At 65.3% G+C, this 230,686-nt stretch carries 186 protein-coding genes, 2 tRNA genes and 2 riboswitches (2 of these 190 running past the window's edge); of the genes, 62 read left to right on the plus strand and 126 right to left on the minus strand.

From position 1 onward, the window contains the following. Positions 1-288: the 5' portion of a ferredoxin reductase gene (locus GA645_RS25190; RefSeq protein WP_152226527.1), read on the minus strand. It extends 813 nt beyond the left edge of the window; only the first 288 of its 1,101 coding nucleotides appear in the window; it begins with the start codon at positions 286-288; its stop codon lies off the left edge, out of view. Positions 289-452: 164 nt separating this feature from the next. Here GA645_RS25190 and GA645_RS25195 point away from each other — a divergent pair, with 164 nt between their 5' ends. Then, the gene (locus GA645_RS25195; RefSeq protein WP_152226529.1) at positions 453-1,088 is read left to right on the plus strand and encodes a TetR family transcriptional regulator; all 636 of its coding nucleotides are present in this window, start codon (positions 453-455) and stop codon (positions 1,086-1,088) included. Positions 1,089-1,409: 321 nt separating this feature from the next. On the opposite strand, the gene GA645_RS25200 is transcribed toward GA645_RS25195, so the two are convergent. The 9 genes from GA645_RS25200 to GA645_RS25240 form a co-directional block, all read right to left on the minus strand. Next, entirely contained in the window at positions 1,410-2,174 is a 765-nt protein-coding gene (locus GA645_RS25200) for an SDR family oxidoreductase (RefSeq protein ID WP_152226531.1), read from the minus strand. A gap of 529 nt (positions 2,175-2,703) precedes the next feature. Then, on the minus strand, positions 2,704-3,627 hold the full coding sequence (locus GA645_RS25205) for an ornithine cyclodeaminase family protein (protein ID WP_152226533.1): 924 nt from the start codon (positions 3,625-3,627) through the stop codon (positions 2,704-2,706). A 114-nt stretch (positions 3,628-3,741) separates the two neighbouring features. After that, complete coding sequence (locus GA645_RS25210; RefSeq protein WP_152226535.1) at positions 3,742-4,458, minus strand: ABC transporter ATP-binding protein; 717 nt, start codon at positions 4,456-4,458, stop codon at positions 3,742-3,744. After that, entirely contained in the window at positions 4,455-5,327 is an 873-nt protein-coding gene (locus GA645_RS25215) for an ATP-binding cassette domain-containing protein (protein WP_152228313.1), read from the minus strand. The genes GA645_RS25210 and GA645_RS25215 overlap by 4 nt, the downstream gene beginning before the upstream one ends. 8 nt (positions 5,328-5,335) lie before the next feature. Next, a complete protein-coding gene (gene livM / locus GA645_RS25220; RefSeq protein ID WP_152228315.1) occupies positions 5,336-6,637 on the minus strand; it encodes a high-affinity branched-chain amino acid ABC transporter permease LivM in 1,302 nt (433 codons plus the stop codon). Positions 6,638-6,642: 5 nt separating this feature from the next. After that, positions 6,643-7,557, minus strand: coding sequence for a branched-chain amino acid ABC transporter permease LivH (locus GA645_RS25225; protein ID WP_152226536.1), 915 nt, complete (start codon positions 7,555-7,557; stop codon positions 6,643-6,645). 225 nt (positions 7,558-7,782) lie between these two features. Beyond that, positions 7,783-8,916, minus strand: coding sequence for a branched-chain amino acid ABC transporter substrate-binding protein (locus GA645_RS25230; RefSeq protein ID WP_152226538.1), 1,134 nt, complete (start codon positions 8,914-8,916; stop codon positions 7,783-7,785). Between the two features lie 384 nt (positions 8,917-9,300). Then, the gene (locus GA645_RS25235; RefSeq protein ID WP_152226540.1) at positions 9,301-10,584 is read right to left on the minus strand and encodes an FAD-binding oxidoreductase; all 1,284 of its coding nucleotides are present in this window, start codon (positions 10,582-10,584) and stop codon (positions 9,301-9,303) included. A gap of 141 nt (positions 10,585-10,725) precedes the next feature. Then, entirely contained in the window at positions 10,726-12,216 is a 1,491-nt protein-coding gene (locus GA645_RS25240; RefSeq protein ID WP_152226542.1) for an aldehyde dehydrogenase family protein, read from the minus strand. Positions 12,217-12,335: 119 nt separating this feature from the next. Here GA645_RS25240 and GA645_RS25245 point away from each other — a divergent pair, with 119 nt between their 5' ends. Together GA645_RS25245 and nadE are read left to right on the plus strand one after the other, a co-directional pair. Next, positions 12,336-13,232 (plus strand): LysR family transcriptional regulator, encoded by an 897-nt coding sequence (locus tag GA645_RS25245; protein ID WP_152226544.1) that lies wholly within the window; start codon positions 12,336-12,338, stop codon positions 13,230-13,232. Positions 13,233-13,330: 98 nt separating this feature from the next. Then, entirely contained in the window at positions 13,331-14,158 is an 828-nt protein-coding gene (gene nadE, locus GA645_RS25250; protein ID WP_152226545.1) for an ammonia-dependent NAD(+) synthetase, read from the plus strand. A gap of 69 nt (positions 14,159-14,227) precedes the next feature. Here nadE and GA645_RS25255 read toward each other — a convergent pair whose 3' ends face one another. Together GA645_RS25255 and azu are read right to left on the minus strand one after the other, a co-directional pair. Continuing rightward, the gene (locus GA645_RS25255) at positions 14,228-14,854 is read right to left on the minus strand and encodes a hemolysin III family protein (RefSeq protein WP_152226547.1); all 627 of its coding nucleotides are present in this window, start codon (positions 14,852-14,854) and stop codon (positions 14,228-14,230) included. Positions 14,855-14,975: 121 nt separating this feature from the next. Next, on the minus strand, positions 14,976-15,422 hold the full coding sequence (gene azu, locus GA645_RS25260) for an azurin (protein WP_152226549.1): 447 nt from the start codon (positions 15,420-15,422) through the stop codon (positions 14,976-14,978). Positions 15,423-15,792: 370 nt separating this feature from the next. Here azu and GA645_RS25265 point away from each other — a divergent pair, with 370 nt between their 5' ends. Continuing rightward, positions 15,793-16,380 (plus strand): TIGR00730 family Rossman fold protein, encoded by a 588-nt coding sequence (locus GA645_RS25265; RefSeq protein WP_152226551.1) that lies wholly within the window; start codon positions 15,793-15,795, stop codon positions 16,378-16,380. 8 nt (positions 16,381-16,388) lie between these two features. Here GA645_RS25265 and GA645_RS25270 read toward each other — a convergent pair whose 3' ends face one another. The 9 genes from GA645_RS25270 to GA645_RS25310 all read right to left on the minus strand — a co-directional run bounded on the left by GA645_RS25270 (position 16,389) and on the right by GA645_RS25310 (position 28,974). Then, positions 16,389-16,826, minus strand: coding sequence for a type IV pilin protein (locus GA645_RS25270; RefSeq protein WP_152226553.1), 438 nt, complete (start codon positions 16,824-16,826; stop codon positions 16,389-16,391). Next, positions 16,823-20,977: a pilus assembly protein gene (locus GA645_RS25275; protein ID WP_152226555.1), complete on the minus strand. Its 4,155-nt coding sequence runs from the start codon at positions 20,975-20,977 to the stop codon at positions 16,823-16,825. The genes GA645_RS25270 and GA645_RS25275 overlap by 4 nt, the downstream gene beginning before the upstream one ends. Positions 20,978-20,992: 15 nt before the next feature. Next, positions 20,993-21,535, minus strand: coding sequence for a PilX N-terminal domain-containing pilus assembly protein (locus GA645_RS25280; RefSeq protein WP_152226557.1), 543 nt, complete (start codon positions 21,533-21,535; stop codon positions 20,993-20,995). After that, positions 21,532-22,332: a PilW family protein gene (locus GA645_RS25285; RefSeq protein WP_152226559.1), complete on the minus strand. Its 801-nt coding sequence runs from the start codon at positions 22,330-22,332 to the stop codon at positions 21,532-21,534. Before GA645_RS25285 ends, GA645_RS25280 begins: the two co-directional genes overlap by 4 nt. A 10-nt stretch (positions 22,333-22,342) precedes the next feature. After that, positions 22,343-22,870, minus strand: a complete 528-nt coding sequence (gene pilV, locus GA645_RS25290) for a type IV pilus modification protein PilV (protein ID WP_256676023.1) — start codon at positions 22,868-22,870, stop codon at positions 22,343-22,345. 337 nt (positions 22,871-23,207) lie between these two features. Beyond that, positions 23,208-24,053 carry a mechanosensitive ion channel family protein gene (locus tag GA645_RS25295; protein WP_152226563.1) on the minus strand — a complete coding sequence of 282 codons (846 nt, stop codon included), beginning with the start codon at positions 24,051-24,053 and terminating at the stop codon, positions 23,208-23,210. Positions 24,054-24,161: 108 nt separating this feature from the next. Next, complete coding sequence (locus tag GA645_RS25300) at positions 24,162-25,286, minus strand: SO2930 family diheme c-type cytochrome (protein ID WP_152226565.1); 1,125 nt, start codon at positions 25,284-25,286, stop codon at positions 24,162-24,164. Further along, entirely contained in the window at positions 25,283-26,530 is a 1,248-nt protein-coding gene (locus tag GA645_RS25305) for a parallel beta-helix domain-containing protein (protein ID WP_152226567.1), read from the minus strand. Before GA645_RS25305 ends, GA645_RS25300 begins: the two co-directional genes overlap by 4 nt. A gap of 188 nt (positions 26,531-26,718) precedes the next feature. Next, positions 26,719-28,974 carry a YgiQ family radical SAM protein gene (locus GA645_RS25310; protein WP_152226569.1) on the minus strand — a complete coding sequence of 752 codons (2,256 nt, stop codon included), beginning with the start codon at positions 28,972-28,974 and terminating at the stop codon, positions 26,719-26,721. Positions 28,975-29,171: 197 nt separating this feature from the next. Between GA645_RS25310 and GA645_RS25315 the strand changes: the two genes are divergently transcribed. After that, positions 29,172-31,043: a GGDEF domain-containing protein gene (locus GA645_RS25315; RefSeq protein ID WP_152226572.1), complete on the plus strand. Its 1,872-nt coding sequence runs from the start codon at positions 29,172-29,174 to the stop codon at positions 31,041-31,043. Here the strand turns inward: GA645_RS25315 and alr are convergent, their stop codons facing one another. From alr to rnr, 8 genes are all read right to left on the minus strand, one after another. Then, positions 31,044-32,120 (minus strand): alanine racemase, encoded by a 1,077-nt coding sequence (gene alr, locus GA645_RS25320; protein ID WP_152226574.1) that lies wholly within the window; start codon positions 32,118-32,120, stop codon positions 31,044-31,046. Positions 32,121-32,190: 70 nt separating this feature from the next. Continuing rightward, positions 32,191-33,585, minus strand: coding sequence for a replicative DNA helicase (gene dnaB / locus GA645_RS25325; protein WP_152226576.1), 1,395 nt, complete (start codon positions 33,583-33,585; stop codon positions 32,191-32,193). A gap of 140 nt (positions 33,586-33,725) precedes the next feature. Next, entirely contained in the window at positions 33,726-34,172 is a 447-nt protein-coding gene (gene rplI, locus GA645_RS25330; RefSeq protein ID WP_138214047.1) for a 50S ribosomal protein L9, read from the minus strand. A gap of 21 nt (positions 34,173-34,193) precedes the next feature. Beyond that, positions 34,194-35,063 (minus strand): hypothetical protein, encoded by an 870-nt coding sequence (locus GA645_RS25335; protein WP_152226578.1) that lies wholly within the window; start codon positions 35,061-35,063, stop codon positions 34,194-34,196. Positions 35,064-35,097: 34 nt separating this feature from the next. Beyond that, positions 35,098-35,328 (minus strand): 30S ribosomal protein S18, encoded by a 231-nt coding sequence (gene rpsR, locus GA645_RS25340; protein WP_003095634.1) that lies wholly within the window; start codon positions 35,326-35,328, stop codon positions 35,098-35,100. Between the two features lie 29 nt (positions 35,329-35,357). Next, positions 35,358-35,774 carry a 30S ribosomal protein S6 gene (gene rpsF, locus GA645_RS25345; protein ID WP_054906367.1) on the minus strand — a complete coding sequence of 139 codons (417 nt, stop codon included), beginning with the start codon at positions 35,772-35,774 and terminating at the stop codon, positions 35,358-35,360. Positions 35,775-36,043: 269 nt separating this feature from the next. Next, positions 36,044-36,796: a 23S rRNA (guanosine(2251)-2'-O)-methyltransferase RlmB gene (rlmB, locus tag GA645_RS25350; RefSeq protein WP_152226580.1), complete on the minus strand. Its 753-nt coding sequence runs from the start codon at positions 36,794-36,796 to the stop codon at positions 36,044-36,046. After that, on the minus strand, positions 36,793-39,555 hold the full coding sequence (gene rnr / locus GA645_RS25355; RefSeq protein ID WP_152226582.1) for a ribonuclease R: 2,763 nt from the start codon (positions 39,553-39,555) through the stop codon (positions 36,793-36,795). The genes rlmB and rnr overlap by 4 nt, the downstream gene beginning before the upstream one ends. Positions 39,556-39,760: 205 nt before the next feature. Between rnr and GA645_RS25360 the strand changes: the two genes are divergently transcribed. Together GA645_RS25360 and GA645_RS25365 are read left to right on the plus strand one after the other, a co-directional pair. Further along, a tRNA-Leu gene (locus GA645_RS25360) sits at positions 39,761-39,847 on the plus strand. A 146-nt stretch (positions 39,848-39,993) separates the two neighbouring features. After that, positions 39,994-40,080: transfer RNA gene (locus tag GA645_RS25365), tRNA-Leu, on the plus strand. Between the two features lie 229 nt (positions 40,081-40,309). On the opposite strand, the gene GA645_RS25370 is transcribed toward GA645_RS25365, so the two are convergent. The 12 genes from GA645_RS25370 to GA645_RS25425 all read right to left on the minus strand — a co-directional run bounded on the left by GA645_RS25370 (position 40,310) and on the right by GA645_RS25425 (position 53,540). Beyond that, positions 40,310-41,605, minus strand: coding sequence for an adenylosuccinate synthase (locus tag GA645_RS25370; protein WP_152226584.1), 1,296 nt, complete (start codon positions 41,603-41,605; stop codon positions 40,310-40,312). Positions 41,606-41,670: 65 nt separating this feature from the next. Beyond that, the gene (locus GA645_RS25375) at positions 41,671-42,849 is read right to left on the minus strand and encodes an ATP phosphoribosyltransferase regulatory subunit (protein WP_152226586.1); all 1,179 of its coding nucleotides are present in this window, start codon (positions 42,847-42,849) and stop codon (positions 41,671-41,673) included. Positions 42,850-42,880: 31 nt separating this feature from the next. Further along, complete coding sequence (locus GA645_RS25380; RefSeq protein WP_037012084.1) at positions 42,881-43,066, minus strand: DUF2065 domain-containing protein; 186 nt, start codon at positions 43,064-43,066, stop codon at positions 42,881-42,883. A 341-nt stretch (positions 43,067-43,407) separates the two neighbouring features. Beyond that, complete coding sequence (gene hflC, locus GA645_RS25385; protein ID WP_152226588.1) at positions 43,408-44,277, minus strand: protease modulator HflC; 870 nt, start codon at positions 44,275-44,277, stop codon at positions 43,408-43,410. Next, the gene (hflK, locus tag GA645_RS25390) at positions 44,277-45,449 is read right to left on the minus strand and encodes an FtsH protease activity modulator HflK (protein WP_152226590.1); all 1,173 of its coding nucleotides are present in this window, start codon (positions 45,447-45,449) and stop codon (positions 44,277-44,279) included. The genes hflC and hflK overlap by 1 nt, the downstream gene beginning before the upstream one ends. Before the next feature lie 95 nt (positions 45,450-45,544). After that, on the minus strand, positions 45,545-46,846 hold the full coding sequence (gene hflX / locus GA645_RS25395) for a ribosome rescue GTPase HflX (RefSeq protein WP_152226592.1): 1,302 nt from the start codon (positions 46,844-46,846) through the stop codon (positions 45,545-45,547). A 12-nt stretch (positions 46,847-46,858) separates the two neighbouring features. After that, positions 46,859-47,107 (minus strand): RNA chaperone Hfq, encoded by a 249-nt coding sequence (gene hfq / locus GA645_RS25400; protein WP_015479145.1) that lies wholly within the window; start codon positions 47,105-47,107, stop codon positions 46,859-46,861. A gap of 106 nt (positions 47,108-47,213) precedes the next feature. Then, positions 47,214-48,176 carry a tRNA (adenosine(37)-N6)-dimethylallyltransferase MiaA gene (miaA, locus tag GA645_RS25405; protein ID WP_152226594.1) on the minus strand — a complete coding sequence of 321 codons (963 nt, stop codon included), beginning with the start codon at positions 48,174-48,176 and terminating at the stop codon, positions 47,214-47,216. Between the two features lie 78 nt (positions 48,177-48,254). Further along, a complete protein-coding gene (mutL, locus tag GA645_RS25410; RefSeq protein WP_152226596.1) occupies positions 48,255-50,150 on the minus strand; it encodes a DNA mismatch repair endonuclease MutL in 1,896 nt (631 codons plus the stop codon). Continuing rightward, positions 50,147-51,577 carry an N-acetylmuramoyl-L-alanine amidase AmiB gene (amiB, locus tag GA645_RS25415; protein ID WP_152226598.1) on the minus strand — a complete coding sequence of 477 codons (1,431 nt, stop codon included), beginning with the start codon at positions 51,575-51,577 and terminating at the stop codon, positions 50,147-50,149. The genes mutL and amiB overlap by 4 nt, the downstream gene beginning before the upstream one ends. Positions 51,578-51,585: 8 nt before the next feature. After that, a complete protein-coding gene (gene tsaE, locus GA645_RS25420) occupies positions 51,586-52,053 on the minus strand; it encodes a tRNA (adenosine(37)-N6)-threonylcarbamoyltransferase complex ATPase subunit type 1 TsaE (protein WP_152226600.1) in 468 nt (155 codons plus the stop codon). Continuing rightward, positions 52,041-53,540: an NAD(P)H-hydrate dehydratase gene (locus GA645_RS25425; RefSeq protein WP_152226602.1), complete on the minus strand. Its 1,500-nt coding sequence runs from the start codon at positions 53,538-53,540 to the stop codon at positions 52,041-52,043. The genes tsaE and GA645_RS25425 overlap by 13 nt, the downstream gene beginning before the upstream one ends. Before the next feature lie 103 nt (positions 53,541-53,643). Here GA645_RS25425 and queG point away from each other — a divergent pair, with 103 nt between their 5' ends. Further along, on the plus strand, positions 53,644-54,705 hold the full coding sequence (queG, locus tag GA645_RS25430) for a tRNA epoxyqueuosine(34) reductase QueG (protein WP_152226604.1): 1,062 nt from the start codon (positions 53,644-53,646) through the stop codon (positions 54,703-54,705). Positions 54,706-54,760: 55 nt separating this feature from the next. Here the strand turns inward: queG and orn are convergent, their stop codons facing one another. Next, entirely contained in the window at positions 54,761-55,303 is a 543-nt protein-coding gene (gene orn / locus GA645_RS25435) for an oligoribonuclease (protein ID WP_152226606.1), read from the minus strand. A gap of 89 nt (positions 55,304-55,392) precedes the next feature. Between orn and rsgA the strand changes: the two genes are divergently transcribed. Next, positions 55,393-56,424 carry a small ribosomal subunit biogenesis GTPase RsgA gene (gene rsgA, locus GA645_RS25440; RefSeq protein ID WP_152226608.1) on the plus strand — a complete coding sequence of 344 codons (1,032 nt, stop codon included), beginning with the start codon at positions 55,393-55,395 and terminating at the stop codon, positions 56,422-56,424. Positions 56,425-56,472: 48 nt separating this feature from the next. On the opposite strand, the gene motB is transcribed toward rsgA, so the two are convergent. Together motB and motA are read right to left on the minus strand one after the other, a co-directional pair. Continuing rightward, the gene (gene motB, locus GA645_RS25445) at positions 56,473-57,528 is read right to left on the minus strand and encodes a flagellar motor protein MotB (protein WP_152226610.1); all 1,056 of its coding nucleotides are present in this window, start codon (positions 57,526-57,528) and stop codon (positions 56,473-56,475) included. 3 nt (positions 57,529-57,531) lie between these two features. After that, the gene (motA, locus tag GA645_RS25450; protein WP_152226612.1) at positions 57,532-58,383 is read right to left on the minus strand and encodes a flagellar motor stator protein MotA; all 852 of its coding nucleotides are present in this window, start codon (positions 58,381-58,383) and stop codon (positions 57,532-57,534) included. Positions 58,384-58,504: 121 nt separating this feature from the next. On the opposite strand from motA, the gene GA645_RS25455 reads away from it, so the two are divergent. The 6 genes from GA645_RS25455 to GA645_RS25480 all read left to right on the plus strand — a co-directional run bounded on the left by GA645_RS25455 (position 58,505) and on the right by GA645_RS25480 (position 66,973). Beyond that, on the plus strand, positions 58,505-60,031 hold the full coding sequence (locus GA645_RS25455) for an HDOD domain-containing protein (protein WP_152226614.1): 1,527 nt from the start codon (positions 58,505-58,507) through the stop codon (positions 60,029-60,031). Positions 60,032-60,168: 137 nt separating this feature from the next. Then, positions 60,169-60,984: a thiosulfate sulfurtransferase gene (rhdA, locus tag GA645_RS25460; RefSeq protein ID WP_152226616.1), complete on the plus strand. Its 816-nt coding sequence runs from the start codon at positions 60,169-60,171 to the stop codon at positions 60,982-60,984. Between the two features lie 3 nt (positions 60,985-60,987). Beyond that, positions 60,988-61,857 carry an archaetidylserine decarboxylase gene (asd, locus tag GA645_RS25465; RefSeq protein ID WP_152226618.1) on the plus strand — a complete coding sequence of 290 codons (870 nt, stop codon included), beginning with the start codon at positions 60,988-60,990 and terminating at the stop codon, positions 61,855-61,857. Positions 61,858-61,932: 75 nt separating this feature from the next. Further along, the gene (locus GA645_RS25470) at positions 61,933-62,910 is read left to right on the plus strand and encodes an HPP family protein (protein WP_152226620.1); all 978 of its coding nucleotides are present in this window, start codon (positions 61,933-61,935) and stop codon (positions 62,908-62,910) included. Positions 62,911-63,038: 128 nt separating this feature from the next. Then, the gene (locus GA645_RS25475) at positions 63,039-64,835 is read left to right on the plus strand and encodes a molecular chaperone (RefSeq protein ID WP_152226622.1); all 1,797 of its coding nucleotides are present in this window, start codon (positions 63,039-63,041) and stop codon (positions 64,833-64,835) included. Positions 64,836-64,900: 65 nt separating this feature from the next. Beyond that, complete coding sequence (locus tag GA645_RS25480; RefSeq protein ID WP_152226624.1) at positions 64,901-66,973, plus strand: EAL domain-containing protein; 2,073 nt, start codon at positions 64,901-64,903, stop codon at positions 66,971-66,973. Between the two features lie 127 nt (positions 66,974-67,100). Here GA645_RS25480 and serB read toward each other — a convergent pair whose 3' ends face one another. Next, positions 67,101-68,321, minus strand: a complete 1,221-nt coding sequence (serB, locus tag GA645_RS25485; protein ID WP_152226626.1) for a phosphoserine phosphatase SerB — start codon at positions 68,319-68,321, stop codon at positions 67,101-67,103. A 210-nt stretch (positions 68,322-68,531) separates the two neighbouring features. Between serB and GA645_RS25490 the strand changes: the two genes are divergently transcribed. Together GA645_RS25490 and GA645_RS25495 are read left to right on the plus strand one after the other, a co-directional pair. Further along, positions 68,532-70,106 carry an AhpA/YtjB family protein gene (locus GA645_RS25490; protein ID WP_152226628.1) on the plus strand — a complete coding sequence of 525 codons (1,575 nt, stop codon included), beginning with the start codon at positions 68,532-68,534 and terminating at the stop codon, positions 70,104-70,106. A gap of 36 nt (positions 70,107-70,142) precedes the next feature. Beyond that, entirely contained in the window at positions 70,143-70,679 is a 537-nt protein-coding gene (locus tag GA645_RS25495) for a metal-dependent hydrolase (RefSeq protein ID WP_152226631.1), read from the plus strand. Here GA645_RS25495 and GA645_RS25500 read toward each other — a convergent pair. From GA645_RS25500 to GA645_RS25550, 11 genes are all read right to left on the minus strand, one after another. Further along, positions 70,593-71,912, minus strand: coding sequence for a calcineurin (locus GA645_RS25500; RefSeq protein WP_152226633.1), 1,320 nt, complete (start codon positions 71,910-71,912; stop codon positions 70,593-70,595). The genes GA645_RS25495 and GA645_RS25500 overlap by 87 nt on opposite strands. Further along, positions 71,909-73,510 carry a glycosyltransferase family 39 protein gene (locus tag GA645_RS25505; RefSeq protein ID WP_152226635.1) on the minus strand — a complete coding sequence of 534 codons (1,602 nt, stop codon included), beginning with the start codon at positions 73,508-73,510 and terminating at the stop codon, positions 71,909-71,911. The genes GA645_RS25500 and GA645_RS25505 overlap by 4 nt, the downstream gene beginning before the upstream one ends. 220 nt (positions 73,511-73,730) lie before the next feature. Continuing rightward, a complete protein-coding gene (locus tag GA645_RS25510; RefSeq protein ID WP_152226637.1) occupies positions 73,731-74,450 on the minus strand; it encodes a membrane integrity-associated transporter subunit PqiC in 720 nt (239 codons plus the stop codon). 150 nt (positions 74,451-74,600) lie between these two features. After that, positions 74,601-76,865, minus strand: a complete 2,265-nt coding sequence (parC, locus tag GA645_RS25515; protein ID WP_152226639.1) for a DNA topoisomerase IV subunit A — start codon at positions 76,863-76,865, stop codon at positions 74,601-74,603. Positions 76,866-76,872: 7 nt separating this feature from the next. Beyond that, complete coding sequence (locus GA645_RS25520) at positions 76,873-77,397, minus strand: TIGR02281 family clan AA aspartic protease (RefSeq protein WP_152226641.1); 525 nt, start codon at positions 77,395-77,397, stop codon at positions 76,873-76,875. Beyond that, positions 77,394-78,398, minus strand: a complete 1,005-nt coding sequence (locus GA645_RS25525) for an esterase-like activity of phytase family protein (protein ID WP_152226643.1) — start codon at positions 78,396-78,398, stop codon at positions 77,394-77,396. Before GA645_RS25525 ends, GA645_RS25520 begins: the two co-directional genes overlap by 4 nt. Then, complete coding sequence (gene parE / locus GA645_RS25530) at positions 78,398-80,293, minus strand: DNA topoisomerase IV subunit B (RefSeq protein WP_152226644.1); 1,896 nt, start codon at positions 80,291-80,293, stop codon at positions 78,398-78,400. The genes GA645_RS25525 and parE overlap by 1 nt, the downstream gene beginning before the upstream one ends. 11 nt (positions 80,294-80,304) lie before the next feature. Then, a complete protein-coding gene (locus tag GA645_RS25535; RefSeq protein ID WP_152226646.1) occupies positions 80,305-80,928 on the minus strand; it encodes a YqiA/YcfP family alpha/beta fold hydrolase in 624 nt (207 codons plus the stop codon). Between the two features lie 79 nt (positions 80,929-81,007). Then, positions 81,008-81,826, minus strand: a complete 819-nt coding sequence (cpdA, locus tag GA645_RS25540) for a 3',5'-cyclic-AMP phosphodiesterase (protein WP_152226648.1) — start codon at positions 81,824-81,826, stop codon at positions 81,008-81,010. Positions 81,827-81,983: 157 nt separating this feature from the next. Next, complete coding sequence (locus tag GA645_RS25545; protein ID WP_152226650.1) at positions 81,984-82,442, minus strand: DUF1249 domain-containing protein; 459 nt, start codon at positions 82,440-82,442, stop codon at positions 81,984-81,986. Further along, complete coding sequence (locus tag GA645_RS25550) at positions 82,433-83,050, minus strand: NUDIX domain-containing protein (protein WP_152226652.1); 618 nt, start codon at positions 83,048-83,050, stop codon at positions 82,433-82,435. The genes GA645_RS25545 and GA645_RS25550 overlap by 10 nt, the downstream gene beginning before the upstream one ends. Before the next feature lie 207 nt (positions 83,051-83,257). On the opposite strand from GA645_RS25550, the gene GA645_RS25555 reads away from it, so the two are divergent. Then, on the plus strand, positions 83,258-84,016 hold the full coding sequence (locus GA645_RS25555; protein WP_152226654.1) for an RsiV family protein: 759 nt from the start codon (positions 83,258-83,260) through the stop codon (positions 84,014-84,016). Positions 84,017-84,101: 85 nt separating this feature from the next. On the opposite strand, the gene cytX is transcribed toward GA645_RS25555, so the two are convergent. Then, positions 84,102-85,388 (minus strand): putative hydroxymethylpyrimidine transporter CytX, encoded by a 1,287-nt coding sequence (gene cytX / locus GA645_RS25560; protein ID WP_152228317.1) that lies wholly within the window; start codon positions 85,386-85,388, stop codon positions 84,102-84,104. A gap of 84 nt (positions 85,389-85,472) precedes the next feature. Further along, positions 85,473-87,353 carry a phosphomethylpyrimidine synthase ThiC gene (thiC, locus tag GA645_RS25565; RefSeq protein WP_152226656.1) on the minus strand — a complete coding sequence of 627 codons (1,881 nt, stop codon included), beginning with the start codon at positions 87,351-87,353 and terminating at the stop codon, positions 85,473-85,475. Positions 87,354-87,463: 110 nt separating this feature from the next. Then, positions 87,464-87,570, minus strand: a riboswitch (TPP riboswitch). 173 nt (positions 87,571-87,743) lie between these two features. Between thiC and GA645_RS25570 the strand changes: the two genes are divergently transcribed. Continuing rightward, a complete protein-coding gene (locus GA645_RS25570; RefSeq protein WP_152226658.1) occupies positions 87,744-89,201 on the plus strand; it encodes a TolC family outer membrane protein in 1,458 nt (485 codons plus the stop codon). A gap of 209 nt (positions 89,202-89,410) precedes the next feature. On the opposite strand, the gene GA645_RS25575 is transcribed toward GA645_RS25570, so the two are convergent. Together GA645_RS25575 and GA645_RS25580 are read right to left on the minus strand one after the other, a co-directional pair. Further along, positions 89,411-90,208 (minus strand): class II aldolase/adducin family protein, encoded by a 798-nt coding sequence (locus tag GA645_RS25575; RefSeq protein WP_152226660.1) that lies wholly within the window; start codon positions 90,206-90,208, stop codon positions 89,411-89,413. A 56-nt stretch (positions 90,209-90,264) separates the two neighbouring features. Beyond that, positions 90,265-91,308, minus strand: a complete 1,044-nt coding sequence (locus tag GA645_RS25580) for an ABC transporter substrate-binding protein (RefSeq protein WP_152226662.1) — start codon at positions 91,306-91,308, stop codon at positions 90,265-90,267. Between the two features lie 318 nt (positions 91,309-91,626). On the opposite strand from GA645_RS25580, the gene GA645_RS25585 reads away from it, so the two are divergent. The 3 genes from GA645_RS25585 to GA645_RS25595 all read left to right on the plus strand — a co-directional run bounded on the left by GA645_RS25585 (position 91,627) and on the right by GA645_RS25595 (position 94,874). Further along, positions 91,627-91,977 carry an ethanolamine utilization protein EutQ gene (locus GA645_RS25585; RefSeq protein ID WP_152226664.1) on the plus strand — a complete coding sequence of 117 codons (351 nt, stop codon included), beginning with the start codon at positions 91,627-91,629 and terminating at the stop codon, positions 91,975-91,977. A gap of 164 nt (positions 91,978-92,141) precedes the next feature. Then, on the plus strand, positions 92,142-94,091 hold the full coding sequence (locus GA645_RS25590) for an FAD-dependent oxidoreductase (RefSeq protein WP_152226666.1): 1,950 nt from the start codon (positions 92,142-92,144) through the stop codon (positions 94,089-94,091). Positions 94,092-94,280: 189 nt separating this feature from the next. Beyond that, a complete protein-coding gene (locus GA645_RS25595) occupies positions 94,281-94,874 on the plus strand; it encodes a helix-turn-helix domain-containing protein (RefSeq protein WP_152226668.1) in 594 nt (197 codons plus the stop codon). Positions 94,875-95,224: 350 nt separating this feature from the next. Here the strand turns inward: GA645_RS25595 and waaA are convergent, their stop codons facing one another. After that, a complete protein-coding gene (gene waaA / locus GA645_RS25600; protein WP_152226670.1) occupies positions 95,225-96,496 on the minus strand; it encodes a lipid IV(A) 3-deoxy-D-manno-octulosonic acid transferase in 1,272 nt (423 codons plus the stop codon). Between the two features lie 338 nt (positions 96,497-96,834). Beyond that, entirely contained in the window at positions 96,835-97,719 is an 885-nt protein-coding gene (locus GA645_RS25605) for a LysR family transcriptional regulator (RefSeq protein ID WP_152226672.1), read from the minus strand. Between the two features lie 138 nt (positions 97,720-97,857). Here GA645_RS25605 and GA645_RS25610 point away from each other — a divergent pair, with 138 nt between their 5' ends. From GA645_RS25610 to GA645_RS25625, 4 genes are all read left to right on the plus strand, one after another. After that, positions 97,858-98,190, plus strand: coding sequence for a multidrug efflux SMR transporter (locus GA645_RS25610; protein ID WP_152226674.1), 333 nt, complete (start codon positions 97,858-97,860; stop codon positions 98,188-98,190). Between the two features lie 166 nt (positions 98,191-98,356). After that, on the plus strand, positions 98,357-99,532 hold the full coding sequence (locus tag GA645_RS25615) for an FAD-binding oxidoreductase (protein WP_152226676.1): 1,176 nt from the start codon (positions 98,357-98,359) through the stop codon (positions 99,530-99,532). Continuing rightward, a complete protein-coding gene (locus GA645_RS25620; RefSeq protein ID WP_152226678.1) occupies positions 99,529-100,332 on the plus strand; it encodes an aldo/keto reductase in 804 nt (267 codons plus the stop codon). Before GA645_RS25615 ends, GA645_RS25620 begins: the two co-directional genes overlap by 4 nt. 310 nt (positions 100,333-100,642) lie before the next feature. Then, on the plus strand, positions 100,643-101,554 hold the full coding sequence (locus GA645_RS25625; protein ID WP_152226680.1) for a metal ABC transporter ATPase: 912 nt from the start codon (positions 100,643-100,645) through the stop codon (positions 101,552-101,554). A gap of 117 nt (positions 101,555-101,671) precedes the next feature. Here GA645_RS25625 and GA645_RS25630 read toward each other — a convergent pair whose 3' ends face one another. From GA645_RS25630 to msbA, 6 genes are all read right to left on the minus strand, one after another. Further along, on the minus strand, positions 101,672-102,877 hold the full coding sequence (locus GA645_RS25630) for an acyl-CoA dehydrogenase family protein (RefSeq protein ID WP_152226682.1): 1,206 nt from the start codon (positions 102,875-102,877) through the stop codon (positions 101,672-101,674). Between the two features lie 10 nt (positions 102,878-102,887). Continuing rightward, positions 102,888-104,171, minus strand: a complete 1,284-nt coding sequence (locus GA645_RS25635) for an acyl-CoA dehydrogenase family protein (RefSeq protein WP_152226684.1) — start codon at positions 104,169-104,171, stop codon at positions 102,888-102,890. A gap of 176 nt (positions 104,172-104,347) precedes the next feature. Further along, positions 104,348-105,772: a bifunctional D-glycero-beta-D-manno-heptose-7-phosphate kinase/D-glycero-beta-D-manno-heptose 1-phosphate adenylyltransferase HldE gene (hldE, locus tag GA645_RS25640; protein WP_152226686.1), complete on the minus strand. Its 1,425-nt coding sequence runs from the start codon at positions 105,770-105,772 to the stop codon at positions 104,348-104,350. 86 nt (positions 105,773-105,858) lie between these two features. Beyond that, on the minus strand, positions 105,859-107,271 hold the full coding sequence (locus GA645_RS25645) for a PIG-L deacetylase family protein (protein ID WP_152226688.1): 1,413 nt from the start codon (positions 107,269-107,271) through the stop codon (positions 105,859-105,861). Positions 107,272-107,433: 162 nt separating this feature from the next. Next, positions 107,434-108,330 (minus strand): GNAT family N-acetyltransferase, encoded by an 897-nt coding sequence (locus GA645_RS25650; protein WP_152226690.1) that lies wholly within the window; start codon positions 108,328-108,330, stop codon positions 107,434-107,436. 21 nt (positions 108,331-108,351) lie between these two features. Further along, positions 108,352-110,181 carry a lipid A export permease/ATP-binding protein MsbA gene (gene msbA / locus GA645_RS25655; RefSeq protein WP_152226692.1) on the minus strand — a complete coding sequence of 610 codons (1,830 nt, stop codon included), beginning with the start codon at positions 110,179-110,181 and terminating at the stop codon, positions 108,352-108,354. Positions 110,182-110,312: 131 nt separating this feature from the next. On the opposite strand from msbA, the gene GA645_RS25660 reads away from it, so the two are divergent. Both GA645_RS25660 and GA645_RS25665 read left to right on the plus strand, forming a co-directional pair. Beyond that, positions 110,313-112,163 carry an O-antigen ligase family protein gene (locus GA645_RS25660; protein WP_152226694.1) on the plus strand — a complete coding sequence of 617 codons (1,851 nt, stop codon included), beginning with the start codon at positions 110,313-110,315 and terminating at the stop codon, positions 112,161-112,163. 203 nt (positions 112,164-112,366) lie between these two features. Then, a complete protein-coding gene (locus tag GA645_RS25665) occupies positions 112,367-113,560 on the plus strand; it encodes an acyltransferase (RefSeq protein WP_152226696.1) in 1,194 nt (397 codons plus the stop codon). Between the two features lie 54 nt (positions 113,561-113,614). On the opposite strand, the gene GA645_RS25670 is transcribed toward GA645_RS25665, so the two are convergent. The 12 genes from GA645_RS25670 to glnE form a co-directional block, all read right to left on the minus strand. Continuing rightward, the gene (locus tag GA645_RS25670; protein ID WP_152226697.1) at positions 113,615-114,502 is read right to left on the minus strand and encodes a glycosyltransferase; all 888 of its coding nucleotides are present in this window, start codon (positions 114,500-114,502) and stop codon (positions 113,615-113,617) included. Then, the gene (locus GA645_RS25675) at positions 114,495-115,652 is read right to left on the minus strand and encodes a glycosyltransferase (protein WP_152226699.1); all 1,158 of its coding nucleotides are present in this window, start codon (positions 115,650-115,652) and stop codon (positions 114,495-114,497) included. The genes GA645_RS25670 and GA645_RS25675 overlap by 8 nt, the downstream gene beginning before the upstream one ends. A gap of 90 nt (positions 115,653-115,742) precedes the next feature. Further along, entirely contained in the window at positions 115,743-116,879 is a 1,137-nt protein-coding gene (locus GA645_RS25680) for a glycosyltransferase (RefSeq protein WP_152226701.1), read from the minus strand. Continuing rightward, a complete protein-coding gene (locus GA645_RS25685; RefSeq protein ID WP_152226703.1) occupies positions 116,863-118,620 on the minus strand; it encodes a carbamoyltransferase in 1,758 nt (585 codons plus the stop codon). Before GA645_RS25685 ends, GA645_RS25680 begins: the two co-directional genes overlap by 17 nt. Before the next feature lie 5 nt (positions 118,621-118,625). Further along, positions 118,626-120,113, minus strand: a complete 1,488-nt coding sequence (locus tag GA645_RS25690) for a lipopolysaccharide kinase InaA family protein (RefSeq protein ID WP_152226705.1) — start codon at positions 120,111-120,113, stop codon at positions 118,626-118,628. Beyond that, positions 120,110-120,865: a lipopolysaccharide kinase InaA family protein gene (locus GA645_RS25695; protein WP_152226707.1), complete on the minus strand. Its 756-nt coding sequence runs from the start codon at positions 120,863-120,865 to the stop codon at positions 120,110-120,112. Before GA645_RS25695 ends, GA645_RS25690 begins: the two co-directional genes overlap by 4 nt. After that, the gene (locus GA645_RS25700; RefSeq protein ID WP_152226709.1) at positions 120,862-121,095 is read right to left on the minus strand and encodes a hypothetical protein; all 234 of its coding nucleotides are present in this window, start codon (positions 121,093-121,095) and stop codon (positions 120,862-120,864) included. The genes GA645_RS25695 and GA645_RS25700 overlap by 4 nt, the downstream gene beginning before the upstream one ends. Continuing rightward, positions 121,095-121,901, minus strand: a complete 807-nt coding sequence (gene rfaP, locus GA645_RS25705) for a lipopolysaccharide core heptose(I) kinase RfaP (RefSeq protein WP_152226711.1) — start codon at positions 121,899-121,901, stop codon at positions 121,095-121,097. The genes GA645_RS25700 and rfaP overlap by 1 nt, the downstream gene beginning before the upstream one ends. Continuing rightward, positions 121,898-123,019 (minus strand): glycosyltransferase family 4 protein, encoded by a 1,122-nt coding sequence (locus tag GA645_RS25710; RefSeq protein WP_152226713.1) that lies wholly within the window; start codon positions 123,017-123,019, stop codon positions 121,898-121,900. Before GA645_RS25710 ends, rfaP begins: the two co-directional genes overlap by 4 nt. Further along, positions 123,016-124,086, minus strand: coding sequence for a lipopolysaccharide heptosyltransferase I (gene waaC, locus GA645_RS25715; RefSeq protein WP_152226715.1), 1,071 nt, complete (start codon positions 124,084-124,086; stop codon positions 123,016-123,018). The genes GA645_RS25710 and waaC overlap by 4 nt, the downstream gene beginning before the upstream one ends. Then, positions 124,083-125,126 (minus strand): lipopolysaccharide heptosyltransferase II, encoded by a 1,044-nt coding sequence (gene waaF / locus GA645_RS25720; RefSeq protein WP_152226717.1) that lies wholly within the window; start codon positions 125,124-125,126, stop codon positions 124,083-124,085. The genes waaC and waaF overlap by 4 nt, the downstream gene beginning before the upstream one ends. Positions 125,127-125,409: 283 nt before the next feature. Beyond that, positions 125,410-128,355, minus strand: coding sequence for a bifunctional [glutamate--ammonia ligase]-adenylyl-L-tyrosine phosphorylase/[glutamate--ammonia-ligase] adenylyltransferase (gene glnE / locus GA645_RS25725; protein ID WP_152226719.1), 2,946 nt, complete (start codon positions 128,353-128,355; stop codon positions 125,410-125,412). Positions 128,356-128,599: 244 nt separating this feature from the next. Between glnE and aceE the strand changes: the two genes are divergently transcribed. The 4 genes from aceE to msrA all read left to right on the plus strand — a co-directional run bounded on the left by aceE (position 128,600) and on the right by msrA (position 136,748). After that, entirely contained in the window at positions 128,600-131,248 is a 2,649-nt protein-coding gene (gene aceE, locus GA645_RS25730) for a pyruvate dehydrogenase (acetyl-transferring), homodimeric type (RefSeq protein ID WP_152226721.1), read from the plus strand. 11 nt (positions 131,249-131,259) lie between these two features. Continuing rightward, positions 131,260-132,900 carry a dihydrolipoyllysine-residue acetyltransferase gene (gene aceF / locus GA645_RS25735; RefSeq protein WP_152226723.1) on the plus strand — a complete coding sequence of 547 codons (1,641 nt, stop codon included), beginning with the start codon at positions 131,260-131,262 and terminating at the stop codon, positions 132,898-132,900. A 418-nt stretch (positions 132,901-133,318) separates the two neighbouring features. Continuing rightward, complete coding sequence (locus tag GA645_RS25740) at positions 133,319-136,018, plus strand: bifunctional diguanylate cyclase/phosphodiesterase (RefSeq protein ID WP_152226725.1); 2,700 nt, start codon at positions 133,319-133,321, stop codon at positions 136,016-136,018. An 82-nt stretch (positions 136,019-136,100) separates the two neighbouring features. Then, positions 136,101-136,748, plus strand: coding sequence for a peptide-methionine (S)-S-oxide reductase MsrA (gene msrA, locus GA645_RS25745; RefSeq protein ID WP_152226726.1), 648 nt, complete (start codon positions 136,101-136,103; stop codon positions 136,746-136,748). A gap of 215 nt (positions 136,749-136,963) precedes the next feature. Here msrA and GA645_RS25750 read toward each other — a convergent pair whose 3' ends face one another. Beyond that, a complete protein-coding gene (locus tag GA645_RS25750) occupies positions 136,964-137,800 on the minus strand; it encodes a 23S rRNA (adenine(2030)-N(6))-methyltransferase RlmJ (protein ID WP_152226729.1) in 837 nt (278 codons plus the stop codon). A gap of 177 nt (positions 137,801-137,977) precedes the next feature. Here GA645_RS25750 and GA645_RS25755 point away from each other — a divergent pair, with 177 nt between their 5' ends. The 10 genes from GA645_RS25755 (at position 137,978) to GA645_RS25800 (ending at position 152,065) form a co-directional block, all read left to right on the plus strand. After that, positions 137,978-139,780 (plus strand): acyl-CoA dehydrogenase, encoded by a 1,803-nt coding sequence (locus GA645_RS25755; protein WP_152226731.1) that lies wholly within the window; start codon positions 137,978-137,980, stop codon positions 139,778-139,780. A 199-nt stretch (positions 139,781-139,979) separates the two neighbouring features. Then, positions 139,980-140,636: a hypothetical protein gene (locus GA645_RS25760; protein ID WP_152226732.1), complete on the plus strand. Its 657-nt coding sequence runs from the start codon at positions 139,980-139,982 to the stop codon at positions 140,634-140,636. Positions 140,637-140,734: 98 nt separating this feature from the next. Next, positions 140,735-142,477, plus strand: a complete 1,743-nt coding sequence (locus GA645_RS25765; RefSeq protein ID WP_152226734.1) for a potassium/proton antiporter — start codon at positions 140,735-140,737, stop codon at positions 142,475-142,477. An 83-nt stretch (positions 142,478-142,560) separates the two neighbouring features. Beyond that, positions 142,561-145,926 (plus strand): mechanosensitive channel MscK, encoded by a 3,366-nt coding sequence (mscK, locus tag GA645_RS25770; RefSeq protein WP_152226736.1) that lies wholly within the window; start codon positions 142,561-142,563, stop codon positions 145,924-145,926. A 57-nt stretch (positions 145,927-145,983) separates the two neighbouring features. Then, a complete protein-coding gene (gene selO / locus GA645_RS25775; RefSeq protein WP_152226738.1) occupies positions 145,984-147,444 on the plus strand; it encodes a protein adenylyltransferase SelO in 1,461 nt (486 codons plus the stop codon). A gap of 123 nt (positions 147,445-147,567) precedes the next feature. Further along, positions 147,568-148,845, plus strand: a complete 1,278-nt coding sequence (locus tag GA645_RS25780; RefSeq protein WP_152226741.1) for a bifunctional O-acetylhomoserine aminocarboxypropyltransferase/cysteine synthase — start codon at positions 147,568-147,570, stop codon at positions 148,843-148,845. Positions 148,846-149,279: 434 nt separating this feature from the next. Further along, positions 149,280-149,543, plus strand: coding sequence for a hypothetical protein (locus tag GA645_RS25785; protein ID WP_152226743.1), 264 nt, complete (start codon positions 149,280-149,282; stop codon positions 149,541-149,543). Between the two features lie 653 nt (positions 149,544-150,196). Continuing rightward, positions 150,197-150,631 (plus strand): thioredoxin TrxC, encoded by a 435-nt coding sequence (gene trxC, locus GA645_RS25790; RefSeq protein WP_152226745.1) that lies wholly within the window; start codon positions 150,197-150,199, stop codon positions 150,629-150,631. Between the two features lie 106 nt (positions 150,632-150,737). After that, positions 150,738-151,181 carry a YiiD C-terminal domain-containing protein gene (locus GA645_RS25795; RefSeq protein WP_152226747.1) on the plus strand — a complete coding sequence of 148 codons (444 nt, stop codon included), beginning with the start codon at positions 150,738-150,740 and terminating at the stop codon, positions 151,179-151,181. 77 nt (positions 151,182-151,258) lie between these two features. Then, a complete protein-coding gene (locus GA645_RS25800; RefSeq protein WP_152226749.1) occupies positions 151,259-152,065 on the plus strand; it encodes a universal stress protein in 807 nt (268 codons plus the stop codon). Positions 152,066-152,118: 53 nt separating this feature from the next. Here GA645_RS25800 and GA645_RS25805 read toward each other — a convergent pair whose 3' ends face one another. Together GA645_RS25805 and GA645_RS25810 are read right to left on the minus strand one after the other, a co-directional pair. Further along, entirely contained in the window at positions 152,119-152,886 is a 768-nt protein-coding gene (locus GA645_RS25805) for a ParA family protein (protein ID WP_152226751.1), read from the minus strand. A gap of 80 nt (positions 152,887-152,966) precedes the next feature. Continuing rightward, positions 152,967-153,875 carry a LysR family transcriptional regulator gene (locus tag GA645_RS25810; RefSeq protein WP_152226753.1) on the minus strand — a complete coding sequence of 303 codons (909 nt, stop codon included), beginning with the start codon at positions 153,873-153,875 and terminating at the stop codon, positions 152,967-152,969. A gap of 173 nt (positions 153,876-154,048) precedes the next feature. Between GA645_RS25810 and GA645_RS25815 the strand changes: the two genes are divergently transcribed. Then, positions 154,049-155,368 (plus strand): MFS transporter, encoded by a 1,320-nt coding sequence (locus GA645_RS25815; RefSeq protein ID WP_152226763.1) that lies wholly within the window; start codon positions 154,049-154,051, stop codon positions 155,366-155,368. A gap of 244 nt (positions 155,369-155,612) precedes the next feature. Next, positions 155,613-157,004: a GABA permease gene (gene gabP, locus GA645_RS25820; RefSeq protein ID WP_152226765.1), complete on the plus strand. Its 1,392-nt coding sequence runs from the start codon at positions 155,613-155,615 to the stop codon at positions 157,002-157,004. 317 nt (positions 157,005-157,321) lie between these two features. Here gabP and hemE read toward each other — a convergent pair whose 3' ends face one another. The 11 genes from hemE to GA645_RS25875 form a co-directional block, all read right to left on the minus strand. Next, a complete protein-coding gene (hemE, locus tag GA645_RS25825; RefSeq protein WP_152226767.1) occupies positions 157,322-158,386 on the minus strand; it encodes a uroporphyrinogen decarboxylase in 1,065 nt (354 codons plus the stop codon). Between the two features lie 188 nt (positions 158,387-158,574). Further along, complete coding sequence (locus GA645_RS25830) at positions 158,575-159,993, minus strand: FAD-dependent oxidoreductase (RefSeq protein WP_152226769.1); 1,419 nt, start codon at positions 159,991-159,993, stop codon at positions 158,575-158,577. Between the two features lie 27 nt (positions 159,994-160,020). Next, positions 160,021-164,466, minus strand: coding sequence for a glutamate synthase large subunit (gene gltB / locus GA645_RS25835; RefSeq protein WP_152226772.1), 4,446 nt, complete (start codon positions 164,464-164,466; stop codon positions 160,021-160,023). A gap of 463 nt (positions 164,467-164,929) precedes the next feature. Next, positions 164,930-166,630: an AAA family ATPase gene (locus tag GA645_RS25840; RefSeq protein ID WP_152226774.1), complete on the minus strand. Its 1,701-nt coding sequence runs from the start codon at positions 166,628-166,630 to the stop codon at positions 164,930-164,932. A gap of 6 nt (positions 166,631-166,636) precedes the next feature. After that, on the minus strand, positions 166,637-167,743 hold the full coding sequence (gene aroB / locus GA645_RS25845) for a 3-dehydroquinate synthase (protein WP_152226776.1): 1,107 nt from the start codon (positions 167,741-167,743) through the stop codon (positions 166,637-166,639). Between the two features lie 50 nt (positions 167,744-167,793). After that, the gene (gene aroK, locus GA645_RS25850) at positions 167,794-168,285 is read right to left on the minus strand and encodes a shikimate kinase AroK (protein WP_372239817.1); all 492 of its coding nucleotides are present in this window, start codon (positions 168,283-168,285) and stop codon (positions 167,794-167,796) included. Positions 168,286-168,320: 35 nt separating this feature from the next. Continuing rightward, entirely contained in the window at positions 168,321-170,459 is a 2,139-nt protein-coding gene (gene pilQ, locus GA645_RS25855) for a type IV pilus secretin PilQ (RefSeq protein ID WP_152226778.1), read from the minus strand. 53 nt (positions 170,460-170,512) lie between these two features. Next, positions 170,513-171,037 carry a type 4a pilus biogenesis lipoprotein PilP gene (gene pilP, locus GA645_RS25860; RefSeq protein ID WP_152226780.1) on the minus strand — a complete coding sequence of 175 codons (525 nt, stop codon included), beginning with the start codon at positions 171,035-171,037 and terminating at the stop codon, positions 170,513-170,515. Further along, positions 171,034-171,684 (minus strand): type 4a pilus biogenesis protein PilO, encoded by a 651-nt coding sequence (pilO, locus tag GA645_RS25865; protein ID WP_152226782.1) that lies wholly within the window; start codon positions 171,682-171,684, stop codon positions 171,034-171,036. Before pilO ends, pilP begins: the two co-directional genes overlap by 4 nt. Next, positions 171,681-172,274 carry a type 4a pilus biogenesis protein PilN gene (gene pilN / locus GA645_RS25870; RefSeq protein WP_152226784.1) on the minus strand — a complete coding sequence of 198 codons (594 nt, stop codon included), beginning with the start codon at positions 172,272-172,274 and terminating at the stop codon, positions 171,681-171,683. Before pilN ends, pilO begins: the two co-directional genes overlap by 4 nt. Continuing rightward, positions 172,274-173,338, minus strand: a complete 1,065-nt coding sequence (locus tag GA645_RS25875) for a pilus assembly protein PilM (protein ID WP_152226786.1) — start codon at positions 173,336-173,338, stop codon at positions 172,274-172,276. Before GA645_RS25875 ends, pilN begins: the two co-directional genes overlap by 1 nt. A 185-nt stretch (positions 173,339-173,523) precedes the next feature. Here GA645_RS25875 and GA645_RS25880 point away from each other — a divergent pair, with 185 nt between their 5' ends. After that, the gene (locus tag GA645_RS25880) at positions 173,524-175,962 is read left to right on the plus strand and encodes a penicillin-binding protein 1A (RefSeq protein ID WP_152226788.1); all 2,439 of its coding nucleotides are present in this window, start codon (positions 173,524-173,526) and stop codon (positions 175,960-175,962) included. 236 nt (positions 175,963-176,198) lie between these two features. Here GA645_RS25880 and GA645_RS25885 read toward each other — a convergent pair whose 3' ends face one another. From GA645_RS25885 to tkt, 8 genes are all read right to left on the minus strand, one after another. After that, on the minus strand, positions 176,199-176,693 hold the full coding sequence (locus GA645_RS25885; protein ID WP_152226790.1) for a YgjP-like metallopeptidase domain-containing protein: 495 nt from the start codon (positions 176,691-176,693) through the stop codon (positions 176,199-176,201). 50 nt (positions 176,694-176,743) lie between these two features. Next, complete coding sequence (locus GA645_RS25890) at positions 176,744-177,514, minus strand: class I SAM-dependent methyltransferase (RefSeq protein ID WP_152226792.1); 771 nt, start codon at positions 177,512-177,514, stop codon at positions 176,744-176,746. Positions 177,515-177,551: 37 nt separating this feature from the next. Beyond that, positions 177,552-177,971, minus strand: a complete 420-nt coding sequence (locus GA645_RS25895; RefSeq protein ID WP_152226794.1) for a hypothetical protein — start codon at positions 177,969-177,971, stop codon at positions 177,552-177,554. Between the two features lie 69 nt (positions 177,972-178,040). Continuing rightward, positions 178,041-179,105 (minus strand): class II fructose-bisphosphate aldolase, encoded by a 1,065-nt coding sequence (gene fba / locus GA645_RS25900; RefSeq protein WP_152226796.1) that lies wholly within the window; start codon positions 179,103-179,105, stop codon positions 178,041-178,043. Positions 179,106-179,210: 105 nt separating this feature from the next. Further along, positions 179,211-179,546 carry an MliC family protein gene (locus GA645_RS25905; protein ID WP_152226798.1) on the minus strand — a complete coding sequence of 112 codons (336 nt, stop codon included), beginning with the start codon at positions 179,544-179,546 and terminating at the stop codon, positions 179,211-179,213. 161 nt (positions 179,547-179,707) lie between these two features. Then, positions 179,708-180,871, minus strand: a complete 1,164-nt coding sequence (locus GA645_RS25910) for a phosphoglycerate kinase (RefSeq protein WP_152226800.1) — start codon at positions 180,869-180,871, stop codon at positions 179,708-179,710. 28 nt (positions 180,872-180,899) lie between these two features. Further along, positions 180,900-181,946: an erythrose-4-phosphate dehydrogenase gene (gene epd, locus GA645_RS25915; RefSeq protein WP_152226802.1), complete on the minus strand. Its 1,047-nt coding sequence runs from the start codon at positions 181,944-181,946 to the stop codon at positions 180,900-180,902. A gap of 90 nt (positions 181,947-182,036) precedes the next feature. After that, positions 182,037-184,034, minus strand: coding sequence for a transketolase (tkt, locus tag GA645_RS25920; protein ID WP_152226804.1), 1,998 nt, complete (start codon positions 184,032-184,034; stop codon positions 182,037-182,039). Positions 184,035-184,257: 223 nt separating this feature from the next. Between tkt and GA645_RS25925 the strand changes: the two genes are divergently transcribed. The 3 genes from GA645_RS25925 to ligB all read left to right on the plus strand — a co-directional run bounded on the left by GA645_RS25925 (position 184,258) and on the right by ligB (position 188,282). After that, positions 184,258-185,259 (plus strand): metalloregulator ArsR/SmtB family transcription factor, encoded by a 1,002-nt coding sequence (locus GA645_RS25925; RefSeq protein WP_152226806.1) that lies wholly within the window; start codon positions 184,258-184,260, stop codon positions 185,257-185,259. A 17-nt stretch (positions 185,260-185,276) separates the two neighbouring features. Then, positions 185,277-186,467, plus strand: coding sequence for a methionine adenosyltransferase (gene metK / locus GA645_RS25930; RefSeq protein WP_152226808.1), 1,191 nt, complete (start codon positions 185,277-185,279; stop codon positions 186,465-186,467). A gap of 147 nt (positions 186,468-186,614) precedes the next feature. After that, a complete protein-coding gene (gene ligB / locus GA645_RS25935) occupies positions 186,615-188,282 on the plus strand; it encodes an NAD-dependent DNA ligase LigB (RefSeq protein WP_152226810.1) in 1,668 nt (555 codons plus the stop codon). A 5-nt stretch (positions 188,283-188,287) separates the two neighbouring features. On the opposite strand, the gene GA645_RS25940 is transcribed toward ligB, so the two are convergent. Beyond that, positions 188,288-189,592 (minus strand): ferric reductase-like transmembrane domain-containing protein, encoded by a 1,305-nt coding sequence (locus GA645_RS25940; RefSeq protein WP_152226812.1) that lies wholly within the window; start codon positions 189,590-189,592, stop codon positions 188,288-188,290. A gap of 174 nt (positions 189,593-189,766) precedes the next feature. Between GA645_RS25940 and GA645_RS25945 the strand changes: the two genes are divergently transcribed. Continuing rightward, positions 189,767-190,510: a metallophosphoesterase family protein gene (locus GA645_RS25945; protein WP_152226814.1), complete on the plus strand. Its 744-nt coding sequence runs from the start codon at positions 189,767-189,769 to the stop codon at positions 190,508-190,510. A gap of 3 nt (positions 190,511-190,513) precedes the next feature. Here GA645_RS25945 and GA645_RS25950 read toward each other — a convergent pair whose 3' ends face one another. After that, complete coding sequence (locus GA645_RS25950) at positions 190,514-191,482, minus strand: PHB depolymerase family esterase (protein ID WP_152226816.1); 969 nt, start codon at positions 191,480-191,482, stop codon at positions 190,514-190,516. Positions 191,483-191,619: 137 nt separating this feature from the next. On the opposite strand from GA645_RS25950, the gene GA645_RS25955 reads away from it, so the two are divergent. Continuing rightward, positions 191,620-192,015 carry a DUF1090 domain-containing protein gene (locus GA645_RS25955; protein WP_152226818.1) on the plus strand — a complete coding sequence of 132 codons (396 nt, stop codon included), beginning with the start codon at positions 191,620-191,622 and terminating at the stop codon, positions 192,013-192,015. Positions 192,016-192,246: 231 nt separating this feature from the next. Here the strand turns inward: GA645_RS25955 and GA645_RS25960 are convergent, their stop codons facing one another. The 4 genes from GA645_RS25960 to GA645_RS25975 form a co-directional block, all read right to left on the minus strand. Beyond that, a complete protein-coding gene (locus tag GA645_RS25960; protein ID WP_152226820.1) occupies positions 192,247-192,714 on the minus strand; it encodes a cytochrome c in 468 nt (155 codons plus the stop codon). A gap of 138 nt (positions 192,715-192,852) precedes the next feature. Further along, positions 192,853-193,242 carry an MAPEG family protein gene (locus tag GA645_RS25965; protein WP_152226822.1) on the minus strand — a complete coding sequence of 130 codons (390 nt, stop codon included), beginning with the start codon at positions 193,240-193,242 and terminating at the stop codon, positions 192,853-192,855. A gap of 99 nt (positions 193,243-193,341) precedes the next feature. After that, positions 193,342-194,295 carry an OmpA family protein gene (locus GA645_RS25970; protein ID WP_152226824.1) on the minus strand — a complete coding sequence of 318 codons (954 nt, stop codon included), beginning with the start codon at positions 194,293-194,295 and terminating at the stop codon, positions 193,342-193,344. Positions 194,296-194,364: 69 nt separating this feature from the next. After that, positions 194,365-195,195, minus strand: coding sequence for an EamA family transporter (locus tag GA645_RS25975; protein WP_152226826.1), 831 nt, complete (start codon positions 195,193-195,195; stop codon positions 194,365-194,367). A 143-nt stretch (positions 195,196-195,338) separates the two neighbouring features. On the opposite strand from GA645_RS25975, the gene GA645_RS25980 reads away from it, so the two are divergent. Together GA645_RS25980 and GA645_RS25985 are read left to right on the plus strand one after the other, a co-directional pair. After that, a complete protein-coding gene (locus GA645_RS25980; RefSeq protein WP_152226828.1) occupies positions 195,339-195,953 on the plus strand; it encodes a LemA family protein in 615 nt (204 codons plus the stop codon). Beyond that, complete coding sequence (locus GA645_RS25985) at positions 195,950-196,942, plus strand: YgcG family protein (RefSeq protein ID WP_152226830.1); 993 nt, start codon at positions 195,950-195,952, stop codon at positions 196,940-196,942. Before GA645_RS25980 ends, GA645_RS25985 begins: the two co-directional genes overlap by 4 nt. A gap of 6 nt (positions 196,943-196,948) precedes the next feature. On the opposite strand, the gene GA645_RS25990 is transcribed toward GA645_RS25985, so the two are convergent. The 5 genes from GA645_RS25990 to GA645_RS26010 all read right to left on the minus strand — a co-directional run bounded on the left by GA645_RS25990 (position 196,949) and on the right by GA645_RS26010 (position 201,200). Beyond that, on the minus strand, positions 196,949-197,725 hold the full coding sequence (locus tag GA645_RS25990; protein WP_152226832.1) for an ABC transporter ATP-binding protein: 777 nt from the start codon (positions 197,723-197,725) through the stop codon (positions 196,949-196,951). Further along, positions 197,725-198,531 carry an ABC transporter permease gene (locus GA645_RS25995; protein ID WP_152226835.1) on the minus strand — a complete coding sequence of 269 codons (807 nt, stop codon included), beginning with the start codon at positions 198,529-198,531 and terminating at the stop codon, positions 197,725-197,727. The genes GA645_RS25990 and GA645_RS25995 overlap by 1 nt, the downstream gene beginning before the upstream one ends. 67 nt (positions 198,532-198,598) lie before the next feature. After that, positions 198,599-199,606, minus strand: a complete 1,008-nt coding sequence (locus GA645_RS26000) for an ABC transporter substrate-binding protein (RefSeq protein WP_152226837.1) — start codon at positions 199,604-199,606, stop codon at positions 198,599-198,601. A 176-nt stretch (positions 199,607-199,782) separates the two neighbouring features. Beyond that, on the minus strand, positions 199,783-200,190 hold the full coding sequence (locus tag GA645_RS26005; RefSeq protein ID WP_152226839.1) for an acyl-CoA thioesterase: 408 nt from the start codon (positions 200,188-200,190) through the stop codon (positions 199,783-199,785). Between the two features lie 101 nt (positions 200,191-200,291). After that, the gene (locus GA645_RS26010) at positions 200,292-201,200 is read right to left on the minus strand and encodes a LysR family transcriptional regulator (RefSeq protein WP_152226840.1); all 909 of its coding nucleotides are present in this window, start codon (positions 201,198-201,200) and stop codon (positions 200,292-200,294) included. A gap of 226 nt (positions 201,201-201,426) precedes the next feature. On the opposite strand from GA645_RS26010, the gene GA645_RS26015 reads away from it, so the two are divergent. The 5 genes from GA645_RS26015 to GA645_RS26035 all read left to right on the plus strand — a co-directional run bounded on the left by GA645_RS26015 (position 201,427) and on the right by GA645_RS26035 (position 208,865). Further along, a complete protein-coding gene (locus tag GA645_RS26015; protein WP_152226842.1) occupies positions 201,427-202,608 on the plus strand; it encodes an acyl-CoA dehydrogenase in 1,182 nt (393 codons plus the stop codon). A gap of 139 nt (positions 202,609-202,747) precedes the next feature. Further along, positions 202,748-203,971 carry a CaiB/BaiF CoA-transferase family protein gene (locus GA645_RS26020; RefSeq protein WP_152226844.1) on the plus strand — a complete coding sequence of 408 codons (1,224 nt, stop codon included), beginning with the start codon at positions 202,748-202,750 and terminating at the stop codon, positions 203,969-203,971. Positions 203,972-204,163: 192 nt separating this feature from the next. Further along, positions 204,164-204,276, plus strand: a riboswitch (S-adenosyl-L-homocysteine riboswitch). 22 nt (positions 204,277-204,298) lie between these two features. Further along, positions 204,299-205,708 carry an adenosylhomocysteinase gene (ahcY, locus tag GA645_RS26025; protein ID WP_152226846.1) on the plus strand — a complete coding sequence of 470 codons (1,410 nt, stop codon included), beginning with the start codon at positions 204,299-204,301 and terminating at the stop codon, positions 205,706-205,708. 93 nt (positions 205,709-205,801) lie between these two features. Beyond that, positions 205,802-206,647: a methylenetetrahydrofolate reductase [NAD(P)H] gene (metF, locus tag GA645_RS26030; protein WP_152226848.1), complete on the plus strand. Its 846-nt coding sequence runs from the start codon at positions 205,802-205,804 to the stop codon at positions 206,645-206,647. A 154-nt stretch (positions 206,648-206,801) separates the two neighbouring features. Further along, entirely contained in the window at positions 206,802-208,865 is a 2,064-nt protein-coding gene (locus GA645_RS26035; protein WP_152226850.1) for a DEAD/DEAH box helicase, read from the plus strand. A 364-nt stretch (positions 208,866-209,229) separates the two neighbouring features. Here the strand turns inward: GA645_RS26035 and GA645_RS26040 are convergent, their stop codons facing one another. The 7 genes from GA645_RS26040 to pip all read right to left on the minus strand — a co-directional run bounded on the left by GA645_RS26040 (position 209,230) and on the right by pip (position 217,769). Then, the gene (locus GA645_RS26040) at positions 209,230-209,964 is read right to left on the minus strand and encodes an amino acid ABC transporter ATP-binding protein (protein WP_152226852.1); all 735 of its coding nucleotides are present in this window, start codon (positions 209,962-209,964) and stop codon (positions 209,230-209,232) included. Next, positions 209,957-210,919, minus strand: coding sequence for an amino acid ABC transporter permease (locus GA645_RS26045; RefSeq protein ID WP_152226854.1), 963 nt, complete (start codon positions 210,917-210,919; stop codon positions 209,957-209,959). The genes GA645_RS26040 and GA645_RS26045 overlap by 8 nt, the downstream gene beginning before the upstream one ends. A 72-nt stretch (positions 210,920-210,991) precedes the next feature. Next, the gene (locus tag GA645_RS26050; RefSeq protein WP_152226856.1) at positions 210,992-211,789 is read right to left on the minus strand and encodes a transporter substrate-binding domain-containing protein; all 798 of its coding nucleotides are present in this window, start codon (positions 211,787-211,789) and stop codon (positions 210,992-210,994) included. A 235-nt stretch (positions 211,790-212,024) separates the two neighbouring features. Next, positions 212,025-214,601 carry a glucans biosynthesis glucosyltransferase MdoH gene (gene mdoH, locus GA645_RS26055; protein WP_152226858.1) on the minus strand — a complete coding sequence of 859 codons (2,577 nt, stop codon included), beginning with the start codon at positions 214,599-214,601 and terminating at the stop codon, positions 212,025-212,027. Next, positions 214,594-216,162, minus strand: a complete 1,569-nt coding sequence (locus tag GA645_RS26060; RefSeq protein WP_152226860.1) for a glucan biosynthesis protein G — start codon at positions 216,160-216,162, stop codon at positions 214,594-214,596. The genes mdoH and GA645_RS26060 overlap by 8 nt, the downstream gene beginning before the upstream one ends. A gap of 201 nt (positions 216,163-216,363) precedes the next feature. Then, complete coding sequence (gene dtd / locus GA645_RS26065; protein ID WP_152226862.1) at positions 216,364-216,801, minus strand: D-aminoacyl-tRNA deacylase; 438 nt, start codon at positions 216,799-216,801, stop codon at positions 216,364-216,366. Then, entirely contained in the window at positions 216,798-217,769 is a 972-nt protein-coding gene (gene pip / locus GA645_RS26070; protein WP_152226864.1) for a prolyl aminopeptidase, read from the minus strand. The genes dtd and pip overlap by 4 nt, the downstream gene beginning before the upstream one ends. Positions 217,770-217,947: 178 nt before the next feature. Between pip and GA645_RS26075 the strand changes: the two genes are divergently transcribed. After that, positions 217,948-218,376: a hypothetical protein gene (locus GA645_RS26075; protein WP_152226866.1), complete on the plus strand. Its 429-nt coding sequence runs from the start codon at positions 217,948-217,950 to the stop codon at positions 218,374-218,376. Next, complete coding sequence (locus GA645_RS26080; protein ID WP_152226868.1) at positions 218,373-218,849, plus strand: NUDIX domain-containing protein; 477 nt, start codon at positions 218,373-218,375, stop codon at positions 218,847-218,849. The genes GA645_RS26075 and GA645_RS26080 overlap by 4 nt, the downstream gene beginning before the upstream one ends. A 174-nt stretch (positions 218,850-219,023) precedes the next feature. Here GA645_RS26080 and hutG read toward each other — a convergent pair whose 3' ends face one another. The 6 genes from hutG to hutU form a co-directional block, all read right to left on the minus strand. Continuing rightward, a complete protein-coding gene (gene hutG / locus GA645_RS26085; RefSeq protein WP_152226871.1) occupies positions 219,024-219,827 on the minus strand; it encodes an N-formylglutamate deformylase in 804 nt (267 codons plus the stop codon). Positions 219,828-219,940: 113 nt separating this feature from the next. Further along, a complete protein-coding gene (hutI, locus tag GA645_RS26090) occupies positions 219,941-221,140 on the minus strand; it encodes an imidazolonepropionase (protein ID WP_152226873.1) in 1,200 nt (399 codons plus the stop codon). 28 nt (positions 221,141-221,168) lie between these two features. Next, positions 221,169-222,569, minus strand: a complete 1,401-nt coding sequence (locus GA645_RS26095; RefSeq protein ID WP_152226875.1) for an amino acid permease — start codon at positions 222,567-222,569, stop codon at positions 221,169-221,171. 98 nt (positions 222,570-222,667) lie between these two features. Continuing rightward, positions 222,668-224,197 carry a histidine ammonia-lyase gene (gene hutH, locus GA645_RS26100; RefSeq protein ID WP_152226877.1) on the minus strand — a complete coding sequence of 510 codons (1,530 nt, stop codon included), beginning with the start codon at positions 224,195-224,197 and terminating at the stop codon, positions 222,668-222,670. A gap of 101 nt (positions 224,198-224,298) precedes the next feature. Further along, positions 224,299-225,711: a cytosine permease gene (locus GA645_RS26105; protein ID WP_152226879.1), complete on the minus strand. Its 1,413-nt coding sequence runs from the start codon at positions 225,709-225,711 to the stop codon at positions 224,299-224,301. A 124-nt stretch (positions 225,712-225,835) separates the two neighbouring features. Next, positions 225,836-227,512, minus strand: a complete 1,677-nt coding sequence (gene hutU / locus GA645_RS26110; protein WP_152226881.1) for a urocanate hydratase — start codon at positions 227,510-227,512, stop codon at positions 225,836-225,838. Between the two features lie 574 nt (positions 227,513-228,086). On the opposite strand from hutU, the gene GA645_RS26115 reads away from it, so the two are divergent. The 3 genes from GA645_RS26115 to GA645_RS26125 all read left to right on the plus strand — a co-directional run. After that, positions 228,087-228,881: a transporter substrate-binding domain-containing protein gene (locus GA645_RS26115; RefSeq protein ID WP_152226883.1), complete on the plus strand. Its 795-nt coding sequence runs from the start codon at positions 228,087-228,089 to the stop codon at positions 228,879-228,881. Between the two features lie 80 nt (positions 228,882-228,961). Beyond that, entirely contained in the window at positions 228,962-229,984 is a 1,023-nt protein-coding gene (locus GA645_RS26120; RefSeq protein WP_152226885.1) for an amino acid ABC transporter permease, read from the plus strand. Beyond that, positions 229,977-230,686, plus strand: partial view of an amino acid ABC transporter ATP-binding protein gene (locus tag GA645_RS26125; RefSeq protein ID WP_152226887.1) — the 5' portion only. 25 nt of this gene lie beyond the right edge of the window; the window shows 710 of its 735 coding nt (coding positions 1-710); its start codon is at positions 229,977-229,979; its stop codon lies off the right edge, out of view. The genes GA645_RS26120 and GA645_RS26125 overlap by 8 nt, the downstream gene beginning before the upstream one ends.

Consider the following 230,686-nt stretch of genomic DNA (forward strand, 5'->3'; position numbering starts at 1 on the left):
GCGGCTGCAGCGCACGCCCTCACGCTCGACATACAACTGCACGTGCTGGCCGGGCCGCGCGCCACGCCAGTGAGCATTGGGGCGCAGGCGCAATTCGAGCATATCGTCCGCCACCCACTGCCGCGCCTCGACCCGCGCGTAGACCCGGTCGAGCGCCCAGCCGCGATTGCACACGCGCAGCACGGCGTCGACATCCGACTCGCGCAGCCACTGACCACGTACCAGGGCACGCAAAGGCACAAGCAGCGGCCGGATCAGGCGCAGACCGGCGAAGGGAAGGAACGACATGGACAACACCAGACAGTAAACATGTGTTCACTAAAATCTCATGCACAGGAGTTTTCAGTCAACACATGTTCACTGTATTGCACAGGAACTTCCCCCGCGCCGACCGGCATTTGCTAGAGTGCCTGCGCCTTTGCCCTTGCCTTCGCCATGGATCGCATCGCCGTATGTCCACTCCCCGCGCCGAACAGAAACAACAGACCCGCCTGGCCCTGATGGATGCCGCTCGGAGCCTGATGGACAGTGGTCGTGGCTTCGGCAGCCTGAGCCTGCGGGAAGTGGCGAAGACGGCGGGGATCGTGCCGGCGGGGTTCTACCGGCACTTCACGGACATGGATCAGCTTGGCCTGGCGCTGGTCGCCGATGTCGACGAGACCTTCCGCCAGACGCTGCGAGTGGTCCGACGCAACGAGTTCGAACTGGGCGGCGTGATCGAAGCCTCGGTGCGCATCTTCCTCGACGCGGTCAGCGCCAACCGCACCCAGTTCCTCTTCCTCGCCCGCGAGCAGTACGGCGGCTCGCTGCCGATCCGCCAGGCAGTGGGCGCCCTGCGCCAGCGCATCACCGACGACCTCGCCGCTGACCTCGCGCTGCTGAACAAGCTGCCGCACCTGCAGGCGCAGGATCTCGACGTGATCGCCGACCTGGTGGTGAAGACGGTATTCGCCACCCTCCCCGAGCTGATCGATCCGCCGGCCGACACGCTGCCGACGCACCTGTCGCCCGAGACCAAGGTCACCCAGCAGCTGCGCTTCATCATGATCGGCGCCAAGCACTGGACGGGGATCGGTTCGCGGCCCTGATCGCGACGCCCGCGACAACGACGTAGTGCGTACAACCGTTCGCGGTTGTACGCCGATTCACCGCAGCCCATCGTTCGTGCCAAGGCCAAGCACGGAGCGCTCTGCCGTCAGGGACAGAGGGCGTATGACGTCGAACGTTATACGCCCTGCATTTCTGGGTCCCCGCGCTCGCGGGGATGTCGTGTGTGGGGGCGAAGCATGACACCGTCGCCCCGCGAACGCGGGACAGCGCTTGCGCTGAACGCACTTCAGTGCGGCCCGAAGGGTGAGCGCAGCGAATAGTCCAAATAGACAGTCGCCCCTACGCAAGCAGGCCGTGCATCAGCCCTTGCGATGCACCGCAAACCCCGCCCACGCCTGGCTCACCGGCATCAGCTCCAGGGTATTGATATTGATGTGCGGTGGCTGGTTCATGATCCAGTGGATGGTCTCGGCGATGTCCACGGACTGGATCGGCTCAGCGCCGGCGTAGGTCTTGTCGTACTTCGCCTGGTCGCCGCCAAAGCGCACCAGGGAGAACTCGCTCTCGCACATGCCCGGTTCGAGGTTGGTGACGCGCACGCCGGTGCCCTGCAGGTCGCAGCGCAGGTTCAGGGAGAACTGTTCGACGAAGGCCTTGGTGGCGCCGTATACATGGCCGCCCGGATAGGGCCAGCGACCGGCCACCGAGCCGAGGTTGAGGATGCTCGCGCCCGGGCCATGGGCAATCAGGCGCGGCAGCAGCAGGCGGGTGGCATACATCAGGCCCTTGATGTTGGTATCCACCATGGTGTCCCAGTCGTCCAGGGAGCAGTCCTGGGCAGGATCGGCGCCCAAGGCGAGGCCGGCGTTGTTGATCAGGCCGCGCAGCTTGGCGAACTTCTCCGGCAGGCTGTCCACTGCGGCGGTCATCGCCGCGCGGTCGCGCACGTCGAGCACCAGCGGCAGCACGTCGGTTTGCGCGGAAAGCTCCTTGGCCAGCGCATTCAGGCGCTCCTCACGGCGGCCGGTGATCACCAGCGACCAGCCGTCACGGGCGAAACGCCGCGCACAGGCTTCGCCGAAGCCGGATGTGGCGCCGGTAATGAACAGGGTGGGAGTCGTCATCGCAGGGGTCCTCTTGTTACGTGCCTGGTGCTGGGCACCGCCGTCGCCGGTGCATGCCGGGGATTCGTGCGGTGCGCGTTCTTGTCGGTCAGCCGAGCATAACAGCCTGAATCCACCGCGTTGCGTTACAGCCGTGCTGGATAAAACCCGCACAGCTGCCTGAAAGCCCCATGGCTACAGGCCCGCCGCGAGTTGCGCCCACCTTGTCCACAGGCTGCTCCACGGTTTCTGTGGGCAAGCGCAACGGCGCCTTGCGCCTGGACGAATTTCGAGCGCCTCGCCACAGCCCGCGCAGGCCCTGCGCTGGAGAAGTTCTTCCCAAGGTTATCCACAAGTCTTTCAACGGCTGACGGGGACAACCTTCAGGCTCGCGGAACTTTTCGGCGAGGCCGTACCTGTCCATCCATACAGGGGTTGCGGGCTGATCGAACAGAATTCGACCGCCCGCGACGGCACCTGTGGGCATGCGGGTTGGAAGCGTTCTCCCAGATGTTATCCACAGGCCGGCCCACAGATTTTCTGGACAACCTCACTGCACCAGCAGACGTGCGGCAATCAGGTCTTCCAGTGCATAACCCACTGACTTGAACAGGGTGATCTCGCCGTCGTCCTTGCGCGCCCCCCGCCCTTGCAGCAGGTCGGACAACTGGCTGTGGATGGCGCTCTCGTCGATCGCGCCCTCCCGCATCGGAATCAGCAGATCACCCGCTTCCTCCAGCGCGCCTTCACGAGTATCGACGACGATGCGCGCGCGGCGCACGGCCTCGTTGTCGGTCTCGCGCATGGACGGCAGGAAGGCGCCGACCAGATCGAGGTGACAACCCGAGCGCAGCCAGGCGCCGTGCACGATGGGCTCACGCGAAGTGGTCACGCAGCTGATGCAGTCCGCCGCCGCGACGCCACCGCGCAGGTCGGGGCAGGCGTGCGCCGGGTAGCCTTCGTCCTGCAGGCGCTTCACCAGTGCGTGGACCTTGTCCTCGTGGCGGCCCCAGATGGCAATGTCTTCGTAATCGCGCACCGAGCAGTGGGCGCGCACCATGTGCGGCGCCAGGGTGCCGCTGCCGACGATCAGCAGCCGGCGCGCATCGCGGCGCACCAGGTAGTCAGCGGCCAGTGCCGAGGTGCTGGCGGTGCGTCGTGCGGTCAGTTCGGAGGCTTCGAGCATCGCCAGCGGGCGGCCGGTCTGACCATCGAACAGGCAGAACAGCGCGGCCACCGCCGGCAGGTTCTTTGCGCCGTTGCCGGGGAACACGGTGACCAGCTTGACGCCAATGTCCTGTCCCGGCCGCCACACCGGCATGGTCAGCAACGAGGCGTTTTCCGGCAGCGCGTGACAGCCGCGCACGGGCGCCTCGCACTCGCCGGCCAGGCCCTGGCGCAGCGCTTCGATCAGTTGTGGATAAGCCAGGCGTGCGGCGACGTCGGCGTTGGTGAGGAAGCGCAGGTCTTGCATGGGGACTCCAATGAAAGCCGGATCATCGGATCCCCGCGTTCGCGGGGAAGACGGCCCGCCCCGAGTGGGGTTCGGACCCGTCATTCCCGCGAACGCGGGAACCCAACCGAATGCTCAGTGCCCGCCCAGATAGGCGTTGCGAACCTCCTGGTTACCCAGCAGCTCCGTGCCGGTCCCGCTCAGGCGGATCTCGCCGTTGACCATCACGTAGCCGCGGTCCGAAAGCTTCAGCGCGTGGTTGGCGTTCTGCTCCACGAGGAACAGCGTCATCCCGCTCTGCGCCAGCTCGCGCAGGGTCTGGAAGATCTGCTTGACCACGATGGGCGCAAGGCCCAGCGAGGGCTCGTCGAGCAGCAGCAGCTTGGGCCGGCTCATCAGCGCGCGGGCGATGGCGAGCATCTGCTGCTCGCCGCCGGACATGGTCATGGCGCGCTGGTTGCGCCGCTCCTTGAGGCGCGGGAACAGGTCGAACATGCGCTCCATGTCCTCCTGGGCGTGGTCCATGCCGATGGGGATGGTGCCCATCAGCAGGTTCTCTTCCACCGTCATGTCGGGGAATACCCGGCGCCCTTCCGGCGACTGCGCGATGCCGTTGGAGGCCACGTAGTGCGCCGACTTGTGGCGGATGTCCTGGCCCTTGTAGAAGATTCCCCCCGAAGCCGCGCGCGGCTGGCCGAAGATCGACATCAGCAGCGTGGACTTGCCCGCACCGTTGGCGCCGATCAGCGCCACGGTTTCCCCCTCGTTGACGGTCAGCGAGACTTTCTTCAGCGCCTGGATCGGCCCGTAGAACACATCCACATCACGGAACTCCAACATCGGCGCCGTCATACCAGCTCCTCTTCATCCGCGCCAAGATAGGCGGCGATTACCTTGTCGTTGTGACGGATGTCCGCCGGGCCACCCCGAGCAATCACATCGCCGTGGTCGAGCACGATGATGTGGTCGGAGATGTTCATCACCATGCCCATGTCGTGCTCGATCAGCAGCACCGTGATGCCATGGTGATCACGCAGGTAGCGGATGATCCGCGACAGCGCCTGGGTCTCGGCCGGGTTGAGGCCGGCGGCCGGTTCGTCCAGGCAGATCAGTTCCGGGCGCGTGCACATGGCGCGGGCGATCTCCAGGCGGCGTTGCTGCCCATAGGACATCTCGCCGGCCAGGCGGTTGGCGCAGTCCACCAGATCCACCACTTCCAGCCAGTAGAAGGCGTGGTCCAGCGCCTCGCTTTCCGCGCGGCGGTAGCCGGGGGTGTTGAGCACGCCGGCGATGAGGTTGCGGTTGACGAACATGTGCTGGGCCACCAGCAGGTTCTCCACCACCGACATCTCGCGGAACAGCCGGATGTTCTGGAAGGTGCGCGCCAGCCCCGCGCGGTTCACCAGGTGGGTGCCGCCGAACATCTTGTAGTAGAGGCGGTTGCCGAACTGCGCCGGGTTGACGAAATCGCCACCCTGGAACGGCTGGCCGAGAATCTTGATGACATCCGTGGTGCCGCCCTGGGTGTTGAGCAGGATGTTGCCGCCGGTGGCCTTGTAGAAACCGGTGAGGCAGTTGAACACCGTGGTCTTGCCGGCGCCGTTGGGGCCGATCAGCGCGGTGATGGAGCCGCGCTCCACGTCGAGGTTGACGTCGTTGAGCGCCTTGATACCGCCGAAGTGCATCATCAGGTGCTCGACGCTGAGGATTTTGTCGGAGATCTTGTCGCTCATGGCGCCACCCCCTTGCGTACGGCAAAGCCGGTGCGGCTGATGCGGATCAGCCCGCGCGGGCGCCAGATCATCATCAGCACCATGAGGATGCCGAACAGCAGCACCCGGTAGTCGGCGAAGCTGCGCAGCAGTTCCGGCGCCACGGTGAGGACGAAGGCGGCGATCACCACGCCCACCGTCGAGCCCATCCCGCCGAGCACCACGATGGCGAGGATCAGCGCCGACTCGAAGAAGGTGAAGGACGACGGGTTGACGAAGCCCTGGTAGCTGGCGAAGAACACACCGGCGAGGCCGGCGGTGGAGGCACCGAGCATGAACGCCGAGAGCTTCACCAGCACGTGGTTCAGGCCCATGGCGCGGCAGGCGATCTCATCCTCGCGCAGCGCTTCCCAGGCGCGGCCCACCGGCATGCGGGTCAGCCGGTGCTTGATGTACAGCACCAGCAGCACCACCAGGAACAGCACCGCGTAGATGAACACGAACTTGAGGTTCTGGTTGTAGTCGATGCCGAGGAACTCGTGGATCGGCGTGCCGCCCTCCTTCGCCTTGCGGCCGAACTCCAGGCCGAAGATGGTTGGCGAGGGCACCTGCATGCCGTTCGGACCGCCGGTGAAGGACAGCCAGTTGTTAAGGATCAGGCGGATGATCTCGCCGAAGCCCAGGGTCACGATGGCCAGGTAGTCACCGTGCATCCGCAGCACCGGGAAGCCCAGCAGCGCACCGGCCATGGCGGCGGTGAGGGCCGCCAGAGGCAGCACCGTCCAGAAGCCCAGGCCGAGGTAGTGGTAACCCAGCGCCAGGCCGTAGGCGCCGATGGCGTAGAAGGCCACGTAGCCGAGGTCGAGCAGGCCGGCGAGGCCGACCACGATGTTCAGCCCCAGGCCCAGCAGCACGTAGATCAGCCCGAGGATGATCACGGTGAGCAAGTACTTGCTGGCGAAGAACGGGAAGATCACCGCGGCGACGATCAGCAGCGGGACGATCCAGCGCAGGCGCGTCTTGTAGCCCGGCTGCAGCACGCTGATGCCGGAGTCGGAGCTTTCGAAGCGCTCCATCACGCGCGCGCCGGCCGCGGTCTGCAGGTACAGGCTCAGCAGCAGGCGGCCGAGCATCACCGCACCGACCATCCAGGCCAGGCGAACCGGTTCGAGGTTGAAGCTGTAGCCATCGAGCACCACGCCGACGATGGGGCCGAACACCACCAGGGCGATCAGTCCGGCGAGCACGGTGTCGACGAGGCTCTTCTTGATATCGATGCGCGCGGTCTTCGGCGCGGCGGTGGACTGGGAAGCGGCCATCATGCTCACACCTTCGATACCTGGGGACGCCCCAGGAGCCCTTGCGGTCGGAAGATCAGGATGGTCACCAGCAGGCCGAAGGCGAACACATCCTTGAAGTCAGTGTTGATCATCCCGGAGAACTGCGCCTCGGCCACGCCAAGGATCAGCCCGCCGAGCATGGCCCCGGGCAGCGAGCCGATGCCGCCGAGCACGGCGGCGGTGAACGCCTTGATGCCGATGATGAAGCCTGCGTAGAAGTCGAAGGTGCCGTAGTTCATGGTGATCAGCACGCCGGCCAGCGCGGCCATGGCGGCACCGATGACGAACACGTAGGAGATCACCCGGTCGGTATTGATCCCCAGGATCGAGGCCATCTTGCGATCCTGCTGGGTGGCGCGGCACATGCGTCCGAGCTTGGTGTACTGGATCACGTAGGTCAGCACGGCCATGCCGACGAAGGCGGCGATGAGGATGAACACCTTGGTGTAGGTCAGCTGCACGAAGCCTTCACCGACGTGGAACTTCAGCGCACCGTCGAGCAGGGTCGGCACGCCTTGCTGGCGCGGGCCCTGGGACAGCTGCACATAGTTCTGCAGGATCAGCGACATGCCGATGGCAGAGATCAGCGGCGCCAGGCGCGTGGAGTTGCGCAGCGGCTTGTAGGCGATGCGTTCGATCACCCAGCCGTACAGGCCGGTGATGCAGATGGTGAAGACCAGCGTGCCGAGGATCAGCAGCGGGAAGGATTCGAGGCCGAAGAAGGTCAGCAGCGCCAGGGCAACCGCCGAGAGGTAGGCGGAGATCATGTACACCTCGCCGTGGGCGAAGTTGATCATGCCGATGATGCCGTAGACCATCGTGTAGCCGATGGCGATCAGGCCGTAGACCGACCCCAGGGTCAGCCCGTTGATCATTTGCTGAAGGAAAATACCGTCCACGATTGGGTACTCACACAGACAGGGCAGGGAAGGCGGGCGGCAAGCGGGCTGAACGGCTCGTGACCGTCGCCGGACAAGCGCCGACCTGCGGAGATGCCGGCAGCGCTCGTGGCGACGCCGGCAGATCGGACCGGGTACTCGGGAGCTGCCAGGGCGCGCACGCCACCGGCCGGCCCGCACAGGGGCTGGCCGGGGCGATGCGGACTCCAGGCAGCGTCCGGACGCTTACTTCTGTTTTTCCAACTGGTGGTATTTGCCCTTGTCGTCCCACTGGTAGACGACGTAGTCGGAGACCTTCAGGTCGCCCTTCTGGTCCCACTCCTTCTTGCCCATCACGGTTTGCACCGGGTTGGCATGCAGCCACTTGCTGGCCGCCTGGGGATCGTTCTTGCCGGCGCCGTTGAAGGCTGCGGCGAGCGCCTGTACCGAGGCGTAGGCGTAGAGGGTGTAGCCTTCCGGCTCGAAGCCATTGGCGCGGAACTTGTCCACCACGGCCTTGCCGTCCGGGATCAGGCGCGGGTCGGCGCCGAAGGTCATCAGGATGCCCTTGGTGTACTGCGGGCCGCCGGCGGTGGTGACCAGTTCGTCGGTGACGATGCCGTCGTCGGAGAAGAACACGGTGTTCAGGCCCTGCTCGCGCATCTGCCGTACCAGTGGGCCGGCTTCGGGGTGCAGGCCGCCGAAGAACACCACTTCCGCGCCAGAGGCACGGATCTTGGTGACCAGGGCGTTGAAGTCCTTCTCGCCACGGGTCAGGCCCTCGTAGAGGACTTCCTTGACACCCAGCTTGTTCAGTTGCGCCTTGGTCGCATCCGCCAGGCCCTGGCCGTAGGTGTCCTTGTCATGGATCACCGCGACCTTCTTGGCCTTCAGGACGTTGACGATGTAGTTGCCGGCGACGATGCCCTGCTGGTCGTCACGACCGCACATGCGGAACATGCCGGTCAGGCCGCGCTCGGTCACCTTCGGGTTGGTCGAGCCGGGGGTCATGGTGATGATGCCGGCCTCGTCGTATACCTCGGAGGCGGGAATGGTGTTGGACGAGCAGAAGTGGCCGACCACCGCGATGGCCTTGTCCTGGTCGACCAGGCGGTTGGCGACCGCTACGGCCTGCTTGGGTTCGCAGGCGTCATCCGCCTTTACCAGCTTGATCTTTTCCCCATTCACCCCGCCGGCGGCGTTGATCGCGTCTGCGGCCAAATTGGCTCCCCGCCAGTATTGCTCGCCGAACGAGGCGTTCGCCCCGGTGTGCGGTCCTGCGACCCCGATAACGACATCAGCCTCAACAAAGGAAGACACACCCAGTGCGGTGGTTACCGCCAGAGCCAGAAAGCCTTTTCTGAAAATCTTCTGCGACATGGAGTTTTGCTCCTGAGGGTTTTTGTAATGGCGCACGAACTAATGTTGGCGAGTTATCAACAGCAAGCGGCGTGCCATTCGTTTTTGTTATTAACCAAGTCCTACAGCAAAAACAGCCAGAGCTGGCAGGTATCAGTGCTAGACACGTGCAACCGACCGAAAGCAGAAGGTGCAACCATTCATTCAAAAAGGCGCAACCCTCTTTCCCATGGGCTGACCTATCCAGCCACCACAGGCGCAACCCCATCCGTAACCATCGCTGTCACCGAACTGCACATCCGCGGTGCAGACCCGTTGGGGTAACGCACCATAAGAGGCTAGACCAAAGTGCAGCGAGCGTTGGGACAGACGCGGCGGGAGGCCCCCGCCCACGCATCGCCGGGCTCAGATCACCACCCGCAGGCATTGCCCGGCGTGGTACAGCGAGAAACCTGCCTCGTACAGACAACTACGCAGGCCAGCGGCCGAAATCTCCTCCATCGGCCGTAGCGGCATCGGTAGGACACTGGCGTCGCCACCCAGCAGGAAGTCGGCGAAAGCCTTGCCCACCACCGTGCCGGTGGTGACGCCGCGGCCGTTGTAGCCGCTCATGGCGACCAGCCCCGGCGCCGGCTCGAACAGGCGCATGAGGTGATCGGGTGTGAAGTCGATGCAGCCGGTCCAGGTGAACTCCCACTCCACCTTGCCCAGCTTCGGGAAGTAGTGCTGCTGGATGCGGTCGGCCCAACTCTTGAGGAACCACTCTGGCTTGCCGGTGCCCTTGCCGAGGCTGCCAAGCAGCAGGCGCCCGTCGGCGTCGCGGCGGATGCTGCTGAGCACCTGACGGGTATCCCAGGACCCCTGCCCGCCCGGCAGGATGCGAGCGGCTTCGGCGCCCTCCAGCGGACGCGAGGCGACCTGGTAGTAGTAACCGGGGAAGAAGGTGCGACGCAGCTGCGTCCACTCGCCTTCGGTGTAGGCGCTGGAGGCGATCACCACCTGTTCGGCAGTCACCACGCCGCCCTGGGTGATCACGTTCCAGGCATTGCCCACGCGCACCAGGCCGACCACGGGGGAATGGTGGTACAGCTCGCCGCCGAGGCCGACCACCGCACGGGCCAGGCCGCTGACGTAGGCCATCGGGTTGAGCGTGCCGGCGCGGCGATCAAGCAGCGCCCCGGCGATCTTGTCGGTGCCGCAGGCTTCCTCGCACTGGGCGCCGGTCAGCAGCTCGACGGGCGCTCCGCGGCGGCCCCACTGTTCGCAGCGGCTGCGCAGGTCCGCCAGGCCACGGGCGTTGTGCGCCATGTGCAGGGTGCCTTCACGGCGCGCCTGGCAGGCGATGGCGTATTTGTCGATCAAGGAGAACACCAGGGATGGCGCGTTGCCGAGCATGCGGTTGACCCGCTGCCCGATCTCCGCGCCCATGCCCGCCTCGATCTCGTCCGGGGGAATCCACAGGCCGGCGTTGACCAGCCCGACGTTGCGCCCCGATCCACCATGCCCGGTGGTGTGGGCTTCCAGCACGCAGACTTTCTGGCCGCGCTCCAGCAGATGCAGCGCGGCGGACAGGCCGGTGAAGCCCGCGCCGATGACACACACGTCGACCTTGCGATCCCCGCGCAGCGTCGGAGCTTCCGGGCGTTCGGGGGTCAGGTATTCCCACAGGCACTCTTGGCGAAGCGACATCCAGCGATCCTTATTGGTGAATCTTGTGAATGACTCTGTACCGCGGCTTGTTCATTGGGTCCCCGCGTTCGCGGGGATGACCTCGGGAAGGCATTGCCTCTCCCCGTCATTTCCGCGAACGCGGAAACCCAGAAAACAACCTCAATCGAACACTATGCCCTGAGCCAGGGGCAATTCCCGCGAATAGTTCACGGTGTTGGTCTGCCGGCGCATATAGCCCTTCCAGGCGTCGGAACCGGACTCGCGGCCGCCGCCGGTTTCCTTCTCACCACCGAAGGCGCCGCCGATCTCTGCGCCGCTGGGGCCGATGTTGACGTTGGCGATGCCGCAGTCGCTGCCCACCGCCGAGATGAAGGCTTCCGCCTCGCGCAGGTCGGTGGTGAAGATGCAGGACGACAGTCCCTGGGGCACGCCGTTGTTCAGAACCACCGCGTCGTTGAATTCCTTGTAGGGCACCACATAGAGGATCGGCGCGAAGGTCTCGCTACGCACCACGTCGCTCTGCTCGGGCATCTCGACGATGGCCGGCGACACGTAATAGGCGTTGGGGAATTTGTCGGCCAGCTGGCGCTCGCCGCCGAACACCACGCCACCCTCGCCGCGCGCCTGCTCCAGGGCGCCCTGCATGGCCAGGAAGCTGCGCTCGTCGATCAGCGGGCCGACCAGGTTGCCTTCCAGCGGATGACCGATGCGCACCTTGGCGTAAGCCGTCTTCAGGCGGCTTACGAACTCGTCCTTCACCGACTCGTGGGCGATCAGCCGGCGCAGGGTGGTGCAGCGCTGCCCGGCGGTACCGACGGCGCTGAACAACACGGCGCGCACGGCCATGTCCAGATCGGCGCTGGGCGCCAGGATCATCGCATTGTTGCCGCCCAGCTCGAGGATGCTGCGACCGAAACGGGCCGCCACACGCGGGCCGACTTCGCGGCCCATGCGGGTGCTGCCGGTGGCGCTGACCAGGGCGACGCGCGCGTCGTCCACCAGTGCCTCGCCGGCGCTGCGATCACCGATCACCACTTGGCTGAGATGGGCCGGGGCGTCACCGAACTTGCTCAGCGCACGCTCGAACAGCGCCTGGCAGGCCAGCGCGGTGAGCGGGGTCTTCTCCGAGGGTTTCCACACCACCGAGTTGCCGCAGACCAGCGCCAGCGCGGTGTTCCACGACCACACGGCGACCGGGAAGTTGAAGGCGCTTATCACGCCGACCACGCCCAGCGGGTGCCAGGCTTCGCGCATGTGGTGGCCGGGGCGCTCGGAGGCGATGGTCAGGCCGTAGAGCTGGCGCGACAGGCCGACGGCGAAGTCGCAGATATCGATCATCTCCTGCACTTCGCCCAGGCCCTCCTGGGTGATCTTGCCGGCCTCCCAGGACACCAGCTCGCCCAGTGCCGCCTTGCTCGCCCGCAGCTCCTCGCCGAACAGGCGCACCAGCTCGCCGCGACGCGGCGCCGGCACCTTGCGCCAGGCGTCGAAGGCATGGGCGGCGCGGCCGATCTTCTGCTCCACCTCGGCGGCGCTTTCCAGGCGCACCGCGCCCAGGCGGCTGCCGTCGATGGGAGAATGGATGACCTGATCGCCACCGGTGACCAGGCGGGTGTCGACGCCGAGGGATTCGAGCAGTGCGGAAATCATGCGGACTCCTGATTGGGTTCAGAACCAGTTGGAATGCCAGCAGTAATAAACGGCTTGCCTGGGCACAACAAACGACGTTTCCTATGCACATCATTCCGTAAATTCATGAACTGCCCGCCATGCTGAGCAAACGCCACCTGCCGTCCATGACCGCCCTGCAATGCTTCGAGGCCGTGGCCCGTCACCTGAGTTTTACCCGCGCCTCGGAAGAGCTGAATCTGACCCAGAGCGCCGTCAGCAAGCAGGTGGCGCAACTGGAGGAAATGCTCCAGCACCTGCTGTTCCGCCGTGTGCGCCGGCGCCTGCAACTGACGCCAGCGGGCGAGTTGTACCTGGTGGAGGTACGCAAGATCCTCACCCAGGTGGAGATGTCCACCCATTACCTGCTGTCCTACGGCGGCGAGACCGAGGTCCTGCGCGTGGCGACCCCGCCGACCTTCGGCGCACGCTGGCTGATCCCGCGCCTTAATGGCTGGCGCCACCGCCACCCGAACATCCATCTGGACCTGCGCCAGGAACTGGAGCCCAGCGACCTGTTGCAATCGCGCTGCGACATCGCCTTCTTCTTCGGCGCCGGCCCCCTGCCCGGCGCGGAATGCGTACCGCTGTTCGGCGAGGAGATGGTGCCGGTGTGCTCGCCGGCGATCCTGCCTGAGAAGCCCCTGAGCGATCCGACCCAGCTGGCCGAATTGGTCCTGCTGCAGAACGCTACCCGCCAGGAGGCCTGGCACGAGTGGTTCCTCAGCCTGGGCAGGCACAGCGAACACAGCTACCACGGCCCGCGCTTCGACACCTTCTACATGTGCATCCGCGCAGCCCAGGCCGGCTGCGGCGTGGCGCTGCTGCCGCGCTTCCTGGTGGAGGAGGAACTGAACGAGGGCAAGCTGGTGATCGCCTGGGAGCACGGCCTGGCCAGTCGCAGCGGGTATTACCTGGCGTACCCCGAGCACGCAGCGGCGGTGCCCAAAGTGCGGGCCTTCGTGGAATGGATCCAGGCCCGCGTGGAGACGCCCTGATTGGCGCAATTGACCATCGACCCAGCGCCGCAGTCGCTGGTATTTTTCCTGCATTCCAACAGGCATCGGCCTGTCACCGTCCGGATCGAGGTACATCCATGAAAGCCACCCAGCAAGCCATCGCGACCGAGCTGAACGTCCAGCCGCCGTTCAAGGGCCCGGACGACGTCCAGGCGGAAATCCAGCGCCGCGTGCGCTTTATCCAGGATTGCCTGAAGGGCTCGGGAATGAAGACCCTGGTGCTGGGCATCAGCGGCGGTGTCGACTCGCTCACCGCCGGCATGCTCTGCCAGCGCGCGGTGGAAAGCCTGCGTGCCGAGACGGGCAACCAGGACTACCGCTTCCTCGCCGTGCGCCTGCCCTACAACGTGCAGGGCGACGAGCAGGACGCCCAGGATTCGGTGGACGTCATCGCCCCGGACGAGCGCCACACCGTGAACATCGGCCCGTCGGTGCAGGCACTGGCCGCGCAGACCCAGGCGCTGGAAGGCCTGCCGCCGGGCACCCGTGACTTTGCCCTGGGCAACACCAAGGCACGCATCCGTATGGTCGCCCAGTACACCATCGCCAACGCCCGCCAGGGGCTCGTCGTCGGCACCGACCACGCGGCCGAGGCGGTGATGGGCTTCTTCACCAAGTTCGGTGACGGCGCCTGCGACCTCGCCCCGCTCACCGGCCTGGTGAAGAACCAGGTACGCAGCATCGCCCGCACCCTCGGCGCGCCGGAAAACCTGGTGGAAAAAGTGCCCACCGCCGACCTCGAAGACCTCGCACCCGGCAAACCGGACGAGCATTCCCACGGCGTGACCTACAAGGAAATCGACGCCTTCCTGCACGGCCAGGAGGTCAGCCAGGAAGCCTTCGACATCATCGTCCGCACCTTCGAGAAGACCCGCCACAAGCGCGCGCTGCCGACCACGCCGTGATCGGCCAATGGCGCGGGAGGCCATCCTCCCGCGCCCGCCTCCTGGCTGCCGGCTCCGCCGGACAAGGGTTCAGCGCGCAGGAATGACGTAGCGCCAGATGGCGATGAAGTGCAGCAGGCTGCCGGCGATCACGAACAGATGCCAGATGCCATGCCAGTGGCGGAAGCGGCTGTCGTAGGCGAAGAAGATGATGCCGACGGTGTAGAAGGCGCCGCCGCCCACCAGCCAGGCGAAGCCGGCACCGCCCAGGGCGCGATACAGCGGGCCGACAGCGATCAGCACGATCCAGCCCATCACCGCGTAGATGATGATCGACAGCACCCGCGCCTCGGAACGCGGCTTGATCTCCTGCAGCATGCCGATCACCGCCATGCTCCAGACGATGCCGAACAGCGTCCAGCCCCAGGCGCCCTTGAGCGTCACCAGGCAGAACGGCGTGTAGCTGCCGGCGATCAGCAGATAGATCGACAGGTGGTCGAGCTTGCGCAGGATGACCTTCGCCCGCCCGCGCACGCTGTGGTACAGCGTGGAGATGCTGTAAAGCATCGTCAGCGTGGTGCCATACACCGCCACGCTGACGATACGCAGCGGCTCACCGAGCAGGCTGGTGGCAACCAGCAGCCAGATACCGCCGACCAGCGCCGCCACGGCGCCGATCAGATGAGTCCAGGCATTGAAGCGCTCACCGTGATACATGGCATCCCCCCAACTGCGAATTCGACTAGAGACACCCTATCCTCGTTGCATGAAATAAAAAGCCCGACCTTGCGTCGGGCTCTTCGTTTTGCTGGATTTTCGAACCTGGCCGAGTTCGGGATCACTTCAGGGTCAGGGTGCCCTTCATCATGGCCGAGTGACCCGGGAAGGAGCAGAAGAAGGCATATTCATCGCCCGCCTTGAGCTTGGACACGTCGAAGGTCACCGAGTCCTTCTCGCCGGAGCCGATGATCTTGGTGTGGGCGATCACGCGGGTATCGCCATCCTTGAGGTAGTTCTTGTCCAGGCCAGCGGCCATGCCGTCGGTCACCACGCCCTGCATATCGGCGGCGGTGGTCAGCACCCAGTTATGGCCCATGACGTTCTTCGGCAGGCTGCCGGGGTGGGACAGGTTGACGGTGAAGGTCTTGCAGCTCTTGTCGACGCTGATGGCATTGGTGCTGAACTGCATCTGGTCGGTGCCCTGGATGTCCACGGAGCATTCGGCGGCCAGCAGCGGAGCACTGAACAGGCCGAGCAGGGATACAGCAGCGAGTTTACGGAACATACAAGCCTCCTAGGCAGGTTGGGCGGGGATACCTGAAGAGGAGACTGCCCGATGAACGGTCTAGTCCCCCTGATCCAGGTCAACAACGCGCGGGCGAATAGCCACGGCGCAAGCCTCGAAATGTCTATCAGCCTCATCCAAATCATCAACGAGGCAGATCAGCGCACCCCGTCTAGCATAGACCCCACACCCCGGCACCACAGGAGTCCGCGCCGTGAAACTTCATCCCCTGTTACAAACCCTGCTCGCCAGCTACGCACTGGCCGCCAGTGCGGGGGGCGGTCAACACGACTGACGCTCGCCGCGCAAGTCTTGGTCGCGCCCGCAACAGCCGTTACCCTGACAGCCTTGATCAGTGTGGGAGCTTTCCATGTCCTTGCGTTCCATCTGCGTATTCTGCGGCGCCAGCCCCGGCGCCACTCCGATCTACCAGGAAGCCGCCGAAGCCCTCGGCCGCCACCTGGCCGAACGTGGTATCCGCCTGGTCTACGGCGGCGGCGCGGTCGGCCTGATGGGAATGGTCGCCGATGCCGCGCTGGCTGCGGGCGGAGAAGTCATCGGTATCATTCCGCAGAGCCTGAAAGAGGCGGAAATCGGCCACAAGGGCCTGACACGCCTGGAAGTGGTGGACGGCATGCATGCCCGCAAGGCGCGCATGGCCGAACTGAGCGACGCCTTCATCGCCCTGCCCGGTGGCCTGGGTACGCTGGAAGAGCTGTTCGAGGTCTGGACCTGGGGCCAGCTCGGTTACCACGGCAAGCCGCTGGGGCTGCTGGAAGTGAACGGTTTCTACGAACCGCTGCTAACCTTCCTCGACCATCTGGTGCAGGAGCGCTTCGTCCGCCCGCAGCACCGCGAGATGCTCCAGCGCGCCAGCTCGCCAGCCGAGTTGATCGACGCCCTGCTGGCCTGGACGCCCTCCGCGGCGCCCAAGTGGGTGGATCGCAAACCGACCTGAGCCGCCCCTCAGCGCCAGCAATCGGCCGCGTCGCCCGCTGCCGATTGCTGCTCTCCCAGGGTATTCAGGCTCAGTGCGCCGCAACTCAGGTCCTGCCCCTGAGTACCCTGCGGCGTGGCTGTTAGCCGATAGCCGCCGTCCGCCTCCGCTCCAGGTTCCACCGTGAGCAGGTACCTGCCGCTGGCGGAGCCCGCCCCCATTGCCGTCACACGCGGCAATCCCAGCTTGGCGAGCTCCCCGGTCGCCACGATGTAACTGTTGTTCTGGGCGAAGTAGCGCGCCTCCCGTGCAGCCGCGTCGAGTAATAGCGCCTGGCCCTCGGTCCGACCGGTACGCACGACATACTGCTGATAATTGGGGTAGGTGATCGCCGCCAGAATGGCAGCGATGGCAAGCACCATCATGAGTTCGACGAGGGTGACGCCCGTTTCCAAGGTCCTGCTCATTTCCCGGTCTCCGGCATCTGTGTCCAGGTCTGCCGGCCGCTGAGTTCGCCGAGCGCAAGCTTGAGTTGCTTGCCGCCGACGTCGAACAGCGAATCGCCGCTGAAGGTCACGCCTCCCGCCGCAACCGGAACGCTGCTGGGAAGCGTACCGCTCACCCGGTCCTGGTCATCCACCTTGCCGTCGCCGTTCAGGTCGAACACCGGGAACGGCGTCGCCCCTCCGGTGCCCGCGCCAATCACCAGGACATTGCCCTCCAATCCAGGTGAGCAGGGGTCGGCATTGGGCGTCACCGTGACAACCTGAAGCAGATTCCCACGCACCTTGGGCGCAGCGATGACGCGCTCACCTCGCAAGCGGCCGCCGACCTGCAGGTCCAGTACCCAGCCGGAGTCGCGCGTCCAGTCGATAGGCCTCTGGCTTACCTTGCGGCTTCCCGCCAGGTTCTCGGTCTCGAGGGTCTGCGCCAGCAGATCGTCGCGGCTGAGATGCGCGGTCGCCCTGGCTGCAGCGCCGTCTGTCTGGCGATCCCAGATGCCATAGACCGATTGCAGCGCGTCGGAGACCTTGTCACTGGCCGAGAAATAACGCCCCGTGCCGAAATGGACCATCAGCCCCTTGCCGGAGGGATGCCTCATGAAAGCTGGCGCGGCGGTAATCGCCTGGCCGGTCGCGTGATACAGCGGCTTGTTGCCGAAGGAGACGGCGAAACGCGAGGCGCTCACGGCAGATGTCGAACTCAGGGCGTCGTCTGCCCCCGCATCGATCAGGTCGAACCGCCACAGATTGCCGCGCAGATCGCCCGCGTAGGCATAGTCGGCAATGCCATCGCCATTCACATCCGCCGCATTGACCGCCGAAAGCCCATTGGCCCCGCTCTCCGACGTCGTTAGTTTGGCCAACTGGCGCCCATCGGCGACGTCGAGCAGGAGCAGGCTGGCCTTCCCGTCTCTGCCACCGTAGCCATTACCCAGCAGCACCGCCCATTGGCCGCTGTGAAGGCGCGCGATTACCGGCGCCGAGAGCGTGTAGCCCAACTCGGGATCATCCTGCACCGTGAACTCCCACAGCAACGAAACGGCATTGGGGTCACTGATATCCAGGGCAAAGATGCCGCGTCCTCCGGCGCCCAGCGTCCCGACCAGAATCCGGTGCCAGCCGTGGTTGAAATACACATCGGATACGGCAGGCGGCCCATCCACGAAATAGTGGTGATGCCCCGCTTCGCTGACGTATTGGCGTTCGGTGAGCCGCAGGAGATTGGGAATGACCGGGGTCGGAATATAGGCGAAGGTTTCAGCGCCGGTCTTGGCATTGAAGGCGTGCAGCATGCCGTCGTTGGCCCCGACATAGACCTGGTCGTCCCGCAGCGCCTGCGCCGTAGCGAATGCCCGATAGCTGCCATTGCCGCCGTCCAGACGCTCGGCAATGCCAACCAGCAGGCCTGCCTTGCTGCCCGGGACAGGCGTCGAATTGACGATGTCGCCAATCAGCGTCGCGCGCTTGCGATAGATATCCTCGTGCCGGGTGTCGCCCTTGATGAAGTCCACGCGGGAGGCATCCAGATTCTCCTGCAGGGCTGCGCCGGCAAAGCTGCGACCCGCCAGTTGCTCGAAGGTGAAGTCCTGCAACCCCGTCCCGGAAGCATTGGCCATCAGGATTTTTCGCTCGCTCCACCGCGGCAGCTGCTCGCTGGCTGTCCACTGCAGCCTCGAAGTGGCTGGGCTGCCCGCCCTGGGCACCACGCGCTTGAGCAGATCACCACTCCAGGTGCCGGTTTCAAACTGCGTGCTGTAGAGCTCGAACTCCTCCCCACCGAGTGTCGGCTGCACGACGACGGGGGCGGTGATGGTGGTGTGGCTTTGCAGGATCGGCTCGAGCGCTCGGGACAGCTGCGCCTTCAAGCGAGCCGCATCGGTCACCTGGAAGTAATTGTCCGGGATGCCGGACTGGTGCGAGTCCCACTCACCATCGACCGGCAAGGGTGACCGCCGCGCATCGAACCCACCCCACTTGGCGGCGTACCAGAGAGGATTCCGCAGAGGAGTGAGTTGATTTCTCCTGTCGGGGACGAGGGTGCGGGCCGAGCTGTTGGCCTCCAATTTAGGACATTTACTGCCGGGTGATTTGCACGCGCCTGGCCAGTGCCCCGGTGGAGTATCGGACGGATCGCTCAGCGTGTCGGCACCCGATACCTCGAGATAGAGGCCATCGCGCGTAGTCCCGGCCATGCTGTACCCCAGGTGCAATGCCCGGCCAGCGCCGACTGGAGCCGCGCTCAGGGTGACACTCAACGTGTTGTCCGCATTGACCTTGGCGCTGTACAACACGATGGCGTCACCCTCGAACGCCACGCGCAGCAGTACCTGCGGGCGCCCGCCATTCACCTGTGCGGACACCTTCTGCCCCGGCAGGTTGTGCATCGACTGCACGAAGTAGGCACTCACTTGCGCCGGCACTGCGGGCCCGCCCGGCGTTATGACCCTGCCGAAAGGAATCAGGGTAACCATGCCGTCCCCTACCGGTATTCGGATTCCAGGCAGGGGTGAAGAGAGAGCAAGGACCATCGTCCTGACCGGCAGGCCTGTGGTGGTGATGGGATTCAGATTGCCGTAGTACGCGACACTGGCGGCGTTGTAGGTCCCTTCCTTGGTCGGTTCTTCAGGTAATCCGCGCAGGCTGCCGAAGCTGCTCGCCAACTTGGCCGTCGGCGCGGCATCGGTGGCGCCGCTACTGACTTCGCCAATGGCGACGCGCCTTGCACCACTCCCGATCTCATGATCCCAGAGGGTTCTGCCCAGCACGGAAACATCCAACTGGGCCAAGCTGCCGCTGACCTGGCCAGACGAGCCAAAGGGACTCCCCGGAAGCTGAGAGTCGAAACTCGGGCTCGCATCGCTGACCACCGTGAGCAAAGGCGGCGAACAACGATGGGCAAAACTCGATCCGTAGGGGTCGCCCCAGTTCATACCCTCCTCCGCAGAACGGTAGGCGGCGGCGTGGCTCGCAGCACCACTGAAGTAGCGCAGCGCATCGAGCATGATCCCACCCAATGGATTTGCTTCGCCCGGGCAGGTGCTGCTGTTCGTCGAAGTGCAGATTGCAGGGCTCTGAACAGGCAAGGCGTCGAGGCTGGCGATGAGCGCCTGCTTGGCATGGGCTCCGCCCTTCCCTTTCACACCGAAGATTCCGCTGTTCGCGTCGACCTCTCCCGCAAAAGAACTGATGGCCTTGCGCAACAGGCCACTGGGTTGCTCGCCCACACCCGAGCCCATCATCAAACCGAAGTACATCTGCTCGTCTTCGCCGTACTCCTGCAGCAATCCCACCGGCTTGTAGTGCTTGCTGGGATACTGCTTGCAGTTGCCCTCCAGCAGCCCCGGCACACACACTCGGACTCTCACGACGAAGTCGATCGGGGCGATGTTCCGTGCCTGTGCTCCCTCAGCCCCTGCACGCGCTGGCCAGTCCCAGACGTGCAGATCGGCCACATCAGGCAGAACGCTGAGGTAGGTCGCGCCGCTGGCCAAGACGCTGCCATTGGTGAACAAGGTACGACGCGCTCCGGCGGGTGCGGAGAAGGGCGTGTAGTCCGCGAGATCGAATCCGGCGTCAGCGAAACCGGCATACTCCTGAGTCCAGGCAAGGTCGCCCTGGGGGATGAACGAGCGCTCCAGCACCGTCTCGTCCTCGGTGTCCGTCGAGCGATAGCCGCCATAGAGGACCTTGCGCATAGCGTCGGCTCGCGATGCGGTCAGGTAGTTGAGAAAGTCCCCACTCCAGCGCCCGGAGCTGCTTCTGCAAACCTTGTTGCCGGTGAACGCAACCGGCACGAACATCTGATCATCACTTGCATACCGATAGCACTTTCCCGAGTCGAAATAGCCGTAATGAGTGGTAGCCGGATCGTACCGATGGCCTGGAACTCCATCGCCGATCCTGTCGCTGGCATCGTTGTGGGCGGGAAGAAACAGCTTCCGATCCCAACCCACTACCAGGAGGTTCAGGGGCGGCATGGAGGGACTGACGAACAGCGGAATCTGCGCCGGCTCCACTCCCGTCGCCTGGATCGTCTCCACCATTGCGGAAGCGTCCGGCACGGCATGGCCCAGCAGCCCTGCCAACAGCAGAATTCCGTATCGATGCATATTCATCGGCAGCCTCCCTGCTCAATCATCATGGTGTTTGGCATACACCGAGCGGAGCTTCAGGCTGCCCTGGCCGGCGCAATCGCCGGCACAGCTGTTGACCTCATAGAGAAAGGTCCCGCCCTTGCCGCCGGCCGTGCATTCCGTGCTGACGCAGTCGGCAGCGCCCCCGATCAGCGCCACATACCATTTGACGGTTCCGCCTTCCGAGCCTGATGGACCAGCGTCCATGGCGACCTCGTCACCTGGCGCAAAGCGCGGAGCGCCATAGCCGCCGCTGTGCGCAGCATCGAGGTAGGGCATGCACATCTGCTGGCTGCACGTCAGCGCCTGCGCATTGAGCGTCGCGGCCGGGTAGGAGCCCACACGCACCTCGGTGCGGCGAAGCCCCGCTTCGGCATCATTGAACAATCGCTGCTGCACGGCCACGTGACCGGTGATGCGCGATTCGATCACAGCATTTCTGACCCCGGACAAGGCCAGCATCGTCATGATCAGCAAGAGAATCAGCGCGACGAACAACGAGGCCCCGCGCTGGGAGAACCGATCATCCGGGCGCCTCATGGCATGAGATTCCTCAGCATCACGGTACCCTGGCTGACCTGATACAACTGACCGGCATCGCCCGAAACCGTGGCGGCCCCCGCGCCGGTCAACAACGTCCAGTCGGCGACAGCCGTTGCCTTGCCGACGGCATCACGAAGCTGCTTCCCGCTGCTGCGCAGCAACGTCTTGTAGCCAACTCCGACCACAGTCTGCCCGTCGCCAGGTGCGCCGCTGACGTGCCGCGCCAGCGCCCTGGGTTGCGTGCTGCTGGCTACCGCCACCTGGAAGACCAGATCAACCAGCCCATCCACCAGCGCCTCATCCCCCTGGGCACTGGCGCAGCGCAAATCACCGCTACTGCCCAGGTATATCTTCTCGACGAAAACCAAGTGGGTGCCGGTATACGGTTCGGCCAGCTCCGCAACATTGGGAGCCCGGTTTCCCAGGCAGTCGCGATCCGACCTGTCGCGTGGCTGATAGCGAATGCAGATCGCCGACCGCCCCACATACTGCACAGCCTGGCCCGGCGCAAAGCTGCAACCTTTGACGATACCGCCGGAGGCCTCACCGAATGCTGCGTCCATATCCTGTGTGGCAGGGCTTCTTCGATAGCCGGCCTTGCTCAGTTCCTGTTGCAGGAACAACGACACCAAGCGTCGGCTCTCCTGGTTCTGCAACTGTCCCTGCTGAAAGAGATTGGTGCGCTGGCTGTCCAGGTAGACCTGGGTGATCCCCAGGATCAGAAAGCTGCTCAATGCGAGCGCAATCATCAATTCAACCAGGGACAATCCACCCTGATGGTCCGCGCCGTCCATGGGCCACCTCCTAGATCCGGGTACGCAATAGATAGCGGCAGATCGGCTCCGGCGGGTCCGCTGCACGCCTATCCAGGCACTCGCCGGGCCTGACCCTCCAGGCCAACTGGATCTCCAGGACGTCCCCCGTTGCGGCACAGTGGCTTTCCGCGGCCGAGCGACAGATATGAAACTCGTCGACCAGCAGCTCCCTGGCGCCCGGCAGCAACGCACCGGCCCGCAGCGCCCAGCAGGCCAGCTGCTGCTCGGCAGCACTGGGCGTATTCGCGCAATCGGCCGGCGTGCCAGGGAAGCTCGCACCGGCAGGCTTGAGGTAGCCCGCCGGGACCGCCTGGCCCGCGCTGCGCAAGCGAATCATCTCCACCAGGTCGTTAGCCAGTGCTGCCGCGGTATTGCGCTGCGCCGAATCCTGGATGTACTGCAGCGAGCGCCCCTGAAGGGCGACCATTCCCAGCAATCCGATGCAGGTCAGCACGACCGCCACCAGCACCTCGATCAGGCTGAAGCCGAGCGTGCGTGTCGTGACCGTCGCGTGCACGACCTGTGGATATCGATCACCCGCAGACCCACTGCCTGAAACGGCGGGATGCCAAGGAGGGGGCATGGCTGTTCCTCACACCTGAAGAGGTGATCTCTATCACCAGATGTGAGTAGCCTGCGACCGCGAAGCGGACCGGGTCAGTCAGACAGGGATGGCGTTCGAGCGAGATTTGTCCGAGAGGAATGCAAAGCAAATCCCAGCGGTCAGTGGAATTGGTACAGCCAACCCCTCTCGCCGTTGAGCGAGATCACCCGGACGGGTCAAGGCAAAGGCAAAAAAAACCGCCCCATGACGGGGCGGCACAAGGGAATGGAAAGATACGGGGCCGCTGCGCTTATGGCGCCTGCTGCACGATCACCGTCTGCGCCGGCATCGGCGCCGGGAAGTTGCTGCCCAGGGCGTCCTTGATGGTGCGGTTGGTATCGAAGTAGACCTGCCAGTAGCTGTCGTTGTGGCAGTACGGACGCACCGCCAGTACCGGGCCGACCAGGTTGAACTCTAGGATTTCCACATCCACCGCAGGTTCGCTCAGCACGTTGGGGATCTGCGCGATGCGCTCCTTGAGCAAGGCGACCGCAGCCTGATAATCCGCCGCGCCGGAGAGCTGCGCCTTGAGGTCCACCCGGCGGAAGGAGTTCTGGCTGTAGTTCTGGATGGTGTCGCTGAAGATCTTGTTGTTGCCCACCAGGGTCAGGACGTTGTCCGGAGTGTTGACCGCGGTGACGAACAGGCCGATCTCCTTCACCGTGCCGGTGACGCCGCCGGCGGTGATGAAGTCGCCCACCTTGAACGGCCGCAGGACGATGATGAAGCCGCCCGCCGCGAGGTTCGCCAGCAGCCCGGACCAGGCCATGCCGATGGCGACGCCAGCCGCTGCGATGAGCGCGGCGATGCTGGTGGTCTGCACACCGAAGTAGCCGAGGATGCCGATCACCAGGAGGATGTTCAGGGTGACCGTGATGAAGGAACCGACGTAGCGCAGTACCGTGGGGTCCACGCTCTGCCTGGCGAGGGCCTTCTCCACCATGCTCACGGCAAGGCCGATGAGCCAGCGGCCGATTACCCAGAAGGCAATGGCCGCGAGAATCTTCACACCGAACTCGAGCGCGTACTGCGAAACCGTCGCCCACAGCGCGTTGATCTTCTCCGTACCTACATTGACGATGTTCGTATCTTCCATGGAAGCGCACCTGCGAGAGAAAGGGACCTGATGAAAGCTAGCACGGCCCCAGCCGTTTGCCCGCCGCAGCGCGCAGCCCAGAGCCCTGGCGGGCTCTGACCATGTCCATCAGCAGTCGCCGGGCAGTGAGGCTATCCAGCGATTGAGCATTTCCAGCCCCTCGCGGTGGACCAGGGTCCGGCCCAGCTCGGGCATCATGTCACCCGGTTTGTCGCTGCCTACGCGATAGCTGAGCACTGACTTCTCCGGGCTGCCGGGATGAATGTCCTCCAGCCGGCCACCCGTGCCGCCGCCCGCCGCCACCGGCGGTTTGCAGATTCCGGAGGCGATGGAAATCGGGGTATGAGGATCGAGGTACAAACCCGAAGTGCGCGCAGCCCCCTTGGGGTTGTGGCAGTGCGAGCAGTTGGCATCGAGGTAGCTGCGCGCCTGCTTCTCCAGGGTTTCGCCTGCGCGCGGATGGCCCCACAGCGCGTTCTGCGGGACCTGCGCCAGCGCCGGCAGGCCCTTGAGGAAGCCGCGCGCCTGCCAGTGCTGCAGCTGGTTCTCGCTGCCACCTTCGTAGGCGAAGTCCTTGTTCAGGTGGCGCGCCTTCGGCCCCAGCGGGGCGATACCGCCGCCCTTCTGCTCGGCATGGCATTCCGAGCACTGGTTGGCGTCCGGAACCATATAAGTGAAGGAGGTCTTGCTGCCGTCCTCGGCGGTCAGCTCCAGCACCGGACTGTCGCCGGCCAGTTCCAGGCGCGCCTCGCGCTGGTCGGCATCCCACACGTAGGGCAACGCGGTCCAGCCGTCCTTCTGCCGCACCAGCACGCGGGTTTCCACCAGACGGACCTTGCCCAGGTCGAGCCCAGCCTTGGGATCGCGATCATCCTGGCTGTTCTGCAGCAGGTTGCCCTGGGCGTCCCTGGGGTAATAGAAGGTCTTGGTCAGCACGGTGCCGACGGGGTAGTCGAAGCGGTCCTCGGCATATTGCGCCGACTGCCCGTCCGGCATCCATACGGTACGCAGCTTGTGCGCGTAGTCGGTGAACAGCGGGGTGTTCAGGTCATAGGGCAACACCTCGGCGGCCGGCGTCAAGTGGCCGCCCGCCAGGTGCAGCATGCCCCAGCCGCTGAGCTTTTCCGGGTAGTCGTCGCCTTCGGGCTGATAACGCGGCTTGCTCTCCTGCCCGCACCCGGCCAGTGCAGCGGCCAGGGCGAGCGACAACAGGAACGAAGCGGGTTTGATCATGCCTTGTTGCCCTTCTCGCCCAGCCCGGCCTGTTCGATCTTCGGCAGCGGCTTGAGCTTGCACTGGTGCGAGCTCATGTCGGTGCTGATGTCCTTGTAGCCGTGCGGCCCGTCGACGTTGACGATGCCGGCGCTGCCGTTGTCGATGCAGATGGCCAGAGCTTCGGGCAGCCTGCCGTCGACCAGCCGCTTCTCGTTGAAGTAGCCGTCCCAGAGGATGTCCGGCAGGCGACCGTTGAGGCCGAACTTGGCGACTTTCAGCGCCTTCAGTTCCATGTGGTCGGGGCTGTCGCCGCCGGGGCCGAAGGTATTGCCGTGGATGTAGATGCCTTCGGGGTAGGGATCGAAATTCGGCTGGGTCGCCTTGTCCGAATAGTTGGTGCTGAAGTAGCTGCTGATGATGACGTTGGCGGTTTTGTGATTGCCGATCTTGTTGTCGAAGATCTCCACGTCGTCGTTGGAGTTCACCACCACGCCCGAACCGGCCGGCACACTGGCCACCGGGGTTCCCTTGTGGCCGAAGTTGTCGTGGTTGTTGCCCTGCACGTCGTTGTCGAAGACGCGGGTGCCACGCCCCGGCTGCTGCAGGTTAGGCATGTTGAAGACGAGGATGCCGCCGGTGTTGTCGGTGGCGACGTTGTTGTAGACGTCGGCGCCGATGGTGTTCTCGATCTCGATGCCAGCGACATTGCGCTCGGCGCGGTTGTTGCGCACCACCACATTGCGCGACTGCCCGACGTAGATGCCCGAGTCGGAGGCGCCAATGGCGACGTTGCCTTCGAGCAGGGTGTTCTCGGTCTGTACCGGATAGATGCCGTAGCCGCCGTTGTCGGTGGAGGCGCCGTTGGTCCACTCGGTGCGGATGTTGCGGATGACGATGTTCTTGCCGCCGATGACCTTCAGGCCGTCGCCCTTGGCGTCTTCGATGGCGAGGCTCTCGATGGTGAAGTCGGAGGCATCGACGAACAGGCCTTCGGCGCCGGCCTTCTGGTTCTTGAAGTTGAGGATGGTCTTGTCCATCCCGGCGCCGCGGATGGTTACGCCATCCACCTTCAGGCTCAGGCTGCGGTCGAGGTGGTAGGTCCCCGCCGGGATGTCGATGACATCACCGGCCTTGGCCTTGATCAGGCGGGCTTGCAGGTCTTTCTGGAAATCGGCGCTGACAACGGCGGTGGGCTTGTCGCCTTCGCCGCAGGCGGCCAGGGCAACGGAGACGGCGATCAGGGACAAGCAAGCGAGACGCATGGCGGGACACTCCGGTCTTGTTCTTATGGTTCTGGAACTATAGTGCCAAGTAATTTCCGTGGGTAGCCCCCAAATGCAGAAAACCCGCGCCATTCGCGGGCTACAGCGGCGCGACCGGTTGGCCACCCCCGAAATAGACAAGCCCCGCAATTGCGGGGCTTGTCTGGATCACGCAGCGAGACCTTCGGTCAGCGCGGGATGTTCGGCTGGCGCTTGGAGCTGCGCTTCTTGCCCTTGGCGTAGCCGGTGGCCTTGCCTTCCTCGGCCTTGTTCCACGGCTTGGAGCCGTCGCTGGCGCGCGGTGGCAGGCCGGTGTGCTGGGTCAGCAGCGGCTTGCCGGTCTTCTTGCTGCCCACCGGGGTGGAGTTCTTGCGGCGTGCGCTCTGGTAGCTGCCATCGCCCGTCGGCTGGTGCGTCGGGATGAGCTGGTGCTTGCCGTTGCCGATCAGGTCGGCGCGACCCATTTCCTTCAGGGCCTCGCGCAGCATCGGCCAGTTGTTCGGGTCGTGGTAGCGCAGGAAGGCCTTGTGCAGGCGGCGGCGCCGCTCGCCCTTGACGATCTCCACGTTATCGCTCTTGTAGGTGACCTTGCGCAGCGGATTCTTGCCCGAGTGGTACATGGCCGTGGCGGTGGCCATGGGCGACGGGTAGAAGGCCTGCACCTGGTCCGCGCGGAAGCCGCTGCGCTTGAGCCACAGGGCGAGATTCATCATGTCCTCGTCGCTGGTGCCCGGGTGCGCGGCGATGAAGTACGGGATCAGGTACTGCTCCTTGCCCGCCTCTTTGGAGAACTTCTCGAACATGCGCTTGAAGGCATCGTAGGTGCCGATGCCCGGCTTCATCATCTTCGACAGCGGGCCTTCCTCGGTGTGCTCCGGGGCGATCTTCAGGTAGCCGCCGACGTGGTGCGTCACCAGCTCCTTGACGTACTCCGGGGACTCCACGGCCAGGTCGTAGCGCAGGCCCGAGGCGATGAGAATCTTCTTCACTCCCGGCAGGTCGCGGGCGCGGCGGTACAGCTGGATCAGCGAGGAATGGTCGGTGTTGAGGTTCTCGCAGATGCCCGGCCAGACGCAGGACGGCTTGCGGCAGTGACGCTCGATCTCCGGGTCCTTGCAGGCAATGCGGTACATGTTCGCGGTCGGCCCGCCGAGGTCGGAGATGACGCCGGTGAAGCCCGGCACGCGGTCACGGATTTCCTCGATCTCGCGGATGATCGAATCTTCCGAGCGGCTCTGGATGATGCGACCTTCGTGCTCGGTGATGGAGCAGAAGGTGCAGCCGCCGAAGCAGCCACGCATGATATTCACCGAGAAGCGGATCATCTCGTAGGCCGGGATCTTCGCGCCGCCGTATTCCGGGTGCGGCACGCGGGCGTACTGCAGACCGAAGACGTAGTCCATCTCCTCGGTGGTCAGCGGGATGGGCGGCGGGTTGAACCACACGTCGGTCTCGCCGTGGCGCTGGACCATGGCGCGGGCGTTGCCTGGGTTGGTCTCCAGGTGCAGCACGCGGTTGGCGTGGGCGTAGAGGACCGTGTCGCTTTTCACCTTCTCGAAGGACGGCAGGCGGATCACCGTGCGGTCACGTTCCAGGCGCGGGTGCGGCAGCAATTCGACGACCTTGGCTTCGTTCGGGTCGTCCTGCTCGCCCTTCTCCTGCTCGATGGCGCAGGCGGCGGTGTCCTGGGTGTTCACGTACGGGTTGATGATCTTGTCGACCTTGCCCGGACGGTCGATGCGGGTGGAGTCCAGCTCGAACCAGCCCTCGGGGGTGTCGCGGCGCACGAATGCGGTGCCGCGCACGTCGGTGATCGATTCGATCGACTCGCCGGCGGACAGGCGCTGGGCCACTTCCACCACGGCGCGCTCAGCGTTGCCGAACAGCAGGATGTCCGCCTTGGCGTCCATCAGGATCGAGTGGCGGACCTTGTCCTGCCAGTAGTCGTAGTGCGCGATGCGGCGCAGCGACGCCTCGATGCCGCCGAGCACGATCGGCACACCCTTGTACGCCTCGCGGCAGCGCTGGCTGTAGACCATGCTGGCGCGATCCGGGCGCTTGCCGGCATTGCCGCCTGGGGTGTAGGCGTCGTCGGAGCGGATCTTCCGGTCGGCGGTGTAGCGGTTGATCATCGAGTCCATGTTGCCGGCGGCCACGCCGAAGAACAGGTTCGGCTTGCCCAGCTTCATGAAGTCGTCTTTGGACTGCCAGTCCGGCTGGGCAATGATGCCGACGCGGAAGCCCTGGGCTTCCAGCAGGCGCCCGATGATGGCCATGCCGAACGACGGATGGTCAACGTAGGCATCGCCGGTGACGATGATGATGTCGCAGGAATCCCAGCCAAGCTGATCCATCTCTTCCTTGCTCATGGGCAGGAAAGGCGCCGGACCGAAACACTCGGCCCAGAACTTGGGATAGTCGAACAGCGGTTTGACGGCTTGCATCACGGGCACCGGGGTATCTCGAAGTAGGTATCGCGGAAAACGCGGGCGCGGAATATAGCACAAAAAGTGTACAAATCCGACCAGCGAACTCAGATTTAACCGGCACGCGCCGGTTCGTCAGTGCCATCATATGGCTATACTTCAGCCACTATCCGCAGTAGGTGCCGGGATGCCCCGAGGCACAGGGAGTGCGTGTCGTGCGTCATCTTTTCGTGCTGATGCTCGCGCTGCTGGTCGGCCAGGCCGCCGCAGTCGAGCTGGACTCCAGCGCCAGTGGCACCTGGCTCAATGGTAGCCTGGAACTCCTCGAGGATCGCGACGGCGGGATGCCGTTCGACGAAGTGCAGCGCAGCGCTGGCTTCGTTCCGGCCAACGGCCGCACCAGCGTCGGCCAGAGCCCCAGCGCCTGGTGGCTGCGCCTGGACCTCGACCGCCGGCAAACACCGCCCGGCGGCTGGTGGCTGGAAGTGGACGCGGTCAACCTCAAGGACCTGCGCCTGTACCTGCCCGATGAGCAGGGGCGCTACGTCGAGCGACTCTCCGGCGAGTCGGTGCCCTTCTCCGCCGGCCGCGACCGTACCTATCGACGCCCGGTGTTCCACCTGCCCGAAGGCGACGGCCCCCTGCGCATCTACCTGCGCACCTTTGACCCCGCCGGCAACTCCTTCCCGCTGCGCGTCTGGGCGCTGGACGACCTGCAGGACCACCGCGCCGATACCAACCTTTTCCTCGGCGTGGTCTATGGCCTGATCACCGCCCTGCTGCTGTACAACCTGTTCATCCTGCTGACCCTGCGCGACCGCGCCTACCTGTGGTACGTGCTGACGACCGCCGCGGCGCTGCTGTTCAGCCTCGGCATGACCGGCCACGGCTTCAAGTACCTCTGGCCCGACCAGGCGGTGCCCTGGTGGCTGGACCGCATCACCCTGCCCTCACTGTGGGGGCTGTGCGTGCACCGCTTCACCATCACCCTGCTGCAGACCCGCCGGCACGTGCGCTGGGCGCACCACCTGCTGAACCTGAACTGCGCGCTGTACCTGCTCACCATCCTGCTCAGCGCCCTGCAGCTGCGCAGTGTCGCCAGCTGGATGCTGGTGGTGATCACCCTGATCGGCGTACCGGCTGCGATGGGCGCCGCGCTGACCCGCTGGCGCCAGGGCTCCCTCCCCGCCTTCCTCTATCTACTCGGTTTCGGCCTGGTGCTCGGCAGCGTGAGTATCTCGGTGATGCGTGCGCTGGCCGTGGTACAGCCGCAGCCGATGACCACCTACATCTTCCCGATCGCCGTTGCCATGGAGTCGGTGCTCTTCTCCTTCGCCCTCACCTCGCGCATCCGCAGCCTCAAGCGGGAACGCGCACATGCGGTGGAGCAGGCCAACCGCGAGAAGAACGCACGCCTCTCGATGATGCAGAGCGCGCAGCAGGACCTGGCCCAGGCGGTCGCCGAACGCACCGCCGAGCTGACCCAGAGCAACCAGCTGCTGCGTGAGCGCGAGGCCCAGCTGCAACACGCGGCGCACTACGACCCGCTGACCAGCCTGCCCAACCGCCGCTTCCTGGTCGAACACGCCGAGCAGGCGCTGGAGCGCGCCCAGCAGAACGGCGAAACCCTGGCGCTGATGCTGATCGACCTCGATCACTTCAAGCCGATCAACGACAGCCACGGCCACGATGCCGGCGACTTCATGCTGCAGAACGTCGGGCATCGCCTGCGCCAGTGCGTGCGCGCCAGCGATTGCGTGGCACGCCTGGGCGGCGATGAGTTCGCCGCGCTGATTGCCGGCCCTGACGCCGAAGGCCATGCCCGCGAGATCGCCAAGCGTCTTCTCAACGAGCTGTCGCGTCCGGTGCTCTTCGACGCACTGGAACTGCGCGTCACCCCCAGCATCGGCGTGGCCATCTACCCGAGCCATGCGATGCAGTTCAGCAAGCTGTACAAGGCGGCCGACCAGGCCTTGTATGACGTGAAGGGCAACGGCCGGGCGAGCTACGCCATCGCCAACGAGAGCGGCAACGAGGGCAGCGAGCTCTGGCAGGACAACGGCCAGACCACGGAAGGCCGCGCCTGATCAGCTGCGATAGCGACGCGGCACACGGGCGGTGACCTTGGTCAGCAGCTCGTAGCCGATGGTTCCGGCGTGGCTCGCCACCTCGTCCACCGGCAGGTTCGCGCCCCACAGTTCGACAGGCTCGCCAACTTCCACATGGGGCAGATCGGTGAGGTCGACCGCCAGCATGTCCATCGACACCCGACCGGCCAGCGGCACCCGGCGCCCAGCCACCAGTACCGGCGCTCCGCTCGGCGCATGGCGCGGATAACCGTCGGCGTAACCACAACTCACAGTGCCGATGCGCGAGGGGCGCTGCGCCACCCAGCTGGCGCCGTAGCCAACGCTCTCCCCGACCGGCACCTCGCGTACCGCGATCAACTGCGCCTCCAGGCTCATCGCCGGGCGCAGGCCCAGCTCGGCCGCGCCGATATCGGCAAAAGGCGTGGCGCCGTAGAGCATGATGCCAGGGCGAATCCAATCCATGTGGGCAGCGGGAATGGTCAGCACGGCGGCGGAATTGGCCAGCGAGCGCTGGTCGAAGTCCAGGTCGAGCACGCTGAGGAAGCAGGCCACCTGGTCTTCGGTAAGGTCATCACCGCGCAGGTCGGCGTTGGCGAAGTGGCTCATCAGGTTCAGCTCGGCCACCTGCGGCGCCTGGCGCAGGCGCGGATGCCAGTCGCGGATCGCCTCTGGCGAGAAGCCCAGGCGGTGCATGCCGGAATCCAGCTTCATCCAGACATTAAGCGCGGTCGGCAGTTGCGCGGCGAGCAGCGCCTGGGCCTGCTCCGGCCCCTGCACGGCCACATCCAGGCGCAGTTGCGCGGCGATCAGGTATTCGTTCGCCTCGAAGCAGCCCTCCAGCAGCAGGATGCGGGCATCGGCGTGCAGCGCGCGCACCTCCGCGGCTTCCTCCAGGCAGGCCACGGCAAAGCCATCGGCCTCATCGTGCAGGCTGCTGACCACCTCCCGCGCGCCATGCCCGTAGGCATTCGCCTTGACCACCGCGAACGCCTGGCGGCCCGGCGCGCAACGCTTGGCGACGGCGTAGTTGTGGCGGATGGCGGAAAGATCGACGGTGGCGACGAGCGGACGCATGGCTGCGGGTCCTGAAACGAAACGGGCGTCCATTTTAAGACGCCCGTCGGCCATGCGATATGTGGCTATGTCACTCGTCTTCGAAGTTGTACATGCCGGGCGCGAGGTTCTCGAAGCGGCTGTAGCGGCCGAGGAAGGCCACGCGCACGGTACCGATGGGGCCGTTACGCTGCTTGCCGAGGATGATCTCGGCGACGCCCTTGAACTCGGTCTCCGGGTGATACACCTCGTCGCGGTAGACGAACATGATCACGTCGGCGTCCTGCTCGATCGCTCCGGATTCACGAAGGTCGGAGTTCACCGGGCGCTTGTTGGGGCGCTGTTCCAGCGAGCGGTTGAGCTGGGAGAGGGCCACCACCGGGCAGTTGAACTCCTTCGCCAGCGCCTTGAGCGAGCGGGAGATCTCGGAAATCTCGTTGGTCCGGTTGTCGCCGGAAGAACCGGGAATCTGCATCAGCTGCAGGTAGTCGACCATGATCAGGCCGACTTCGCCGTGCTCGCGGGCGAGGCGGCGGGTACGCGCACGCATTTCCGAGGGCGAGATGCCGGCAGTGTCGTCGATGAACAGCTTGCGGTCGTTGAGCAGGTTCACCGCCGAGGTCAGGCGCGGCCAATCCTCGTCGTCCAGCTTGCCCGTACGCACCTTGGTCTGGTCGATGCGGCCAAGGGACGCGAGCATACGCATCACGATGGAGTCGGAGGGCATTTCCAGGGAGTACACCAGGATCGCCTTGTCGCTGCGCATCAGGGCGTTCTCCACCAGGTTCATGGCGAAGGTGGTCTTGCCCATGGACGGTCGGCCGGCAACGATGATCAGGTCGGACGGCTGCAGACCGCTGGTCTTTTCATCGAGGTCGGTGAAGCCGGTGGAAATCCCGGTCAGCGCCTCGCTGGTGTTGAACAGATGGTCGATACGGTCGATGGTCTTGACCAGGATGTCGCTGATCCCCACCGGGCCGCCGGTCTTGGGCCGCGCTTCGGCGATCTCGAAGATCTTGCGCTCGGCTTCGTCGAGCACTTCGTTGGCGCTGCGCCCTTCCGGGTTGAAGGCGCTGTCGGCGATATCGCTGCTGATGCCGATCAACTGCCGCAGCGTGGCGCGCTCGCGGATGATGTTCGCGTACGCCTTGATGTTCGCCACCGAGGGCGTGTTCTTCGCCAGCTCCGCGAGGTAGGCAAGGCCGCCCACCTGGGACAGCTGGCCCTCGCGTTCGAGCATCTCGGAGAGGGTCACCACGTCGATCGGCTGGTTGGCTTCGGCGAGCTTGTAGACGGCGCGGAAGATCAGGCGATGGTCATGGCGATAGAAGTCGCCATCGGACACCGCGTCGGACACACGCTCCCACGCATTGTTGTCGAGCATCAGGCCGCCCAGCACCGCCTGTTCGGCTTCGATCGAGTGCGGTGGCACCTTGAGGGAAGCAGTCTGCAGGTCGTATTGCTCGGGGATGGTGATGTCGTTCATGGGCTCTGCGTGCGGTCTCTTCGTGCTGATTGGAACGGCGGAAAAACAAAGGGCACGGTACCGAAATTCAGTACCGTGCCCGATGTTAGCGGACTGATTCGCTCACGCAAGGTGTGCGAATCGTCCTAGCGACGGATCGCTTACTCGGCGACTACAACCACGTGCAGGGTTGCATCAACATCCATGTGCAGTTGCACTTCGATGTTGTATTCGCCTACAGCGCGCAGGGCGCCGTCGGGCAGGCGAACTTCGCTCTTTTCCAGCGGGTAGCCGGCAGCCGAAACGGCGTCGGCGATGTCGCGGGTGCCGATCGAACCGAACAGTTTGCCTTCGTCGCCAGCGTGGGCGCCGATGGTCACGATCAGTTCGGCCAGTTGGGCAGCACGAGCTTCAGCAGCGGCTTTCTTATCAGCAGCGGCTTTTTCCAGCTCTGCACGGCGCTCTTCGAAAGCAGCGACGTTGGCAGCGGTGGCAGCGGTGGCTTTGCCCTGCGGCAGCAGGTAGTTACGGGCGTAACCGCCCTTTACGTTCAGCTTGTCGCCCAGGTTGCCCAGTTTGGCGATCTTTTCCAGCAGGATGACTTCCATTTGAGTCTTACCTCTTAACTTTTAACCTTCACCGTTCGCGGCTTTCTGGCGACGGGCCAGACGACCGCGAAAATCAAACAGACTGTCGACGACGGCGACAAGACAGATCACATTGCCCAGTACGAATACCAGCAGGTACAGCGGTGCCAGCCAGAAGCCCGGAAGCTTCTTCAGCGCGACCAGCCCGTGGCCCAGTGCGATCCCGGCAAACAGCAGCGGGATCATGCACAGCGGCGCCAGCATGGTGGCCGCGGGACCTGCGAAGGGCAGAGCCACAACGCCGACCAGCAGCGCGATAGCCGTGCCCGGCGACAGGCGCAGTGCGCGGAACTCGCGGCCAAACCCTTCCGGGTTGAACAGCACTGCCTGCCAATAACGCGCCAGCATCAGGCACATCAGGCTGATCGTCTGCAGCGAGGCTGCCATCAGGCCGGTGATGGTCGGAACCATCTCCGCCTGCAGGGCGGCCAACTGTTCCGGCGAAAGCTTGGCTTCGGCCAGAACCTGCGGCAGTGCCTTGCCGAACGCATCGGCAAGAGCAGCGACCAACCCGGCCGACACCGTGCTGAGCAGCAGCACGAACACCGCACCGAGCACAACGCTCGCCAGCATCACCTGGTTCCAGGACACCTTGCTGCGCAGAACCTGCGCCAGCACGGCACTACCCACCAGAACCAGACTCACGCTGGGATCACCCAGGTACCACCAGGCCAGTGCCGGAAGCAGCGCCCAGCCCAGGATGCCAAAGGCATCACCGGCGCCACGGCGCAACAGCACCAGACTGCCTGCTGCGGCACCGAGCCAGAACAACGGCTGCAGTACCGCGGCTGCGACGACCACCAGGGTCGCCTGCATGCGGCCTCGCATGACAAATTCAGCCAATGCGCGCATGCGATCTATCCATCAATCCCAGTCGACTGCCCGATCAACGGCCGTGGCTGTCGGTGTAGGGAAGCAGGGCCAGGTAGCGGGCGCGCTTGATAGCGGTCGCCAGCTGACGCTGGTACTTGGCCTTGGTGCCGGTGATACGGCTCGGAACGATCTTGCCGGTTTCGGAAACGTAGGCTTTCAGGGTGTTGAGATCCTTGTAATCGATCTCTTTCACGCCTTCAGCGGTGAAACGGCAGAACTTACGACGACGGAAGAAACGTGCCATGTGTGTGGCTCCTCAATACTGGTCCGGGATTACTCGTCAGCGCTGTCGCGGCTATCTTCGCCGTCAGCGGACTCGCCCTCGTTCGATTCGGGACGCTCACGGCGCTCGCGGCGCTCGTTGCGGCTCTCTTCGGCCTTCAGCATTTCGGACTGGCCGGTAACGGCTTCGTCGCGACGGATGACCATGTTACGGATCACGGCGTCGTTGTAGCGGAAGTTGTCTTCCAGCTCTGCCAGGGCCTTGGCGGTGCACTCGACGTTCATCAGAACGTAGTGAGCCTTGTGCACGTTGTTGATGGCGTAAGCCAGCTGACGACGGCCCCAGTCTTCCAGACGGTGGACTTTGCCGCCGTCTTCTTCGATGGCCTTGGTGTAACGCTCGACCATGCCACCGACTTGTTCGCTCTGGTCCGGGTGAACCAGGAACACGATTTCGTAATGACGCATAAATGCTCCTTACGGATTGCAGCCTGCCGACAAAGCGGTCAGACAAGGAGTGAATGATTTTTTCCTTACCGCTCGGAAGGACGCGCAAACGCCTGCCCGGACGACAAGGGCCGACATTCTAGAGAAGGGGGGAAGGTGGCGCAAGGAAATTGACGATTATTTGTACAACCCCCGCGACCGAGGGCTCTTCGTAGGAGCGAGCTTGCTCGCGAACCGGGCAAGCACGAAGCCGGCGCCGTTCGCGAGCAAGCTCGCCCCTACACAAGAAGCTACGCGCCGGCCTTGAGCTGGCGCTGGCGGACGATCTCGAACAGGCAGACGCCGGTAGCCACCGAGACGTTCAGGCTGCTGACGCTGCCCTGCATCGGCAGCTTGGCCAGGTAGTCGCAGTGATCACGGGTCAGACGGCGCATGCCCTTGCCCTCGGCGCCCATCACCAGCACAGTCGGCCCGGTGAGGTCGAGTTCGTAGAGCATCTGGGTCGCCTCGCCGGCGGTACCGACGATCCACAGGCCGCGCTGCTGGAGCTTCTCCAGGGTGCGCGCGAGGTTAGTCACCGCCACCAGCGGGATCACCTCGGCGGCGCCGCAGGCGACCTTACGTACAGTGGCGTTGAGGGTGGCGGACTTGTCCTTCGGCACGATGACCGCCAGCGCGCCCGCCGCATCGGCAGTGCGCAGGCAGGCGCCGAGGTTGTGTGGATCGGTCACGCCGTCCAGCGCCAGCAGCAGCGCCGGGCCGGTGGAGCGCTCCAGCAGCTCCTCCAGCATGTTCTCGCCCCACACCTGGCTCGGACTGACCTCGGCGACCACACCCTGGTGTACGCCTTCGGCCCACTCGTCCAGTTCCTTGCGGTCACGTGTGCCCACCGGCACGCGCACCTGACCGGCCAGCTCGACCAGCGCCTGGACGCGCGGGTCATGCCGGCCTTCGGCCAGCCACAGCTGCTTGACCCGCTTCGGGTGATGACGCAGCAACGCTTCTACGGCATGTACCCCGTAGACCTTTTCCCACTGACTCATTTCTTCGCCTTACGCTTACGTGCCGGAGCGCCAGCCGCATCACCCTTGGGCTGCGATGCGCCCTTGCGATGCTTGGTCGGCTTGGCGGACCGGGCTTTCTGTTTCGAAGGATTGCGCGGCTTGCCGGCTGCGGGGGCGCCCTTGGCTCTGCCCTTGTCCTGGTCAGCGGCCGGTTTCTTGCCGCCCACCTTGGCTTCGTCGAGCAGCGCCTTCTTCATCTCGCGGCTCTTGCGCACATCGGTGTTGCCGAGCAGTTCATCAGCCTTGGCCAACATTTCCGGCGCTACCGAGGGCAGCGCCTGGACCACGCCGACCTTGCGCTTGCGCGGCTGGCTCGACGGCACCACGGCCACATCGGGCGCGAAGAACGGGTCGTCAGCGACATCGCGCGCAGCCCTGGCCGGCCGCTCGGTTACCGGAGCGCCCCTGCCCACCTTGCCTTTGGCTGCTTTGCCGGCTGCCACCTTACCCTTCGCAGGCTCGCCCTTCTCGCCACGCTTCTTGCGGCCGATGGGCGCGCTCAGCACGTTATCGGACAGCTCGAAGTCGATCTTGCGCTCGTCCAGGTCGACACGCGCCACCACGACTTCGACGGTATCGCCGAGACGGAAGCTGCGGCCGGTGCGCTCGCCGCTCAGGCGGTGATGCACGGCGTCGAAGTGGTAGTAGTCGCCCGGCAGCGCAGTGACGTGCACCAGACCTTCGACATAGATGTCGGTCAGCTCGACGAAGATGCCGAAGCCGGTCACTGCGGTGATCACGCCCGGGAAGGTCTCACCCACGCGCTCGCGCATGAACTCGCACTTCAGCCAATTGGTGACGTCGCGGGTCGCCTCGTCGGCGCGGCGCTCGGTCATCGAGCACTGCTCACCCAGTTGCGCCAGGCGCGGCTCGTCGTACGGATAGATGCGCGCTTTGGGCATGCTGGTGGCGCCTACGCGCTGCACATGCTCGGACGCCGCCTTGGAGCGGATCAGACCACGGATGGCGCGATGGGTCAGCAGGTCCGGATAACGGCGGATCGGCGAGGTGAAGTGGGTGTACGCCTCGTAGTTCAGGCCGAAGTGGCCGGCGTTCTCCGGGCTGTACACCGCCTGGCTCAGGGAGCGCAGCATCACGGTCTGGATCAGTTGCAGGTCCGGGCGGCCCTGGATGGATTCCAGCAGCTTCTGGTAGTCCGCCGGGGTCGGATCGCCCTTGCCGCGGTACAGGGTCAGGCCCAGCTCACCGAGGAACTGGCGTAGGTTGTTCAGCTTCTCCTGCGGCGGGCCGTCGTGGACGCGGTACAGCGCGGGGATGGCGTGCTTCTCCAGGAACTTCGCGGTAGCCACGTTGGCCGCCAGCATGCATTCCTCGATCAGCTTGTGCGCATCGTTGCGCTGGGTCGGGCGGATTTCCGAGATCTTGCGGTCCGCGCCGAAGACGATGCGGGTTTCCTGAGTCTCGAAATCGATGGCACCACGCACGTGGCGCGCGCCGACCAGGACCTTGTACAGGTCATAAAGCGTATTGAGGTGCGGCACCACCGCCGGCAGCTGCTCCTTCAGGCGCTGGCCCTCGGGGCTGTCCGGGGTTTCCAGGTACTGGCTGACCTTGGTGTAGGTCAGGCGCGCATGGGAGTGGATGACCGCCTCGTAGAACTGGTAGTCGGTCATCTTGCCGGCCTTGGAGAGATTCATCTCGCAGACCATGGCCAGGCGATCGACCAGCGGATTCAGGGAGCACAGGCCGTTGGAGAGGATCTCCGGCAGCATCGGGATCACGCGCTCGGGGAAGTACACCGAGTTGCCGCGCTTGGCCGCCTCTTCGTCCAGGGCCGAACCGACCTTCACATAATGAGAGACGTCGGCGATGGCGACGAACAGCTTCCAGCCGCCACCTTTGCGCTTCTCGGCGTAGACCGCGTCGTCGAAGTCGCGGGCATCCTCGCCGTCGATGGTGACGAAAGGCAGGGCGCGCAGGTCGACACGCTTTTCCTTGTCCTTCTCCAGCACTTCGGGCTTGAGCTTGGCCGCTTCCTTCTCCACCGCCTCGGGCCAGGTGTGGGGAATGTCATAGCTGCGCAGCGCGACTTCGATTTCCATGCCCGGCGCCATGTAGTCGCCAAGCACTTCCACCACTTCGCCCTGGGCCTGGCGATGCACGCTCGGCCAGACGTCGATGCGCACTTGTACGAACTGGTTATGCCTGGCCTTGCCAGCCTTGCCCGGCGGGATCAGCACTTCCTGCTGGATCTTCGGGTTGTCGGCAACCACCGTACCGATGCCGCTCTCATCGAAGTAGCGGCCGACGATGGTCTCGTGGGCACGTTCGACCACTTCCACCACCGCGCCTTCGCGGCGGCCACGGCGATCGAAGCCGGACACACGCGCCAACGCGCGGTCGCCGTCGAACACCAGGCGCATCTGCGTCGGGCTGAGGAACAGGTCGTCGCTGCCGTCATCGGGAATCAGGAAGCCGAAGCCGTCGCGGTGGCCGGCGATGCGGCCGAGGATCAGGTCGAGCTTGTCCACCGGCGCGTAGGCGCCACGGCGGGTATAGATAAGCTGGCCGTCGCGCTCCATGGCGCGCAGTCGGCGGCGCAGTGCTTCTTCCGGCTCTTCGCCGGAGAGGCCGAGTTCGTCCATCAACTGGGACCGCGTCGCGGGTGCACCGCGCTCGGCAAGGTGCGCCAGGATGAGTTCACGGCTGGGGATGGGGTTGTCGTATTTTTCCGCCTCGCGGGCGGCCTCGGGATCGAGGTTTTGCCAATCGGCCATTAAAGTGAGGTCACCTTATCTATATAGGGATGGTTCGCCATCTGCTTATTGAAGCGCGAAATCCGCTCGTCGGTCAGCTTTGGGCGCGAATAAATTTTTTATCGCATCAGGGGTTTACAAGCGAAACCCGGCTCCGTATAGTTCGCGCCCACAGCGTCAGACAGACGTTGTAACACGGAAGCGATGAGCGATCATCACATCCAGTGCCCAGGTGGCGGAATTGGTAGACGCACTAGGTTCAGGTCCTAGCGGTGGCAACACCGTGGAAGTTCGAGTCTTCTCCTGGGCACCACTTATTCAAGGATAAAGTCAGTCTCTGACAGGCTTTATCAGGCGGGTTCGGAACCCTGATAACCGAACGATAGACCGTCAGATGCAACCAAGGGTTGCATCACCGCAAGACGATGAGCGATCATCGCACCCCATGCTGAAAAGCATGCCCAGGTGGCGGAATTGGTAGACGCACTAGGTTCAGGTCCTAGCGGTGGCAACACCGTGGAAGTTCGAGTCTTCTCCTGGGCACCATCTTCAAACGAAAAAGCCGAGCACTGCTCGGCTTTTTCGTTTTCGGCTTTCCGCAACTCAGAGCCCCCCCCTCTCAAGCAACGCCCACAGCATTCGCTGCCCTCTCACGCCACCAGCCTCTCTTGCGCCACCAGCCCTATAAGGCACCGCGAACGCCCCATCTTCCAGATGCATACCCCAGAAACGACAACGGGCCGCATAAGCGGCCCGTTGCGATGCACAGCTCGGATCAGGCGAACGGGTGACGCAGGACGATGGTCTCCGCGCGATCCGGGCCGGTGGAGATGATGTCGATGGGCGCACCGACCAGCTCCTCGACGCGCTTGATGTAAGCGCGAGCGTTGGCCGGCAGGCCTTCCAGGGTCTGGACACCGACGGTGGACTCGCTCCAGCCCGGCAGGTCCTCGTAGATCGGCTGCAGGCCGATGTAGCTGTCGGCATCGGTCGGCGCGTCGACCAGCAGTTCACCGGCGGCGTTCTTGTAGCCGGTGCAGATACGCACGGTTTCCAGACCGTCGAGAACGTCCAGCTTGGTCAGGCACAGGCCGGACAGGCTGTTGATCTCGATGGCGCGACGCAGGATGACGGCATCGAACCAGCCGCAACGACGGGCACGACCGGTGGTAGCGCCGAACTCGTGACCAACCTTGGCCAGGTGCGCACCGACGTCATCGAACAGCTCGGTCGGGAACGGGCCGGAACCCACGCGAGTGGTGTAGGCCTTGGTGATACCCAGGATATAGTCCAGGTACAGCGGACCGAAGCCCGAACCGGTAGCGGTGCCGCCAGCGGTGGTGTTGGAGCTGGTAACGAACGGGTAGGTACCGTGGTCGATGTCCAGCAGCGAACCCTGGGCGCCTTCGAACATGATGTTCTCGCCAGCACGACGCAGGTCGTGCAGGGTCGAAGTCACGTCAGCCATCAGCGGACGCAGCTCTTCGGCATAGGCCATGCACTCTTCCAGGGTCTTCTGGAAGTCGACGGCCGGCTCCTTGTAATAGTTCTGCAGGACGAAGTTGTGGTAGTCCAGCAGCTCGCCCAGCTTGGCGGCGAAACGCTCGCGATGGAACAGGTCGCCGACGCGCAGGCCGCGGCGCGCCACCTTGTCCTCGTAAGCCGGGCCGATGCCGCGACCGGTAGTACCGATCTTGGCGTCGCCACGAGCCTTCTCGCGAGCCTGGTCCAGGGCCACGTGGAAGGACAGGATCAGCGGGCAGGACGGACTGATGCGCAGGCGCTCGCGCACCGGTACACCCTTCTCTTCCAGCTTGGCGATTTCACGCATCAGTGCGTCGGGTGCCAGCACCACGCCGTTACCGATCAGGCACTGCACACCTTCGCGCAAGATGCCCGACGGGATCAGGTGCAGTACGGTCTTCTCGCCTGCGACAACCAGGGTATGACCGGCGTTGTGGCCGCCCTGGTAACGCACCACGGCAGCAGCCTGGTCGGTCAGCAGGTCGACGATCTTGCCTTTGCCCTCATCACCCCACTGGGTGCCCAGGACTACGACATTCTTACCCATAACTCTTATCCCCATCGTGGATGTTCGGTGCCGGCCGCGGCCGGCAGAAACTCGAGTGACGCGCCTTAGAGCGCGGCCACCTGCCAATTGCCATCGCGAACCAGCAGTTGCCGGTCGCAGCCCGCTTCGGTAGCCGAAGCCGCATCCTGCCCGGGCAGCGCCTGTACCACGCGCACGCCCTGACGGCGCAGCTGCTGCACCGCCTGCCACAAGCCGGCGCCATCGGCCGGCGCCCAGACTCCGGTGCGCGGCTCGTCGAGCTGGGCGCGGCCGAGAGTGACCAGGGTCTTGAGGTCGGTAGAGAACCCAGTGGCCGGACGCGCACGGCCGAAATCAGCGCCGATGTCGTCGTAACGGCCGCCCTGGGCGATGGACTCGCCAACCCCAGGTACGAACGCGGCGAACACCACGCCCGTGTGATAGTGATAGCCACGCAGCTCGCCGAGGTCGAAGTACAGCGGCAACTGCGGGAAGCGCGCGGCCAGCGAGTCGGCGATGGCTGTGATATCCGCCAGCGCGACCTGCACCGGAGCCGGAGCCCCAGCAAGCACTTCACGCGCCTGGCTCAGCACCTCGCGGCCACCACACAGCTCAGCCAGCGCGCGCAGCATGCCGGCGAGATCGCCCGGCAGGCCTTCGGTCAGCGCCGCGACTTCATCCACGGCCTTGCGCTGCAGGGCGTCGAACAGCAGTTGCTCGACCTCGCCGGACAGCCCGGCAGCCTGAGCCAGGCCACGGTAGATACCAACATGACCGAGATCCATGTGCACATCCGGCACCTGGGCCATCTCGAGCATGTCGAGCAGCAGGCTGATGACCTCTACGTCGCCGGCCGAGCCGGTATCACCGTAGAGTTCAGCACCCAGCTGGATCGGGCTGCGCGAAGTGGCCAGCGCACGCGGGCGGGCATGCAGCACGCTGCCGGCGTAGCACAGGCGGTTCGGGCCTTCGCGGCGCAGGCTGTGGGCATCCATGCGCGCCACTTGCGGCGTGATGTCCGCGCGGAAGCCCATCAGGCGGCCGGACGCCGGATCAGTAACCTTGAAGGTACGCAGATCCAGATCCTGGCCGGCACCGGTCAGCAGGGATTCCAGGTATTCGATATGCGGGGTGACGACGAACTCGTAACCCCAGCGCTGGAACAGGTCAAGCACCTGACGGCGGGCTGCTTCAACGCGCGCCGCCTCCGGTGGCAGCACTTCTTCGATCCCATCTGGCAGCAGCCAGCGGTCTACCGTTGCCATGTCGCCTCTCCCCTTTCAGCCGGGCGGCACTTCAATGAATGCAGTAAAGAAGGACGGTGCCGAGCAGCATACTGCCCAGCCCGATGAGTCTCAGACTGCGGTCGCCAAGGCGACCGAGCCCGCTCACGGCGTCGCGCCAACCACGCGGATACAGGAATGGAAGGATGCCTTCCAGCACCAGCAACAGACAGAACGCTTTGCCGAATTCCTGCCACATGGCTCTCGTACATGAATCTCGCGGACGCAAAAAAGCCGGGATTTCCCGGCTGACCCATGATAACACGATTTCTCCGACGGGCGCTGCCGCCCGCCGGAGAGTTACAAGGGGCCGTTGATGTTTCGGCGTGAACCGCGTTGCTGCGGCAAATCACGCCAGGCTAGGCGCGGGACGACGGTAATGGTCGCCCCCTACCTAGTCCCGCAACGACGCATGGCGTGATTTGACGCGCAACCCAAAGGGACGAACCCCGTGTTGCGCGGCGCCCAAGCCTCGATTTGGCATCAGGACAACTCGCAACGCGGGGTTCGGCGCGGTCACGACGAAGCGTCGACGGACCCTTACGGTTTAGCTTTTTCCAGATAGCGGAAGAATTCGTTGCGCGGATCGAGCACCAGGACGTCCCTCTTGTCCGCGAAGCTCTCGCGATAAGCCTTGAGGCTACGGGTGAAGGCGTAGAACTCCGGATCGGCGGTGTAGGCCTTGGCATAGATCGCCGCCGCCTTGGCATCACCGTCACCGCGGGTTTCTTCCGACTCGCGATACGCCTCGGCCAGCAGCACGCGACGCTGACGATCGGCATCCGCGCGGATACCCTCAGCCAGCTCGCGACCCTTGGCGCGGTGCTCGCGGGCCTCCCGCTCACGCTCGGTGCTCATGCGCTCGAACACACTGCGGTTCACTTCCTTCGGCAGATCGATGGCCTTGACGCGAACGTCGATGACCTCGATACCCAGCTCCTTCTGCGCCATGCGGTTCAGCGAAGCGGTGATGTCGCCCATCAGCGCGTCACGCTCACCAGAAACCACTTCGTGCAGAGTGCGCTTGCCGAACTGGTCACGCAGGCCGGCCTCCAGACGACGGGACAGACGTTCGTCGGCGATCTGCTTCATGCCGGAAGTCGCGGTATAGAAGCGCTCGGCATCGGCGACGCGCCACTTGGCGTAGGCATCGACCATCACCGCTTTCTTCTCCAGCGTCAGGAAGCGTTGGGTCGGAGAGTCCAGGGTCAGCAGGCGGCCGTCGAACTTGCGCACCTGGTTGACGTACGGAATCTTGAAGTGCAGACCCGGCTTCACGTCCGCGTCGACCACGCGACCGAAGCGCAGCAGCACGGCGCGCTCGGTCTGCTGGACGACGTAGACGGTGCTCCACAGCGCAACCGCGGCAACGACGGCAGCGATCAGGGCAATCAGAGACTTGTTACTCATCAGCGGCTCTCCCTGGTACGCATGTCACGCTGCTGCAGGTCGTTGGCCACCCGCGAACCGATGTCTTGCGCGCTGCTGGTCGTGCTCGGCGTGCTACTCGGAGTTGCCGAGCCACGGCCGTCCATCATCTTGTCGAGCGGCAGGTAGATCAGGTTGTTCTGACCCTGCTGGCCGGTGACCAGCACCTTGCTGCTCTGGCTGAGGACATCCTGCATGGTATCCAGGTACAGACGCTGGCGAGTGACCTCCGGCGCCTTGTGGTATTCGCCGGCCAGCTTGGTGAAGCGATCCGCCTCACCCTGGGCGCGGGATACCACCTCATCGCGGTAGCCGTTGGCTTCCTCGATGATGCGCTGGGCCTGACCACGGGCTTCGGGCACCACGCCATTGGCGTAGGCTTCCGCCTGGTTCTTCTCGCGCTGCTCATCCTCGCGGGCACGGATCACGTCATCGAACGCTTCCTGCACCTCACGCGGCGCCGCGGCGCTCTGGATGTTCACCTGGGTCACGGCGATGCCGGTCTTGTAGGTGTCCATGAAACGCTGCAGACGCTCACGCACCTCGGTGGCCATCTGCTCACGACCCTCGGTGAGGATCTGGTCCATGGTGGTCGAGCCAGCCACGTGGCGCAGCGCGCTTTCGGTGGCTTGCTGCAGACTGACTTCCGGCTGGTCGACATTGAGCACGTAGTCCTGCAGGTTGCTGACCTTGTATTGCACGGTCAGCGGAACCTCGACGATGTTCTCGTCCTCGGTGAGCATCTGCCCCTGCTTGCTGTAGGCCCGCTCGCGGGTGACGTTCTCCTGGAACTTCTTGTCGATCGGCGGGAAGTAGATATTCAGGCCGGGACCTACGGTCTCGTGGTACTTGCCGAAGCGCAGGATCACTGCCTGCTCCTGCTCGTCCACCACGTAGATGGCGTTGTACAGCCACAGCACGGCGAGGATACCCAGGCCGATGCCGAACAGCCCCAGGCTACCGCCCTTGCCGTTGCCACCACCGCCGGTACCGCTACCACGCTTGGGCTTGCCGAAAATTCCGTTCAGGCTGTCTTGCAGCTTGCGGAATGCCTCATCCAGATCAGGGGGACCCTGGCGACCGCCACCACGGCGTCCACCCCAAGGGTCCTGATCGTTCTTGTTCGAGTTGTCACCCGGCTCGTTCCAAGCCATAGCGCTCTCCATCTGATAACGCGAAAACGCGCCTATGGCGCGCCCACCCATGCTACCGAATGCCTCCGCCGCTGCCAAAAGCAGCGTTCCAGGCTTTATTGCAAAGTGTGTTGCGCAATGAACTCCGCCGGTTGCCAGCCTTCACGGCTGACCAGGCGGTTCAACTCGACACGCGGCAGGCGAACCTGCAACACGGCGCGTCCTTGCTCGTCATGCTCCTCGGACTGTACCGCACCCAGCTCGAAGAACTGAGCACGAAGTCGTCCCAGGCGCTGCGGAAGGCAGAGCGTTCCAACAAACATGTCCTCCCCCAGCAATTCGGCGATCGCCTGCTCCACCAACTCCAGCCCGCGGAACTCACGCGCCGACACCCAGACCCGGACAGGCTTGCCCAGTTCGTCGCGCTGAATCTGCGGCTGCATGTCCGGCAGCAGATCGATCTTGTTGTATACCTCGAGCATCGGCAGCTCATTGGCACCGATTTCCTGCAGTACCGCCAGGACCTGCTCGATCTGCGCATCACGTTCCGGCTCGTGGGAGTCGATCACGTGCAGCAGCAGGTCGGCATTGCTCGACTCTTCCAAGGTAGCCCGAAACGCCTCCACCAGCTTGTGCGGCAGGTGGCGAATGAAGCCCACGGTATCCGCCAGCACGATCGGCCCGACGTCATTCAGCTCCAGGCGGCGCAGGGTCGGGTCGAGGGTGGCGAACAGCTGGTTGGCAGCGTAGACCTCGGAGGTGGTCAGTGCGTTGAACAGCGTGGACTTGCCGGCGTTGGTGTAGCCAACCAGGGATACCGCCGGGATCTCCGCGCGACGGCGGCCGCGACGAGCCTGCTCACGCTGGCTGCGAACCTTCTCCAGGCGCGACTTGATCTGGCGGATGCGCCCACGCAGCAGTCGACGGTCGGTTTCCAGCTGGGTTTCACCCGGGCCACGCAGGCCGATACCGCCCTTCTGGCGTTCAAGGTGAGTCCAGCCGCGCACCAGGCGCGTGCTCATGTGCTCGAGCTGGGCGAGCTCCACCTGCAACTTACCCTCATGGGTACGCGCACGCTGGGCGAAGATATCGAGGATCAACCCCGTCCGGTCGAGCACACGGCATTCGAGCGCTCGCTCGAGGTTGCGCTCCTGACTCGGCGTAAGGGTGTGATTGAAGATGATCAGCTCGACCTTCTCGGCATGGACGAGGTCGTGCAACTCTTCGACCTTGCCGCTGCCGATCAGGTACTTGGCTGAGGGCTGGTGGCGCGAAATGCTGACGAAGGCAACCGATTCCGCACCCGCCGAACGTGCCAGCTCCTGGAACTCCTGCGGGTCTTCGCGCGCCTCGGGGTCCTGACCTTCCAGATGGACCAGAATGGCCCGTTCCCCACCACCCGGGCGCTCAAAGAACAAGGCAGACTCCCGTCAAACGTTGCCCGGCTCGGCCGGCTGATCACCGCTGGGCAGACGCACCGGACGGCTGGGAACGACGGTGGAGATGGCGTGCTTGTAGACCATCTGGCTGACAGTGTTTTTCAGCAGAATCACGAACTGGTCGAAGGATTCGATCTGGCCCTGCAGCTTGATGCCGTTGACGAGGTAGATGGAAACCGGGACGCGTTCTTTGCGCAGGGTATTGAGGTAAGGGTCTTGTAGCGAATGCCCTTTTGACATATGCCGCACTCCTTGTAAGGGTAAAAAACTGATTTAGTAGTAGTCGAATTTGGCTTAACGCCGTCCTGAACCCCAAGGATAGACGGCCAGAATTAAGGTCTCGAGCCTATATGGAGACCGCCTCAAGGTATTTCAAGGCACGCGGCAAATTGTCGCTTGCCTGGCTGTCCAACCAGTGTAGATGGCTCCAGCTGCGCAGCCAGGTGAACTGGCGCTTGGCCAGCTGCCGCGTGGCGATGACGCCGCGCTCAACCATCTCAGCGTAGGACAGTTTGCCCTCGAGGTAATCCCATACCTGTCGGTAACCCACCGCTCGTATGGACGGTAGCCCCGCATGCAAGTCATTCCTTGCGCGGAGCCGTTCGACCTCGGCGATGAAGCCCTGTTCCAGCATCTGGTCAAAACGTTGCGCGATACGCGCGTGCAGTACCTGGCGCTGCAGAGGCGCGATCGCCAGATGGGCGACAGTATACGGCAATTGCCCACCGCCTTGCGCGCCGAAACCCGCATTTTCACTCGCCTGGCGCTGGCGATGTGCAGTCATGGACATACCGCTTACGCGGTACACCTCCAATGCCCGAGTAAGGCGTTGCGGATCGTTCGGATGGATGCGCGCGGCCGACTCCGGATCTACTCGCATCAGCTCCACGTGCAGGGCACCCCAGCCTTCGGTCTCGGCCCAGGCTTCGAGCTCGGCACGCACTACCGGGTCGGCACTGGGCATGTCCGCCAGACCTTCCAGCAATGCCTTGAAATACAACATGGTGCCGCCGACCAGCAGCGGAATGCGTCCGGCCGCGGTGATCTCGGCCATCGCCGCCAGGGCATCGGCACGGAACTCCGCCGCGGAGTAGGCTTCGCTGGGATCGCGGATGTCGATCAGGCGATGCGGGAATTCAGCCAGCACTTCGCGCGACGGCTTGGCGGTGCCGATATCCATATCCCGGTAGATCAGAGCCGAATCGACGCTGATCAGCTCCACAGGCAACAGGCGCGCCAGCTCCAGCGCCAGGTCGGTCTTGCCGGCGGCAGTCGGGCCCATGAGGAAAATCGCGGGAGGCAGGGACATCGAGAACTCGTTATTGCGCGTTGCTGAATCGATTGGCGCGCAGTTTACTGCAGAAAGCTGAACGTACGCTTACGGAAATCAACGTCCGCGCAGGAACAGCTTGTCCAGTTCGTCGAGTCCGAGTTGCGTCCAGGTCGGCCGGCCGTGGTTGCACTGGCCGCTGCGCTCGGTGATCTCCATGTCGCGCAGCAGGCCGTTCATCTCCGGCAGGGTCAGGCGACGGTTGGCGCGCACGGCGCCGTGGCAGGCCATGGTGCCGAGCAGTTCGTTGAGGTGCGCCTGGATGCGGTCGCTGGTGCCGTACTCCAGCAGATCAGCGAGCACGTCGCGCACCAACTGGGTGGCCTCGGCCTGCTTGAGCAGCGCGGGAATCTGGCGGATCGCCAGGGTTTCCGGGCCGAGCCGCTGCAGCTCGAAGCCCAGCCTGGAGAACCAGCTGCCGTGTTCCTCAGCACAATCCGCCTCGCGCTCGCTGACGGCGATGGACTCCGGCACCAGCAGCGGCTGGCCACGCAGGCCTTCGCTGGCCATGGCGGTCTTCAGGCGCTCGTACATGATGCGCTCGTGGGCGGCGTGCATATCCACCAGAACCAGGCCGTGGGCGTTCTCCGAGAGAATGTAGATGCCCTTGAGCTGCGCCAGGGCATAGCCCAGCGGCGGCACGTCCTGGCTGCTTTCCGGCAGCGCCTGGGGCGCCTGGTCGGGCAGCGGAGCGAAATAGGCCTTGTAGGCGCCCTGGGCTTCCTGGATCGGCGGCATTTCCGGGCGCGCCGGCTGGTAGCTGTAGCCACCGGAACCACCGGAAACCGGGCTCGGCTGCCAGGCACGTGCGGCGGCCGGAGCCTCCAGCACGGTCTCGGACAGACGCATCTCGCCCTGTGGGCCGAACTCGCCGGCTTCCGCGCCGGTAGGGCGCGGCACGGTGAGAGTGGTCGCTCCCGGCGGCGCCAGCTGGTCGTCCGGCCGCACCTCGGCCAGCGCCCGATGCAGTGTGCCGTAGAGGAAGTCGTGGACCATGCGGCTGTCGCGGAAGCGCACTTCGTGCTTGGTCGGGTGCACGTTGACGTCCACCACCGACGGGTCGACCTCGAAGAACAGTACGAAGGTCGGATGCCGGCCGTTGTACAGCACGTCGCGGTAGGCCTGGCGCACGGCGTGGGCGACCAGCTTGTCGCGCACCATGCGGCCGTTCACATAGAAGTACTGCAGGTCCGGCTGGCTGCGGGAGAAGGTCGGCAGACCGACCCAACCCCACAGGTGCAGGCCATTGCGCTCCACCTCGATGGGCATGGCCTGTTCGAGGAAGCCGGCGCTGCACACGGCGCCCACGCGGCGGGCGCGGGAGGCTTCATCCTTGGCTTCATGCAGCGAGAGGATGGTCTTGCCGTTGTGGCGCAGATGGAAAGCCACGTCGAAGCGCGCCAGAGCGAGCCGCTTGATGACCTCGTGCAGGTGATCGAATTCGGTCTTCTCCGCGCGCAGGAACTTGCGGCGCGCCGGGGTATTGAAGAACAGGTCACGCACTTCGATGCTGGTGCCCACCGGGTGGGCCGCCGGCTTCACCGTGGACTCCATGTCGCGACCCTCGACCTCCACCTGCCAGGCCTGGTCGGCATCGGCAGTGCGGGAAGTCAGGGTGAGACGGGATACGGAGCTGATCGAAGCCAGCGCTTCTCCGCGGAAGCCCAGGCTCATCACCCGTTCCAGGTCTTCCAGCTCACGAATCTTGCTGGTGGCGTGGCGCGCCAGGGCCAGCGGCAGGTCGTCGGCGGGGATGCCACTGCCGTCGTCACGCACACGCAGGAGCTTCACGCCGCCCTGCTCGACCTCGACGTCGATGCGCCTGGCACCGGCGTCAAGGCAGTTTTCCAGCAGTTCCTTGATGACCGAGGCGGGGCGTTCGACCACTTCGCCCGCGGCAATCTGGTTAGCCAGCCGCGGAGTCAGCAGCTGGATGCGGCGCACCTCGCTCATTGCTGGGACGCCAGGGACGTGCCGGGGATCTTCAGCACCTGGCCGACTTTCAGCTCGTCGCTCTTGAGCGAGTTGGCACTGCGGATGGAGGCCGGGCTGACGTCATAGCGGCTGGCGATCATGGCCAGGCTGTCGCCGCTGCGCACGACGTGCTCGCGCGGGCCGGTGGGCAGTTGGCCGCCGTCGCGCAGCGAGGCGATATAGGTGCCCGGCGGCGGCGTCTGTACGAAGTACTGGCGAACACCGCCGGCAATCGAGCGCGCCAGCGCCTGCTGGTGCGAGCTGCTGGCGAGCTTCTGCGACTCGTTCGGGTTGGAGATGAAGCCGGTTTCCACCAGGATCGACGGGATATCCGGCGACTTCAGCACCATGAAGCCGGCCTGCTCCACGCGGCGCTTGTGCAGCGAGGTCACCCGGCCGACATTGGTCAGCACCTTGTGGCCGACGTCGAGGCTGGAGGACATGGTGGCGGTCATCGACAGGTCGAGCAGCACGCCGGCAAGCATCTTGTCCTTGTCGTCCAGGTTCACCGCTCCGTCACCGCCGATCAGGTCGGAACGGTTTTCGCTATCGGCCAGCCAGCGCGCGGTTTCGGACGTCGCGCCGCGGTCGGACAGGGCGAACACCGAGGCTCCGAAGGCGCTGCTGCTGGGAGCGGCGTCGGCATGGATGGAGACGAACAGGTCGGCGCCCTTCTTGCGCGCGATGGCGGTACGCCCACGCAGCGGGATGAAGTAGTCGCCGGTACGGGTGAGTTCCGCGCGGAAGCCTTTCATCTGGTTGATCTGCCGCTGCAATTCACGGGCGATCGCCAGGGTGATGTTCTTTTCGTGCAAGCCATTCGGCCCCAAGGCGCCGGGGTCTTCGCCGCCGTGGCCGGCGTCGATGGCGATGACGATGTCGCGCTTGCCGCCGCTGCTGGGCGCGGGAATCTTGGTGACCGCTTGCACCGGGCTGACCGGCGCTGCCGGCACATTCGGCGTCGGCGTAGCCGGGACTTCCGGCGCAATGTCGGCGCCCTGGTCGTACAGGTCGACGACGAGGCGGTTGCCGTACTGCTGGTTCGGCGCCAGCACGAAGCTCTTGGGTGTGACCGGTTTTTTCAGGTCGAGCACCAGGCGCAGATCGGTGGATGAGCGCTGGGCCGCGCGCACCGAGGTGATCGGCGTGTTATTGAGCTTGAGCTTGTCCAGCGCGGCGGACATCTGCGCGCCGTTGATATCGACGACGATGCGGTTGGGCGCGCTCAGCGTGAACAGGCTGTGCTGCACCGGACCGGAAAGATCGAACACCAGCCGGGTGTTGTCTGGAGCCCGCCAGATGCGGACGCTCTTGATTTGCGTGGCGGCAAAAGCCTCGCCGGCAATCATTGCCAGCAAAACAGTCATCCCCGTGAACAACGCCCGCAGGCGCAACCCCCAACCCATGTTTTTTCTCATGCTCCCGTGGCCAGGGCGGCACACCAGGCTTCGCCCCGCGTACCTTGCGGTATCAGGCGTAGCATACGACCGCCCGCATGCGGAGTAATGGTAATGTCCATGTCGGCCTTTGGCAAAATGCCTGTGCCCCGTTCGGCCCACTCGATCAGGCACAGGGCATCCCCCTCGAAGTAGTCGCGAATGCCGAGGAACTCCAGTTCTTCCGGGTCGGCGAGGCGGTACAGGTCAAAGTGGAAGGCACGGACAGGGCCGATTTCGTAGGGTTCCACCAGGGTGAAGGTCGGACTTTTCACCGCTCCGCCGTGCCCCAATCCCCGCAGAATGCCGCGCGACAACGTGGTCTTGCCCGCCCCCAGGTCACCATGCAGATAGATGACGCCGCGCCCTCCGGTCGCCATGGCGATGCGCCGTCCGAGGTCGTACATGGCCTCTTCGCCCTCGGCGAACAGATTCACTTCAGGCATGGGCTGTGCTCCTCGAGCAACTGACGAACGGCAGGGATCAGATCGGTAGCGGCCAGGCCGCGGCCCTGCGAGCCGAGCGCCTCACCGGCACGGGCGTGCAGCCAGACCGCCAGGCAGGCGGCATCGAAACAAGGCATCCCCTGCGCCAGCAGCGCACCGAGAATGCCGGAAAGCACATCGCCCAACCCAGCACCGGCCATGGCGGGATGGCCATGACTGCACAGCGCCAGCCGGCCGTCGGGCGCGGCCACCAGACTGCCGACGCCCTTGAGCACCACCACCGCCTGGTAACGCTGCGCCAGCGCGTGGGCCGCCTTCGGCCGGTCGGCCTGGACTTCGGCGATGGAGATTCCGAGCAGCCGTGCGGCCTCGGCGGGATGCGGAGTCATCACCCAGTCACCGGCGGGCCGGGACACCAGTCCCTCCGCGAGCAGATTGAGCGCATCGGCGTCCCAGGCCTGGACACGCTCCAGGCTGGCCGCGGCGCTGACCAGTACGCGCCCCCAACCTTCGCGGCCAACCCCCGGCCCCACCACCAGCACACTGGCCCGCTCGGCCAGGCGCAGCAGTTCGGCCGAGGAGGACACACCGCGCGCCATCAGCTCCGGTCGACGGGCCAGGGCGGCGGGCACATGGGCCGCACGAGTCGCCAGGGAAACCAGTCCGGCACCACAGCGCAGCGCGCTCTCGGCCGCCAGCAGCACGGCACCCCCCATGCCGGTGTCGCCGCCGATCACCAGTGCGTGACCGAACTGGCCCTTGTGCGCGGATTTCGGGCGCGACGCCAGGTGAGTTAAAGATGCGGGGGTGAGACGGAGTGCAACGCAGTCATCGGGGATCAACGCCGGATCGGCGTCCAGACCATCGAACTCCAGCTCGCCGCACTGATCCGGCCCGTTCGCGGTAAAGAGTCCCAGCTTGAGACCGATGAAGGTCACGGTCAGATGGGCGCGAACGGCGCAGCCCAGCACCTGGCCGGTATCCGTGCTCAGGCCGGAAGGAATGTCCACCGCCAGCACCGGCAGGCCACTGGCATTGATCGCGGCAATGGCCGAGGCATAGGGTTCGCGCACCGTGCCGCCAAGGCCGGTGCCCAGCAAGGCGTCGACCAGCACGCCGCGCAACTGCGTGTGGTCGCTCCAGACTACGATATCCACACCCGCTACCCGCGCCTCGCCGTGGGCGGACGCAGCGTCGCCGACCAGGCGCGAGGTATCGCCCACCGCCAGCACCCGTACGCGCCAGCCGGCACGCAGGGCCAGGGCGGCAATCAGGTAGCCATCGCCGGCATTGTTGCCGTGGCCGGCCAGCACGGTGATCTCGCCCGCGTCCGGCCAGTGCCGGCGCAAGGCACGCCAGGTGGCATGGGCGGCGCGGCGCATCAATTCGAAGCCGGGCGTTCCGGCAGCGATCAGGCGCGCGTCGAGATCGCGCACCTGTTGCGCGATGTAGAGGTGTTCAGGAAGGTCGTCGTGAGGGTGCGTCATCGCATTTCCGGACGGCAGAATGTGTCGCCTTGGCGTACGGACGGGCCGACGCCGGCAAGGTCTGGCAGAATTATACCTACCCGGACTCCGCTTTCCCGCCCCCATGCACGATTCGACGCTCGACTATGAACACCTCGCCCGCTCCATCAAGGATTGGGGGCGTGAACTCGGCTTCCAGCAGGTCGGCATCGCCGGGCTCGACCTGGAGGAGCATGGCGCGCACCTGCAGCGCTGGCTGGAAGCGGGCTACCACGGCGAGATGGACTACATGGGCGCCCACGGCAGCAAGCGCTGGCGGCCGGACGAACTGGTGCCCGGCACGCTGCGGGTGATCTCGCTGCGCATGGACTATCTGCCGGGCGACACCCGCATGGCGCAGGTGCTGGGCAATCCGGAGAAGGCCTATGTCTCGCGCTACGCCTTGGGCCGCGACTATCACAAGCTGATCCGCAAACGCCTGCAGCAATTGGCCGAGCGCATCCAGCAGCACATCGGTCCGTTCGGCTTCCGCGCCTTCGTCGACAGCGCGCCGGTGCTGGAAAAGGCCATCGCCGAGCAGTCGGGCCTGGGCTGGATCGGCAAGAACACCCTGGTGCTCAACCGCAAGGCGGGCAGCTACTTCTTCCTCGGCGAGCTGTTCACCGACCTGCCGCTGCCGGTTGACCCGCCTCACGGCACGGAACACTGCGGACGCTGCTCGGCCTGCATGGACATCTGCCCGACAGCAGCCTTCGTCGCGCCCTACGTGCTGGATGCGCGGCGCTGTATTTCCTACCTGACCATCGAACTGAAGGGTTCAATCCCGGCGGATCTACGCCCATTGATCGGCAACCGCGTATTCGGCTGCGACGACTGCCAGATGGTCTGTCCGTGGAATCGTTTCGCCCGCGCCACCGACCAGGGTGACTTCCAGCCGCGCCACAGCCTGGACAATGCCGCGCTGGCCGAGCTGTTCCTGTGGACGGAAGAGGAATTCCTCAGCCGCACCGAAGGCTCGCCGTTGCGGCGTGCGGGGTATGAACGCTGGCTGCGGAACCTGGCCGTAGGGCTGGGGAATGCGCCTTCCACCATTCCAGTGATCGAGGCGCTGCGTGCGCGGCGGGAGTTCCCGTCGGAACTGGTGCGCGAGCATGTGGCGTGGGCGCTGGCGCGCCACAACGCCTGATGCACCTCCCTGCAGGAGCGCCCCATGGGCCCGCTCCTACAGGTAAGCACCTGCGTTACACCTTGATGAAGTGCTCGCGGTAGTAGCGCAGCTCGGCGATGGACTCGCGGATGTCGTCCAGGGCCAGGTGGGTGTTGCCCTTCTTGAAGCCGTCACGCACCTGCGGGGCCCAGCGCGCGGCCAGTTCCTTGAGGGTGGAGACGTCCAGGTTGCGGTAGTGGAAGAAGCCTTCCAGCTTCGGCATGTGCCGATAGAGGAAGCGGCGGTCCTGGCAGATGCTGTTGCCGCAGATCGGCGAGCTGCGCTTGGGCACCCACTTCTCCAGGAAGGCCAGGGTCATGGCTTCGGCTTCCGCCGCGGAGATGGTGCTTTCGCGCACGCGCTGGGTCAGGCCGGACTGGCCGTGCTGGCGGGTGTTCCACTCGTCCATGCCGGCGAGCAGCGCTTCACTCTGGTGCACCGCGATCACCGGGCCTTCCTCGAGGATATTGAGGTTGCTGTCGGTGGCGATGGTCGCCATCTCGATGATGACGTCCTTGTCCGGGTCCAGACCGGTCATTTCCAGGTCGATCCAGATCAGGTTCTGTGGGTTCTGCATGATGGGGCTCCTCAGCTCAGCCCTGTAGTTTAGCGGGAAGCGGGCGTACGCATGCTAAACTCCGGCGCGATTTTCCCTGTGGATACCCTATGGCCAAGCGTCACCTCACCCGCCGGCAGAGCTGGCGGATCGAAAAAGTCCAGGAAGAACGTGCTGCCCGCGCGGCCAAGCGCGAATCGCGCGCACTGGAAGAACTGGAAGGCGGCGACCTCGGACCGGAGCAGACCGGCCAGGTGATCGCCCACTTCGGGGTGCAGGTGGAAGTCGAGGCGCTGGAAGGCGACCACGTCGGCCAAGTGTTCCGTTGCCACCTGCGCGCCAACTTGCCGACATTGGTGACCGGTGATCAGGTGGTCTGGCGCCCGGGCAACCAGGGCATCGGCGTGATCGTCGCGCAGCTGCCACGCAGCTCCGAGCTGTGCCGCCCGGACATGCGCGGCGTGCTCAAGCCGGTGGCGGCCAATGTCGATCGCATCGTGATCGTCTTCGCGCCGCGTCCGGAGCCCCACGCCAACCTCATCGACCGCTATCTGGTAGCCGCCGAGCACGCCGGCATCAAGCCATTGCTGCTGATGAACAAGGCCGACCTGATCGACGAAGAGAACTCCGCCTTCATCGACAATCTGCTGGGCACCTACCGCGAACTGGGCTACCCGCTGCTGGAGGTCTCGGCCTTCAACGGCCTGGCGATGGACGCCCTGCGCGCCGCGCTGAACGAGCACGTCAGCGTGTTCGTCGGGCAGTCCGGCGTCGGCAAGTCGTCGCTGGTGAACGCACTGCTGCCGGGCGTCGATACCCGCGTCGGCGATCTCTCAGAAGTCACCGGCAAGGGCACCCACACCACCACCACCGCGCGGCTGTTCCACTTCCCCGCCGGCGGCGACCTGATCGACTCCCCCGGCATCCGCGAATTCGGTCTGGTCCACGTCAGCCGCGACGATGTGGAAGCCGGTTTCATCGAGTTCCACGACCTGCTCGGCCACTGCCGCTTCCGCGACTGCAAGCATGACCGCGAGCCAGGCTGCGCACTGCTGAAGGCATTGGAGGACGGGCGTGTCTCGCCGCAACGGATGGCCAGCTACCGGCACATCCTCGCCAGCCTGCCGGAAGACGAGTACTAAACGAAAAGGCCAGCTTTCCAGCTGGCCTTTTTCATTTCACCGCAAGTGTCACTGCTGCTTGTTCAATTCGTCGAGCTTCAGCGAACCACCGTCGTCGAACAGGTTGAGCTTCTGCTTGAGCTGATCCGGCGCAAGCGGAGCAGCCTGCCCGGCCGCCGGCTGGGCCGCAGCGCCGCCCTTGGGCACCACAGCACCCGGCGTAGCGGCACCATCGGCGGGCTTGTCGGTACTGCCATCCTGCCCCTCGATGGCACGCTGGGCCTTCTTGGTCAGGACGATGATGTCGATGCGGCGGTTCACCGGGTTCAGCGGCTTGTCACGGTCGAACAGTGCCGAAGACGCGTAGCCGACCACGCGGGCGATCTGCGCATCCGGATAACCGCCCGCCTCCAGCGCACGCCGCGCGGCGTTGGCGCGGTTGGCCGAGAGCTCCCAGTTGCCGAAGTCGCCATTGCCGGCGTAGGGCTTGGCATCGGTGTGACCGCTGATGCTGATCTTGTTCGGCACCTGCTTGATGGTCTCGGCCAGCGCCAGCAGGATGTCCTCGAAGTAAGGCTGCAGGCGCGCGCTGCCCAGGTCGAACATCGGTCGGTTGTCCGAGTCGACGATCTGGATGCGCAGGCCGTCCTGGGTGATCTCGAACAGGATCTGGTCCTTGAAGCGCTTGAGCGTGGGGTTCTCGTCGACCTTGTTCTGCAGCTCCTGCAGCAACAGTTCCAGCCGCTCCTTCTCCAGCTTCTCGGCGATGTTCTCCGCCTGCTCGGCGTTGACCTTGGCCTCGTCCTCCGGGCTGATGCGGGTTTCGTCCGCCTCGGGCTGCGCCTGGATCTGCGGGTTCAGGGTCTTGTCCGGCGCGGGCGTCGGCGTGCCGCCCAGGTCGATCACATAGGGACTGGCGCTTTCGGTGAAACCGATCGGGTCCTGGAAGTAGCCGGAAATGGCCTTCTTCTGCTCCGGCGTAGCCGAGGACAACAGCCAGAGCACCAGGAAGAACGCCATCATGGCGGTGGCGAAGTCGGCGAAGGCGATCTTCCATCCACCGCCATGGTGACCGGCGGCATAGCGCTTGACGCGCTTGACTATGATCGGTTGGTTGTTATCCATCGTTTAGCGCCCGCGCACAGCCTGCTCCAGCTCGGCAAAGCTGGGCCGATGCGCCGGCAGCAGCACCTTGCGGCCGAATTCCACGGCCAGCGACGGCGGCATCCCCGAGGCGGAGGCCACCAGGCAGGCCTTGATGGCTTCGTAGAGGTTCAGCTCTTCCTTGGCGTCGTGCTCCAGAGCGTTGGACAGCGGCCCGACGAAACCGTAGGCCGCGAGAATACCGAGGAAAGTACCCACCAGCGCCGCGGCCACGTGGTGACCGATTTCCGCCTGGCTGCCCTGGCCGAGCAGGGCCATGGTGATCACGATGCCAAGCACCGCGGCAACGATACCGAAGCCCGGCAGGCCGTCGGCGACGCGGGTCACCGCATGGGCGGGATGCTCCAGGTGCTCCTTGAGGCTGCCCAGCTCCATGTCGAACAGGCCTTCCAGCTCGTGGGGCGCCATGTTGCCGGAGGACATGATGCGCAGGTAATCGCAGATGTACGCGGTCATCCGGTCATCCTTCAGCACCGCCGGGTACTTGCTGAAGATCGGGCTGGCACCCGGATCCTCGACGTCCGCCTCGATCGCCATCATGCCCTCGCGACGGCTCTTGTTGAGCACCTCGTAGAGCATGCCCAGCACCTCCAGGTAGAAGGTGTGGGTGAAGCGGTTGCTGAACATCTTCGGCGCCTTCTTCAGCACCGTCATGAAGGTGCTGCCCGGGTTCGCCTGGAGGAAGGCGCCCAGCGCGGCGCCGCCGATGATCAGCAATTCGAACGGCTGGATGATGGCCGCGATCTTGCCGCCGGAGAGCAGATACCCGCCGAGCACACTGCCCAGGATGACGATGATGCCGATGATTTTTGACATGGGGACCGGACTGAAACTGTGAACAGAATGAGAGGCATAGTTCCCGCCTCCCTGTTGTTATCGGAGATTTCGGGCAAGACTATAGGCCGAAAACACTAAAAACCAGTTCGGCGCCTCTCGCATGCCCAAACCCGTGCAAAACCCAGAGCGTCTCGCGGACTGGCTCTCCCTGCTGGAAGAGCTGCCGCTGCCCGTCCCCCAGGAGCACCGCGACGATATTCGCCGGGCGCTGAATGACAGCCGCCGCTCGATCCGCGATATCTCCGACCTGCTGCAGGACTGCCCGACCCTGGCCTTCGCCATCCTGCGCGAGGCCAACAGCGCTCCGAGCGCCCGCGACAATCCGGCGGAGAGCCTGGAAGTCGCCCTCAACCGCCTGGGCCTGGCGCGCGTCACCCAACTGCTCGATCGCCTGCCGTCAGTGCCCGAAGCGCAGATGCCCCGTGCGTTGAGCCAGTTGCTGCTGATCAGCCGCCACGCCATGCAACAGGCCAGCGGCCTGTTCGCCAACCGCCTGGCGCGGCTCTGGCAGGAAATCCACTGGGGCAGCCTGTTCACCCTCGCCCCGCTCTGGGCGCTGGCCACGGCCAAGCCGGAATTGCTGGAGACCTGGCAGCGCCGGGTCTACGGCCTGGGGCGCTGCAGCAGCGAAGTCGAGCAGGAGTTGCTCGGCACCCGCCTGCTGCCGCTATGCCGGGCGCTGGCCGAACGATGGCGGCTGCCGGACTGGGTCGCCCAGGGCTACGCGCTGCTCAGCGATGACAAACGCCTGCTGGTGCGTGCCCTGCACGTGGCCCACACCGAGACCCAGCCGCTGGGCCAGCAACAGCGCCTGGACGCCGACCCGGAGCTGCAGCGCTGGCTGACCCGCCCAGCCAACACCATCCTGCTGGCCAACAGCCTGGCCACCGCCGCGCACCAGTCATGGGGTGGCGCGCACATGCTGCGCTGGCAGCGCCTGACCAGCCTTTATCTGCAGATGCCGCTGGAGGAGCTGCAACAGACCGTCCACGGTCTTGCCGCACAGAGCGCCCGCCGTCACGCCCAGCCACTGCTCTGGCACCCGGCCCAGGCCCTGCTCTGGCCCTGGGACGCCCGTCGCTGGCTGAACGGCCCAAAACCTGAGGAACCACCCAAGGCGCCCGACACCCTTGCCCAATGGCGCCAGCACTGCGCGCGCCTGCTGCAAAGCCCCTCGCCCTTCGGTAACGCCGTGCAATTGCTGGACACCGCCAGCGCCGCCCTCCAGGCCGGCGGCCTGCAACGCGGGGTGATCCTGCTCGCCGACCGCGACCAGGCATGGTTACTGGCCCGCCGCCATTTCGGCCTGCCGGAACAAGCCGGCGGGCTGAAACTGGAAGTCGCGGCCAGCCCGCTGCTGCGCAAGCTGATGCAGCAACCGGGGCAGTTGCGACTGAGCCCGGCGAACATGGCCGACTTTTCCGCCGTGCTGCCCGGTGCGCTGAAGGCGCTGCTGCCCAGCGAACACCTGCTGTTGCGCTCGCTCGGCAACGGCAGCCGGGTGGTCATGCTGCTGGCCGTCGACCGTAACGGCCAGCCGCTGGGCGACTTGCATGCGCAGGCCTTCGGCCGCACCGCGCAGTGCATCGAGCAGGCCATCCGCCAGATGTCCCGCGGCGTCTCCTGAGCCGCGCGGCGTTCAGCCGGATTTCCGGTACACTGGCGCCCCTTTAGACTATCGCCCCTCCATGGGCAGCCCAGGGCGCCAGCTCACGCCGCCTCCACCATCACGGCGGGCCGACCGCCGTACCGGGAGACTCCGACATGTCCGCCTTCTCCGCTCTGCCCCTGGTGATCGAACCGGCTGACCTTGCCAGCCGCCTCGTCGCCGCCGACCTGATCCTGGTCGACCTGACCAGCGCCGCGCGTTACGCCCAGGGTCACATCCCCGGCGCCCGCTTCGTCGCCCCGGCGCGCACCCAGCTGGGCGGCACGCCAGCCCCCGGCCTGCTTCCGGCCAAGGCCGACCTCGAAGCACTGTTCGGCGAACTGGGCCACAACCCCGATGCCGTCTACGTGGTCTACGACGACGAAGGCGGCGGCTGGGCCGGTCGCTTCATCTGGCTGCTGGATGTGATCGGCCACCACCGCTACCACTACGTCGATGGCGGCCTGCACGCCTGGGTCGCCGACGGCCTGCCGCTGAGCCAGGACGTTCCGACGCCGGCCGGCGGCCCGCTGCCGCTGACCCTGCACGACGAGCCCACCGCCACCCGCGAATACCTGCAAAGCCGCCTGGGCGCCGCCGACCTGGCCATCTGGGACGCCCGCAATCCCAGTGAATACAGCGGCCAGAAAGTCCTCGCCGCCAAGGGCGGGCACGTGCCCGGCGCCGTCAATTTCGAATGGACCGCCGGCATGGACCCGGCCCGCGCCCTGCGCATCCGTACCGATATGCCGCAGATCCTCAAGGACCTGGGCATCACCCCGGACAAGGAAGTGATCACCCACTGCCAGACCCACCACCGCTCCGGCTTCACCTACCTGGTGGCCAAGGCCCTCGGCTATCCGCGGGTCAAGGGCTATGCCGGCTCCTGGTCGGAATGGGGCAACCACCCCGACACCCCTGTAGAGGTTTAAGGAATGTCGTTCAAAGATCGTCTGTTCATCCTCGCCCAGTACCTGCTGCCGCATCACCTGCTGTCGCGCCTGATCGGCTGCGCCGCCGAATGCCGCGCCCCCTGGTTCAAGGACCGCCTGATTCCCTGGTTCGCCCGTCGCTACCGGGTGGACATGCGCGAAGCCCAGGTCGAGGACCTGCGTGCCTATGAGCACTTCAACGCCTTCTTCACCCGCGCCCTGAAAGACGGCGCCCGTCCGCTGGACGAGAGCGAAGGCAGCGTGCTCAGCCCCGCCGACGGCGCCATCAGCCAGCTCGGCCCGATCGAGCACGGGCGCGTGTTCCAGGCCAAAGGCCACAGCTACAGCCTGATGGAACTGCTGGGCGGCGACGCCGAGCGCGCCGCTCCCTTCATGGGCGGCGAGTTCGCCACCGTTTACCTGTCGCCCAAGGACTACCACCGCGTGCACATGCCGCTGGCCGGCACCCTGCGCGAGATGGTCTACGTGCCGGGCCGGCTGTTCTCGGTGAACCAACTCACTGCCGAGCAGGTGCCGGAACTCTTCGCCCGCAACGAGCGCGTGGTGTGCATCTTCGACACCGAGCGCGGACCGATGGCCGTGGTGCTGGTGGGCGCGATGATCGTCGCCTCCATCGAAACCGTCTGGGCCGGGCTGGTCACGCCGCCCAAGCGCGAGCTGAAGTCGTTCTCCTACAACGAAGCCGCGCGCGCGCCGATCCACCTGGAAAAAGGCGCCGAGCTGGGCCGGTTCAAGCTGGGCTCCACGGCCATCGTGCTGTTCGGACCGCAACAGGTCAGCTGGGCCGAGAACCTGGCAGCCACCAGCCCGGTTCGCATGGGCCAACGCCTGGGTGACGCCCGCCAGGGCTGATACCTGCTTCACTATAAGGCGGGTGGCCAATGAGCCGCCCGCCACGCTTCCTGCCTCACGTGCTAGTTCCCTGCCATGAATCGCTTCCTGCATCTCATGGGCTGGCGTGCCAACGCCACCAGCCATCTGGAAAAGTGGCTCTCCGCTCTCGGAGCGCTGTGCGGCATCGCCGCCATCTATGCCGTCACCCACTGGGTATTGCCCAGCGAAGCGGCCATCTGGGTCGTTGCCTCCATGGGGGCCAGCGCCGTGTTGCTGTTCGCCGTGCCCCATGGCGCGCTGTCCCAGCCCTGGGCGGTAATCGGCGGCCAGGTGCTGTCGGCGCTCGTCGGGGTGATCTGCCAGAAGCTCTTCCCCAACCAGGCTTTCACCCCGGCCCTGGCGGTCGGCATGGCGATCCTGGTCATGCACTACACCCGCTGCATCCATCCCCCGGGCGGCGCCACCGCCCTGGCGGCGGTGTCCGGCGGGCCGGCGATCAACGCCCTGGGCTTCCACTATGTGCTCAGCCCGGTGCTGCTCAACGTGGTGCTGATCCTCGTCGTGGCCGTGGCCTTTAACGGACTGTTCGCCTGGCGCCGCTATCCCGCGCCGCTGGCGCGCCTGCCGGAAACGCCGAAGCTGCCCGCCGGCCCCGCGCCGGAAGACCTCTACCACGCGCTGCGCAAGATGGATTCGTTCATCGACGTGCAGTTCGACGACCTGCTGAAAATCCTCCAGCTGGCCCAGGAACACGCCCAGGCGCAACGCCTGGGCCCGGACGACATCCTCCTCGGCGCCTGCTACAGCAATGCGCTGAGCGGCAACGCCTGGGCGGTGCGCCAGGTCATCGACGACCATCCCGGCAAGCGCACGCGCCAGGACCAGTTGGTCTACAAGGTGATCGCCGGCGCCGGCAAGGGCAACACCGGCGCCTGCCGCCGCCAGGACTTGCTCGAATGGGCGGCCCACGCGGTGATTCCGCAGGGCGACGGCTGGCTGCGCGTTACCCCGCAAGCCTCCGCCAGTGACGCCCTGCAACGCCAGATCAAGGGCGAAATACCGCCTGCGTGACTCGTCGGCTCGCCCATCCAGCGATGGGCTGCGGTGCGCAACGGATACTGCTAGAGTTCGGGAAAAGCCGAGCGTGACGACCCGTCGGTCCACCAAGCGGCCCAGATTGTGGAGAATCCGATCCAACCATGGACAACAGTCCCCAGCAGTTTCTACGTGTCCCCACCCCCACGCACGAGAGCCTGAGCTTCTGCAACGCCAATGTGCGCGAGCTGAAATACTGGCTGGATCACCTGCCCAAGGCCAACCTGGGCGAGACCGCCCGCCAGCTCTATCAGGGCCTGATCGAACTGAACCAGCTGAAGCTCCACGTGGAGTCTCGCCTGCAGCTGCTGGAACTGTTCCGCCCGGAAGTCGAGTTCGTCTGCCAGCATCTGGAGCGACACTTCCTCAATCAGTCCATCGTCCTCGACGAGCGCCCGCGCAAGGTCGCCAACCTTTGCCAGGCCCTGCAGAACCACCTTGCCATCGGCTACAAGCTGATCGTCGTGCGCGAGGCAGGTCGTGCTTCGCGTGATCGCGCGCAACTGCTGGCAGCCTCCATCCAGCGCGCCATCCGTACCCTGTGCGGGCCACTGATCCGCTCTTCGCAGCTTTATTGCCCGGTGCCGGAAGGGCTGTGGCTGGAACTGCACCAGCTGTACCAATTGGCCCGCCAGCACGGCCTGCACAAATTGAACATCCGCGACGAACTGACTTGCGACGCCCAGGGCCTGACCATCGAGCAGGCTTACCTGGTGGCGCTGATGCTCGGCTCGGCACGCTGCAATCAGATGCGCCAGCACAACATCGCCCGGCTGGCGGAGGTGCTGGAAGGCTGGAGCCCACAGATTCGCGTGCAATCCGCCGATGCGCCTTCGACCCTGTTCGTCGTCGCCCCCCAGGTGGACGGTCCGCCGCGTTACCGCACCCTGTTCAAGGAAGGTGACCTGCCGGGCAGCCTGGGCATCGACCCGCAGCCCCTGGTCGACCTGATCAAGGAATACCTCCTGCTGCTCCCGGAGAACCGCAACCAGGCGCGCCTGAAAGTGCCCGAAGGCGTCTCCGTCGACCTGCTGCAGCACCTGGCCGCCGCCTGGGGCGACATCGCCGAGCGGACCTTCCAGCGTACCGCCGGCCATGGCCAGCTCACCGTCTGCATCGGCATGAGCGCCCTGCACTACTTCCTCGCCGGCCGTCAGCATTTCGCCGATGTGCTCAAGCGCAGCCAGACCCCGGACTTCGCGGCCAAGGTCAAGACCGAAGTCAAGGATGCCTGGTCCACCGCCTTCGACGCGCAACAGGTGAAGGACTGGCAACCCGGCATGTCGCTGGAGGAAATCGAGTACACACCGATCACTCCGACCGAGGGCAGTCAGCCCATTGCCGAAGTTCCTCCCGAGGAGTACCCGGTCTTCACCCTGCCCATCGTCAACCACAGCCCGGGCGGTTACTGCCTGACCTGGCCCAAGGAGATTCCCAGCCAACTGCAGGCCGGTGAACTGCTGGGCATCCAGGATGCCCCGGACCAGAGCTGGAGCGTGGCCGTGGTGCGCTGGATCCGCCAGGTCCGTGGAGGCGGCACCCAGATGGGCATTGAACTGATCGCCCCCCTCGCCCAGCCGTGCGGCCTGCAACTGCTGCGCAAGACCGAGCAGGGCAGCCAGTACCTGCGCGCCCTGCTACTGCCGGAGATCTCCGCGATCTCGCGACCGGCCACCGTGATCACCCCGCGACTGCCCTTCCAGGAAGGCAACAAGGTGCAGATCAACCTGCACGGCGAGGAGCGTCGCGCCACGCTCTCGATCAAAGTCACCGCAACCGGCAGCTTCACCCAGTTCGAATACCGGGCGCACGACACTGCCGCCACAACGAACGATAAGCCGGTCACAGCACCAGCTACCCGCGGGGAGGAAGACTTTGACTCGCTCTGGAAGTCGCTGTAGATTCCGGCCAATCCCCATTCATCGCCCATTTGCTGCCGTCTAGCACGGTATAAGCAGCCTCACTCATGGCCAATGAAAAGAAGACCGTCCGCCTGCTGATCCTGGAAGACTCCCAGAACGAAGCCGAGCGCCTGGTCAGCCTGTTCCGCAATGCTGGCCGCGCTACTCGCGTCCACCGCATCACGTCCAGCGACGACCTCCTGGAAATCCTTCCCCAGGGCTGGGATCTGCTGATCGCCGCCCCGGACAGCAGTGCCATGGCGCCCAGCGAAGCCCTGAACAGCATTCGCCGCCAGGCCAAGGACATCCCGTTCATCCAGCTGATTGCCGGCAACGACTCCGATGCGGTGACCGAGGCCCTCACCCTCGGAGCCCAGGACGCCCTGCCGCAAGGCGAAGACGAACGCCTGATCCTGGTCGCCAAGCGCGAACTGGCCAACCTCGAGGAACGCCGCGCCCGCCGCGCCGCCGAAGTCGCCCTGCGCGAAACGGAAAAACGCTGCCAGCTGCTGCTGGACAGCTCGGTGGACGCCATCACCTACGTCCACGATGGCATGCACATCTATTCCAACCGCGCCTACGTCGACCTGTTCGGCTACGACGACGCGGAAGAGCTGGAAGGCATGCCGATGATCGACCTGATCGCCGGCACCGACCAGGCGACCTTCAAGGATTTCCTCAAGGGTTACCAGACCACCGAAGACAACGCCGACCTGGCCTGCAGCGGCATCAAGGTGGACGGCCAGGCCTTCAGTGCGCGCATGACCTTCTCGCCAGCCACCTATGACGGCGAGCCGTGCATCCAGGTGGTGATCCGCGCCGAGACCGACAACGCCCAGCTCGAAGAGAAACTGCGCGAGGTCAGCAGCCAGGACCTGGTCACCGGCCTTTACAACCGCGGCCACTTCCTCGACCTGATGGACAGCGCCGTGGAGCGCGCGGTGACTGCCGGCCAGCCGGCCAGCTTCGCCTACATACTGCTCGACCGCGCCCAGACCCTGCAGCTCAACCTGGGCGTCGCCAGCATCGACCTGCTACTCGCCGACCTTGGCAACCTGCTGCGCGCCCACTTCCCCCAGGAAGCCCAGCTGGCCCGCTTCAGCGACGACGTGTTCGCCGTGCTGCTGCCGGGGCATGCCCCGGACCAGACCAAGCCACTGTTCGCCAGCCTGCTGAAGAAAATCGAAGGCAACCTGTTCGACATCCACGGCCGCACGGCCCAGGTCACCCTGTCCATCGGCGTCGCCGGGCTGGACGAAAAGACCACCCGCGCGCAGGACGTCATCGAGCGCGCGCATCGCAGCGCCGACGAGATCGCGCAGCGCGAAGGCAACGGGCTCAAGCTCTACGACCCGGCCGACGAGCTGGCCGCCGCCGCCAACCGCGGCGACACCCTGGCAATCATCCGCCAGGCCCTGGAGCAGAACAGCTTCCGCTTGCTGTTCCAGCCGATCATCAGCCTGCGCGGCGACACCCACGAGCACTACGAAGTGCTGCTGCGCCTGCTCAATCCGCAAGGCGAGGAAGTGCCGCCGGCGGACTTCCTTGCCGCCGCCAAGGCGGGTGGCCTGGCCGAGCGGATCGACCGCTGGGTCCTGCTCAACTCGATCAAGCTGTTGTCCGAACACCGCGCCAAGGGACACGAGACCAAGCTGTTCGTGCACCTGTCCAGTTCCAGCCTGCAGGACGCCGAGCTGCTGCCCTGGCTGAACGTCGCGCTGAAAGCCTCGCGCCTGCCGGCCGACGCCCTGATTATCCAGATCAGCGAACCGGACGCGATCAGCTACCTCAAGCAAGCCAAGGTGCTCAGCCAGGGGCTCGCCGAGCTGCACTGCCAGATAGCCCTGTGCCAGTTCGGCTGCGCACTCAACCCGTTCAATACGCTCAAGCACATGAACGTCGACTTCGTGAAGGTCGATGGCTCCTACGTGCAGGAGTTGGGCAAGGCGGAAAATCAGGAGAACCTCAAGACCCTGATGGCCAGCCTGCACGCCCAGGCCAAGCTGACCATCGTGCCGATGGTGGAGAGTGCCAGCGCCCTGGCGACCCTCTGGCAGGCGGGCGCCAACTATATCCAGGGCCACTACCTGCAAGGCCCGAGTCAGGCGATGGATTACGACTTCGCTTCGGACGAGTAGTCCGGCTGACTCAAGCGTTGGGCGGGTTCGCGAGCAAGCTCGCTCCTACGAAGAACCCGCCGCCCCTGAATGAAAAAGCCGCCCCGAAGGGCGGCTTTTTCGTGCCTTGCGTAGACAGCCGGAACGATCAGCGGCCGTCGGCCCCTTCGCGATCACGGAAACCGAGCAGGTAGAGGATGCCATCCAGCCCGAGGGTGGAGATCGCCTGCTTGGCCGACTGCTTGACCAGCGGCTTGGCGCGGAAGGCCACGCCCAGGCCGGCCAGGCCGAGCATCGGCAGGTCGTTGGCACCGTCGCCCACGGCGATGGTCTGTTCCAGCTGCAGGCCTTCCTTCGCCGCCAACTCGCGCAGCAGATCAGCCTTGCGCTGGGCATCGACGATGGGCTCGATGGCCACGCCAGTCAGCTTGCCGTCGACGATCTGCAGTTCGTTGGCGAACACATAGTCGATACCCAGCTTGGCCTGCAGTTGCTTGGCGAAGTAGCTGAAACCGCCGGAGAGGATCGCAGTCTTGTAACCCAGGCGCTTGAGCTCGGCGAACAGGGTCTCGGCGCCTTCGGTCAGGCGCAGCGAGGCGCCGATTTCTTCCAGAACGTCCTCGGACAGCCCCTTGAGCAGCGCCAGGCGCTCCTTGAAGCTGGCGCGGAAATCCAGCTCGCCGCGCATCGCACGCTCGGTGATCTCGGAAACCTGCTCGCCCACGCCGGCGGCCTTGGCCAGTTCGTCGATGACCTCGGCCTCGATCAGCGTCGAGTCCATGTCGAACACCGCCAAGCGGCGGTTGCGGCGGAACACCGAATCCTGCTGGAAGGCGATGTCGACGTTCAGCTCCTGGGCCACGCTGAGGAACTCCGCGCGCAACGCCACCGGGTCAGCCGGCTCGCCGCGTACCGAGAACTCGATGCAGCCCTTGCCCTGGTCGGCCGGCATATCCAGCCCCATGCGTCCGGACAGACGGTCGATCTGGTCGATGTTCAGGCCGTACTTGGCAGTGATCGAACTGACCCGCTGCAACTGCTCGGCAGTCACCCGACGGGTCAGCAGGGTCACGATGTGACGCGGCTTGCCCTGGCCACCCACCCACTGGCGGTAGTCGTCTTCCGAAACCGGGGTGAAACGCACCTGCTGATCGAGCTTGTAGGCCGTGAACAGCACGTCCTTGAGCACCGAGGACGCCTGCTCGGTATCCGGAATCTCGACCAGGATGCCGAACGACAGGGTGTCGTGGATCACCGCTTGGCCGATGTCGAGGATGTTCACGCCACCCTGGGCCAGCACGCCGGTGATGGCTGCGGTGAGGCCGGGGCGATCTTCCCCGGTGATGTTGATCAGGACGATTTCGCGCAAGGCGCTGTCTCCGCCGTGTAAAAAAGGCCGACATTCTACCTGCTTTCCGCCGCGCCCGCCCGGTTGCGGGGTAGCGCCGCCGATCGGATTGGCAGGCACTTTTCCCGCCCATCCCGGCCCAGGTCGTATTGACAATGCCTGCGGCGCTTTGCCCCTCCGGAGGGGCTCGTTATACTGGCCGTATCTGCCCTAATGAAGACCGAGCCCGCTGTGACCCGGCCCACCTCCGTCAAGCCCGACAATTTCTTCCTGCTGCTCTTCCACGCCCTGCGCCAGCGTCGTGTGCCGATCGCATTGCGAATCGCCATCCACACCCTGCTGCTGGTGGCGGCTGCCCTGGTGATCTACGCCTGGGTCATGGGCATGCAGTTCAAGCAGGCCATGCAGCAGCAGGCCGACGCCCTGGGTCAGAGCCTGACCACCCAGACGGCGCAGTCCGCCACCGAGCTGCTGGTGTCCAACGACATCCTCAGCCTCAACGTGCTGCTCAACAACCTGACCAAGAACCCGCTGGTCGCCCACGCGGCGATCTACAGCGTGGATAACCGCATCCTCGCCGAGTCCGGCACCCGCCCCAAGCAGGGCCTGCTGGGCGACACCGAGGGGCTGTACTCCACGCCCATCACCTTCCAGGAAGTGATCGCCGGCCATCTGCGCATCAGCCTCGACATGCACCAGTTCGAGCAGCCGATGACCGTCAGCCTGCAGAGCATGGGGCTGATCAGCCTGATCCTGCTGCTGCTCACCCTGACCTTCGGCCTGCGCCTGGGCCGGCAGATTTCCACACCCTTGTTACAGCTTCGTGTCTGGCTGCGCGATCCGGACGACCCCGCGCCCGGCGCCGGGCTGCAGAACGAGATCGGGGACCTGGCCCGTCAACTGCAAACGCGCCTGGTACCGGAGAAGCCGCCGGCGCCTGAACCAGTGGTGACCGCGCCCGCCCCGCGCCCGAAAGCGCCTGCGAAAGCACCTGCAAAGGCAGCCGCCAAGGAACCCGTACTGGCAGAGGCCGGCGTCAGCGACGAGCACGAGTTCGACGAGAACATCTTCTCCGAGGATGAACTGCCAACCCCGGCAGCCCGCCGCACCGCCGAGTCCGCGGGCGACGAAGACTTCCCCGAGCAAGAGTTCGAACCCCTGGTGGAAGATGAGGCAGAAGTCGACGCCGAAGTCGAGGAAGAGCCCGAGGCCGAACCGGTACCGCTGTCCAGCGGCACCAGCGCGGTTCTTGCCGTTCAGCTCGGCGCCCAGGAACAGTTGCGCCGCCTGCCGCGCGCACGCCTGGTCGACCTGCTGGAGCGCTATCGCGACTGCCTGGAGCAGGCCGCGCGCCTGTACAAGGGCACGCTGTACACCCTCAACGATGGCGGCAGCCTGATCCTCTTCCACAGCCGCGATCATGATGACGAATTCCTCACCAACGCCCTGTGCTGCGGCGAGCTGATGCGCGCCCTGGGCCATGCCCTGCAGATCGAGGTGGCCGACAGCGGCATTACCCTGCAACTGCAACTGGGCCTGGTACTGGGCGAAGATGTCGCCGACCTCGAACAGGCCGAACTACTACAGGAGTCGGCGGCACAGAACGCCCTCGCCCTCAGCCAGCACAGTCGCAACCTGCTGCTGGTGGAGAAATCCATTGGCGATGATGAGAAAGTCCGCGAACGTGCGCGCATCCGCCCGATCGCCAGCCCGGAGAACGCCTGCTGTGTGGAATGGCTGAAAGAGCCCTATCCCTCGATGCTGGAGCGCCAGCTCTCACGCATGCGCGCCCTGCGCACCAGTTGATGCCGGGGCCGCAAGGCCCCTCGTGGAACGGATTCCATGACCACCCTGATCACCCATCCCCTGCCGGTGCTGGCCGCCGGCCTGGCACTCGGCTCGCGGGTAATCCCACCGCGCCTGCTGCTGGCCGGCATGTTCGCCGCGTGCCTGCCTGACCTCGATGTCGTCGCCTTCAAGTTCGGTATCGCCTACCAAGATGCGCTCGGGCATCGCGGCGCGAGCCACTCGCTGCTGTTCGCCGCCCTGATTGGCGCGCTTGGCGCCATCGCCTGCCGACTGTTTGGCTGCGGCCCGCCGAAAGCCGGCCTGTGGCTCGGCCTGGCCACCGCGTCGCACAGCGTGCTCGACGCCATGACCGATGGCGGGCTGGGGGTAGCCTGGTTCTGGCCATGGAGCGATCAGCGCTACTTCCTGCCGCTGCACCCCATCGAAGTTTCGCCCATCGGCCTGTCGCGCTTCCTGAGCCCCCGCGGTGCGCAGGTGCTGCTGTCAGAGGCGCGGTGGGTCTGGATCCCCTGCCTGGCCGTTGCCCTTGGCGGAATCACGCTGCGCCGCCTGCTGCGCTTGCGCGGCTGACTCGAACCGGGCCTGGACCTGCTGCAGCAGCGAAGGCCCGTTCGCCGCACCCTCGGGGAGCTGCGCGGTGTAGCCCTGGAAGCCAGCGAAGCGTGCGCGGAAATCGAGATCGATGCGGAACTGGTTGTCCCATCCCGTCGAAGGCGCCGGCAGCAATTGGTCGCAGCCTTGCAGCACCTGCTGCGAAGGGCAGTCCTTGAACGCCTGCGGATAGAACTGCCGCTTCCACAACACCCAGGGCGACAGCGTCAGGGCATCGATACGGTTGTGCCGCAGGTCCAGCTCCAGCAGCTGCATCAGCCCGTTTCCGCCCAGGTACTCATCCTGATAGTCCGCCATCACCATGTCCACGCTGTGGCCCTGGTCATTGAGCATCCGCGCATGGGCGGAACCCTCAACGTGCCCGCTGAGGGTCAGGAAGATCTGGTCGTTGCGGCGGATCAGCTGCTCCCAGAGCAGGGGGCCACTGTCGTTGCCTTCACGGGACAACTGCGGCGGCTCGCCGGCCTTGCGGTAGAGAATGTTGTGCGACGCGAGGATCACCGGGACGTGTGGGTGGGCATCGATGACCTGCTGCGCCCAGGCCAGCGTCGCCGGCGACGGACTCCAGTCCAGCGCCAGCAGGAGGAAGGACTGGCCGTACTTGCGGAACAGGTGGTACTGGCTCAGACCCAGCGGGTCGCTGCCGCCGTAGGTGCTCTGCCAGGCTGCGCGCTGCGGGCCGAAGTGGTCCTTGAAGCGGTCGCGGAACGAACGCTGGTCATCGGGCGTGACAGCGCCATGGATATCCCGGTCTCCACTCATGATGCTGTAGGGCACCCCACCCTCCTCCAGCACCCGCATCGCGCCACTGGCGATCTGCCACTGACCCAGGGTGCCGGCGTTCTGCACCACGTCGCCCAGATGCACCACCATCGGCACCTGCAACACTTCGGCGTTCTTCGCCAGCCACGAAGTCTGGGCGAAGAACGCCAGCGCCGGCTCGTAGGGCAGTCCCTGGAAGCGCTCTCCTGTACGGAACAGGCGTAGCTCGCGGTTATTGTTCTCGGCGTAGTACTGCGTGTCCGGCAGCAACGGCAGGATGAAGCTCCCCGATGGCGCAGTCACCTGCAGCGGAGGCATCGGGTGCTGGCGAAAGAAGGCCTGATCGTGCGCGATGTGCTTGTAGCTGTCCGAGCCCTGGCAGCCGCACAGCAGCAAGCCGAGCCCGAAGGCGGGTAGCAGTGACTTCATTGTGCGGCACCGAACACACCGGTATCAGTCACGTACAGCAGGCAATAACGGTCATTGTCGAAGTTGCCGGCGAGTACCGGCGCGCCCAGGGCCGGGTACGCGGCCTTCAGGCTGGTGGCACGCTTTTCATCCAGCATCAGGTAATACGGCCCCTGAATCGCTGCGAGCTGGGCAGGCTGCTCCGCGAACAGCGGTTGCATGTCGTGATCGAGGTTGACCATGAATTTGATCGCCCGCGCATCGCGCCCCATGCTGTAGAGCACCAGCGGCGCCGGGTTGCCGGCCACCGTGGCATCCACTTGCAGGGAGAATTCGCGGCTGTCGTACAACTGCCGCTCCACCGGCTCGACCACCAGGATGTAACCGCCCCACAGCGCCAGCACCGCGCTGAGCGCGATCAGCTCCGCGCGGCGCTCCTGGCGCAGCAGGCGGAACAGCGAGAACAGCTGCAGGACGACCAGCCCGCCCACGCACAACCAGACCTGCAGCCCCAGCGCTTGCAGCGCCTGCGGGTAGCGCCGCCAGCCGAGCCCTATACCCAGCAACATGAGCGCCGGCAACACCAGCCAGAGCCCCTGGAGCACACGCTGCAGGACCACGGCGAGGCGCCGGTCGCTCACGTAGAACGGATAGGTCGCGACGATCGCCGCCAGCGGAGCCATCGCCAGGATGTAGCGGGCCTTCTTTGCCTGGGGCACCGACAGCCCGACCATCACCACCAGCGCCGCCAGGGCGCAACCGATAACCAAGCGCGCCGCCGGATCGCCCCGGCGCCGCCACAGCAGTGCCAGAGCTGGCACCGCCAGCGGGAACGCCAGGGCATAGTTGCCCAGCGAACTATTGAAGTAATACAGCACGCCACTGGCGCCGGCGCTGCCGTCCAGGCGGCCGGTCACCTGCATGTGCAGGACATCCACCGCGAACACTTCGCCGCCGACAGCACGCGCCATGGCCAGGAGCAGGACGGTGCAAGCCACCAGAATCAGCAGCGCGCACAGGGAGAAGCCCAGCAGCCGGCGCCATTGGCGGTCCAGCAGCAATTGGCTGCAGACCATGCCAGCGGGCACCACCAGCCCCAGAGGGCCGCGCAGCGCGAAGCCAACGAGCATGAGCGGCAGCAGGCGCGCCAACAGCCCGAGGCTGGAATAACGCTCGGCATGCACCGCGAAGAAGAACGCCAGCATCCCCACCGCTGCCACCTGCAGATCGAGCGATACCGCCCGGGTCTCGCTGAGGAAGGTCGCGGTGAGCAGCAGCATCGCCACACTGAGCAGGGCCCAGCGCCGGGACAGCGGCGCCACCAGGCGATAGGTCAGGCCGACGGTGGCCGCCGCCGCCAGAGCGGTCGGCAGCCAGGCGGTGAAGAGATCGACGCGCCCCAGCGGCAACGACAACAGGTAGGTCAGGAAGGTCGAGGTCGCCGGGTAGTCCGGATAGGGCTCGCCATAGGTGGTCGGGAAGAATCCGGAGCCGTGACGCAGCATTTCCTTGGCGAAAAGCACAAAACGCGAATCAAAACCCACCACCGAGGAGCCATGCGCCCCCAGCAGGAACAGTACAAGCGCCGCCAGGGCAACGTACAACGCCTGCCGGGTCAAGGCAGTCCTAGCCTGACCGGAATGAGAAAGTGGAAGTGACGACGACAAGTCAAGTCCCCCGCAGGCGCTCTACGGAAGGATTTCCGCGCATCCTGACCTGCAAATGGCGACCTTGATATCACCCCAGGCGTCAAGAAGATGTCAAGCTGGAGCGGGCGTCACGGGAAGCCGGCCGCCATGTGAATCGGCCCGAAAAAACAAGGTTTCGGGCCGATCGGCGTCAGAAGCGGAATACCTCGGCATCAGTGCGGATCGGCACCACCAACGGGATCTTCGGCCCTTCTTCCTTGGGCTTGGCCTTCTCGGTATTGGCAACCGCCGGCTTGCGGGGCGGTGCCGCTTGCTGCTCGGCGACCGCCGCGGCGACCGGGCGGACATCCTTGGCCAGCTGGACCGACAACTTGCGCAACAGCTCGCCCTGGGCCCGGACCTGATCCTGGATCGTGCCCGAATGCTGCTCTTCCTCGCGGAATACACGGCTATCGCGCAGCTCGCCCTTCGGATCGAGCAGACGCCAGCGCGCCTCCAGCACCGCCGGCTCCTTCGGGCCGGAATCCAGACGGCTGATGGTCAGCATGACCTGCACCTGCGGGGTGAAGCCGGGCTTCTCCGGGAACAGGGCCAGGCGGGTACTGTCGAGCTGGCTCGACAGCAGGCGCAGCAGTTGCTGGCTGACGTTGGTTTCCAGGCTGCCCGCCCAGCGAGCGTCAGTGGACAGACTGAGGATACCGTCAGCCTGACGCTGGACCATGGTCTCACGTTTCAGATAGTCAGCCAGGGAAACCGGGCCGAGGAGCACAGCGACACCATTTTCGCGGGTCGGAACCGACGCTGCACCTGCATCCAGTTGATACAGCTGGGTCGGTCGATTCACTGTGCAGCCCGCCAGCCCAAGAAGGCTGACGAGGGAAAGACATGCCAGGACGCGCAGAGCGCTCATCGTGAATCACCGTCATTCGCCGATAATCGGCGCTACTTCCAACATTTCAAGTAACTTCAGGGCAACGCGCCACGGCGCCGGCTGCCAAAAGGGCCTATCATCCCTCAACCGGCGCCTCAGCTCCAGAGGCAGAATGTATCGAGCCGCGTTTCACTCCTGAGACAGCGATTCTACCAGCAGACTGTCCACTCGCTGGAAACCGCGTGGCAATTTATTGCCTCGACGGCCCCTTTCGCCCTTGTAGTGCTCCAGGTCATCACCCTTGAGGGAGAGCGTCCGCTTGCCTGCCTGCAGCACCAGGGTCGCGCCCGTCGGAAGAACGGCGAGGTCGGTGAGGTACTCCTCGCGGCTCGCCACGCGCTCGCCCGGCACGCTGATGATCTTGTTGCCCTTGCCCTTGGCCAGCTGCGGCAGGTCGGAGACCTTGAACAGCAGCAGGCGGCCTTCGGTGGTGACGGCAGCCAGCCAGTCCCGCTCAACGTCCGCAACCGGACGCGGCGCCATGACCTGCGCGCCATTGGGCAGGCTGAGCAGGGCCTTGCCGGCCTTGTTCTTGGCCTGCATGTCCTCGCCCTTGACCACGAAGCCATAGCCGGCGTCGGAAGCCAGCACGTACAGCGCGCTGTCCTCGGGCAGCAGCACGCGGTCGAAGGTGGCGCCCGGCGGCGGAGTCAGGCGGCCGGTCAGCGGCTCACCCTGGCCACGGGCCGAGGGCAGGCTGTGGGCGGCCAGCGAGTAGCTGCGGCCGGTGGAGTCGATGAACACCGCATACTGGTTGGAACGGCCTGGCGCGGACACCTTGAAGCCATCACCGGCCTTGTAGGACAGACCGGTGGCATCGATGTCGTGGCCCTTGGCGCAACGCACCCAGCCCTTCTCGGACAGCACCACGGTCACCGGCTCGGTCGGCATCAACTCGGTTTCCGAAAGGGCGCGGGCTTCGGCACGGGCGACGATGGGCGAACGACGGTCGTCGCCGTAGGTTTCGGCATCGGCGATCAGCTCGTCGCGCACCAGTTTGCGCAGTTTGGCGTTGGAACCCAGGATCGCCAGCAGCTTGGCGCGCTCCTTGGCCAGCTCGTCCTGCTCGCCGCGGATCTTCATCTCTTCCAGACGCGCCAGCTGACGCAGGCGGGTGTCGAGGATGTAGTCGGCCTGCAGCTCGGACAGCTCGAAGCGCTGCATCAGGACCGGCTTGGGCTGGTCCTCGGTGCGGATGATGTGGATGACTTCGTCGAGGTTGAGGAAGGCGACCAGCAAGCCTTCCAACAGGTGCAGGCGTTTCTCGACCTTGTCCAGGCGGAACTGCAGGCGGCGGCGCACGGTGTCGGTGCGGTAGGTCAGCCATTCGCTGAGAACCTGGCGCAGGTCCTTGACCTGGGGTTTGCCGTCCAGGCCGATGACGTTCATGTTCACCCGGTACGAGCTTTCCAGATCGGTGGTGGCGAACAGGTGGGTCATCAGCTCTTCGGCATCCACGCGATTGGAGCGCGGGATGATGACAATGCGGGTTGGGTTCTCGTGGTCGGACTCATCGCGCAGGTCAGCCACCATCGGCAGCTTCTTGGCCTGCATCTGGCCGGCGATCTGCTCCAGCACCTTGGCCCCGGAGACCTGGTGCGGCAGCGCGGTGACCACGATGTCGCCGTCCTCGACGCGGTACACGGCGCGCATGCGCACCGAGCCACGGCCGGTTTCGTAGATCTTCTGCAGGTCGGCGCGCGGGGTGATGATTTCCGCCTCGGTGGGGAAATCCGGGCCCGGCACGAAATCGATCAGGTCGGCGACGGTGGACCCCGGGTTATCCAGCAGATGCACGCAGGCAGCGGCCACTTCGCGCAGGTTATGCGGCGGAATGTCGGTGGCCATGCCCACGGCGATGCCGGTGGTGCCGTTGAGCAGCAGGTTGGGCAGGCGCGCCGGCAGCACGGCCGGCTCGTCCAGGGTGCCGTCGAAGTTCGGCACCCAGTCCGCGGTGCCCTGGCCCAGCTCGGAGAGCAGGGTCTCGGCGTAGCGCGACAGGCGCGCCTCGGTGTAACGCATGGCGGCGAAGGACTTGGGATCGTCCGGCGCACCCCAGTTGCCCTGGCCGTCCACCAACGGGTAGCGGTAGGAGAACGGCTGCGCCATCAGCACCATGGCTTCGTAGCAGGCCGAGTCGCCGTGCGGATGGTACTTACCCAGCACGTCACCGACGGTGCGCGCCGACTTCTTGTGCTTGGCGTCGGCGTCCAGGCCCAGCTCGCTCATGGCGTAGACGATGCGCCGCTGTACGGGCTTGAGGCCGTCGCCGATGTGCGGCAGGGCGCGATCCATGATCACGTACATGGAATAGTTCAGGTAAGCCTGTTCGGTGAAGTCGGCCAGCGACCGGCGCTCCACGCCCTCCAGACTCAGATCGAGGGTTTCGCTCATGCGTGCCTCACGGTGAAGATTGCTGGCGCAGCACCAGGGTGCCGTCCTGCTGGGTGAAATCGAGTTGCTTGAGGGCGCTCATGCCGAGCAGCACCTCGTCGCCTTCCATGCCCGGCGCGATCAGCGCGGGCACGTCGTTCAAGCGGATATCGCCAAGCTGCAGCGAAGACAGGCGCGTACGCCAGCCCTCGCTGCGGCCGTTGGCAGTGTTCAGGGTGATCGGCGCGCCGAGCGACAGCCCCAGCCGGCGAGCCAAGGCCTGCGGGACGGCCACCTGGGTGGCGCCGGTATCGAGCATGAAGGTCACCGGCGTGCCGTTGATCCTGCCATCGACCACATAGTGTCCGGAGCGGTTGCCGAGCAGGCGCACTTCCACGTAGCCATTGCCCCGTACCGACTGCGGTTGCGGATTCGGGTTGTGCTGACGGTCTTCCCAGGCACCGAAATAGCGGGTGGCCAGCAGGATGCCCGCGCCCCAGGCGAGAAACATCATGATCTTGCCGATCCGCCGTCCCGGCACCGCGTCGCTCATTTGCCACCGAGCCAGCCGCCGATCGGCGCGGCGAAGCGCAGCACGTAGGGCCGCGAATCGCCATCGGCGCGCGCGTGATCGCCATTGTCCAGGCCGATCCAGGCCCCCTTGTCGTCGATGATCAGCGCTTCGGCGACGCCGTAGGGCAGGTCATAGCGCCGCTCCGGCGCCAGGGCGCCTGCGGCGAACGACCAGCACTGTTCCTGCGCGCCGGTGTCGGCGTCGCGTCGGCATATCTGGTGAGCCAGGCGCTCGAGGGTGAAGAGCTTGTCCTTGTACAGCACAAGGTCGGAGAAATCGATCGAGAGCGGACGATCGCTGCCGAGCTCCGGTGGCGGCATCATCGTGCCACCTTCGCTGAGCAGCACACAGTTGCCGTCACACTTCCAGGTGCCATTCTCGTTGCGCACGCGCAGCAGCCCCCGGCGCTGGCGTTCAGCCGCCAGCCACAGGTGCTTGCCGTCCGGGCTGATCGCCAGTCCTTCGTAGAGCGCGTTGTAACTCATCAGCAGGCCGCTGGCCCGGGCCTGGCGCAGCAGGCTCTTGGGCAACGGCAGCCAGGACGCCTCGCCAGCAACCGGCAACAGCAGCACGGCCGCGTAGCCTTCACTGACCACATAGCGATTGCCCGACTGGTCGCAGGCGATGCCTTCGAAGTCCATCGCACCGCCGCGCACCAGGCTGCCGACGCTGACCCGCGCGCGCATGCCCCAGGACAGCCCGCTGTCCGGCACATCAGGCGACACGAAGGGCTCGGCGGTGGCCTGCCAGGCCTTGCCCGGCTGCTCCTCGATCAGCAGGCGATAGATGCGGTCGTCTTCACGATCGGACACCGCCCACACTTCGCCACCGCAGCTCGCCAGTCCCGACAGGTTGCCCTTGGGCATGCCTTCCACCGGGTGCTCGGAGACAAACTGCAGGGTGTTCGACACCACCGCAGGCGCGGTATCGGCCAAGGCAACGCCGGCGCACAGGCCGAGGGCGGCCAGCAGCCAGCGCATCAGGCGAAGTCCGCCAGGTTGCCCTTGGTTTCCAGCCAGGACTTGCGGTCGCCGGCGCGCTTCTTGGCCAACAGCATGTCCATGATTTCCACGGTGCCTTCGGCGTCTTCCAGGGTCAGCTGGACGAGGCGGCGAGTGTTGGGGTCCATGGTGGTTTCGCGCAGCTGCGGCGGGTTCATCTCGCCCAGGCCCTTGAATCGGGTGACCTGCGGCTTGCCACGGCGCTTCTCAGCGGCCAGGCGGTCGAGGATGCCGTCGCGCTCCGCCTCGTCCAGGGCGTAGAAGACTTCCTTGCCCAGGTCGATACGGAACAGCGGCGGCATGGCGACGTAGACGTGGCCGGCTTCCACCAGTGGGCGGAAATGGCGGACGAACAGCGCGCACAACAGGGTGGCGATGTGCAGGCCGTCGGAGTCGGCGTCGGCGAGGATGCAGACCTTGCCGTAGCGCAGCTGGGTCAGGTCGGCAGCGCCCGGATCGACGCCGATGGCCACGGCGATATCGTGGACTTCCTGGCTGGCGAGCACTTCGCCGCCATCCACTTCCCAGGTGTTCAGGATCTTCCCGCGCAGCGGCATGATCGCCTGGAACTCCTTGTCCCGCGCCTGCTTGGCCGAGCCGCCGGCGGAGTCACCTTCCACCAGGAACAGTTCTGCGCGCATCGGGTCCTGCCCCGCGCAGTCGGCCAGCTTGCCGGGCAGCGCCGGGCCCTGGGTAATCTTCTTGCGCTCGACCTTCTTGCCCGCCTTGAGGCGGCGGCCGGCGTTGCTGATGGCCAGTTCCGCCAGTTGCAGGCCCAACTCGGGGTTGGCGTTGAGCCAGAGGCTGAAGGCGTCCTTGACCACACCGGAGACGAAGGCGGCTGCCTCGCGGGAGGACAGGCGCTCCTTGGTCTGCCCGGAGAACTGCGGCTCCTGCATCTTCATCGAGAGGACGAAGGCAATGCGCTCCCAGACGTCTTCCGGGGCCAGCTTCACACCACGCGGCAGCAGGTTGCGGAATTCGCAGAACTCGCGCATCGCATCCAGCAGGCCCTGGCGCAGGCCGTTGACGTGGGTGCCGCCCTGGGCGGTGGGGATCAGGTTGACGTAGCTTTCCTGCAGCGATTCGCCACCCTCGGGCAGCCACAGCAGGGCCCAGTCCACCGCTTCCTTGTTGCCGGCCAACGCGCCGCAGAACGGCTCATCGGGCAGGCGCAGGTTCTCGGAGACGGAGTCGACCAGGTAAGAGCGCAGGCCGTCCTCGTAGTGCCACTCGATGCGCTCGCCGCTGGCCTTGTCCTCGAAAGTGACCAGCAGGCCGGGGCAGAGCACGGCCTTGGCCTTGAGCACATGCTTCAGGCGGCTGACGGAGAACTTGTGCGAGTCGAAGTACTTGGCGTCCGGCCAGAAATGCACACTGGTACCGGTATTGCGCTTGCCGACAGTGCCGACCACTTCCAGGTCGCTGGACTTGAATCCATCGGCGAAGGTCATGCGGTATTCGTTGCCGTCACGCTTCACCCGCACTTCCACCAGGGTGGACAGCGCGTTCACCACCGAGATGCCCACGCCATGCAGGCCGCCGGAGAACTGGTAGTTCTTGTTGGAGAACTTGCCGCCGGCGTGCAGCTTGGTGAGGATCAGTTCGACGCCGGGCACGCCCTCTTCGGGGTGGATGTCCACCGGCATGCCACGACCGTCGTCGATCACCTCCAGCGAGTTGTCCTCGTGGAGGATCACCTGCACGCTTTTCGCGTGACCGGCCAGCGCCTCGTCGACGCTGTTGTCGATGACTTCCTGGGCCAGGTGGTTGGGACGGGTGGTGTCGGTGTACATGCCCGGGCGCTTGCGCACCGGATCGAGGCCGGAGAGGACTTCGATGGCGTCTGCGTTGTAGGCGTTCTGCTGGGCCATGGGGTCCCTACTTATTCAGAGGAAATTCGTTCAAAGGTCGAGAAGTCTACGTCGCGCCACAGGCCGGAGGGTATCCCGGCGAATGCTAGCAGTGCCGGCAGGTGGCTGACGAAGCGCTGGAAACCATGATCGCCACCCGCCTCGATGCGCAGCGCGCAGGCCCGGTAGTAGCGCTCGGCCGCGCGGTAATCAAGGGTTTCGTCAGCGGTCTGCAGCCACACCTGATAGCGCGAGCCATCGACCGGCGCCGGAACTTCCAGTTCCGCCAGGGCCTGGACGTGGTCAAGCGTCAGCTCCCAGGTCTCGCCGCTGTAATAGTTGGTCTGCGGGCCGAGTTGTCCGTCGAACAACCGGTGCGGCCCTACCGCCGGATTGATCAGGACCGCCTTCAGGCCATGACGTTCGGCCAGATGGGTCGCGTAGTAACCGCCCAAAGAGCTACCGATCAGCAGCGGCTGGCCGAGCTCCGCCACTGCCGCCTCCAATTGCGCCATGGCCTGGCGCGGATGGTGGTGCAGCGCGGGAACGCGCGCCGCCCCGTCCAGCCCAAGATGCTGCAGGGCGGCCACGAACTGGCGCGCCTTCTGCGAGGCGGGGGAGCTGTTGAAACCGTGGATATAGAGGAATGCAGTCATGGGCCGGGAGGCTACAAGCTGCAAGCGGCATGCCGCAAGTGGATCGCACCGAGGATGGTGACTGGTACGAGGCCCGGTCTCAATAGCCCCTGACGCTGTAGTCGACTTCGAAGGCGATGCCAGTCACCCGCGAGACGCCGGTTTCCAGCGAGCCATCGGGGCGCAGGCGCAGCCAGCGGTAACCCGGCGCCGGGCTGTCGACACAGAAGTCCTCGCTGCCCGGCGTGAACTGCACACAGGTGGACGGCGAAGCCAGCAGGCGCACATCCCCGCGCATGCGGTCGATCTCCTGGTGCACGTGGCCCCAGAGCAGGCAGCGCACATTCGGGTAACGGTCGATCATCGCGAACAGCCGCTCGGGGTTGTGAATACCGATGCGATCCATCCATTCGCTGCCGATGGGCACGGGATGGTGGTGGAAGCTGATCAGCAGATGCTTGTCCGCTGCGGCCTGGATGGCACGTTCGAGCAGGTCGAGCTGCTCGTCATTCATCTGTCCCGGCACGGCGCCTGGAATAGTGGAGTCGAGCAGGATGACGCGCCAGGCGCCCAGGTCGATCACCGGCTCCAGCAGGTCGGTGCCCGCAGTGGCTTCGCGCATCAGGTCGAGTTCGTCGTGATTGCCGGGGAACCAGCGGATCGGCGCGGCGATGGGCGCGGTGATCTCACGGAAGCGCTGGTAGGACGCCAGGCTGCCATCCTGCGAGAGGTCGCCGGTGGCCAGCACCAGGTCAATATGCGGTTGCTCGTCACGAACGAGGCGAACCACCTGGCTCAGGCTGTCGGCAGTGTCCATGCCCAGCAGACGGCCATCGGGCTCTGCGAACAGATGGCTGTCGGATAGCTGGACCAGCAGGACCGGTGCGGTATCGGAAGGATTTGCAGGCACTGGAGGCAATGCGCCTTCTCCTGTGAGGCGGGCGTCCACGGATGAGATGAGTATGGTGACAGTCACGCCCCCGGGCAAACCGGGAAAGCGTCACAGATCACATTTAGGGACACGCGGCGGACGGCGGGCGGGCAGCATATCATGGCCCAAGGCCATGATGCCGGCATCAGCGCTGCAGCACCGGCTCCAGCTCATGGCCACAGGACAGGCAGTGGCTCAGCCATTCTCCGAGGAACAGGTTGAGCTGGTTCTTCTCGTCCGGCTGGTGCATCGCCTGGTTCGGGTAGGGGTAGATCGCCAGCAGGCGACGTGCCTGCTCCGCGCCAACCACCTCGGCCATGCGCGCATCGTGGTACACCCGCACTTCCAGCTTGGGCGCCGGCAACCAGGGCAGCCCCAGCTCCTGGCGCACCTGCAGCACCGTGGTGTACGGGCAGGCCTCCACCACATCCAGCGCCAGCACACCGAGCAGGCGCTCGCCTTCGCTGAGCGCCACGCGGCGCGAAACCTGAGCTTCGCGCATTTCCGGCAACAGGCGCATCAGGCGCAAGTAGTTCGCCTCGCAGGTCGCCTGCAATCCCACCAGGTCAACGCGATAGCGCTCGCGCAACAGATTCACACCCATAACCCCCTGACCTCGGCGCGGTTCAGCGCCAGCCACTGCAGGGCGAGCATGCTCGCCGCGTTGTTGATGCGTCCGTCGCGCACAGCCTGCAACGCCTCCTCGAAGGCCAGCACGTGCACACGGATGTCCTCGCCCTCTTCCGGCAGGCCGTAGATGCCCGCCGCGGCAGTACTGTCGCAACGGCCGACGAACAGGTATACCTGCTCATTGCTACCACCGGGCGACGGCAGGTACTGGGCGATCGGCCAGAGCGCGCCAAGGGTCAGGCCGGCCTCTTCCACCGCTTCGCGGCGGGCGACCTCTTCCGGTTCCTCGTCCTTGTCGATCAGGCCGGCGACCAGCTCCAGCAGCCAGGGGTTGACCCCGGCGGCCATCGCGCCGACTCGGAACTGCTCGATCATCACCACTTCATCGCGCTGCGGATCGTAGGGCAGCACGCAGACGGCGTCGTGCCGCACGAACAGCTCGCGGGTCAGGACCGGACCCATGCCACCTGCGAACTGACGATGCCGCAGGTGCAGCCGGTCGAGCTTGTAGAACCCCTTGAAGCACTGTTCGCGCTTCTGGATCTCGACATCCTGGGGGCCTGGCTTGAACGTATCCGACATCCCGTTCCACTCACTGATCAATTGAACTTCGCGCCATCCTATCGCGCCATCCGACATGGCGCAGCCTCTTTCTCGGACCGCCCGGCGGGCCGCACAGACGTGCGCCCGTACCCTGCCACCGGGCCCAGGACTGGTTCATACTGCCCGCCGAACCAGCGGCCGCGATGACGGTCCAAACCGCCCAAGTCCGCGACGACAAGGAATCCCATGCGTCTATTGAAACTCGCTGCCGCCGGCAGCCTCTGTCTGTTACTGGGGGCCTGCCAGAGCCTGTTCAAGCCCGGCCTCGACGAGCCGCTGCCGGCGCACCGCACGGCCTTCGAACACCTCCAGCCCGGCTGCCAGGGCGAGCAATGCCCGCTGTTCAACCTGGATACCTTGAGCTTCGACGACGAGCCTGTGCTCAACGCGGCGATCAACCAGCAATTGCTGGTATTGGCCCGCGAAGGCGAGAGCGAAGGCCCCATGCCCGCCAACCTGGAGATCTACGAGAAGCGCTTCCTCGACAGCGCCCAGCCCGGCTGGAACAGCTACCTGCAAGCCAAGATCCTCGAACAGCATGACGGCCTGGTGATCATCGAGCTGTCCAGCTATCGCTTCACCGGCGGTGAGTACGGCCACCCGGGGCGCGCCTACATCAATTATGACCGGCGTATGCACAAGGTGCTTGGCCTGCAGGACATTCTTCTGCCCGGCCAGGAGGAGGCCTTCTGGAACACCGCCCGCCTGGCGCACAAGGCCTGGATACTGCAGAACAAGCTGGACGAGCAGGACCCGAACTTCTCCAGGGAATGGCCGTTCCAGACCACCCAGCATGTCGCCCTGACCTTCGGCGCGCTGACGCTCAAGTACAACATTGACAGTATTGCACCGCACTCGGTCGGGCATCCGGAGCTGAAGATCCCCTACCCGCGCCTGAACGGCATCGTGAAGCCCTATTACTTCCCGGGGCGCGGGGCGCAGTAGGCAATATTCGCAACGGCCGGTGACCAATCGCGGACAGAGTCCGCGATTGGTCACCGCAACCTCGAACCCCCGCCCGCGAACCGCATCACGCCGAAGCCGGCACCTTCACACCAACACGCCCCAGCAGCAATTGCAGCACGCCCGCCACCACCAGCGCCGGCAGGGTCGCCCCCAGGTCCGGCTGGTAGTTCGCCAGCAGGTGATACACCACCACGCCACCGGCCCAGGCCAGCAGCGAGCCCCAGCGCAGGCCGTGGGGAATGGTCGCCGGCGCGCGGCGGCGCAGCACGAAGTGGTCCACCAGAACCACGCCGAACAGCGGGGCGAACACCGAGCCGATCAGCAGCAGGAAGTTCTGGTACTGCGCCAGCGGCGCGAACCAGGCGATCAGGGTGCAGATCACGCCGATACCCAGCGCCAGGTGTTCGACCTTCAGCGGCAGCAGGATGCCGCTGGATACCGCCGCCGAATGGATGTCGGCGAAGGCCTTTTCCGACTCGTCCAGCAGGATCAGCAGCAGCGGAATGCCCATGCCGGCGCCGGCCAGCGCCAGCAGCAGCGCGTTGGCGTCGCTGCCCTGGGCGAACGCCAGGGTGTAGGCCACGCCCAGGCCCATCAGCCAGAAGCAACCAATGAAGAAGCCCAGCGCGGCGCCACCGAAGGTGTGCCCGGCGCGCTTGCCGAAGCGCGAGTAGTCGGCGATCAGCGGCAGCCAGGACAGCGGCATGGCGATGGCGATATCGAAGCCCACGGCGAATGGCAGCGAACCGTCACCGGCCTTGGCCCAGAGCGCGGCCAGATCGGCACGCTTGAACAGGTCGAAGGTCAGCCAGAGGCAGGCGGCGATCAGCAGCCAGATGCCCCAGCGGCGCAGCACACGACGGACGAAGGCGAGCGGCCCGCTGACGGCGAGCAGGGTCGCCAGCGCACCGAACACCAGGGTCCAGAGTGCCGGATGAGTCCAGCTACTGCCTTCGCCAAAGGCGCGGGTCGCCAGCAGGCTGGCGGCATCGCGCATGACGATGATCTCGAAGGCGCCCCAGCCCACCAGCTGCAGCAGGTTGAGCAACGCCGGCAACGCGGCGCCGTGGCTACCCAGGCTGAGCTTGAGCGAGGCCATGGCAGCGAGGCCGGTGTCGGTGCCGATCACCCCGGCGCTGGCCAGCAGCAGCACGCCGACCAGGGTGCCGAGCAGGATCGCGCCCAGCGCGCCGGCCAGGCCCAGGCCCGGCGCCAGCAGTGCGCCGGTCTGCAGCACCATCAGGCCGATGCCGAGGGAGAACCAGAGGGAAAACACATCGCGCAGGCCAAGCACGCGCTGGGCGCTGCCGACGGCGACGGTGGGGGAATAGTTGGTGGCGGTGGTGGTCACGATGCGTGCAAGGCTCAAATGTTGGAATAGTTTTCTGTTTTTCGTAGGAATCCCCACCCTCGGCGATGAGGATGGGGATTCCGGTCACACCTGCTTGTAGATCACCGAGCCTTCATCCTTGAAGCGCGCGGACTGTTCCTGGAAGCCGGCCTCGATGGCTTTCTGCTCATCGGTGAGACCGTTTTCCTTGGCGTAGTCGCGGACTTCCTGGGTGATCTTCATCGAGCAGAACTTCGGCCCGCACATGGAGCAGAAGTGTGCGACCTTGGCCGAGTCCTTGGGCAGCGTCTCGTCGTGGAAGGCACGGGCGGTGTCCGGGTCCAGGCCGAGGTTGAACTGGTCTTCCCAGCGGAACTCGAAGCGCGCCTTGGACAAGGCATTGTCGCGGATCTGCGCGCCCGGGTGACCCTTGGCGAGATCGGCGGCGTGCGCAGCGATCTTGTAGGTGATGATGCCGGTCTTCACGTCATCCTTGTTCGGCAGGCCCAGGTGTTCCTTGGGCGTGACGTAGCAGAGCATGGCGCAGCCGAACCAGCCGATCATCGCCGCGCCGATGCCCGAGGTGATGTGGTCGTAGCCCGGCGCGATGTCGGTGGTCAGCGGGCCAAGGGTGTAGAACGGCGCCTCGTCGCAGCACTCCAGCTGCTTTTCCATGTTCTCCTTGATCAGGTGCATCGGCACATGGCCGGGGCCCTCGATCAGCACCTGGACGTCATGTTTCCAGGCGATGCGGGTCAGCTCGCCGAGCGTCTCCAGTTCGCCGAACTGTGCGGCGTCGTTGGCGTCGGCCACCGAGCCTGGACGCAGGCCGTCGCCCAGCGAGAAGCTGACGTCGTAGGCCTTCATGATTTCGCAGATTTCCTCGAAGTGGGTGTAGAGGAAATTCTCCTGGTGATGGGCCAGGCACCACTTGGCCATGATCGAGCCGCCACGGGAGACGATGCCGGTGACGCGCTTGGCGGTCAGCGGCACGTAGCGCAGCAGCACGCCGGCGTGGATGGTGAAGTAGTCCACGCCCTGTTCGGCCTGTTCGATCAGGGTGTCGCGGAAGATTTCCCAGGTCAGGTCCTCGGCGATGCCGTTCACCTTCTCCAGCGCCTGGTAGATCGGCACGGTGCCGATAGGGACCGGGCTGTTGCGCAGGATCCACTCGCGGGTCTCGTGGATGTGCTTACCGGTGGACAGGTCCATCACCGTGTCGGCGCCCCAGCGGATGCCCCAGGTGAGCTTTTCCACTTCTTCCTCGATGGAGGAGCCCAGCGCGCTGTTGCCGATGTTGCCGTTGATCTTCACCAGGAAGTTGCGGCCGATGATCATCGGTTCCAGTTCGATGTGGTTGATGTTCGCCGGGATGATCGCGCGACCGCGGGCCACCTCATCACGGACGAACTCGGGGGTGATTTCCTTGGGGATGCTGGCGCCGAAGCTCTGACCCGGGTGCTGGGCGTCCAGCAGGCCGGCGGCGCGGGCTTCCTGCAGCTTCATGTTCTCGCGGATGGCGATGTATTCCATCTCGGGCGTGATGATGCCCTGGCGCGCATAGTGCATCTGCGTGACGTTGCCGCCGGCCTTGGCGCGGCGCGGAGTGCGCACGTGGGCGAAGCGCAGGGCGTCGAGACTGGCGTCGGCCAGGCGCGACTGGCCGAACTCGGAGGTCAGGCCGGGGAGGATTTCGGTGTCACCACGCTCGTCGATCCAGCGCGAGCGCACATCCGGCAGCCCCTTGCGCAGGTCGATGCGCACGTCCGGATCGGTGTAGGGGCCGGAGGTGTCGTAGACCATCACCGGGGCGTTCTTCTCGCCGCCGAAGGCAGTGGGGGTGTCGGCGAGGGAGATTTCCCGCACGGGGACGCGGATGTCCGGGCGCGAGCCGGTCAGGTAGACCTTTTTCGAATTCGGGAAGGGCTGGGTCGACTGGCGATCCAGCTGTTCAAGGCGGGTGACGTTGTTTTTCTGGGTGCTCATCCTGGCTCTCCTGGGGTTGATTGCCGGGGAGAACCTGGACCTGGGAGCCGCACCGAGCGGCGAAGGGACGCACCCCGAGAAGGGCTGGGGCCGGGGCGGAATGCGCCGCGGGATGCGTACTTCTTGTTCCCTACGCGGGTATTAACCCGATCAGGTTCAACGGGATCCGGAACTATCCGATCTCAGCCCTTCGCATTGGGCACCCCGACAAGAACGCCCGCAGTCTAATCAACTGTGCAGCGATTAGCCAATGCCGTCTGACCGAAAACCACGCAATTGCCTACAGGCAGCTACACTCCTGCCTCGGAAGGCTCGTACGAACGTGCCTTGACCGCCATCGGCGGCGACCGTAGCCTTGCCCCACCTCGCATCACTTTCTAGGACGAACGAATGCTGCGCAGACTTTCCCTGGCTGTCGCCGTGGCCGCTTCGACAGGCTTTGCCTGGGCCGCACAGCCCGCTCCGGCAGCGTCTTCGCTGCCGACCAAGACGGACCTGATCAGCGTCTACAAGGACGCCGTCGACAACAACTCCGACCTCGCCGCTGCGCAGGCCGACTACATGGCCCAAAAGGAAGCCGTGCCCCAGGCGCGCTCCGGTCTGCTGCCGCAGATCAACGCCGGCGCCAACGTGGCCAGCACCCATACCTCGCTGGACGAGCCCAACACCTCGTTCAACCGCAGCAGCCAGGTGATCCAGGCGACCCTGAGCCAGCCGCTGTTCCGTGCCGATCGCTGGTTCCAGCTCAAGGCGGCGAAGGACACCTCCGAACAGGCCCAGCTGGAATTCTCCTCCACCCAGCAGCAGTTGATCCTGAAGAGTGCCGAAAACTACTTCGGCGTGCTCCGCGCCCAGGACAACCTGGCCGCCAGCAAGGCCGAGGAAGCGGCATTCAAGCGCCAGCTCGACCAGTCCAACGAACGTTTCGATGTCGGCCTGTCGGACAAGACCGACGTACTCGAATCCCAGGCCAGCTACGACACCTCGCGGGCAAACCGCCTGGTGGCCGAGCAGCAGGTTGCTGACGCCTTCCAGGCCCTGGTCACCCTGACCAACCGCGAGTACAGCGCTATCGAAGGCATCCTCCACTCCATGCCGATCGTGGCCCCGATGCCCAACGACGCCAAGGCCTGGGTGGATACCTCGGTGCAGCAGAACCTGGCGCTGCAGGCCAGCAACTACGCGGTCAATGCCGCCGAAGAAACCCTGCGCCAGCGCAAGGCCGGCCACCTGCCGACCGTTGACGCCGTGGCGCAGTACCAGAAGGGCGACAACGATGCCCTGGGCTTCTCCAACACCGGCATTCCCGGCGATCCGCACTACGGCAAGTGGGTCGACGAGAGCAGCATCGGCCTGCAGCTGAACGTACCGATCTACAGCGGCGGACTGACCAGCTCCCAGGTGCGCGAAGCCTACCAGCGCCTGAACCAGAGCGAGCAGCTGCGCGAAAGCCAGCGTCGCCAGGTGGTGCAGAACGCCCGCAACCAGCACCGCGCGGTGAACACCGACGTGGAGCAGGTGAAGGCGCGCCGCCAGGCGATCATCTCCAACCAGAGCTCGCTGGAAGCCACCGAGATCGGCTACCAGGTCGGTACCCGCAACATCGTCGACGTACTGGACGCCCAGCGTTCGCTGTACAACTCGGTGCGCGACTACAACAACACGCGCTACGACTACATCCTCGACAACCTGCGCCTGAAGCAGACCGCCGGCACCCTGGCGCCGAGCGACCTGCAGGCTCTGGGCAGCTACCTGAAGCCGGACTACAACCCGGACAAGGACTTCCTGCCGCCGGACCTGGCCAAGGCCGCGGAAGCTCAGCTCAAGGGCGGCACGAAGCAGCAGTGACCTAGCCCCATGAAAAAGCCCCGCATGCGGGGCTTTTTCTTTGGTCACGCCGATGGCTCGGCGTAAAGCGAATCCAATCGCGGAGCCCCAACGCGCCGGACGCTCCGGTGAATGCCTGCCCAATCGCGGACAAAGTCCGCTCCTACAGGATCAACACCGGAGCACCCGGTCTGCGTGGGAGCGGGCCATGCCCGCGAACAAAGGCCGGCTCAGTCCCGATACCCCGGCGCCACCCGATCCAGCATCCGCAACAGCGCGCCCCAGGCCAGGTCGTTGCCATCCGGATCACTCAGCTCGCCCTCGGCCAGCGGCCGCTGTGGCGCGTTGAACTGCTGCTCGGTGTAGCGGCACACCTCATCCGACGGAATCACCAGCTCACCGCCAGCCTGCGCCGCCAGCTGGATATCGCAGGCCTTCTCCAGGTAGTACATACGCAGGAACGCCTGCTGCACGGTCTGGCCCACGGTCAACAGGCCGTGGTTACGCAGCATCAGGCCGATGTGCTCGCCGCCCAGGTCGCGCACCAGGCGCTCCTGCTCGTCCATCGACAGGGCGATGCCTTCATACTCGTGGTAACCGAGCCGCCCGTAGAACTCCATGGACATCTGGTTCAGCGGCAGCAGCCCGCAGGCCTGCGCGGCCACCGCACAACCGGCGCGGGTGTGGGTGTGCAACACGCACTGTGCGTCCTCGCGGGCGCCGTGGATGGCACTGTGGATGACGAAGCCCGCCGGGTTGACCTTGTACGGCGTCGGCTCCACCGGATGGCCGGACAGGTCGATCTTCACCAGGCTCGAGGCGGTGATCTCGTCGAACATCAGCCCGTAGGGATTGATCAGGAAATGGTGCTCGGGGCCGGGGATACGCACCGAGATATGGGTAAAGATCAGATCGCTCATGCGGAAATGCGCGATCAGCCGGTAGCATGCGGCCAGCTCCTCGCGCAGCTTCCATTCTTCCGGCGAACAGTTGGCGCGGCTCGGGGCCTGCGCCTGCAGCGACGTCATGGTGCTCTCCTTCTCAAACGAAAAGACACCGGGGCGCACAGGCCCCGGCGTCACACTCACTGGGCGGCCCAGGCGTTGAAGCGCTCTTCCAGCTCTTCACCGTGGTCGACCCAGAACTCATCGTCCATCGCCAGCCCCTGGGGCAGGTTCTGCGTCGACGTGGGTACCCAGCCGGCCAGCTCCGACGGCAGACGCTCGGCGGCCTGCTTGTTGGTCGGACCATACGCAATGTGCTTCACGTAGTCGACCTGGGCATCGGGCTGGTTGGCGAAGGCGATGAAACGCTTGGCCGCATCGACGTGCTGCGAGCCCTTGATGATCGCCCAGTAGTCCATGCCATACAGGCTACCCGGCCAGATCAGTTGCAGGTTGCGCCCGCCCTTGTAGGCATCGGCGATACGGCCGGTGTAGGTGGTGGTCATCACCACGTCACCGGCGGCCAGCCACTGCGGCGGTTGCGCACCGGCTTCCCACCACTGCACGTACGGCTTGATCTGGTCGAGCTTGGCGAAGGCACGGTCGACGCCGGCCTTGGTGCCCAGTTCCTTGTAGACGTCGGCAGGCTTGACGCCGTCGGCCATCAGCGCGAACTCCAGGTTGTAGATCGCGCGCTTGCGCAGGCCACGCTTGCCGGGGAATTTCTTCACGTCCCAGAAATCCGCCCAGGAGGTCGGCGCCGGCTTGAGCTTGTCGGCGTCGTAGGCGATCGCCACGCCCCATACCAGCGCAGCGGAACCGCAGTCCTTGGCGGCGTTGGGAATCAGCTGGTCCTTGCCGCCGATCTGCTGCCAGTTCAGCGGTACGAACAGTCCCTCGTCGCAGCCACGGGCCAGGTCCGGGCCCTCGATCTGCACCACGTCCCAGTCGGCGTGGCCGGTGTCGGCCATCACCTTGATGCGGGCCATTTCACCGTTGTACTCGCTCTGGGTCACCCCGACCCCGGATTGCTTGCTGAAAGGCTGGAAAAAGGCCGCGTCCTGGGCCTTCTGGCCGGCGCCGCCGTAGCCGACCACCACCATGTTCTCGCTGGCCTGGGCAACGGCGCAGCAGAGTCCGAGGGCGAGCAGCAGCGGCTGCACAGCATTCTTGCGGAAAGTCATTGGGCATACCCCATGTCGTAGGAGGTAACGGGCGCAGCGCAAAGCGCCACGCGCACGCTGGATGAGCGTGCCGGAACAACGGACAGAGGTGGAACGGTGGCCTGCGGGCAAGCCCGCAAAGCGAGGGGGGACCGTACGGGACGGTTCATGCGCCTCTCCTCTTGTAGTTGTTGTGGAGCACGTCGCGGTTGAGCCCGAAGGACCGGGCCGGAAATGAAACTACCCAGTCACTTTTAAAAAAACAAGTTGATTTTTTACTGCCGGTAAATTTCCATAGACATAGCTTAAATGACCTATCCCGATTCCAGGAGAATCCCCGTGTCCGAGGTCCGCCACTTCCAGCAGTCCGCCCTGCAGTTCCAGTCCTACGCTGGCGAACCGGTCGACCGCGCCGCCATCTGCCGCCTGATCGGCCCGACCGACAGCCAGACGATGGGCGCGGGCCTGGCGCGCTTCGACGGCGTCTCCATCGAGTGGACGGTGCTCTATGACGAGCTGATCGTGGTGCTCGAAGGCCACTTCCGCCTGCGCCTGGCCGACCGCGTGATCGAAGCCGCGCCGGGCGACGTGATCTGGGTCCCCGAACGCACCCCGCTGGCCTACGAAGGCGAGAGGGCCAGCGTCTTCTACGCCCTTTATCCGGTGGATTGGCAGGCGCGCAACGCCTGAATATTTCGACCGGCTGCGCGTCGGCGGAACGGCGTTGGAAACCGGCTCGGCACGCTCATTGACTGGAGTCAACTCCGCTGCCTCGCCGGTTCCCGCCTTGTTCCGCTCTAGCTCGCGCGATCGATGCCCAACATTGAATTACAACAAGAATCCGGAGTTGCCCGATGAGCCAGTTCCCCCACCTGTTCAGCCCGTTGACGATTCGCGGCAAGACGCTGAAGAACCGCATCATGTCCACCGGGCACGACACCTCGATGCCCACCGACAACCTGGTCAACGACCAGCTGGTGGCCTACCACACCGCCCGCGCCAAGGGCGGCGTCGGCCTGATCGTGCTGCAGGTCGCCGGCGTGCATGACAGCGCCCGCTACACCTCCCACGTGCTGATGGCCACCGACGACGCCTGCATCCCCGGCTACCGGCGCATCGCCGAGGCCTGCCACGCCGAGGGCACCGTGGTGCTGTCCCAGGTGTTCCACCCGGGCCGGGAGATCATGGAATCCAGCGACGGCCTGCTGGCCGTGGCCTACTCCGCCTCCGCCTCGCCCAACGAGCGCTTCCGCGTGATGCCCCGCGAGCTGAGCCAGGCGATGATCGACGAGATCATCGAAGGCTACGCCGCCGCCGCGCGCCGCCTGCACGCCGCCGGCGTCGACGGCGTGGAAGTGGTCGCCAGCCACGGCTACCTGCCCGCGCAATTCCTCAACCCACGGGTGAACCGCCGCAGCGACGGCTACAACGGCGACCTCGACGCGCGCCTGCGCTTCACCCGTGAAGTGATCGCCGCCGTACGCGCCGCCACCGACGAAGACTTCATCATCGGCCTGCGCATCTCCGCCGACGAGCGCGATCCGGAAGGCCTGACCGAAGACGAATCGCTGCTGGCCGTCAAAGCCCTGCAGAACGAGCTGGACTACGTGCACATCGTCGCCGGCACCTCGGCGTCGCTGGGCGGCGCCATCCATATCGTCCCGCCCATGGCCGTCGAAGCCGCCTACCTGGCCAACGAGGCCGGCACCTTCAAGCGCAACCTGGAGATCCCGCTGTTCGTCACCGGGCGCATCAACCAGCCGCAGGAAGCCGAGCTGATCGTCGCCCGCGGCCAGGCCGACGTCTGCGGCATGACCCGCGCACTGATCTGCGACCCGAAGATGCCGAGCAAGACCGAAAGCGGCCACGTCGAGGACGTGCGCGCCTGCATCGCCTGCAACCAGGCGTGCATCGGCCACTTCCACCGCGGCTACCCGATCTCCTGCATCCAGCACCCGGAAACCGGTCGCGAGCTGATCTACGCCGAACGCAAGATGGCCACCCAGCGCAAGCGCGTATTGGTGGTCGGCGGAGGACCGGCAGGCATGAAGGCCGCTGCCGTGGCGGCCCAGCGCGGCCATGAAGTGACCCTCTGCGAAGCCAGCGGACAGCTCGGCGGCCAGGTCAACCTCGCCCAGTTGCTGCCGCGCCGTGCCGAGTTCGGCGGCGCCTCCACCAACCTGCAGCGGGAGATGCAGCTGGCCGGTGTCGAAGTACGCCGCAACACCCGCGTCGACCGCGCCCTGGTCGAACAGGAACGCCCCGACGTGGTGATCGTCGCCACCGGCGCCAAGCCCTACCGTCCGCCCTACGAGGAGGCCGGCAACCTGCAGGTGGTCGACGCCTGGCAAGTGCTGCGCGGCGAAGTGAAGATCGGCCGCTCGGTGCTGGTCACCGACTGGCGCGCCGACTGGATCGCCCCCGGCATCGCCGAGCGTCTGGTGCGCGACGGCCACCAGGTGCAGCTGGCGGTGAACGGCACTCATGTCGGCGAGAACCTGCCGCTCTACGTGCGCGACCACCTGGCCGGCGAGCTGCACCGCCTGGGCATCAGCATCACCACCTATGCCCGCCTGTATGGCGTCGACGACAGCACCGTCTACCTGCAGCACAGCGCCAGCGGCGAACCGATGCTGGTGGAAGGCATCGACACCCTGGTGCTCTGCCAGGGCCACCAGCCGGTGGACGAACTGGCCGACGAGATCGCCGATCTGGCCGAAGTGCGCCGCATCGGCGACTGCCTGGCGCCGCGCACCGCCGAAGAAGCGATCTACGAGGGACTCAAGGCAGGCTGGGCGATCTGATCAACCATCCCGTAGGATGGGTAGAGCGCAGCGAAACCCATGCCGCTGTCGCGCGGAATCTGGACGAACCGTGCAGGGCGCGATGGGTTTCGCGCTGCTCTACCCATCCTACGATCCGAGTAGCAGGTCCACAGTCGCGGCGCATTGTTTAGAATGCCCCACGACGAACATCGCCAGGACCCTCGCCGCATGAGCCAGAAAGCCCCGCAGGAAGCACCCGCCAACGCCGAAGCGCAGTTCCTCGGCACCCGCATCCGCGGCCTGCGCAAGCGCCGCGGCATGACCCTGGCGGAACTGGCCGAGCAAAGCAGCCTCACCGCCGGCTATATCAGCCAGCTCGAACGCAACCTGGCCTATCCATCGATTCCGGCGCTGTTCAACATCGCCCGCGCCCTGGGCGTGACCATCCAGTGGTTCTTCGCCAGCGAAGTCCAGGTCGACCCGGCCGACGCCGGCTACGTGGTACGGCGCAACGCGCGCACCAGCGTGCATTACGAAGACGGCATCGTCGACGAACTGCTCAGCCCGCAGCCCAGCCGCCAGCTGGAAATCCTCCACTCGCGCTTCCCGCCGGGTACCTATAGCCAGCAGAGCTACAGCCACGACGGCGAGGAAGCCGGCTACCTGCTCAGCGGCAGCTTCGAGCTGTGGGTGGGCGATCGGCATTTCCTGCTCAACGAGGGCGACAGCTTCAGCTACTCCAGCCAGGAGCCGCATCGCTATGGCAATCCCGGGGATGTGGAGGCCGTGGTGCTCTGGGTGATTACGCCGCCGACGTTCTAATGCGGCGTTGACGGATACCTGTAGGAGCGAGCTTGCTCGCGAATGCTCTCCCGGCAGGCACGACGTCAGGCAGGTTCGCGAGCAATAACCAGGCGTCCCCCTCGCTCCTAGAGTCGGGGGCTCGGGAAGATTTGGGTTTCATGCCCACCCCTCACCCCAGCCCTGGCTGCGCGCCCCGCTCCTAAGGGAGAGGGGGAAGGTCGGCGCGGGCGCTTGGTATCGCCACCCGCCTGTAAGCTTCTTGAGAGACGCAGTATCCGGCTGACTCGGTGGCACGCCTCACACCGAACGCCCCCCCTCTCCCTCTGAGAGCGGGTTAGGGTGACGGCAGGCCCTGCGCCGAACCCCGATCAGCCCCTGATCAGTCGCCCCAGCCCATTCAGCAAACGCTCCAGCGCCCCCTGGTTGGCCTTCATCACACCCAGCCCAGCCTCGGCCATGCGTTCGGCACTCGCCGGCTCATCCCACAAGGCCGCCACGGCCACCGCCAGCGAAGGCGCATCAGCCACCTCCCGCAGAGCACCGACCTCGCGCAATTGCGTGGCGATTTCCAGGAAGTTGAACAGGTGCGGTCCGGACAGCACCGGCTTGCCCAGCGCCGCCGGCTCCAGCAGGTTGTGCCCGCCGTTGGGCACCAGGCTGCCTCCGACAAAGGCGACATCGGCCAACGCATAGAGGAACAGCAGTTCACCCATGGTGTCGCCCAGCAGCACCTGGGTATCCGCCGCGACCCGTTCGCCAGTGGAGCGGCGCTGGGTATTGAAGCCTTCGCGGGCGCACAACTCGAACATCGGGTTGAAGCGCTCCGGGTGGCGCGGCACCAGGATCAGCAGCGCATCCGGGTGTTTCTCCAGCAGTTGGCGATGGGCGGCAAGGGCGATCTCATCTTCACCGGCGTGGGTGCTGGCGGCGATCCAGACCGGCCGCTGCCGCGCCTGCCACTGGCCGCGCAGGTCGTGGGCACGGGCCAGCAATTCGGGGTCGATGGTCAGGTCGAACTTGATCGAACCGGTCACGCTCACGCAGTCCGGACGAGCGCCGAGTTGGCGGAAGCGGCCGGCCTCGGCCTCGGTCTGCACGGCGATCCAGCTCATCTCTTCGAGCATCGGCCGGGTCAGCCCGCCGAAGCGCGCATAGCCCCGCGCCGAGCGCTCGGACAGCCGCGCATTGGCCAGCGCCACCGGAATGCCGCGCCTGGCGCACTGGTGGATATGGTTCGGCCACAGCTCGGTTTCCATGATCACGCCCAGCACCGGGCGGGCGCGGTCGAGGAAACGCGCCGCCGCCCACGGCAGGTCGTAGGGCAGGTAACAGTGTTGCACCTGGTCGCCGAACATCGCGCGGATGCGCTCGGAGCCGGTGGGCGTCATGCAGGTGACGGTGATCGGCAGGCCGGGATGGCGCTGCATCAGCGCGCGGATCATCGGCGCGGCGGCGATGCTCTCGCCCACCGACACCGCGTGCACCCAGATGCCGCCGGGCTTGAGCGCCGGCAGGCCGATGGCGAAGCGCTCGCCGACGCGCTGGACATAGGCCGGCGCCTTGCGCGAACGCAGGAACAGGCGCAGCGCGACCAGCGGCAGGCCCAGGTGGAACAGCAGGGTATAGAGGGTCCGGTTCATGGCGGCGGAGAGTAGCAAATTAGCGGGCCAGCACGCTGCATTCGTAGGGCGTACAACCGTTCGCGGTTGTATGCCGTTACACCGTTTTTACCACCAACACCCTGCCCTCCAGAATCGATTCAATCGGCGTAAAACGCACTCGGGATCGTGTAGGAGCAACTGTCTTTTGGGCTATTCGCTGCGCTCACCCTTCGGGCCGCACTGAAGTGCGTTCAGCGCAAGCGCTGTCCCGAAGGGGAATCACCCAGAAAACAATGTAGGAGCGGACTCCGTCCGCGATTGGCCACCGGCGCGCGCGGAAATCATCGCGGACGGAGTCCGCTCCTACGAAGAGCAGGTCACACGGGTGAGGCGAGATGTTCCGCAAAGCACTCGCCCAGCCAGTTCGCCGCCGGCCCCAGCGGCTCGTCCCGGCGCCAGACCAGCTCCACCACCAGCGGCGGCGGCGTCCAGTCGCTGGCCAGCTCCACCAACAACGGCTGATACGCCGGGTACTGCGCCACGTGGGTCGGCAGCCAGGCCCAGCCCAGGTCACGCATCAGCAGCTCGGCCATGGCGTAGAAGCTGTCCGCGCGCCACACCAGCGGGCTGATCTGCTCGCCACCGGGGTAGTGGCTGTCCTGCGGCGCCATCAGCAACTGGCGATGCCGCGCCAGCTCGCGGCGGTCGGCGTAGTCCAGCTTAGCCAGCTCATGCCCGGCGCCGCACACCGTGACCATCTCGATGGTGCCCAGACGCTGCCGCTCCAGCGCCTCCGGCATACCCTCGTGATGGAACAGCAGGCCAAGGTCGGCGCGACGCTCCAACAGCTTGCGCGCCACGTCGCCCTGGGCGCCGCTGGCCAGTTGCACCTCCAGGGTGGGGAACTCCTGCGCCAGCGCCTGCAAGCCGGACAACACCGGCTGGTACGGCATGGCTTCGTCCTGGGCCAGGCGCAGCAGCGGCTCGGCGCCGCGCACCAGCGCCAGCGCGCGGCTCTCCAGGCGCTCGCACTGGCGCAGCACTTCGCGGGCTTCATCCAGCAGCGCCCTGCCCTCGGCAGTCAGCACCGGCTGGCGGCCGCTGCTACGGTCGAACAGGATCACGCCCAAGTCGCTTTCCAGCAATGCAATGGAGGAGCTCACCGCCGACTGCACGCGCTTGAGCTGTCGCGCTGCCGCCGAGAAGGAGGATTGATCGGCGACGCTGACGAAGAGCCGTAACTGGTCCAGGTTCCACTGCATAACCTATCTCCGCAACCCATCTCAATAGAAGATAGGTAATGACTTTATCCCATCACCCAGATGACTAGAATGCCCACCAGACCAAACGTAACCCACGCCCCGCAGCTGGCGGCGCGTCGCTTCCGGGGAGGACCTGTCATGCCCGGCTATCTCTACCTCGCCATCGCCATCGTTGCCGAAGTCATCGCCACCGCCTCGCTGAAGTCGGTGAAGGGGCTCTCTACGCCCCTGCCGCTGGTGCTGGTGATCGTCGGTTACGCCATCTCCTTCTGGATGCTCACCCTGGTGGTGCGCAGCATTCCGGTGGGCATCGCCTACGCCATCTGGGCTGGCCTTGGCATCGTGCTGGTCAGCATCGCCGCGCTGGTGCTCTACCAGCAGAAGCTCGACACCCCGGCCCTGCTCGGCATGGGCATGATCGTCAGCGGAGTGGTGGTGATCCAGTTGTTCTCCGGCAACGCCGGTCATTGAGCCGCCGTGTTCAATTCGTAGGAGCGAGCTTGCTCGCGAACCAGCGCCTGCTGCGAGTCCGTTCGCGAGCAAGCTCGCTCCTGCAGGCATAGCCAGAGCCGGCGAACGATTGCCGCAGCTCACAGGCGTTATACTGCGCGCTTCGTTTTCCCCTCGAGGCGCTTTCATGTCCGAATCCCTGAGCACCGACATCCTCATCGTCGGCGGCGGCATCGCCGGTCTCTGGCTCAACGCTCGCCTGCGGCGCGCCGGCTTCTCCACCGTACTGGTGGAGAACACCGCGCTGGGCGGCGTGCAGAGCATGCGCTCACAAGGGATCATCCATGGCGGCACCAAGTACGCCCTGCATGGCGCGCTGACCGGCGCCTCGGAAGCCATCGCCGACATGCCCGCGCTGTGGCGCGACTGCCTGGCCGGCACCGGCGAAGTGGACCTGCGCGGCGTTCGCGTGCTCTCCGACGCCCACTACCTGTGGTCGCCCGGCGGCCTGGCCGGCAACCTCACCAGCTTCTTCGCCAGCAAGGCGGTGCGCAGCCGCGTCGCCCAGGTGAAGGGCGCCGATTTGCCGCCCGCACTGCAGGACAAGGCCTTCAAGGGCAAGGCCTACCGTCTCACTGAACTGGTGCTCGACGTGCCCAGCCTGATCGCCCGCCTCGCCGAACTGGCCGGTGACAGCCTGCTGGCCGGCGAGCGCATCGAAGCGCTGCGCGACGGCGACAAGCTGGTTGGCCTGCGCATCGACGGCCGCGAGATCCGCGCCCAGCGCGTGGTGCTCAGCGCCGGCGCGGGCAATGAAGCGCTGCTGCGCGAACTGGGCGTGGAGCGCCCGGAAATGCAGCGCCGCCCGCTGCACATGGTGCTGGTCACCGCGCCGACGCTGAAACCGCTGTATGCCCATTGCGTGAGCGGCGGACCCAAGCCGCGCGTAACCGTCACCACCCACCCGCTGAGCAATGGTGACTGGGTCTGGTACCTGGGCGGCGACATCGCCGAAGCCGGTGGCGTAGCCCGCAATGAAGCCGAGCAGATTGCCGAGGCCCAGCACGAACTGCACAAGCTGGTGCCCTGGATCGACCTCTCCGCCGCTCGCTGGGCCACCCTTCGCGTGGACCGCGCCGAGCCCTCGCAGAACAACCTGCTGCGCCCGGACAGCGCCTTCCTCGCCGAAGACGGTACGCTGCTAGTGGGCTGGCCGACCAAACTGGCCCTGGCGCCGAACTTCGCCGATCGCGTGCTGGAGTCCCTGGAAAAGAGCAGCATCCGCCCGCAAGCCAGCGCTGCCCTGCCCGACCTCCCGCGTCCGGCCATGGCCCGTCCGGTATGGGAGGAGCTGCTCGGATGAAGACCCTGCATCACCTGCACCGCCCGCTGGGCAGCACTGGCCTGAACATCTCGCCGCTGGGCCTGGGCACCGTGAAACTCGGCCGCGACCAGGGCGTGAAATACCCCGAAGGCTTCCGCATTCCCGATGACCGCGAAGCCGCCGACCTGATCGCGCTGGCCCGCGACCTGGGCATCAACCTGATCGACACCGCGCCGGCCTACGGCCACAGCGAAGAGCGCCTCGGCCCGTTGCTGCGCGGCCAGCGCGACGCCTGGGTGATCGTCAGCAAGACCGGTGAAGAGTTCGACGCGGGCCACTCGCGCTTCGACTTCAGCGCCGCCCATACCCGCCGCTCGGTGGAACGCAGCCTCAAGCGCCTGGAGACCGACTACATCGACCTGGTGCTGGTGCACTCGGACGGTAACGACCTGGATATCCTGCAGGGCACCGAGGTCTACGCAACCCTGGAGCGCCTCAAGCAGGAAGGCCTGATCCGTGGCTTCGGCTTCTCCGGCAAGACCGTCGCCGGCGGCCTGCTGGCCCTGGAGCGCGGCGACTGCGCGATGGTCACCTACAACCTCAACGAGCAGGCGGAAAAACCGGTGATCGACCATGCCCAGGCCCATGGCCGCGGCATCCTGATCAAGAAGGCGCTGGCCAGCGGCCATGCCGCCCTCGCCCCCGGCGCCGATCCGGTACGCGCCAGCTTCGAACTGGTGCTGGGGCATCCGGGCGTGGCCAGCGCCATAGTCGGGACCATCAATCCGCTGCATTTGAGCCACAACGTGCGCATCGCCGCCGAGGTGCTCGACCACTGATCGGCAGACGCCATACGGTCATGTGGATTGCGTATTCCTGTGCCATGCTCAGACTCCCCGGCAAAAACCGTGGGCACAGAAAATGTCGCCACCCGGCGATTCCCACGCAATAACCTCGGAATCGCCAGGCCTTTCAGGGAAAAACCCGGAAATCCGTTGGGTTTTCGATGGTGCAAGGATCGGCCTCAGGCTGTCTGGACTCTAGCGACCCCCGAAATCGATCGGCCTGACCGTCCCCAGTGACGGTCAGCGTTCACGTCGGCGCCGCCCTGCTGGGTGTGCCCCGCGCCCTGTACGAGAAGGAGCCCACATGCCCCGTACGCTCGCCCACAAGGACCCGACCGCCTTCAAGACCCTGCCCCTGCTGGTGGAAGCCGGCAAGGACGGTCTCACCTACCAGACCCTCGGCAAGCCCCTGAACTTCGCCCAGGTGCTGGAACGCCGCCGCCCCATCCAGATCAGCGGGAACGAGCGCTTCGTCACCGAGCTGGCCAACCTCGGCGTCTCGGTGCGCCTGACCCTGAACTTCCAGGGCCGCGACCACTGGATCCTGGTGCGCCAGCGCCGCCTGGACCGTGGCGACACCGTCCTCAAGCTGATCTCCGGCTACGTGCCGGCCCATGAATTGAACCTGCCGCTGCTCACCGCAATCCAGGAAGTCGCCGAGGAATGCCTGGTGGAAACCGCCGACGGCTGGCTCGGAGGGCGCTTCGGCGATACCTGGCTGCCGACACCCTACGAGGGCAACCTGCGCTATCGCGAAGACAGCCACTTCACCCTGACTCCACTGTCCGGCGCCGCGCGACCGGTACAGGCCGGAGCCCTGCGCCTGCTGGAGCGCCCCCAGGCCTACGTGCACCTGCCAACCGCCTCGCTGCAGCTGGTCTACGACCTGCGCATGGAGCTGCCCAGGGACGCCCGCGACGTCAGCCTGTTCCACGTCGATGAAAAGCTCGAGAGCGGCCCGCTGGTGGCGCGCCTGGACCGCCGCCGCCCGGACCTCTATCTGCTGCCGCTGGACCATGGCCAGCCGACCGGCGAGCTCTATACCCTGAGCAAGGGCGAGCTGCGCAAGGCCGGCCCCCGTGGCCTTTGGCTGTCGGAAAGCTTCGCCGCCCAGGATGGCTGGCTGGTGCGCGAGGAGCGCATCCGTTTCCGCGACTGGATGGAGCAGTGGCCGCCCGCCGCCGGCAATGCCGGCAGCGGGCGGCGCACAGCCTGATCCCACCGCCATGAACCGGCCGGCCTGACAGCCGGTTCGCGGGCATGGCCCGCTCCTACAGGGGAAGTCCGCTTTTGTAGGAGCGGGCCATGCCCGCGATGAGCGGTCGACGACCGTTCATTTCAACTGACTGGAACTCTTGCCCAGCAGTCGCCGCGCGACGATCAGCAGCTGGATCTGCTGGGTGCCTTCGAAGATGTCGAGGATCTTCGAATCCCGTGCCCATTTCTCCAGCAGCTCCTCTTCCCCATAGCCCAGCGCCCCCGCCAGCTCAACGCATTTGAGCGTCACCTCGTTGGCCACCCGCCCGGCTTTGGCCTTGGCGATGGAGGCTTCCTTGGAGTTGGGCAGGCGGTTGTCAGCCATCCACGCGGCCTTCAGGGTCAGCAGGCCCGCGGCTTCCCATTCGGCCTCCAGGCGATACAGCGTGGCTTCGGCATGGCTCGCACTGAACAGCGGCTGGCGATAGTCGAAGCGGCAACCGGCCTTCTTCAGCAGCTCGCGGGTGCGGTCCAGCGAGGCCTTGGCCACGCCGATGGCCATGGCGGCCACCAACGGGCGGGTGTTGTCGAAGGTTTCCATCACCCCGGCAAAGCCCTTCTGCACATCGATCTCGGTGTTGCCCAACAGGTTGGCGGCCGGCACGCGGCAGTCGCTGAAGCTGATAGAGGCGGTGTCCGAGGCCTTGATGCCGAGTTTCTTCTCCAGACGGGTGACGGTCATGCCCGGCGTGCCCTTCTCCACCACGAAGGACTTGATCGCCGCGCGGCCCAGGCTCTTGTCCAGGGTCGCCCAGACCACCACCGCATCGGCGCGGGCGCCGGAGGTGACGAAGATCTTCTCGCCGTTGAGCAGGTAGTGATCGCCATCGCGGGTGGCGGTGGTGCGGATCGCCGCCGAGTCCGAGCCGCAGCCCGGCTCGGTGATGGCCATGGCCGCCCAGGTGCCGGAGAAGCGCTTGAGCTGCTCCTCGTTGGCCACCGCGGCGATGGCGGCGTTGCCCAGGCCCTGGCGCGGCATGGCCAGCAGCAGGCCGGTGTCGCCCCAGCACATTTCCATCACACCCAGGCAGGCAGAGAGATTGCCGCCGTTCTTCACGCCCTCCTCCGCGCCAGCCTTGCGCTTGCTGGCCGAGGTGGCACCGACGGCGTCGGGCGAGCCGGCGTTCATGCCGTCCAGCAGCGCGGCCAGCAGGTCCAGCTCCTTGGGGTAGGCGTGTTCGGCCTTGTCATACTTGCGGGAAATGGGTCGCAGGTAGTTCTCCGCCACCTGGCGGGCCTGGTTCTGCAAGGTGCGAAATTTTTTCGGCGTTTCGAGATACATGCAGGGCTCCTTACAGGTGCAGGCCGCCGGTCATCAGGCTGACGGCGCGCAGATCGCGGTACCAGCGCTCGGCCGGATGTTCCTGGGTGAAACCATGGCCGCCGAGCAACTGCACGGCGTCGGTACCGATCTTCATCGCCTTCTCCGCGCAGAGCAGCTTCGCCAGGTAAGCCTCGCGATGGAACGCCTGGCCGCGCTCGGCCAGTGCGCAGGCGCGCCAGACCATCAGGCGCATGGCGTCCAGTTCGACAGCGATGTCCGCGACCATGAAGGCCACGCCCTGCCGATGGCTGATCGGCTCGCCGAAGGCCTCGCGTTCGTTGCAGTAGGTGATCACGTAGTCCAGCGCCGCCTGGCCGGTGCCAACCGCCAACGCACACCAGGCCAGCGCTGTGTAATCGAGGAAGGCCTGGTAGTCGAAGCGCTCCGCCGCGAGCCGCTGCTCGACCGGCACCTTCACGCTCTTGAAGCGCACCCGCGCGGCGCCGGTGGCCTTCAGGCCCATGGCCGGCTCGGCGCGCACTTCGACGCCCTTGGCGCGGGTGTCCACCAGGAGCAGGGCCGGGCCGTCGCCGGTGTCGGCGGCGACAATCAGTTTCTGCGCATCCACACCCCGTACCACCAGGCACTTCTCGCCGGACAGCGTGTAGTTCGAGCCGCGCTTGCGGGCTTTCGTGGACAGGCGCTGCGGATCGGCCAGCAACTGCGGCTCGTTCACCGCGATGGCGATCAGCGGCGCGGCCTCCTCGGCGACGAAGGCCGGCAGCCAGCGCGCCTGCTGTTCGGACGACGCCCAGCGACGGATGCAGTTGGCGGCCGACAGCGGTACCAGCAGCGCGGCAGCCAGACTCAGGTCACCACGGGCAAGGGCTTCGGCAATCAGTGCATTGGTGACCACGGTGCGCTCGCCGGCCATGCCGCCGTGCACTTCACTGACGCCGTAGTGGGTCAGGCCCAGCTCCTGCGCCTGGGCCAACAGTTCCAGGCTGAGACCGGCCTTGGCGTCGGCGTCGCGGGCGGCGGGCCGCAGTACTTCGGCGGCGAAGCCGTCGAGCATCTCCACCAGCATCTGCTGCTCGTCGGACAGGGACAGGTCGAAGAGCCCGTCCGGGTCAGCCTTGCGCGGAGTCTTGGGCTGTTTGGCAGCGCGCTCGCTGGCCAGCCGGAAGCCGGTGCGGCTGCCGCTGTAGAGCATTCTCTCGAAGGGTTTGCGCAGCTTCAGTCGGTCCGGCCAGTCGGCCTGGGCAACGCGATTCAGCACGGCCAGGGCGCGGCCCTGCACGTCGGTGGTCATGGCATCTCGCTCCGCGGAGGGTGGATGCCGTTGATCATGCGCCGGGAATCGGCGGGGGAACCATGACCGCTTTGCCGGGGCGATCTGGCAATGAGGTCAGTGTCTTGTGGGTAATGGACCCGGCCTGTCGGCCGGATCGCGGGCAAGGCCGGCGCATCCAGGGAAACGAAAGACGATCAGTTCTGGTGCCGGATCTTCTCGACGATGGCCGTGGTGGAGCTGTTCTCCACCAGGCCGAGCACACGGACTTCACCGCCATAGGCTTTGACGATCCCGGCCCCGACCACCTGCTCGACGCCGTAGTCGCCGCCCTTCACCAGCACGTCCGGACGGACTTCGGTGAGCAGGCGTTCGGGAGTGTCCTCGCCGAAGTGGACGACCCAGTCCACCGCGCCGAGACCGGCCAGTACGGCCATGCGGCGGTCGACGCTGTTGATCGGGCGGCCCGGTCCTTTCAGGCGGGTCACCGAGCCGTCGTCGTTGACCGCGACGATCAGGCGGTCGCCCTGGGCGCGCGCCTGTTCCAGGTAGGTCACGTGGCCAGCGTGGAGGATGTCGAAGCAGCCATTGGTGAAGACGATCTTCTCGCCGTGGGCGCGGGCGTCCTCGATGGCCAGCAGCAGCTGGTCGAGGCTCAGCACGCCACGCTCGGAGCCCTGCTCGCGCTGCACGGCGCGGCGCAGTTCCGGAGCGCTGATGGCGGCGGTACCCAGCTTGCCGACCACGATGCCGGCGGCCAGGTTGGCCAGGGCCACGGCCTGCGGCAGGTCTTCACCGGCGGCGATGGCGCCGGCCAGGGTGGAAATCACGGTGTCGCCGGCGCCGGTGACGTCGAACACTTCGCGGGCGCGGGCCGGCAGGTGCAGGGCGTTGTGGCCGGGGCGCAGCAGGGTCATGCCGTGCTCGCCACGGGTGACCAGCAGCGCGCCGAGTTCCAGCTCGGTCATCAGTTGCAGGCCTTTGGCGACCAGCTCGGCCTCGTCGGCGCAGCGGCCGACGATGGCTTCGAATTCGGAGAGGTTCGGGGTGATCAGGCTGGCGCCACGGTAGATGGCGAAGTCCTTGCCCTTGGGGTCGGCCAGCACCGGGATGCCGCGCTGGCGGGCGGCCTGGATCAGCTGCTGGTGGTTCTTCAGCGCGCCCTTGCCATAGTCGGAGAGCACCAGTACGCGGACGTTATCCAGCAGCGCCTCGACATCGGCGGACAGGGCCACGGCGTCGGTGCGGAAGGCTTCCTCGAAGTCCACGCGCAGCAGTTGCTGGTGACGGCTCATGACCCGCAGCTTGACGATGGTGGGCTGGCCGGCGATGCGCTGGAAGCGGGTGGTCACGCCTACCGCCTGCAGGCTGTCGCTCAGGCTGTCGGCGGCCTCGTCGACACCGGTGACGCCGACCAGGAAGGCCGGGGCGCCCAGGGCGGCAAGGTTCAGCGCGACGTTGGCGGCACCACCGGGGCGGTCCTCATGCTGCTCGACCCGTACCACGGGCACCGGCGCCTCGGGCGAAATGCGCGAGGTCGCGCCATGCCAGTAGCGGTCGAGCATAACGTCGCCTACCACCAGCACGGGGGCCTGATCGAATCGGGGCATGGTCAGTTTCATGGGAACTCCGCAGGTCGAAATCGCCGCGGATAATACCATAGCCATCCAGTGCGACTTGTGCCGAGCACTGGCCGGTCAGCTGCCAGTTACGGCAGTCGGCGCACCCAGAACAGCTCGTGGCGGCGCACCGCCTTGCGGAAAAACTCATCCTCGCCGCTCGCCGGCCACTGGCGCCCGGCGAGTACGCGCTGGATCAGCCGACGCAGGCGCTTCTTGCCGGTGAGCGGGGTCTGCAGGTCGTGCTGCAGGGCGAGCGCCTGGGCCTTGTCGATGCGGGTCGCTGTATCGAGCACTGGGCTCCACAGCGGATCGGCCGGTAATGCCTCGATACAAGGTGGCAGGGCAATGCCGCCGTCGGCCGGGCCCATCGGCCAGCGGTCGTTGTCGTGCAGGTGGTTGGCGTAGAGCAACAGGGTCTGTGGCTTCCAACTGCTGCCCTGGATTGCCTCCAGCGCAGCCCGGGTGGCCTGCACGTGGTCGGCGTGGGGGTCCAGTTCCGGATGAGCAGTGAGGATCACGTCCGGGCGGACATGCTCGATCAGCGCGGTCAGGTCGGCCACCAGGTTCAGCCAGGTCGGCGCGCCGTCGCGGTCGCCGGGCAACGGCAGCGGATTGAAGCTACGCACGCTGCGCACATCGCTTTCACCGGATTCGCGCGAACCGAAGGCCTGGCTCGGCTCGGCGGCCATCGCCGGCAGCTGCAGGCAGTAGTAGCCCAGTTGCACGCAGCGCTCGGCCGGCACCCCGCCCCAGAGCGGCGCGGCAATGCTGTCCCAGCTGCGCAGGCGACCTTTCAGGCGCGCGGCGGCGGCCTTGTCCAGTCCCAGGCGCTGGTAGTGTTCGGCCTCGATCTCGCCCTGGGTCAGGGTGACGATCCAGGCGTCCGGGCAACGGCTGTACTGACCGAAGGCGGCCAGCTCGGCGTCGTCGGCATGGGGCGCGACGATCAGCAGGCGCTGCCGGGCGTAATCGGGATTCTGGAAGGCATGCAGCACGCCCTCCTGCCCGATGCGGCAATGGCGACTGCGGATGCGCAGGTGACCTGCGCGCAGGGCGTCGCCCTGGCCCGACAGGTTGATGTAGCGCTTGCCGCTGACACCGCGTTCGAAGTCCTGGCGATCATTGTCAGCGCCTTCGATCAGCACCTGCGGGTCGAGCCAGCGACCCAGCAGCGAAGCCTTGATCTCGACCTCCAGCACCAGGGTCTCCGCGTCCGCCGGCAGCGCACCATCGGCGATCTGCAGCCCATTGGGACCGATGGATACCGGCAAGGTGGCGGTGCCCTGCGGGAAGTCGTAGCGGTAGTCGTCGCGCGGCGAGTAGAAGAGGTGATCAGCGAACCAGGCTTCGTGGGCGACCCAGCCCAGCAGCACGGCCAGCGGTACGCTCCACCAGGGCGCGAAGACGCCGAGCAGGATCAGCGCCAGCAGGGCAATGAGCAGGACCACGCGCTTCTTGCGACGGTGCTGTTTGAGCAGTTGCTGCTTGCGGGCGCTCATGGTGGTTCTCCGTTTAGCGGAATCGCGGACGAAGTCCGCTCCTGCATTGTTTCCTGGGTGATTCCCCTTCGGGACAGCGCTTGCGCTGAACGCACTTCAGTGCGGCCCGAAGGGTGAGCGCAGCGAATAGCCCAAAAGATAGTCGCGTCTTCAGGCCTGAGGTCAGACCTGGAATACCGGCACGCGATGGCACCAGCGGTCCTTGTACTCGCGGTCGGCGCGGCCGAAGGAATAGCGCAGCGGCTTGCCCAGCGCCTCGGCTTCCGCCCAGGCTTCCTGCGTATTGACGAAGCTGAGCACGCTGCCGGGGCTGAACTCGCGGTTCTCCGGCGCGACGCCGCCGTTGATGTACTCGACGCTGACCCACTTCGGCGCTTCGACCCGGTAGAGAATCTGGATCGCCACCGGCTCGCCGTCCAGGCGCACCAGGGAGCCGCGCATGAACTCGCGCATCAGGGCGAAGACTTCGGCCAGCCGCGCCTTGCCCGGCACCTCGAATTCCCAGCGGCGCTGGAACAGGTCGGCATAGATGCGCGCCTGCTCCTCGGGGCTCAGCTCGCTCATGGGCTGCAGCGCCCCACCCGCCTCTTCCAGCAGGCGCTGTTCGCGGCGCTGGTTGTAGCGGAATTTCTTGGAGAAGTCGGCCGGGGCGCGGTTCATCGCCAGTTGCTCGGGCTGCTCGCGAGCGTCGCTGACCTGCTCGCGGTTCAGCTCGGACAGGTAGCGCACCTGGTGGCGCAGTTCGACGCGCGCGCCTTCGGCGATCGGCAGGATGATCTCGGCATTGCCCAGGTCGAACAGGGCCTTCTTGCCCGAGCGCTTGAGCACATCCTTGGACAGCGCCAGGTTGCGCCCCCAGGTCGGCACGGCGGCGCGCAATTCGTCGCCTTCGAACCAGCCGAGGTAGCGCACCGGGATGCCCGCCAGGCTGGCGAGGCGCTCGACCACGTCCGGATGGGTGGCGACGCTGCCACCGAAGGTCTGCCAGGCGGTGGCATAGTCAGCCGCAGCGATGGGCGTCCAGCCACGTTCGCGGAAAAGGCGCAGGTGGTTCAGCATGTCAGGTGTTCCGCGCTGGCGTCATACCGACTGCTCGGTACGGGTGCCGACCTCGACCGGATCGTCGGCGAACTGCCGCGCATGCAGACGGGCGTAGTAGCCGTTCTGCGCGATCAGCTCGTCATGGCTGCCACGCTCGACGATGTGCCCCTGGTCCATCACCAGGATCAGATCCGCCGCTTCGATGGTGCTCAGGCGGTGGGCAATGACCAGGGTGGTGCGACCTTCCATCACCTTTTCCAGGGCGGCCTGGATGTGCCGCTCGGACTCGGTGTCCAGCGCCGAGGTGGCCTCATCGAGGATCAGTACCGGGGCATCCTTGAGCAGCGCGCGGGCAATCGCCAGGCGCTGGCGCTGGCCGCCGGAGAGCGTTACGCCGTTCTCGCCGACTTCGGTCTCGAAGCCTTCGGGCAGGCGGTCGATGAATTCGCGGGCGAAGGCGTCGTCGGCGGCTTTCTCCACCGCGCTGCGCGGCTTGCTGGCGAGGTCGCCGTAGGCAATGTTGTTCAGCACGCTGTCGTTGAACAGGTTGACCTGCTGGGTCACCAGCGAAATGTGCTTGCGCAAGTTGTTCAGTCGGTAGTCTTCGACATCCACGCCATCGAGCAGGATCTGCCCTTCGCTGTGGTCGTAGAAGCGCGGAATCAGGTTGGCCAGGGTCGACTTGCCGCTACCCGAGCGGCCGACCAGCGCCACCATCTGGCCCGGTTCGACACTGAAGCTCAGGTCCTTGAGCACCTGTTTTTCGGTGCCCGGGTAGGTGAAGCTGAGGTTCCTCACCTCCAGGCGGCCGTTCACGCGCTCGCGTTCGACGGTACCGTTGTCCACTTCGGGCGTCTCGTCGAGCTGCTCGAAGATGCTCTCGGCGCCCGCCACACCCTTCTGGATGGTCGAGCTGACTTCGGAGAGCTGGCGGATCGGCTTGGGCAGCAGGCCGGCCATGGAGATGTAGGCCACCAGATCACCGACGGTGGCGTCGCCGCGCAGCAGCAGCACCAGGTACAGCAGCACCGCCATGGCGCTGTAGATCACCAGCTGCAGGATGGGGGTATAGACCGCGGAGGTCTTGTTCATGCGCAGGTTCTTTTCGGTGTTCTCGCTGCTCACGTGCAGGAAGCGCTGGCGCTCATAGGACTCGCCACCGAAGCTGCGGACCACGCGGTAACCCTGGATGGTCTCGGAGGAGACGTGGGTCACGTCGCCCATGGCCACCTGGATCTTCCTGCTCTGCTTGCGGAACTTCTTGCTGGCGCTGGTCACCAGCACGGCGATGATCGGCAGGATGGCGACCATCACCAGGGTCAGTTTCCAGTTCATCCACATCAGGGTGAAGAACAGGAAGACCACGGTCATGCCTTCACGGATCACGATCTTGATCGCATCGGTGGCGGCACCTGTGACCATGGTCACGTTGAAGGTGATGCGCGAGATCAGGTGCCCGGAATTGTTCCGGTCGAAGTAGCGGTTGGGCAGGACCAGCAGGTTGTTGAACAACGCCACCCGTAGGTCGTGAACCAGGCCGAGGGAGACCCTGGCGATGAAGTAGTTGCCGAGGAAGGAGCCGACGCCCTGCCACATGGAGATCAGCACCACCAGCAGCGGCACCGCGAAGAGCAGGCGCAGGTCGCGCAGCCAGGGCCAGGGTGCAGTGGGGAACAGCGACGCCTCGGGATTGCTCAGGCCGTCGACGAAATACTTGAGGATGCCGGCGAGCATCGGCTGGGTCGATGCGAAGATCAGGAAGCCGACGATACTGAGGGCGAACATTCCCCAGTAAGGGCGCACATACGACAACAGACGTAGGTAGATGCGAAAGGATGAGCGATTATCGCTGCGGGAAGGTACGGTCATCTGGGCGCACTGCGATCAAAAGCGACACTTTACCACAGCTTCCGGCAACACTCGGTGCGCGCATTCCCACCTGACGGCAATGCGCCTTCCGCTATAATCCCCCGCTTTCAAGCAAGACCGGCCGTTCGCTCATGCTCGCTCGCTCCACCGTCAACTGGTCACAATCCACCTTCGACTTCATCTGCCGCTGGATATTGCCCGCCGGCTATATCGCGCTGCTCGCCGGCATGATGCTGGTTGCCGAACGTCCCCAGTATCACCGGCTGGTCTACCTGCTGCTCTGCTTCCCCGCATTGCTGGCCCTCTGCCTCAAGCCCAGCGGTGTCCGCGTGCTGCTCAGGGAGCCGATGGTCCTGGCCTTTCTCGCCTTTGCCGGCTGGGCGATTCTGAGCATTGCCTGGAGCCCGGCGGGCGATGACGTCGACGGACTGGTGAAAAGGCCGATCTACGTGATCATGCTGTTCGCCGCCAGCGCCATGTTGGCGCTGCTCCAACCCAAACGCCTGCGATACGCCTACCTGACGGCCGCGGTACTTGTGCTGCTGGCATCGGTCTACAGCCTGATACTGTTCTTCGAGCACTACAAAGCCGGCAACCGGATGATCGGCGGGTTCGGCGCCCTGGATAACCCACTGCTCAGTTCGCACCTGTTCGGCTTCTTCTGCACGTACTGGCTCGCCATCGGCATGAGCCAGCGTCGTCGGCGTGCAATCCTGCTGGCGACCCCGGCCCTGCTGGTAATGATCACCGCGACGCTCGCCACCGGATCACGCACCCCCCTGCTGGCACTGCTGCTGGCGTCGGTCTGGCTGATCGCCCTGCGTGGTGGACGGCGTGGCCTGCTGTTGTTCATCGGGCTCCTGGCCGGCGGCGCACTGCTCCTGCTGTTCCCCGACACCCTGCTGAGCCGGGGCACATCCTACCGCCTGGAGCTCTGGCACCTGAGCTTGCAGGAAATCGCCAAGGCCCCCTGGCTGGGGCACGGCTATCGCGCGACCCTCGCAATCGATCCGGGCAACGGCATCGAATTCAGCGAGCCGCACAGCTTCATCCTCGGCGTGCTCTACTACGTCGGCATCATCGGCCTGCTGCCGTGGCTGTGCATGTACCTGCTGGGGCTGTACAGCGCCTGGCGGAACCGTCGAGACCCGATGTACATGATCGCCTCCGCGCTGCTGGTGTTCGGGCTCGGCGCCGGGCTGACCGAGGGCGGCGACATTCTCTCGCGCCCCAAGGAGCACTGGCTGCTGCTATGGATCCCGCTGACCCTGCTCGCCGGGCTGAACATCGCGACGCGCCTGCGCTTCGGCCGCACGGTGGAGATGCGCGACCTGCCCGTATCTGACTACGAGCGGCTCAGCGCCAGGAGCCGACTGATCGAAGAGGACGGGCTCGGGCCAAAGGTCCTCGAGCTGGCCGATGGCAGTTTCCTCAAGCTGTTCCGTCGCAAGCGCCTGGTGAGCTCCGCCCGGCTGCTGCCCTACGCCAAGCGTTTCGCCAACAATTGCCGTTTCCTGCTCCGGCTGGGTATCCCCGCCCCGGAGGTAACCGGCCTGTATCAGCTTGACGAACGCACCACCGCGGTCCAGTACACCCCGCTACCTGGCCAGACCCTGCGCCAGGCGCTCGCCGCAGCCAGCAGCGACAAGGCCCGGGCACGCCTGGTACGGCGCTTCGGCGCACTGCTCGGGCAGTTGCACGAACTGGGGGTGTATTTCCGCTCGCTGCACCTGGGGAACGTCCTGGTACTGCCGGACGGTGATTTCGCCTTGATCGACGTCGCCGACATGAATATCCGCCTCAGCCCGCTCGGACGCACCCTGCGCATTCGCAACCTGCGCCACATGCAGCGCTACCCGGAAGACCGGAGAGTGCTTTTCGAGCAGCACCTGCCGCAGTTGCTGGAGGGTTATGCCCTGGAAGCCGGCAAGCGCGCGGCCGAGGATATCCGTCAAAACGTGGAAAACCGCACGCCAGCCTGAATACCTTGGGGCCTGCACACGCAGCCCCAAAGCAATACATCTCGGCCAAGCGACGATCTCCCTTAGCAATTCACCACGGGCAACCACGGCACGCTCATCCGTCCCGGGTTGCCCGCTCCAACCTCGGCCATGGGGCCGCAACGCGCGGAACGCATCGTCGGCGCCCGTGGCGTTGCCGTTTTCCACCGGAGCACAAGAAGAACATGTGGGTCCTCAACCCTTTACTGGCCGTGGCCGCCTATGCCGTCGCCATCGCCACAGCCTCCTGCCTGGTCCGTGCAGTCCCTGCACTGCGGCAGTTGCTCGACGCGCAAAGTGGCAGCCGCTACGCCAGCATCGACGGCTTGCGCGGCTATCTCGCCTTCGGCGTCTTCATTCATCATGCGGTGATCACCTGGTTCTTCCTGCGGAACGGGCAGTTCGACTTTCCTCCGTCGAACTTCTACTCCCAGCTTGGCCAGGCCAGCATTGCGCTGTTCTTCATGATCACCTCCTTCCTGTTCTGGGGGCGCCTGCTCAACCAGGGACGCCAGCATGACTGGCGCGCCTTCGCCATCTCCCGGCTATTCCGCCTGTACCCGCTGTACCTGCTGGTCATGGCTCTGGTGGTACTGGGAGTGTTCTACGCCAGCCACTGGCAACTGCGCGATACGCCCGACGAACTGGCCGTGCAACTGACTCGCTGGCTGATCTTCGATCGACCGGACATCAACCAGTACGAACAGACCGGCGGGTTGATCTCCAACGTCACCTGGACGCTCAGCTACGAGCTGTTCTTCTACGCTGCGCTGCCGCTGCTCGGCATCGTCTTCCTCAGGCATCCCGGCTGGCGCACGGTGCTGCTCTGCCTGCTCGGCATCTACCTGCTCAGCGAGCTGTTCGGCTGGAACCATTCGCTCAAGCGCTCAATCCTGGCCAGCTTCCTGGGCGGCATCGGCGCGGCCTATTGGGTGCGTAACCCGAAACTGACTCGCTGGGCACGGACCCCATTCGCAGGCGGCATCGCCCTGCTGGCCCTGCTGCTGGTGATGAGCTGCTTCGATCGCAGCTTCCACACGCTGCCGCTGCTGTTGCTCAGCCTGTTCTTCTGCATCGTCGCGTCGGGCAATCGGCTGTTCGGCGCCCTGAGTCTCCCGGGCATCCGCTGGATGGGGGAGATCAGCTACAGCACTTACCTGCTGCACGGACTCCTGCTCTGGGTGGTGCTGCGACAGTTGCCACGCGGCGCCGGCCTGGATATCACCCAGGCGATCTGGTTCATCCCGGCACTGGCCGGAACCGGTTGCCTGCTGGTGCTGCTCAGCAGCCTGACCTTCATGCTGATCGAACGCCCCGGCATACGCGCCGGCAAGCGTCTGAGCGAGGCCCGGCGGCCCGAGCCGGCACGCGCAACCTGAGGCCGGGGAGGCTGGCGGTCGCGCTGCCTGGCCAGGAAATCCCTGACCGCGACTTCAGTGCTTTTCCAGCGGAGAGAAATACAGGCGGGCCAATCCGCGCAAGGTTCGCCGCGTCCAGGCCTTGAGCGGCAGCTGGGCGAGCAGCTCGCGGGCCAGGGCACGGTCACGGTTGGCGACCTTGATGAACATCGAGTTGATGGCGCGGTAACGCACTTCGTCGTAGCTCGGGTGGTCGCTGAACAACGCGTAGGTGCGCAGGATGTTGTCGATCATGAACCGGTGGTTCTTGTAGCTGTTGGTCGCGTGCTTGCGATAGCGCGCCATGACCACACTGAGGCCATCGATGAAGTAGCCGGCGTGGGTGACCTTCAGCTCGATCAGCAGGTCTTCCAGGCGAATCTGCGGGTCGAAACCGCCGACCTTCTCCAGCGCCTCGCGGCGGAACAGCAGGGTCGGTGCCGGCGGATAGGGTTTGCGCTCGAGGAACATGTCGTCGAAGTCCAGGCGACGGAAAGGCACGTCGCGGCGCTGGCGCTTCTCCGGGAACAGGTTGCCCTGGGAGTCGATCAGCTCGATGTTGCCCGCACAGATGCCGACCTCGGGCTTGTCGCGCATGTACTCGACCTGGATCGCCAGGCGGTCGGGCATCATGATGTCGTCCGAACCGAACGGCGCGATCAGCTCGCCCCGCGAGCGGGCGATCGCCTCGTTGAGGGTGTGGGTAAGTCCACGGTTTTCCTGCACACGGAAGTCGAAACCGTGCTGCTCCTGCAGGCGGCGGATGCGCTCGACGCTATCGTCCTTGGAGCCGTCATCGACCACCAGCAGCTCGATATTGGGATAGGTCTGGTTGAGCACGCTGAGGATGCTTTCCTCGATATACGGCCCGTGGTTGTAGGAGGCGATGATGACCGTCACCAACGGTCTGTAGGTCTCACTCATGACGGCCCTTTCCGGCATCGCGCAGCGCCCCCTCGATCAGGTCGAGGTAATGCTGGCGGAATTCATCGATATCGTGCTCTCGGCACAGGTAGGCATAGGACTGGTCGCCCTTCTCGCGCAGCCGCTCGTCGTCCAGCGCGAGGTAGTCGGCCAAGGCTCTGGCCAGGGCATCGGCGTCGCCCGGCGGCACCAGCTGCCCGCCGGCGCCCAGAAGCAGGGGGCGCATGGCCGGAATGTCCGAGCCGATTACCGGCAGGCGACCGCTCATGCCCTCCAGCAGCGCCAGGCCCAGCCCCTCTTTCAGCGAGGGCATCGCCCAGATGTCGAAGGCGCGCACGTATTGCAGGGCGTCCGGACGACTGCCAGTCAGGTGAACCTTGCCGGCGATGCCAAGGCGCTCGGCTTCCTGCCGCAGGGTCTGCTCCTCGCGGCCGGCACCGATGATCGCCAGGTGCGCGTGCGGGAAGCGCTCATGGATCTGCGCGAAGGCGCGGATCAGGTAAATGTGGCCCTTGACCGGCACCAGCCGACCGAGGGCGCCGACCAGGCGCACATCCTGGGGCAGGTCGAGCCGGCGGCGCGCCTCCTCGCGGGGGAGCTGCAGCGCCTCGGCCTGCGGAATGTCGATGGCGTTGGTGATGGCCACCGTATTGCGTTCGGTGAAGCCGCAGGCGCAATCCAGCAGGTACTGGCGCACGGCCGGCGAAACGCCGACGAAGCGCCAGGCCTTGTCGATCAGGCGGCGCGTCTGCAGACGCCGGTAGAGTCGGTCGTACTCACCAAAACCATGGGAAATCCCGATGCACACCGGCACCCGCAGCCAGCGATTGAGCTGCAGGAACATGTTCACCGGCTTGAAGCGGTTGCAGACCACGACGTCGAAGCCTTCCGCGCGGCAGAAGCGGTACAGCTGCCACATGGCACGCAGGCGCATGCCCTTGAGCTGCGCATCGGAGAATTCGAAGTACACCGAGCGCTGGGCCCGGCTGACCGGTTCGCCCGCCCCCGGCTGACCACGCAGGAAGGCCGAGACCACGTCGAAACGCTCCGCCGGCAGGCATTTGACGATCTGCTCGGCGAGGTCGGCGAAATCATGCGCCTTGACGTTGTAGTCCGGCTGCAGTTGAAGAACCTTGTAGCGCTTGCTCATTACCAACCCCTGAAAGCACGCGGCCCGGCAACACCGGCCCGCGCTACGTCGCCCGTCTTGGTGACCCGGCCGCCGCAACGGCGGCGCCGGTCAGCGCTCCGACTCGGCCGTCAGCGCCGCGACCTGCGGCAGATGCCAGAACTCCCGGCGCACCGCCTCGTCGGAGAAGCGCATCCGCAGGCGCTCATCCATCAACCGGGCGCAGGCCTCGCGCTGCTGGCGGTCGAGCGCGGCCAGGTGCAGCAGCCCTTCCCCCAGCGCCGCATCATCGCGCAACGGGAAGAGTATGCCGACACCCTCGACCACTTCCCCGGCACCGCCTCCGGAAGTGGAGATCGCCGGCACACCGGCTGCCATCGCCTCCAGCAGGACCATGCCGAAAGGCTCATGGTCGGAGCTCAGGGCAAAGGCATCGAATGCCTTGAAGTAGCGCCGGGCATCGGGCACCTGGCCGAGGAACAGCACGCGTTCGGCGATGCCGAGCTCGCGAGCGAGGTCCTTGAGGTCTTCCTCCAGGCGGCCCTTGCCGAGGATAGCCAGCAGGCTGTTGTGCGGCAGGCGCGGCAGTGCCTGGGCGAAGCCGCGCAGCAGGGTCGCCTGGTCCTTGTCCGGGTGCAGGCGGCCGACGTTGCCGACCACCCAGGCGTTGTCCGGCAGCCCCAGGTGCTGGCGCGCCGGGTAGCGGTCGACCTGAACGGCCTGCAGCGCGTCGACGTCGACACGGTTGTACAGCGTCTCGATGCGCGCCTTCGGCCAGGCAGGCAGGCAGGTGCGGATCTCGTCGCGCACTGCGTTGGACACCGCCAGCAGGCTCAGGCGCTTGGCGAAGACGCGGGCGAACAGCTTGCGACCCAGCCGCTGGAAATCGCCGAATCCATGATGCACACCGATGACCGGCAGCTTGGTGCCGAGCATGGCGATCCAGGTCGGCTTGAAGCGATGCGCGATGCAGAAGCGGAAGTCGCGCGAGCGGGCAATCTCACGCAAGTCGCGGATCGCCTTGAGCTTCAGCCCGCGGATGTCCCGTGAGCTGTAGTCGAGGAAGAGCACCTCGTCGCTGGCGCAGCCGGCGGCCACCTCCGGGTCGGGCGTACCGGTGAGGAACACCGTGGTGACCCGGTAACCGGTACCGGCGAACAGGCTGGCGTACTGACGGGCACAGTCGAGGAACGGCCCGTCATAGCCGTGGCAGAACTGCAGGACGCGCGGTTCAGCCGAGCGAGTCATAGGGCTCCGCGCCATCCTTGACCACAAGGATGTCCTGCATGATCAGGTACTGCAGGTCCGAGCCGTAGAACATGTTCAGGGCGTCGGTCGGCGAGCAGACCATCGGCTCGCCACGGCGGTTCAGCGAGGTGTTGAGCGCCACGCCGTTGCCGGTGAGCTTCTCCAGCTCCTTCATCATGTCGTAGTAGCGCGGGTTGAACTCGCGCTTGAGCACCTGGGCGCGGGAGGTGCCGTCTTCATGGACGACTTCCGGCACGCGGGTCTTCCACTCTTCGTTGACTTCGAAGGTGAAGGTCATGAACGGCGCCGGGTGGTCGATCTTGAACATCTGCGGGCCGACGGTATCAAGCATCGACGGGCAGAAGGGCCTCCAGCGCTCGCGGAACTTGATCTGCGCGTTGATGCGGTCTGCCACGCCGGGAACGCTCGGGCAACCGATGATCGAGCGGCCGCCGAGGGCGCGCGGGCCGAACTCCAGGCGGCCCTGGAACCAGGCCACCGGATTGCCGTCCACCAGCACCTTGGCGATCAGCTCGGACAGGTTGTCGATCTTGCGCCAGGTCGGCTTGGCCTCGTGGCGGGCGCAGGCGGCGATGACGTCTTCGTTGCTGTATTCCGGTCCGAGGTAGACGTGTTCCATCTTCTCGACCGGTACGCCGCGCTCCCAGGACACATAGGCCGCCGCGCCAACCGCGGTGCCGGCATCGCTGGCCGCGGGCTGCACGTACAGCTCCTTGACCTCGGGACGGGCGATGATCTTCTGGTTGAGCTTGACGTTCAGCGCGCAGCCGCCGGCGAAGGCGATCTTGCCGGTCTCGCGGATGATGTCGCCCAGGTAGTAATCCATCATCTCCAGCGCCAACTTCTCGAACAGCGCCTGGATGCTGGCGGCGTAGTGGATGTAGGGATCGTCGGCGATGTCGCCTTCACGCTTCGGACCGAGCCACTCGATCAGCTTGGGCGAGAAGTAGTAGCCCTTGCCCTTTTCCTTGTAGCGACGGAAGCCGATGACGTTGGCGTACTCGGTGTTGATGATCAGCTCACCGTTCTCGAACTTGGCGAGGCGGGAGAAATCGTACTTGCTGGCGTCGCCGTAGGGCGCCATGCCCATGACCTTGAACTCGCCGTCGAGCATGTCGAACCCGAGGTATTCGGTCAGCGCGCCGTACAGGCCGCCCAGGGAGTCCGGATCGTAGAACTCCTTGATCTTGTGGATCTTGCCGTTCTCGCCGTAGCCGAAGAAGGTGGTGGCGTATTCGCCCTTGCCGTCGATCCCGAGGATCGCGGTCTTCTCCTTGAAGCCAGAGCAGTGGTAGGCACTGGAGGCGTGGGCCAGGTGGTGCTCGACCGGCTGGATCTTGGTCTTCTTCAGGTCGAAGCCCAACTGCTGCAGGCACCACTGGATGCGCTTGTAGTAGCGGTGGTAGCGGCGGTTGCCGAGCAGGATGGCGTCCAGCGCGCGGTCGGGCGCGTAGGCGTAGCGCTTGGCGTAGTGCCAGCGGGCCTTGTCGAAGATGCTGATGGGGGCGAAGGGAATGGCCACCACGTCAACGTCCGACGGCTTGATCCCGGCCTGCTCCAGGCAGAACTTGGCCGACTCGTAGGGCATGCGGTTCTTCGCGTGCTTGTCGCGGACGAAGCGCTCTTCTTCGACGGCCGCGACCAGCTTGCCGTCGATGTACAGGGCGGCGGAAGGGTCATGGCTTACGGCGCCGGACAGGCCGAGGATGGTCAATGCCACAGGGTCTAGCCTCTTTCATCTGGGCGGGTGCCAGGCACCCGCGGTAAACGTTCGTCGAGCAGCTGGTGCAGTGCGCTATCCGTCGGCCAGTTGCGCAGGAAGCGCGCACGGTCGCGGGCATAGGCGCGGGCGAAGCTCGCGTCTCGCGAGTGGCGTTGCATGGCATCGAGGTCGATCAACGACCACTGCCCACCTTCGCCCTGCTCCTGCCAGAACAGGTTGTGCCCCTTCAGATCGCCATGGCTGATGCGTTCACGCACCAGCGCCGCGAACAGTCTGTCCAGGGCTGCAAGGTCTGTTTCCGGCGGCAGGCCGCCCCCCTCCGGTTGGTCCAGGTAGGGTTTGAAACGGGCGATTATATCCTGACCCGCCAGGTAATCGGTAATCAGGAAGGCCGGGCCGCGCAGCCACAGCCAGCGTCGCTCGATCACCGCCAACGGCTTGGGCGTGGCAATGCCGAGGAAGTCCAGGCGGTTGCCCTCGCGCCAGGAAGCCCAGGCGCGAGTGGGGCGCCAGAAGCGCTTGAACCAGTGCAGCAGGTTCTTGATGTTGTAACGTTTGATGACCAGCGGCCGGCCAGCGTGCTCGACCCGCGCCACGGTCGCCGCGCCGCCAGTCTTGTAGATATGGCCCTTGGCGATGAAGGCATCGGGGGCGGCCAGCAGCGGCTGCAGCCCCTCCTCCTCCTCCCGACGCACCGCGCGCAGGCCGAACGGCCCCTTGAACACGCTGAACAGGCTGCAGTCACGGGCGATCTTCTTCATCAGATCGCCGACGCGCCAGCGTCGAACCCTGGCGATTTCCTTCTGCAGGGCCTCCAGCGGCAGCGCGTGCTCGCCGTTGGCCAGCAGATAGTGGATCAGCAGCTCTTCGAGATAGGGATCGAGACTGGCCGGCAGTTGTGCGAAGAACACGCCCAGGTTTTCCAGCACGTGCTTGCGCGACAGCGGCTGGCCGGGCGTTTCCGCGCGGATGCCGGCGCCGTCGATCAGGTACAGCTTGCCGGCGTGGCGCAGCAGGTTGTCCAGATGCAGGTCTTCCTGCCACAGGCCCTTGGCGTGCAACTGGGCAATGGCGGTCAGCGCCTCGGCGATGACGGCGGTCTGGCCGCCGGAGAGCAGCGGCTCGCCTTCCACGGCGCGCCAGGCGTCCCAGAGACTCTGGGCGTTACCGAGGAACTCGAAGAGCAGCCAGCCACCCTCGCCGTCCTTCAGTCCGTCAGCCAACAGCGCCGGCGTGCTCAGGCCCTGCTCGGCGAGCAGGCGCACACCTTCGCGCTCACGCTGGAAGTGCCGCGCGGCCTTTGCGCCGACCAGCAACTTGGCCAGCACCGGGCGGCCGCGCCAATTGGCCGCGCCGACATAGCGTTGTCCGGGCAGTACGCGCAGCAGGCTGTCCAGGCGCAGTTCGGCACTGCCGGCGCCATCTTCCAGCTCGACGCGCAGCGGCAGCGCGGGGGTGCGACCTGCGTCGCGCAGGGCAGACAGCCTCATGCGAGGCCATCCTTCTTCTTGCGCCGGGCGCCGAGACGGCGATACCAGTCATCCACTTCCGGGCCGCTGGCCGCGGTGCCGAGATAGGCCGCCAGCAGGTTGCGCACGTCGCCCTCGCTCCAGTCCGGCGCGCGGCGCAGCAGCGGCTCGAGGTCGCGCACGCGGTCGCGCCAGCCGAACCACAGCGGGCGGGTCTTCTCCAGGTCGATCAAGGTTGCCTCGAAGGCCTCCTCGGTCTCGCGCAGGAAGATGTGCTTGGGATAGAAGCAGCCGTGCATCTGCCCGGCCTCGTGCAGGCGGCGGGCGAGCATGCCGCAAGCGTGCAGGATGGCCTGGCGACGCTCCGGTGCCAGATTGGACCAGCCTTGCAGGTGGCCATCCAGGTCGCGCCAGCCGTCCAGGGCGCGGGTCATCAGGATCGCCCGGCGCTCGCCGGCGACCTGCCGCGCGCCAAAGAAGGCGGCCTGCATCGACGGAATGCCCAGCTGCTGGTAGCGCTGGATATTACGGAACTCGCGGCTGAAGGTCGGCTCGCCCAGCGGCCGGGTCAGGCTACGGGTCAGGTGGTTGCTCTGGCGCTTGAGGTAGTAGGCGGTGCCGTCCAGCTCCAGGCGATAGACGCTGCTCCAGCCACCGCGCTCGGTGTTGGGCTCGTCCACGGCTTCCAGCTGCAGGTTCCACAGGGCATCGAAATCGGCCAGGGCGTTGCGCTCGAGCAGCATCTGGTCGTCGCTGGCAATGAAATCCTTCACTTACGTCCCTCGAAGAAATGGACGATGCGACGCACGCGCTGCTTGTCCGTGGCGTTGAATCGCTCGCGGCGCCGGCACAGCCGCTGGAGCTGCAGGCGCTGGATGTACGGCAGATGATACCTGGCGGCCTTGTCGAAGATCGCCGAGCCCTGGGAGACACGCTCGCCGGGTGCGAACAGCGCCTCCAGGACCGGGTGCCGGCAGTCGGCCTCGAGTGCCCGACGAGCCATCAGAGCAGGTCCCCATAACGTTGCTTGCGGTCGTAAAGCTTGGCTGCCTTGCGTTCCAGCCAGGCAAGCAGCGCTGCTTCGTCGCGCAGGATGTCGCGCAGCGCCTTGCCAAAGTAACCCCGCAGGAAGCGCAGCTTGTCGCGACGTGTCAGGCCGATGTCCAGCGCGGAGAAATACAACGCCGCCAGATCCTTGTTGCGCCAGCGGCACGGCGTCGCGGCGCGGGTCTGGGCGCGGTGCAGGTCGATCACCGACAGGCGCAGGTCGTCGGCGCTGATCGGGCGATCGGTGTGCAGCAGGAAATGGCAGATGTAGCAATCGCGGTGGTTCACCCCGGCGCGGTGCATGGTGCCGACCATCTTCGCCACTTCAGCGATCAGCGCGCGCTTCAGGCGCGGCGCAGGCGGCTGCTGCAACCAGTCGAGGGAGAAAACTTCCAGGTCGGTGGTCGGCGCCAGCTCCTCGGTGATGATGAAGGAGTGCTGCGCGGCCGGATTGCCGCCACGCTCGCCATAGGCCACCGCAGTCATGGTCGCGACACCGGCCTGGTGCAGGCGCTCCAGGGCACGCTGCTCCTGGCCCGCGCCGAGCACGGGAAGCTTGACGCTGAACAGGTTCTTGACGATCTCGCCCCAGCCGATGCCGCGGTGGATCTTCACGAAATAGCCGCGCCCGTCGACTTCGGTGCGCAGCGTGCGGCGGCCTTCCAGTTCACGGTAGACCTTGCCTTGCAGGCGCTCGACCTCGACGAAGGGGTCCTTGCCCGCCCACAGGCGCTTGAAGGGTTCTTGCAGTTCGAGCTTCATGCACGCTCCCGCAGAATCAGGTCGGCAGCGTGCTGGGGCATGCTGTAGAGATCGGCGGTTTCGGCGAAGGCCAGGCCATTGCGCGACCACTCGGCGCGCGCGGCGTTGTCTTCCAGCATGTCCTTGAGCATGGCGTTGAAGCGTTCCTGCTCGAAGGGCGACGCCACCACCCGACCGGCGTTGGCCTCGTCGATGTAGTGGGCATAGCCGCAGACATCGGTGACCAGCACCGGCAGCCCCGCCACCACCGCCTCCAGCAGCACGGTGCCGGTGTTTTCGTTGTAGGCCGGATGGATCAGCAGGTCGGCGCCGAGCAGGAAGCGCGGAATGTCACTGCGGCCCTTGAGAATCTGCACGTTATCCGACAACCCGAGCGCCTTGACCTGCAGCTGGAACGGCTTGGGATCATCCTGGCCGATGGCGATCAGCCGGGTGCGCTTGCGCAACGAGCGCGGCAGCGCGGCCAGCGCCTTGAGGCTGCGGTCCAGCCCCTTGGTCTTGAAGCCGGAACCGATTTGCGCCAGAAGCAGCTCGTCATCCGCCAGCTTGAACTCACGGCGGAAGTCGGCACGAATCTCGGCAGCATTGGCCGGCGCGCGGCGGTCCAGGGCGATGCCCGGCGGCAGCAGGTGGAAGCGCTCCGCCGGGGTGCCGTAATGCTTGACGAACAGCGGTTGCTGCACCTCGGAGATCATCAGGATCTCGGTCTTCGACTGCGGCGAGAACACCGAGCGCTCGTAGTCGGCGAAATGCTTGTAGCGGCCAAAGCGGCGGTAGAGCGGGTTGCGCAGGGTCTGCGCCTTGTCCTCGAAACAGCCGTCGGCGGCATAATAGAGGTCCAGGCCCGGCATCTTGTTGAAGCCGATGATCCGGTCCACCGGCGAGCGCGCGAGATCGGCAGCCAGCCAGGCGCTGAACTTCGCGTTGCGGCGATGGTTGAACAGCGCCTTCACCGGCGCCACGCGCACGTCGAAACCAGGCGGCACTTCGCCTTCCCAGATCGGCGTATAGACGCGGATGGCATGACCGCGCTGCTGGCACTCCAGGGCGATACGCATGAAGTCGCGCTGCAGCCCGCCGAACGGGAAGTACTTGTAGAGGACGAAAGCGAGGGTCATCGAAGCGTCTCCGGAGCCAGCAGCAGAGCCTCCAGTTGGGTCGCCACGCGCTGCGGGTTCAGGCGCGTGAAGCACAGGGGCTGTTCTTGCCGCAGGTCGAACTGGCGCTTGTCTTCGGCCGTCGGCTGGTAGGTACAGGTCTTCTGCAAACAGGGCGCGCAGGGCCAGTCGCTGGCCAGGTGCACCTGCGAGCGTCCGTAGGCGCCGGTCAGGCCCGGGTTGGTCGGACCGAACAGCGAGAGAGTCGGCACATCCAGCGCGGCCGCCAGATGGCCGAGCCCGGTATCGACCGCCACGCAGGCGGAAGCGCCAGCCAGCACCTTGGCCATGCCCGCGAGGGACAATCTGGGGAGTACCGAGGCATTTTCCAAGCCCTGGGCCAGCCGCTCGGCGCGCTCACGCTCGGCGTCGTTGCCCCAGGGCAGGCGCACCGACCAGCCACGCTCGCCCATGCGCTCGACCAGCTCGCGCCAGTAGGCCTCGGGCCAGTGCTTGGTCACCCAGGTGGTGCCATGCAGGAACACCAGGTACGGACCACCTTCCACTGAGTCCAGCAGGCGGCTGCGGTCCAGGCCGTAGTCGCCGGTGCCGGCGGGCAACGGGTAATCCAGCGCCTGGGCGAACAGCTGGCGCACGCGCTCGACGGCGTGCTGCTCCCAGGCGACCGGATAGGTGCGGCGGTAGAAGCGGCTGGCGGACGGCTCGCGGGCGGACTCGCGGCTCAACCCGGCAACCGGGGTGCGGTGGCGTACGTAACGGGTTAGCCAGGCGCTCTTGAGCAGGCCTTGGGCGTCGATCACCAGGTCGTAGTCGACTTCCTTCAGGCGCCGCTTGAGGCGGCTCCACTCGCCGTTCTTGAATGTCTGCCAGAGATTCTTGCGCCAGCGGCGGATCGCCACCGGGATGACCTGAGCCACCGCCGGGTGCCAGGCGGGAATCTCGGCGAAACCTTCCTCGACCACCCAGTCGAACTGGATGCCGGGAATGGCGCGGGCGGCGTCGGTGAGCGCCGGCAGGGTATGGATGACGTCGCCCAGGGACGACGTCTTGATCAGCAACACCCTCATTCAGCGCTTTCCACATCCACCGGGTCGCCGACCAGACGGTCCAGCGCTTCGAGCACCGGACTCGGCTTGAGTTCGCGCAGGCAGTTGTAGTGGCCGAAGCGGCACACGCGGTCGAAGCAGGGGCTGCAGTCCAGGCCCAGGCGGACGATTTCCACGTGCTCGGCCAGCGGCGGGGTGAATTGCGGCGAGGTGGAGCCGTAGACCGCCACCAGCGGGCGGTTCAGGGCAGCGGCCACGTGCATCAGGCCGGAATCGTTGGTCACCACGGCGCCAGCGCAGGACATCAGGTCGATGGCTTCGGCCAGGGCGGTCTCGCCGGCCAGGTTCACCGACTCCTCGCGCAGACCGGGGATCAGCCGCGAGCGGATGTCCTCGCCACCGGGGTGGTCGTTCTTCGAGCCGAAGATCCACACCTGCCAGCCGGCGCGGATCTTGGCTTCCGCAACCTTGGCGTAGTACTCCGCCGGCCAGCGCTTGGCCTCGCCGAACTCGGCGCCGGGGCACAGGGCGAGCACCGGGCGATCCAGGCTCAGGCCGAACTTGGCCAGGGCGGCATCGCGGCTCTGCGGCTCGATGGACAGGCGCGGCTGTGGATAGGGTTGCGCAAGCTCGGCGTCCGGCTCGTAGGCCAGGGCCATGAAGCGCTCGATCATCAGCGGATAGCGCTCTTTATCCAGCGCACGGATGTCGTTGAGCAGGCCGTAGCGCATCTCGCCCTTCCAGCCGGTGCGCTTGGGGATGCCGGCGAAGTACGGCACCAGCGCCGACTTGAGCGAGTTCGGCAGCAGGATGGCCTGGTCGTATTGGCCCTTGAGGGATTTGCCGATGCGCCGGCGCGCGGCGATATCCAGCACGCCGTGGCCGAGCGGGAAGCTCAGGGCCTGGCGCACTTGCGGCATGCGCTCGAGGATCGGCCGGCTCCAGTCGGGCGCCAGCACGTCGATCTCACAGTCGGGATGGCGCTGCTTCAGGCAGTGGAACAGCGTCTGCGCCATCACCATGTCGCCCACCCAGGAGGGGCCTACGATCAGAATTCTCATGCGTTTTCCAGAAACGACCGGGGAGGCTCTCGCCTCCCCGTACTCCATTCTTCCGGCCGCGCGGCGCAGGCCTTTACGGTCGGGTGCCGAGCATCGAATGCCCGCAGTCTAGCCCAGCCGGCGCGCCGGCCGGGCGGATTTCGTCACTCCCTGTGACCTGGCGCAGCGCCAGCAGTGGCCAGTCCTGTTCAGGTTCCTGCCCCCGTCGACAACCCCGACGACCTGGCCGGCCATCGCCATTCTTGCCAGCTGGTCAGGGGAGTTCGCGGGGAAGCCGGGGGACTCAGGTCAGCTCGAAGGCCTTCCACATCGTCATCACCATGCGGCGTTCCGCATGGAAGTGGTCGCCGCTCACGACGCCCGGCTGCTTCTGCAGGGACAGCCGATGGGCCGCCGCGCGGTAGGCCCGGTAGGCATCCTGCAAGCGAAGGACATCTTCACCGGACATCAGGCCGACCCGCTCCAGGCCATCCAGAATGCGGATGTTGTCGGTGAACTCCAGCAGCTCCGGGTGCTGCCACGACCAGGCCAGGGCTGCGTATTGCACCATAAATTCGATATCGACGATACCACCGGCATCCTGCTTGAGATCGAACGGCGCCGCGGCTTCGAAGGCATTTTTTGCGGTGCCGGCGGCCGTGCCGGGGGTCCCCAGGTTGTCGCGCATCTTGGCGCGCATCTCACTGACTTCCTTGCGCAACTCGGCCAGGTCGCGCTGCTGGCCCAGCACCTTCGCTCGGATCGCCTCAAAGGCGCCGGCCACGCGCTTGCAACCGGCCAGCACGCGGGCGCGCACCAGCGCCTGGTGCTCCCAGGTCCAGGCCTCGCCCAGCTGGTAGGCCTCGAAGGCGCGCAGCGAGCTGACCAGCAGGCCCGATGCACCGCTGGGGCGCAGCCGCATATCTACCTCATAAAGAGTGCCGGACGGCGTCTGCGCGGTGAGGAAGTGGATGATCTTCTGCCCCAGGCGGGTGAAGAACTGCGCGCCGTCGATGGGCTTGGCGCCGTCGGTCTCGCTCTGCGGGTCGCCGTCGTGGATGAACACCAGGTCCAGGTCCGAACCATGCCCCAGCTCCAGCCCGCCGGACTTGCCATAGCCGATGATGATGAAGTCCGGATCGCAGGGCGTGCCGTCGGCGCGGGTCGGCCGGCCGTGGCGCTGCACCAGCTGGTCCCAGGCCAGCGCCAGCACCTGTTCGAGGATCGCCTCGGCCAGCCAGGTCAGGTAGTCGCTGACCTTCATCAGCGGCAGGGTGCCGGCGATCTCCGAAGCCACCACGCGCAGGGCGTGGGCCAGCTTGAAGTGGCGCAGAGTCTCCATCTGCTGCTCGAGGTCGTCCTCGGGGATACGCATCAACCGCTCGCGCAGCTCGGCGCCCAGTTCCGCAGCTTGCGGCGGACGGAACAGGCGGCCTTCATTCAACAGCTCGTCGAGCAGGATCGGGAAGCGCACGATCTGTTCAGCCACCATCGGGCTGGCCGCGCAAAGCGTCAGCAGTCGCTCCAGTGCGCCGGGATTCTCGGTGAGCAGCACCAGATAGGCCGAACGCCGCGCCACCGCTTCGATCAGCGGCAGCACGCGCTCCAGCAGCACATCCGCCGGCCCGCGCTCGGCAATCATGTTCAACAGGCGCGGCATGAAGGCGTCCAGCCGCTCCCGGCCCAGGCGCTGCATCGCGCGCACCTGCGGGCCATTGCGCAGGTCGGTCAGGCGCTTCCAGGCCGCCGCCGGCTGGGCGAACCCGGCATCGGCGAACTGCCGGCAGGCGGACTCCTCGTCCACCGCCTCTTCCCACAACGGAATCCACTCGCCACCGATGGTGGTGTCGACCTTGCCGTCCTCGTCTTCATCCGGATCAGCGATGACCTGGTGGAAATGCCAGTCGATACGCTCGCGCCAGTGATTTATGGCGTCATGGAAGGCCGACCAGTTGGCGAAGCCCATGATGAAGGCAACGCGGATACGCTCCAGCTCATCCTCGGGCAGCATCTGCGTCTGCCGGTCGGCGATGGCCTGCAGGGCGTGCTCGGCGTAGCGCAGGAACTCGTAGCCCTCGCGCAGCTCGGCGACCACCGGCCCCGGCAGGTAGCCCTGCCCTTCGAGAATCGCCAGCACCCGCAGCAGCGGCCGCTGTTGCAGGCTGAGGTCGCGACCGCCGTGGATCAGCTGGAAGGCCTGGGCGATGAACTCCACCTCGCGGATGCCACCGGCACCCAGCTTGATGTTCTCGCTCATGCCCTTGCGCCGGACCTCCTGCTGGATCAGCTGCTTCATGGTGCGCAGCGCCTCGATGGCGGAGAAGTCCAGGTAGCGGCGGTAGACGAACGGCCGCAGCATCTCCAGCAGGCGCTGGCCGGCATCCTGGTCGCCGCCAACCACCCGCGCCTTGATCATCGCGTAGCGTTCCCAGTCACGGCCCTGGTCCTGGTAGTACTGCTCCAGCGCGGCGAAGCTGTAGACCAGCGGGCCGCTGGAACCATAAGGACGCAGGCGCATGTCGACGCGGAAGGCGAAGCCCTCGACGGTGATGGCGTCCAGCGCCTTGATCAGCTTCTGCCCCAGGCGGGTGAAGAACTCCTGGTTGTCCAGCGCGCGCTTGGCGCCCTGGGTCTCGCCGCCCTCGGGGTAGCCGAAGATCAGGTCGATGTCCGACGAGAGGTTCAGCTCGCCCGCCCCCAGCTTGCCCATGCCCAGCACGATCAGCTGCTGCGGCAGTCCGGAGCGGTTGCCGATGGGCGTGCCGAACTGCTGGCAGTGGCGGACGTACAGCCATTGATAGGCCTGGTCGATACAGGCATCGGCCAGGCCGGACAGGTCGCGGCAGGTGCCGGCGAGGTCGCTGCGACGGGTCAGGTCGCGCCAGATGATGCGCACCTGCTGGCGCCGACGGAATCGGCGCAGGCGGCGGCCCAGCTCGTCCTCATCGGCACACTCGTGCAGCAGCGCCTCCAGCTGGGCCTGCAACTCGCCCGGCTGCAGGCCACGTTCCAGTTCGCCGGACGCGGCGAGCTCCAATAGAAAGGCAGGATCGCGCTGCACCTGCTCGGCGACGAAATCGCTGCCGGCGGTCACGCGAGCGAAATCGGCATGCCGCTCGTCGGGCCAGGCATCGAAGCTGGCGATCTGTTCGGGGGAAAGCTGGGAAACGGCGGAGCGGAAATTCTGCTCCGCCCGCTCGGCGAGGGGCTTCAGCGTGGCCGGCACAGCGGCCAGGGACGGCAGGCTCATGTTCTATCCTGAGGGGTCGGCGAGGCGCCGGCATTCCTGTCTTTTCGCGCCCCTGTAGTTTTACTACTAACTTTTTCTGGCGGAGGGATGTATCCGCCAGCGATTTGTAGTAAAACTACAACCCGCCGGGCGCACCCCCGGTGTACTTCCAAGAATTCGCCGCGTCGCCCACGAGGCCGGCGCAGCTATCGGCAACGATCTACTGGCTTCCGATTCTGGAAGCCTTTCCGCCCTGGAGCAAGCCATGCAAGACCTTGATCCCGTCGAAACCCAGGAATGGCTGGACGCCCTGGAATCGGTCCTGGACCGTGAAGGTGAGGAACGCGCCCATTACCTGATGACCCGCATGGGCGAACTGGCTACCCGTACCGGTACCCAACTGCCCTACGCCATCACCACGCCGTACCGCAACACCATTCCGGTTACCCACGAAGCCCGCATGCCTGGCGACCTGTTCATGGAACGCCGGATCCGCTCCCTGGTGCGCTGGAACGCCCTGGCGATGGTGATGAAGGCCAACAAGAACGACCCGGATCTGGGCGGCCACATCTCCTCCTTCGCGTCCTCCGCGACCCTGTACGACGTAGGCTTCAACTACTTCTTCCAGGCCCCGACCGACGAACACGGCGGCGACCTGGTGTTCTTCCAGGGCCACGCCTCCCCCGGTGTCTATGCCCGCGCCTTCCTCGAAGGCCGCATCACCGAAGACCAGCTGAACAACTTCCGCCAGGAAGTGGACGGCAACGGCCTGTCTTCCTACCCGCACCCGTGGCTGATGCCGGACTTCTGGCAGTTCCCGACCGTATCCATGGGTCTGGGCCCGATCCAGGCGATCTACCAGGCGCGCTTCATGAAGTACCTGGAAAGCCGCGGCTTCATCCCCGCCGGCAAGCAGAAGGTCTGGTGCTTCATGGGCGACGGCGAGTGCGACGAGCCCGAATCCCTGGGCGCGATCTCCCTGGCCGGCCGCGAGAAGCTGGACAACCTGATCTTCGTCATCAACTGCAACCTGCAGCGCCTCGACGGTCCGGTTCGCGGCAACGGCAAGATCATCCAGGAACTCGAAGGCGTGTTCCGTGGCGCCGAGTGGAACGTCAACAAGGTGGTCTGGGGTCGCTTCTGGGACCCGCTGTTCGCCAAGGACACCGCCGGCCTGCTGCAGCAGCGCATGGACGAGGTCATCGACGGCGAATACCAGAACTACAAGGCCAAAGACGGCGCCTACGTGCGTGAGCACTTCTTCGGCGCGCGTCCGGAGCTGCTGGAGATGGTCAAGGACCTCTCCGACGAAGAAGTCTGGAAACTCAACCGTGGCGGCCACGACCCCTACAAGGTCTATGCGGCCTACCACCAGGCGGTCAACCACAAGGGCCAGCCGACCGTCATCCTTGCCAAGACCATCAAGGGCTACGGCACAGGTTCGGGCGAAGCGAAGAACATCGCGCACAACGTCAAGAAGGTCGACGTCGAGTCCCTGAAGTCGTTCCGCGACAAGTTCGACATCCCGATCAAGGACGCCGAGCTGGAAAACCTGCCGTTCTACCGTCCGGAAGAAGGCAGCGCCGAGGCCAAGTACCTGGCTTCCCGTCGTGCCGCCCTGGGTGGCGTGATGCCGGTTCGCCGCGAGAAGAGCTTCCAGGTCCCGGCTCCCCCGCTGGATACCCTCAAGGCCATCCTCGATGGCTCGGGCGACCGCGAAATCTCCACCACCATGGCCTTCGTGCGGATCATCTCGCAGCTGGTCAAGGACAAGGAACTCGGCCCGCGCATCGTCCCGATCGTACCGGACGAAGCCCGTACCTTCGGTATGGAAGGCATGTTCCGCCAGCTGGGTATCTACTCCTCCGTCGGCCAGCTGTACGAGCCGGTGGATAAAGACCAGGTGATGTTCTACCGCGAGGACAAGAAAGGTCAGATTCTCGAGGAAGGCATCAACGAAGCCGGCGCCATGTCCAGCTGGATCGCCGCGGGTACCTCGTACTCCACGCACAACCAGCCGATGCTGCCGTTCTACATCTTCTACTCGATGTTCGGCTTCCAGCGTATCGGCGACCTGGCCTGGGCGGCCGGCGACAGCCGTGCCCATGGCTTCCTGATCGGCGGCACCGCCGGCCGTACCACCCTGAACGGTGAAGGCCTGCAGCACGAAGACGGTCACAGCCACCTGCTGGCGGCGACCATCCCGAACTGCCGCACCTACGATCCGACCTACGCCTACGAGCTGGCGGTGATCATCCGCGAAGGCTCGCGCCAGATGATCGAAGAGCAGCAGGACATCTTCTATTACATCACCGTGATGAACGAGAACTACGTCCAGCCGGCCATGCCCAAGGGCGCAGAGGAAGGCATCATCAAGGGCATGTACCTGCTCGATGAGGACAAGAAGGCCGCCGCACACCACGTGCAGCTGCTGGGCTCGGGCACCATCCTGCGTGAAGTCGAAGCCGCCGCGAAGATCCTGCGCGAAGACTTCGGCATCGGCGCCGACGTCTGGTCGGTACCGAGCTTCAACGAACTGCGCCGCGACGGCCTGGCCATCGAGCGCTGGAACCGCCTGCACCCGGGTCAGAAACCCAAGCAGAGCTACGTCGAAGAGTGCCTGGCCGGCCGCAAGGGCCCGGTGATCGCCTCTACCGACTACATGAAGCTCTACGCCGAGCAGATCCGTCAGTGGGTTCCGAGCAAGGAGTACAAGGTGCTGGGCACCGACGGCTTCGGCCGCAGCGACAGCCGCCGCAAGCTGCGCGACTTCTTCGAAGTGGACCGCCACTGGGTCGTGCTGGCCGCGCTGGAAGCCCTGGCTGATCGTGGTGATATCGAACCCAAGGTCGTGGCGGAAGCCATCGCCAAGTTCGGCATCAACCCCGAAAAACGCAACCCGCTGGACTGCTGAGGAGAGGCACGATGAGCGAACTGATTCGTGTACCCGACATCGGCAATGGCCAGGGTGAAGTCATCGAACTGCTGGTCAAGGTCGGCGACACCGTCGAGGCCGACCAGAGCCTGCTGACCCTGGAGTCGGACAAGGCCAGCATGGAGATCCCCTCGCCCAAGGCCGGCGTGGTGAAGAGCCTGAAGGTCAAGGTGGGCGACACCCTGAAGGAAGGCGACGAGATCCTCGAGCTGGAAGTCGAGGGTGGTTCGGCGGCTGCCGAAGCGCCCAAGGCCGAGGCTCCGGCTCCGGCTCCGGCCGCAGAGGCTCCGGCCGTTGCCCCGGCTCCGGCTCCGGCTCCGGCTGCCGCACCAGCCGCCGGCGCCAGCGTCCAGGACATCCATGTCCCGGACATCGGCTCGGCCGGCAAGGCCAACGTCATCGAAGTCATGGTGAAAGCCGGTGATGCGGTCGAAGCCGACCAATCGCTGATCACCCTGGAGTCGGACAAGGCCAGCATGGAAATCCCCTCGCCGGTTGCCGGCGTGGTGGAAAGCGTGTCGATCAAGATCGGTGACGAAGTCGGCACCGGTGACCTGATCCTCAAGCTCAAGGTGGCGGGCGCTGCTGCCCCGGCCGCCGCGCAAGCTCCGGCTGCTGCTCCGGCTCCGGCCGCTGCTCCTGCCGCCGCCCCGGCTGCCGCAGCGCCGGCCAAGGCTGCGGAAGCCGCTCCGGTGGGCGCGCCCAGCCGTGACGGCACCAAGGTCCACGCTGGTCCCGCCGTGCGCATGGTCGCCCGCGAGTTCGGCGTCGAGCTGGGCGAAGTGAAAGGCACCGGTCCGAAAGGCCGCATCCTCAAGGAAGACGTGCAGGCGTTCGTGAAAGAACAACTGCAACGCGCCAAATCCGGCGCGCCGGCTGGCGCTACCGGTGGCGCGGGAATCCCGCCGATCCCGGAAGTCGACTTCAGCAAGTTCGGCGAAGTGGAAGAAGTGGCGATGACCCGCCTGATGCAGGTCGGCGCCGCCAACCTGCATCGCAGCTGGCTGAACGTGCCCCACGTGACCCAGTTCGACTCGGCCGACATCACCGAGATGGAAGCCTTCCGCGTGGCCCAGAAAGCCGTCGCGGAAAAGGCTGGCGTCAAGCTGACCGTGCTGCCGATCCTGCTGAAAGCCTGTGCCCACCTGCTCAAGGAAATGCCGGACTTCAACAGCTCCCTCGCCCCCAGCGGCAAGGCGCTGATCCGCAAGAAGTACGTGAACATCGGCTTTGCCGTGGACACTCCGGACGGTCTGCTGGTCCCGGTGATCAAGAACGTCGACCAGAAGAGCCTCCTGCAGCTCGCCGCCGAAGCCGCCGAACTGGCCGAGAAAGCGCGCACCAAGAAGCTCTCCGCCGACGCCATGCAGGGCGCCTGCTTCACCATCTCCAGCCTCGGCCACATTGGCGGCACCGGCTTCACGCCGATCGTCAACGCGCCGGAAGTGGCGATCCTGGGTGTCAGCAAGGCGACCATGCAGCCGGTATGGGACGGCAAGGCCTTCCAGCCGCGCCTGATGCTGCCGCTGTCGCTGTCCTACGATCACCGCGTGATCAACGGGGCGGCCGCCGCGCGCTACACCAAGCGCCTGTCCGACCTGCTGGGTGATATCCGCACCCTGCTGCTGTGACGGCAAATGGTCTACGGGCTCGCGAGCTAGAGCGGAGCAAGGCGGAAACTGAAGGGGACGCGGAGTTTGCCAAGGCAAATGAGCAGTCCGCTTCAGTTTCCAACGCAGCTCCGCCGACGCGCAGCAGACCGTAGGCCGTTTGCAAGTGTTGTAAGGGGCTGGCCCCGCGCCTGCCCTTCCTCTCGACGAGCACGCCACGCTCGTACTCTCCAGCCCTGCCGGATGGCGGGGCTTCTTTTTGTCCGCAGCCTCCAGACCGGCGTCTTTATGCCGCACCCGCCCCCGCCTCAACTTCGTCGTGTGACTGCCGATACAGTCCTGGCTTGTCAGCGCCCCACGCCTCATGCAAATCTTGCCAAAGCCCATAGAATTCGGTTGAGGCAATGCACCTCTCCAGCACCTGGAAATCACGCCGCGCATGAAGAGTCATCCCGATGCCACCAGCCGTTCGGTGGCCGAGGTTGTCACGCAGCTCCCCGTCCCTTCGCGGCTGGGGTTGTTGCGCTTCGAGCGCTTGAACGAAGCCAGCTGGACCCTGCTGTTCCTCGACCCAGGCTGCGAACGCCAGATCGGCGTGCCCGCCCAGGACCTCTGCGGCATCCTCGACTCGCCCTACGCCAGTCTGATGGAGCCCGAGGCGCGCCATCGCCTGCATGAGCAGGTCCAGCAGCAATTGCTCCAGAGTGGCCACTACCAGGTGCGCTACTGCCTGCACTCGCCGCGCGGCCCACTGAACATCCTGGAAGTCGGCGAAGCCTTCCAGCAGCACGGCCGGCAACTGCTGCACGGCTTCATGCTGCAGGACGGGGTCGATACCCAGGCGACCGAGGCAGACCCTCGGCTCCTGGACCTGGAAGCCCAGAACCTGCGCCTGAAGATGTCGCTGGAGATGTACCAGCGTTCCCAGGACGAACACCTGCAGCACCTGGTGCGCTCGCGCACCCAGCAGAACCTGATCGTGCGCCTGGCGCGGCACCGCTACCTGTCCAGCGACCCGCTGCTGGAAGCCGCGCAGCTGATCGCTCAGGCGGCCTGCGAAGCCTATGACGTGGCCCGCGCCGGCATCTGGCGCCTGCATCCGGACAATCGCCTGGAGGCGGTCACCGTCTACCGCCGCGACATGGACCAGTACGAGAAGCCACAGGACATCGACGCCAGCAACTTCCCCCACTACCTCGACGCGGTCCACAGCGGCCGCGCCATCGACGCCCACAACGCCATCCAGGACCCGCGCACCCAGGAACTGGCCAAGCGTTACCTGCACCCCCAGGGCGTCAACGCGATGCTCGACGCCACCATCCGCGTCGGTGGCGAAGTGGTCGGCGTGCTCTGCCTGGAGCATGTTGGCGAAGTGCGCATGTGGCAGAGCGACGAGATCGCCTTCGCCGGCGAGCTGGCCGACCAGTACGCCCAGGTGCTGATGAACCACGAGCGGCGCAACGTTTCCAGCGCCCTGCACCTGTTCCAGCGCGCCGTCGAGCAGAGCGCCAGCGCTTTCCTGCTGATCGACCGTGACGGGCTGGTGGAGTACGTCAACCCGAGCTTCACCGCCATCACCCAGTACGGCGCCGACGAAGTCCGAGGCCGACGCCTGCCGGAGTTGCCGGCGCTGGCCAACCTCAGCGATCTGCTGTTCGACGCACGCTCCACCCTGGTCACCCAGAACAGCTGGCAGGGCGAGTTCCGCAGCCGCCGGAAGAACCTCGAGCCTTACTGGGGCCAGCTGTCGCTGTCGAAGGTCTACGACGACAAGGGTGAGCTGACCCACTACATCGGCATCTACGAAGACATCACCCAGAGCAAGCTGGCGCAGCAGCACATCGAGAAGCTCGCGTACCGCGACAACCTCACCGGGCTGGCCAACCGGCACTTCTTCATCAGCGCCCTGGAAGAGCGCCTGCAGGCCGGCAGCAAGCACTCACTGGGCCTGCTGCTGGTGGACATCGACAACTTCAAGCGAATCAACGACAGCCTCGGCCACCAGACCGGCGACAAGCTGTTGGCCAACCTGGCCCGGCGCCTGCGCAGCAGCCTGAGCGACAACACCACCCTGGCGCGCTTCGCCAGCAACGAATTCGCCGTGCTGCTGGAAGAGTCCGTGGCCGGCCGCGGCGAGAAGATCGCCGAACAGATTCTCGACGTGCTCGACAAGCCGCTGTTCGTCGACAACCAGCTGATCAGCATCACCGGCTCCATCGGCATTGCCTACGCGCCAGAGCACGGCCACGACCCGCAAACCCTGATGAAGCACGCAGGGCTTGCGCTGCACAAGGCCAAGGCCAACGGCAAGCACCAGGTGCAGACCTTCACCGAGGCGATGACCGCCGAGGCCAGCTACAAGCTGTTCGTCGAGAGCAACCTGCGCCGCGCGCTGGTGCAGGACGAACTGGCGGTGCATTACCAGCCCAAGCTGTGCCTGCGCAGTGGCCAGCTGCTCGGCCTGGAGGCGCTGCTGCGCTGGCAGCATCCGGAAAAGGGCATGATCCGCCCGGACCAGTTCATCAGCGTGGCGGAGGAAACCGGCCTGATCATCCCCATCGGCAAGTGGGTGATCCGCCAGGCATGCCGCCAGGTGCGCGACCTCGCCGCCAAGGGCCTGGGCGATCTGCACATCGCGATCAACCTGTCGCCCAAACAGTTCAGCGACCCCGATCTGGTCGGTTCGATCGCCGCGATCCTCCAGGAGGAAGGCATCCCCGCCGACCAGATGGAGCTGGAGCTCACCGAAAGCCTGCTACTGGACGCCACCGACGACACCCGCCAGCAGCTGGAAAGCCTGAAGAACCTCGGCCTGACCCTGGCCATGGATGATTTCGGCACCGGCTACTCGTCGCTGAGCTACCTGAAGAAATTCCCCATCGACGTGATCAAGATCGATCGCAGCTTCATCAAGGACATCCCCGACAACCAGGACGACATGGAAATCACCTCGGCGGTGATCGCCATGGCCCACAACCTCAAGCTGCAGGTGGTCGCCGAAGGCGTGGAGACCGCCGCCCAGCTGGCCTTCCTGCGGCGCAATCGCTGCGACATCGGCCAGGGCTACCTGTTCGACAAGCCGATTCCCGGCATCGATCTCTCCTCCAGTCTGCAGCGCTATCCCTGCCGCCCCAATTGAGCCCCGCAGCGGGCGCAAAACGCTGTAATCTTCGGCGAGTACCCGAGTCTATTGCCGCCCCTATTCAGAGGAGACGAATGCCATGACCCTGCGCTCGCAAATACTTGCCCACAAGCTGGAACTGCCCAGCTCCGCCCAGGCCTTGCCGGGGCGCGAAAGCCCGATGCCGGTGCCGGAAACGCATTACGTCAATGGCCGCCCGCTGAGCGCGCCCTTCCCCGCCGGCCTGCAACAGATCGTCGTCGGCCTCGGCTGCTTCTGGGGTGCCGAGCGGCGCTTCTGGCAACAGCCAGGCGTGTGGGTGACCGCCGTGGGCTATGCCGGCGGCCTGACCCCGAACCCCACCTACGATGAAGTCTGCTCCGGCCTGACCGGCCACAGCGAAGTGGTGCTGGTGGTCTTTGACCCACGCGAAACCAGCATCGAGGCGCTGCTCAAGGTGTTCTGGGAGTCCCACGATCCGACCCAGGGCATGCGCCAGGGCAACGACACCGGCACCCAGTACCGCTCGGCGGTCTACTGGTTCGACCAGGCACAGAAAGCCGCCATCGAAGCCAGCCGCGCGGCCTTCCAGAAGGAACTCGGCGCCAAGGGCTACGGCGAGATCACCACGGAAATTCGGGAGGTGCCACCGTTCTACTACGCCGAGGCCTACCACCAGCAGTACCTGGCGAAGAACCCCAACGGTTACTGCGGCCTGGGTGGCACCGGCGTGTGCCTGCCGGCGTAAGCGCCTTGCGCCGGGGACAATGCCCGGCACCTCGTAGGAGCGGACCTTGTCCGCGAATCGCGGGCATGGCCCGCTCCTACAGGGAAGCTCCCTACCGGCCGCCAACGTAAGAGCGGACTCCGTCCGCGATCAACGCCGAGCCAGGGACATCGCGAATAGATACGCTCCTACGAACAGCACCAAGAAAAAGCCCCGGCCGTTGCCGGGGCTTTTTTTCATTCGGAAATCAGCCAGTCCAACTGCCAGCTGCCTTCGCTCTGCGCCAGCGTGCCCGCCAACCAGGGCAGCAGGCCACGCAGCTCCTCGTCCAGCGGCCACGGCGGGTTGGCGATGACCAGCCCGGAACCGTTCAGGCGCTCGGCCGTATCCGCTGGATGCACGCACAGCTCGGCACGCAGCAGCTTCGGCGCCGAACTGTTCTCCAGGCGCTGGTAGAAGCGCTTGAGCTGACGACGGTCCTTGATCGGATACCAGATGGCGACCACGGTCTGGCGCATGCGGCCAATGGCTTCGTCCAGTGCGGCTACGCAGCGCTCCAGGTCGTCGCCCTGTTCGAACGGCGGGTCGATCAGCAGCACGCCACGCTTCTCGGACACCGGCAGGAAGGCGCGCGGAAGCAGCCAGCCATCGCCCTGGTGCACGGAGATGCGGCGTTCCCCACCCATGTTCGCCTTGAGCAGGCGGCCGTCTTCGGGGTGCAGCTCGTTGAGCAGCACGCGATCCTGCGGGCGGGTCAGGCGACGCGCCAGCTCGGGCGAGCCGGGATAGAACTCCAGCCCGCCGTCGGGATTGAGCGCGCGCACCACCTCCAGGTAGTCCTGCACCAGCTCCGGCAGGTCATCGCGCTCCCACAGGCGACCGATGCCCGACTCCCACTCGCCGGTACGGCTGGCTTCGTCGCCCAACAGGTCATACAGGCCGACACCCGAATGGCTGTCGAGGTAGGCGAAGGGCGTGTCCTTGCGCGCCATCAGCGCGACGATTCGCGCCAGGGCGATGTGTTTGAACACGTCGGCGTGGTTGCCGGCGTGGTAGGCATGGCGGTAGTTCATGGATGGCAGACTCCTCAAGGCGCGCAGTTTAGGTCCTGTGGCGGGTACGGTGCGAGTCCGTCGTCGCCGGGAGCCCGCCGGGAGCCAAGTGTTTTAGCCATTTATCACGCTCATGGATGATTCTGTGCGCGCTTCATTCACCAGACTAGACTGCGTCGATTCCCACGGAGGTCGATCATGTCCGAGACCCTGCTCAGCTCCCGCAACCTCGCTTTCGAACTCTACGAAGTGCTCGACGCGCAGGCCCTGACCCAGCGCGAACGCTTCGCCGAGCACAACCGCGAGACCTTCGATGCCGCCCTGGCCACCGCACGCGGCATCGCCGAGGAGCTGTTCGCCCCGCACAATCGCAAGAACGACGAGAACGAGCCGCAATACGTCGACGGCGGCGCGGTGCTGATCCCGGAAGTGAAGCCGGCGGTGGATGCCTTCAACGAGGCCGGCTTCCAGAACGCCTCGCGCAGCTTCGAGCAGGGTGGCATGCAGTTGCCGCAGCTGCTCTCGCGGGCCTGCTTCGCCCACTTCCAGTCGGCCAACATCGCCACTTCGTCCTATCCGATGCTGAGCATGGGCGCCAGCCACCTGATCGAGACCTTCGGCAGCGATGAGCAGAAGCGCCTGTTCCTGCAGCCGATGATCGAGGGCCGCTGGTTCGGCACCATGGCCCTCACCGAACCGCATGCCGGCTCGTCCCTGGCCGACATCCGCACCCGCGCGGAACCGGCCGCCGACGGCAGCTACCGGATCAAGGGCAACAAGATATTCATCTCCGGCGGCGATCACCCGCTGTCGGACAACATCGTGCACATGGTGCTGGCCAAGCTGCCGGACGCCCCGGCCGGCGTGAAAGGCATCAGCCTGTTCATCGTGCCCAAGTTCCTGGTCAACGGGGACGGCTCCCTGGGCGCGCGCAACGACGTGAGCCTGGCCGGCCTGTTCCACAAGATGGGCTGGCGCGGCACCACCTCCACGGCGCTGAACTTCGGCGATCAGGGTGAGTGCGTCGGCTACCTGGTCGGCAAACCGCATCACGGCCTGGCCTACATGTTCCAGATGATGAACGAGGCGCGCATCGGCGTCGGCATGGGCGCGATCATGCTTGGCTACGCCGGCTACCTGTACTCCCTGGAATACGCCCGCGAGCGCCCGCAGGGCCGCCCGGTGGACGCCAAGGACCCGACCGCAGCGCAGGTTTCGATCATCGAGCACACCGACGTGCGGCGCATGCTGCTGACCCAGAAGGCCTACGTCGAGGGAGCCTTCGACCTCGGCCTGTACGCCGCGCGCCTGGTGGACGATAGCGAGACGCTGGCTACCGAAGAGGAGCGCAAGCAGGCTCACGAGCTGCTCGACCTGCTCACCCCGATCGTCAAATCCTGGCCCTCGGAGTTCTGCCTGAAGGCCAACGAACTGGCGATCCAGATCCTCGGTGGCCACGGCTACACCCGCGAATATCCGGTGGAGCAGTACTACCGCGACAACCGCCTGAACCCGATCCACGAAGGCACCCACGGCATCCAGTCGCTGGACCTGCTGGGCCGCAAGCTCGCGCAGAACAACGGCGCCGGCCTCAAGCAGCTGACCCGTCTGATCAACCAGTGCTGCGCACGCGCCCAGGGATATCCGTCACTGGACAAGCTGCGCGAACCGTTGGAGCAGCTGATGGCGCGCCTGTCGGCGACCACCCTGAGCCTGCTCGGCGACCTGATGCAGGGCCGTGTGGCCCAGGGCCTGGCCAACTCCGCGCTGTACCTCAAGGTGTTCGGCCACGCGGTGATCGGCTGGCGCTGGCTGGAGCAGGCGATTCGCGCCGAGCAAGGCCTGGCGCGCGGCAATGCTTCCGACACCGACTTCTATCGCGGCAAGCTGCAGGCCGCGCGTTACTTCCTGACCTGGGAAGTGCCGTCCTGCCACCACGAACTGTCCCTGCTCGAAGCCCGCGATGACACCTGTTCGACCATGCAGGACGCCTGGTTCTAGTCCTGCATGCCCCTCCAGCCCTGGCCACGTCCGGGGCTTTTTTATGCCGCAAGCTGGCAACGGCTACGCACCTCCCTCACGCCGTCTTTCCCCCATAAACTACGGAAAAAACTGACGAGCACCACCAAATCAACCGACAGAAAAACCAGGGTTCCATGACGTTGAATAGCGCCCGCGCACCTTCACGTCAGTCACGCCCATGGCCACCTACATTCCGACTCTCCCCCGCCTGTCCCGCAACCTGCCCGTTCTGCTGCCCCTGCTCGCCATCTCCATCGGGCTGAGCTGCATGGTTGTCCTGCTGGCCCCACACGCGGTGGACACACTTCCCAGCGACAGCCCATTGCGCCCCCCGACGCAGACGCTGAACGTCACCCCCATCTACAGCGAGCCCAGCACCGAAGCCTTCGAACACGCCGACGCCTACCTGAAGACCATCGACAAGGCGATGACCGACGGGCTGGCCGTGCTGCGTGGCGGCGATGGCCAATCCATCGCCTCGCAGAGCCGCTACTTCAATGCGCTGGTCAATGCCGGCTACGCCCAGTTCGGCTCGTCCTACTATGAGCCGCTGGGCAGTTGCGGCGTCGCCGGCAGTTCGGCGCGGAGCCTCTGGCATACGCAGATCCGCGCCGTCAGTGGCAGCCGCCAGGCAAACCTGTCCGGCGAAGTGCACAAGGCCCTCGTCACGCTGCAACACGACCGGGAAGCCTGCCTCTCGGCGGTCCATCTCGTTCCCGACGAACCGCTGAGCTGGGCGCCCGCCGCACTCGCCACCCTCAACCCGGTTCCCACCTGGAGCGATGCCACGTCCTGGCCGGAAATCGTCGCCGAACGAAGCTCAACTAACCTTTGACAGCCTTGCAAATCCGCAGGTTAGAATCGCTTGGCATGCGGCCTGCATCCTGATTCCCAGTAGCGTCGCCACTCCCCTCTTCCCTGGAGATCGACACTTTGGATGCCGTGGCCATCAACAGCTATTTCCTGATCGCTGCTGTGCTGATCGGCATGAGCATCCTGGTCAGCTCGCTGTCGTCGCGGCTGGGCATCCCGATCCTGGTCATCTTCCTCGCCGTGGGCATGGTCGCCGGTACCGATGGCCCCGGCGGCATCGGCTTCTCCAACTATCCGATCGCCTACCTGGTGGGCAACCTGGCGCTGGCCGTGATCCTCCTCGACGGCGGCGTGCGCACGCGGGTGGCGAGTTTCCGCGTGGCGCTCTGGCCCGCGCTCTCACTGGCCACGGCCGGGGTACTGATCACCGCCGGCCTGACCGGTATCGCCGCCGCCTGGCTATTCAAGCTGAGCTGGATGGAGGGCCTGCTGATCGGTGCCATCGTCGGCTCCACTGACGCCGCGGCGGTGTTCTCGCTGCTGGGCGGAAAGGGCCTGAACGAGCGGGTCACCGCCACCCTGGAAATCGAGTCCGGCAGCAACGACCCGATGGCGGTGTTCCTCACCGTCACCCTGATCGACATGCTCGCCCACGGCGAAAGCGGCATGAGCTGGGACTTCCTCTGGCATTTCCTGCGCGAGTTCGGCATCGGTTCGCTGCTCGGCCTGGGCGGCGGCTGGCTGCTGCTGCAGGTGATCAACCGCATCCACCTGGCCAGCGGCCTCTACCCGCTGCTGGTGATCAGCGGCGGCCTGCTGATCTTCGCCGTGTCCAACGCGGTGCACGGCAGCGGCATCCTGGCCATTTATCTGTGCGGACTGATGCTGGGCAACCAGCCGATCCGCTCCCGCCACGGCATCCTGCACATGCTCGACGGCATGGCCTGGCTCGCGCAGATCGGGATGTTCCTGGTCCTCGGCCTGCTGGTCACACCCCACGACCTATGGCCCATCGCCCTCCCGGCCCTGGGCCTGGCGCTGTGGATGATCCTCTTTGCCCGCCCGCTGTCGGTGCTGGTTGGCCTGATTCCGTTCCGCGCCTTCCATGCCCGCGAAAAGGCCTTCATCGCCTGGGTCGGCCTGCGCGGCGCGGTACCGATCATCTTGGCGGTGTTCCCGCTGATGGCCGGACTGCCCAACGCCCAGCTGTTCTTCAACGTGGCCTTCTTCATCGTGCTGGTCTCGCTGCTGGTGCAGGGCACCAGCCTGCCCTGGGCCGCCAAGCTGCTGCGGGTGGTCGTGCCGCCGGACCCGGCACCGATTTCCCGCGCCGGCCTGGAAGTGCACCCGACCAGCGAGTGGGAACTGTTCGTCTACCACCTGAGCAAGGAAAAGTGGTGCATCGGCGCCGCCCTGCGCGAGCTGAAGATGCCCGAAGGCACCCGTATCGCCGCGCTGTTCCGTGGCACCCAGCTGCTGCACCCGTCCGGCAGTACCATCCTCGAGGCCGATGACATTCTTTGCGTAATCGGTCACGAGCACGACCTCTCCGCCCTGGGCAAACTGTTCAGCCAGGCGCCGGACCGTGGCCTGGGCGCACGCTTCTTCGGCGACTTCGTTCTCGAAGGCGACGCCCAGCTCTCTGCCGTGGCCTCGCTCTATGGCCTCAAGCTCGAAGACGTGGATGGCGAACAGACGCTGGGCCGCTTCATCGCCCACGAAATCGGCGGCCAGGCGATCATCGGCGACCAGGTGGAGTGGAACGGCCTGACCTGGACCGTCGCCGCACTGGATGGGAACAAGATCCGCAAGGTGGGGGTCAAATTCCCCGAAGGTCGCCCCGGCCCCGGCCTGTTCCTCTGACCGCCTACCGGCACTCGCTTGCGGGTGCCGGCCAGCCCGCACTACCCTCTTCCCACTTTCTGCACGAGCCGCTGACCGCGACCATGTCATTCCTGCTGCGTACCCTGCTGACCGCCGTCCTCCTGGCCGGCTCACTCACCGGCCTGCCCGCGCTCGCCGCCGACAACACTCCGCCCAGCGCCGAACAGGTGCAGCAGAGCCTCGACGGCCTGCCCGACCGCAAACTGCCGGACGCCGACGCCAAGCTGGTCAAGGCCAGCCTCGAGAACACGCTCAAGCTGCTGGCGGCCAAGGACGACAGCGAGAAGCAGCTGGCCGACCTCAAGGGCCGGCTGGCCGACGCGCCCCGGCTGATCAGCGAGAACCAGAAGGCCCTGAACCGTCTCAAGGGCAGCAGCGACAAGCCGGCCTCGCAGCGCTACGCCACCTACAACGCCACCCAGCTGGAAATGCTGCTCAACGAGCAGTCGACCCAACTGGCCGCCTGGCAGAAGGAGATGACCGACGCCAAGAGCGAAGCGCTCACCGCGCAAACCCGCCCCGAGCGCGCCCAGGCTGACCTGAGCCGGAACCAGACACGCCTGCTGGAGATCGCCGGGGTGCTCAAGGCCGGCAAGGAAAGTGGCAAGCCGCTGGGCGACGAGCATCGCGACGAGCTGGTGGCCGAGCAGGCCGCGCTCACCGCGCAGAACCAACTGCTGCGCCAGCAACTGGCCGGCAACAACCTGCTGCTCGACCTCGCCTCCAGCCAGCGCGATCTGCTGGCCGAACGTGTCGGCCGCGAAGAGCACGAGACCCTCGAACTGCAGGCGATGATCAGCGAAAAGCGCCGTGAACAGTCGGAGAAGACCGTCGCCGCGCTGTCCAAGGACGCCGACCAGGCCGCCGGTACCGACAGCCTGGTCAGCCAGGAGAGCGCCACCAACCTCAAGCTCTCCGACTACCTGCTGCGCACCACCGACCGCCTCAACACCCTGACCCGGCGCAATCTCGAAGCCAAGCAGCAGCTCGATAACCTGACCCAGGGCGAGCAGGCACTGGACGAACAGATCAACGTCCTGCGCGGCAGCCTGCTGCTGGCGAAGATCCTCTACCAGCAGAAACAGTCACTGCCGGTGATCAAGACCGACCGTGACCTGGCCGACGAGATCGCCGACCTGCGCCTGTACCAGTTCGAGCTGAACCAGAAACGCGACGAACTGAACAGCTCCGATGTGTACATCGACAACCTGCTGGCCCAGCAGCCGCAGGAGAGCATCACCCCGCAGCTGCGCAAGGACCTGGGCGAGCTGGTCAACACCCGCCTGGAACTGATGGAGCGCCTCAACCATGAGTTGAACGCGCTGCTCAACGAGGCGATCACCCTGCAGCTGAACCAGAAGCAGCTCAAGGAAACCGCCGACAAGCTGCGCGCGACCCTCGACGAGCAGATGTTCTGGATTCCCAGCAACCGCCCGCTGGACCTGTCGTGGTTCAAGATGACCCCGGCCCTGCTGCATCACCAACTGTCCGAAGTGCCCTGGGGTTCGGGCGTGAAGGAGCTGGGCGAGGGCCTGATCGACCGCCCCTTCCTGTTCCTCCCGCTGCTCCTGCTGGTCGCCGGCCTCTTGTGGAAGCGCCGGTTCCTCTACGACAAGCTCGAATCGCTGAACGACGACATCGGTCACTTCAAGCGCGACAGCCAGGCGCACACCCCGCTGGCGCTGCTGCTCGCCGTACTGCTGGCGTTGCCCGGCACCCTGGCCCTGGCCATCGGCGGCCTGGCCTTGCTGCTCGACGCCCGCGGCCAGAACGCCACCCTCGGCAGCGCGCTGCTGGAAATGGCGCAGGTCTGGCTGGTGTTCTACACCGCACACCGCATCCTGCGTCCGGGTGGCATCGCCGAGCGGCACTTCCACTGGAGCCAGCCGCAGGTGCAGTTCCTCGGCAAACTGATGCGCCGACTGGGTCTGGTGGTGATGTCGCTGGTCGCGGTGGTCACCGTCGCCGAGCACCAGCCGGCCAGCCTGGCCGACGACGTGATCGGCATCGCCATCGTGCTGTTCGGCTACGCCGCGATGACCTGGATTCTGGGCCAGCTGCTGTTTGGCAGCCCCTCCAGCGAACGTCCGTCGCTGATCAAGATGATCGTCGGCCTGGGCTTCACCGTGCTGCCCGTGGCGCTGTTCCTGGCGGTGGGCTTCGGCTACTACTACACCGCGCTCAAGCTCACCGACCGCCTGATCGACACCCTGTTCCTGCTGATGTTCTGGATGGTGGTCGAAGCCACATTCGTCCGCGGCATGGGCGTTGCGGCGCGGCGCCTGGCCTACCAGCGCGCGATGACCAAGCGCCAGGCCCCGGCCAAAGAAGGCATCGAGGGCGGTGAAGTGGTGGAGGAGCCGACCCTGGGCATCGAGCAGATCAACGAACAGTCGATGCGACTGATCCGCCTGGGCCTGTTGATCGGCTTCGTGGTCACCCTGTACTGGGTCTGGGCCGACCTGATCAGCGTGGTCTCCTACCTCGACAACGTGACCCTCTACCAGTACACCAGCGGCACCGGCGACGCGGCTTCCACCACACCGATCAGCCTGGGTGACTTCATCATGGCGCTGGTCATCGCCGCGGTAACCGTGGCCCTGGCGCGCAACCTGCCCGGCCTGCTGGAAGTGCTGGTGCTGCAGCGCCTGACCCTGGCACAGGGCAGCGCCTACGCCATCACCACCCTGCTCTCCTACACCATCAGCGGCATCGGCTTCGTCAGCGCGCTGTCCACCCTGGGTGTGAGCTGGGACAAGCTGCAATGGCTGGTGGCCGCACTCTCCGTCGGCCTGGGCTTCGGCCTGCAGGCGATCTTCTCCAACTTCGTCTCCGGCCTGATCATCCTCTTCGAACGCCCGGTACGGATCGGCGACGTGGTGACCATCGGCAGCCTGTCCGGCACCGTCAGCCGGATCCGCATCCGCGCCACCACCATCACCGACTTCGACCGCAAGGAAATCATCGTTCCCAACCAGACCTTCATCACCGGCCAACTGGTGAACTGGTCGCTGAGCGATACCGTGACGCGGGTGACCATCAAGATCGGCCTGGCCTACGAGAGCGACCTGCCCCTGGCGCGCAAGATCATGCTCGACGCGGCCCACGCCAACCCACGCATCCTGCGCGACCCGGAGCCGGTGCTGTACTTCACCACCATCAGCGCCAGCACCTTCGACTACGAACTGCGCTTCCACGTGCGCGAACTGGGCGACCGCAACCCGGCGGTGGACGAAACCCTCACCCGCATCGCCCTGGCCTTCCGCGAGGCGGGCATCGACATGGCCTTCAACCAGGTCGACGTGTTCCTGAAGAACTTCCAGGGCCAGGAAGCCCAGGTGATCGTCGGCCAGCAGCAACCGGCCGCCACACCCGTGAAGCTGGGCAAGCCTCAAGAGCAGAACAAGCCCGACGCCAGCAAGGCCTGAGGGTGGACGCCCCCGGATAAATCCGAGCACAATGCTCGGACTTATCCGGAGCCCGCTGTGAAAAAGCTCAACGAACTGACCTTCGATAACCGTTTCGCCCGCCTGGGCGACGTCTTCTCCACCGAAGTCCTGCCCGACCCCATCGCCGATCCGCGCCTGGTCATCGCCAGCCCGCAAGCCATGGCACTGCTCGACCTCGACCCGAGTGAAGCGGACGACCCGGTGTTCGCGGAAATCTTCGCCGGCCACAAGCTATGGGACGCAGCCGAGCCACGGGCGATGGTCTATTCCGGGCACCAGTTCGGCGCCTACAACCCGCGCCTGGGTGACGGCCGCGGCCTGCTGCTGGGCGAAGTGCTCAACGACGACGGCGAACACTGGGACCTGCACCTCAAGGGCGCCGGGCAGACACCTTACTCGCGCATGGGCGACGGCCGCGCGGTGCTGCGCTCATCGATCCGCGAATTCCTCGCCAGCGAATACCTCAACGCCCTCGGCATCCCCACCAGCCGAGCCCTGTGCGTGACCGGCTCAAGCACCACCGTATGGCGCGAGAGCAAGGAAACCGGCGCCATGCTGCTGCGCCTGGCGCCCAGCCACGTGCGCTTCGGCCACTTCGAGTACTTCTACTACACCAAGCAGGAAGAGCAGCTGAAGACCCTCGGCGAGTTCGTCCTGCGCGAGTACTTCCCGCAGTGCCTGGAAGCGGAGAAGCCCTACCTCGCCCTGTTCCGCGAGGTGGTCGAGCGCAATGCCGAGATGATTGCCCTCTGGCAGGCCTACGGCTTCTGCCACGGTGTGATGAACACCGATAACATGTCCATCCTCGGCATCACCTTCGACTACGGCCCCTACGCCTTCCTCGACGACTTCGACGCCAACCACATCTGCAACCACTCCGACGACATGGGCCGCTACTCCTTCAGCAACCAGGTGCCCATCGCCCACTGGAACCTCGCCGCGCTCGGCCAGGCGCTGACGCCCTTCGTCGAAGTCGACGAGCTGCGCGCCACCCTCGACCTGTTCCTGCCGCTCTACCAGGCGCACTACCTCGACCTTATGCGCCGCCGCCTGGGCCTGACCACCGCCGAAGAAGGCGACCTGGGGCTGGTACAGACCCTGTTGCAAGCCATGCAGAAGGGCGCGGTGGACTACTCACTGTTCTTCCGCCGCCTCGGCGAGCAGGCGCCGGAGCAGGCGCTGGCGGTGGTGCGCGAAGACTTCATCGACCTGGCGGCTTTCGATGCCTGGGCCACCGAGTACCGCGCCCGTACCGAGCGCGAAGGCGGCAGCCAGGACGATCGGCGCGCGCGCATGCACGCGGTCAACCCGCTCTACGTGCTGCGCAACTACCTGGCCCAGGAAGCCATCACCGCTGCCGAACAGGGCGACTACAGCGTGGTGCGCCGCCTCCACGAAGTGCTCAGCCGGCCTTTCACGGAGCAGCCCGACGCCGAGGCCTTCACCCGCCGCCCGCCGGACTGGGGCAAGCACCTGGAGATCAGTTGCTCCTCCTGAGGCGGTTATAAGCTCAGCCAAAAGCGATCTAGCCCCGCTCGGGCGGTATTGCTCCCGGTCATTGACCGGGACCGGCCGCAGCTCGCATCCTCGGGCCTTTCTGCCCACAAGGATGCTCGAGCAATGAAACTGGAAACCCTGGCGATTCACGCCGGCTACAGCCCCGACCCGACCACCAAGGCCGTGGCCGTACCGATCTACCAGACCAGCTCCTACGCCTTCGACGATACGCAGCATGGCGCCGACCTGTTCGACCTGAAGGTCGCCGGCAACATCTACACGCGGATCATGAACCCCACCAACGCGGTGCTGGAGGAGCGCGTGGCGGCGCTGGAAGGCGGGGTTGGCGCACTGGCCGTGGCTTCGGGCATGGCGGCCATCACCTACGCCATCCAGACCGTGGCCGAAGCGGGCGACAACATCGTCTCGGTGGCCAAACTCTACGGCGGCACCTACAACCTGCTCGCCCATACCCTGCCGCGCTTCGGCATCCAGACCCGCTTCGCCCCGCACGACGACATCGCCGCCCTCGAAGCGCTGATCGACGAGCGCACCAAGGCAGTGTTCTGCGAGTCCATCGGCAACCCGGCGGGCAACATCGTCGATCTGAGGGCCCTGGCCGACGCCGCGCACCGCCATGGCGTGCCGCTCATCGTCGACAATACCGTCGCCACGCCGATCCTCTGCCGGCCCTTCGAACACGGTGCGGACATCGTCGTGCACTCGCTGACCAAGTACATCGGCGGCCATGGCACCAGCATCGGCGGCATCGTCGTCGACTCCGGCAAGTTCCCTTGGAGCGAGAACAAGGCACGCTTCCCGCTGCTCAACACCCCGGACCCGTCCTACCACGGCGTGACCTACACCGAAGCCTTCGGCCCCGCCGCCTTCATCGGTCGCTGCCGCGTGGTGCCGCTGCGCAACACCGGCGCCGCGCTGTCGCCATTCAACGCCTTCCTCATCCTGCAGGGCCTGGAAACCCTGGCGCTGCGCATGGAGCGCCACTGCGACAACGCCCTGAAAGTCGCCCGCTACCTGCAAGAGCACCCGCAGGTGAGCTGGGTGAAATACGCCGGCCTCGCCGACCACCCCGAGCACGCCCTGGCGCAGCGCTATATGGGTGGCCAGCCGGCGGCGATCCTCTCCTTCGGCATCAAGGGCGGCCAGGAAGCCGGCGCGCGCTTCATCGACGCCCTGAACCTGGTGGTGCGCCTGGTCAACATCGGCGACGCCAAGTCCCTGGCCTGCCACCCGGCCTCTACCACCCACCGCCAGCTCAACGACGAGGAACTGGAGAAGGCCGGCGTACCGCGCGACATGGTGCGCCTGTCCATCGGCATCGAGCACATCGACGACATCCTCACCGACCTCGCCCAGGCGCTGCGCGCTGCCGAGAGTTGATGACCGCCATGTGAGGCGCCGACCGGCGCCTCACATGGGCCTCGGATTACACCCATCGCCCCGCTGCTTACCGCAGCCAGCGTCAGCCTTTTCGCAAGGCTCTGCCGGACGCGTTGGAATCCACTTCCAGCCGTGAGCAGGTTTGTCTCAACCGATTAAAATGACGGCATCTTTTTAGCCATACGCAACCGGATGCAGGAATTTTCCTGCATTTTTTCAACTGAGCGTATTGGACGAACATGATCCAGAAGTGCCGAACGGCGCGGATCAACCAGGAGTTGTAGCGATACCCAAAAGACGCGAGCCCCCGGTGCTACCAACACCGAAGGCCCGCTAACCACAAGCAGCTTAAAAGGAGCTGAATATGGCTAACGCCAATAGTACGTCACGCCCCCCAATTAACTGAACGCCCCGAAGCAGAGCGGTTCGCCCCCTTGGGAGCAGATTCGCAAGCCAACGCCAATCCCCGCTACGCCACGCTCTACCTGCGCACCGACGCGCCCTGCGATGAGCTGTACAACGCCGCCGAAGACCGTCTGAGCGCGGTCATCGAACTGCTGGGCACCCTGACCTTCGTCGAACTCGACGCCTACCCCGCCCGCAACGTCCTGCAAATCAGCCGCTCGCTGTTGCTGCTGGCCTCTGACGCGCACTCGCTGTACCGGGCGGATCATGAGCAGCGGGATCGGCGCGGATAGCGCTTCACTCCACTCGGCGGATTACGCTTCGCGCAATCCGCCGTATGAAACTGGAAGAACAGAGTCTGTGCGCTGAGTAGGAAAAGTAAACACATCATTGTAATCGGAGAATATTCTTATTTTCTTCAAATAGAGTTCAACATCAGCCCACGGAAAGCTCCTATTTCCTGGAGTCCAAAGCTCAATAAACTGAATCCACCATCAAGACTACTGATGGGGACCCAAAATACTTCCAGGAGTTTAAAATGAAAAAAATAGCTTATGCCCTAATCTGCTCCGGACTACTGATCTCAAGCCAGGTATTTGCCTGCGACTACTACGATATCTGGGGCGACTGCCACGACTACTCGGGCTATGAAAACTACTACGCCAACTAACCAGCTAGAAATTTGAAACACATTGCCACCGTGTCCAGACGGTAGAATTTGTTTGGGCACGGTGGCACACGCCAAGAAATTGTTTTGCCAAAACCCACCCCACTTCCCAGAAAATAAGATCTACAGAAAGCGGAACTTATCTATATCTTTTAATTACTAGGAACTTGATACAGAGCGACCCGGCGAGAAAGTCCCACAGCCAGCCCCTCCAGCCCTTCCATTGATATTCTTCTCCCCTGCCTCCATCTAGCTCCCCATAACCGGAGGAGCCCTACCATGTCCGAATCCCTGATCATCCCCTGCCCGCACTGCAACGGTCTCAACCGCGTACCCGCCGAACGCCTGGGCGATGCGCCGCGCTGCGGCCGCTGCCAGTCGGCGGTCATCGTCGGCAGTCCCTTCGAGCTGAACGAAGCCAGCTTCGCCGCCCAGGCCAAGGGCGACCTGCCGCTGCTGGTGGACGTCTGGGCCGACTGGTGCGGCCCCTGCAAGGCCTTTGCACCGGTGTTCGAGCAGGCCGCCGCGCGGCTCCCGGGCAAAGTGCGCCTGGCCAAGCTCGATAGCGACGCCAACCCGAACCTTTCCACCCGCCTGGGGATTCGTTCGATTCCCAGCCTGATCCTGCTGCGCAACGGCCAGGAAGTGGCGCGCCAGAGCGGCGCCATGCCGCTGCCGCAGTTGATGGACTGGCTGTCCCGCAACGGCATCTGAACGCCCCTGCTCGCTGAGCGTTCCGGTCAATCCGCGCGGTCATTGCCAGACCGCGCGGCGCAGCTAGTCTTGGGCAGACAACAAACAGGCGAACCGGAGCGCGCCCATGCCCTACCCCGAAGAATTCATCCGCCAACTCACCGAAGAACACATCGCCTTCGTCAAGCGCACGGGCCTCAAGGCCGAGGTGCTGGAACCGGGCCACGTGCGCTTGCGCATGCCGCTCAAGGGCAACGAGAACCACATCCACAACATGTATGCCGGCGCCCTGTTCACCGTGGCCGAGCTGCCCGGCGGCATCCTGATGCTGACCAGCTTCGACAGCCGGCGCTTCTATCCGATCGTCAAGGAAGCCGGCCTGCGCTTCCTGCGCCCCGCTGCCAGCGACGTCACTGTCGACGCCTGGCTCAGCGAGGAGGAGATCCAGCGCATCGGTGAAGAAGCGACCGAAACCGGCAAGTCGGACTTCATCCTCGACCTGCAGCTCAAGGATGCGGAAGGCACCGTCGTCGCCGAGAGCCACGCCGTCTATCAGCTGCGCAGCCGCTGAATCCGGGCCATTGCCCTGCATCAAGGTGAAATTTCCTACGTGGCGCGACAGTGGAAGCGCCACAGAGGGATGCCACCATGTACAGGAACCTGCTCGTCGCCCATGACCTCAGCGTTGAAGCGGATATTGCGGTGCGCCGCGCCGCCCAGCTGGCCCGCCAGCATGGCGCCAGCGTCACCTTGCTGCATGTGATCGAGGAGTTCTTTCCCGACCGCATGATGGATACCGTCCGCGAGGCCGCCGAGGTCGCGCTGCGTGACGCCGCTGCGGCCAACGCCATCGACGACTATCAGCTGCTGATCCGCCAGGGTCGCGCCGCGCCAACCGTCACCCAGGCGGCGCAGGAGCTCAAGGCCGACCTTTTGCTGATCGGCGCGCATCACCAGCAACTGCTCGAGCGCTTCGACGGCACCACCCTGGAGCGTATCGCCCGCCATTGCCGCGCGCCGATCCTGCTGGCGGTGGAGGAATCCGCCAAGCCCTATGCACGGGCGCTGGCCGGGCTGGATCTGTCATTGAGCTCCTGCCAGGCCTGGCGAGCGGGCTATCGCCTGTTGCCGACCAGCGCTGAGCTGCTGGCGCTCAACGCCTACCAGCCCGGCAAGGCCGAACGCGCCGACGAGCATCTGGAGACCCAGCGTGGGCTGCTGCGCCAGACGCTGCAGGACGAACGCGCGCAACTGCCGACCGAAGGGCCGCAACTGCTCTGCGCGGTGCAACAGGGAAACTTCCAGCAGGCGCTGGAGACAGCCCTGGGGGAATGGACGCCTGACCTGCTGGTGCTCGGCAGCCGCAGCCGCGGCGCCATCGAGCAGGCCATGCTTGGCAGCTCGACCCGTTACTTCCTGCGCCGGCCGCCTTGCGACATTCTCATCTCGCAATGAGGCGGCGCTGAGCGCGCTCCCGGGGCCGGGAGCGCCACTCGATCATCTGGAAATCAGGCTTCCAGCAGGTTGTGCAGTTCGACGAACTGCTGCGTCAACTTGTGCCGGGGTTCGAGGAAGATCAGCGGGGTGCACGCCTGGTGCGACTCGCGCATCTTCACCGAGCTCATCAGGTACACCGGCAGCACCGGCAGTTCCTCCGCCACCAGTTCATCCAGCAGTTGCTGCGGCAGGGTCGCACGCGGCTGGAACTGGTTGACCACGATGCCTTCGACTTCCAGGGCCTCGTTGTGATCTTCCTTCAACTCCTCGATCTCCTGCAGCAGCCCGTAGAGCGCCTGGCGAGAGAAGCTGTCGCAGTCGAAGGGGATCAGGCAGCGATCGGCGGCGATCAGGGCCGAGACGGTATAGAAATTCAGCGCCGGCGGAGTATCCAGGTAGATCCGGTCGTAGTCTTCGGCCAGCTCGTCCAGCAGTTTGCGCAGCTTGTTGATCTTGTGCTTCTGCTCGAGCTTGGGCTGCAGGTCGGCCAGCTCGGGGCTCGCGGTGACCACATGCAGGTTATCGAACGGGGTCTCGTAGATGTCGACCTTGCCCTTGCGGCTGAAGGGGCCGGACGAGAGGGTCTGCTTGAAGAAATCGGCGATCCCCACCGGCAGGTCCTCGCCGGTCAGCCCGGTGAGGTAGTGCGTCGAGTTGGCCTGGGAGTCCAGGTCCACCAGCAGCGTGCGATAGCCCTCCGCCGCGCTGACCGCCGCCAGGTTGCAGGCAATGCTCGACTTGCCCACTCCGCCCTTCTGATTGAACACCACGCGCCGCATGAGCCTGCCTCCGTAATCCGTTCAAGTGCTCCGGATTCTATGCAATGCCCATGACAACGGCGAGCCCTCCGTCGAACGGTTCAGCCTCCCGCGCGCAAGGCGGCCACCTCACGGGTCAGCAGGTCGATGAAGGACTGCGCCAACGGCGAGCGTTCGTCACGCCGACGCACCAGCCAGACCGAGCTGGTCGCCCCCGGATCGAGCAACGTGCGATAGACCACACCGTCCACCCGCGTGCGGCGGAACGACGCCGGTAGCATGGTGACACCCAGTCCGGCGGCAACCAGGCCAATGATGGTCATCGCTTCGCCGGCCTCCTGGGCGATGCGCGGACTGAATCCGGCCTGCCGCGACAGTGCGATCAGCTGGTCATACAGGCCGGTGCCATAGCTGCGGGGGAAGAACACGAAGGGTTCGTCCGCCAGCGCGGCGATCTCCAGGCCATCCGGATTGGACTCAGCCAACGGGTGGTCGGCGCGCAGTACCGCCACCAGCGGCTCGCTGAACAGTTCCACGGCCTCCAGGGTGTCCGGCAGCGCGATGGGGCGGATCAGGCCGACCTGCACCCGCTCTTCCAGCAGCGCCTGCACGGCCTGGCCGCTGCTCAGTTCCTGAAGGTCCAGGTGGACGTCCGGGTAGGCCTGGCGGAACGCCAGGATGCTGCGCGGAATGGTCGAGGTGAAGGGCGCGGAGGCGGTAAAGCCGATCTTCAGTTCCCCCAGTTCCCCCTGGTGCGCACGGCGCGCCAGCAACACCGCACGATCGACCTGCTGCAGCACCTGCCGCGCCTCTGCAAGGAACAACTGCCCCGCCTCGGTCAGCGTCACCCGTCGGTTGGTGCGCTCCAGCAGGCGCGCGCCGATCTCCTCTTCCAGTGCCTGGATCTGCTGGCTCAACGGCGGTTGCGAGATGCCCAGTTGCTCGGCGGCCCGGCCGAAGTGCAGCTCTTCGGCCACGGCAATGAAGTAACGCAGATGCCTCAGTTCCATGTCGCCACCATTGAGTCGAAATACATATCAAACAGGTCGATTAATATATTGGAAATAATAAAAACAGCTCCTTATCCTTGCCAGTACCAGCCCAATAACAACTCCAAGAACTTCTGCCATCCCCGCCGCACGGGCCTTTTGCCGCCCCTGCGCGAGCCGAATCGAGGTGAGTTGTGAGTCAATCTGCGTTACGGGCGTCCGAGCATGTCGAACCCGAATTACTGAACGCCGCGCGCCAGGCGAATGCCAGCGTCGTCAGCGCCGTCGAAGAGATCGAAAGCTACATCGAGAAAGGCACCCCGGCCTTCATGCGCACGTCGCTTGCGCTGTTTTCCGGCGGCTTCGCCACCTTCGCCCTGCTCTACTGCGTGCAGCCGATGATGCCGGTGCTGTCCAAGGCCTTCGACCTCACTGCGGCGCAGAGCAGCCTGGTGCTCTCTATTTCCACCATCACCATGGCCTTCGGCCTGCTGGTCACCGGGCCGATCTCCGACGCCATCGGGCGCAAGTCGATCATGGTCGCCTCGCTGATCCTCGCCGCCCTGTTCACTCTGGGCAGCGCGATGATGCCGACCTGGCACGGCGTCCTGCTGATGCGCGCGCTGCTCGGCCTGTCGCTGAGCGGCCTGGCGGCGGTGGGCATGACCTACCTCTCCGAGGAAATCCATCCACAGCACATCGGCCTGTCCATGGGGCTGTACATCGGCGGCAATGCAATCGGCGGCATGAGCGGCCGGCTGATCAGCGGCGTGCTGGTGGACTACGTGAACTGGCACGTGGCGCTGGCCACCCTGGGCGTGATCGCCCTGGCCGCCGCGCTGCTGTTCTGGCGCATCCTGCCCGAGTCGAAGAACTTCCGCCCCGCACCACTCAAGCCGCGCCAGCTGGCCGAGGGCTTCCGCGGGCACTTCCGCGATGCCGGCCTGCCCTGGCTGTTCCTCGAAGCCTTCCTGCTGATGGGCGCCTTCGTCACCCTGTTCAACTACATCGGCTACCGCCTGCTGGCCGATCCGTACCACCTGAGCCAGGCAGTGGTCGGCGTGCTTTCGGTGGTCTATCTGTCAGGCATCTACAGCTCCGCCTGGGTCGGCTCCCTGGCTGACCGCCTGGGTCGGCGCAAGGTGCTCTGGGCGATGATCGCGCTGATGCTCGGCGGCTTGCTGATCACCCTGCTGCAACCGCTGGCCCTGGTGCTGGTCGGCATGCTGGTCTTCACCTTCGGCTTCTTCGGCGCGCACTCGGTGGCCAGCAGCTGGATCGGCCGCCGCGCCCTGAAAGCCAAGGGCCAGGCCTCGTCACTGTATCTGTTCAGCTACTACGTGGGCTCAAGCATTGCCGGCACCGTGGGCGGGGTGTTCTGGCATCACTACGGCTGGAATGGCGTGGGGCTGTTCATCGCCGGCCTGCTGGTGATTGCGCTGCTGGTGGCGCTGCATCTGGCACGCCTCGCAGTGTTACCTCGCGATCTACCCGCACTCGCCAGACACGGGTAGTTTCTACACACATCTTGCAAAACTTATCCAATTACGACCATGCACGGTCGTACAAGGATAAGTTTTTGCCTCCCCACGACGCCCTTCATCCGGGCTACGTAGCGCTTCTTCCCACTCTACGACTAAAGTCGTAACAAAATATGGCGCGATCCTTGCGTCAAGAAAAACGCACGACTTGTTGGAATCCTGAAACGGACCTCGGCTCCCGCAGTACGCAATTCCCTCCTGTAGTTGTAGGTAAAGCATGAGCAGTACTCCTTCTTCCGGCCTATCCCAGGGCCTGAAAAATCGTCACGTCACGATGCTTTCGATCGCCGGTGCCATTGGCGCAGGCCTGTTCGTAGGCTCCGGCCACGCCATCGCCGAAGCCGGCCCGGCCGTCATGATTTCCTATCTGGTCGCCGGCCTGCTGGTGGTCCTGGTGATGCGCATGCTGGCCGAAATGGCCGTCGCGCAGCCGGACAGCGGCTCCTTCTCCACCTATGCCGACCGCGCCATCGGCCACTGGGCCGGCTTCACCATCGGCTGGCTGTACTGGTGGTTCTGGGTCCTGGTGATCCCGCTGGAAGCCAACGCCGCCGCCGCGATCATTCACGCCTGGTTCCCCGGAGCGCCGATCTGGATCCTGGCCTTCGTGATCACCTCCGCGCTGACCGTGACCAACCTGTTCAGCGTGAAGAACTACGGTGAATTCGAGTTCTGGCTGGCACTGATCAAGGTCGTCTCGATCATCGCCTTCCTGGTGCTGGGCTGCGCGGCCATCTTCGGCTTTTCGCCCAACAGCGAGGTCTCCGGTATCGGCCACCTGACCAGCGAAGGCTTCCTGCCCAAGGGCTGGGGCGCCGTGCTCGCCGCGCTGCTGACCACCATGTTCTCCTTCATGGGGTCGGAAATCGTCACCATCGCCGCCACCGAGTCCAAGGACCCGGCGCAGCAGATCACCCGCGCCACCAACTCAGTGATCTGGCGTATCGCGCTGTTCTACCTGCTGTCGATCCTGATCGTGGTCTGTCTGGTGCCGTGGAACGACCCGCGCCTGGTGAGCATGGGCTCCTACCAGACCGTGCTGGAACACCTGCACATTCCGTACGCCAAGCTGATCGTCGACATCATCGTGCTGGTCTCGGTAACCAGTTGCCTGAACTCGGCGCTCTACACCGCCTCGCGCATGATGTACTCCCTGAGCAAGCGCGGCGACGCACCGAAGATCGCCCAGGTGACCAGCGTCAGCCGCACCCCGGTGTACGCCGTGCTGCTGTCCACCGCCATGGCCTTCCTCTGCACCTTTGCCAACTACCTGGCCCCGGCCGAAGTATTCAACTTCCTGCTGGCCAGCTCGGGCGCCATCGCCCTGCTGGTGTACCTGGTGATCGCCCTGTCGCAGCTGCGCATGCGCAAGAAGCTGCTCGCTCAAGGGCATCAGCTCAAGCTGAAGATGTGGCTGTTCCCCTGGCTGACCTGGGCGGTGATCCTGTTCATCGTCGGCGCCCTGGTCATCATGCTGATCCAGCCGGATCACCGCATGGAAGTGGTTGCCACTACCCTGCTGACCATCGTGGTGGTCTGCTCGGGCCTGCTGGTGTCCAACCGCCGCAAGGTACAGCGTGCCGCTGGCCTGGTGGGCGATGCTGCGTGATGCACCCTGATGGGGCTTGAGGCTCCAAGAGGGAACGAAAAAGCCCCGCTGTGAAGCGGGGCTTTTTTATGGCCGGGGAAGCCCCATGCTGTTTACGCTTATCGCGGACGGAGTCCGCTCCTACGCTCGGATCGGCTTTCGTAGGAGCAGACATTGTCCGTGATTGGCAGGCAGGTCCGGCGCAAGGTCGGTTCGCGAGCAAGCTCGCTCCTACAGGGAAACTCTGTTGCTCCTTGTAGGAGCGAGCTTGCTCGCGAACCCTTCCTGGAAAAGAAAAAGCCCCGCATCCGCGGGGCTTTTTCAGTTCGGCGTCAGGCTCAGTGGTACTGCGCCGACAGCTCGTGCACCGCCTCGAAGAAGGCGCCGGCATGGGCCGGGTCGACCTCCGGAGTGATGCCATGGCCAAGGTTGAACACATGACCATTGCCGTTACCGAAGGCACCGAGGATGCGTGCCACTTCGGCGCGGATGGCTTCCGGCTTGGCGTAGAGCACTGCCGGGTCCATGTTGCCCTGCAGGGCAACCTTGTCGCCGACGCGGGCGCGGGCGCTGCCGATGTCGCAGGTCCAGTCCAGGCCCAGGGCTTCGGCACCGGTATTGGCCATGGATTCCAGCCACAGGCCGCCGCCCTTGGTGAAGAGGATTACCGGCACGCGGCGCCCTTCGTGTTCGCGGATCAGGCCGTTGACGATCTTCTGCATGTAGGCCAGGGAGAACTCCTGGTACGCCGCCGCCGAAAGGCTGCCGCCCCACGAGTCGAAAATCTGCACCGCCTGCGCGCCGGCCAGGATCTGGCCATTCAGGTAGTTGGTGACCGACTGCGCCAGCTTGTCGAGCAGCGCATGCATGGCCTGCGGGTTGTCGTAAAGCATCGCCTTGGACTTGCGGAAGTCGCGGCTGGAGCCGCCTTCGACCATGTAGGTGGCCAGGGTCCAGGGACTGCCGGAGAAGCCGATCAGCGGCACGCGGCCGTTCAGCTCGCGGCGGATGGTGCGCACGGCATCCATCACGTAGCCCAGGTCCTTCTCCGGATCGGGGATCGGCAAGGCGTCGATGTCGGCCTGGGTGCTCACGACCTTCTTGAAACGCGGGCCTTCGCCGGTCTCGAAGAACAGGCCCTGGCCCATGGCGTCGGGGATGGTGAGGATGTCGGAGAAGAGGATCGCCGCGTCCAGCTGCGGGTAGCGGTCCAGCGGCTGCAGGGTCACTTCGCAGGCCATCTGCGGGTTCATGCACAGGCTCATGAAGTCACCGGCCTTGGCGCGGGTGGCGCGGTATTCCGGCAGGTAGCGGCCGGCCTGGCGCATCATCCAGACAGGGGTGACATCGACGGGCTGCTTGAGCAGGGCGCGGAGGAAGCGATCGTTCTTCAAGGCAGTCATAACGGCATCCGGCAAAAAAGTGCGGGTATTTTCGCAAAGCCCAAAAGAAAAGGCACGGCGGGTGCCGTGCCTTTCGTCCATCGCGACAGTTTGTCGCTGCGTCAGCCTGGTAGGGCGCATAACGCCAGAGGCGTTATCCGCCGCGGTGGATAAGGCGTTCCGCCTTATTCGCCCTACCGGGGGCGCACTCAGACGCCGAGGTAGTCGAGGATGCCTTCGGCGGCCGTGCGGCCTTCGAAGATCGCCGTCACCACCAGGTCGGAACCCCGGACCATGTCGCCACCGGCGAAGATCTTCGGGTTGCTGGTCTGGTGCTTGAACTGCGCGGCGGCCGGGGCGATGACGCGACCCTGGCTGTCGATTTCCACCTGGTGCTGGTCGAACCACGGCGCCGGGCTCGGGCGGAAGCCGAAGGCGATCAGCACGGCTTCGGCCGGGATGATCTCCTCGGAGCCCGGGATCGGCTCGGGGCTCCGACGGCCACGGGCGTCCGGCTCGCCGAGACGGGTCTCGACCACCTTCACGCCTTCCACCTTGTCCTCTCCGACGATGGCGATGGGCTGGCGGTTGAAGAGGAATTTCACGCCTTCTTCCTTGGCGTTCTTCACCTCTTTGCGCGAGCCGGGCATGTTCTCTTCGTCACGGCGGTAGGCGCAGGTCACGCTCTTGGCGCCCTGGCGGATGGACGTGCGGTTGCAGTCCATCGCGGTGTCACCACCGCCCAGCACCACGACGCGCTTGCCCTTCATGTCGACGAAGTCTTCCGGCGACTTCTCGAAGCCCAGGTTGCGGTTCACGTTGGCAATCAGGAAGTCCAGCGCATCGTGCACGCCGGGCAGGTCTTCGCCGGGGAAGCCGCCTTTCATGTAGGTGTAGGTGCCCATGCCCATGAACACGGCATCGTACTCATCGAGCAGCTGCGACAGGGTGACGTCCTTGCCGATCTCGGTGTTCAGGCGGAACTCGATACCCATGCCGGTGAAGACTTCACGACGGCGCGACAGCACCTGCTTCTCCAGCTTGAACTCGGGGATGCCGAAGGTCAGCAGACCGCCGATTTCCGGGTTCTTGTCGAACACCACCGGGGTCACGCCGTTGCGCACCAGCACGTCGGCGCAGCCCAGGCCCGCCGGGCCGGCACCGATCACGGCAACGCGCTTGCCGGTGGGCTTGACCTTGGACATGTCCGGGCGCCAGCCCATGGCGAAGGCGGTGTCGGTGATGTACTTCTCCACCGAGCCGATGGTGACCGCGCCGAAGCCGTCGTTCAGGGTGCAGGCGCCCTCACAGAGACGGTCTTGCGGGCACACCCGGCCGCAGACTTCCGGCAGGGTGTTGGTCTGGTGGGACAGCTCGGCGGCGGCGAGGATGTTGCCTTCGGAGACCAGCTTCAACCAGTTGGGGATGAAGTTGTGCACCGGGCACTTCCACTCGCAATACGGGTTGCCGCAGCCCAGGCAGCGATGCGCCTGGTCAGCGGCCTGCGCCGGCTTGAACAAGTCGTAGATTTCCACGAACTCGCGCTTGCGCTGGCGCAGCAGTTTCTTCTTCGGATCCTTGCGCCCGACTTCGATGAACTGGAAGTCGTTATTCAGACGTTCAGACATTTCAAGACCTCTTCAGACTTCGAGCGCTTATTGCGGGTTGGCACGGGTGCTGGTCAGCAGGGAGCCGAGGCTTGCGGCCTTCGGTTTCACCAGCCAGAACCGACGCAGGTAATCGTCGAGGTTCTCCAGCAGATGTGCGCCCCATTCACTCGCGGTTTCCGCCACGTACTCGACCAGGACCTTGCGCAGGTGGCTGCGGTAGGCCTCCATCGCTTCACCGCTGATGCGCTGGATTTCCACCAGCTCATGGTTCACGCGGTCGACGAAGGTGTTGTCCATGTCGAGGACATAAGCGAAGCCACCGGTCATGCCGGAGCCGAAGTTGTAGCCGGTCTTGCCCAGTACGCAGATGAAGCCGCCGGTCATGTATTCGCAGCAGTGGTCACCGGTGCCTTCAACCACGGCGTGGGCGCCGGAGTTGCGCACGCCGAAACGCTCGCCCGCGGTGCCGGCGGCGAACAGCTTGCCGCCGGTGGCGCCGTACAGGCAGGTGTTGCCGACGATGGCCGATTCCTGCGACTTGAACGGGCTGCCCTTGGGCGGGGTGACGACCAGCTTGCCGCCGGTCATGCCCTTGCCCACATAGTCGTTGGCGTCGCCTTCCAGGTACAGGTGCAGGCCACCGGCGTTCCACACGCCGAAGCTCTGTCCCGCGGTGCCCTTGAAGCGGAAGGTGATCGGCGACTTGGCCATGCCCTGGTTGCCGTGGACCTTGGCGATCTCGCCGGAAATCCGCGCGCCGATGGAACGGTCGCAGTTGCAGATGTCCAGTTCGTACTCGCCGCCCTTGGCGCCTTCGATGGCGGCACGGGCCAGGTCGACCATCTTCTCGGCCAGCAGCCCCTGGTCGAACGGCGGGTTCTTCTCGACTTCGCAGAACTGCGGCTTCTCGGCCGGGATCAGGTCGCTGCCCAGCAGCGGCGTGAGGTCGAGGTTGCCCTGCTTGGGCGTCTCGCCCGGCAGGATTTCCAGCAGGTCGGTGCGGCCGATCAGTTCTTCCAGGCTGCGCACGCCGAGCTTGGCCAGCCACTCACGGGTCTCGCTGGCGATGAAGGTGAAGAAGTTCACCACCATGTCCACGGTGCCGATGAAGTGGTCCTTGCGCAGCTTGTCGTTCTGGGTGGCGACGCCGGTGGCGCAGTTGTTCAGGTGGCAGATGCGCAGGTACTTGCAGCCCAGGGCGATCATCGGCGCGGTGCCGAAGCCGAAGCTCTCGGCGCCGAGGATGGCGGCCTTGATGACGTCCAGGCCGGTCTTCAGGCCGCCGTCGGTCTGCACGCGAACCTTGCCGCGCAGGTCGTTGCCGCGCAGGGTCTGGTGCGCCTCGGCGAGGCCCAGCTCCCACGGGCTGCCGGCGTACTTGATGGAGGTGATCGGCGAAGCGCCGGTACCGCCGTCATAGCCGGAGATGGTGATCAGGTCGGCGTAGGCCTTGGCCACGCCGGCGGCGATGGTGCCAACACCGGGCTCGGATACCAGCTTCACCGACACCAGCGCCTGCGGGTTGACCTGCTTGAGGTCGAAGATCAGCTGGGCGAGGTCTTCGATGGAGTAGATGTCGTGGTGCGGCGGCGGCGAGATCAGGGTCACGCCAGGCACGGCATAGCGCAGGCGGGCGATCAGGCCATTGACCTTGCCGCCGGGCAGCTGGCCGCCCTCGCCGGGCTTGGCGCCCTGGGCCACCTTGATCTGCAGGACTTCGGCGTTGACCAGGTATTCCGGGGTCACACCGAAGCGGCCGGTGGCCACCTGCTTGATCTTGGAGCTTTTCAGCGTGCCGTAGCGCGCCGGGTCTTCGCCGCCCTCACCGGAGTTGGAGCGACCGCCCAGGCGGTTCATCGCCTCGGCCAGGGCTTCGTGGGCCTCCGGCGACAGCGCGCCGAGGGAGATACCAGCGGCGTCGAAGCGCTTGAAGATGGATTCCAGCGGCTCGATCTCATCGAGGCTCAGCGGCTGCTGGGAGGTCTTCACCTTGAGCAGGTCGCGGATCATGGACACCGGACGGCTGTCCACCAGCGCGGTGTATTCCTTGAACCTGGCGTAGTCGCCCTGCTGCACGGCGGCCTGCAGGGTGTTCACCACGTCCGGGTTGTAGGCGTGGTATTCGCCGCCATAGACAAACTTCAGCAAGCCGCCCTGCTGGATCGCCTTGCGGCTGTTCCAGGCTTCACCAGCCAGCAGCTTCTGCTCGTTCTCGATGTCGATGAAGCGCGCGCCCTGGATGCGGCTCGGGGTACCCGGGAAGCACAGGCCGGTGACTTCGTCGGACAGGCCGATGGCTTCGAACAGCTGGGCGCCACGGTAGGAGGCGATGGTGGAGATGCCCATCTTCGAGAGGATCTTCAGCATCCCCTTGGAGATACCCTTGCGGTAGTACTTGAAGACCTCGTAGAGGTCGCCCAGCACCTCGCCAGTGCGGATCAGGTCAGCCAGCACCTCGTAGGCGAGGAACGGGTAGACCGCGGACGCACCGAAGCCCACCAGCACCGCGAAGTGGTGCGGGTCACGGGCGGTGGCGGTTTCCACCAGGATGTTGGAGTTGCAGCGCAGGCCGGTCTGCACCAGGCGGTGGTGCACGGCGCCGACGGCCAGGGCCGCGTGCACCGGCAGCTTGCCGGGGGCGATGTGACGGTCGGAGAGCACCAGCAGCACCTTGCCGGCGCGCACGGCTTCCTCGGCCTGGTCGGCGATGTTGCGCACGGCCGCTTCGAGGCCGACGGACTCGTCGTAGTTCAGTTCGATGTGGTGACGGTCGAAGCCCGGACGCTCCAGGTTCATCAGGGTCCGCCACTTGGCCGGGGAAATCACCGGGCTGGTCAGGATCGCCTGGTTGGCGTGGTGCGGGGACTCTTCGAAGATGTTCTGCTCGATGCCCAGACAGGTTTCCAGGGACATCACGATCGCTTCGCGCAGCGGGTCGATCGGCGGGTTGGTCACCTGCGCGAAGACCTGGCGGAAGTAGTCATAAGGCGAGCGGATACGCTTGGACAGCACCGCCATCGGGGTGTCGTCGCCCATCGAGCCGACCGCTTCCTGGCCCTGCTCGCCGAGCGGGCGCAGCACCTGGTCACGCTCCTCGAAGGTGACCTGGAACATCTTCATGTACTGCTTGAGCTGGTCGCCGTCGTAGCTGGCAACGCCCTGGTCATCGTCCAGGGTGGCCTGGATGCGCAGCGCGCTCTGGCGCAGCCACTGCTTGTACGGGTGGCGCGACTTGAGGCGGTTGTCGATATCCTCGGTCTGCAGCAGCTGGCCGGTCTCGGTGTCCACCGCGAGGATCTGGCCCGGGCCGACGCGGCCCTTGGCGATTACGTCCTCGGGCTTGTAGTCCCACACGCCAATTTCCGAGGCGAGGGTGATGTAGCCGTTCCGGGTGGTGACCCAGCGCGAGGGGCGCAGGCCGTTGCGGTCGAGCAGGCAAACGGCGTAGCGGCCATCGGTCAGCACGACGCCGGCGGGGCCGTCCCACGGCTCCATGTGCAGCGAGTTGAATTCGTAGAACGCGCGCAGATCGGCGTCCATGGTCTCGACGTTCTGCCAGGCCGGCGGAATGATCATGCGCAGGCCGCGGAACATGTCCATGCCGCCGGTGACCATCAGCTCGAGCATGTTGTCCATGCTGGAGGAATCCGAACCCACGCGGTTGACCAGCGGGCCCAGCTCGTCCAGGTCCGGCATCCACTCGTTGGTGAACTTGGCGCGACGGGCCTGGGCCCAGTTGCGGTTGCCGGTGATGGTGTTGATCTCGCCGTTGTGCGCCAGCAGGCGGAACGGCTGGGCCAGCGGCCACTTCGGCAGGGTATTGGTCGAGAAGCGCTGGTGGAAGACGCAGATGGCGGTCTTCAGGCGCTCGTCGGAAAGGTCCGGATAGAAGGCGGCGAGGTCCGCCGGCATCATCAGGCCCTTATAGATGATGGTCTTGTGCGAGAAGCTGCAGACGTAGTGGTCGGCGTCCTCGGCGTTGGCCACGGAGGAGCGGCGACGGGAGCTGAACAGCTTGACCGCGAATTCCTGGTCGGACAGGCCTTCGCCGCCGATGAACACCTGCTCGATCTGCGGCAGGCGCTCCAGGGCGAGGCGCCCCAGGACGCTGGTGTCGATCGGCACCTTGCGCCAACCAACCAGTTTCAGGCCGGCACGCTCGATCTCGCGATTCATGTTCGCGCGGGCGGCCTCGGCCTTCACCGGGTCCTGGTTGAAGAAGACCATGCCCACGGCGTACTGGCCGGGCAGCTCGGTCGCAAAGGTTTCCTTGGCCACGGCGCGCAGGAACTGGTCGGGCTTCTGGATCAGCAGCCCACAGCCGTCCCCGGTTTTCCCGTCCGCGTTGATCCCACCTCGGTGGGTCATGCAGGTCAGTGCTTCGATGGCGGTTTGCAGAAGTTCGTGGCTTGCCTCGCCCGTCATATGGGCGATCAGACCGAATCCGCAGTTATCCTTGAACGTCTCAGGATGGTACAGACCTGCTTTCATAGGGAACTCTCACCGGCAAAACTTTTTTAATTTCCAGGGTCTGCTGACGTTTCGCCATCGCCCTGTTTCGCCTTTGCTGGCTTGTTTCCCGCGCACCCCAAAGGCACGGGCCGCATCTGACGTGCAGCGCCGTTCAAGCCCCTGGTTCACCTGGAATGACCGATCCGCGTCAGTTGCCACGTCTTACCCAACGTGGCGGCGGTGCCGGTCCTGGCCATGACGAAACGTCAGCAGACCCTCTATCAAGCGCTTTGCCTGTCTACTCGCTCAAGCGGCAAGTTTCCGATAGGCAAAGGGAGGTCATTGTACACACGGCGCGACTGGCGTCACTTATTTTTTTGACGCACTGCCGACAGCCGATGTCGCATTTTTATAAGAATGCAGCAAAAGAAACAACCCAATAAAAAAGCCGAGCCCCAGGCAATGGGGCTCGGCTTTTTCATTATTGCGACAGTGCGACCTTTCAGTGCGCTCCGGCGATGTCCTGCTGGATGCTGGAGAAGGGACGCGCCCAGGGCTTGGAAGCCTGGACCTTCGCCGGCAACTTCTTGATCGCCGCCTGCGCGGCAGCGCGATCGGCGAAGCTGCCGTAGGTCACGACATAGAACGGCTTGCCTTGCAGGTTCTTGCGGAAGTAGCGGTAGTCGCCACCACCCTGCTGGCTGATGAAGGCCTTGGCGCTGGCTTCCGAGCCGGTGCCCAGCACCTGTACGGAATAGTGCGATCCGGCCTGAGACTGGTACCAGCTGCTGCCACCAGCGCTGCCGGCGCTAGCGGCAGGCTTGCTGGCCGCTGCCGGCTTGGCAGTGGCAACGGTGGTTGCGGGCTTAGCCGCTACTGCTGGCTTGGCTGCCTGGACAGGCTTGGCCGGAGCGGTAGCGACGGGCTTGACCGGCTCAGGGCGCGGAGCTGCGGCCTGCGTCGGCGCAGGCTTGGGAACCGGTTGAGCCACGGGCTGCGACTGGGTCGGCGCGGTCGGTACCGGGTTCAGCGGAGCCGGACCCTTATTGGCCAGAGGGGTCACCGGCGGCGCACTGGTCGTGACGGTCGGCGGGATGGCGGCGGACGGCATGGCGCCGTCATCGGCATCTTCCTGGCCGCCGGCCTGGGCCATCGGCTCACGGATCACCGGCTGGCTCTCGCCCACCAGTGGCAGCGGCAGCGGCTGGTTGGAGCCAGCGAACTCCAACGACGGGCCGGCACCCTGGGCGTCCGGCTTGGGTTGGGCACTCGGCTGCGGAGCTGCGCCGCCCAGCGGTAGCTGGGAAGAAGTTTGCGCCGCGGTGTTGCTCGCGGTTTCCGGCTTGCTGGTCTTGCCCTGCATGAACCAGGCAGCCACGACGCCGATGGCGACTACACCGAGGATGGCGAGGTGCTTTTTCGGCAGTTTGAAGCCGGGGCCAGCTGTCTTTCGGACACCGCCACGATCAGCCAGCATCGCCTCGATCATGGCGTCGCGGGCGGTCTGGTTGATTGTGCCCGGCCAGCCGCCGGATTGCTCGTGGATATCGGCCAGCAGGTCGGCGGAAATCAGCTCGATACCCTGCCCAGCGCCTTCCAGGCGCTGGGCCAGGTATTCGCGGGTCTCTTCCTCGCTGTACGGCTGCAGCTCGATGGCATGGAAGCGCTCCTCGCCTTCGGACAGCACTTCCAGGCGCGACAGCAGCGCCGGCTCGCCGAACAGGAAGACGTGCAAGCGCGCCTCGGTGTTGCCGGCGGCCAGGAGCAGGAGCACCTCGAGGGCATCGTCGCGCAGTTGCTCGGCGTCATCCACCAGCAGGTACACGTCCTGCCCGGTGATCGCCAGTTGCGCGACCTTGGCCAGGATTGGCTCGAGGCTGGTCTGGGTAATCCCCAAGCCCTGCGCCAGCTGACGCAGCAAGGTGGCTTCATCGGTCACCGAGCGACCGGAGATGACCACGCTGGACACCGCGTCCTTGTTGGTGCTGGCCACCAGCGCCTGGCGCAGTAGCGTCTTGCCACTGCCCAGCGGACCGGTTACGGCCAGCAGCAGTTGGCTGTAGCGCGCCAGATGGTGCAGTTGACCCAGTACGGGCTTGCGCTGCGCCGGGAAGAACTTGAAGCCAGGAACCCGAGGTGCGAACGGGTCATGACTGAACTGGTAGTGGGCCAGAAAGGCCTCATCGGCATGCAAACTGGACATGGGACCTCAATGTTCTCCTGCCTGACCAACCAGTGCCTGGTAGTCAGCGCGCAGCGTTTCTTCCAGAATCTCACGGGGGAATTCGGCGGTTACGACCGCAGCCCCCAGCCCTTGGAGCAAGACCAGACGCAAACGTCCATCGAGCACTTTCTTGTCAACGGCCATGTGCTCAAGAAAATGCTCAGCATTCATTTCCTGCGGCGGAACGACCGGTAGCTTCGCCGCGGCAAGCAGGCGAATGCCGCGATCGCGTTCGGCGCTCGTCAGCCATCCCAGCCGATGCGACATCTCAAGTGCCATCACGGTTCCCGCCCCCACCGCCTCGCCATGCAGCCAGACGCCATAGCCCATATGGGTCTCGATGGCATGGCCGAAGGTGTGGCCCAGGTTGAGGGTGGCGCGCACGCCAGTTTCCTTCTCGTCAGCGCCGACGACGCGAGCCTTGGCGGCACAGGAGCGCTCGATGGCTTCGGTGAGCGCAACTGGCTCCAGTGCCAGCAGATCGTCGATGTGCGTTTCCAGCCACGTCAGGAACGGCTCGTCGCAGATGAAACCGTACTTGATGACTTCCGCGAGACCCGCAGACAGCTCGCGCTGCGGCAGGGTACGCAGGGTGGCGGTATCAATGACTACGGCCTGGGGCTGGTAGAACGCGCCAACCATGTTCTTGCCCAGCGGGTGGTTGATGCCGGTCTTGCCGCCAACGGAGGAATCGACCTGGGACAGCAGGGTGGTCGGCACCTGGATGAAGTCCACGCCGCGCTGGTAGCAGGCAGCGGCGAAGCCGGTCATGTCGCCGATGACGCCGCCGCCGAGGGCGATCAGGGTAGTCTTGCGATCGTGGCGCGCCTTGAGCAGCTCGTCGAAGATCAGCTGCAGGGTTTCCCACTGCTTGTAGGCCTCGCCATCGGGCAGCACCACTGTGGTGATCTTATAGCCGGAGAGGGTCTTCTGCAGTCGATCCAGATACAGCGGCGCGATAGTTTCGTTGGTGACGATGGCTACCTGACGGCCGCGGATATGCGGTTCGAAGTAGCGCGGATCATCCAGCAGCCCCTCACCGATATAGATCGGGTAGCTGCGATCGGCCAGATCGACATTGAGTGTGCGCATGAAACCCCCAGGCAAGAAAGGGGACTAGGATACCGCAGATTGGAGCGCCGTTAATGGCGCTCCAGCTCACGCAAGCGCTCCAGAATCTCCAGAACCACGAGGCGTGGCGGCCGCTCGTCGGTTTCGATGATTACATCGGCGATTTCGCGATACAGCGGATCGCGCACCTGCATGAGGTCACGGAGTATCTGGTCCGGATTGGGCTTCTGCAGCAGCGGGCGATTCTTGTCGCGCGCAGTGCGGGAAATCTGCTGCTCGACCGAGGCGTGCAGGTAGATCACCTGCCCGCCGGTCTTGAGTATCTGGCGATTGGCGTCACGCATCACCGCACCGCCGCCGGTGGCGATGACCATGCCACCTTCGGCACATAGCTCGGCAAGCATCGCCTGCTCACGCTCGCGAAAGCCCGCCTCGCCCTCGACATCGAATATCCAGGGGATGTTGGCTCCGCAGCGTTGCTCGATCTCTTTATCCGAATCTTTGAAGACGAGGTGAAGCTCTTTGGCGAGAAGACGCCCGATGGTGCTTTTACCAGCTCCCATCGGGCCTACCAGAATCAAATTGGACACGACATTGATCAACGGCCGGCTGCAAAGGCCTGATTATTCATGATCCGCGGGGTAAGGAAAACCAGCAGCTCGCTCTTGCTGTCGGTTACCGAATCACGACGGAACAGCCGTCCAATGAACGGAACGTCACCCAGGAACGGAACCTTGTCGGTCTGCTTGGTCTGGGTATTGGAGAACACACCGCCGATCACGATGGTCTCGCCATCGTTGACCAGCACCTTGGCGTTCACCTCGTTCTTCTTGATCGGCGGTACGCCATTGAGTGCGTTGGCGTAGTCCGGCTCGTCCTTATTGACCTTCACTTCCATGATGATGCGGTTGTCCGGGGTGATCTGCGGGGTCACTTCCAGGGCCAGGGCGGCCTCCTTGAAGGACACCGAGGTAGCACCGCTGGAGCTGGCTTCCTGGTAAGGAATCTCCGAACCCTTCAGGATCTTCGCGGTTTCCTTATCGGAGGTAACGACCTTCGGCTGGGAGACCACCTCACCGTTGCCGCTCTTTTCCATGGCGGAAAGCTGCAGGTCGAGCATGGCGTGATCGCTCAGGAAGCCAATGCCAATACCCGAGGTGCTGTTTACCGCACCCATGTCAACGAACGGGACCGGCGCAACACCATCCTTCGCGGTAAAGTTACCAATGGTATCGGTACCGGGCAGGAACAACTTGCCGTTGCTATCGACAGTACGGGCCCCGTCCTTACCATAGAAATCCCAGTTGCCGGAGCTGAATGCGCCGCCCCAGCGAACACCAAGGCTCTTGCTGTAGTCGACGGCGGCTTCGACGATGCGCGCCTCGATCATCACCTGGCGAACCGGGATGTCCAATTGCGCGACGATACGACGAAGCTCATCCAGGCGTTCCTGGGTCTGGTAGGCGATGATCGCGTTGGTGCGATCATCGACAGTGATCGAGCCACGGTTGTCCGCGCCCGGAGTCTGCGGCGCACCCGGAGCACCGACGCCGGTTACCGACTGGAACAGCTTGGCGATGTCAGCTGCCTTCGCGTAGTTCACCTGAATCAGCTCGCGACGAAGCGGAGCCAGTTCGGAAATCTGCTTCTGGGCCTCGAGCTCCTGGCGCTCACGCGCTGCGATCTCTTCAGCCGGCGCGACCAGCAGAACGTTGCCCACCTTGCGCTTGTCCAGACCCTTGGTCTTCAGCACAAGGTCCAGCGCCTGGTCCCACGGCACGTTCTGCAGACGCAGGGTGATATTGCCCTGGACGGTATCTGAAGCCACCAGGTTCAGGTCGGTGAAGTCGGCAATCAACTGCAGGACCGAGCGCACATCGATGTCCTGGAAGTTCAGCGACAACTTCTCGCCGGTGTAGGCGAAGGTATCCTTCTTGCGCTTCTCCGCATCATCCTGAGTCAGCGGCTTGATACTGACGGTCATCCGGTTATCAGTCTGATAAACGAGATAGTCGTACAGGCCGGTCGGCTCGATGGAGATGCTCGCCTTGTCGCCCGCCGCGGAAGCGTTGACGAACTGTACCGGCGTGGCGAAGTCCTTCACGTCCAGGCGTACGCGCAGGTTGTCAGGCAATTGGGTCCGCGGGAATTCCAGGCGGATCTTGCCGCCCTGCTCCTGAATGTCCGGACTGACGGTCGGATCGGACAGGTCGATCACGACATTGCCTTCCCCTTGATCGCCACGCTGGAAGTCGATGTTGCGAATTGCCTTGCCCGCCGCAATGTAGGACTTGGACTGTGCCGGCTTGGCGATTGGCGCGGATACCGGCGCCGCCGATGCAACCGTGCTGGAGGCACCGGCGCCACCCACCACGACGTACAGGTTCGAACCTTCCGACCGAGTGGTGTATGGCACAAGGGTGGCAAGGTTGACGATCAGGCGGGTGCGATCTTTTGCTTCAACCACCGTCAGGCTGCGCGCATTACCCACGCCCAGCTCGCGATTCTTGCTGCCCAGCTTGTTCTGCACACCCGGCAGATCCAGCGCGATACGCGCCGGCTGCTCGATGGTGTAGCCACGCGGCGCCGCCACCGGACCGTCGAAGCCCAGCTTCAGCTCGACCCGATCACCCGGCAAGGCTGAAACATCGACGCTCTGCAGATTGGCGGCCAGCAATGCTGGCGCAAAGACTGCCGCGAGCAAGGAGATGCTCAGGCGGGAAAGCATTTTGTTCATCGTCTGAATCCGTCGTGCAGACTGCTGTTTGTTATCCATCTTCATCCCCGCCCTTAGGAGCGTTCCTTGAGAGTCAGGCTGCGCGGACGCTCCAGCCAGCCACCCTCACCATCAGGAACGATTTCAATCACGTCGATCTTGCCTTCGCTGATCGCAACGATCTTGCCGTCATTGCGCCCCAGGTAGTCGCCGATCCGTACCCGGTGCACCCCTCCTGCACCTTTCACGAGGGCGAACATCTGGCTGTCCCTGGACAAGGTCCCCACCATCTCGAAGGTTTCGATATTGAAGCCTTCCAGGAACTGCTTGACCCGGGTTTCGTCCGGCTTGACCACCTTGTTACCCTTCTGCTTCACCGCCAGATCGATCTTTACCGGTGGCTGGAAGGGGCTGCGCAATGCCGAGGCACTGTAGGTGAATGCTTCATACGGCTGGAACTTGGGCAGTGGTTCGATGGCCCCCTTGGGACGCGCGCGAACCTCGTCCATATAGGCCTGCAGATCGCTGAAATCACTGCCCGAACCGCACCCGTTCAAGCTCAGCAGCAAAAATCCACAAATGATCAGGCGCCCCCTCATTTCTTGGCTCCTGTGCTCGGGGCATTAGCCTTCACGCCCTTGTCGTTGTAGCGATAGGTCTTGGCCAGGATGCTCATCTTCAGCCTGGACGTGGTGTCGGCACTGGCCGGCTTGATCTCGAAATCATGCAAGGTAACGATCCGCGGAAGGCTGGACACGCCGCTGACGAATGTCGCCAGATCGTGATACCCGCCCACAACACTGATCTGGATGGGCAATTCGATGTAGAACTGCTGGGTCACCTCCGGCAGCAGCTTGATCTCCTCGAACTCGAGCCCGCTCCCCAGTCCGGTACGGGTAATGTCTTCGAGCAGGCCGGGCACTTCGGTATCGCTGGGCAGTTGCCGCAGCAAGGCACCGAAGGACTCCTCCATTTCCTTCATCTGGGTCTTGTAGGCTTCCAGATTGGCCGCCTGGAACGCCTTGGAGGAAAACTGCTGCTTGAGCGTCTCCTCTTCGGAACGTTGCCGATCCAACTGTTCCTGCAGGTCCTTCAAGTGGAAGTTGTAGCCAAGCGCGAGTACGACGGCCATCAGCAGAATGCAGGCAATAACCTTGACCGCCGCCGGCCAGGAGCCGAGGTTATTCAGGTCAAGATCGTTGATGTCGATCTTGCGCACGCTCTGGAGGGAACTGGCCAGACTCATTTCTTGGCTCCTTGCGCAACGTTCTTCTGCTCCGCCTCTTCCGCCCCGGGCTGGGTCTGTTGAACCGTCAACTGGAAGATATTCGCCTGGTCCACCGCCCCCTGGGTCACCGCCTTGACTTCCGTCAGGTTCGGCGCCTTGAGCCATTCCGAGGCATCCAGGTTGCGCATCAGGTTGGAAACCCGATTGTTCGACTCGGCCGCACCCGCGATGGCGATGGATTTCCCGGTCATTTTCAGGTCGGTGAAATAGACGCCATCGGGCAACGTACGGACCAACTGATCGAACACCCGCCCAATGATCGGACGGTTGCCCTGCAGGTCCGAAATGATCTTCATACGCTCCAGCAATTGCTGGCGGCGAGTTTTCAGCTCACTGATTTCCTTGATCCGCGCATCGAGCACGGTGATTTCCTTGCGCAGGAAATCGTTGCGCGCGTTCTGGTTCTCGATGGCCGAATTGAAGTACTGGTCACCCAGGAAGACGAGCGCGCCGGAGGCCAGAAGCACCGCTCCCAGAGTCACCAGGAAGCGCTGCTTGCGCTCCTCGCGCAGCTGTTCCCGCCACGGCAATAAGTTGATGCGAGTCATCAGTCGAAACTCCTCATCGCCAGACCGCAGGCAATCATCAGCGCCGGCGCATCACTGGCCAGCGCACCCGCATTGACCTTTCCACTGAGCACCATGTCGGTGAAGGGGTTGGCTACGAGTGTCGGAGTACCGATCTTCTGCTGGATCAACCTGTCCAGATCGGGAATGGAGGCCGTTCCGCCCGCCAGCAGGATGTAGTCCACGTCGTTGAACTGGCCTGCCGCGAAGAAGAACTGCAGCGAACGGGACACCTGCTGAACGACAGCATCTTTGAACGGTTGCAGAACTTCGCTGTCGTAGTCATCCGGAAGACCGCCCTGCTTCTTGGCAAGACCGGCTTCTTCCACGGACAGACCGTAGCGACGCTGAATCTCCTCGGTGAGCTGACGCCCGCCGAACAGCTGCTCGCGTGTATAGATGGTGCGGCCATGGTGCAGCACGCTCAGCGTGGTCATGGTGGCGCCGATGTCGACCACCGCAACTGTGAGCTCGTCGGCATTGCCGCCCAGTTGATCGCCGAGCAGACTGAATGCTCGCTCCAGTGCGTACGCCTCGACGTCGACAACCTTGGCCGTCAGCCCCGACAGCGCCAGGGCCGCCTCGCGCACTTCAACGTTTTCCTTCCGACAAGCGGCGAGGAGTACGTCAACGCGCTCGGCATTCCGCGCGGATACGCCCTGGACCTCGAAGTCGATCGCGACTTCTTCGAGGGGATAGGGGATGTACTGGTCGGCCTCGATCTTGAGCTGATTTTCCAGCTCGTCGTCCGAGAGGCCACCGTCCATCTCGATGGTCTTGGTGATTACCGCAGAGCCGGCAACCGCGACCGCAGCCGTCTTCACGCCGGTGCGCGCTTTGGCGACCACACGTGACAACGCCTGGCCGACGCCCTCCAGCTCAGCGATGTTCTTTTCTACCACTGCATTGGGAGGGAGCGGCTCTACAGCATAGGCCTCTACCTTGTAGCGGCCTCCCGAGCGGCTCAGTTCGAGGAGTTTGACCGAAGTCGAACTGATGTCTATCCCCAGCAGCGTGTTCGCTTTCTTATTGAATAGCCCTAGCACGACTGATTTCCTATCAGCATCCGAGACTTACGGACGATTTATGTTTCTTCACATTAGATACCAGACTTGACACCTTCGCAAATGGCTCACCGGGAAAAAAACTGCTTATAATGTGATCAGCTTTTCCCTTTTTGCTGCGCCATCCGCTTAACTCTTTCTTTTCTCTGGAAATCCAAGACCTTCCAATGCGCCTGCTGAAGTTTCTGTGGTGGACCTGCGTCACCATAATCTGTGGATTGCTGCTCAGTTTCAGCGGCGCCTACCTTTACCTCAGCCCGAACCTCCCGTCCGTGGAGGCCCTACGCAACGTGCGCTTGCAGATGCCGTTGCGGGTTTACAGCAGCGATAACAAATTGATAGCAGAGTTTGGCGAGATGCGCCGCACGCCGATTCGCTTTGCTGAAATCCCCCAGGATTTCACCCACGCGCTGCTCTCGGCCGAGGATGACAATTTCGCCAATCATTATGGCGTCGACGTCAAAAGCCTGATGCGTGCTGCCGCGCAATTATTGAAGACAGGGCATATCCAGACGGGTGGCAGTACCATCACCATGCAGGTGGCGAAGAACTACTTCCTCACCAACGAACGCAGTTTCTCGCGGAAGATCAATGAGATATTGCTTGCACTGCAGATCGAGCGCTCGCTGACCAAGGACGAGATCCTCGAGCTGTACGTCAACAAGATCTATCTGGGCAACCGCGCCTACGGCGTGGAAGCCGCCGCTCAGGTGTACTACGGCAAGTCGATCAAGGACCTGAGCCTGGCCCAGATGGCGATGATCGCCGGCCTGCCGAAGGCCCCGTCGCGCTACAACCCGCTGGCCAACCCCGCACGCAGCCTGGAACGCCGCAACTGGATCCTCGAGCGCATGCTCAAGCTGGGCTTCATCGATCAGCCTCGCTTCGAAGCGGCGGTCAAGGAACCCATCGCCGCCTCCTATCACGTTCAGAGCCCGGAACTGGCGGCACCGTACATCGCCGAAATGGCGCGTGCCGAACTGGTCGGCCGCTTCGGCGGCGATGCCTATACCGAGGGCTACCGCGTCTACACCACCGTACGCAGCGACCTGCAGGACGACGCCAACAACGCGCTGCGCGATGGCTTGCAGGAGTACGACCAGCGTCACGGCTACCGCGGCCCGGAAACCCGCCTGCCCGGCAAGACCCGTGATGCCTGGCGCCAGGCGATCACCCAGCAGCGCCCGCTCGGCGGCCTGGAGCCGGCGATCGTAATCCAGGTGGAAAAGAGCGGCGCCATGGTGATGACCCGCGACGGCAAGGAAGAAGCGCTCGGCTGGGACGGCATGAAGTGGGCACGCCCCTACCTCAGCAACAACAGCATGGGCCCGATGCCTCGCCAGCCGAGCGACGTGGTCCAGCCCGGCGATGTGATTCGCGTGCAACGCGCCGACAACGGCACGCTGCGCCTGACCCAGGTACCGGCCGCGCAGAGCGCTCTGGTCTCGCTGAATCCGCAGGACGGGGCGATCATGGCCCTGGTTGGCGGCTTCTCCTTCGAGCAGAGCAACTACAACCGCGCCACCCAGGCCAAGCGCCAGCCCGGTTCCAGCTTCAAGCCGTTCATCTACAGCGCGGCGCTGGACAACGGCTTCACAGCTGCTTCGCTGATCAACGACGCCCCCGTGGTGTTCTACGACGAGTACCTGGACAAGGTCTGGCGACCGAAGAACGACACCAACACCTTCCTCGGTCCGATCCCGATGCGCGAGGCGCTCTACAAGTCGCGCAACATGGTCTCGATCCGCATTCTCCAGGGACTGGGTGTCGAGCGCGCGCGCACCTACATCAGCCGCTTCGGCTTCAACAAGGACGAGCTGCCGCCGAACCTGTCGATGGCACTTGGCACCGCGACCCTGACACCGCTGGAAATCGCCTCCGCCTGGAGCACCTTCGCCAACGGCGGCTTCAAGGTTTCGCCCTACGTGGTCGATCGCATCGAAAGCCGAGACGGCCAGGTTGTCTTCCAGGCCAACCCGCCCCGCGTGCCGAATGACGAGGCGCAGGCCCAACAAGCCCAGCCCCAGGCGCAGCCCAGTGGAACCAACGCGCTGGGCAACGACGACCCGAGCCTGGCCAAGACCACCATCGAACCGGCTGCCGCCGAGCGCATCATCGATGCCCGTACCGCCTACATCATGACCAGCATGCTGCAGGACGTGATCAAGCGCGGCACCGGCCGCCGCGCCCTGGCGCTCAAGCGGGATGACCTGGCTGGCAAGACCGGTACCACCAACGACTCCAAGGACACCTGGTTCTCCGGCTTCAACGCCGATTACATGACCACTGTCTGGGTCGGCTTCGACCAGCCGGAAAGCCTCGGCCGCGCCGAATACGGCGGCAACGTGGCGCTGCCGATCTGGATGCGCTACATGGGCGCGGCACTGAAGGACAAGCCCTCGCACGTGCTGCCCGAACCCGCCGGCATGATCAGCCTGCGCATCGACCCGGTGACCGGCCGCGCGGCCGCACCGGGTACGCCGGGCGCTTACTTCGAACTGTTCAAGAACGAGGACACGCCGCCGTCGATGAGCGAACTGGCGCCGGGGAGCGCGCCCGGAAGCGGTATGCCAGCAGAGGAAGAAGCACCGATCGACCTGTTCTGACAGGCAGATGAAAGCCCCTCTCAAGAGGGGCTTTTACATTGGGGAATGGATTCTCAAAGAATAATGGCATTTCGCCAAATCATTGATTAATCTGACACTTGCGGCGGCGAATGACCCCGGACGACCGACCCCATCCGGCGCGTCAGGGGCTTCCCGCGGCAACAGATCCAGGACGTCCGCAAACTGCTCGGCTGGCTGTTCTGCCTGATCGCATTGCTGCTCGTTGCGCGCCCGTACTACTGGGGCAGATCACGCCAGGTCAGATAGACGCGCAGATCGAACTCCAGCTGGTGATAGCCCGGCAGCATGTGCTCGCAAAGCTGGTAGAAGGCCTTGCTGTGGTCGCGCTCCTTCAGATGCGCCAGCTCGTGGACGACGATCATCTGCAGGAACTCGGGCGCAGCGTCCTTGAACAACGAAGCGACGCGGATTTCCTTCTTCGCCTTGAGCTTGCCGCCCTGTACCCGAGAGATCGCGGTATTCAGGCCCAGGGCTCGCTGCACGACGTCCAGCTTGTTGTCGTAGAGCACCTTGTCCACCGCCGGCGCGGTGCGCATGTACTGCTGCTTGAGATCCATGGCGTAGCCGTACAGCGCCTTGTCGCTCTGTACGTCATGACGGCCGGGATAGCGACGCTCCAGATACTCGCCGAGGCGGTTCTGCTCGATGAGCTGACGTACCTGATCCTGGAGCTGTTGCGGGTAAGCCTGGAGATAGCGAAGCGGTTGCATGGGAGAGCGACTGGCGGGAAATCCAGCCACCAGTCTACCGCATTCCCCACTCAGTCCAGCGCGCGCGTGCTGTACGCCTCGGTGCGATAGGGGAATGCAACTTCCGTACGCCCCTTCAGCGCCGGATGGCTGGCAATCAGTTCGCGCAGCTGCTCGGCGACCCAGTGCTTCCGCTCGTCCGGCAGTGCGGCAATGAAGCTCACAGAGAGAAGACGCGCAACGATCACCTGCTCCGGCGGGCCGACATGCTGATGGCTGAACTCACGCAGACGCAGGGGCTCGAAGCGAGCCCCTGCGAACGCCTGGCGCCATTCACCGGTATGGAAGCGCGGCGTGCTGCCTTCGTAGCGTTCGACGATGCGAGTGACTTCGGCCACCCAGTCGACCCGTTCGTCACGCACGTTCCAGACCAGCCCGAGGTGGCCGCCAGGACGCAGTACTCGATGGATTTCACCCAGCGACCGCTCGTCAGCGAACCAGTGGAAGGCCTGCGCGCAGGTCAGTGCATCCAGGCTTTGTGCGGCCAACGGGATCGCCTGGGCGGTGCCGTTGAGTACCTTCACCGCAGGCAAGGCTGCACTCAATTGCTCGCGCATCGCTGCCACCGGCTCGATCGCCGTGACCTGCGCTCCGCTGCGCAGCAGCAAAGCGGTGAACTTGCCGGTGCCCGCGCCAAGGTCGGCCACTTGCTTGCCGTGGCTGATTTCCAGCGCCTCGCCGAGCCAGCCCAGCAGCCCCTCGGGATAGTCCGGGCGGCCGTGGGCATAGGCTTTCGCTTCGCGGGCGTATCCATCCCGCGCACTGCCATGTACATCCGTCATCGTACCTCCAGAGCCCGTCCGAGCTGAGCAGGAGGGCTCAGCGGAACCGGCAGGTCTTGCCGTCGAGATAACTACGGTAGCAGCTGAGCAGGCGTGACTCCTTGATCCGGCATCGCTTCTGCCGGCATTCGCTGTGGAACTCGAAACGACCGCCATCGGGGTCGGCCAGTTGGATGCGGATCGCCGGCCAGCCTTTCTCCGGCGCCTTCTCCGGGGTGCTGAGCACGCGGCTTTCGTTCTCCACCAGTGCCGCGCCCGCCTCGGCATAGTCGAAGACGAACAGCAGGGTGCGCGAGGTCTTCAGCGTGCACTCCTGGTGAGTCTGGCAATTCTGCGCGTCCACTGGCAGGTTCACCGGCGGTTTGGGCGGTGGCGCCGGTGGTTGCGCGGGGTGCAGCGAACAGCCGGCCAGCAGCGCCAGCGACAAGGCGGCGAGCCCGGCACGCAACATCGACATGCCATCAATCTCCTTCTGGCGGATACGAAAGAGCCCCGCAATGCGGGGCTCTTGGCAAACGAAGCGGGATCAGTTGACCTTCGCTTCCAGCTCACCTTTGGCGTAGCGCTGGAACATGCCTTCCAGGGAGATCGGCTTGATCTTGGAGGCGTGGCCGGCGGTGCCGAAGGCTTCGTAGCGGGCGATGCAGACATCGCGCATGGCTTCGACGGTCTTCGCGAAGTATTTGCGCGGGTCGAACTCGCTCGGGTTCTTCGCCAGGAAGCGACGGATGGCGCCAGTGGAGGCCAGACGCAGGTCGGTGTCGATGTTCACCTTGCGCACGCCGTACTTGATGCCTTCGACGATTTCCTCGACCGGAACACCGTAGGTTTCCGGAATTTCGCCGCCGAATTCGTTGATGATCGCCAGCCAGTCCTGCGGGACGGATGACGAACCGTGCATCACCAGGTGGGTGCCCGGAATGCGCGCATGGATCGCCTTGATGCGGTCGATGGCGAGGATGTCACCGGTCGGCGGCTTGGTGAACTTGTAGGCGCCGTGGCTAGTGCCGATGGCAATCGCCAGGGCGTCGACCTGGGTCTTCTTCACGAAGTCGGCGGCTTCTTCCGGATCGGTCAGCAGCTGGCTGTGGTCCAGCACGCCTTCCGCGCCAACGCCGTCTTCCTCGCCGGCCATGCCGGTTTCCAGGGAGCCCAGGCAGCCCAGCTCACCTTCCACGGACACGCCGCAGGCGTGGGCGAAGGCAACGGTCTGCTGGGTCACGCGGACGTTGTACTCGTAGTCGGCCGGGGTCTTGCCGTCTTCCTTCAGCGAGCCGTCCATCATCACCGAACTGAAGCCCAGCTGGATGGAGCGCTGACAGACGTCAGGGCTGGTGCCGTGGTCCTGGTGCATGCACACCGGGATGTGCGGGAATTCTTCGATGGCCGCGAGGATCAGGTGACGCAGGAAGGGCGCACCGGCGTATTTGCGAGCGCCGGCGGAGGCCTGCACGATCACCGGGGAGTCGGTCTTGTCGGCCGCTTCCATGATGGCGCGCATCTGCTCGAGGTTGTTGACGTTGAAGGCCGGAACGCCGTAGCCGAACTCGGCGGCGTGATCCAGCATTTGGCGCATGCTGATGAGTGCCATGGTTTTCGCTTCTCCCAGAAGTCGGGCTCGTTCAGTTATTCAAAAGCCTGCCCCAGGGGCAGGCGGTGTTCAAGTGCCCTGGCCGTGGCCAAGACAGTCGGCGCGTCAGCGCGCCTTGCAACCTCGGCCGATGAGATCGTTGCTCTCGACCCAGTAGATCAGTCCCTGCTCGCCGGTAATGCTGAATCCGACCAGTCCGTCACTATAGAAAGCGCCGGCTCCGCCGGGTTCCTCCTCCAGGTGATGAACCACGTCATCCTCGCCCAGACGCAGGTCGACCACCGACTTGCTCACGTCCACGTAACGCCAGATGACTTCGGCCTGGCTGTCGCAGGTCCAGCGATTCCAGCCGTCCTCTTTGCCACCGGCACCGCCGGACGAATGGCTAGAGCATCCCGCAACCAGCGACAGCGCGAAGGCCGGGACAACATAACGCAGCATCGGGCGACTCTCCCTTGAGGCGGCATACCCGCCGAGTATCCAATGCACCAGCTTGCCCGCCCCACCGCAGGAACGCCAGCGCCGCCCAGGATCAGACAAGGGCGGCGCTGTACGGATGGGAGCGCATCGACTGTTCGCCGCCGCTCTCGTCGGCGAACGTCTTATGCCTTGGCGCGCTGCTCCAGCACTTCGACGGCCGGCAGGACCTTGCCCTCGACGAACTCGAGGAAGGCACCACCACCGGTAGAAATGTAGGAGATCTGCTCACCGATGCCGTACTTGTCGATGGCAGCCAGGGTGTCGCCACCGCCGGCAATGCTGAAGGCGGAGCCTTCGGCGATGGCCTTGGCCAGGGTCTTGGTGCCTTCGCCGAACTGGTCGAACTCGAATACGCCCACCGGACCGTTCCACAGGATGGTCTTGGAGGTCTTCAGCAGCTCGGCGAACTGGGCGGCGGTCTTCGGACCGATGTCCAGGATCATGTCGTCGTCGGCCACGTCAGCGATGTCCTTGACGGTCGCAACGGCGCTCTCGGCGAACTCCTTGGCAACCACCACGTCGACCGGCAGCGGCACGCTGACCTTGGCGGCGATGGCCTTGGCGGTGTCGACCAGATCAGCCTCGTACAGCGACTTGCCGACCTTGTGACCGGCCGCGGCGAGGAAGGTGTTGGCGATGCCGCCACCGACGATCAGCTGGTCGCAGATCAGCGCCAGGCTGTTCAGCACATCGAGCTTGGTGGAGACCTTGGAACCGGCAACGATGGCTGCCATCGGGCGTGCCGGGTTGCCCAGGGCCTTGCCCAGGGCTTCCAGTTCGGCGGCCAGCAGCGGGCCGGCCGCGGCGACCTTGGCGAACTTGGCCACGCCATGGGTCGAACCCTCGGCGCGGTGGGCGGTGCCGAAGGCGTCCATGACGAACACGTCGCACAGGGCGGCGTATTGCCGGGCCAGCTCGTCGGCGTTCTTCTTCTCGCCCTTGTTGAAGCGCACGTTCTCGAACAGCACGACTTCACCCGGCTTCACTTCGACGCCGCCCAGGTAGTCCTTGACCAGCGGCACGGCGCGGCCCAGGGCCTTGGACAGGTAGTCGGCGACCGGCTGCAGGCTGTTCTCTTCGGAGTATTCGCCCTCGGTCGGGCGCCCCAGGTGCGAGCAGACCATCACCGCCGCGCCTTTTTCCAGGGCCAGCTTGATGGTCGGCAGCGAGGCCAGGATGCGCGCGTCGCTCTTGACCACACCGTCCTTCACCGGAACGTTGAGGTCTTCGCGGATCAGTACGCGCTTACCTTGGAGGTCGAGGTCGGTCATCTTCAACACGGTCATGACAGTCAGTCCTGTTGGGGCTGTTTGATTAACGTTCGGTAGCGGCGACCCGCAGGTAGTGGCCTGCGGTGTCGAGCATGCGGTTGGCGAACCCCCACTCGTTATCGAACCAGGCCAGCACGTTCACCAGGCGGGGGCCGGAAACGCGGGTCTGGCTGCCATCGACGATGGCCGAGTGCGGGTCATGATTGAAATCGCAGCTGGCGTGGGGCAGCTCGGTGTACGCCAGCAGGCCCTTCAGGGGGCCTTCGGTGGCGGCCTGGCGCAGCACGCGGTTGATCTCCTGCGCAGTGGTGTCGCGCGAGACCTGCAGCGTGATGTCCAGCGCCGAGACGTTTACCGTCGGCACCCGAATGGCTTTGGCCTGGATTCGCCCGGCGAGTTCCGGTAGCAGGCGTTCGATACCGCGCGCCAGACCAGTGGACACCGGAATCACCGACTGGAAGGCCGAGCGCGTGCGGCGCAGGTCTTCGTGGTGATAGGCGTCGATAACCGGCTGGTCGTTCATCGCCGAGTGGATGGTAGTGATCGACACGTACTCGATGCCCAGCGCCTCGTTCAGCAGCTTGAGCAGCGGCACGCTGCAGTTGGTGGTGCACGACGCGTTGGACACCAGCTTCTCGGCGCCGGTCAGGCCCTGCTGATTGATGCCAAAGACCACCGTGGCGTCGATATCCGTCTCGCTGGCCATGGGCTGCGAGAACAGCACGCGCGGCGCACCAGCGGCCAGGAATCGCTCGCCATCGGCACGGGTGTGGTAGACGCCGGAGCACTCCAGCACCAGGTCGACGTCCAGCGCGCGCCAGTCGATGGCCTCGGGTGTCGCCTCGCGGAACACCTTCACGCACTCGCCGCCAACATGCAGACAGCCGTCATCCACGCTCACCTCGCCGGGGAAGCGGCCGTGGGTGGAGTCGAAGCGGGTCAGGTATTCCAGGCTGGCGAGGTCCGCCAGATCGTTCAACGCGACGATGGAGAAATCAGCCTTCGCGCCGCGCTCGTGCAGGGCACGGAACACGCAGCGGCCGATTCGGCCATAACCATTGAGGGCAACTCGGTAAGGGCGCTTGGACATTGTTATCCCTTGGTGATCTTCGTAGGAGCGAGCTTGCTCGCGAAGGAGTTTGCCCGGTTCGCGAGCAAGCTCGCTCCTACGAGAGCCGGATCAGGCGTCGAGCAGCTCGGCGGCCACTTCCAGCAGGTTCTCGACGGTGAAGCCGAAATGCTCGAAGAGGGCGGCGGCCGGTGCCGATTCGCCGAAGGTGGTCATGCCGATCACGCGGCCTTCCAGGCCCACGTACTTGTACCAATAGTCGGCATGGGCAGCTTCGATGGCGATGCGCGCTCCGACCTGCACCGGTAGCACGGCCTGCTTGTAGCCGGCGTCCTGCTGGTCGAACACGCTGGTGGATGGCATGGAAACCACGCGCACCTTGCGGCCTTCGGCGCTGAGCTTGTCGAACGCTTGCACGGCCAGGCCGACTTCGGAGCCGGTGGCGATGAGGATCAGTTCCGGCTCGCCGTCGCAGTCCTTGAGCACGTAGCCACCGCGAGCCACGTCGGCCAGCTGGGCGGCGTCACGGGCCTGGTGCGGCAGGTTCTGGCGGGAGAACACCAGCGCGGACGGGCCGTCGGCGCGTTCGATGGAGTGCTTCCAGGCCACCGCGGATTCCACGGCATCGGCCGGGCGCCAGGTGTCCAGGTTCGGGGTCATGCGCAGGCTGGCCAGCTGCTCGATCGGCTGGTGGGTCGGGCCGTCTTCGCCCAGACCGATGGAGTCGTGGGTGAACACGTACAGCACGCGTTGCTTCATCAGGGCGGACATGCGTACCGCGTTGCGGGCGTATTCCATGAAGATCAGGAAGGTCGCGCCGTAGGGGATGAAGCCGCCATGCAGGGCCACGCCGTTCATGATGGCGCTCATGCCGAACTCGCGCACGCCATAGAACATGTAGTTGCCGCCGGCATCTTCGGCGCTCACGCCCTTGCAGCCCTTCCACAGGGTCAGGTTGGAGCCGGCCAGGTCAGCCGAGCCGCCGAGGAATTCCGGCAGCAGCGGGCCGAAGGCATTCAGCGCGTTCTGGCTGGCCTTGCGGCTGGCGATGGTTTCGCCCTTGCCAGCGACTTCGGCGACATAGGCGGCGGCCTTCTCGGCGAAGTCGGCCGGCAGCTCACCGGCAACGCGACGCAGGAATTCCGCAGCCAGTTCCGGGTGCGCGGCCTGGTAGGCGGCGAAGCGCTGGTTCCACTCGTTCTCGTGGCTGGCGCCGGCTTCCTTGGCGCTCCACTCGGCGTAGATTTCGGCCGGGACTTCGAACGGGCCGTGGTTCCAGCCCAGCGCGGCGCGGGTGGCGGCGATTTCGTCGTTGCCCAGCGGAGCGCCGTGGCACTCTTCCTTGCCCTGCTTGTTCGGCGAGCCGAAACCGATCACGGTCTTGCAGCAGATCAGGGTCGGCACATCGCTCTTGCGGGCGGTGTCGATGGCGGTCTTGATCTCGTCGGCGTCATGGCCGTCGACGTTGCGGATCACCTGCCAGCCGTAGGCTTCGAAGCGCTTCGGGGTGTCGTCGGTGAACCAGCCCTCGACTTCGCCGTCGATGGAGATGCCGTTGTCGTCGTAGAAGGCGATCAGCTTGTTCAGGCGCAGGGTACCGGCCAGCGAAGCCACCTCGTGGGAGATGCCTTCCATCATGCAGCCGTCGCCCAGGAAGGCGTAGGTGAAGTGGTCGACGATGGCGTGGCCGTCGCGGTTGAACTGCGCGCCCAGCACCTTCTCGGCCAGCGCCATGCCCACGGCATTGGCGATGCCCTGGCCCAGCGGGCCGGTGGTGGTCTCGATGCCGGCGGTGTAGCCGTACTCCGGGTGGCCCGGGGTGCGCGAGCCCATCTGGCGGAAGCTCTTCAAGTCATCGACGGTGACGTCGTAGCCGGTCAGGTGCAGCAGCGAGTAGATCAGCATCGAGCCGTGGCCGTTGGACAGCACGAAGCGGTCGCGGTCGGCCCACTGCGGGTTGCTCGGGTTGTGCTTGAGGTAGTCGCGCCAGAGGACTTCGGCGATATCCGCCATACCCATGGGGGCACCGGGGTGGCCGCTGTTGGCTTTCTGGACGGCGTCCATGCTCAGTGCGCGGATGGCATTGGCTCGCTCACGACGGCTGGGCATCGCTGAATCTCCTGCGGGGGCTGCTTCGAAAGATCGAAGGGATGAAAAAGGCCAGCATTTTCGCCCAGCCAGGCCCCGCGGGGCAATGACAGATCGGCAGAAGCCTGATGCAGGGCACCCGGCCGGGTCGCCCAACTGATCAAAAACCGTCCATCCGGCAATATCAAAACTTTTTGATACAGCTATTGCCCACACTTTGACCCACGACTAGACTTCGCAACCCATGAGCCTGCGCCTGCCCGAAATCCGCCACGACGACTGCGACCAGCTGGCTGCCCTGTGCAAGGCCGGCGGCGATCCGCTGCGGCTGAACGTCCTTCGGGTGCTGGCCAACGATTCGTTCGGCGTGCTGGAACTGGCGCATATCTTCGGCGTTCGCCAATCAGGCATGAGCCACCATCTTAAGGTGCTGGCCCAGGCCGGCCTGGTAGCCACCCGCCGCGAAGGCAATGCGATCTTCTATCGCCGCGCCCTGCCCCAGGGCGAAAGCCTGGGGGGAACGCTGCACGGTGCACTGCTCGAAGAAGTGGACGAACTGCCACTGCCGGACGACGTCAGCGCCCGTATCGATGGCGTGCACGCTCAGCGTGCCACTGTCAGCCGTGACTACTTCGCCCGCAGCGCGGAGAAGTTCCAGGCGACCCAGGACCTGATCGCAGGACTGCCGCAATACCGCGAAAGCGTGCTGGCGCTGCTCGATGCCCTGAGCTTCACCCCTGGCGCCACGGCGCTGGAAGTCGGTCCCGGCGACGGCGGATTCCTCCCCGAACTGGCCCGGCGTTTCGATCAGGTCACGGCGCTGGACAACAGCGAGACTATGCTCGAGATGGCGCGGCAACGCTGCGCCAGCGAAGGCTTGAACAATGTCCGGCTGCGGCTGGGCGACGCCCTGCAGGATGTCGACGACGCGGCAGACTGCGTGGTGCTGAACATGGTGCTGCATCACTTCGCCGCACCGGCCGAGGCCGTGAAACAGCTGGCCCACCTGGTCAAACCCGGTGGCAGCCTGCTGGTGACCGAACTCTGCAGCCATGACCAGAGCTGGGCCCGCGAGGCCTGTGGTGATCTCTGGCTGGGGTTCGAACAGGAAGACCTGGCCCGTTGGGCCGACGCCGCCGGACTCGCGTCCGGCGAAAGTGTGTACATCGGTTTACGTAATGGCTTTCAGATCCAGGTGCGGCACTTCGCCAAGCCGGATTCGCGAAGCGTCCTCACCCACCGGTAAATGATAGGAACCGTTAGATGAGCGAATACTCTGTTTTCACCTCCGAATCCGTCTCCGAAGGCCATCCGGACAAGATCGCGGACCAGATTTCCGATGCGGTGCTCGACGCCATCATCGCCAAGGACAAGTACGCCCGCGTGGCCTGCGAAACCCTGGTGAAGACCGGTGTGGCCATCATCGCCGGTGAAGTCACCACCTCCGCCTGGGTCGACCTGGAAGAGCTGGTGCGCAAGGTCATCATCGACATCGGCTACAACAGCTCCGACGTCGGCTTCGACGGCGCCACCTGCGGCGTGCTGAACATCATCGGCAAGCAGTCGGTGGACATCAACCAGGGTGTCGACCGCGCCAAGCCGGAAGACCAGGGCGCTGGCGACCAGGGCCTGATGTTCGGCTACGCCAGCAACGAAACCGACGTGCTGATGCCCGCGCCGATCTGCTTCTCCCACCGTCTGGTGGAGCGCCAGGCCGAGGCCCGCAAGTCCGGCCTGCTGCCGTGGCTGCGCCCGGACGCCAAGTCCCAGGTCACCTGCCGCTACGAAGGTGGCAAAGTCGTCGGCATCGACGCCATCGTGCTGTCCACCCAGCACAACCCTGAGGTCAGCTACAAGGACCTGCGCGAAGGCGTGATGGAGCTGATCATCAAGCACGTGCTGCCGGCCGAGCTGCTGCACAAGGACACCCAGTTCCACATCAACCCGACCGGCAACTTCGTGATCGGCGGCCCGGTGGGCGACTGCGGCCTGACCGGCCGCAAGATCATCGTCGACTCCTACGGCGGCATGGCCCGTCACGGCGGCGGCGCCTTCTCCGGCAAGGACCCGTCCAAGGTCGACCGTTCCGCGGCCTATGCCGGCCGCTACGTGGCCAAGAACATCGTCGCCGCCGGCCTTGCCGAGCGTTGCGAGATCCAGGTGTCCTACGCCATCGGCGTGGCCCAGCCGACCTCCATCTCGATCAACACCTTCGGCACCGGCAAGATCGGCGACGACAAGATCATCCAACTGGTCCGCGAGCACTTCGACCTGCGCCCGTACGCGATCACCAAGATGCTCGACCTGCTGCACCCGATGTACCAGCCGACCGCGGCCTACGGCCACTTCGGTCGCAACCCGTTCGAAATGACCTACGGCGACGACACCTTCACCGCCTTCACCTGGGAGCGCACCGACAAGGCCGCCGCCCTGCGTGACGCTGCCGGCCTGTAAGGTCCGTCCTCGGAAAAGCCCCGCCCCGGCGGGGCTTTTTCGTTTCCGGCGTCCGACATTCCACGCTGAATGATCCGCGCGCTCCTCGGCCTCGTCCGGCCTGGGCTGCTTCTAGGCTGACGACTCCCCGCAGCACGGACGCGCGCCATGCCACGCCTGATCCTCGCCCTACTGCTCTGCCTGCCGCTTGCCACACTCGCCTGTCCGCAATCGGCGCCCGAACAGGCAGGCCATGAGATACGCGCCTTGCAGGACCAACTCGCGCAGTGGGACGACGCCTACCACCGGCAGGGAACCTCCCCCGTCGCCGACGAACTTTATGACCAGGCACGTGAACGATTGCGGCAATGGCAGTCCTGCTATCCGCAGATCGCGACGCCCGCCGATACGCCTCTGGCCAGCAGCGCCGGCGAGACTCGCCACCCTGTCGCCCACACCGGCCTCGACAAGCTCCCGGATGCCACCGCCGTGCGCGCGTGGCTGGCGAACCGCAGCGACCTGTGGGTGCAGCCCAAGGTCGATGGCGTTGCGGTCACCCTGATCTATCAGGACGGACAACTGCGCCAGGCGATCAGCCGCGGAGACGGCACCTCCGGACAGGACTGGACGGCCAATGCGCGACAGGTACCCGCAATCCCCCAGCAACTGCCCGGCGAGCGCGGCCGGCTGGTGCTGCAAGGCGAGCTCTACTGGCGTCTGCCGGGACACGTACAGGCCCGCCAGGGTGGATTGGGCGCGCGCGGCAAGGTCGCCGGGCTGATGGCGCGCAAGTCGCTCGGCAGCGAGGGCGAGCGGATCAGCCTGTTCATCTGGGAGCTGCCAGAGGGTCCGCAGGGCATGCCGGAGCGCCTGCAGCGCCTACGGCAGCTTGGCTTTGCAGACAGCGCCGGACTGACGGAGTCAGTCGCTGGGTTCACCGAGATCGAAGCCTGGCGCGAGCGCTGGTACCGGCAGCCGCTGCCCTTCGCCAGCGACGGCATCGTCATCCGCCAGGGTCGTCGCCCGCCGGGCAGGAGCTGGAGCGCGCAGGCACCGAGCTGGGCGGTCGCGTGGAAATATCCGCATCAACAGGCGCTGGCCGAGGTCCGCCGAGTGGAGTTCAAGATCGGGCGCAGCGGCCGAGTCACGCCCGTGCTGCATCTGGCGCCAGTCGAACTGGACGGGCGCAGCATCCAGCGCGTCAGCGCGGGCTCCCTGAAGCGCTGGCGCAGCCTCGACATCCGCCCCGGCGACCAAGTCGCCATCGCCCTCGCCGGCCTGACCATCCCGCGCCTGGACGGTGTGGTCTGGCGCTCGCCGGCCCGCCCCGACATCGCAGCGCCAGAGGACGGACAATATGGCACCCTGACCTGCTGGCAGCCGACGGCAGGCTGCGATGACCAGTTTCTGGCTCGACTGGAATGGCTCAGCAGCAAGCAGGGACTTGCCCTTTCCGGCGTCGGGCCGGGCACCTGGCGGCGTCTGCACGAAGCCGGCCTGCTGCCGGGCTTGCTCGACTGGCTAAGGCTGACGCCCGATCAACTGGCGCAAGTGCCCGGCCTCGGCGAACGCAGTGCGGCGAACCTGCATCAGCAGTTCCAGCTGGCCCGCCAGCGCTCCTTCACGAACTGGCTACGTGCGCTCGGCACGCCCTCCGCCGATGCCTTGCCGCCCGGTGAAGACTGGCCCCGCCTGGCCGCCCGCAGCGCGGAGCAGTGGCAGACGCAACCGGGCATCGGCAAGGTGCGCGCCGCTCAGCTGGAAGACTTCTTCAGCGCCCCGGAGGTCATGCAACTGCGGCAGCAACTGCATGACTTCGGCGTCGCAGGTTTCTGAAGCCTTCAGCGCATCCGGAACGCCTCTTGGTGGAAACGCCGGCGCGGCATGCCCTGCCGGTACAGGTCGCGCCGCAACAGCTCGGCCAGCCCCTGCGGGCCGCAGAACCAGACGCTCGGCCAGCGCCCTTGCGGGCCGGGTTGCAGTTCGAGATCGCTCGCCTGCAGACGGCCTTCGCTCTCGCTGTAGTGGATGCGCAGGTCGATGCGCGGCAACGTCCGGCACAGCTCGCGCAGACGACCCGCATAGATCGCATCCGAGGGTGCGCGCACGCAATACAGCAGGGTCACTTCCGGGCAGTCCTCGGGCTTGCCCTGCAGGGACTCCAGCCAGGCGAGGAAGGGCGTGACGCCGATCCCGCCAGCAATCCACACCTGTCGCCCACTCTTGTCGCGGCGAAAATCGAAGCGGCCGTAGGGCCCTTCCACCTTCACCGGATCACCGACCTTCAAGCCATCCTGCAGGCGTTGTGTGTAGTCCCCCAGCGCCTTGATGCTGAAGCGCACCTCGCCGTTGCCACGGTCACCGCTGGAGAGGGTGAAGGGATGCTGCCCTTCCAGGCGATCACAGGTCAGGAAAGCAAACTGCCCGGCGCGATGCTGCCAGCGCCCCTGCAGCTGGCAGGTCACCTCGAGCATGCGTTCGCCGGGGCGCTCCACCGCCACCACGACGCCCTCGTGGGTGCGCTTGCGGCCGATCCGCCCACCCAGCGACCAGAGTGCGCACAGGCTGCCCACAGCCGCGCAGAGCGCCACCAGCCAGCCGATCGGCTGCGCCCAGTAGCCCGCCGGCGCCAGCACGACGCCGTGGAAGGCCAGCAGCAGATAGACCACCGCCAGGGTTTTGTGCACGTAGCGCCACAGGTGGTAGGGGAAGCGCTGCCAGAGCGTGATCACCAGCATCCCCGCCAGCAGCCAGGCGGACCATTCGCCCAGGTCCTTGGCCGAGCCACGGAACACGTCGAGGAAGGTCTCTGCCCGTGGCCCCTTGGCCGGCTTGGCGATGAACTCGGCCAGCAGCGGCCCGCCCAGTTCCATCAGGTAGTGCAGCAGCGCCAGCACGATGGCGAGGATGCCCGCCCACTTGTGCGCCTGGTACATGCGGTCCAGTCCGTCCAGCGGCCGCTCCAACCATGCCGGGCGCACCGCCAGGAGCATGATCAGCGACATCAGGGCGAAGGCCGCGACGCCGGTGAAGAGAATGGCCTGCTTGCGGATGACCCAGATGTCCAGGGTGGCCGGCGGGTCGAGGAACAGGGCCAGACCAAAAACCGCCGCGACGGCGGCCAGGATGATCCAGATGAGTTTCATGGGGTCCTCCCAGACTACTTTTCCAAGCGAAAACTGAAGGATTCCTCTGAATCATCCCTTAATTTCGTACGGCAATTACTGCCTGACCGACCATGCCATGACACAGGTCAAGGGCTGGGCAATCCCGGCGCGCCGCGCGCAGAATGAACGCCCACCGATGCCCAGTGACCGACCATGCGCCTGCGAATCCTTTCCGACCTGCACCACGAACACTTCCCCGGTGGCCGCGAGCTGCCCGAGGCCGAGGCCGACTTGGTGATCCTTGCCGGCGATATCCACGAGCACCTGCAGGGGCTGCATTGGGCCCGCGAGGCGTTTCCCGACACGGAGATCGTCTATGTCGCCGGCAACCACGAGTTCTACCACTCCGACCTGCCGGAGCTGACCCAGGCCATGCGCAATCTGGCCCGCGCACTGGATATTCATTTCCTGGAGAACGACGCCGTGGTGCTGGGCGACGTGCGCGTGCTCGGTGCGACCCTGTGGACCGACTTCCAGCTCTACGGCGAACACGGCGCAGAACTCGCCGTCGAGCAGGCACTGCACCTGATGCCGGACTTCCGTTGCGTGGATTACTTCACCCAGCCCTTCACCCCGGAAATGAGCCGCGATCTCTGCGAGGCTTCCTGCGAATGGCTGGCGACTGAGCTGGCTCAGCCCTTCGCCGGGCGTACCGTGGTGGTCACCCATCACGCCCCCTGCGGCCGTTCGATTCCCGAGCCGTACGTCGGCGACAGCCTGTCGCCGGCCTTCGCCTCCAACCTCGAGTCCCTGGTGGAACGCTGCGACCTGTGGGTGCACGGCCATGTCCACGAGCGTATGGACTACCGCATCGGCCATGCTCGGGTGGTGGCCAATCCCGGCGCCTATCCGGGCGAGGACAGTGGCTTCGATCCCTGCTGGGTGATCGACCTCTGACCCTCAGTGCGGCAGTTCGCTGAAGAACCGCCAGATCTCCGCCGGGCCATCCAGCTGCGGATCAGCCAGCCCCAGCAGGCGCGGCGCGCGGTACAGCGGTTGCGGCAGCAGGTGCCCGCCGCCGTGCACCGTGACCAGTTCCACGGGCGCCGCGCCGGCCGTGCTCCAGCGCTGCCGCTCGGTCCAGACCGGCCCGACCGAGGTCAACCGGTCCTGGCGTGGCTGGCCGCTCTGACCATTGCGGCGCGCCAGCGCCAGGGCGGAATCCTCCGCTGACAGCACAGTGCCTCGATTGCCGAAGCCGAACAGGGTCACCACGCCGCCCCTGTAGGGGTTGATCGGGTCGCGCGTTCCATTCATCAGCAGCGCAGCCTTGGGTTGCTGCGTGGGCTGGCAGGCGTCGTTCTCCGCGCTTGGCAGGCTGGCGGCAATCGCGGCCACACCGTCGACCTTGTCGGCAGCATCGACCGCCATGCGCAGCGCCATCTGCCCGCCATTGGAATAGCCGACGACAAAGACCCTTGCAGGATCGACCCCGCGCTCGCGCTGCAGACGCTCGATCATCGCCGAGAGGAAACCGACATCATCGATGTCCAGGCGCCGCGCGCTGTAGGTCGCGGCCTTGCGGCAATCGTTCCAGTGCCCCTCGACGCCATCGGGGTAGAGCACCAGGAAGCCGTCGCGGTCGGCCAGTGTATCGAAGCGATAGCCGCTGTCGCGGCGCATCCGCTCACCATTGCCCATGGAGCCGTGCAGCACCACCAGCAAGGCTGGCCGCTCGGCCAGATGGCGGGGCGTGTAAAGCACGTAGCTGCGCCGCCGTTCGCCCAGGCGGATAGAGGAGTCCTCGCTGGTCCCGCTCAGCGTCGGAAGGTGTCTCAGCTCCCCCGGCAGGTACCACCAGGCGCCAGCCAGCAGTAGCAGTACGAGCAACGCGATGAGCCCCTGCACGACGCGAATCGTCATACGCATAGCGCTTCTCCTCGCCCGCATCGCGAGCCTGGTGAACCTCGGCCTTGTTCCAGGACATCACGCGCAGCGGCACTCCATGACAAACTCTAGCCGTCACACTCGAACGTCTTAGTCTTTGGTAACCCGGGAATCCGAAAATGTTCCGCAGCTCTGCCCTGGCCGTCGCCCTCCTCGCCCTCCTCGCCCTCGGCTGCACCAAACCGCTGATTGCCGCCGAGCCGCTGACCGGCTGCGCGGCCAAACGGGCCGCGATCGAACGCCAGCTCGAAGAAGCCAGGGTCCATGGCAACAGCAATCAGATCGCCGGCCTGCAAACGGCGCTGGAGAAGGTGAAGACCTACTGCACCGACGCCGGCCTTGCGCAGGAGCGCAAGCAGCGGGTGCTGGACGCCGAGCAGGACGTCAGCCGGCGTGAAAAGGACCTGCGCAAGGCGATGGACAAGGGCGACGCGCAGAAGGTCGAGAAGCGCAAGGACAAGCTGGCCGCAGCCCGCGCCGAGCTGGAGCAGGCCAAGCGCGAACTCGAAGAGTAAGCCCGGGGACCGGCCTGGCGGCCGGTTCGCGGATAAGAGCAGCTCCTACGGGAGCGAGTGAATTCCGTAGGAGCGGGCCATGCCCGCGAATCGCTGACGAAGTCCGCTCCAACATCGTTTCTGGACCCCCGCGTTCGCGGGGATGACGTGTGCGGGAAGGCGACGCACTACACCGTCACTCCCTCGAACGCGGGAGCCTAGAAGACAATATTTCCTGCAGGAAATGCTGCGTCAGAGCGCGCGGAATTTCTTGTGGCAGGCCTCGCAGGCGTCTTCCACCGCGGCGAAGTCCTTGCGCACACCCTCAGGCGTCGGCGCGGCGTTGCGGGTGTTCTCGCCCAGCGCGCGGACGGTCTGCTGGAAGGTCTTGGCGTCGGCCTGGAACTCCAGCTGGCGCTGCCAGATTTCCGCCTTGGCGCGGGTGTCCTTGTTCTCTACCTGATCAGCTGGCGGCTGGGTGCTGGGGAAGTACTGCCAGGGCTTGTCCGCCAGTTCGCCCAGCTTGGCCGAGCCGGCGCGGAACTTGTCCGCGTCGAACGGGATGCGTCCACGCAACATGCCACCCATGTCTTCGCTGGTCTTGAGCAGCTCCTTGAACACCACCTGGCGCTTGGCCTCCGGCGAGTTGGGGTCCAGGCGATGGCAACCGGCGAGCGCCGCGCCGGCGAGCAGCAGAACGAACAGGGTCTTCAGCTTCATGGGGGAACTCTTGTAGGACGGCTAGACACGGAAGCGCCGGATTATCCGCCCCGATCCTCGAATGATCCAGACCATGCAGAAGCGGCTGCGGCCATCCGCCGCAGGTGCAATGAATCCGTTCAGCCAGCGTTCAGACGCTCATCCCGCCGAGCAGATGAACAGCGCGGCGATCAGGCCCATGCCGATGAACCACGCCAGCGAACGCAGTGCGGCCAGGTCGGCGAGGTAGAAGATCAGGTAAAGCAGCCGGCTGGTGATCCAGGCGATGGCCAGGCGATCGATGGTCGCAGGCTCCGCGTTGTTCAGCACCTGAGCGATGATCACCGCCGCGGCGAAGGCTGGCGTCACCTCGAAGCTGTTCATCTGAAAGGCATTGGCGCGCTTGCGGTAACCCTCCAGGGTGGCCAGGAAGGTACGCGGGTCGTGGTTCTGTCGCGGGCCGAAACCAGAACCGGTGAACTTGGCGATGCCGGTGCCCAGGTAGGGCAGGAAGATCGCGACCAGAACGCACCAGAAGGCAATGGGCATGGCGGGAGCCTTGTCATGGAGAGGCGCGCAGCTTAGGGGCTGTGCACCGTCCACGTCCTTGACCGCGCGGCCGCCGGCGGCGACAGCGCGGCCAATGGCTCAGCGCAGGACGATCTCGACGCGGCGATTGAGGGAGCGGCCCGCCTCTTCGGCGTTGCTCGCGGCCGGCGCCAGCGACGCCACGCCATAGGCGCCCAGGCGCTCGGCGGCGATGCCGAAATCACTGCTCAGGGCCTTGGCCACCGCCTCGGCACGACGCCGGGAGAGGTTCAGGTTGCCATCCAGCGCACCGGCGTTGTCGGTGTGGCCGACGATGTAGACCTTCAACGCCGGGTCGTCCTTGAGCAACTGCGCCATCTGCTCCAGGGCGGGATGGGACTCGGCCTTGATCTCGGTCTTGCTGGTGTCGAAATGCACACCGTAGACCGCCACCTTGCCGGTTGCAGCAAGGTCTTTCTTCAAGGTCGCGGCGTCTTCGACACGCACCTGGTCCTGGGCCATGGCCTGGATATCGACAGTCTCCACCAGCACCGGCGTGTAGCCGCCGGTCACCGGCATGGCCAGCAGCAAGGCATAGGTGTCGCCCTCCGGGGCACTGCGCCTGGCCAACAGGTAACGGCTGTCCTCACCGAAGTAGGCATCGCCGGAGAAGCCATTGGGCACCACCTTGCCGCTGTTGAACACCATCGAGTTGAGCGAGCGGCCACATTCGTCGCTGCCCTTGCAGGCGAACAGGGGTTCGAACCCCTTGGCGCCGATGGACTTCTCGTAGTTGCGGATCACTTCCAGCGGGCTCTTCTGCCCCGGAACGCGATAGTTGATGAAGGTGATCCTGCCTTCCAGACGCAGGACGTTGCTGTCGTCCAGCTTGCCCTCGTCATCGATCTTCGCCTTGGGCAGCAGGGCTTCGTCGAAATCGATCTGCTTGTAGCGACTGATCTCTGCGGTGCCGAAGCGCCCGATCAGTGGATGATCGGCGGAACCTTCGACATCTGCGGCCTGGGCGACGCCAGCGAGCAGGGAAAGGGTCAGGGCGGTGAGCAGTGGGCGCATGGGACTTCCTCCGTGAAATCTGAAGGCGCCATCCTACAGACACCCCGGTGACGGAAGCATGTCCGTCCGTCACAACTTCATCACCAGCATCCCCGCCAGCACCAGGCTGCAGGCAGCCAGTCGCGGCACGCCGAACGGCTCCTTGAGGAAGCGCATGCCGAACAGCACCACCAGCAGCACGCTGGTCTCGCGCAGGGCGGCGGCCTCGGCGATGGAGCCCAGTTGCATGGCCCAGAGCACCAGACCGTAGCTGAGCAGCACACAAAGCCCGACGCCGATACCGAGCTTCCAGTCGCTGATCCAGAATTTCGCGAAGGCACGGGTGCGCCCAACCACCGCCACCAGCGGGAATGGCAGGCCGGAGAGCAGCGAGAGCCAGACGAGGTAGTCCAGCGGACGAGGCCAGAGCTTCAGCGCGTTGCCGTCGGTCCAGGTGTAGCTGCCGATGCACAGCCCCATCAGCAGCACGGTGGGATAAGCGATCCACGGCAGCTTCGAACCGCCGCCGCCCTTGAGCAGGAACAGCATGCCGACCGGGATCAGCAGGATGCCGAGGATCTGCTTGACGGTGAGATGTTCGCCGCCGAAGTACAGGGTCAGCGCCAGCACCACCAATGGCGAGAGCCCGCGCATCAGCGGATAGACCAAGCCCAGGTCGCCGACCTTGTAGGCCTGGATCAGCAGTACCCGATAGACCAGCTGCAAGGACACGGCAGCCAGCAGCCACGGCCAGACCTCGGCGGGCGGCATTTCGATCCAGGGCAGCAGGGCAAGCGCGGCGCCCAGGCCGACGATGTCCATGCAGGCGACCACCAGCAGGCGGTCATTGCTGAATTTGACGAGGGTGTTCCAGGTGGCGTGCAGCAGGGCGGCCAGCAGCACCAGGGTAGTGGCGAGCACGGAAAGACTCCTGGTATATACCAGGCCGATTCTACCCTGAGCGCCCCTGTCGGCGGCAAGCACCCTCGTTTTCGGACATTTCCCGCTGCTTCCTCGGCGAGAACTGGCCTAGACTGGGCATTTCCGCCCGCACGAGCCCCGTCATGCCACGTCTGATCAAGTTCCTGACCTGCTACATCCTCGTCACCCTGCTCTCCGGCTGTGGCTATAACGCCATGCAGGCCGGCGACGAACAGGTGAAGGCCGCCTGGTCGGAAGTCCTCAACCAGTACCAGCGCCGCGCCGACCTGGTACCCAACCTGGTCAGTACCGTGAAGGGCTACGCCTCCCATGAAGCCAGCGTGCTGACCCAGGTGACCGAGGCTCGCGCCAAGGTCGGCAGCACCACGCTCAATGCCGACCAGCTCGGCGACGAGGCCGCAGTGAAGCGCTTCCAGCAGGCCCAGGGCGAGCTCAGCTCCGCCCTCTCGCGCCTGCTGGTGGTCACCGAGAACTACCCGCAACTCAAGGCCGACGGTCTGTTCAAGGACCTGCTGACCCAGCTCGAAGGCACCGAGAACCGCATTACCGTCGCCCGTGGCCGCTACGTGAAGTCGGTGCAGGCGTACAACGTGCTGATCCGCCAGTTCCCGGCAGTGATCACCGCAAAAGTCCTCGGCTATCAGCCCAAGGCCAACTTCAGCGTGGAGAACGAAGCCGCCATCTCCACCGCGCCTAAAGTGGACTTCGGCAACGCCCCGGCGCAGCCCGCACAATGACCCTGCCGCGCTTGCTGCTGGCCGCCCTGCTGCTGTGCTGGGCGGCCGTGCTGCAGGCGGCGCCGGTTGCCATCCCGCCGCTCAGCGCCCGCGTCACCGACCTCACCCAGACCCTCGACGCGGGCCAGCGCGCACAGCTGGAAAGCCAGCTCGCCGGCCTTGAACAGCGCAAGGGCGCACAAATCGCCGTGTTGCTGATCCCCACCACCGGCGAGGACAGCATCGAGGACTACGCGGTACGCGCCTTCGAGCAGTGGAAGCTGGGCCGCAAGGGCGTGGACGACGGCGTGCTGCTGGTGGTCGCCAAGAATGACCACGCGCTGCGTATCGAGGTCGGCTACGGGCTGGAAGGCACCATCACTGACGTACAGGCCGGGCGCATCATCCGCGACGCCATAGTCCCGCACTTCAAGACCGGTGATTTCGCCGGCGGCATCCAGGCCGGCGTGGACAGTCTGGTCGCACTGATCGAGCCCGCAGCAACGGCCGATACCCGCTCTGCGCAGAACGCTGCGGAGCTGACGCAACCCGCTGTTCCGACGACGAACTACAGCGACGCTTACTCCTCTCGCAATGCCCAGGAGCCTGAAGTCATCCCGCCCGTACGCCTGCTGGGCATGCTCGGCCTGCTGGTTGGTGTCCCGCTGCTCGGCCTGCTGCTGCCGGTGCAGTGGATGCGCCAGCGCAGCATGGGTCGCTATCTGCTGTGCAGCCTGGTGGTTGGCGGCGCGGCTTCGGCAGTGCTGCTGGTCAGCGAGGCGAACCCCGACGCGTTGCAGCATCAACTGGTCGGCGCCATCTCGATCCCGCTGGTGCTCTACATCTTCTTCCTGCCACCGATGTGGCTGACCTCGGGCGTACTGCAGTTGCTGCTGATGATCATCAGCTCGATCGGCCGTGGCGGTGGTGGTCGTGGGGGCGGTGGGGGCGGGGGATTTCGTGGCGGCGGTGGCTCCAGCGGCGGTGGCGGGGCCTCCGGCCGCTGGTAACCGGCCTTACAGTGCGGCGACGCCCTGTTCTTCCTCGCGGATCGAGCGCAGCACCTGGCGCTGCAGCTCGATGAACTCGGCACTGGCGGCCATGTCCTCATGGCGCGGGCGACCGAGCTTCACTTCGAAGGTGGTCTTGATCCGCCCCGGCCCCAGGCCCATCACCACGATGCGGTCGGACAGGTAGACCGCCTCTTCCACGTCGTGGGTAACGAACATCACCGTCAGCCGGTGGGTTTCCCAGATGCGCGTGAGCAGCTCCTGCATCTGGTGGCGGGTCATCGCATCCAGCGCGCCGAAGGGCTCGTCCATCAGCAGGATCTTCGGCCGGTACGACAGCGCCCGGGCGATCGCCACGCGCTGCTTCATACCGCCGGACAACTCGTTCGGGTAGGCCTCGGCGAACTTCGTCAGTTTCACCAGTTCCAGGTGCTCGTCGGCGATCTCGCGGCACTGCGCGCGGGACAGGCCGGCGGCCTTGAGGGCGAACTCGACGTTCTGCCGCGCGGTGAGCCAGGGCAGCAGGGTGTAGGACTGGAACACCACGCCACGGTCCAGGCCCGGCCCAGTGATCGGCACGCCATCCACCTTCACGCTGCCGCTGTCGAATTCCTCCAGGCCGGCGGCGATGGATAGCAATGTGCTCTTGCCGCAGCCCGACGTGCCGACGATGGAAACGAACTCGTTGTCCGCCAGCGTCAGGTCGATGTTGCGCAGCACCTCGCGGCGCGCCTTGCCGACCGCGAAACTCTTGTTCAGGCCGGAGATTTCCAAAGTCGCCATCAGTTGCGCCTCCGGTTGTAGCGGAACAGGACCTTCTCGCCGGCGCGCATGGCCTGGTCGGTGATCAGGCCGAGGAAGCCGAGCAGCAGGATGTAGCCGATGATGGTGTCGGTCTGGAAGAAGCGCTGGGACACGGTGATGCGGTAGCCCAGGCCCGAGGTGGCGGCCACCAGCTCGGCCAGCACCAGCCAGGTCCAGGCCCAGCCGAGGCTGATCCGCAGGGCATCCCAGATACCCGGCAGCGCACTGGGCAGGACGATCTTCAGGAGAATGCGGCGATCCGGCATGCCGAGCGTTCGGCCGAGGCCGACGAAGTCCGCCGGCACGCGCTTGATGGCGTCCATCACCATCAGCACCTGCTGGAAGAAGGTGCCGATCCAGATGATGAGGAATTTCTGGAAGTCACTGGTGCCGGCCCAGAGGATGGTCAGCGGGACGAAGGCGACCACCGGCATGTAGCGCACGAAGTCCACCAGCGGCTCGGTGGCGGCCTTCCAGAAGCCGTAGCAGCCGGCGAACACGCCGATCACGATGGACATCGCCGAGGACACCAGGAAGGCCACGGCGATGCGGTACACACTGACCTTCAGGTCCGCCCACAGGGTACCGTCGGCGGCCAGCTTGAGCATGCGCACCCAGACGTCACCGGGCGTCGGCAGGAAGATCTTCGGCACCGCACCGCTGGCACCGGCCAGCCACCAGAGCAGCGCCAGCAGGACGAACACGGCGCCGCCGATGAGCAGGAAGTGACGCTGCGCGATCGGCTTGCCGATGGTGAACAGCGGGTTGGATTTGCGGGCTTTCATGTCGGGCTCGTCGAACGGAGAAAGACGCGCGCCGGCTCAGGGCCTGCGCGCGTGGTGCATCAGAAGATCAGAGAGCCTCGACGAAACGCGCGTCGATGGCCTGCGCCGGGGTGACCGGCTGCTGGAGGATGCCGGCTTCGCTGGCGGCCTTCTGGATATGCTCGAAGGAGCCCTTCTGGAAGGCGCCCTTCAGTTCGGCCTGGTTCTCCTTCACCGAGTAGAAGTGCACGCCGTCGAAGGCACTGCTCAGTTCGGACTCGTCGGCCCCCACGCCCTTGGCGATGGCGGCGCGGCCTTCGGCGCTCTTCTCGTTGTAGTGCTTCAAGCCGGCTTCCCAGCTCTTGATCAGCGCCAGCACCTGGCCGGGACGCTCCTTCAGGACTTCGTCGCGAACGACGAACACGTCGCTGATGATGCCCGGGTCATCCGAGCCCTTGTACAGCAGGTTGACCTTGGGGTTCTGCTGCTTGGCGGCGGACAGATACGGCTCGTAGGTGACGGCGGCCGGGACCTGGCCGGCGATCAGCGCGCTACCGGCGCTGGCGGCGGGCATCGGCACCGGCTGCACATCGGCGATGGTCAGTCCGGCCTTGCGCAGGGCGCTGTGCAGGAGGATGTCGCTGGTGGTGCCCTCTTCGTAGGCCACCTGCTTGCCCTTGAGGTCGGTCAGGGTCTTGAGCGACGGATCGACGATCAGCGCGTCGGCGCTGGTGCTCTGGTCCAGCAGCAGGACGATCTTCACCGGCAGGCCGGCGGCGACCATGGCCATGGCGGTATGGGTGGCGAGGTTGCCGCCGTCGATCTGGCCGCTGGCCAGGGCGGCGTTCATGTCCTTGTCTTCGGTGAAGTTGACCAGTTCGACCTGCGCAAGGCCATTGGCCTTGAAGGCGCCGGCCTGTTCGGCGACGTACCACTGGCCGTAGCCCAGCCAGGGCTGCATGCCCATCTTGAAGGTGCCGGCCTCGGGCTTGGTGTCGGCCTTGATCGATGCGGCGTGTGCGGCGCCGGCCAGCAACAGGCTGGCGCAGGTGGCCACGGCCAGTTGGCGCAGCGCGGATGCGAAGGTGGTGTGCATGGTCTCTCCCTGGTCGTTGTTCTGCTGGATCGTGTTCCGCAGGAACGGCGGGGAGGCAGCGTCGGCCCATGCCCGCCGTAGGCGGGCACAGGCTCACATCGTATCGACGCAAATGCAAAGCTTTTCGCCGCGGTTCGCCCTCGCTCCGGGCCCGCAGGGAAAAACGATGCAGCCGGTCAGGACTGCGGGATGGCGTCGTCCTTGAACTGGTCCTTGATGTACTTGATCTCGGTGCGACCGTGGGGCGCCGGCTGACCGTCCGCGCCGATGTTGACGAAGACCATCTTGTCGACCGTGAGGATGCTCTTGCGGGTGATCTTGTTGCGCACTTCGCAGGTCAGGGTGATCGAGGTGCGACCGAACTCGGTGGCGGTGATGCCCAGCTCGATGATGTCGCCCTGGCGCGCGGAACTCACGAAGTTGATCTCGGAGATGAACTTGGTCACCACGCGCTGGTTGCCCAGCTGGATGATGGCGTAGATCGCCGCTTCTTCGTCGATCCACTTCAGAAGGCTGCCGCCGAACAGGGTGCCGTTCGGGTTGAGGTCTTCAGGCTTGACCCATTTGCGGGTGTGGAAATTCATGTGAACTCCTAACAGGTTGCGCCTCGTGAGCGCGATGACGGGGAAAGCCCCGCCGGCTATGCAAGTCTGGCCCGGATCGGCGCCGCCCGCCCTGCCCTGGCTCAGCCAAGACCGGCTTCGGCGCGGTAGCGCGCGGCCTCGTCGACCAGCCAGTCGCGGAACGCGCCCAGGGTCGCCGACTCCACCTTGCGTTCAGGAATCATCAGGTAATAGGCATTTTCGCTCAAATAGGCATGCTGCATCGGCACGATCAGCCTTCCATCGGCCAGCTCGTGCTGGATCAGCATCGGCGGGATCAGCGCCACACCCATGCCGTGCATGGCCGCCTGGGCGAGCATGGAGAACAGCTCGTAGCGCGTACCACCCATGTCGTGGGCAACGCTCATGCCGAGGGAGCCGAACCACTGGCGCCAGGCGTAGGGCCGGGTGGTCTGCTGCATCAGCGGCAGCTCGGCGATCTGCGCGGCCGAAAGCTCCCGGCGCCCGCCGAGCAGCTCGGGGCTGCACACCGGCACCGGGTTCTCGTGCATCAGGAAGTTGGCCACCGTACCGGACCAGACGCCATCGCCGAAATACAGCGCGGCGTCGAACTCGGTATCGGCGAAGAGGAAGGGCCGGGTGCGGTTGGTCATGTTGACCGTGACTTCCGGGTGCAGGCGCTTGAAGTCCTTCAGCCGCGGCAGCAGCCACTGGGTGGCAAAGGTCGGCACCACCGCCAGTTCCAGCGCACCACCGCCCTGCTGGCCCATCACCGCCAGGGTGTCGCGCTCCACCGCATCGAGCCTGGCGGCGATACGCCGGCTGTAGTTCAGCCCGGCCTCGGTCAGCTTCACCCCGCGCCGCGAACGGCGGAACAGTTCGACGCCGAGGAACTCCTCCAGCGCGGCGATCTGCCGGCAGATGGCGCTCTGGGTCAGCGACAGCTCGTCGGCGGCCTTGGTGAAGCTCTCGTGGCGCGCAGCGGATTCGAAGGCGACCAGCGCGGCGGTGGTCGGGATCTTGCGTCGCATCGAATGCCTCTTCGGAATCTCGTGATACTGGCGAAGCGCGCGAAACATCCTTAATAGAGGAGAAAGCGCGGGATCCAGCATCAGCAATGCAATGACGGAGTGAAAAAATAGCACAACAGAGTGCGAATTAGTCAGTTGCCGGGCTTCCCGACGGCTGACTAGGATGACCCACACCGTACCCGCCTAGACTTGTCGGGTCCTTCACTGTCTGTTCCGAGGTTTCTCCATGGCCACCAAAGCAAGCTTCAACTGGGAAGATCCGCTGCTGCTGGATCAGCAACTCACCGAAGAAGAGCGCATGGTGCGCGACAGCGCTTACCAGTTCGCCCAGGACAAGCTGGCCCCGCGCGTACTGGAAGCCTTCCGCCACGAGCAGACCGACCCGGCGATCTTCCGCGAGATGGGCGAAACCGGCCTGCTCGGCGCGACCATCCCAGAACAATACGGCGGCAGCGGCCTGAACTACGTGTGCTACGGCCTGATCGCCCGTGAAGTCGAGCGTGTCGACTCCGGCTACCGCTCGATGATGAGCGTGCAGTCCTCCCTGGTGATGGTGCCGATCAACGAGTTCGGCAACGAAGCCACCAAGCAGAAATACCTGCCGAAACTGGCCAGCGGCGAATACATCGGCTGCTTCGGCCTGACCGAGCCGGACCACGGCTCCGACCCGGGCTCGATGATCACCCGCGCCAAGAAAGTCGACGGCGGCTACCGCCTGACCGGCGCCAAGATGTGGATCACCAACAGCCCGATCGCCGACGTCTTCGTGGTCTGGGCCAAGGATGACGAAGGCCAGATTCGCGGCTTCGTCCTGGAAAAAGGCTGGGAAGGCCTGTCCGCCCCGGCGATCCATGGCAAGGTCGGCCTGCGCGCCTCGATCACCGGCGAGATCGTGATGAACAACGTGTTCGTTCCCGAAGAAAACGCCTTCCCGGAAGTGCGCGGCCTGCGTGGTCCGTTCACCTGCCTGAACTCCGCTCGCTACGGCATCTCCTGGGGCGCCCTGGGTGCCGCCGAAGCCTGCTGGCACACCGCTCGCCAGTACACCCTGGACCGCAAGCAGTTCGGCCGCCCGCTGGCCGCCAACCAGCTGATCCAGAAGAAGCTGGCCGACATGCAGACCGAAATCACCCTCGCCCTGCAAGGCTGCCTGCGCCTGGGCCGGATGAAGGACGAAGGCACCGCCGCCGTCGAAATCACTTCGATCATGAAGCGCAACAGCTGCGGCAAGGCCCTGGACATCGCCCGCATGGCCCGCGACATGCTTGGCGGCAACGGCATCTCCGACGAGTTCGGCGTTGCCCGCCACCTGGTCAACCTGGAAGTGGTGAACACCTACGAAGGTACCCACGACGTCCACGCGCTGATCCTCGGCCGCGCCCAGACCGGCATCCAGGCGTTCTTCTAAGCGCCTCGCGCCGATCCGCCCAGCTTTTCGCAAAAGCGGATCGGCGCACGTTTTACCTCTCTCCGGAGAGGTCCCGGGGAGGACCGTGGCGTCCCCGCACTGCGCCCTCCCCGCCCCTATTCACGTTGCAGGTGATTCCATGTCCGGCGCCCTTTCGCACATTCGTGTCCTCGACCTCTCCCGCGTTCTCGCTGGCCCCTGGGCCGGGCAGATCCTCGCCGACCTCGGCGCGGAAGTGATCAAGATCGAGCGTCCCGGCAGTGGCGACGACACCCGTGCCTGGGGCCCGCCGTTCCTGAAGGATGCGGACGGCCGCGACACAAGTGAAGCGGCGTATTACCTGTCGGCGAACCGCAACAAGAAATCCCTGACCATCGACTTCACCCAGCCCGAAGGCCAGCGCCTGGTGCGCGAACTGGCGGCCAAGGCCGACATCGTGCTGGAGAACTTCAAGGTTGGTGGCCTGAAGGCCTACGGCCTGGACTACGAGTCGCTCAAGGCGCTCAACCCGAAGCTGATCTACTGCTCGATCACCGGCTTCGGCCAGTTCGGCCCCTACGCCAAGCGCGCCGGCTACGACTTCATGATCCAGGGCCTGGGCGGCCTGATGAGCCTGACCGGCCGCTCCGACGCCGAGGAAGGCGCAGGTCCGGTGAAGGTCGGCGTGGCGCTGACCGATATCCTCACCGGTCTCTACTCATCCACCGCGATCCTCGCCGCCCTCGCCCACCGCGATGTCAGCGGTATCGGCCAGCACATCGACATGGCGCTGCTGGACGTGCAGGTCGCCTGCCTGGCCAACCAGACCCTGAACTACCTGACCACTGGCAACCCGCCGCGCCGCCTGGGCAACGCGCACCCGAACATCGTGCCGTACCAGGACTTCCCCACCGCCGACGGCGACTTCATCCTCACCGTGGGCAACGACGGGCAGTTCCGCAAGTTCGCCGAGCTGGCGGGCCGTCCGGAATGGGCCACCGACGAACGCTTCGCCACCAACCAGGCGCGGGTTGCCCACCGTGACGTGCTGATCCCGCTGATCCGCCAGTCCACCGTGATGCGTACCACCGCCGAGTGGATCGCCGTTCTGGAGCAGGCCAGCGTGCCCTGCGGTCCGATCAACGACCTCTCGCAAGTCTTCGCCGACCCGCAGGTGATCGCCCGCGGCCTGCGCGTGGAACTGCCACACCCACTGGCCGGCACGGTGCCGCAGGTAGCGAGCCCGATCCGCCTGTCCGAGACCCCGGTGCAGTACCGCAACGCCCCGCCGACCCTCGGCCAGCACACCCACGAGATTCTCGAAGGTGTACTAGGCCTGGACGAAGCAGCCATCGCCAAGCTGCGCGAAGGCGGCGTCATCTGATTGCGCGGCCCGCCAGGCGGGCCGCTACCGAGCATCTCCTGTCTGGCTTCCAGCGCCGGGTTTTCACGGCCCCGTCGCTGGAAGCCGGCGGAGATCACATTCCGCTGATCGGCGGCGCACGCCGGACTTGGGCGATGCTCAAGGCGCCGCTATAATCACCCGTCCAAGCGACTTCCCGGTCGCTCCCGCCTTCCGTTCGAGGGGCGCTGCAGCAAGTCGGAACCCATGACTTGTCAGGCTCGAACGGAGCGCGCTCACAGTACCGATTCCCGGTGCTGTAAACGCATCAACGGCGCCCATTCGCAGACAACGAATGGAGAGTTACGCATGAGCGCTGTCATGACGCCTGCCGGTTTCACCGACTTCAAAGTCGCCGACATTTCCCTGGCCGCCTGGGGCCGCCGCGAGCTGATCATCGCCGAATCCGAAATGCCGGCACTGATGGGCCTGCGCCGCAAATACGCCGGCCAGCTGCCGCTCAAGGGCGCGAAGATCCTGGGCTGCATCCACATGACCATCCAGACCGGCGTGCTCATCGAGACCCTGACCGCCCTGGGCGCCGAAGTGCGCTGGTCGTCCTGCAACATCTTCTCCACCCAGGACCAGGCCGCTGCCGCCATCGCCGCCGCCGGCATCCCGGTATTCGCCTGGAAGGGCGAGACCGAGGAAGAGTACGAGTGGTGCATCGAGCAGACCATCCTGAAAGATGGCCAGCCGTGGGACGCCAACATGGTGCTGGACGACGGCGGTGACCTGACCGAGATCCTGCACAAGAAATACCCGGCGATGCTGGAGAAGATCCACGGCATCACCGAAGAGACCACCACCGGCGTGCACCGCCTGCTCGACATGCTCAAGGCCGGCACCCTGAAAGTCCCGGCGATCAACGTCAACGACTCGGTCACCAAGAGCAAGAACGACAACAAGTACGGCTGCCGTCACAGCCTGAACGACGCCATCAAGCGCGGCACCGACCACCTGCTGTCGGGCAAGCAGGCCCTGGTGATCGGCTACGGCGACGTGGGCAAGGGCTCCGCCCAGTCCCTGCGCCAGGAAGGCATGATCGTGAAGGTCTCCGAAGTCGACCCGATCTGCGCCATGCAGGCCTGCATGGACGGCTTCGAAGTCGTCTCTCCCTACAAGAACGGCCTGAACGACGGCTCCGAAGCCAGCGTCGACGCCGCTCTGCTGGGCAAGATCGACCTGATCGTCACCACCACCGGTAACGTCAACGTCTGCGACGCCAACATGCTCAAGGCGCTGAAGAAGCGCGCCGTGGTGTGCAACATCGGTCACTTCGACAACGAGATCGACACCGCCTTCATGCGCAAGACCTGGGCGTGGGAAGAGGTCAAGCCGCAGGTGCACAAGATCCACCGTACCGGCAAGGACGGCTTCGATCCGCACAACGACGACTACCTGATCCTGCTGGCCGAAGGTCGCCTGGTCAACCTGGGCAACGCCACCGGCCACCCGTCGCGCATCATGGACGGCTCCTTCGCCAACCAGGTGCTGGCGCAGATCCACCTGTTCGAGCAGAAGTTCGCCAACCTGTCCGCCGCTGACAAAGCCCAGCGCCTGACCGTCGAAGTACTGCCCAAGAAGCTCGACGAAGAAGTGGCGCTGGAGATGGTCAAGGGCTTCGGTGGCGTGGTCACCCAGCTGACCAAGACCCAGGCCGAGTACATTGGCGTGACCGTGGAAGGCCCGTTCAAGCCGGACACCTACCGTTACTGATCGCAGCCGCAGGCTGCAGGCCACAGGCTGCCAGCGGACTTCCGCTGGCAGCCTGCCGCTTGAAGTTTGCCGCTGAGAAGGGAACCTTCTTCTATGTCTCAAGAACGCCGCTACAGCTTCGAGTTCTTCCCCGCCAAGACCGAAGCCGGCCACGAAAAACTGATGGTTACCGCGCGCCAGCTGGCCGCGTACAAGCCTGACTTCTTCTCCTGCACCTACGGTGCCGGCGGCTCGACCCGCGACCGCACCCTGAGCACCGTGCTGCAGCTCGACGGCGAAGTGCAGGTCTCCACCGCCCCGCACCTGTCCTGTGTCGGCGACACCAAGGCCGAACTGCGCGCCCTGCTCGCCCACTACAAGGACGCCGGCATCCGCCGCATCGTCGCCCTGCGCGGCGACCTGCCCTCGGGCATGGGCATGGCCAGCGGCGAGCTGCGCTACGCCAACGAGCTGGTGGAGTTCATCCGCGCCGAAACCGGCGATCATTTCCACATCGAAGTCGCCGCCTATCCGGAAGTTCACCCGCAGGCCCGCAATTTCGAGGATGATCTGGCGAATTTCGTGCGCAAGGTCAAAGCCGGCGCCGACAGTGCCATCACACAATACTTCTTCAACGCCGACAGCTACTTCCATTTTGTCGAGCGTGCGGAGAAACTCGGTGTCAGCATTCCGGTCGTACCGGGTATCATGCCAATCACCAACTACACCAAACTGGCCCGCTTCTCCGACGCCTGTGGCGCGGAAATCCCCCGTTGGATTCGCAAGCAGCTGGAAGCTTACGGCGACGACATCGCCAGCATCCAGGCCTTTGGTGAGCAGGTGATCACCGAAATGTGCGAACGCCTCCTTGAAGGCGGCGCACCCGGTCTGCATTTCTACACCCTGAACCAGGCTGAACCCAGCCTGGCGCTCTGGAACAACCTCAAGCTCCCCCGCTGAGGATCATTGCTCCGGGCTTACCGTCCGCGATCCCGGCCAGCGCAACGCCGGCGTATCGTGGACGGGGTGCTTCCAGCCATCGGCTGAGCGCTCGCCCCGAGCTTGAAATCACGCGCCCTCGAGCCGGCAGGTCGCCGGCCTACAGGAACCCCGCATGTCCTTTACTTCCCTCGGTCTCTCCGAGGCCCTGGCTGGCGCCGTCGAAGCCGCCGGCTACGCGCGCCCCACTCCCGTTCAGGAACGCGCCATCCCCGCCGTACTGCAAGGCCGCGACCTGATGGTTGCCGCCCAGACCGGCACCGGCAAGACCGGCGGCTTCGCCCTCCCGGTGCTTGAACGCCTGTTCCCCGAAGGCCACCCGGACCGCGAACACCGCCACGGCCCGCGCCAGGCGCGCGTCCTGGTCCTGACCCCGACCCGCGAACTGGCCGCCCAGGTGCATGACAGCTTCAAGGTCTACGCCCGCGACCTGCCGCTCAAGAGCGCCTGCATCTTCGGTGGTGTCGGCATGAATCCCCAGGTCCAGGCCGTCTCCAAGGGCGTGGACGTATTGGTCGCCTGCCCCGGTCGCCTGCTCGACCTGGTCGGCCAGGGCAGCATCGACCTCTCCCACGTGGAGATTCTCGTCCTCGACGAAGCCGACCGCATGCTCGACATGGGCTTCATCCATGACGTGAAGAAGGTCCTTGCCAAGCTTCCGCCCAAGCGCCAGAACCTGCTGTTCTCGGCGACCTTCTCGAAAGACATCGTCGACCTCGCCAACAAGCTCCTGCACAACCCGGAGCGCATCGAGGTCACTCCGCCGAACACCACCGTCGAGCGCATCGAGCAACGCGTGTTCCGCATCCCCGCCGTACAGAAGCGTGTGCTGCTGGCCCACCTGGTAACCATCGGTGCCTGGGAGCAGGTCCTGGTGTTCACCCGCACCAAGCATGGCGCCAACCGCCTCGCCGAATACCTGACCAAGCATGGTCTGCCGGCCGCCGCTATCCACGGCAACAAGAGCCAGAACGCGCGCACCAAGGCCCTGGCCGACTTCAAGGCCAACGACGTACGCATCCTGGTCGCCACCGACATCGCCGCCCGCGGCCTGGATATCGACCAGCTGCCCCACGTGGTCAACTACGAGCTGCCCAACGTCGAGGAAGACTACGTCCACCGTATCGGCCGTACCGGCCGTGCAGGCCGTACCGGTGAGGCCATCTCGCTGGTGGCGCCGGACGAAGAGAAGCTGCTCAAGGCCATCGAGCGCCTGACCAAGCAGCGTATCCCCGATGGCGACATGCAGGGCTTCGACCCCGACACCGTGCTGCCGGAAGTCCAGCAGCCCGAAGCGAAGGAAGCCCCGCAGCGCCAGCCGCGCAAGGACAAAGCCAAGCGTGGCGAGCGCAAGGAGCGCACCACCAAGGACAAACCCCAGCAGCCGCAGGCCGAAGAGCAGCAGCACGCCGCTCCCGCCGACGGCGAAGCCGCTGAAGGCGACAAGCCGGCCGGCAAGCGCCGCCGTCGTGGCGGTCGTGGCAAGAAGAAGGGTGACGGCCAGGGCGGTGACGCTCAGCCGAGCGCCAACGCTCAGCCACGCGAGCAGCGTCAGCCCCGCCAGGAACAGCAGGGCCAAGGTCGCCAGCAGCAGGCCAAGCCGGCGCGCGCACCGAAAGCCGACGGTAACCGCGATCCGGAAGAGTTCCTCGACGACGACTTCGACAACTTTGGCAACCGCGCCGACTACGTCAGCCCGTTCCCGGACAAGGACCAGCAACGCGGCCAGCGCCGCCGTGGCGGTCAAGGCCAAGGTCAAGGCCAAGGTCAGAACCAGGGCCAGGGCCAGCAGCGCTCCCGTGGTCAGGGTGGTCAGGGTGGCAGCCAGGGTAGCGGTCAGAACCGTGGCCAGGGTCAAGGCCAGAGCCAGGGCCAAGGCAAGGCCGCGAAGAAGCCCAGCGGCGGCACTCGCGGTCAGGGCCAAGGCCAGGGCGGCAATGGCCAGGGCAAGCAGGGCCAGCGCAAGCGTGGCGGCAAGGCTCCGGCCTCCCGCATGAACGACGCCCCGCTGCGCGAGCCGAGCGAGTACGGTGCTGCCAAGCCGACCCGTCAGCCGGTGGTGATCAACAAGCGCGATCTGGTTCGCGGCGATCGCTTCCCCACTGCCGAGCAGCTGGAAGAGCTGGAGCCGCGCCGCAAGACCGAGCGTCCGGCGCTGCTGACCCGCAATCGCGACTGACGCTGTAGAAGAAACCGCCCTTAGGGGCGGTTTCTTTTTGCCCGCGATTTAGCACCGATACCCCCTGTGATCGTAGGTGCAACTGTCTTTTGGGCTCCCGCCTTCGCGGGAGTGACCTTTCATGCAGTGGCGCTCTGTACATGTCTTCCCCGCGAACGCGGGACGCGGCTTCATCGCGAACAGCGCTTGCGCTGGCCCGAAGGGGTATCACCCAGAAGACAACGTAGGAGCGGACTCTGTCCGCGATTGGCCTCCGGCGCGATGCGCGCCTATCGCGGACAGAGTCCGCTCCTACTGGTTGCCCCGCACCAAGCGGGCACAAAAAAGCCGCCCGAAGGCGGCTTTTTCATAACGGCATCGAGCCTCAAAGCACCTGCCGCAGGAACGCCTGCGCACGCGGGTCCTTGGGCTGAGCGAAGAACTCCGCCGGGGCGGCGTCTTCCAGCAGCTTGCCGTGATCGAAGAACAGCACCCTGTCCGCCACTTCACGGGCAAAGCCCATTTCGTGGGTCACACAGACCATGGTCATGCCTTCCACGGCCAAGGTCTTCATCACGTCCAGTACTTCGCCGACCATCTCCGGATCGAGCGCCGAGGTAGGCTCGTCGAACAGCATCACCTTCGGTTCCATGCACAGCGCACGGGCGATGGCCACGCGCTGCTGCTGGCCGCCGGAAAGGCGCGACGGGTATTCATTGGCCTTCTGGGCGATGCCGACCTTGGCCAGCAGCGCCTTGGCCTTCTCCTCGCGCTCGGCCTTGCCGCGCTTGCGCACGACTTTCTGCGCCAGGCAGAGGTTCTCCAGTACGGTCATGTGCGGGAACAGGTTGAAGTGCTGGAACACCATGCCGACTTCGCGGCGGTAGGCGTTGATGTCGGTCTTCGGGTTGGCGAGATCGACGCCGTCGATGCTCACCGAGCCGGAGTCGAACTCCTCCAGGCCGTTCAGGCAGCGCAGGAAGGTGGACTTGCCCGAGCCGGACGGGCCCAGCACCACCAGCACTTCCCCCTTCGCCACCGAGGTGGTCACGTCATCGACGGCACGAACCGTGTGTCCGCGGGTATCGAAGACCTTGGTCAGGTTGCGAACTTCAATCACTTTGGCTGAGCCTCCGTTCCAGACGGCCTGCCAGGTGCGACAGCGGCAGGTTGATCACGAGGTAGAGCGCTGCGACGCAGAACCAGATCTCGAAGGTGGAGAACGAGGTGGTGATCGCCTCGCGGCCACTCTTGGTCAGTTCGGTGATGGCGATTACCGAGACCAGCGAGGTGTCCTTCACCAGGCTGATGAACTGCCCGGCCAGCGGCGGCAGCACGCGCTTGAAGGCCTGCGGCAGGATCACGTGGCGCATCGATTGCGCGGCGTTCAGGCCCAGGGAGCGCGCGGCTTCGTCCTGGCCACGGGCGATGGACTGCACGCCGGCACGGACGATCTCGGCCACATAGGCACCGGTAAACAGCGCCAGCGCGGCCACCCCGGCGAACTCGCGGGAGAGGTTCAGCACGGTGCCGATGAAGAAGTAGAAGATAAAGATCTGCACCAGCAGCGGCGTGCCGCGCACCAGCTCGACATAGACGGTCGAGAGGTCGTGCAGGGTCGGGTTCTTCGACAGGCGACAGAGGCCGGTGAACAGGCCGATCAGCAGGCCGATGCCGCCGGAGACGAAGGAAATCCACACGGTGGTCCACAGGCCCCAGGCCAGCGGGCCGGCGGCCCAGTGGCGCTGCATGCCGACCACATCGCCTTCGCCGACATCGTCGTTCTCGGCGAACTGCAGGCTGTCGGCGGCCACGTTCAGCACCTGCTGCTGGCCCTCCTCGCCCTGCAGGGTGACGCGAACGTCACGCCCGGCCTGTTCGATTTTCTCCACCCGCGAGATGTTCTCGGCCCGCTGCGGTTCTTCGGCCTGGTAGGCGAAGTACTGCGGGACGCGATTCCAGCGCCACTCATAGGAAATCAGCGAGGTGGAGTACCAAAGCCCGAGGCCGATCAGCAGGATGATCAGCCCGGTAAGCCCATGCCAGGGCCAGGTTGCGCGTTTCGTTCTAGCCACGAATCTCTACCGTGAAAATGCGAACGCGCAGGCCGGGGCCTGCGCGTCGGGTCAACCAGCGTCAGACGTGGATTATTCCATGTCCTTGAGCCAGTCGGTGCTCTTGAACCACTTGTCATGCAGACGATCGTAGGTGCCGTCTTCGTGGATCTGCTTGAGGAAGTTGTTGATGAAGTTGACCGAGTCGTAATCGCCCTTCTTCAGGCCGAAGGCCAGCGGCTCGTAGGTGAACGGCTGATCCAGGAAGACCAGCTTGCCGGCGCCGAACTTGTTGACGGCGACCACGTTGTAGGGCGAGTCGTAGATGAAGGCATCGGCCTTGCCGTTGACCACGTCCATGACCGCTTCGGGCTCGTTGTCGAAGCCGTGGTACTGGGCCTTGGACAGCTGCTTCTTGGCGACGAACTCGCCAGTGGTGCCGATCTTGGAGGTGATGCGGTACTTCGGATCGTTCAGGTCCTTGTAGGACTTGATGGTGCCTTCCAGGTCCTTGCGGATCAGCAGGGTCTGGCCGACCACGATGAAGGGATCGGAGAAGTTGACGCGCAGGTTGCGTTCCTGGGTCAGGGTCATGCCCGAGCCGATCATGTCGAACTTGTCGGTCAGCAGGGCCGGGATGATGCCGTCGTAGCTGGTGGAAACGAGCTCCAGCTTGACGTTCATGGCCTTGGCCATGGCCTTGAGCAGGTCCACTTCGAAACCAACGATCTGACCGCGCTTGTTGGTCATCTCGAACGGCATGTAGGTCGGGTCCATGCCCACGCGCAGTGTGCCGCGCTTGGCCGCTTCATCGATGGCGCCAGCCTGCGCCGAAGCCACGCCCACCAGGGCGCAGACGCCCATGACCAGCGATGCCACGTACTTTTTCATCCCCAAACTCCCAAACAAGTGAAAGGTCTTCTTTTTGTTTCCGCGGATCGAGTCGAGCCTCCGCGCAACGCCGGATACGATGGCAAGCCGCGCGTCGCAAGGGCGCGAAGCGTAAACCATACGCCGGATATCTCAATCGTCTTTTCTGGTTTGCGGGCGCAGGGTACCAGCAGCGCCGCAGCGGGAAAACCGCGAAACTCGCCCTCGTCCGCAGCGGGACGAGGGCGAGCGAGCGTCAGGACTGTGCGGCGGGCAGCGACAGCGGGGGCTGTTCGGCCACCGGTGCCAGCGGCACGGCGGGCGCGTGACTATCGGCCTGCAGCGACGCCTGCCATTGGCCGATCCACTGTTCCTTGTTGCCCTGCCAGAGCGCCAGGTGCAGGCGCGACAGCGCAACCGGGTCGCTCAGCAGCGCCAGGCGGCGATTGCCGTCGAGCTGCTCGGGGCCGGCTTCCAGCGCCTTCTCGACCAACGCGGCGCGGGTCGCTTCGATGGCGGCGGACTGGCCGTGTCGGGCAGTGCCCATGGCGCAGGCCAGGGCGTTCAGCACCGGGTCCACGGCGGAGCGGACGAAACCATCCTTCAGCGCCTGCCAGCGGTTCTGGTAGGTGTACTCGTCGGTGGCACGCAGCTCGCGCGGCGTGTCGTATTCCTCGGGGATGAGGAACAGCTTCTCGTCACGCGAAGCCAGGCCGAGCTTGACCCGGCTGCTGATCACCGAGACCGGGATCGACAGCATCAGGGCGCCGACGATGGGCGACAACCACCACAGGAAGCGCGGGTTCAGCCACGCCACCAGCAGCGCCCAGCACAGGCCCAGCAGGGTCTGCAGGCCATGGCGGCGCAGCGCCTCGCTCCACGGGGTGTCGTCGTCGTCGCGCTGCGGCGACTTCCACTGCGCTTCCCAGCCGAGGAACGCGGCCAGCACGAAGCGGGTGTGGAAGAGCATGCGCACCGGCGCCAGCAGCACCGAGAAGAGCATCTCCAGCAGCATGCTCATGGTCACCTTGACCACGCCGCCGTAACCCTTGGCGCCCTTGGCCCAGATCAGCATGACGCTGAGCAGCTTGGGCAGGAACAGCAGGGTCAGGGTGGTGGAGAACAGGGCGATGGCCTTTTCCGGGTGCCACTGCGGCCAGATCGGGAACAGCTGGCGCGGCTCGAGGAAGTACTGCGGCTCCATCAGCTGGTGCACCGCCAGCAGCGCGGTAGACAGCACCAGGAAGAAGAACCACAGCGGCGCCGACAGGTAGGACATCACGCCAGTGAGGAACACCGCGCGGTGCACCGGGTGCATGCCCTTGACCAGGAACAGGCGGAAGTTCATCAGGTTGCCGTGGCACCAGCGACGGTCACGCTTGAGCTCGTCGAGCAGGTTCGGCGGCAATTCCTCGTAGCTGCCTTCCAGGTCGTAGGCGATCCACACGCCCCAGCCGGCGCGGCGCATCAGCGCGGCTTCGACGAAGTCGTGGGAAAGGATCGCACCGGCGAAGGAACCTTTGCCCGGCAGCGGCGCCAAGGCGCAGTGCTCGATGAAGGGCTTCATGCGGATGATCGCGTTGTGGCCCCAGTAGTGCGACTCGCCCAGCTGCCAGAAGTGCAGGCCGGCGGTGAACAGCGGACCGTAAACGCGGGTGGCGAACTGCTGCATGCGCGCATAGAGGGTGTCCATGCCCGACGCCTTGGGCGCGGTCTGGATGATGCCGGCCTCGGGATTGGCCTCCATCAGGCGCACCAGCTTGGTCAGGCAGTCGCCGCTCATCACGCTGTCGGCGTCCATGACGACCATGTACTTGTACTGGCCACCCCAGCGACGGCAGAAGTCGTCGATGTTGCCGCTCTTGCGCTTCACCCGGCGCCGACGGCGACGGTAGAAGATGCGACCGAAGCCCTTGGCCTCATTGCACAGCTCGATCCAGGCCTTTTCCTCGGCCATCGCGATGTCCGGCTGGTTGGTGTCGCTGAGCACGAAGAAGTCGAAGCGATCCAGCTCGCCGCTGGCGGCCACCGACTCGTAGGTCGCACGCAGGCCGGCGAAGACTCGCGGCACGTCCTCGTTGCAGATCGGCATGACGATCGCGGTACGCGCTTGCGCGGCGATCGGCTCATTGCCGGCGCTGCTACCGGAGATGCGGTAGCGGTCACGGCCGGTGAGCAGCTCCCAGAAGCCCATCAGGGCGGTCCAGAAACCGGCGGACACCCAACAGAACAGGATGGCGAACAACGTCAGCACGCCGAACTGGACCACGTACGGCAGCACCTGCTGCAGGCTCTCCAGCCAGCTCTGGCGGCTGAGCTCCGCCAGGTCGACGAACGCCCAGCCCTGATAGGGCAGGATGCCTTTCATGTAGTAGGTGGCGACGCTGGTCTGACCCAGCATCATCAGTACCAGGATGAAACGGCGCCACGAGCCGACCCGCTGCCAGCGCGCCTTGGGCAGGTCACGAACCGGTCGGGACGGGTTGCTGCGGCCGATCAGGCGGCGCCAGCCGCGAATCAGCGGGTTGGTGCGCCAGGGCTCGGGGATGACCTTGGTACGCTGGATCGGCGGCGCGGCCTTGAGGTAGGTACGGCCGTTGTCGTCCATGCCCAGCATCCGGGCATCGTCCAGCTCCTGGCCGTAGCCGTGGCGCAGGCGCGCACCAACCGAGGCCAGCGCGACATCGTCACTCTGGGAATCATCGCCAGCGAGCTGCTCGTGCAGCTCGCTGAAGGAACCGGCCCGGGCCAGACGCTCGCGCTCTGCCGCAGAAAGCGGCAGGTGCGCGAGGTAGTCGGCCACCGGCGCGGTGGTAGGGGTGGAGTTATTCATCGGCAGGCAGCTGGTAGCTCCAGGTTTCGGAAATGGTCTGGCCGCCATTCACCAGCGCGGCGCGCATTTCCGTCGGCTTCTTCGGATCCTTGACCTTGATCCGCAGGGTCAGACGCCAGCCCTGGGTCACCGGGTTGTAACGCAGGTTGTTCTCCTTGACCTCGGCATTGTCATCCGTGCTCACCTGGGTGCTTACCGGAGCATCACCGGCCAGCGCCTTGAGGGTCGGACCGACGAAGTCGACGACCAGGGCAACGCTGCCATCCGGCTGGCGGATCAGGTTCTTCTGCTTCACGTCACCGACCGAACGCAGGGTCTGCATGACCCAGGCGGATTTCGGGTCGTGCAGTGCCTCTTCGTCCTTGGTCCAGCGCATGCGGTAGGCGAAGTCCAGCGGCTCGCCGTTCTCCGGGCGCTTCTCGGGGTTCCAGAAGGCAACGATATTGTCGTTGGTTTCGTCCGGGGTCGGGATCTCTACCAGCTCGACGGTACCCTTGCCCCAGTCGCCCTGCGGCTCGACCCAGGCGGACGGGCGCATGTCGTAGCGGTCGTCCAGGTCTTCGTAGCGGGAGAATTCGCGGCCGCGCTGCAGCAGGCCGAAGCCTTTCGGGTTCTCGACGCTGTAGGCGCTGACGGACAGGTGTTTCGGGTTGTTCAGCGGACGCCAGATCCACTCGTCGTTGCCGGCATGGATCTGCAGGCCGGTGGAGTCGTGCAACTCCGGACGGAAGTTGTGCTCGGCGGACGGCTGGTTGGAGCCGAACAGGAACATGCTGGTCAGCGGCGCCAGGCCCAGCTTGGAAACCTTGTCGCGCAGGTAGACGCGCGCCTTCACATCCACCACGGTGTCATTGACCGGACGGATGATGAAGCGGTACGCGCCGGTGGCACGCGGCGAATCCAGCAGGGCGAAGATCACCAGGTGCTTGTCGGTGGGTTTGGGATGCTCGATCCAGAACTCACGGAAGCGCGGGAATTCCTCACCCGACGGCAGCGCGGTGTCCAGCGCCAGGCCACGGGCGGACAGGCCCCACCACTGGTCCTTGCCGATGATGCGGAAGTAGCTGGCGCCCAGGAAGGTGCCGATTTCGTCCTGCTTGTCCGAGCTGTTGATCGGATAGAGGATGCGGAAGCCGGCGTAGCCCAGGTCCTTGGTGGCATTGGCGTCGAACTTCAGCGAACCGAAGTCGAAGCGCGAGGGATCGTACTTGATCTCCTTGACGCTGCTGGAGGTCACTTCGCTGATTTTCACCGGCGTGTCGAAATGCATGCCCTGGTGATAGAAGCTGATCTTGAACGGCGTCTTCTCGCCGGCCCAGTACGCCTTGTCGTTGCGGAAGCGAATCTGCTGGTAGTCAGCGAATTTCATTTCGCTGAATTCCGATGGCAGGTTGCTGGCCGGCGCGCTGTACTTTTCGCCCGCCAGCGCCTTGGCCCGCTCGGCCACGTCATCGAGATTGAAAGCCCAGGCTTGGCCGGCGCTCAACGCCACGAGGGCGGAGCCAGCCAGCACGCGCAGGAATTTGCGAGAAAGAGGTTGTTGAACGGAACGGAAAATCACGAGTCCCCCTCGTCCGTGAACATAACGCTAATAAGGTCGGCAAAAGCGATGCCAAAATGCCGACGATTGAGTTCCGACCCCGGTGAGTCTGAATGATTCCCCGATTTTATCGACGGGTACTGCAAGCTCCCGGTGTCCCATTGTTCTATGTGCATATGCCCTAACCATCATCCCACGGCGTTATGACAAGCTGCCGCGCGTTCAAGCCTCCAGAAGAAAGGTCACCGGTCCGTCATTGACCAGGTGGACCTGCATGTTGGCGCCGAAGCGACCAGTGGCGACCAAGGGATGACGGGCTCGCGCCTGTTCAACAAGTAGATCGAACAACGCGGCGCCCCTTTCGGGTGGCGCCGCGCTGGAAAAGCTCGGCCGAAGCCCCTTTCGGGTGTCCGCGGCCAGAGTGAACTGCGAAACCAGCAACAAACCGCCACCGACATCGCTCAATGAAAGGTTCATTTTACCTTCATCGTCGCCAAACACTCGATAGTTAAGCAGCTTGTGCAACAAACGGTTTACCGACTCCTCGCTGTCCTCGGGTTCGACGCCCACCAGGACCAGCAAGCCGTGGTCGATGGCGCCGACCACTTCGCCCTCGACCTCGACGCGGGCGCCGCGCACCCGCTGGATCAATCCCTTCATTCAGCCTCCGGCGGGAGGTTCAGCAAGCGGCGGCCGATTTCATTGGTCGCGCGCACCAGCGCATCGGTGATCCCCGGCTCGCTGGCCGCGTGGCCGGCGTCGCGGACGATCTGCAACTCACTGTTGGGCCAGGCCTTGTGCAGCGCCCAGGCGTTGTCCAGCGGACAGACCACGTCGTAGCGGCCATGGACGATCACGCCCGGCAGGTGAGCGATCTTGTGCATGTCGCGCAGCAGCTGGTCCGGCTCCAGGAAGCCGCCATTGACGAAGTAGTGGTTCTCGATGCGGGCGATGGACAATGAGCGGTGCGGATCGGAGAAGCGCTCGACCACCGCGGGATTGGGCCGCAGCGTGGCGGTGCGACCTTCCCAGGTGGACCAGGCACGGGCGGCGTGCATCTGGGCGATCTGGTCCGGACCGGTCAGCCGGCGATGGAAGGCGTTCACCAGGTCGCCCTGCTCGTCCGCCGGAATCGGCGCCAGGTAATCCTCCCAGTAATCGGGGAACAGGCGGCTCGCGCCTTCCTGGTAGAACCAGTGGATCTCCTGCGGACGGCACAGGAAGATGCCACGCACGATCATCGCCAGTACGCGCTCGGGATGGGTCTGGGCGTAGGCCAGGGACAGGGTCGAACCCCAGGAGCCACCGAACAGCACCCACTTGTCGATGCCCAGATGCTCGCGGATGCGCTCGATGTCCTGCACCAGGTGCCAGGTGGTGTTGTTCTCCAGGCTCGCATAGGGCGTGGAGCGCCCGCAGCCGCGCTGGTCGAAGGTGACGATGCGGTAGATGTTCGGATCGAAGAAGCGGCGCGACATGGCATCGCAACCGGAGCCCGGGCCGCCATGGATGAACAGAACCGGCAACCCGTCGGGCGTACCGCTTTCATCCACATAGAGGACGTGCGGCGCTTCGACGGCCAGTTCATGACGGGCGTGAGGCTTGATTTCCGGATACAAAGATTGCATGGCTCGCTCCTGGATCAGTGCGTACGGTCGCTCCCGGACCAGTAACCATCCTAGGGCCCGCACCGACTTGTCGAAAGTCGCATTGCCGCGGTTCGACCTTCGTTAGAGGTCTTCGACCCCCACGGTGTCGGGCATGATACTCGGGCCAGCGAAAAACCCATAAAGGAGTTAGTGCGCCATGCCACGGAAGTTGTTTCTTTCTCTGTTCCTACTGGGTTTTCTGTTGACCGGCTGCGGCCACGACGACCCTCGGGTGCAGCTCGACGCCGCCGTCAAGCAATTGCAGGACAGCCTGGAAGCCAAGAATAGCGGGGCCGTGATGGAACAGCTGCATCGTGACTTCCGCGCCAACGGCGAATTCGACCGCAACTGGGCACGGCGCACCATGACTCTGATGTTCCTGCGTCACCAGCAGATCCGGGTGATCGTCCTCTCCAGCGACAACCAGCTCGATCCGACCTATTCCAGCCGCGGGCACACCCAGGCACAGATCGCCCTCACCGGCGCCGACAACCTGATCCCCGACAGCGCCGGGCACTACAGTGTGAAACTGGAATGGTGGCGCGACGGCGATACCTGGAAACTGGCGAGGCTCGACTGGCAATGACTTCCTCCCTGCAACATCGTATCCGCGCGGCCGGCCTGCTGGTGCGCGACGAACAAATCCTCCTGGTGCGCCACGAGGTCGGCGGTGACGAGTACTGGATTCCGCCGGGAGGCGGCTTCGAGTCGGACAAGGACGAATCGACCCGCGACACGGTGCGCCGCGAATGCTTCGAGGAAACCGGGCTGGCCGTGGTAGTCGGCCCGCTGGTGTATGTCCGCGAGTTCGCCGAACCGCTGGCCGGGCGCTTTCACATGGAGTTGTTCTATCGCGTGGACGCCTGGAGCGGGGACGTCAGCCTGGACAACCTGCGTGGCCTGGGCGGTGACGAGTTCGATATCCGCGCCGTGGCCTGGGTGCCGCGCGCCCAGCTGCCGCGCCTGCCCTCCTTCTACCCCGCCGAATTGCTCGACGACGTCTGGGAGCGCCTGGCCGGTGCACAGCCGGTGATCCGCCACCTGGGGCTGCAGCGCTGACAGGAGGTGCTGCTACGGGAGATGCCGGTACGCAAGGCCGAAGCCCGGCGGACACACCCGCGCGTCGAATGAAAAGACAGCCCCTGCCGAAACGGGATAAGCGCCGCCAGGATGCGTGGTCCGGCGGCGCCGCGCCGACAAAATCCCCGCCCGGCAGGAGGCTGCGTAAAACGGTCAGCGCCCGTAGCGCTCGCGGCCCCAGGCGATAAAGGTTTCCAGCATGCGCCGGAGCACCTGGGCGGTGGGCGCCGCCAGATCCTCGCGGTAGCCGAAGGGCACGCGCTCATCCATGTAGTTGCACTGCGCCAGCTCCAGCTGCACCGCATGCACGTCCTGCTGCGGCTGGCCGTAATGGCGGGTGATGTGCCCGCCCTTGAAGCGGCCATTGAGGATGTGGCTGTAGCTCGGCGCCTCGGCGCACACCGCCACCAGGCGCTCGGCCAGCTGCGCATCGCAACTGGCGCCGGAGTTGGTGCCGATGTTGAAGTCCGGCAGCTTGCCGTCGAACAGGTGCGGGATGTGCGAGCGGATCGAGTGGGCATCCCACAGCAGCGCGTAGCCGAACTCGGCCTTCAGGCGCGCCAGCTCGTCGGCCAGGGTCTGGTGATAAGGCGTCCAGACTTCGGCCAGGTAGCGCGCGCGTTCCTCGGCGGACGGCACCAGGCCGTCCTTGAACAGCGGGCGGCCGTCGAACAGGGTGTCCGGGTACAGGCCGGTGGTGGCGGTGCTGTACAGCGGCTTGTCGTCGGCCGGGCGGTTGAGGTCGACGACGTAGCGCGAGTAGCCGGCGGCCAGGGTGCTGGCGCCCAGTTGCTCGGCGAAGGCGTAGAGCTTGGGAATATGCCAGTCGGTATCGGCCAGTTCGCGGGCCTCGTCGACCAGGCCGGCTTCCACCGCCGGGGTCAGGCGAATGCCGGGGTGCGGCATGCTGATCAGCAGCGGCACACGGCCGCGCTTGAATTCGAGAACGTTATCCATGGGGTGCTATCTCCAGACCGGGCGAAGACGAACCTGTAGGAGCGAGCTTGCTCGCGAACAGCCTCGCCGCGGAGCCCGGTTCGCGAGCAAGCTCGCTCCTACGAAGAGCAGATTCACAGCTCTTCGCCGTGACGAATGACGCGCTTGGGCAGGTCGCCGCCGAGCCAGTAGGCCAGTTCGGCGGGGCGCTGGATGTCCCAGGCGATGAAATCGGCGACCTTGCCCGCTTCCAGGCTGCCATGGCTGCCGGCCATGCCCAGAGCGCGCGCGGCGTTGAGGGTGACGCCGGCCAGCGCCTCTTCCGGCGTCAGACGGAACGAGGTGCAGGCCATGTTCATCATCAGGCGCAGGGACAGCGCGGGCGAGGTGCCGGGGTTGAGATCGCTGGCGATGGCGATGGCCACGCCGTGCTTGCGCAGAGCATCCATCGGCGGCAGCTGGGTTTCCCGCAGGACGAAGAAGGCGCCCGGCAGCAGCACCGCGACGGTGCCCGCTTCGGCCATGGCGATGGCGTCGCTTTCGTCCATGAACTCGAGGTGGTCGGCGGACAGCGCGCCGTAGCGCGCGGCCAGGGTGGAGCCGTGCAGCGAGGACAGTTGCTCGGCGTGCAGCTTCACCGGCAGGCCCAGGCGCTTGGCGGCCTGGAATACCCGCTCGACTTGTGCGGGAGAGAACGCCAGGTGTTCGCAGAAGGCGTCCACCGCATCCACCAGTCCTTCCTCGGCCAGGGCCGGGAGGATGTGCTCGCAGATCTGCTCGATGTACTCATCGGCGCGACCAGCGTATTCCGGCGGCAGCGCGTGGGCCGACAGGCAGGTGGTACGCACCGTCACCGGCAGCACCTGTTCCAGGCGGCGGGCGACGCGCAGCATGCGCCGCTCGCTTTCCAGGTCGAGGCCGTAGCCGGACTTCACTTCCAGTACGGTCACGCCATCGGCCAGCAGCGGACGGGCGCGCTTGATGGCGCTGGCCAGCAGCTCATCCTCGCTGGCCTCGCGGGTGGCGCGCACGGTGCTGGCGATGCCGCCACCGGCGGCGGCGATCTCGGCGTAGCTGACGCCGTTCAGGCGCTGCTCGAATTCACCGCTGCGATCACCACCGAACACCAGGTGGGTGTGGCAGTCGATGAGGCCCGGTGTGACCCAGGCACCGCCCAGGTCCACCGTGCGTTCGGCGGCGACCGTCGGCAGCTCACTGCGCGGGCCGATCCATTCGATCAACCCGGCGCGGGTGACGATCGCCGCATCCTCGACGATCGAGTAGCGACCCTGGGCCAGGGTCGCTGCGTGGCAATGCTGCCAGAGAGTTCTCATAAACGGTCTCCTTATGTTGCGGTACAACTTAGCGGTTCAGACTGGCCTGTTCGCGGACCTGCTCGCCCTTGCCTGCGCGCGGCTTGCACCAGATCAGGTAGGAAGCCACCAGGAACACCACCCAGATCACACCGACGATCAGCGCCGTCTGGGTGTCCGGGAAGTAGCCGAGCACGCCGACGATGAACACCATGAAGGCGATCGCCAGGGCCGGGCCATAGGGCCAGAACGGTACCGGGAACTTCAGCTGGGCCGCTTCCTCGCGGCTCATGCTGCGGCGCATGGCCACCTGGCTGACCAGGATCATCAGCCACACCCACACGGTAGCGAAGGTGGCGATCGAGGCGATCAGCAGGAACACGTTTTCCGGGATCAGGTAGTTGAGCAGCACGCCGACCAGCAGTGCCCCGCCCATCACCACCACGGTCAGCCACGGCACGCCGTGCCGGGAGACCTTGCCGAAGCTACGCGGCGCCTGCCCTTGCTGGGCCAGGCCGTACATCATGCGGCCGGCGCCGAAGATGTCGCTGTTGATGGCCGAGATGGCCGCCGAGATCACCACGACGTTCAGTACGGCCGCGGCCGAACCGATGCCCAGGTTGCTGAAGATCTGCACGAAGGGGCTGCCCTGGGTGCCGATCTGCGGCCAGGGATACAGGCACATCAGGACGAACAGGGTGAGCACGTAGAACAGCAGGATGCGCGCCGGAACGGCGTTGATCGCACGGGGCAGGACATGCTGCGGGTCCTTGGCCTCGCCAGCGGTGACGCCGATGATCTCGATGCCGCCGAAGGCGAACATCACCACGGCGAAGGAGGCGATCAGCCCGCCGATGCCGTTGGGCATGAAGCCGCCGTGGCCGACCAGATTGCTCACACCCATGGCGGCATCAGCGCTGACGTGATGGCCCAGGCCGAAGATCATGATGCCGAAGCCGGCGACGATCATCGCGACGATGGCGCCCACCTTGAGCAGCGACAGCCAGAACTCCATCTCGCCGAAGACCTTGACGTTGCACAGGTTCAGGCCGCCGATCAGGAAGACGATGCTCATCACCCACATCCAGCGGGGCACGTCGGGGAACCAGAAGCCCATGTAGATACCGAAGGCGGTGATGTCGGCGATGGCGACGATGACCATCTCGAAGGCATAGGTCCAGCCGAGGACGAACCCGGCCATGGGGCCCAGGTAGGTGCTGGCGTAGTGACCGAAGGAGCCGGCCACCGGGTTGTGCACGGCCATCTCACCGAGGGCGCGCATGACCATGAATACGGCTGCGCCACCGATCAGGTAGGCCAGCAGTACCGCTGGGCCGGCCATCTGGATCGCAGAAGCCGAACCGTAGAACAGCCCGGTACCGATCGCCGAGCCGAGCGCCATGAATCGAATGTGCCGGGCGGATAGCCCGCGCTTGAGACCTTCTTGCATTTCGCACCCTGTAATTGTTGTAGGCGAAAGACGGCACGGACCCTTTCAGTTGAAAGGGTCCGTGCCGTAGAGGCTGGCCCGCGAGGGCCAGCGCCGGATCACAGGCTGGGCAGTACGCCGGCCAGCAGCAGGCCGGTCAGGCAGCCCTTGGCCAGCAGCGCGGAGGCTGCCTCGATGTCCGGGGAGAAGAAGCGGTCGCGGTCATAGTGCGCCACTTCGCGGCGCAGGGTCTGGCGAGCCTGTTCCAGCTTGGCGGAGGTCTTCAGGCCTTCGCGCAGGTCCAGGCCCTGGCAGGCGCCCAGCCACTCGATGGCGAGGACGCCACGGGTGTTCTCGGCCATTTCCCAAAGGCGCTTGCCGGCGGCCGGGGCCATCGACACGTGGTCTTCCTGGTTGGCGGAAGTCGGCAGGCTGTCGACGCTGTGCGGGTGCGACAGGGCCTTGTTCTCGCTGGCCAGGGCGGCAGCGGTGACCTGGGCGATCATGAAGCCGGAGTTGACCCCGCCGTTTGCCACCAGGAACGGCGGCAGCTGGGACATGTGCTTGTCCATCATCAGGGAGATGCGGCGCTCGCTGAGCGAGCCGATCTCGGCGATGGCCAGGGCGATGTTGTCGGCGGCCATGGCCACCGGCTCTGCGTGGAAGTTGCCACCGGAAATCACGTCACCCTCGGCGGCGAACACCAGCGGGTTGTCCGACACGGCATTGGATTCGATCGCCAGTACTTCGGCGGCCTGGCGCAGCTGGGTCAGGCAGGCGCCCATGACCTGCGGCTGGCAGCGCAGGGAGTACGGGTCCTGGACCTTGCCGCAGTCCTGGTGGGACTTGGAGACTTCACTGGAGTCGCCGAGCAGGTCGCGGAAGCAGGCGGCGGTGTCGATCTGGCCGCGCTGGCCACGGGCGTCGTGGATGCGCGCATCGAACGGCGAACGCGAGCCGAGGGCCGCTTCCACGGTCAGGCTGCCGCAGGCGATGGCGCTGGCGAACAGGTCTTCTGCCTGGAACAGGCCGCGCAGGGCGTAGGCGGTGGATGCCTGGGTGCCGTTGAGCAGGGCCAGGCCCTCCTTGGCAGCCAGGGTCAGCGGCTCGAGGCCGGCGACCGCCAGGGCCTCGCTGGCCGGCAGCCACTCGCCCTTGTAGCGGGCCTTGCCTTCGCCGAGCAGGACCAGGGACATGTGCGCCAGCGGCGCCAGGTCGCCGGACGCGCCGACCGAGCCTTTGAGCGGGATGTGCGGGTAGACCTCGGCGTTGACCAGGGCGATCAGCGCGTCGATGACCTTGCGGCGGATGCCGGAGAAGCCACGGCTCAGGCTGTTGATCTTGAGGACCATGATCAGGCGCACCATGGCGTCGTCCAGCGGCGCGCCGATGCCGGCGGCGTGGGACAGCACCAGCGAGCGCTGCAGGTTTTCCAGGTCATGGCTGGCGATGCGGGTCGAGGCCAGCAGACCGAAGCCGGTGTTGATGCCGTAGGCGGTGCGGTCCTCGGCAATGATCTTCTCGACGCAGGCAACGCTGGCGTTGATCGGGGCGTCGGCGCTGGCATCCAGGGTCAGGTGCACAGGCGCGAGGTGGACTTGGCGCAGTTCGGCCAGGGTCAGGAATCCGGGTTTCAGGTGCAGTTTCATCGAATGTCTCCTAGGCCGCTCATCGGCATCGGCGTTGTCGCCGCCCGTGCCGGCAATTCAGGGTATGGACGGCGGTTGTGCCGCCGTCTTGGAAAGATGGTTCAGGCCCCACGCGCCGGGTGTTCAGCGCAGGAGCTGCGCACCGAGGTACGGCGCGCGACCAGATAATAGAGAGCTGCCGGGACCACCAGACCGATAATCCAGGATATGTCCACGCCACCCAGCGCATCCACCAGCGGACCGGTGTAGAACTTGGTAGAGATGAAGGGCAGCTGAACCAGCACACCGGTCACGTAGACACTGATGCCGGGGATGTTCCAACGGCCGTAGCGACCGTTCGGATCTGCCAGAGCCGGTACGTCGTACCGCTCGCGACTGATGCAGTAGTAGTCCACCAGGTTGACCGCACTCCACGGGGTGAAGAAGGCCAGCAGGAACAGAATGAAGGACTTGAACGCACCCAGGAACGAGTGCTGGCCGAGCAGCGCGATCAGGGTCGCGGTGCCAACGATCAGCAGCACGAACACCAGGCGTTGCAGGCGCGTCACCTCAAGGTGGCCACGGAAGCCGCTGATGATGGTGGCGATGCACATGAAGCTGCCGTAGGAGTTCAGCGTCGAGATGGTGATCTTGCCGAAGGCGATGCTGAAGTACAGCAGAGCAGCGATGGTGCCACTGCCGCCCAGGCCGACGATGTAGGCCACTTCGTGGCCGGCGAACTGCCCGTTGGCCATGGCGGCGGCGAACACGCCGAAGATCATCGCCACCTGCGCGCCGACCACCGAACCGGCACCGACGGCGAGGAAGGTCTTCACCGACGAGGTCTTGCTCGGCAGGTAGCGGGAGTAGTCAGCCACGTACGGACCGAAGGCGATCTGCCAGGAGGCCGCCAGCGACACCGCAAGCAGGAAGCCGCCCCAGCTGAAGTGACGGATGGCCAGCAGCGCACCGATGTCGGTCTGCGTCATCAGACGGCTGAACAGGTAGACGAAGGCGATCACGCCGATGACGCTGGCGATACGGCCGATGACGTGGATCACCCGGTAGCCGAGCACGGTGACCAGAACGATGACGCCGGCGAACATCAGGATGCCGACGCTGTCGCTGACGCCGAACAGCTGCCCCAGCGCCTGACCGGACAGCACCGTGCCGGTGGCGGTGAAGCCCATGTACATCAGGCACACCAGCACCATCGGGATGGACGCGCCGAGCACACCGAATTGCACACGGCTGGAGATCATCTGCGGAAGGCCCAGTTTCGGCCCCTGCGCCGCGTGCAGCGCCATCACGCCGCCGCCCAGCAGCTGACCGATCAGCAGGCCGATCAGCGACCAGAACACGTCGCCGCCCAGCACCACGGCCAGGGCGCCGGTGACAATTGCGGTGATCTGCAGGTTGGCGCCCAGCCAGAGGGTGAACTGGCTGTAGAGCTTGCCGTGGCGCTCGGCTTCAGGAATGTAGTTGATCGAGCGCCGTTCGATCAGGGGCTTGGAGCTATCACTTGCCTGGGACATCGTTATTGTTCTCCCGGGAAATTCTTGTTGTGTTGATGCTCTTCCATACAACAGACGGACCGAGCCGCTGCACCACGCCGTGCAGCGGCTCCCTTCCTGGTCCTGGCGGCGAACCGCCTGGGTCTTACTTGCCGGTGATCATCGGCAGGTTCAACCCTTGTTCCTTGGCGCAGTCGATGGCGATCTGGTAACCGGCATCGGCATGGCGCATTACGCCGGTGCCAGGGTCGTTGGTCAGGACGCGGGCGATACGCGCAGCGGCTTCGTCGGTACCGTCGCAGACGATCACCATGCCGGAGTGCTGGGAGAAGCCCATGCCTACGCCGCCGCCGTGATGCAGCGAAACCCAGGTGGCGCCGCCCGCGGTGTTCAGCAGGGCGTTGAGCAGCGGCCAGTCGGACACGGCGTCGGAGCCGTCCTTCATGGCTTCGGTCTCACGGTTCGGGCTGGATACCGAGCCGGAATCCAGGTGGTCGCGGCCGATCACGATCGGCGCGGACAGCTCGCCACTGCGGACCATTTCGTTGAAGGCCAGGCCCAGCTTGGCGCGCAGGCCCAGGCCAACCCAGCAGATACGTGCCGGCAGACCCTGGAAGCTGATGCGCTCGCGAGCCATGTCCAGCCAGCGGTGCAGGTGAGCGTCGTCCGGGATCAGTTCCTTCACCTTGGCGTCGGTCTTGTAGATGTCCTGCGGATCACCGGACAGCGCAGCCCAGCGGAACGGGCCGATACCACGGCAGAACAGCGGACGGATGTAGGCCGGAACGAAACCGGGGAAGTCGAAGGCATTGGCAACGCCCTCTTCCTTGGCCATCTGGCGGATGTTGTTGCCGTAGTCGAAGGTCGGCACGCCCTGCTTCTGGAAGTCCAGCATGGCTTGTACGTGGACGGCCATGGACTGCTTGGCGGCCTTGACCACGGCAGCCGGGTCGGTCTTGGCGCGGTCGCGGTACTGGTCCCAGGTCCAGCCGATCGGCAGGTAGCCGTTGAGCGGGTCGTGGGCGGAAGTCTGGTCGGTGACCATGTCCGGGCGCACGCCACGGCGTACCAGTTCCGGCAGGATTTCGGCGGCGTTGCCCAGCAGGGCGATGGAGATGGCCTTGCCTTCGGAAGTGTACTTGGCGATGCGCGCCAGGGCGTCGTCCAGGTCGGCGGCCTGTTCGTCGACGTAGCGGCTGCGCAGGCGGAAGTCGATGCTGGTCTGCTGGCATTCGATGTTCAGCGAGCAGGCGCCGGCCAGGGTCGCGGCCAGCGGCTGGGCGCCGCCCATGCCGCCGAGGCCGGCGGTAAGGACCCAGCGGCCGGTGAGGTTGCCGTTGTAGTGCTGGCGGCCAGCCTCGACGAAGGTTTCGTAGGTGCCCTGGACGATGCCCTGGCTGCCGATGTAGATCCAGGAGCCGGCGGTCATCTGGCCGTACATGGCCAGGCCCTTGGCGTCCAGTTCGTTGAAGTGCTCCCAGCTGGCCCAGTGCGGAACCAGGTTGGAGTTGGCGATCAGTACGCGCGGGGCGTTGGCGTGGGTCTTGAAGACGCCAACCGGCTTGCCGGACTGCACCAGCAGGGTCTCGTCGTCATTCAGTTCCTTGAGGGTCTCGACGATCTTGTCGTAGCACTCCCAGTTGCGCGCGGCGCGGCCGATGCCGCCGTACACCACCAGCTCCTTCGGATTCTCAGCCACCTCCGGGTCGAGGTTGTTCATCAGCATGCGCAGCGGGGCTTCGGTGAGCCAGCTCTTGGCATTCAGCTGGGTGCCACGCGGGGCACGGATTTCGACGTCACGGAAACGATTAGGCTTATTCATGGGGCCTCCGGAGAAGGGGGTTATCTGCCTGTTCTTGTTGGTTGCCCCGGCAGGGCATGGAGATATGTAAGCATGTATATACAATCATAATCAAGGGGATTTTTCGCTCCCAATCAGGCCCCGCCCGACTGCCACCCCAAGCCATAGGCAACTCCATGAACAGCAAGGTGTTTTAGGCCTCGCCCTGAAGACTGACGCCCTTCGGACGGCGCGCCTGCCCTGGGAATCGGTTGAAGATTGCCTTTGCGAGGGTAGACCCGGCTCCCAACCCCGCTGCTTCAGCACCCCACCCGATCACCCACTCCCTGCCCCACACCCCGGCACGCCCCTCGTCAGCGCCGGTCTCCTTATGCGCAACGGGAATAAAATTCACGGGAGTCGTAACAATGGGTAACAACGCACAGTTTCCTGCCGCCCGTTCGGATTTTTGGAAAACCGCAATGGCACCTTGCCGCGCGGTCGTTTCCTGCCTTGGCGGGTGGCTTGGCCCGCATATTGCTCTCAGCATGTATATACAAGCTAAATCAATACATTACGTGTCAATACCAAACCAACCCAACAAGAAGAGACACCCATGAGAAAACTCCTGTCGATGCTCCTGCTTTCCACCTGCGCGCTCACCGGGCTCACGGCCCACGCCGGCGCCATCGATGACGCGGTCAAGCGCGGCACCCTGCGTGTCGGCATGGACCCGACCTACATGCCGTTCGAGATGACCAACAAGCGCGGCGAGATCATCGGCTTCGAAGTGGACTTGCTCAAAGCCATGGCCAAGTCCATGGGCGTCAAGCTGGAGCTGGTCTCCACCAGCTACGACGGCATCATCCCGGCCCTGCTGACCGACAAGTTCGACATGATCGGCTCGGGCATGACCCTGACCCAGGAGCGCAACCTGCGCATCAACTTCTCCGAGCCCTTCATCGTGGTCGGCCAGACCCTGCTGATCCGCAAGGACCTGGAAGGCACCATCAAGTCCTACAAGGACCTGAACGATCCGAAGTACCGCATCACCTCCAAGATCGGCACCACTGGCGAGATGGTGGCCAAGAAGCTGATCGGCAAGGCCCAGTACCACGGCTTCGACAACGAGCAGGAAGCGGTGCTTGACGTGGTCAATGGCAAGTCCGACGCCTTCATCTACGACGCCCCCTACAACGTGGTGGCGGTGAACAAGGCCGGCGCCGGCAAGCTGACATTCCTGGAGAACCCCTTCACCTACGAGCCGCTGGCCTTCGGTCTGAAGAAGAACGACTACGACAGCCTCAACTGGATCAACAACTACCTGCGCCAGGCCCGTGAAGACGGCTCCTACGAGCGCATCCACAGCAAGTGGTTCAAGGACACCGACTGGCTCAAGGAGATGGAATAAGCAGCCTGACATCCGGCAGGTTCCGGCGCCGCTCCGTGCCCTGCCCCGCATGACCTCAATGCTCTGGTCGAGATTTATCTATGAATACGCTTATACGTCGCCTGCTGCCGGGCAATGCGCTGGCTGGACAGCCGGCCGCGAAAAGTCTCCGCAAACCCGGCCAATGGCCCTGGCATGCGCTGACCATTTTCCTGCTGATTGCGCTGGCCTACGGCCTTTGGTACTCGACCTCGCTGATCTCCTATGAGTGGCGCTGGAACCGCGTCCCGCAGTACTTCGCCTACCAGGCCGAGGACACCCAGCGCGCCGCCGAGCAAGGCACGGTGACGAAGATCGACGACGAGGGCGACCACACCCGCGTGACCCTCACTGGCGAGGACGGCAAGGAACAGGTCGTGCTGGTTGCCCGCGACAGCCTGCAGGTCAGCCAGGGCGATGACCTGTCCGAAGGCGATCCGGTCGGCGTGACCCGGCACTGGTCTGCCGGCCCGTTGTTCTGGGGACTCTGGACCACCCTGTGGATTTCCTTCGTTTCCGGCGCCGTCGGCCTGTTGATCGGTCTGTTCACCGGCCTCTGCCGCCTGTCGAACAACCCCACGCTGCGCGACCTGTCCACCGTCTATGTCGAACTGGTGCGCGGCACGCCGCTGCTGGTGCAGATCTTCATCTTCTACTTCTTCATCGGCACCGTGCTGAACCTCTCCCGTGAGTTCGCCGGGGTAGCCGCACTGGCGCTGTTCACCGGCGCCTATGTGGGCGAGATCGCCCGCGCCGGCGTGCAGTCCATCGCCCGTGGCCAGAACGAAGCCGCACGCTCCCTGGGCCTGAACGCCGCGCAATCGATGCGCCACGTGATCCTACCGCAGGCCTTCAAGCGCGTGCTGCCGCCGCTGGCCGGGCAGTTCATCAGCCTGGTGAAGGACACCTCGCTGGTCTCGGTAATCGCCATCACCGAACTGACCAAGAGTGGCCGCGAGGCGATCACCACCTCGTTCTCCACCTTCGAAATCTGGTTCTGCGTTGCAGCGCTCTACCTGCTGATCAACCTGCCGCTGTCGCAGATCGCCAACAAGCTGGAGCGGAGGCTCGGGAAAAGTGATTGAAGTCCGTGATCTGATCAAAACCTTCAACGCCCGTGGCCAACTGGTCCGCGCGGTGGACAACGTCGGCACCTCCGTGGCCAAGGGCGAAGTACTGGTGGTCCTGGGGCCGTCCGGCTCCGGCAAGTCCACCTTCCTGCGCTGCCTGAACGGCCTGGAAGAGCTGGACTCCGGCTCGATCATCATCGATGGCGTCGACCTGGCCCATCCGAAGACCGACATCAACGCCTACCGCCGCGAAGTCGGCATGGTGTTCCAGCACTTCAACCTGTTCCCGCACATGACCGTGCTGGAGAACCTCTGCCTGGCGCAGAAAGTCGTGCGCAAGCGCGGCAAGGCCGAGCGCGAGGAGAAGGCCAAGGCGCTGCTGGCCAAGGTCGGCATTGCCCAGAAGGCCAACGAATACCCCTCGCGCCTTTCCGGCGGCCAGCAGCAGCGCGTGGCCATCGCCCGTGCGCTGTGCATGGGGCCGAAGGTGATGCTCTTCGATGAGCCCACCTCGGCACTCGACCCGGAAATGGTCGGCGAGGTGCTGGACGTGATGAAGACCCTGGCCCAGGAAGGCATGACCATGGTCTGCGTGACCCACGAAATGGGCTTCGCCCGCGAAGTGGCCGATCGCGTGCTGTTCTTCGATCACGGCAAGCTGCTGGAAGACGCACCGCCCGCGCAGTTCTTCGACCGACCGCGCGACCCGCGGGCGCA

Origin of the sequence: Pseudomonas sp. SCB32 (genome assembly GCF_009189165.1) — a bacterium.
Lineage (GTDB): Bacteria > Pseudomonadota > Gammaproteobacteria > Pseudomonadales > Pseudomonadaceae > Pseudomonas.

What these genes read in the sequence shown, in the direction of transcription:
- GA645_RS25195 (WP_152226529.1), top strand. Translation starts at nt 453, where the DNA reads ATGTCCACTCCCCGCGCCGAACAGAAACAACAGACCCGCCTGGCCCTG.
- GA645_RS25200 (WP_152226531.1), bottom strand. Translation starts at nt 2,174, where the DNA reads ATGACGACTCCCACCCTGTTCATTACCGGCGCCACATCCGGCTTCGGC.
- GA645_RS25205 (WP_152226533.1), bottom strand. Translation starts at nt 3,627, where the DNA reads ATGCAAGACCTGCGCTTCCTCACCAACGCCGACGTCGCCGCACGCCTG.
- GA645_RS25210 (WP_152226535.1), bottom strand. Translation starts at nt 4,458, where the DNA reads ATGACGGCGCCGATGTTGGAGTTCCGTGATGTGGATGTGTTCTACGGG.
- livM (WP_152228315.1), bottom strand. Translation starts at nt 6,637, where the DNA reads ATGGCCGCTTCCCAGTCCACCGCCGCGCCGAAGACCGCGCGCATCGAT.
- GA645_RS25230 (WP_152226538.1), bottom strand. Translation starts at nt 8,916, where the DNA reads ATGTCGCAGAAGATTTTCAGAAAAGGCTTTCTGGCTCTGGCGGTAACC.
- GA645_RS25235 (WP_152226540.1), bottom strand. Translation starts at nt 10,584, where the DNA reads ATGTCGCTTCGCCAAGAGTGCCTGTGGGAATACCTGACCCCCGAACGC.
- GA645_RS25240 (WP_152226542.1), bottom strand. Translation starts at nt 12,216, where the DNA reads ATGATTTCCGCACTGCTCGAATCCCTCGGCGTCGACACCCGCCTGGTC.
- GA645_RS25245 (WP_152226544.1), top strand. Translation starts at nt 12,336, where the DNA reads ATGCTGAGCAAACGCCACCTGCCGTCCATGACCGCCCTGCAATGCTTC.
- nadE (WP_152226545.1), top strand. Translation starts at nt 13,331, where the DNA reads ATGAAAGCCACCCAGCAAGCCATCGCGACCGAGCTGAACGTCCAGCCG.
- GA645_RS25255 (WP_152226547.1), bottom strand. Translation starts at nt 14,854, where the DNA reads ATGTATCACGGTGAGCGCTTCAATGCCTGGACTCATCTGATCGGCGCC.
- azu (WP_152226549.1), bottom strand. Translation starts at nt 15,422, where the DNA reads ATGTTCCGTAAACTCGCTGCTGTATCCCTGCTCGGCCTGTTCAGTGCT.
- GA645_RS25265 (WP_152226551.1), top strand. Translation starts at nt 15,793, where the DNA reads ATGTCCTTGCGTTCCATCTGCGTATTCTGCGGCGCCAGCCCCGGCGCC.
- GA645_RS25270 (WP_152226553.1), bottom strand. Translation starts at nt 16,826, where the DNA reads ATGAGCAGGACCTTGGAAACGGGCGTCACCCTCGTCGAACTCATGATG.
- GA645_RS25275 (WP_152226555.1), bottom strand. Translation starts at nt 20,977, where the DNA reads ATGAATATGCATCGATACGGAATTCTGCTGTTGGCAGGGCTGCTGGGC.
- GA645_RS25280 (WP_152226557.1), bottom strand. Translation starts at nt 21,535, where the DNA reads ATGAGGCGCCCGGATGATCGGTTCTCCCAGCGCGGGGCCTCGTTGTTC.
- GA645_RS25285 (WP_152226559.1), bottom strand. Translation starts at nt 22,332, where the DNA reads ATGGACGGCGCGGACCATCAGGGTGGATTGTCCCTGGTTGAATTGATG.
- GA645_RS25295 (WP_152226563.1), bottom strand. Translation starts at nt 24,053, where the DNA reads ATGGAAGATACGAACATCGTCAATGTAGGTACGGAGAAGATCAACGCG.
- GA645_RS25300 (WP_152226565.1), bottom strand. Translation starts at nt 25,286, where the DNA reads ATGATCAAACCCGCTTCGTTCCTGTTGTCGCTCGCCCTGGCCGCTGCA.
- GA645_RS25305 (WP_152226567.1), bottom strand. Translation starts at nt 26,530, where the DNA reads ATGCGTCTCGCTTGCTTGTCCCTGATCGCCGTCTCCGTTGCCCTGGCC.
- GA645_RS25310 (WP_152226569.1), bottom strand. Translation starts at nt 28,974, where the DNA reads ATGCAAGCCGTCAAACCGCTGTTCGACTATCCCAAGTTCTGGGCCGAG.
- alr (WP_152226574.1), bottom strand. Translation starts at nt 32,120, where the DNA reads ATGCGTCCGCTCGTCGCCACCGTCGATCTTTCCGCCATCCGCCACAAC.
- dnaB (WP_152226576.1), bottom strand. Translation starts at nt 33,585, where the DNA reads ATGAACGACATCACCATCCCCGAGCAATACGACCTGCAGACTGCTTCC.
- rplI (WP_138214047.1), bottom strand. Translation starts at nt 34,172, where the DNA reads ATGGAAGTCATCCTGCTGGAAAAGATCGCCAAACTGGGCAACCTGGGC.
- GA645_RS25335 (WP_152226578.1), bottom strand. Translation starts at nt 35,063, where the DNA reads ATGCGCGCATTGGCTGAATTTGTCATGCGAGGCCGCATGCAGGCGACC.
- rpsR (WP_003095634.1), bottom strand. Translation starts at nt 35,328, where the DNA reads ATGGCACGTTTCTTCCGTCGTCGTAAGTTCTGCCGTTTCACCGCTGAA.
- rpsF (WP_054906367.1), bottom strand. Translation starts at nt 35,774, where the DNA reads ATGCGTCATTACGAAATCGTGTTCCTGGTTCACCCGGACCAGAGCGAA.
- rlmB (WP_152226580.1), bottom strand. Translation starts at nt 36,796, where the DNA reads ATGAGTCAGTGGGAAAAGGTCTACGGGGTACATGCCGTAGAAGCGTTG.
- rnr (WP_152226582.1), bottom strand. Translation starts at nt 39,555, where the DNA reads ATGGCCGATTGGCAAAACCTCGATCCCGAGGCCGCCCGCGAGGCGGAA.
- GA645_RS25370 (WP_152226584.1), bottom strand. Translation starts at nt 41,605, where the DNA reads ATGGGTAAGAATGTCGTAGTCCTGGGCACCCAGTGGGGTGATGAGGGC.
- GA645_RS25375 (WP_152226586.1), bottom strand. Translation starts at nt 42,849, where the DNA reads ATGGCAACGGTAGACCGCTGGCTGCTGCCAGATGGGATCGAAGAAGTG.
- GA645_RS25380 (WP_037012084.1), bottom strand. Translation starts at nt 43,066, where the DNA reads ATGTGGCAGGAATTCGGCAAAGCGTTCTGTCTGTTGCTGGTGCTGGAA.
- hflC (WP_152226588.1), bottom strand. Translation starts at nt 44,277, where the DNA reads ATGAGTAACAAGTCTCTGATTGCCCTGATCGCTGCCGTCGTTGCCGCG.
- hflK (WP_152226590.1), bottom strand. Translation starts at nt 45,449, where the DNA reads ATGGCTTGGAACGAGCCGGGTGACAACTCGAACAAGAACGATCAGGAC.
- hfq (WP_015479145.1), bottom strand. Translation starts at nt 47,107, where the DNA reads ATGTCAAAAGGGCATTCGCTACAAGACCCTTACCTCAATACCCTGCGC.
- miaA (WP_152226594.1), bottom strand. Translation starts at nt 48,176, where the DNA reads ATGTCCCTGCCTCCCGCGATTTTCCTCATGGGCCCGACTGCCGCCGGC.
- mutL (WP_152226596.1), bottom strand. Translation starts at nt 50,150, where the DNA reads ATGAGCGAGGTGCGCCGCATCCAGCTGCTGACTCCGCGGCTGGCTAAC.
- amiB (WP_152226598.1), bottom strand. Translation starts at nt 51,577, where the DNA reads ATGGGTTGGGGGTTGCGCCTGCGGGCGTTGTTCACGGGGATGACTGTT.
- tsaE (WP_152226600.1), bottom strand. Translation starts at nt 52,053, where the DNA reads ATGCCTGAAGTGAATCTGTTCGCCGAGGGCGAAGAGGCCATGTACGAC.
- GA645_RS25425 (WP_152226602.1), bottom strand. Translation starts at nt 53,540, where the DNA reads ATGACGCACCCTCACGACGACCTTCCTGAACACCTCTACATCGCGCAA.
- queG (WP_152226604.1), top strand. Translation starts at nt 53,644, where the DNA reads ATGCACGATTCGACGCTCGACTATGAACACCTCGCCCGCTCCATCAAG.
- orn (WP_152226606.1), bottom strand. Translation starts at nt 55,303, where the DNA reads ATGCAGAACCCACAGAACCTGATCTGGATCGACCTGGAAATGACCGGT.
- rsgA (WP_152226608.1), top strand. Translation starts at nt 55,393, where the DNA reads ATGGCCAAGCGTCACCTCACCCGCCGGCAGAGCTGGCGGATCGAAAAA.
- motB (WP_152226610.1), bottom strand. Translation starts at nt 57,528, where the DNA reads ATGGATAACAACCAACCGATCATAGTCAAGCGCGTCAAGCGCTATGCC.
- motA (WP_152226612.1), bottom strand. Translation starts at nt 58,383, where the DNA reads ATGTCAAAAATCATCGGCATCATCGTCATCCTGGGCAGTGTGCTCGGC.
- GA645_RS25455 (WP_152226614.1), top strand. Translation starts at nt 58,505, where the DNA reads ATGCCCAAACCCGTGCAAAACCCAGAGCGTCTCGCGGACTGGCTCTCC.
- rhdA (WP_152226616.1), top strand. Translation starts at nt 60,169, where the DNA reads ATGTCCGCCTTCTCCGCTCTGCCCCTGGTGATCGAACCGGCTGACCTT.
- asd (WP_152226618.1), top strand. Translation starts at nt 60,988, where the DNA reads ATGTCGTTCAAAGATCGTCTGTTCATCCTCGCCCAGTACCTGCTGCCG.
- GA645_RS25470 (WP_152226620.1), top strand. Translation starts at nt 61,933, where the DNA reads ATGAATCGCTTCCTGCATCTCATGGGCTGGCGTGCCAACGCCACCAGC.
- GA645_RS25475 (WP_152226622.1), top strand. Translation starts at nt 63,039, where the DNA reads ATGGACAACAGTCCCCAGCAGTTTCTACGTGTCCCCACCCCCACGCAC.
- GA645_RS25480 (WP_152226624.1), top strand. Translation starts at nt 64,901, where the DNA reads ATGGCCAATGAAAAGAAGACCGTCCGCCTGCTGATCCTGGAAGACTCC.
- GA645_RS25495 (WP_152226631.1), top strand. Translation starts at nt 70,143, where the DNA reads ATGACCACCCTGATCACCCATCCCCTGCCGGTGCTGGCCGCCGGCCTG.
- GA645_RS25500 (WP_152226633.1), bottom strand. Translation starts at nt 71,912, where the DNA reads ATGAAGTCACTGCTACCCGCCTTCGGGCTCGGCTTGCTGCTGTGCGGC.
- GA645_RS25510 (WP_152226637.1), bottom strand. Translation starts at nt 74,450, where the DNA reads ATGAGCGCTCTGCGCGTCCTGGCATGTCTTTCCCTCGTCAGCCTTCTT.
- parC (WP_152226639.1), bottom strand. Translation starts at nt 76,865, where the DNA reads ATGAGCGAAACCCTCGATCTGAGTCTGGAGGGCGTGGAGCGCCGGTCG.
- GA645_RS25520 (WP_152226641.1), bottom strand. Translation starts at nt 77,397, where the DNA reads ATGAGCGACGCGGTGCCGGGACGGCGGATCGGCAAGATCATGATGTTT.
- GA645_RS25525 (WP_152226643.1), bottom strand. Translation starts at nt 78,398, where the DNA reads ATGCGCTGGCTGCTGGCCGCCCTCGGCCTGTGCGCCGGCGTTGCCTTG.
- parE (WP_152226644.1), bottom strand. Translation starts at nt 80,293, where the DNA reads ATGGCCCAGCAGAACGCCTACAACGCAGACGCCATCGAAGTCCTCTCC.
- GA645_RS25535 (WP_152226646.1), bottom strand. Translation starts at nt 80,928, where the DNA reads ATGACTGCATTCCTCTATATCCACGGTTTCAACAGCTCCCCCGCCTCG.
- GA645_RS25545 (WP_152226650.1), bottom strand. Translation starts at nt 82,442, where the DNA reads ATGGGTGTGAATCTGTTGCGCGAGCGCTATCGCGTTGACCTGGTGGGA.
- GA645_RS25550 (WP_152226652.1), bottom strand. Translation starts at nt 83,050, where the DNA reads ATGTCGGATACGTTCAAGCCAGGCCCCCAGGATGTCGAGATCCAGAAG.
- GA645_RS25555 (WP_152226654.1), top strand. Translation starts at nt 83,258, where the DNA reads ATGCGTCTATTGAAACTCGCTGCCGCCGGCAGCCTCTGTCTGTTACTG.
- thiC (WP_152226656.1), bottom strand. Translation starts at nt 87,353, where the DNA reads ATGAGCACCCAGAAAAACAACGTCACCCGCCTTGAACAGCTGGATCGC.
- GA645_RS25570 (WP_152226658.1), top strand. Translation starts at nt 87,744, where the DNA reads ATGCTGCGCAGACTTTCCCTGGCTGTCGCCGTGGCCGCTTCGACAGGC.
- GA645_RS25575 (WP_152226660.1), bottom strand. Translation starts at nt 90,208, where the DNA reads ATGACGTCGCTGCAGGCGCAGGCCCCGAGCCGCGCCAACTGTTCGCCG.
- GA645_RS25580 (WP_152226662.1), bottom strand. Translation starts at nt 91,308, where the DNA reads ATGACTTTCCGCAAGAATGCTGTGCAGCCGCTGCTGCTCGCCCTCGGA.
- GA645_RS25590 (WP_152226666.1), top strand. Translation starts at nt 92,142, where the DNA reads ATGAGCCAGTTCCCCCACCTGTTCAGCCCGTTGACGATTCGCGGCAAG.
- GA645_RS25595 (WP_152226668.1), top strand. Translation starts at nt 94,281, where the DNA reads ATGAGCCAGAAAGCCCCGCAGGAAGCACCCGCCAACGCCGAAGCGCAG.
- waaA (WP_152226670.1), bottom strand. Translation starts at nt 96,496, where the DNA reads ATGAACCGGACCCTCTATACCCTGCTGTTCCACCTGGGCCTGCCGCTG.
- GA645_RS25605 (WP_152226672.1), bottom strand. Translation starts at nt 97,719, where the DNA reads ATGCAGTGGAACCTGGACCAGTTACGGCTCTTCGTCAGCGTCGCCGAT.
- GA645_RS25610 (WP_152226674.1), top strand. Translation starts at nt 97,858, where the DNA reads ATGCCCGGCTATCTCTACCTCGCCATCGCCATCGTTGCCGAAGTCATC.
- GA645_RS25615 (WP_152226676.1), top strand. Translation starts at nt 98,357, where the DNA reads ATGTCCGAATCCCTGAGCACCGACATCCTCATCGTCGGCGGCGGCATC.
- GA645_RS25620 (WP_152226678.1), top strand. Translation starts at nt 99,529, where the DNA reads ATGAAGACCCTGCATCACCTGCACCGCCCGCTGGGCAGCACTGGCCTG.
- GA645_RS25625 (WP_152226680.1), top strand. Translation starts at nt 100,643, where the DNA reads ATGCCCCGTACGCTCGCCCACAAGGACCCGACCGCCTTCAAGACCCTG.
- GA645_RS25630 (WP_152226682.1), bottom strand. Translation starts at nt 102,877, where the DNA reads ATGTATCTCGAAACGCCGAAAAAATTTCGCACCTTGCAGAACCAGGCC.
- GA645_RS25635 (WP_152226684.1), bottom strand. Translation starts at nt 104,171, where the DNA reads ATGACCACCGACGTGCAGGGCCGCGCCCTGGCCGTGCTGAATCGCGTT.
- hldE (WP_152226686.1), bottom strand. Translation starts at nt 105,772, where the DNA reads ATGAAACTGACCATGCCCCGATTCGATCAGGCCCCCGTGCTGGTGGTA.
- GA645_RS25645 (WP_152226688.1), bottom strand. Translation starts at nt 107,271, where the DNA reads ATGAGCGCCCGCAAGCAGCAACTGCTCAAACAGCACCGTCGCAAGAAG.
- GA645_RS25650 (WP_152226690.1), bottom strand. Translation starts at nt 108,330, where the DNA reads ATGCTGAACCACCTGCGCCTTTTCCGCGAACGTGGCTGGACGCCCATC.
- msbA (WP_152226692.1), bottom strand. Translation starts at nt 110,181, where the DNA reads ATGACCGTACCTTCCCGCAGCGATAATCGCTCATCCTTTCGCATCTAC.
- GA645_RS25660 (WP_152226694.1), top strand. Translation starts at nt 110,313, where the DNA reads ATGCTCGCTCGCTCCACCGTCAACTGGTCACAATCCACCTTCGACTTC.
- GA645_RS25665 (WP_152226696.1), top strand. Translation starts at nt 112,367, where the DNA reads ATGTGGGTCCTCAACCCTTTACTGGCCGTGGCCGCCTATGCCGTCGCC.
- GA645_RS25670 (WP_152226697.1), bottom strand. Translation starts at nt 114,502, where the DNA reads ATGAGTGAGACCTACAGACCGTTGGTGACGGTCATCATCGCCTCCTAC.
- GA645_RS25675 (WP_152226699.1), bottom strand. Translation starts at nt 115,652, where the DNA reads ATGAGCAAGCGCTACAAGGTTCTTCAACTGCAGCCGGACTACAACGTC.
- GA645_RS25680 (WP_152226701.1), bottom strand. Translation starts at nt 116,879, where the DNA reads ATGACTCGCTCGGCTGAACCGCGCGTCCTGCAGTTCTGCCACGGCTAT.
- GA645_RS25690 (WP_152226705.1), bottom strand. Translation starts at nt 120,113, where the DNA reads ATGAGGCTGTCTGCCCTGCGCGACGCAGGTCGCACCCCCGCGCTGCCG.
- GA645_RS25700 (WP_152226709.1), bottom strand. Translation starts at nt 121,095, where the DNA reads ATGGCTCGTCGGGCACTCGAGGCCGACTGCCGGCACCCGGTCCTGGAG.
- rfaP (WP_152226711.1), bottom strand. Translation starts at nt 121,901, where the DNA reads ATGAAGCTCGAACTGCAAGAACCCTTCAAGCGCCTGTGGGCGGGCAAG.
- GA645_RS25710 (WP_152226713.1), bottom strand. Translation starts at nt 123,019, where the DNA reads ATGACCCTCGCTTTCGTCCTCTACAAGTACTTCCCGTTCGGCGGGCTG.
- waaC (WP_152226715.1), bottom strand. Translation starts at nt 124,086, where the DNA reads ATGAGGGTGTTGCTGATCAAGACGTCGTCCCTGGGCGACGTCATCCAT.
- waaF (WP_152226717.1), bottom strand. Translation starts at nt 125,126, where the DNA reads ATGAGAATTCTGATCGTAGGCCCCTCCTGGGTGGGCGACATGGTGATG.
- glnE (WP_152226719.1), bottom strand. Translation starts at nt 128,355, where the DNA reads ATGAGCCTGCCGTCCCTGGCCGCTGTGCCGGCCACGCTGAAGCCCCTC.
- aceE (WP_152226721.1), top strand. Translation starts at nt 128,600, where the DNA reads ATGCAAGACCTTGATCCCGTCGAAACCCAGGAATGGCTGGACGCCCTG.
- aceF (WP_152226723.1), top strand. Translation starts at nt 131,260, where the DNA reads ATGAGCGAACTGATTCGTGTACCCGACATCGGCAATGGCCAGGGTGAA.
- GA645_RS25740 (WP_152226725.1), top strand. Translation starts at nt 133,319, where the DNA reads ATGAAGAGTCATCCCGATGCCACCAGCCGTTCGGTGGCCGAGGTTGTC.
- msrA (WP_152226726.1), top strand. Translation starts at nt 136,101, where the DNA reads ATGACCCTGCGCTCGCAAATACTTGCCCACAAGCTGGAACTGCCCAGC.
- GA645_RS25750 (WP_152226729.1), bottom strand. Translation starts at nt 137,800, where the DNA reads ATGAACTACCGCCATGCCTACCACGCCGGCAACCACGCCGACGTGTTC.
- GA645_RS25755 (WP_152226731.1), top strand. Translation starts at nt 137,978, where the DNA reads ATGTCCGAGACCCTGCTCAGCTCCCGCAACCTCGCTTTCGAACTCTAC.
- GA645_RS25760 (WP_152226732.1), top strand. Translation starts at nt 139,980, where the DNA reads ATGGCCACCTACATTCCGACTCTCCCCCGCCTGTCCCGCAACCTGCCC.
- mscK (WP_152226736.1), top strand. Translation starts at nt 142,561, where the DNA reads ATGTCATTCCTGCTGCGTACCCTGCTGACCGCCGTCCTCCTGGCCGGC.
- GA645_RS25780 (WP_152226741.1), top strand. Translation starts at nt 147,568, where the DNA reads ATGAAACTGGAAACCCTGGCGATTCACGCCGGCTACAGCCCCGACCCG.
- trxC (WP_152226745.1), top strand. Translation starts at nt 150,197, where the DNA reads ATGTCCGAATCCCTGATCATCCCCTGCCCGCACTGCAACGGTCTCAAC.
- GA645_RS25795 (WP_152226747.1), top strand. Translation starts at nt 150,738, where the DNA reads ATGCCCTACCCCGAAGAATTCATCCGCCAACTCACCGAAGAACACATC.
- GA645_RS25800 (WP_152226749.1), top strand. Translation starts at nt 151,259, where the DNA reads ATGTACAGGAACCTGCTCGTCGCCCATGACCTCAGCGTTGAAGCGGAT.
- GA645_RS25805 (WP_152226751.1), bottom strand. Translation starts at nt 152,886, where the DNA reads ATGCGGCGCGTGGTGTTCAATCAGAAGGGCGGAGTGGGCAAGTCGAGC.
- GA645_RS25810 (WP_152226753.1), bottom strand. Translation starts at nt 153,875, where the DNA reads ATGGAACTGAGGCATCTGCGTTACTTCATTGCCGTGGCCGAAGAGCTG.
- gabP (WP_152226765.1), top strand. Translation starts at nt 155,613, where the DNA reads ATGAGCAGTACTCCTTCTTCCGGCCTATCCCAGGGCCTGAAAAATCGT.
- hemE (WP_152226767.1), bottom strand. Translation starts at nt 158,386, where the DNA reads ATGACTGCCTTGAAGAACGATCGCTTCCTCCGCGCCCTGCTCAAGCAG.
- GA645_RS25830 (WP_152226769.1), bottom strand. Translation starts at nt 159,993, where the DNA reads ATGTCTGAACGTCTGAATAACGACTTCCAGTTCATCGAAGTCGGGCGC.
- gltB (WP_152226772.1), bottom strand. Translation starts at nt 164,466, where the DNA reads ATGAAAGCAGGTCTGTACCATCCTGAGACGTTCAAGGATAACTGCGGA.
- GA645_RS25840 (WP_152226774.1), bottom strand. Translation starts at nt 166,630, where the DNA reads ATGTCCAGTTTGCATGCCGATGAGGCCTTTCTGGCCCACTACCAGTTC.
- aroB (WP_152226776.1), bottom strand. Translation starts at nt 167,743, where the DNA reads ATGCGCACACTCAATGTCGATCTGGCCGATCGCAGCTACCCGATCTAT.
- aroK (WP_372239817.1), bottom strand. Translation starts at nt 168,285, where the DNA reads ATGGGAGCTGGTAAAAGCACCATCGGGCGTCTTCTCGCCAAAGAGCTT.
- pilQ (WP_152226778.1), bottom strand. Translation starts at nt 170,459, where the DNA reads ATGAACAAAATGCTTTCCCGCCTGAGCATCTCCTTGCTCGCGGCAGTC.
- pilP (WP_152226780.1), bottom strand. Translation starts at nt 171,037, where the DNA reads ATGAGGGGGCGCCTGATCATTTGTGGATTTTTGCTGCTGAGCTTGAAC.
- pilO (WP_152226782.1), bottom strand. Translation starts at nt 171,684, where the DNA reads ATGAGTCTGGCCAGTTCCCTCCAGAGCGTGCGCAAGATCGACATCAAC.
- pilN (WP_152226784.1), bottom strand. Translation starts at nt 172,274, where the DNA reads ATGACTCGCATCAACTTATTGCCGTGGCGGGAACAGCTGCGCGAGGAG.
- GA645_RS25880 (WP_152226788.1), top strand. Translation starts at nt 173,524, where the DNA reads ATGCGCCTGCTGAAGTTTCTGTGGTGGACCTGCGTCACCATAATCTGT.
- GA645_RS25885 (WP_152226790.1), bottom strand. Translation starts at nt 176,693, where the DNA reads ATGCAACCGCTTCGCTATCTCCAGGCTTACCCGCAACAGCTCCAGGAT.
- GA645_RS25890 (WP_152226792.1), bottom strand. Translation starts at nt 177,514, where the DNA reads ATGACGGATGTACATGGCAGTGCGCGGGATGGATACGCCCGCGAAGCG.
- GA645_RS25895 (WP_152226794.1), bottom strand. Translation starts at nt 177,971, where the DNA reads ATGTCGATGTTGCGTGCCGGGCTCGCCGCCTTGTCGCTGGCGCTGCTG.
- fba (WP_152226796.1), bottom strand. Translation starts at nt 179,105, where the DNA reads ATGGCACTCATCAGCATGCGCCAAATGCTGGATCACGCCGCCGAGTTC.
- GA645_RS25905 (WP_152226798.1), bottom strand. Translation starts at nt 179,546, where the DNA reads ATGCTGCGTTATGTTGTCCCGGCCTTCGCGCTGTCGCTGGTTGCGGGA.
- GA645_RS25910 (WP_152226800.1), bottom strand. Translation starts at nt 180,871, where the DNA reads ATGACCGTGTTGAAGATGACCGACCTCGACCTCCAAGGTAAGCGCGTA.
- epd (WP_152226802.1), bottom strand. Translation starts at nt 181,946, where the DNA reads ATGTCCAAGCGCCCTTACCGAGTTGCCCTCAATGGTTATGGCCGAATC.
- tkt (WP_152226804.1), bottom strand. Translation starts at nt 184,034, where the DNA reads ATGCCCAGCCGTCGTGAGCGAGCCAATGCCATCCGCGCACTGAGCATG.
- GA645_RS25925 (WP_152226806.1), top strand. Translation starts at nt 184,258, where the DNA reads ATGAGCCTGCGCCTGCCCGAAATCCGCCACGACGACTGCGACCAGCTG.
- metK (WP_152226808.1), top strand. Translation starts at nt 185,277, where the DNA reads ATGAGCGAATACTCTGTTTTCACCTCCGAATCCGTCTCCGAAGGCCAT.
- ligB (WP_152226810.1), top strand. Translation starts at nt 186,615, where the DNA reads ATGCCACGCCTGATCCTCGCCCTACTGCTCTGCCTGCCGCTTGCCACA.
- GA645_RS25940 (WP_152226812.1), bottom strand. Translation starts at nt 189,592, where the DNA reads ATGAAACTCATCTGGATCATCCTGGCCGCCGTCGCGGCGGTTTTTGGT.
- GA645_RS25945 (WP_152226814.1), top strand. Translation starts at nt 189,767, where the DNA reads ATGCGCCTGCGAATCCTTTCCGACCTGCACCACGAACACTTCCCCGGT.
- GA645_RS25950 (WP_152226816.1), bottom strand. Translation starts at nt 191,482, where the DNA reads ATGCGTATGACGATTCGCGTCGTGCAGGGGCTCATCGCGTTGCTCGTA.
- GA645_RS25955 (WP_152226818.1), top strand. Translation starts at nt 191,620, where the DNA reads ATGTTCCGCAGCTCTGCCCTGGCCGTCGCCCTCCTCGCCCTCCTCGCC.
- GA645_RS25960 (WP_152226820.1), bottom strand. Translation starts at nt 192,714, where the DNA reads ATGAAGCTGAAGACCCTGTTCGTTCTGCTGCTCGCCGGCGCGGCGCTC.
- GA645_RS25965 (WP_152226822.1), bottom strand. Translation starts at nt 193,242, where the DNA reads ATGCCCATTGCCTTCTGGTGCGTTCTGGTCGCGATCTTCCTGCCCTAC.
- GA645_RS25970 (WP_152226824.1), bottom strand. Translation starts at nt 194,295, where the DNA reads ATGCGCCCACTGCTCACCGCCCTGACCCTTTCCCTGCTCGCTGGCGTC.
- GA645_RS25980 (WP_152226828.1), top strand. Translation starts at nt 195,339, where the DNA reads ATGCCACGTCTGATCAAGTTCCTGACCTGCTACATCCTCGTCACCCTG.
- GA645_RS25985 (WP_152226830.1), top strand. Translation starts at nt 195,950, where the DNA reads ATGACCCTGCCGCGCTTGCTGCTGGCCGCCCTGCTGCTGTGCTGGGCG.
- GA645_RS25990 (WP_152226832.1), bottom strand. Translation starts at nt 197,725, where the DNA reads ATGGCGACTTTGGAAATCTCCGGCCTGAACAAGAGTTTCGCGGTCGGC.
- GA645_RS25995 (WP_152226835.1), bottom strand. Translation starts at nt 198,531, where the DNA reads ATGAAAGCCCGCAAATCCAACCCGCTGTTCACCATCGGCAAGCCGATC.
- GA645_RS26000 (WP_152226837.1), bottom strand. Translation starts at nt 199,606, where the DNA reads ATGCACACCACCTTCGCATCCGCGCTGCGCCAACTGGCCGTGGCCACC.
- GA645_RS26005 (WP_152226839.1), bottom strand. Translation starts at nt 200,190, where the DNA reads ATGAATTTCCACACCCGCAAATGGGTCAAGCCTGAAGACCTCAACCCG.
- GA645_RS26010 (WP_152226840.1), bottom strand. Translation starts at nt 201,200, where the DNA reads ATGCGACGCAAGATCCCGACCACCGCCGCGCTGGTCGCCTTCGAATCC.
- GA645_RS26015 (WP_152226842.1), top strand. Translation starts at nt 201,427, where the DNA reads ATGGCCACCAAAGCAAGCTTCAACTGGGAAGATCCGCTGCTGCTGGAT.
- GA645_RS26020 (WP_152226844.1), top strand. Translation starts at nt 202,748, where the DNA reads ATGTCCGGCGCCCTTTCGCACATTCGTGTCCTCGACCTCTCCCGCGTT.
- ahcY (WP_152226846.1), top strand. Translation starts at nt 204,299, where the DNA reads ATGAGCGCTGTCATGACGCCTGCCGGTTTCACCGACTTCAAAGTCGCC.
- metF (WP_152226848.1), top strand. Translation starts at nt 205,802, where the DNA reads ATGTCTCAAGAACGCCGCTACAGCTTCGAGTTCTTCCCCGCCAAGACC.
- GA645_RS26035 (WP_152226850.1), top strand. Translation starts at nt 206,802, where the DNA reads ATGTCCTTTACTTCCCTCGGTCTCTCCGAGGCCCTGGCTGGCGCCGTC.
- GA645_RS26050 (WP_152226856.1), bottom strand. Translation starts at nt 211,789, where the DNA reads ATGAAAAAGTACGTGGCATCGCTGGTCATGGGCGTCTGCGCCCTGGTG.
- mdoH (WP_152226858.1), bottom strand. Translation starts at nt 214,601, where the DNA reads ATGAATAACTCCACCCCTACCACCGCGCCGGTGGCCGACTACCTCGCG.
- dtd (WP_152226862.1), bottom strand. Translation starts at nt 216,801, where the DNA reads ATGAAGGGATTGATCCAGCGGGTGCGCGGCGCCCGCGTCGAGGTCGAG.
- pip (WP_152226864.1), bottom strand. Translation starts at nt 217,769, where the DNA reads ATGCAATCTTTGTATCCGGAAATCAAGCCTCACGCCCGTCATGAACTG.
- GA645_RS26075 (WP_152226866.1), top strand. Translation starts at nt 217,948, where the DNA reads ATGCCACGGAAGTTGTTTCTTTCTCTGTTCCTACTGGGTTTTCTGTTG.
- GA645_RS26080 (WP_152226868.1), top strand. Translation starts at nt 218,373, where the DNA reads ATGACTTCCTCCCTGCAACATCGTATCCGCGCGGCCGGCCTGCTGGTG.
- hutG (WP_152226871.1), bottom strand. Translation starts at nt 219,827, where the DNA reads ATGGATAACGTTCTCGAATTCAAGCGCGGCCGTGTGCCGCTGCTGATC.
- hutI (WP_152226873.1), bottom strand. Translation starts at nt 221,140, where the DNA reads ATGAGAACTCTCTGGCAGCATTGCCACGCAGCGACCCTGGCCCAGGGT.
- GA645_RS26095 (WP_152226875.1), bottom strand. Translation starts at nt 222,569, where the DNA reads ATGCAAGAAGGTCTCAAGCGCGGGCTATCCGCCCGGCACATTCGATTC.
- hutH (WP_152226877.1), bottom strand. Translation starts at nt 224,197, where the DNA reads ATGAAACTGCACCTGAAACCCGGATTCCTGACCCTGGCCGAACTGCGC.
- GA645_RS26105 (WP_152226879.1), bottom strand. Translation starts at nt 225,711, where the DNA reads ATGTCCCAGGCAAGTGATAGCTCCAAGCCCCTGATCGAACGGCGCTCG.
- hutU (WP_152226881.1), bottom strand. Translation starts at nt 227,512, where the DNA reads ATGAATAAGCCTAATCGTTTCCGTGACGTCGAAATCCGTGCCCCGCGT.
- GA645_RS26115 (WP_152226883.1), top strand. Translation starts at nt 228,087, where the DNA reads ATGAGAAAACTCCTGTCGATGCTCCTGCTTTCCACCTGCGCGCTCACC.
- GA645_RS26120 (WP_152226885.1), top strand. Translation starts at nt 228,962, where the DNA reads ATGAATACGCTTATACGTCGCCTGCTGCCGGGCAATGCGCTGGCTGGA.